202 protein-coding genes, 8 tRNA genes, 1 other RNA gene and 3 pseudogenes (2 of these 214 only partly in view) are annotated in these 230686 nt (G+C 58.6%); 126 read left to right on the top strand and 88 right to left on the bottom strand.

The annotated features are described in order from the left end of the window. The 14 genes from ccmB to NA619_RS01755 form a co-directional block, all read left to right on the top strand. On the top strand, positions 1–558 hold the 3' portion of the coding sequence (gene ccmB, locus NA619_RS01820; RefSeq protein WP_122164258.1) for a heme exporter protein CcmB. Its footprint begins 114 nt before the window's first position; 558 of the gene's 672 nt are visible here — the last part of the coding sequence; its start codon lies beyond the left edge, outside the window; its stop codon occupies positions 556–558. Between the two features lie 154 nt (positions 559–712). Continuing rightward, the gene (locus NA619_RS01815) at positions 713–1468 is read left to right on the top strand and encodes a heme ABC transporter permease (RefSeq protein WP_255959348.1); all 756 of its coding nucleotides are present in this window, start codon (positions 713–715) and stop codon (positions 1466–1468) included. Next, complete coding sequence (ccmD, locus tag NA619_RS01810; protein WP_255959346.1) at positions 1465–1641, top strand: heme exporter protein CcmD; 177 nt, start codon at positions 1465–1467, stop codon at positions 1639–1641. The genes NA619_RS01815 and ccmD overlap by 4 nt, the downstream gene beginning before the upstream one ends. Beyond that, positions 1638–2105, top strand: a complete 468-nt coding sequence (gene ccmE / locus NA619_RS01805; protein ID WP_255959344.1) for a cytochrome c maturation protein CcmE — start codon at positions 1638–1640, stop codon at positions 2103–2105. Before ccmD ends, ccmE begins: the two co-directional genes overlap by 4 nt. Continuing rightward, positions 2102–4075 (top strand): heme lyase CcmF/NrfE family subunit, encoded by a 1974-nt coding sequence (locus NA619_RS01800; protein ID WP_255959342.1) that lies wholly within the window; start codon positions 2102–2104, stop codon positions 4073–4075. Before ccmE ends, NA619_RS01800 begins: the two co-directional genes overlap by 4 nt. A gap of 3 nt (positions 4076–4078) precedes the next feature. Continuing rightward, positions 4079–4609 carry a DsbE family thiol:disulfide interchange protein gene (locus tag NA619_RS01795; RefSeq protein WP_255959340.1) on the top strand — a complete coding sequence of 177 codons (531 nt, stop codon included), beginning with the start codon at positions 4079–4081 and terminating at the stop codon, positions 4607–4609. Next, positions 4606–5079, top strand: a complete 474-nt coding sequence (locus NA619_RS01790; protein ID WP_255959338.1) for a cytochrome c-type biogenesis protein — start codon at positions 4606–4608, stop codon at positions 5077–5079. Before NA619_RS01795 ends, NA619_RS01790 begins: the two co-directional genes overlap by 4 nt. Next, positions 5076–6299: a c-type cytochrome biogenesis protein CcmI gene (gene ccmI / locus NA619_RS01785; protein WP_255959336.1), complete on the top strand. Its 1224-nt coding sequence runs from the start codon at positions 5076–5078 to the stop codon at positions 6297–6299. Before NA619_RS01790 ends, ccmI begins: the two co-directional genes overlap by 4 nt. 17 nt (positions 6300–6316) lie before the next feature. Continuing rightward, the gene (locus NA619_RS01780) at positions 6317–6742 is read left to right on the top strand and encodes a hypothetical protein (RefSeq protein ID WP_255959334.1); all 426 of its coding nucleotides are present in this window, start codon (positions 6317–6319) and stop codon (positions 6740–6742) included. Positions 6743–6865: 123 nt separating this feature from the next. Then, entirely contained in the window at positions 6866–7162 is a 297-nt protein-coding gene (gene fliT / locus NA619_RS01775) for a flagellar protein FliT (protein WP_255959332.1), read from the top strand. A 252-nt stretch (positions 7163–7414) separates the two neighbouring features. Next, complete coding sequence (locus tag NA619_RS01770; RefSeq protein ID WP_255959330.1) at positions 7415–8887, top strand: sigma-54 dependent transcriptional regulator; 1473 nt, start codon at positions 7415–7417, stop codon at positions 8885–8887. Between the two features lie 147 nt (positions 8888–9034). Next, positions 9035–10204: a sensor histidine kinase gene (locus NA619_RS01765; RefSeq protein ID WP_255959544.1), complete on the top strand. Its 1170-nt coding sequence runs from the start codon at positions 9035–9037 to the stop codon at positions 10202–10204. Between the two features lie 3 nt (positions 10205–10207). Beyond that, positions 10208–11587, top strand: coding sequence for a sigma-54-dependent transcriptional regulator (locus NA619_RS01760; protein WP_255959329.1), 1380 nt, complete (start codon positions 10208–10210; stop codon positions 11585–11587). Positions 11588–11669: 82 nt separating this feature from the next. Continuing rightward, positions 11670–12332: a thiopurine S-methyltransferase gene (locus tag NA619_RS01755; protein WP_255959328.1), complete on the top strand. Its 663-nt coding sequence runs from the start codon at positions 11670–11672 to the stop codon at positions 12330–12332. A 120-nt stretch (positions 12333–12452) separates the two neighbouring features. Here the strand turns inward: NA619_RS01755 and NA619_RS01750 are convergent, their stop codons facing one another. The 4 genes from NA619_RS01750 to NA619_RS01735 all read right to left on the bottom strand — a co-directional run bounded on the left by NA619_RS01750 (position 12453) and on the right by NA619_RS01735 (position 15854). Then, a complete protein-coding gene (locus tag NA619_RS01750) occupies positions 12453–13097 on the bottom strand; it encodes a DUF2959 domain-containing protein (protein ID WP_255959327.1) in 645 nt (214 codons plus the stop codon). Positions 13098–13209: 112 nt separating this feature from the next. Further along, complete coding sequence (gene htpX, locus NA619_RS01745) at positions 13210–14082, bottom strand: protease HtpX (RefSeq protein ID WP_255959326.1); 873 nt, start codon at positions 14080–14082, stop codon at positions 13210–13212. A gap of 120 nt (positions 14083–14202) precedes the next feature. After that, positions 14203–14637: a hypothetical protein gene (locus NA619_RS01740; protein ID WP_255959325.1), complete on the bottom strand. Its 435-nt coding sequence runs from the start codon at positions 14635–14637 to the stop codon at positions 14203–14205. A gap of 5 nt (positions 14638–14642) precedes the next feature. Beyond that, entirely contained in the window at positions 14643–15854 is a 1212-nt protein-coding gene (locus tag NA619_RS01735) for a pyridoxal phosphate-dependent aminotransferase (RefSeq protein ID WP_255959324.1), read from the bottom strand. Positions 15855–16046: 192 nt separating this feature from the next. Between NA619_RS01735 and msrB the strand changes: the two genes are divergently transcribed. The 3 genes from msrB to NA619_RS01720 are packed head-to-tail and all read left to right on the top strand — an operon-like array spanning position 16047 to position 17899. Then, positions 16047–16448 (top strand): peptide-methionine (R)-S-oxide reductase MsrB, encoded by a 402-nt coding sequence (msrB, locus tag NA619_RS01730; RefSeq protein ID WP_255959323.1) that lies wholly within the window; start codon positions 16047–16049, stop codon positions 16446–16448. Positions 16449–16480: 32 nt separating this feature from the next. Then, a complete protein-coding gene (locus NA619_RS01725; RefSeq protein ID WP_255959322.1) occupies positions 16481–16963 on the top strand; it encodes a glutathione peroxidase in 483 nt (160 codons plus the stop codon). Between the two features lie 57 nt (positions 16964–17020). Further along, on the top strand, positions 17021–17899 hold the full coding sequence (locus tag NA619_RS01720) for an ATP-binding protein (protein ID WP_255959321.1): 879 nt from the start codon (positions 17021–17023) through the stop codon (positions 17897–17899). Positions 17900–18056: 157 nt separating this feature from the next. Here the strand turns inward: NA619_RS01720 and NA619_RS01715 are convergent, their stop codons facing one another. Continuing rightward, positions 18057–18740: a glutathione S-transferase family protein gene (locus NA619_RS01715; RefSeq protein ID WP_255959320.1), complete on the bottom strand. Its 684-nt coding sequence runs from the start codon at positions 18738–18740 to the stop codon at positions 18057–18059. A 94-nt stretch (positions 18741–18834) separates the two neighbouring features. Continuing rightward, a complete protein-coding gene (locus NA619_RS01710) occupies positions 18835–19602 on the bottom strand; it encodes a hypothetical protein (protein WP_255959319.1) in 768 nt (255 codons plus the stop codon). A 214-nt stretch (positions 19603–19816) separates the two neighbouring features. Between NA619_RS01710 and NA619_RS01705 the strand changes: the two genes are divergently transcribed. The 3 genes from NA619_RS01705 to NA619_RS01695 all read left to right on the top strand — a co-directional run bounded on the left by NA619_RS01705 (position 19817) and on the right by NA619_RS01695 (position 21518). After that, positions 19817–19892, top strand: a tRNA-Glu gene (locus NA619_RS01705). Positions 19893–19908: 16 nt separating this feature from the next. Then, positions 19909–19984, top strand: a tRNA-Gly gene (locus NA619_RS01700). 586 nt (positions 19985–20570) lie between these two features. Continuing rightward, the gene (locus NA619_RS01695; RefSeq protein WP_255959318.1) at positions 20571–21518 is read left to right on the top strand and encodes a ZIP family metal transporter; all 948 of its coding nucleotides are present in this window, start codon (positions 20571–20573) and stop codon (positions 21516–21518) included. A gap of 188 nt (positions 21519–21706) precedes the next feature. Here the strand turns inward: NA619_RS01695 and NA619_RS01690 are convergent, their stop codons facing one another. After that, positions 21707–22693 (bottom strand): NAD(P)/FAD-dependent oxidoreductase, encoded by a 987-nt coding sequence (locus NA619_RS01690; protein WP_255959317.1) that lies wholly within the window; start codon positions 22691–22693, stop codon positions 21707–21709. A 294-nt stretch (positions 22694–22987) separates the two neighbouring features. Between NA619_RS01690 and ffs the strand changes: the two genes are divergently transcribed. The 3 genes from ffs to efp all read left to right on the top strand — a co-directional run bounded on the left by ffs (position 22988) and on the right by efp (position 25061). Beyond that, positions 22988–23084, top strand: an RNA gene (gene ffs, locus NA619_RS01685) — signal recognition particle sRNA small type. A 227-nt stretch (positions 23085–23311) separates the two neighbouring features. Then, entirely contained in the window at positions 23312–24451 is a 1140-nt protein-coding gene (gene earP / locus NA619_RS01680) for an elongation factor P maturation arginine rhamnosyltransferase EarP (protein WP_255959315.1), read from the top strand. A 43-nt stretch (positions 24452–24494) separates the two neighbouring features. Then, complete coding sequence (gene efp, locus NA619_RS01675) at positions 24495–25061, top strand: elongation factor P (protein WP_255959313.1); 567 nt, start codon at positions 24495–24497, stop codon at positions 25059–25061. A gap of 360 nt (positions 25062–25421) precedes the next feature. Here efp and NA619_RS01670 read toward each other — a convergent pair whose 3' ends face one another. Beyond that, a complete protein-coding gene (locus NA619_RS01670) occupies positions 25422–26771 on the bottom strand; it encodes a class II 3-deoxy-7-phosphoheptulonate synthase (RefSeq protein WP_255959311.1) in 1350 nt (449 codons plus the stop codon). Positions 26772–26887: 116 nt separating this feature from the next. Between NA619_RS01670 and NA619_RS01665 the strand changes: the two genes are divergently transcribed. From NA619_RS01665 to NA619_RS01580, 18 genes are all read left to right on the top strand, one after another. Continuing rightward, positions 26888–27637, top strand: a complete 750-nt coding sequence (locus NA619_RS01665; RefSeq protein ID WP_255959310.1) for a spermidine synthase — start codon at positions 26888–26890, stop codon at positions 27635–27637. Between the two features lie 628 nt (positions 27638–28265). Further along, positions 28266–29927 (top strand): DEAD/DEAH box helicase, encoded by a 1662-nt coding sequence (locus NA619_RS01660; protein WP_272891593.1) that lies wholly within the window; start codon positions 28266–28268, stop codon positions 29925–29927. Positions 29928–30273: 346 nt separating this feature from the next. Beyond that, positions 30274–30558 (top strand): integration host factor subunit beta, encoded by a 285-nt coding sequence (gene ihfB, locus NA619_RS01655; protein WP_019340642.1) that lies wholly within the window; start codon positions 30274–30276, stop codon positions 30556–30558. A 143-nt stretch (positions 30559–30701) separates the two neighbouring features. Next, positions 30702–31991: a Wzz/FepE/Etk N-terminal domain-containing protein gene (locus NA619_RS01650; protein ID WP_255959309.1), complete on the top strand. Its 1290-nt coding sequence runs from the start codon at positions 30702–30704 to the stop codon at positions 31989–31991. 371 nt (positions 31992–32362) lie between these two features. After that, entirely contained in the window at positions 32363–33661 is a 1299-nt protein-coding gene (locus tag NA619_RS01645) for a Wzz/FepE/Etk N-terminal domain-containing protein (protein ID WP_255959307.1), read from the top strand. A gap of 106 nt (positions 33662–33767) precedes the next feature. After that, positions 33768–35399 (top strand): MBL fold metallo-hydrolase, encoded by a 1632-nt coding sequence (locus tag NA619_RS01640; RefSeq protein WP_255959297.1) that lies wholly within the window; start codon positions 33768–33770, stop codon positions 35397–35399. A gap of 196 nt (positions 35400–35595) precedes the next feature. Then, the gene (locus tag NA619_RS01635; protein WP_255959295.1) at positions 35596–36888 is read left to right on the top strand and encodes a flippase; all 1293 of its coding nucleotides are present in this window, start codon (positions 35596–35598) and stop codon (positions 36886–36888) included. After that, positions 36860–37879, top strand: coding sequence for a nitroreductase family protein (locus tag NA619_RS01630; RefSeq protein WP_255959293.1), 1020 nt, complete (start codon positions 36860–36862; stop codon positions 37877–37879). The genes NA619_RS01635 and NA619_RS01630 overlap by 29 nt, the downstream gene beginning before the upstream one ends. Before the next feature lie 3 nt (positions 37880–37882). Continuing rightward, the gene (locus NA619_RS01625; RefSeq protein WP_255959292.1) at positions 37883–38986 is read left to right on the top strand and encodes a polysaccharide pyruvyl transferase family protein; all 1104 of its coding nucleotides are present in this window, start codon (positions 37883–37885) and stop codon (positions 38984–38986) included. Continuing rightward, positions 38983–40200 carry a hypothetical protein gene (locus NA619_RS01620; protein WP_255959291.1) on the top strand — a complete coding sequence of 406 codons (1218 nt, stop codon included), beginning with the start codon at positions 38983–38985 and terminating at the stop codon, positions 40198–40200. Before NA619_RS01625 ends, NA619_RS01620 begins: the two co-directional genes overlap by 4 nt. Continuing rightward, positions 40184–41374: a glycosyltransferase family 4 protein gene (locus NA619_RS01615; RefSeq protein WP_255959288.1), complete on the top strand. Its 1191-nt coding sequence runs from the start codon at positions 40184–40186 to the stop codon at positions 41372–41374. Before NA619_RS01620 ends, NA619_RS01615 begins: the two co-directional genes overlap by 17 nt. 107 nt (positions 41375–41481) lie before the next feature. Then, the gene (locus tag NA619_RS01610) at positions 41482–42705 is read left to right on the top strand and encodes a glycosyltransferase family 4 protein (RefSeq protein ID WP_255959286.1); all 1224 of its coding nucleotides are present in this window, start codon (positions 41482–41484) and stop codon (positions 42703–42705) included. Positions 42706–42720: 15 nt separating this feature from the next. Beyond that, positions 42721–43578 carry a dTDP-4-dehydrorhamnose reductase family protein gene (locus NA619_RS01605; protein ID WP_255959284.1) on the top strand — a complete coding sequence of 286 codons (858 nt, stop codon included), beginning with the start codon at positions 42721–42723 and terminating at the stop codon, positions 43576–43578. Positions 43579–43610: 32 nt separating this feature from the next. Then, on the top strand, positions 43611–44621 hold the full coding sequence (locus NA619_RS01600; protein WP_255959282.1) for a polysaccharide biosynthesis protein: 1011 nt from the start codon (positions 43611–43613) through the stop codon (positions 44619–44621). Then, a complete protein-coding gene (wecB, locus tag NA619_RS01595) occupies positions 44614–45741 on the top strand; it encodes a non-hydrolyzing UDP-N-acetylglucosamine 2-epimerase (RefSeq protein ID WP_255959280.1) in 1128 nt (375 codons plus the stop codon). Before NA619_RS01600 ends, wecB begins: the two co-directional genes overlap by 8 nt. A gap of 6 nt (positions 45742–45747) precedes the next feature. Beyond that, positions 45748–46689 carry a UDP-glucose 4-epimerase family protein gene (locus NA619_RS01590; protein ID WP_255959278.1) on the top strand — a complete coding sequence of 314 codons (942 nt, stop codon included), beginning with the start codon at positions 45748–45750 and terminating at the stop codon, positions 46687–46689. Between the two features lie 18 nt (positions 46690–46707). Further along, a complete protein-coding gene (locus NA619_RS01585; RefSeq protein ID WP_255959276.1) occupies positions 46708–47262 on the top strand; it encodes a sugar transferase in 555 nt (184 codons plus the stop codon). A 109-nt stretch (positions 47263–47371) separates the two neighbouring features. Then, entirely contained in the window at positions 47372–49375 is a 2004-nt protein-coding gene (locus NA619_RS01580) for a polysaccharide biosynthesis protein (RefSeq protein ID WP_255959274.1), read from the top strand. A 241-nt stretch (positions 49376–49616) separates the two neighbouring features. Here NA619_RS01580 and NA619_RS01575 read toward each other — a convergent pair whose 3' ends face one another. The 3 genes from NA619_RS01575 to NA619_RS01565 all read right to left on the bottom strand — a co-directional run bounded on the left by NA619_RS01575 (position 49617) and on the right by NA619_RS01565 (position 51821). Next, on the bottom strand, positions 49617–49934 hold the full coding sequence (locus NA619_RS01575; RefSeq protein WP_255959272.1) for a nucleotidyltransferase domain-containing protein: 318 nt from the start codon (positions 49932–49934) through the stop codon (positions 49617–49619). Continuing rightward, entirely contained in the window at positions 49931–50338 is a 408-nt protein-coding gene (locus tag NA619_RS01570; RefSeq protein ID WP_255959270.1) for a nucleotidyltransferase substrate binding protein, read from the bottom strand. Before NA619_RS01570 ends, NA619_RS01575 begins: the two co-directional genes overlap by 4 nt. Positions 50339–50618: 280 nt before the next feature. Beyond that, entirely contained in the window at positions 50619–51821 is a 1203-nt protein-coding gene (locus tag NA619_RS01565; protein ID WP_255959269.1) for a CaiB/BaiF CoA transferase family protein, read from the bottom strand. Positions 51822–52212: 391 nt separating this feature from the next. On the opposite strand from NA619_RS01565, the gene acs reads away from it, so the two are divergent. Beyond that, positions 52213–54171, top strand: a complete 1959-nt coding sequence (acs, locus tag NA619_RS01560; RefSeq protein WP_255959268.1) for an acetate--CoA ligase — start codon at positions 52213–52215, stop codon at positions 54169–54171. Between the two features lie 36 nt (positions 54172–54207). On the opposite strand, the gene NA619_RS01555 is transcribed toward acs, so the two are convergent. The 3 genes from NA619_RS01555 to NA619_RS01545 form a co-directional block, all read right to left on the bottom strand. Beyond that, on the bottom strand, positions 54208–55329 hold the full coding sequence (locus NA619_RS01555) for a mechanosensitive ion channel family protein (RefSeq protein ID WP_255959267.1): 1122 nt from the start codon (positions 55327–55329) through the stop codon (positions 54208–54210). Between the two features lie 141 nt (positions 55330–55470). Continuing rightward, positions 55471–55845: a rhodanese-like domain-containing protein gene (locus NA619_RS01550; RefSeq protein ID WP_255959266.1), complete on the bottom strand. Its 375-nt coding sequence runs from the start codon at positions 55843–55845 to the stop codon at positions 55471–55473. 678 nt (positions 55846–56523) lie between these two features. Then, a tRNA-Ser gene (locus NA619_RS01545) sits at positions 56524–56613 on the bottom strand. Between the two features lie 229 nt (positions 56614–56842). Between NA619_RS01545 and NA619_RS01540 the strand changes: the two genes are divergently transcribed. From NA619_RS01540 to NA619_RS01520, 5 genes are all read left to right on the top strand, one after another. Next, positions 56843–58147: an HD-GYP domain-containing protein gene (locus tag NA619_RS01540; protein ID WP_255959265.1), complete on the top strand. Its 1305-nt coding sequence runs from the start codon at positions 56843–56845 to the stop codon at positions 58145–58147. Positions 58148–58281: 134 nt separating this feature from the next. Beyond that, positions 58282–58977, top strand: coding sequence for a crotonase/enoyl-CoA hydratase family protein (locus tag NA619_RS01535; protein ID WP_255959264.1), 696 nt, complete (start codon positions 58282–58284; stop codon positions 58975–58977). A 118-nt stretch (positions 58978–59095) separates the two neighbouring features. After that, on the top strand, positions 59096–60316 hold the full coding sequence (locus NA619_RS01530) for an aspartate aminotransferase family protein (RefSeq protein WP_255959263.1): 1221 nt from the start codon (positions 59096–59098) through the stop codon (positions 60314–60316). Between the two features lie 62 nt (positions 60317–60378). After that, positions 60379–60666, top strand: a complete 288-nt coding sequence (locus tag NA619_RS01525; protein ID WP_158188072.1) for a topoisomerase II — start codon at positions 60379–60381, stop codon at positions 60664–60666. A 10-nt stretch (positions 60667–60676) separates the two neighbouring features. Beyond that, positions 60677–61663 carry a succinylglutamate desuccinylase gene (locus tag NA619_RS01520; RefSeq protein ID WP_255959542.1) on the top strand — a complete coding sequence of 329 codons (987 nt, stop codon included), beginning with the start codon at positions 60677–60679 and terminating at the stop codon, positions 61661–61663. An 86-nt stretch (positions 61664–61749) separates the two neighbouring features. Here the strand turns inward: NA619_RS01520 and NA619_RS01515 are convergent, their stop codons facing one another. The 3 genes from NA619_RS01515 to NA619_RS01505 form a co-directional block, all read right to left on the bottom strand. Then, the gene (locus NA619_RS01515; protein ID WP_255959258.1) at positions 61750–62109 is read right to left on the bottom strand and encodes a YgaP-like transmembrane domain; all 360 of its coding nucleotides are present in this window, start codon (positions 62107–62109) and stop codon (positions 61750–61752) included. Positions 62110–62225: 116 nt separating this feature from the next. Continuing rightward, a complete protein-coding gene (locus NA619_RS01510) occupies positions 62226–64259 on the bottom strand; it encodes a S9 family peptidase (RefSeq protein ID WP_255959257.1) in 2034 nt (677 codons plus the stop codon). A gap of 188 nt (positions 64260–64447) precedes the next feature. Beyond that, positions 64448–64690 carry a hypothetical protein gene (locus tag NA619_RS01505; protein WP_255959255.1) on the bottom strand — a complete coding sequence of 81 codons (243 nt, stop codon included), beginning with the start codon at positions 64688–64690 and terminating at the stop codon, positions 64448–64450. Between the two features lie 17 nt (positions 64691–64707). On the opposite strand from NA619_RS01505, the gene fadB reads away from it, so the two are divergent. The 5 genes from fadB (at position 64708) to NA619_RS01480 (ending at position 71866) form a co-directional block, all read left to right on the top strand. Further along, positions 64708–66855 (top strand): fatty acid oxidation complex subunit alpha FadB, encoded by a 2148-nt coding sequence (gene fadB / locus NA619_RS01500; protein ID WP_255959253.1) that lies wholly within the window; start codon positions 64708–64710, stop codon positions 66853–66855. Positions 66856–66872: 17 nt separating this feature from the next. After that, positions 66873–68048: an acetyl-CoA C-acyltransferase FadA gene (gene fadA / locus NA619_RS01495; RefSeq protein ID WP_222908719.1), complete on the top strand. Its 1176-nt coding sequence runs from the start codon at positions 66873–66875 to the stop codon at positions 68046–68048. A gap of 80 nt (positions 68049–68128) precedes the next feature. Continuing rightward, positions 68129–68356, top strand: a complete 228-nt coding sequence (locus NA619_RS01490; protein WP_255959250.1) for a DUF1653 domain-containing protein — start codon at positions 68129–68131, stop codon at positions 68354–68356. A 309-nt stretch (positions 68357–68665) separates the two neighbouring features. Further along, a complete protein-coding gene (gene topA / locus NA619_RS01485) occupies positions 68666–71278 on the top strand; it encodes a type I DNA topoisomerase (protein ID WP_255959248.1) in 2613 nt (870 codons plus the stop codon). 69 nt (positions 71279–71347) lie between these two features. Then, the gene (locus NA619_RS01480) at positions 71348–71866 is read left to right on the top strand and encodes a DUF6586 family protein (protein WP_255959246.1); all 519 of its coding nucleotides are present in this window, start codon (positions 71348–71350) and stop codon (positions 71864–71866) included. A 36-nt stretch (positions 71867–71902) separates the two neighbouring features. Here the strand turns inward: NA619_RS01480 and NA619_RS01475 are convergent, their stop codons facing one another. Further along, positions 71903–72742 carry a DMT family transporter gene (locus tag NA619_RS01475; protein WP_255959540.1) on the bottom strand — a complete coding sequence of 280 codons (840 nt, stop codon included), beginning with the start codon at positions 72740–72742 and terminating at the stop codon, positions 71903–71905. A 167-nt stretch (positions 72743–72909) separates the two neighbouring features. On the opposite strand from NA619_RS01475, the gene NA619_RS01470 reads away from it, so the two are divergent. Then, a complete protein-coding gene (locus NA619_RS01470) occupies positions 72910–73146 on the top strand; it encodes a hypothetical protein (protein ID WP_255959244.1) in 237 nt (78 codons plus the stop codon). Positions 73147–73198: 52 nt separating this feature from the next. On the opposite strand, the gene sulA is transcribed toward NA619_RS01470, so the two are convergent. After that, positions 73199–73675 carry an SOS-induced cell division inhibitor SulA gene (sulA, locus tag NA619_RS01465; RefSeq protein ID WP_255959243.1) on the bottom strand — a complete coding sequence of 159 codons (477 nt, stop codon included), beginning with the start codon at positions 73673–73675 and terminating at the stop codon, positions 73199–73201. A 10-nt stretch (positions 73676–73685) separates the two neighbouring features. Continuing rightward, the gene (gene lexA, locus NA619_RS01460; RefSeq protein WP_255959242.1) at positions 73686–74294 is read right to left on the bottom strand and encodes a transcriptional repressor LexA; all 609 of its coding nucleotides are present in this window, start codon (positions 74292–74294) and stop codon (positions 73686–73688) included. A 194-nt stretch (positions 74295–74488) separates the two neighbouring features. Between lexA and NA619_RS01455 the strand changes: the two genes are divergently transcribed. The 8 genes from NA619_RS01455 (at position 74489) to NA619_RS01420 (ending at position 81483) form a co-directional block, all read left to right on the top strand. Then, complete coding sequence (locus NA619_RS01455) at positions 74489–75196, top strand: TetR/AcrR family transcriptional regulator (protein WP_255959240.1); 708 nt, start codon at positions 74489–74491, stop codon at positions 75194–75196. A gap of 38 nt (positions 75197–75234) precedes the next feature. Continuing rightward, positions 75235–75759, top strand: a complete 525-nt coding sequence (locus NA619_RS01450; protein ID WP_255959238.1) for a L,D-transpeptidase — start codon at positions 75235–75237, stop codon at positions 75757–75759. Between the two features lie 16 nt (positions 75760–75775). Further along, positions 75776–76774, top strand: coding sequence for a beta-N-acetylhexosaminidase (gene nagZ, locus NA619_RS01445; RefSeq protein WP_255959236.1), 999 nt, complete (start codon positions 75776–75778; stop codon positions 76772–76774). Positions 76775–76787: 13 nt separating this feature from the next. Continuing rightward, positions 76788–77525, top strand: a complete 738-nt coding sequence (locus NA619_RS01440; RefSeq protein WP_255959234.1) for an S-methyl-5'-thioinosine phosphorylase — start codon at positions 76788–76790, stop codon at positions 77523–77525. Between the two features lie 176 nt (positions 77526–77701). After that, on the top strand, positions 77702–78199 hold the full coding sequence (locus tag NA619_RS01435) for an LEA type 2 family protein (RefSeq protein WP_255959232.1): 498 nt from the start codon (positions 77702–77704) through the stop codon (positions 78197–78199). A gap of 8 nt (positions 78200–78207) precedes the next feature. After that, positions 78208–78405: an SEC-C metal-binding domain-containing protein gene (locus tag NA619_RS01430; protein ID WP_255959230.1), complete on the top strand. Its 198-nt coding sequence runs from the start codon at positions 78208–78210 to the stop codon at positions 78403–78405. A gap of 7 nt (positions 78406–78412) precedes the next feature. Next, the gene (locus NA619_RS01425) at positions 78413–78877 is read left to right on the top strand and encodes a DUF2489 domain-containing protein (RefSeq protein ID WP_255959228.1); all 465 of its coding nucleotides are present in this window, start codon (positions 78413–78415) and stop codon (positions 78875–78877) included. Between the two features lie 68 nt (positions 78878–78945). Continuing rightward, positions 78946–81483, top strand: a complete 2538-nt coding sequence (locus NA619_RS01420) for a penicillin acylase family protein (protein WP_255959226.1) — start codon at positions 78946–78948, stop codon at positions 81481–81483. A 260-nt stretch (positions 81484–81743) separates the two neighbouring features. Here the strand turns inward: NA619_RS01420 and tsaA are convergent, their stop codons facing one another. Beyond that, positions 81744–82442, bottom strand: a complete 699-nt coding sequence (gene tsaA / locus NA619_RS01415; protein WP_255959224.1) for a tRNA (N6-threonylcarbamoyladenosine(37)-N6)-methyltransferase TrmO — start codon at positions 82440–82442, stop codon at positions 81744–81746. Between the two features lie 384 nt (positions 82443–82826). Between tsaA and NA619_RS01410 the strand changes: the two genes are divergently transcribed. The 3 genes from NA619_RS01410 to betA all read left to right on the top strand — a co-directional run bounded on the left by NA619_RS01410 (position 82827) and on the right by betA (position 88202). Next, entirely contained in the window at positions 82827–84893 is a 2067-nt protein-coding gene (locus tag NA619_RS01410; RefSeq protein ID WP_255959223.1) for a choline transporter, read from the top strand. Between the two features lie 100 nt (positions 84894–84993). Beyond that, positions 84994–86466: a betaine-aldehyde dehydrogenase gene (gene betB, locus NA619_RS01405; protein WP_255959222.1), complete on the top strand. Its 1473-nt coding sequence runs from the start codon at positions 84994–84996 to the stop codon at positions 86464–86466. A gap of 59 nt (positions 86467–86525) precedes the next feature. Next, entirely contained in the window at positions 86526–88202 is a 1677-nt protein-coding gene (gene betA, locus NA619_RS01400; RefSeq protein WP_255959220.1) for a choline dehydrogenase, read from the top strand. 129 nt (positions 88203–88331) lie between these two features. Here betA and NA619_RS01395 read toward each other — a convergent pair. The 3 genes and pseudogenes from NA619_RS01395 to NA619_RS01385 form a co-directional block, all read right to left on the bottom strand. Further along, a pseudogene (locus NA619_RS01395) lies at positions 88332–89302 on the bottom strand (2-oxoglutarate and iron-dependent oxygenase domain-containing protein). 149 nt (positions 89303–89451) lie between these two features. Beyond that, positions 89452–90543 (bottom strand): BMP family ABC transporter substrate-binding protein, encoded by a 1092-nt coding sequence (locus NA619_RS01390; protein WP_255959218.1) that lies wholly within the window; start codon positions 90541–90543, stop codon positions 89452–89454. A gap of 460 nt (positions 90544–91003) precedes the next feature. After that, positions 91004–91684: an SDR family oxidoreductase gene (locus NA619_RS01385; RefSeq protein WP_255959217.1), complete on the bottom strand. Its 681-nt coding sequence runs from the start codon at positions 91682–91684 to the stop codon at positions 91004–91006. Positions 91685–91883: 199 nt separating this feature from the next. Between NA619_RS01385 and NA619_RS01380 the strand changes: the two genes are divergently transcribed. After that, the gene (locus tag NA619_RS01380) at positions 91884–94601 is read left to right on the top strand and encodes a cation-transporting P-type ATPase (protein ID WP_255959215.1); all 2718 of its coding nucleotides are present in this window, start codon (positions 91884–91886) and stop codon (positions 94599–94601) included. Positions 94602–94677: 76 nt separating this feature from the next. Here NA619_RS01380 and NA619_RS01375 read toward each other — a convergent pair whose 3' ends face one another. From NA619_RS01375 to rimO, 15 genes are all read right to left on the bottom strand, one after another. Further along, entirely contained in the window at positions 94678–95604 is a 927-nt protein-coding gene (locus NA619_RS01375) for an ABC transporter permease (RefSeq protein WP_255959214.1), read from the bottom strand. Positions 95605–95659: 55 nt separating this feature from the next. Further along, entirely contained in the window at positions 95660–96766 is a 1107-nt protein-coding gene (locus NA619_RS01370; RefSeq protein WP_255959213.1) for an ABC transporter permease, read from the bottom strand. Between the two features lie 10 nt (positions 96767–96776). After that, positions 96777–98321, bottom strand: a complete 1545-nt coding sequence (locus tag NA619_RS01365) for an ABC transporter ATP-binding protein (protein WP_255959212.1) — start codon at positions 98319–98321, stop codon at positions 96777–96779. Between the two features lie 252 nt (positions 98322–98573). After that, on the bottom strand, positions 98574–99029 hold the full coding sequence (locus tag NA619_RS01360) for a carboxymuconolactone decarboxylase family protein (protein WP_255959211.1): 456 nt from the start codon (positions 99027–99029) through the stop codon (positions 98574–98576). Positions 99030–99039: 10 nt separating this feature from the next. Then, positions 99040–99777, bottom strand: coding sequence for an SDR family oxidoreductase (locus NA619_RS01355; protein WP_255959210.1), 738 nt, complete (start codon positions 99775–99777; stop codon positions 99040–99042). A 125-nt stretch (positions 99778–99902) separates the two neighbouring features. Then, positions 99903–100373 (bottom strand): nucleoside deaminase, encoded by a 471-nt coding sequence (locus NA619_RS01350; RefSeq protein WP_255959209.1) that lies wholly within the window; start codon positions 100371–100373, stop codon positions 99903–99905. Positions 100374–100449: 76 nt separating this feature from the next. After that, positions 100450–101223: an ABC transporter permease gene (locus tag NA619_RS01345; RefSeq protein ID WP_255959208.1), complete on the bottom strand. Its 774-nt coding sequence runs from the start codon at positions 101221–101223 to the stop codon at positions 100450–100452. After that, the gene (locus NA619_RS01340) at positions 101213–102013 is read right to left on the bottom strand and encodes an ABC transporter ATP-binding protein (protein ID WP_255959207.1); all 801 of its coding nucleotides are present in this window, start codon (positions 102011–102013) and stop codon (positions 101213–101215) included. The genes NA619_RS01345 and NA619_RS01340 overlap by 11 nt, the downstream gene beginning before the upstream one ends. Before the next feature lie 4 nt (positions 102014–102017). Next, positions 102018–102998, bottom strand: a complete 981-nt coding sequence (locus NA619_RS01335; RefSeq protein WP_255959206.1) for an ABC transporter substrate-binding protein — start codon at positions 102996–102998, stop codon at positions 102018–102020. Positions 102999–103037: 39 nt separating this feature from the next. Then, entirely contained in the window at positions 103038–103799 is a 762-nt protein-coding gene (locus tag NA619_RS01330; protein ID WP_255959205.1) for an alpha/beta fold hydrolase, read from the bottom strand. Further along, positions 103792–104766 (bottom strand): isopenicillin N synthase family dioxygenase, encoded by a 975-nt coding sequence (locus NA619_RS01325; RefSeq protein WP_255959204.1) that lies wholly within the window; start codon positions 104764–104766, stop codon positions 103792–103794. The genes NA619_RS01330 and NA619_RS01325 overlap by 8 nt, the downstream gene beginning before the upstream one ends. A 365-nt stretch (positions 104767–105131) precedes the next feature. Further along, positions 105132–106076: a LysR family transcriptional regulator gene (locus NA619_RS01320; protein ID WP_255959202.1), complete on the bottom strand. Its 945-nt coding sequence runs from the start codon at positions 106074–106076 to the stop codon at positions 105132–105134. A 38-nt stretch (positions 106077–106114) separates the two neighbouring features. Continuing rightward, complete coding sequence (locus NA619_RS01315) at positions 106115–106780, bottom strand: TetR family transcriptional regulator C-terminal domain-containing protein (RefSeq protein ID WP_255959200.1); 666 nt, start codon at positions 106778–106780, stop codon at positions 106115–106117. 218 nt (positions 106781–106998) lie between these two features. Further along, on the bottom strand, positions 106999–107796 hold the full coding sequence (locus tag NA619_RS01310) for an outer membrane protein OmpK (protein WP_255959198.1): 798 nt from the start codon (positions 107794–107796) through the stop codon (positions 106999–107001). A gap of 370 nt (positions 107797–108166) precedes the next feature. Then, entirely contained in the window at positions 108167–109492 is a 1326-nt protein-coding gene (rimO, locus tag NA619_RS01305) for a 30S ribosomal protein S12 methylthiotransferase RimO (protein ID WP_255959196.1), read from the bottom strand. Between the two features lie 418 nt (positions 109493–109910). Between rimO and NA619_RS01300 the strand changes: the two genes are divergently transcribed. After that, on the top strand, positions 109911–110348 hold the full coding sequence (locus NA619_RS01300) for a DUF6306 domain-containing protein (RefSeq protein WP_255959194.1): 438 nt from the start codon (positions 109911–109913) through the stop codon (positions 110346–110348). A 196-nt stretch (positions 110349–110544) separates the two neighbouring features. Further along, positions 110545–111162 carry a cyclic nucleotide-binding domain-containing protein gene (locus NA619_RS01295; protein WP_255959192.1) on the top strand — a complete coding sequence of 206 codons (618 nt, stop codon included), beginning with the start codon at positions 110545–110547 and terminating at the stop codon, positions 111160–111162. A gap of 40 nt (positions 111163–111202) precedes the next feature. Here the strand turns inward: NA619_RS01295 and NA619_RS01290 are convergent, their stop codons facing one another. Beyond that, positions 111203–112786, bottom strand: coding sequence for a sensor domain-containing diguanylate cyclase (locus NA619_RS01290; protein WP_255959190.1), 1584 nt, complete (start codon positions 112784–112786; stop codon positions 111203–111205). 299 nt (positions 112787–113085) lie between these two features. Here NA619_RS01290 and NA619_RS25115 point away from each other — a divergent pair, with 299 nt between their 5' ends. Then, on the top strand, positions 113086–114564 hold the full coding sequence (locus NA619_RS25115; RefSeq protein WP_255959188.1) for an ATPase domain-containing protein: 1479 nt from the start codon (positions 113086–113088) through the stop codon (positions 114562–114564). Then, positions 114557–114946 carry a response regulator gene (locus tag NA619_RS01280; protein WP_255959187.1) on the top strand — a complete coding sequence of 130 codons (390 nt, stop codon included), beginning with the start codon at positions 114557–114559 and terminating at the stop codon, positions 114944–114946. Before NA619_RS25115 ends, NA619_RS01280 begins: the two co-directional genes overlap by 8 nt. A gap of 97 nt (positions 114947–115043) precedes the next feature. Here NA619_RS01280 and NA619_RS01275 read toward each other — a convergent pair whose 3' ends face one another. The 3 genes from NA619_RS01275 to NA619_RS01265 all read right to left on the bottom strand — a co-directional run bounded on the left by NA619_RS01275 (position 115044) and on the right by NA619_RS01265 (position 116409). After that, positions 115044–115241 carry a hypothetical protein gene (locus NA619_RS01275; protein WP_255959185.1) on the bottom strand — a complete coding sequence of 66 codons (198 nt, stop codon included), beginning with the start codon at positions 115239–115241 and terminating at the stop codon, positions 115044–115046. An 851-nt stretch (positions 115242–116092) separates the two neighbouring features. Continuing rightward, positions 116093–116169, bottom strand: a tRNA-Met gene (locus NA619_RS01270). Positions 116170–116332: 163 nt separating this feature from the next. Continuing rightward, positions 116333–116409 (bottom strand) — tRNA-Met (locus NA619_RS01265). Positions 116410–116824: 415 nt separating this feature from the next. Between NA619_RS01265 and NA619_RS01260 the strand changes: the two genes are divergently transcribed. From NA619_RS01260 to NA619_RS01250, 3 genes are all read left to right on the top strand, one after another. Beyond that, the gene (locus NA619_RS01260; protein ID WP_255959183.1) at positions 116825–117136 is read left to right on the top strand and encodes a hypothetical protein; all 312 of its coding nucleotides are present in this window, start codon (positions 116825–116827) and stop codon (positions 117134–117136) included. A gap of 24 nt (positions 117137–117160) precedes the next feature. Beyond that, positions 117161–117475 (top strand): hypothetical protein, encoded by a 315-nt coding sequence (locus NA619_RS01255; RefSeq protein WP_255959181.1) that lies wholly within the window; start codon positions 117161–117163, stop codon positions 117473–117475. Positions 117476–117553: 78 nt separating this feature from the next. Continuing rightward, positions 117554–118528: a tRNA dihydrouridine synthase gene (locus tag NA619_RS01250; RefSeq protein ID WP_255959179.1), complete on the top strand. Its 975-nt coding sequence runs from the start codon at positions 117554–117556 to the stop codon at positions 118526–118528. Here the strand turns inward: NA619_RS01250 and NA619_RS01245 are convergent. After that, the gene (locus tag NA619_RS01245) at positions 118525–119271 is read right to left on the bottom strand and encodes an SDR family oxidoreductase (protein ID WP_255959178.1); all 747 of its coding nucleotides are present in this window, start codon (positions 119269–119271) and stop codon (positions 118525–118527) included. The two genes, NA619_RS01250 and NA619_RS01245, sit on opposite strands and share 4 nt — an antisense overlap. 115 nt (positions 119272–119386) lie before the next feature. Between NA619_RS01245 and NA619_RS01240 the strand changes: the two genes are divergently transcribed. Continuing rightward, positions 119387–119830, top strand: coding sequence for an Hsp20 family protein (locus NA619_RS01240; protein WP_255959177.1), 444 nt, complete (start codon positions 119387–119389; stop codon positions 119828–119830). 66 nt (positions 119831–119896) lie between these two features. On the opposite strand, the gene NA619_RS01235 is transcribed toward NA619_RS01240, so the two are convergent. Next, the gene (locus NA619_RS01235; protein ID WP_255959176.1) at positions 119897–122776 is read right to left on the bottom strand and encodes a sensor domain-containing protein; all 2880 of its coding nucleotides are present in this window, start codon (positions 122774–122776) and stop codon (positions 119897–119899) included. 126 nt (positions 122777–122902) lie between these two features. Further along, positions 122903–123769 (bottom strand): LysR family transcriptional regulator, encoded by an 867-nt coding sequence (locus NA619_RS01230; protein ID WP_255959175.1) that lies wholly within the window; start codon positions 123767–123769, stop codon positions 122903–122905. A 170-nt stretch (positions 123770–123939) separates the two neighbouring features. On the opposite strand from NA619_RS01230, the gene leuC reads away from it, so the two are divergent. From leuC to NA619_RS01160, 14 genes and pseudogenes are all read left to right on the top strand, one after another. Continuing rightward, entirely contained in the window at positions 123940–125367 is a 1428-nt protein-coding gene (gene leuC, locus NA619_RS01225) for a 3-isopropylmalate dehydratase large subunit (RefSeq protein ID WP_255959174.1), read from the top strand. Positions 125368–125377: 10 nt separating this feature from the next. Next, a complete protein-coding gene (gene leuD / locus NA619_RS01220; protein WP_255959172.1) occupies positions 125378–126025 on the top strand; it encodes a 3-isopropylmalate dehydratase small subunit in 648 nt (215 codons plus the stop codon). Between the two features lie 93 nt (positions 126026–126118). Further along, entirely contained in the window at positions 126119–127201 is a 1083-nt protein-coding gene (gene leuB, locus NA619_RS01215) for a 3-isopropylmalate dehydrogenase (RefSeq protein WP_255959170.1), read from the top strand. Positions 127202–127376: 175 nt separating this feature from the next. Then, complete coding sequence (gene asd / locus NA619_RS01210; RefSeq protein ID WP_255959169.1) at positions 127377–128489, top strand: aspartate-semialdehyde dehydrogenase; 1113 nt, start codon at positions 127377–127379, stop codon at positions 128487–128489. A gap of 407 nt (positions 128490–128896) precedes the next feature. Then, positions 128897–128992, top strand: a pseudogene (locus tag NA619_RS01205) (aspartate-semialdehyde dehydrogenase); the annotation flags it as partial. A 150-nt stretch (positions 128993–129142) separates the two neighbouring features. Continuing rightward, on the top strand, positions 129143–131920 hold the full coding sequence (locus NA619_RS01200) for a FimV/HubP family polar landmark protein (protein ID WP_255959167.1): 2778 nt from the start codon (positions 129143–129145) through the stop codon (positions 131918–131920). 2 nt (positions 131921–131922) lie between these two features. Beyond that, positions 131923–132792, top strand: coding sequence for a tRNA pseudouridine(38-40) synthase TruA (gene truA, locus NA619_RS01195; RefSeq protein WP_255959165.1), 870 nt, complete (start codon positions 131923–131925; stop codon positions 132790–132792). A 97-nt stretch (positions 132793–132889) separates the two neighbouring features. Further along, the gene (locus tag NA619_RS01190; RefSeq protein WP_255959163.1) at positions 132890–133513 is read left to right on the top strand and encodes a phosphoribosylanthranilate isomerase; all 624 of its coding nucleotides are present in this window, start codon (positions 132890–132892) and stop codon (positions 133511–133513) included. Between the two features lie 222 nt (positions 133514–133735). Continuing rightward, positions 133736–134629 (top strand): acetyl-CoA carboxylase, carboxyltransferase subunit beta, encoded by an 894-nt coding sequence (accD, locus tag NA619_RS01185; RefSeq protein WP_255959161.1) that lies wholly within the window; start codon positions 133736–133738, stop codon positions 134627–134629. Then, on the top strand, positions 134626–135930 hold the full coding sequence (gene folC / locus NA619_RS01180) for a bifunctional tetrahydrofolate synthase/dihydrofolate synthase (RefSeq protein WP_255959159.1): 1305 nt from the start codon (positions 134626–134628) through the stop codon (positions 135928–135930). Before accD ends, folC begins: the two co-directional genes overlap by 4 nt. After that, complete coding sequence (locus NA619_RS01175; protein ID WP_255959157.1) at positions 135914–136540, top strand: SPOR domain-containing protein; 627 nt, start codon at positions 135914–135916, stop codon at positions 136538–136540. The genes folC and NA619_RS01175 overlap by 17 nt, the downstream gene beginning before the upstream one ends. A gap of 117 nt (positions 136541–136657) precedes the next feature. Further along, positions 136658–137170, top strand: a complete 513-nt coding sequence (locus tag NA619_RS01170) for a CvpA family protein (RefSeq protein ID WP_255959156.1) — start codon at positions 136658–136660, stop codon at positions 137168–137170. 84 nt (positions 137171–137254) lie between these two features. Further along, positions 137255–138760 (top strand): amidophosphoribosyltransferase, encoded by a 1506-nt coding sequence (purF, locus tag NA619_RS01165; RefSeq protein WP_255959154.1) that lies wholly within the window; start codon positions 137255–137257, stop codon positions 138758–138760. Between the two features lie 42 nt (positions 138761–138802). Beyond that, the gene (locus NA619_RS01160; protein ID WP_255959152.1) at positions 138803–140014 is read left to right on the top strand and encodes an O-succinylhomoserine sulfhydrylase; all 1212 of its coding nucleotides are present in this window, start codon (positions 138803–138805) and stop codon (positions 140012–140014) included. A gap of 317 nt (positions 140015–140331) precedes the next feature. Here the strand turns inward: NA619_RS01160 and gspD are convergent, their stop codons facing one another. Then, a complete protein-coding gene (gspD, locus tag NA619_RS01155) occupies positions 140332–142605 on the bottom strand; it encodes a type II secretion system secretin GspD (RefSeq protein WP_255959150.1) in 2274 nt (757 codons plus the stop codon). 3 nt (positions 142606–142608) lie between these two features. Then, positions 142609–143244: a type II secretion system protein N gene (locus NA619_RS01150; protein ID WP_255959148.1), complete on the bottom strand. Its 636-nt coding sequence runs from the start codon at positions 143242–143244 to the stop codon at positions 142609–142611. 349 nt (positions 143245–143593) lie between these two features. Between NA619_RS01150 and NA619_RS01145 the strand changes: the two genes are divergently transcribed. The 5 genes and pseudogenes from NA619_RS01145 to NA619_RS01125 form a co-directional block, all read left to right on the top strand. After that, positions 143594–143670 (top strand) — tRNA-Asp (locus NA619_RS01145). Positions 143671–144049: 379 nt separating this feature from the next. Continuing rightward, complete coding sequence (locus NA619_RS01140) at positions 144050–145687, top strand: methyl-accepting chemotaxis protein (protein WP_255959146.1); 1638 nt, start codon at positions 144050–144052, stop codon at positions 145685–145687. Positions 145688–146035: 348 nt separating this feature from the next. Further along, positions 146036–147475, top strand: a complete 1440-nt coding sequence (locus NA619_RS01135; RefSeq protein WP_255959144.1) for a cytochrome ubiquinol oxidase subunit I — start codon at positions 146036–146038, stop codon at positions 147473–147475. A gap of 2 nt (positions 147476–147477) precedes the next feature. Continuing rightward, positions 147478–148485 carry a cytochrome d ubiquinol oxidase subunit II gene (cydB, locus tag NA619_RS01130; protein WP_255959142.1) on the top strand — a complete coding sequence of 336 codons (1008 nt, stop codon included), beginning with the start codon at positions 147478–147480 and terminating at the stop codon, positions 148483–148485. Between the two features lie 24 nt (positions 148486–148509). Beyond that, positions 148510–148665: pseudogene (locus NA619_RS01125) on the top strand (DUF2474 domain-containing protein); the annotation flags it as partial. 280 nt (positions 148666–148945) lie between these two features. On the opposite strand, the gene NA619_RS01120 reads toward NA619_RS01125, so the two are convergent. Together NA619_RS01120 and NA619_RS01115 are read right to left on the bottom strand one after the other, a co-directional pair. Beyond that, a complete protein-coding gene (locus NA619_RS01120; protein ID WP_255959140.1) occupies positions 148946–149983 on the bottom strand; it encodes an AraC family transcriptional regulator in 1038 nt (345 codons plus the stop codon). Further along, the gene (locus tag NA619_RS01115; RefSeq protein ID WP_255959538.1) at positions 149980–150984 is read right to left on the bottom strand and encodes a carbon-nitrogen hydrolase; all 1005 of its coding nucleotides are present in this window, start codon (positions 150982–150984) and stop codon (positions 149980–149982) included. Before NA619_RS01115 ends, NA619_RS01120 begins: the two co-directional genes overlap by 4 nt. 222 nt (positions 150985–151206) lie before the next feature. Between NA619_RS01115 and NA619_RS01110 the strand changes: the two genes are divergently transcribed. The 5 genes from NA619_RS01110 (at position 151207) to NA619_RS01090 (ending at position 157367) form a co-directional block, all read left to right on the top strand. Beyond that, positions 151207–153237, top strand: coding sequence for an NADPH-dependent 2,4-dienoyl-CoA reductase (locus NA619_RS01110; RefSeq protein WP_255959138.1), 2031 nt, complete (start codon positions 151207–151209; stop codon positions 153235–153237). Positions 153238–153287: 50 nt separating this feature from the next. Continuing rightward, the gene (locus NA619_RS01105; RefSeq protein ID WP_255959136.1) at positions 153288–153719 is read left to right on the top strand and encodes a nuclear transport factor 2 family protein; all 432 of its coding nucleotides are present in this window, start codon (positions 153288–153290) and stop codon (positions 153717–153719) included. Between the two features lie 195 nt (positions 153720–153914). Beyond that, positions 153915–155279 (top strand): chromosome partitioning protein ParA, encoded by a 1365-nt coding sequence (locus NA619_RS01100; RefSeq protein ID WP_255959134.1) that lies wholly within the window; start codon positions 153915–153917, stop codon positions 155277–155279. Next, on the top strand, positions 155279–156238 hold the full coding sequence (locus NA619_RS01095) for a 1-aminocyclopropane-1-carboxylate deaminase/D-cysteine desulfhydrase (RefSeq protein WP_255959132.1): 960 nt from the start codon (positions 155279–155281) through the stop codon (positions 156236–156238). The genes NA619_RS01100 and NA619_RS01095 overlap by 1 nt, the downstream gene beginning before the upstream one ends. 25 nt (positions 156239–156263) lie before the next feature. Then, on the top strand, positions 156264–157367 hold the full coding sequence (locus NA619_RS01090) for a cyclic nucleotide-binding domain-containing protein (RefSeq protein WP_255959130.1): 1104 nt from the start codon (positions 156264–156266) through the stop codon (positions 157365–157367). A 25-nt stretch (positions 157368–157392) separates the two neighbouring features. Here NA619_RS01090 and chrA read toward each other — a convergent pair whose 3' ends face one another. Both chrA and NA619_RS01080 read right to left on the bottom strand, forming a co-directional pair. After that, entirely contained in the window at positions 157393–158613 is a 1221-nt protein-coding gene (gene chrA, locus NA619_RS01085; RefSeq protein ID WP_255959128.1) for a chromate efflux transporter, read from the bottom strand. Positions 158614–158698: 85 nt separating this feature from the next. After that, positions 158699–159625: a DUF1853 family protein gene (locus NA619_RS01080; RefSeq protein ID WP_255959127.1), complete on the bottom strand. Its 927-nt coding sequence runs from the start codon at positions 159623–159625 to the stop codon at positions 158699–158701. A 206-nt stretch (positions 159626–159831) separates the two neighbouring features. Between NA619_RS01080 and NA619_RS01075 the strand changes: the two genes are divergently transcribed. The 8 genes from NA619_RS01075 (at position 159832) to NA619_RS01040 (ending at position 170334) form a co-directional block, all read left to right on the top strand. Then, the gene (locus NA619_RS01075; RefSeq protein ID WP_255959125.1) at positions 159832–160719 is read left to right on the top strand and encodes an NAD(+) kinase; all 888 of its coding nucleotides are present in this window, start codon (positions 159832–159834) and stop codon (positions 160717–160719) included. Continuing rightward, positions 160719–161678, top strand: coding sequence for a metallophosphoesterase (locus tag NA619_RS01070; protein WP_255959123.1), 960 nt, complete (start codon positions 160719–160721; stop codon positions 161676–161678). Before NA619_RS01075 ends, NA619_RS01070 begins: the two co-directional genes overlap by 1 nt. Then, positions 161679–162545 (top strand): rhomboid family intramembrane serine protease, encoded by an 867-nt coding sequence (locus tag NA619_RS01065; RefSeq protein ID WP_255959122.1) that lies wholly within the window; start codon positions 161679–161681, stop codon positions 162543–162545. A gap of 79 nt (positions 162546–162624) precedes the next feature. After that, entirely contained in the window at positions 162625–162900 is a 276-nt protein-coding gene (locus NA619_RS01060; RefSeq protein ID WP_255959120.1) for a YeaC family protein, read from the top strand. Then, the gene (locus NA619_RS01055; RefSeq protein ID WP_255959118.1) at positions 162900–163733 is read left to right on the top strand and encodes a DUF2797 domain-containing protein; all 834 of its coding nucleotides are present in this window, start codon (positions 162900–162902) and stop codon (positions 163731–163733) included. The genes NA619_RS01060 and NA619_RS01055 overlap by 1 nt, the downstream gene beginning before the upstream one ends. 204 nt (positions 163734–163937) lie before the next feature. Beyond that, complete coding sequence (pepN, locus tag NA619_RS01050) at positions 163938–166595, top strand: aminopeptidase N (protein ID WP_255959116.1); 2658 nt, start codon at positions 163938–163940, stop codon at positions 166593–166595. Positions 166596–166875: 280 nt separating this feature from the next. Beyond that, a complete protein-coding gene (locus tag NA619_RS01045; protein WP_255959114.1) occupies positions 166876–167967 on the top strand; it encodes a YCF48-related protein in 1092 nt (363 codons plus the stop codon). Between the two features lie 12 nt (positions 167968–167979). After that, positions 167980–170334, top strand: a complete 2355-nt coding sequence (locus NA619_RS01040; protein ID WP_255959112.1) for an efflux RND transporter permease subunit — start codon at positions 167980–167982, stop codon at positions 170332–170334. A 140-nt stretch (positions 170335–170474) separates the two neighbouring features. Here the strand turns inward: NA619_RS01040 and cobA are convergent, their stop codons facing one another. The 4 genes from cobA to nirB all read right to left on the bottom strand — a co-directional run bounded on the left by cobA (position 170475) and on the right by nirB (position 177027). Next, positions 170475–171212, bottom strand: a complete 738-nt coding sequence (gene cobA, locus NA619_RS01035; protein WP_255959110.1) for a uroporphyrinogen-III C-methyltransferase — start codon at positions 171210–171212, stop codon at positions 170475–170477. A gap of 70 nt (positions 171213–171282) precedes the next feature. Next, on the bottom strand, positions 171283–173979 hold the full coding sequence (locus NA619_RS01030) for a nitrate reductase (RefSeq protein WP_255959108.1): 2697 nt from the start codon (positions 173977–173979) through the stop codon (positions 171283–171285). A gap of 50 nt (positions 173980–174029) precedes the next feature. Next, the gene (gene nirD / locus NA619_RS01025; protein WP_255959106.1) at positions 174030–174356 is read right to left on the bottom strand and encodes a nitrite reductase small subunit NirD; all 327 of its coding nucleotides are present in this window, start codon (positions 174354–174356) and stop codon (positions 174030–174032) included. A gap of 220 nt (positions 174357–174576) precedes the next feature. Next, positions 174577–177027, bottom strand: a complete 2451-nt coding sequence (nirB, locus tag NA619_RS01020) for a nitrite reductase large subunit NirB (protein WP_255959104.1) — start codon at positions 177025–177027, stop codon at positions 174577–174579. A 659-nt stretch (positions 177028–177686) separates the two neighbouring features. Between nirB and NA619_RS01015 the strand changes: the two genes are divergently transcribed. Next, entirely contained in the window at positions 177687–178007 is a 321-nt protein-coding gene (locus NA619_RS01015) for a class I SAM-dependent methyltransferase (protein WP_255959102.1), read from the top strand. 11 nt (positions 178008–178018) lie between these two features. Here NA619_RS01015 and NA619_RS01010 read toward each other — a convergent pair whose 3' ends face one another. The 17 genes from NA619_RS01010 to NA619_RS00935 form a co-directional block, all read right to left on the bottom strand. After that, positions 178019–179692 carry a bifunctional protein-serine/threonine kinase/phosphatase gene (locus NA619_RS01010; RefSeq protein WP_255959100.1) on the bottom strand — a complete coding sequence of 558 codons (1674 nt, stop codon included), beginning with the start codon at positions 179690–179692 and terminating at the stop codon, positions 178019–178021. Positions 179693–179775: 83 nt separating this feature from the next. Next, positions 179776–180987, bottom strand: a complete 1212-nt coding sequence (locus NA619_RS01005; RefSeq protein WP_255959098.1) for a nitrate/nitrite transporter — start codon at positions 180985–180987, stop codon at positions 179776–179778. Positions 180988–181325: 338 nt separating this feature from the next. Continuing rightward, the gene (locus tag NA619_RS01000; protein ID WP_255959096.1) at positions 181326–181769 is read right to left on the bottom strand and encodes a thioesterase family protein; all 444 of its coding nucleotides are present in this window, start codon (positions 181767–181769) and stop codon (positions 181326–181328) included. Between the two features lie 125 nt (positions 181770–181894). Next, entirely contained in the window at positions 181895–182590 is a 696-nt protein-coding gene (locus NA619_RS00995; protein ID WP_255959094.1) for a hypothetical protein, read from the bottom strand. Positions 182591–182592: 2 nt separating this feature from the next. Next, positions 182593–183672 (bottom strand): methyl-accepting chemotaxis protein, encoded by a 1080-nt coding sequence (locus NA619_RS00990; protein ID WP_255959092.1) that lies wholly within the window; start codon positions 183670–183672, stop codon positions 182593–182595. 25 nt (positions 183673–183697) lie between these two features. Further along, positions 183698–184492 (bottom strand): ABC transporter ATP-binding protein, encoded by a 795-nt coding sequence (locus tag NA619_RS00985; protein ID WP_255959090.1) that lies wholly within the window; start codon positions 184490–184492, stop codon positions 183698–183700. An 11-nt stretch (positions 184493–184503) separates the two neighbouring features. Beyond that, on the bottom strand, positions 184504–185493 hold the full coding sequence (locus tag NA619_RS00980) for an ABC transporter permease (RefSeq protein WP_255959088.1): 990 nt from the start codon (positions 185491–185493) through the stop codon (positions 184504–184506). Positions 185494–185544: 51 nt separating this feature from the next. Then, complete coding sequence (locus tag NA619_RS25110) at positions 185545–185997, bottom strand: hypothetical protein (protein WP_336605438.1); 453 nt, start codon at positions 185995–185997, stop codon at positions 185545–185547. A gap of 72 nt (positions 185998–186069) precedes the next feature. Continuing rightward, on the bottom strand, positions 186070–186918 hold the full coding sequence (locus NA619_RS25105; RefSeq protein ID WP_336605437.1) for a CmpA/NrtA family ABC transporter substrate-binding protein: 849 nt from the start codon (positions 186916–186918) through the stop codon (positions 186070–186072). An 860-nt stretch (positions 186919–187778) separates the two neighbouring features. Continuing rightward, positions 187779–188357, bottom strand: coding sequence for an ANTAR domain-containing response regulator (locus NA619_RS00970; protein WP_255959086.1), 579 nt, complete (start codon positions 188355–188357; stop codon positions 187779–187781). A 12-nt stretch (positions 188358–188369) separates the two neighbouring features. Then, positions 188370–189593: a CmpA/NrtA family ABC transporter substrate-binding protein gene (locus tag NA619_RS00965; RefSeq protein ID WP_255959084.1), complete on the bottom strand. Its 1224-nt coding sequence runs from the start codon at positions 189591–189593 to the stop codon at positions 188370–188372. Positions 189594–189748: 155 nt separating this feature from the next. Then, positions 189749–191371, bottom strand: coding sequence for a BatD family protein (locus NA619_RS00960; RefSeq protein WP_255959082.1), 1623 nt, complete (start codon positions 191369–191371; stop codon positions 189749–189751). Further along, positions 191368–193110: a VWA domain-containing protein gene (locus NA619_RS00955; RefSeq protein ID WP_255959080.1), complete on the bottom strand. Its 1743-nt coding sequence runs from the start codon at positions 193108–193110 to the stop codon at positions 191368–191370. Before NA619_RS00955 ends, NA619_RS00960 begins: the two co-directional genes overlap by 4 nt. Continuing rightward, positions 193110–194123, bottom strand: coding sequence for a vWA domain-containing protein (locus NA619_RS00950; protein ID WP_255959078.1), 1014 nt, complete (start codon positions 194121–194123; stop codon positions 193110–193112). Before NA619_RS00950 ends, NA619_RS00955 begins: the two co-directional genes overlap by 1 nt. After that, positions 194116–194610 (bottom strand): DUF4381 domain-containing protein, encoded by a 495-nt coding sequence (locus tag NA619_RS00945; RefSeq protein WP_255959077.1) that lies wholly within the window; start codon positions 194608–194610, stop codon positions 194116–194118. Before NA619_RS00945 ends, NA619_RS00950 begins: the two co-directional genes overlap by 8 nt. Then, complete coding sequence (locus NA619_RS00940) at positions 194607–195575, bottom strand: DUF58 domain-containing protein (RefSeq protein ID WP_255959075.1); 969 nt, start codon at positions 195573–195575, stop codon at positions 194607–194609. Before NA619_RS00940 ends, NA619_RS00945 begins: the two co-directional genes overlap by 4 nt. Further along, the gene (locus tag NA619_RS00935; RefSeq protein WP_255959074.1) at positions 195575–196534 is read right to left on the bottom strand and encodes an AAA family ATPase; all 960 of its coding nucleotides are present in this window, start codon (positions 196532–196534) and stop codon (positions 195575–195577) included. Before NA619_RS00935 ends, NA619_RS00940 begins: the two co-directional genes overlap by 1 nt. Before the next feature lie 405 nt (positions 196535–196939). Between NA619_RS00935 and NA619_RS00930 the strand changes: the two genes are divergently transcribed. Beyond that, positions 196940–201787: an NAD-glutamate dehydrogenase gene (locus tag NA619_RS00930; RefSeq protein WP_255959072.1), complete on the top strand. Its 4848-nt coding sequence runs from the start codon at positions 196940–196942 to the stop codon at positions 201785–201787. A gap of 145 nt (positions 201788–201932) precedes the next feature. Here the strand turns inward: NA619_RS00930 and NA619_RS00925 are convergent, their stop codons facing one another. Beyond that, the gene (locus NA619_RS00925; RefSeq protein WP_255959070.1) at positions 201933–202847 is read right to left on the bottom strand and encodes a DUF6685 family protein; all 915 of its coding nucleotides are present in this window, start codon (positions 202845–202847) and stop codon (positions 201933–201935) included. Positions 202848–203014: 167 nt separating this feature from the next. Between NA619_RS00925 and NA619_RS00920 the strand changes: the two genes are divergently transcribed. After that, positions 203015–203239, top strand: a complete 225-nt coding sequence (locus NA619_RS00920) for a DUF2835 domain-containing protein (RefSeq protein ID WP_255959069.1) — start codon at positions 203015–203017, stop codon at positions 203237–203239. 100 nt (positions 203240–203339) lie between these two features. Then, positions 203340–204380, top strand: coding sequence for a quinone-dependent dihydroorotate dehydrogenase (locus NA619_RS00915; RefSeq protein ID WP_255959067.1), 1041 nt, complete (start codon positions 203340–203342; stop codon positions 204378–204380). A gap of 86 nt (positions 204381–204466) precedes the next feature. Here the strand turns inward: NA619_RS00915 and rmf are convergent, their stop codons facing one another. After that, positions 204467–204682 carry a ribosome modulation factor gene (gene rmf / locus NA619_RS00910; RefSeq protein ID WP_082082129.1) on the bottom strand — a complete coding sequence of 72 codons (216 nt, stop codon included), beginning with the start codon at positions 204680–204682 and terminating at the stop codon, positions 204467–204469. Between the two features lie 354 nt (positions 204683–205036). Between rmf and rlmKL the strand changes: the two genes are divergently transcribed. Then, positions 205037–207229, top strand: a complete 2193-nt coding sequence (gene rlmKL / locus NA619_RS00905) for a bifunctional 23S rRNA (guanine(2069)-N(7))-methyltransferase RlmK/23S rRNA (guanine(2445)-N(2))-methyltransferase RlmL (RefSeq protein WP_255959065.1) — start codon at positions 205037–205039, stop codon at positions 207227–207229. A gap of 86 nt (positions 207230–207315) precedes the next feature. Here the strand turns inward: rlmKL and dacB are convergent, their stop codons facing one another. Continuing rightward, complete coding sequence (dacB, locus tag NA619_RS00900) at positions 207316–208776, bottom strand: D-alanyl-D-alanine carboxypeptidase/D-alanyl-D-alanine endopeptidase (RefSeq protein ID WP_255959063.1); 1461 nt, start codon at positions 208774–208776, stop codon at positions 207316–207318. A 279-nt stretch (positions 208777–209055) separates the two neighbouring features. Here dacB and NA619_RS00895 point away from each other — a divergent pair, with 279 nt between their 5' ends. Beyond that, positions 209056–209400, top strand: a complete 345-nt coding sequence (locus NA619_RS00895; protein WP_255959060.1) for a YggL family protein — start codon at positions 209056–209058, stop codon at positions 209398–209400. Here NA619_RS00895 and NA619_RS00890 read toward each other — a convergent pair. The 6 genes from NA619_RS00890 to NA619_RS00865 form a co-directional block, all read right to left on the bottom strand. Next, positions 209390–210487 (bottom strand): FUSC family protein, encoded by a 1098-nt coding sequence (locus NA619_RS00890; protein WP_255959058.1) that lies wholly within the window; start codon positions 210485–210487, stop codon positions 209390–209392. The genes NA619_RS00895 and NA619_RS00890 overlap by 11 nt on opposite strands. After that, positions 210484–211815 (bottom strand): deoxyguanosinetriphosphate triphosphohydrolase, encoded by a 1332-nt coding sequence (locus NA619_RS00885; RefSeq protein WP_255959056.1) that lies wholly within the window; start codon positions 211813–211815, stop codon positions 210484–210486. Before NA619_RS00885 ends, NA619_RS00890 begins: the two co-directional genes overlap by 4 nt. Positions 211816–212015: 200 nt before the next feature. Then, the gene (locus NA619_RS00880) at positions 212016–212318 is read right to left on the bottom strand and encodes a hypothetical protein (RefSeq protein WP_255959054.1); all 303 of its coding nucleotides are present in this window, start codon (positions 212316–212318) and stop codon (positions 212016–212018) included. Further along, complete coding sequence (locus tag NA619_RS00875) at positions 212315–212695, bottom strand: phage holin family protein (RefSeq protein WP_255959052.1); 381 nt, start codon at positions 212693–212695, stop codon at positions 212315–212317. Before NA619_RS00875 ends, NA619_RS00880 begins: the two co-directional genes overlap by 4 nt. 17 nt (positions 212696–212712) lie before the next feature. Continuing rightward, the gene (locus NA619_RS00870; RefSeq protein WP_255959038.1) at positions 212713–213117 is read right to left on the bottom strand and encodes a DUF883 family protein; all 405 of its coding nucleotides are present in this window, start codon (positions 213115–213117) and stop codon (positions 212713–212715) included. A 205-nt stretch (positions 213118–213322) separates the two neighbouring features. After that, positions 213323–214567: an OprD family porin gene (locus NA619_RS00865; RefSeq protein WP_255959036.1), complete on the bottom strand. Its 1245-nt coding sequence runs from the start codon at positions 214565–214567 to the stop codon at positions 213323–213325. Positions 214568–214968: 401 nt separating this feature from the next. On the opposite strand from NA619_RS00865, the gene NA619_RS00860 reads away from it, so the two are divergent. Continuing rightward, positions 214969–215211 (top strand): glutaredoxin family protein, encoded by a 243-nt coding sequence (locus NA619_RS00860; RefSeq protein ID WP_255959034.1) that lies wholly within the window; start codon positions 214969–214971, stop codon positions 215209–215211. A gap of 167 nt (positions 215212–215378) precedes the next feature. On the opposite strand, the gene NA619_RS00855 is transcribed toward NA619_RS00860, so the two are convergent. From NA619_RS00855 to mobA, 3 genes are all read right to left on the bottom strand, one after another. Next, positions 215379–215455 (bottom strand) — tRNA-Pro (locus NA619_RS00855). A 101-nt stretch (positions 215456–215556) separates the two neighbouring features. After that, positions 215557–215778, bottom strand: a complete 222-nt coding sequence (locus NA619_RS00850; RefSeq protein ID WP_255959032.1) for a YgdI/YgdR family lipoprotein — start codon at positions 215776–215778, stop codon at positions 215557–215559. A 46-nt stretch (positions 215779–215824) separates the two neighbouring features. Next, a complete protein-coding gene (mobA, locus tag NA619_RS00845; RefSeq protein ID WP_255959536.1) occupies positions 215825–216427 on the bottom strand; it encodes a molybdenum cofactor guanylyltransferase MobA in 603 nt (200 codons plus the stop codon). 66 nt (positions 216428–216493) lie between these two features. Between mobA and moaB the strand changes: the two genes are divergently transcribed. The 3 genes from moaB to NA619_RS00830 all read left to right on the top strand — a co-directional run bounded on the left by moaB (position 216494) and on the right by NA619_RS00830 (position 219426). Beyond that, on the top strand, positions 216494–217033 hold the full coding sequence (gene moaB / locus NA619_RS00840; RefSeq protein WP_255959030.1) for a molybdenum cofactor biosynthesis protein B: 540 nt from the start codon (positions 216494–216496) through the stop codon (positions 217031–217033). Continuing rightward, entirely contained in the window at positions 217030–218241 is a 1212-nt protein-coding gene (gene glp / locus NA619_RS00835) for a gephyrin-like molybdotransferase Glp (protein WP_255959028.1), read from the top strand. The genes moaB and glp overlap by 4 nt, the downstream gene beginning before the upstream one ends. 153 nt (positions 218242–218394) lie before the next feature. Then, the gene (locus NA619_RS00830; RefSeq protein ID WP_255959026.1) at positions 218395–219426 is read left to right on the top strand and encodes an acyltransferase family protein; all 1032 of its coding nucleotides are present in this window, start codon (positions 218395–218397) and stop codon (positions 219424–219426) included. Between the two features lie 2 nt (positions 219427–219428). On the opposite strand, the gene NA619_RS00825 is transcribed toward NA619_RS00830, so the two are convergent. Then, positions 219429–219884, bottom strand: a complete 456-nt coding sequence (locus tag NA619_RS00825) for a VanZ family protein (protein WP_255959024.1) — start codon at positions 219882–219884, stop codon at positions 219429–219431. A gap of 181 nt (positions 219885–220065) precedes the next feature. After that, entirely contained in the window at positions 220066–220371 is a 306-nt protein-coding gene (locus NA619_RS00820; protein ID WP_255959022.1) for an I78 family peptidase inhibitor, read from the bottom strand. 181 nt (positions 220372–220552) lie between these two features. Here NA619_RS00820 and NA619_RS00815 point away from each other — a divergent pair, with 181 nt between their 5' ends. Beyond that, the gene (locus NA619_RS00815; RefSeq protein ID WP_255959020.1) at positions 220553–220954 is read left to right on the top strand and encodes a PA2779 family protein; all 402 of its coding nucleotides are present in this window, start codon (positions 220553–220555) and stop codon (positions 220952–220954) included. Further along, positions 220951–221901 carry a PA2778 family cysteine peptidase gene (locus NA619_RS00810; RefSeq protein ID WP_255959533.1) on the top strand — a complete coding sequence of 317 codons (951 nt, stop codon included), beginning with the start codon at positions 220951–220953 and terminating at the stop codon, positions 221899–221901. The genes NA619_RS00815 and NA619_RS00810 overlap by 4 nt, the downstream gene beginning before the upstream one ends. A 4-nt stretch (positions 221902–221905) precedes the next feature. Here NA619_RS00810 and NA619_RS00805 read toward each other — a convergent pair whose 3' ends face one another. Further along, positions 221906–223189 (bottom strand): NAD(P)/FAD-dependent oxidoreductase, encoded by a 1284-nt coding sequence (locus NA619_RS00805; protein WP_255959018.1) that lies wholly within the window; start codon positions 223187–223189, stop codon positions 221906–221908. 171 nt (positions 223190–223360) lie between these two features. Between NA619_RS00805 and NA619_RS00800 the strand changes: the two genes are divergently transcribed. The 9 genes from NA619_RS00800 to NA619_RS00760 all read left to right on the top strand — a co-directional run. Next, a tRNA-Val gene (locus NA619_RS00800) sits at positions 223361–223437 on the top strand. Between the two features lie 223 nt (positions 223438–223660). Next, positions 223661–225583 carry a threonine--tRNA ligase gene (gene thrS / locus NA619_RS00795; protein WP_255959015.1) on the top strand — a complete coding sequence of 641 codons (1923 nt, stop codon included), beginning with the start codon at positions 223661–223663 and terminating at the stop codon, positions 225581–225583. Next, positions 225583–226134, top strand: coding sequence for a translation initiation factor IF-3 (gene infC / locus NA619_RS00790; protein WP_181689948.1), 552 nt, complete (start codon positions 225583–225585; stop codon positions 226132–226134). Before thrS ends, infC begins: the two co-directional genes overlap by 1 nt. Before the next feature lie 62 nt (positions 226135–226196). Beyond that, positions 226197–226391 (top strand): 50S ribosomal protein L35, encoded by a 195-nt coding sequence (gene rpmI, locus NA619_RS00785; RefSeq protein WP_046162144.1) that lies wholly within the window; start codon positions 226197–226199, stop codon positions 226389–226391. Positions 226392–226418: 27 nt separating this feature from the next. Further along, the gene (rplT, locus tag NA619_RS00780; protein ID WP_019339387.1) at positions 226419–226775 is read left to right on the top strand and encodes a 50S ribosomal protein L20; all 357 of its coding nucleotides are present in this window, start codon (positions 226419–226421) and stop codon (positions 226773–226775) included. A 162-nt stretch (positions 226776–226937) separates the two neighbouring features. Next, entirely contained in the window at positions 226938–227942 is a 1005-nt protein-coding gene (gene pheS, locus NA619_RS00775; RefSeq protein ID WP_255959013.1) for a phenylalanine--tRNA ligase subunit alpha, read from the top strand. Between the two features lie 33 nt (positions 227943–227975). Further along, positions 227976–230354, top strand: coding sequence for a phenylalanine--tRNA ligase subunit beta (gene pheT / locus NA619_RS00770; protein ID WP_255959011.1), 2379 nt, complete (start codon positions 227976–227978; stop codon positions 230352–230354). 3 nt (positions 230355–230357) lie between these two features. Beyond that, on the top strand, positions 230358–230660 hold the full coding sequence (gene ihfA, locus NA619_RS00765; RefSeq protein ID WP_011913482.1) for an integration host factor subunit alpha: 303 nt from the start codon (positions 230358–230360) through the stop codon (positions 230658–230660). After that, a protein-coding gene (locus tag NA619_RS00760) for a MerR family transcriptional regulator (protein ID WP_255959009.1) crosses the window boundary here: on the top strand, positions 230641–230686 show its beginning. Its footprint extends 311 nt past the window's final position; the window shows 46 of its 357 coding nt (coding positions 1–46); it begins with the start codon at positions 230641–230643; its stop codon lies beyond the right edge, outside the window. The genes ihfA and NA619_RS00760 overlap by 20 nt, the downstream gene beginning before the upstream one ends.

Raw genomic sequence — 230686 nt, 5'->3', positions numbered from 1 at the left:
CTTGCCGTCGGGCCCGAATCGCAATTGCTACAGACCATTTCGCCCGGGCTGATCTGGGTAGCGGCACTATTAGCTGTATTGCTCTCGCTAGACGGGCTGTTCCGCAGTGATTTCGAGGACGGCTCGCTCGAGCAGTGGGTCGTTTCGCCGCACCCCTTGGCGCTTCTGGTCCTCGCCAAGGTACTGGCACACTGGGCCTTCTCTGGGTTGGCGCTGGTTTTGCTGGCGCCATTGCTGGGGCTCATGCTGGGAATGCCGGTCAGCGCACTGCCGGTTCTGCTGATGTCGCTGCTATTGGGTACGCCGGTTCTGAGTTTGCTCGGTGCGGTTGGCGCGGCACTGACTGTTGGACTCAAGCGCGGTGGCCTGCTGTTGGCTCTGCTTATTCTCCCGCTCTACATCCCGGTACTCATTTTGGGCAGCGGTGCATTGCAGGCCGCGCTGCAGGGGCTGCCCGCACTCGGTTATCTGTTATGGCTTTCCAGCCTGACCGCTTTAGCCGTTACCCTGACACCCTTCGCGATAGCGGCCGGCTTGAAAATAAGCGTCGGCGAATGACGGATTGCACGATGGATTTACCCGATAGCGGAGCGCGCCTCGCCGATGATGGACGAGCGGCTTCAACAACGACGAGTTTACTGATCCCGAACAAGCGTCATGGGTCCGGTTTCGAGGCAGTATCGGCGTGCGTGCTGAATGTGAGGCGGGTTCTATGAACTGGACATGGTTCCACAAGCTGGGTTCGCCCAAATGGTTTTACGAGATCAGCAGCCGCTGGATGCCCTGGCTGGGCTGGGCGGCGTTACTGCTTGTCAGCGTAGGGGTGGTCTGGGGCTTGGCATTCGCGCCGCAGGATTATCAGCAGGGCAACAGCTTTCGGATCATCTATATACATGTGCCGGCTGCTTTTCTGGCGCAGTCTATCTACGTAATGCTTGCGGTGGCGGGTGTCGTCGGGCTGGTCTGGAAGATGAAGTTGGCCGACGTCGCTTTGCAGCAGGCGGCGCCCATTGGTGCCTGGATGACGTTCATCGCGCTGCTTACAGGGGCGGTGTGGGGCAAGCCCACGTGGGGTGCATGGTGGGTATGGGATGCGCGACTGACGTCGATGCTGATTCTGCTCTTTCTGTACTTCGGCATCATCGCGCTGGGGCAGGCCATTTCAAACCGTGACAGCGCTGCCAAGGCCTGTGCCGTGCTTTCCATCGTAGGTGTAGTGAATATCCCGATCATCAAATATTCGGTGGAGTGGTGGAACACCTTGCATCAGCCAGCCACCTTTACCGTGACCGAAAAGCCTGCCATGCCGGCGGAGATGTGGTTGCCGCTGCTGGTCATGGTGCTCGGCTTTTACTGCTTTTTCACCCTGGTGCTGCTGATGCGCATGCGACTCGAAGTGTTGCGTCGCGAGTCTCGTAGCAGCTGGGTCAAGGCCGAGGTGAAGGCCTTGGTAGGTAAGAAGTCATGAATTTCTCGTCGTTTTCCGAATTCATCGCCATGGGCAACCATGGTCTGTACGTCTGGACGTCCTACGGCATCAGCCTGGCGGTCCTGATTCTGAACGTGGCGCTACCCCTAATGGCGCGTCGGCGTTATCTGCAAGACGAGGCGCGCCGCATGCGCCGGGAGGATATGAAGTGAATCCTGTGCGCAAGAAGCGTCTGTTCATCATTCTGGCCATTCTGGCCGGTGTGGGTGTTGCGGTGACGCTGGCGTTGTCTGCTCTGCAAGAGAACATCAACCTTTTCTATACGCCGACTCAGATCGCCGCTGGCGAAGCGCCGGAAGGCACGCGAATCCGCGCCGGTGGGCTGGTAGAAAATGGGTCGGTATCGCGCAGCAAGGATTCGCTGACCGTGGCCTTCCGTGTCACGGATAACAACGAGACGGTCACCATCCAGTATCAGGGCATTCTTCCCGACCTGTTCCGCGAAGGGCAGGGCATCGTTGCCTTGGGGCGCGTCAACGCAGACGGTGTATTGGTTGCCGACGAGGTTCTGGCCAAGCACGACGAAAACTACATGCCCCCGGAAGTCACTCAGGCGCTGGAGAAGAGCGGGATGATGAAGCATTACGAAGGCGGAAAGCAGGAGTATGCGAAATGATCCCTGAGCTCGGCCATCTGGCCATGATCCTGGCGCTATGTCTGGCGATCGTGCAGGGCACGCTTCCTCTAATCGGTGCTTGGCGGGGCGACAGCCAGTGGATGGGCTTGGCGCAGCCGGCGGCCTGGGGGCAGTTCTCCTTCCTTGCATTCTCGTTCGCGTGCCTCACCTATGCGTTCATGGTGGATGACTTCTCCGTGGCCTATGTCGCGCAGAACTCCAACAGCGCACTGCCCTGGTATTACAAGTTCAGCGCAGTGTGGGGTGCTCACGAGGGTTCGCTGTTGCTGTGGGCCTTCATCCTTTCTGCCTGGACATTCGCGGTCGCGATTTTCTCGCGCCAGCTGCCCGAGGACATGCTGGCTCGCGTTCTAGGTGTAATGGGCTTGATCAGTATTGGCTTCCTGCTGTTTCTGATCGTCACTTCCAACCCGTTCGCGCGGTTACTGCCGCAGGCGCCGATGGACGGGCGCGATCTCAATCCTCTGCTCCAGGATTTCGGCCTGGTGGTGCATCCGCCGATGCTCTACATGGGCTATGTCGGCTTCTCGGTCGCCTTCGCCTTTGCGATCGCTGCACTGCTTGGCGGTCGTCTGGATGCGGCCTGGGCACGTTGGTCGCGCCCCTGGACGCTGATCGCCTGGGCCTTTCTAGGAACAGGTATCGCCCTCGGCTCCTGGTGGGCCTATTACGAGTTGGGCTGGGGCGGCTGGTGGTTCTGGGACCCGGTTGAAAACGCATCTTTCATGCCGTGGCTGGTTGGTACTGCCTTGATTCACTCGCTGGCCGTGACCGAAAAGCGCGGCGTGTTCAAGAGCTGGACGGTTCTGCTCGCCATTGCCGCATTCTCGCTCAGCCTGCTGGGTACCTTTCTGGTGCGCTCCGGGGTGCTCACCTCGGTGCACGCCTTCGCTACCGATCCGGAACGCGGCGTCTTCATACTGGCCTTCCTGCTGCTGGTAGTGGGGGGGTCGCTGACCCTGTTCGCACTGCGCGCGCCAGTGGTTAAAAGCCAGATCAGTTTCGGCCTGTGGTCACGCGAAACCCTACTGCTGGTCAACAACCTGCTGTTGGTCGTCGCCACGTCCATGATCCTGCTGGGTACGTTGTATCCGTTGCTGCTCGATGCGCTATCGGATACCAAACTCTCCGTTGGTCCTCCTTACTTCAATGCGATGTTCCTGCCGCTCGTGGGCGCCCTGATGCTGGCTGTGGGTGTAGGAGTCCTGGTCCGCTGGAAAGACACGCCGGCGAAATGGCTGTTTGGCATGCTCACGCCGGTATTGATCAGCAGTGCCGTTTTGGGTGGGCTTGGCTCGATGCTGTTCGGTGACTTCCATTGGGCGGTTTTGGCGGTATGCCTGCTGGCTGCCTGGGTGGTCTCCGCCAGCGTGCGTGACCTGCTCGACAAGACACGTCACAAGGGGTTGATCAAAGGTGTACGGAGCCTCGCGCCGAGCTATTGGGGCATGCAACTGGCACACCTTGGGTTGGTAGTCTGCGCGTTGGGTGTGGTGCTCACGAGCCAACAGAGCGACGAGCGCGACCTGCGCCTGTCGCCGGGTGAGTCACTCGAGCTGGGCGGCTACAGCTTCGTCTTCGACGGCGCCACGCATTTCGATGGTCCCAACTTCACCTCTGATAAAGGCACCATCCGCGTTTTCGAAGGTGACAAGCAGGTCGCCACCTTGCACCCGGAGAAACGCCTTTACACCGTGCAGCAGATGCCGATGACCGAGGCAGGGATCGATGCAGGCTTCACCCGTGATTTGTATGTGGCTTTGGGCGAACCGCTGGAAGACGGCGCGTGGGCCGTACGGGTGCATATCAAACCGTTCGTTCGCTGGATCTGGCTGGGCGCGCTGATGATGTCACTGGGCGGCGTACTTTCCGTCAGTGACAAGCGCTACCGGGTGAAAGTCAGAAATCGCGTGCGCGAGACACTCGGTCTGGCGCAGCAAGGAGCCTGACTCATGAAAAGACTACTGATGCTGTTGCCACTGGCGGTCTTTCTGGTCGTCGCAGTTTTTCTCTATCGCGGTCTGTTCCTGGATCCGACCGAGTTGCCCTCTGCGCTGATCGGCAAGCCGCTTCCTGCGTTTTCTCTGCCTTCTGTAGAGGATCAGCAGCAGCTGATCAGCGCGGAGCAAATCAAAGGCAAGCCAGCGCTGGTCAACGTGTGGGCGACCTGGTGTGTGGCCTGCAAGGTGGAGCACCCTGTGCTCAACAAGCTTGCTTCACAAGGCGTGGTCATCCACGGCGTCAATTACAAAGATGACAATGTCGCTGCACAGAAATGGCTCAAGGATTTCCACGATCCCTATCAGCTGAACATCCGCGATGAGCAAGGAACGCTGGGCCTGGATCTCGGTGTATACGGCGCGCCGGAAACCTTCATCGTCGACAAGCAGGGCATCATCCGCCACAAGTATGTCGGCGTAATCGATGAGCGCGTCTGGCGCGAGAAACTGGCGGCGCTGTATCAGGAACTGGTGGACGAATGAAACAGCTGATTCAGGGCATCCTGCTGGCGTTTTGCCTGGTGGGCGCCGCACATGCTGCGATCGACGCTTACGAGTTCAGGGATGAGGCAGAACGGCAACGATATCGCACGCTGGTCGAAGAGCTGCGTTGCCCCAAGTGCCAGAACCAGAACATCGCCGATTCCAATGCGCCGATTGCCATGGACCTGCGTCGCGAAATTTTCCGCATGCTGGAAGAAGACAAGAGCAACGAGCAGATCGTCGATTACCTGGTAGACCGCTATGGCGACTTCGTGCGGTACAAGCCGCCAGTCAATGCCAAGACGCTGCTGCTCTGGTACGGCCCGATCGCATTGCTGGTGCTTGGTTTCGTGGTGCTGGCGGTGATCCTTCGACGGCGTCGTCGTGGATCCGAAGCGCAGGCATCCAATTCTCTCTCCGAAGCCGAGCGCGCGCGCCTGGCTACGCTGCTGGATAAAAAAGACCCATGATCGATTTCTGGATAGGTGCGAGCCTGCTTTTACTGGCTGCCCTGGCGTTCCTGTTACTCCCATTGCTTCGAGGGCATCGCGCCCAAGCCGAAGAGGATCGGACAGCGCTTAACGTTGCGCTCTACGAAGAGCGGCTGGGCGAGCTGGCCACGCAACGCTCAGCGGGGACCTTGACGCCCGAACAGTTCGAGGCCGGACGTGCCGATGCCGCACGGGAGCTGCTGGATGACACCGAGGGCGGAGAGACTCATCGCATCAGCAATCTGGGTCGGGCGATTCCGTTGATCGCCGCTGTCCTGGTCCCGCTGTTGGGTTATGGGCTCTATATGCACTGGGGCGCCAGCGACAAGTTACAGCTGGCGCGTGAGTTCACCGAGCAGCCTGGATCGATGGCGGAGATGATCGAGCGCTTGGAGCGGGCGGTAAAAGCTCAACCCGAGTCCACTGAGGCATGGTATTTCCTGGCCAGAACCTACATGAATCAGGAACGGCCGGCGGATGCTGCGGGCGCGTATGAGCAGGTCGTCAAGCTGGCGGGGCGCGAGCCCGACGTTCTGGGTCAATGGGCCCAGGCGCTTTACTTCGCCGAAGACCGCCAATGGTCCGCACAGATGCAGGCGCTAACCGATGAAGCTTTGAAGGGAGATCTGCACGAAGTCACCAGTCTCGGCTTGCTGGGTATTGCTGCCTACGAAGACGAGCGTTTCGAAGAGGCCATCGGATTCTGGGAGCGGCTTGTGGCGACACTGCCGGCTGAGGACCCATCGCGTGAAGCAATTCAGGGCGGCATCGCCAGGGCTCGCGAGCAGATGGGTGAGCCTTCACTCAAGGCCGGTGACCAAGCTGGCAGCAAGGCTCCTATTGCTGCTGCCGATACGGGTATGACGGTCGATGTCCAGCTGGGTGCGTCACTGGCTGGGGAAGTGCAGCCAACTGATGCAGTGTTCGTATTCGCTCGTGCTGTATCAGGTCCGCCGATGCCTCTGGCGGTCAAGCGACTGACAGTTGCCGATCTGCCCGCCAGGGTAAATTTGAGCGATGCCGATGCAATGACTCCGCAGCTTCGCTTGTCAAACTTCGAGCAGGTCAGATTGTTCGCTCGCATTTCCAGAGATGGGGACGCTACTCAGGGTGAATGGCAAGGTAACAGTGAGCCGGTTGCCCCGGATGGCAAAGACACGATCAAACTGACCATCGATCAACCCGTAACGCCCAAATAATTAGGGCGGAGGCACTGATGTCGGAGCTGGTCTCTAACGCTGTCAATCGTTTGTCCAAAGCCGGCGGTCTCGTCACGCTGGCGTTGTTGCTGAGCGCCTGCGCCGGTAACCCGTATGAAACATCGGAACCCACGCGACAGCCGCCTCCGCCGATATCCGAGCCGCGTGAGCCTGTTGCCAGTCCTCCACCTGTACGTACACCGCCAGCGCCACGCCCACCGGCAACGCAGAAGAGCCACCCCCGTTACGCGCCGCCCCCGCATGCCGCTGCGCATTGGGACAATCGTCTGGGCGTCTACGTAGTGGAAGGCAAGGACATGTTCTATCGCGAGCGTCTTTATTATCGCTGGGACGGTGACTGGTACTGTGCCGGCCGGCCGGATGGCCCCTGGGAGCCCGTCGCACCACCCAGCGTTCCGACTGGCCTACGTAACATGCATTGAGATCAAACTTTCCTGCTGGAAAGCTAAAGCCATGGCAAAGGGTGCCGATAAGACCTTGGCACAGGCCATAATGTGTCGTCGTTACACGTGTTCGGTCGTAACCAGTTCATCCGGAGCGGATTCATGAGTGCAGCAGTCAAACGTCTTGAGGAAACCGGTACAGCCTTGCGCGATGCGATGGCGCAGCAGGATTGGACGGCCATTAGCGTTCTGGATCTGCAGTGCCGTCAGGTCGTCGAAGCTGCGATGGTCGAACCTCGCGATGATGACTCGACAATCCGTCAGCGACTCCAGGATCTCGTAGCGCTTTATCAAGAACTCGTGGCGGCATGCCAAGCTGAAAAGCGCCGAGTGGCTGATGAGCTGATCCAATTGAACCAGTCTCAGCAAGGCGCCAATATTTACAAGCTGTTCGGCTGAGACACACCGTTCGCGAGAGCCGCTCGCGACTTGCGGGCGTCGTAACGGCGCCGCACCTACCTCGCTCCGCTTCCTTCACCATCTTGCTCCACGTCAACAACAGGACGCATTACTAGTCGTTCTGTCGTTGAATCACGTCATAAATTTGACTCAAGCCAATTTTTTTTATTAACTACGGTCATCTGCCAAAAGACGCAACCGTGTACGACGCGTGCGCAGGCTTTCTTTCCAGCCTTCAGAGCAAAAAACAAGATGTGGCGTGAAACCAAGATTTTGTTGATCGATGACGATCATGATCGTCGTCGGGACCTGACGGTGATTCTCAATTTTCTCAGCGAGGATCATCTCTCCTGTGCCAGCAGCGAATGGCAGGGTGCAGTCGAGTCATTGGAATCAAGTCGCAGCGTACTTGGGGTCCTGCTGGGCGAGGTGGCAGCTAAAGGCGGCGCGGTCGAACTGCTGAAACAAATCAGCAAGTGGGACGAGAATCTGCCACTGATGCTGATCGGTGAGCCGGTTCCCGCGGAATGGCCGGACGAAATTCGCCGACGGGTCCTGACCAGCCTGGAAATGCCGCCGAGCTATAACAAACTGCTCGATTCGCTTCACCGCGCCCAGATCTACCGGGAAATGAACGACCAGGCGAAGGCGCGTGGACGGCAACGCGAGCCGAATCTTTTCCGCAGCCTGGTGGGTACCAGTCGTGCCGTCCAGCATGTGCGACAGATGATGCAGCAGGTTGCTGATACCGAGGCGAGCGTACTGATCCTTGGGGAGTCGGGAACCGGTAAGGAAGTCGTTGCGCGTAACCTGCATTACCACTCAAAGCGCCGTGCCGGGCCTTTCGTCCCGGTCAACTGCGGAGCGATACCTGCTGAGCTGCTCGAAAGCGAGCTCTTCGGGCACGAGAAGGGCGCATTTACGGGCGCGATCACGTCCCGTGCTGGCCGTTTCGAACTGGCTGATGGCGGAACGCTCTTCCTAGACGAAATTGGTGATATGCCGCTGCCGATGCAGGTGAAGCTGCTGCGAGTGCTGCAAGAGCGCACATTCGAACGAGTCGGCAGTAACCGAACGCAGAATGCCGATGTACGCATCATCGCTGCGACACACAAAGATCTCGAAAAAATGATCGTGGACGGCAGTTTCCGTGAGGATCTGTACTACCGCCTCAATGTATTCCCGATTGAAATGGCTCCTCTGCGCGAGCGCATCGAGGACATTCCGTTGCTGATGAACGAACTCATCTCGCGCATGGAGCATGAAAAGCGGGGGTCAATTCGTTTCAACTCGGCCGCGATCATGTCGCTCTGCCGTCACGACTGGCCGGGTAACGTCAGGGAGCTGGCCAATCTCGTTGAGCGCATGGCCATCATGCATCCATACGGCGTGATCGGTGTGATGGAACTGCCCAAGAAGTTCCGCCATGTAGATGACGATGACGAGCAGTACGCTATCGGTGTTCACGACGAAATGGAGGAGCGCGCAGCAATAAACGCGCCCATCATCGCTTCCGATGCACACACCATGCTTCCCGCTGAAGGCCTCGATCTGAAGGATTACCTGGGTAATCTTGAGCAGGGCCTTATCAAGCAAGCGCTCGATGATGCGGGCGGTGTTGTGGCCCGCGCTGCCGAGCGGCTGCGGGTGCGGCGAACAACGCTGGTGGAAAAAATGCGCAAGTATGGAATGAATCGTCGAGAGGACGACGACCTCGACGAGTAACTTCTAGGTTGCGCCGCTCTCATCTGCGGCGTGGCCTTTCCTTTCGTTGCCCTTGCCGGGCATGATCCTTGCTGACTCACATATCACCGACCATCTTTTTGACGGATACGCGTGCTTGTGACTTCAGCGACCTGCTCAACAGATCCAATCCTTCTTCCCGTTAGGGCTGCGACCGGCCGCGAGCTTGAACAGTCGCTTGCGCTGTTCAACGAGATTTCCGGGCGACTCGGCGAATCCCAGCAGCTACTGCATTCCCGCGTGGCTGAGCTTGAGGGGCAGTTGGCAGAGGCTGCTGCACAGCGGCTTCAGGAGTTCGATGAGAAAGAGCGCCTGGCGAGCAGGCTGCAGAGTCTGCTCGACCTGTTGCCTGGCGGCGTGATCGTCATCGATGGCCAGGGCCTGGTCCGTGAGGCGAATCCGGTGGCTCACGAGCTGCTGGGCGCGCCGCTTGAAGGTTCGCTATGGCGGGATGTCATCGCTCGCAGCTTCGCCCCGCGCAGAGACGATGGCCACGAAATTTCCCTCAAGGATGGACGGCGTGTATCCATCGCCACACGATCGCTGAACGGCGAGCCTGGCCAGCTTGTTCTTTTGACCGACCTTACCGAGACGCGACGGCTGCAGGACCAACTGGCAAGGCACGAGCGCCTGTCTGCTCTCGGGCGTATGGTCGCTTCGCTGGCGCATCAGATCCGTACTCCGCTTTCCACTGCACTGCTGTACGCAAGCCATCTGGAGCAGGGCGGGTTGTCCACCGAACATCAGCAGCGATTTGCCGGCCGTTTGAAGGACCGGCTCAACGAACTGGAGCATCAGGTGCGCGACATGCTGGTGTTCGCCCGAGGTGACCTGCCACTCGAGCACCGGCTGATGCCTGTGGATTTGATGAGGGCTTTGCGTACCGCCGCGGAAGCACATCTGGGGCGGGTGCCCGTGCGGTGGCAGTGCGATGCGCGCAACGGTTTGCTGTTGTGCAATCGGGACACCCTGGTCGGTGCGCTGCTCAACCTGATCGAAAATGCGTTGCAGGCCATTGGTGTCGATCCCAAATTGAAGGTGCATGTATATGCGCGCGCGACGTCGCTGCGTATCTGCATCAGCGATAACGGGGCGGGAATCGATGACATGACCCTGGAGCGCCTCGGGGAGCCGTTTTTCACCACCAAGGCCACCGGAACGGGCCTTGGATTGGCTGTCGTCAAATCGGTCGCACGCGCCCACTCTGGCTCGTTCGAACTACGCTCTCGCCCCGGGCGAGGCACTTGCGCCACGGTGATGTTGCCGTTGCTTCCGTTTTCGCCTGCAGAGTCGGAGTAGGTCATGACGGCGAAGGTCCTTCTGGTTGAGGATGATCACGCACTGCGCGAGGCGCTGGGCGACACCCTCGAGCTCGGCGGCTACCCATACCGTGCCGTCGACTGTGCCGAGGCTGCCTTGCGCGCTCTGGATGAAGAGCCTTTCGGGCTGTTGGTCAGTGACGTGAACATGCCCGGTATGGACGGCCATGCATTGCAGGTGCTGGTTCGCCAACGGTACCCGCAGGTACCTGTTCTACTCATGACCGCTTTTGGCGCGGTAGACCGTGCCGTCGAGGCCATGCGGCAGGGCGCAGTCGATTATCTAGTCAAGCCCTTCGAACCCAAAGTGCTGCTTGGGCTGGTCGCTCGACACGCGTGCGGGCAGCTGAACGCGGCGGATATGCAGGGGCCGGTCGCGGTCGAGCCTGCGAGCCGCCAGCTATTGGCACTGGCGACACGGGTCGCGCAAAGCGATTCGACGGTACTGATCTCCGGCGAATCCGGGACCGGAAAAGAGGTGCTGGCGCGCTTTATCCATCAGCAATCGCCGCGGGCTGAAAAACCATTCATCGCCATCAACTGTGCGGCGATCCCAGACAACATGCTCGAGGCCACGCTGTTTGGCCACGAGAAGGGCGCATTTACCGGTGCCATCGCCACCCAACCAGGCAAGTTCGAGCTGGCAGACGGCGGTACGCTGCTGCTAGACGAAATATCCGAGATGCCCTTGGCTTTGCAAGCCAAGCTGCTGCGCGTACTCCAGGAGCGTGAAGTTGAGCGCGTCGGCGGCCGAAAGCCGATACCGCTGGACATTCGCATTCTTGCCACCACCAACCGCGATCTTGGTGGCGAGGTTCGAGGCGGTCGTTTCCGCGAAGATCTGTTCTATCGCCTGTCGGTATTCCCGCTGGCCTGGCCCGCGTTGCGCGAACGTCCAGCCGATATCGTGCCGCTCGCCGAGCGGCTGCTCACCAATCACGCGATGAAAATGCGTCAGCCGAGCGCAAGGCTCACTGCCGATGCCCGTCAATGCCTGATCGGCTATGCGTGGCCCGGGAACGTGCGAGAGCTGGACAATGCTATCCAGCGAGCGCTGATCCTCCAGCAGGGTGGACTGATTCGCCCGGACGATCTCTGTCTCACTGCTACTGGGGGTTTCGCCTCGCTTTCGTCAAATGCGGTTAGCGATGACACGCAGATGTTGCCTTTGGCCGTGGCGGTGCCGCCTGACGCACCTGGCGACCTGGGTGAAGACCTGCGCCGGCGCGAGTTCGAGCTCATTCTCGAGACCCTGCGCGCCGAGCGGGGGCGCCGTAAAGAGACGGCGGACCGTCTTGGAATCAGCGCGCGCACGCTACGCTACAAGCTTGCTCAGATGCGTGACGCCGGAATGGATCTGTAGGCCCACGGATGCTCCAAGACGTTATCAAGCAAGCCCACCGGCTCTGATAAGCTCGCCCAACGTCGCTCATGAGGATTCGGATGTGGATGAAGCGTTTTGGCAGCGCCGTTGGACACGCAACGAAATTGGTTTCCACCTCAATGAGATTAATCCCTACTTGCGCCGACACTGGCAGTCCCTGGGCTTGGCCCACGGTAGCCGCGTGCTGGTCCCGCTATGCGGGAAAAGCCTCGACATGGCCTGGCTGGCCGACCAGGGGCACAGCGTGCTGGGAGTGGAGCTGAGCGAGCGCGCGGTTGAAGATTTCTTCGCTGAACGTGGGTTGGTCGCAGATGTGAGCGTCCACGATAAATTCAAAGTCTTTCGTTCCGGTTCGATGGAAATCTTCTGCGGCGACTTCTTCGCACTCAACCGGGCCGATGTTGCCGATTGCCAGGCGATATATGACCGGGCCGCGTTGATCGCGATGCCAGACGGCATGCGTCAGCGTTACGTCGAACATCTGCTGAGCATCCTCCCGCCAAGCAGCGTGGGTCTCCTGATCACGCTGGACTACCCGCAGGAACAAATGGCCGGTCCGCCGTTCGCTGTGGGTGAGGATGAAGTCTATCGGTGGTTGAGCTCGCGCTGGAATATCGAGTTATTGGAGCGAGCGAACGTACTCGATGAAAGCAACTGGAAGTTTCTCCAGCGCGGCCTGACCCGTTTGGATGAGTGCTGCTACAGACTCGACAGTCGCGAGTAACAGCGGCCTTTGCCGCCAGTGCTGTATGGCTTATGAAAAACAGATCGCCGCGGCTCGCTTGACCCCAGAGCCCCGGCGTTTCAGCTCACCGCCTATTACGATGGAGTTCGCTTCCTTCTGTTACTGGCTGCGCTGTAGCTGTCGGATAAAGACATCTGCTTCGTCTATCGCTTGCTGCATATCGGCCAGTAGCTGATCGACATTACCTTCGAGCGTGCGGTACTCGCCCTGCAGTGCGCCAATCGCGCGAGCGTTGAGGTTGTGCTTGAGGAACAGCACCTGATCGCGCAACACGTTCAGCACAGGATCGATACGCTTTTCAGCTGCCTTCATGCGTTGTAGCAACACGCGATAGTCCTTTTGCGTTCGCTCAAGATCCTTGGCGCTGGCGGCTTTCAGGCTGGCGTTGCTGTACTCTCCGAGCTCCTTTTTCCACTCCTTGAACAAAGCGTTCGCCACATCTTCGACAGCGGCGATCCTGTTACGCACATCAGCAGCGCTTTTCTCGCTGGCTTCGAATTCGCTGTTCAAGGCTTCATAGCGCTCTTCCAGCTTGCCACCTTTGACTTCCACGACGCTGCGGTAGCGCTCCAGTGCATCCTTGAATTGCTCCTTGGCTTGCTGCTGCGAATCGCGGGCGTCCTCGACCCGATCCACGAGAATATCGCGCTTATGCAGCCCGACCTTTTCCATTGCGGAATAGTAGGCGCTTTGACAACCAGTCAGGGTGAGCAGGGCAAGTGTGAATAGCAGGACGTGGCGCATGGTGAATCCCTTGTGCGATGAATGCGCTTGCTTCGACAGGCACACAGCCACTATGTGCAAATCCAAGGCGAAAAAAAGGGCAGCTGATGCTGCCCTTTTAGGATTGGCTGGCTTATCCGCGCTGGCGCAGAGCTTCGATACGGTCTTCAAGTGATGGGTGAGTCATCAGCAATCCGGCCAGGCCATTGCGCAGGGAGCCGTTAATGCTGAATGCCTTGAGGCTGTCCGGCATGTCGACCGGTACGCCTTGTTCTGCGCGCAGTCGCTGAAGCGCGCCGATCATTGCGCTAGTACCGGCCAGTTGGGCGCCCGCTTCGTCGGCGCGATACTCTCGTTTACGAGAGAACCACATCACGATAATGCTGGCGAGAATGCCCAGTACCAGCTCAGCGAATATCGTCGCAACGAAATAGCCGATGCCGTGGCCGTCTTCATTTTTCAGGATCGCACGATCGACGAAGCTGCCGAATATACGCGCGAAGAACATGACGAAGGTGTTCACAACGCCCTGAATCAACGCCAAGGTCACCATGTCACCGTTGGAGACGTGGCCAATCTCGTGGGCCAGTACGGCCTTGACCTCATCTGGCGAGAAACGCTCCAGAAGACCCTGACTCACCGCAACCAGCGCGTCGTTCTTGTTCCAGCCTGTTGCGAATGCATTCGCCTCGTAAGCGGGGAAGATACCCACCTCAGGCATTTTGATACCGGCATCGCGGGACAGCTGCTCCACCGTCTGCAGGAGCCACTGCTCGTGGCGCGTACGGGGTTGGCTGATGATCTCGGTACGGGTGCTCATCTTCGCCATCCACTTGGAGATGAACAGCGAGATCAATGCGCCCGCAAAACCGAATACGGCGCAGAAAGCCAGGAGGCTGCCGTAATTCTGGCCCGTGTAGCGATCCACGCCCAGGAGTTTCAGGGTGACACTGGCAACGACCAATACAGCCAGGTTGGTGGCCAGGAACAAGAAAATGCGCATCATGTTGCGGCGGACTCCAAGGGGAACAGTAAAGAACGATAGGCTATATAAGGTGCGCGCCAGTGCTATTCAACCAAGCGACTATTTCAAGCTATGTCGCTTCCCGCGCCGCTGCGCTCGGGATCAGTTGGTGCGACTGCTGAAGAGCTCGCGAGTCAGTCGCGCGAGTTGCTCGCTGTGCCCGTCGCGTAACGACTGGCGGATCTGGTGAGCCATGCTGGAATGCACGCGGCGAACGCTCGCTGGCAATTCACTATTTTTGGTCTCGGCCTCAGGCCGCGTGCAGGTCATGCGCAGAAATGCCTTCTCGGTCAGGACAACCTGGTCGAGGGCTAACTGTTGGATGGTGCTTTCATAGCGAAGGTAGCCTTCCTCGGCCAACCAGAGCAGCGCGCCGAGGCAGCTCTGGTGCCGCTTGCTGGGCAGGCCGAATTCATCAGGTTCCTCATGACCGATCAGATCTTCGACGTAGAGCGTGATCTTTCGCGGGAAGGCCTGATAGAGCATCAGCAGGCCCGCCGCAGCGTCACGGTAGAAGTCGTCGATCTGCAGATCCATCTGGGTTACTGGCTGTACGTCTTGAGGAAGTTGCCGATGCGCCCGATTGCCTGCTCCAGGTCATCTACCCGCGGTAGGGTAACGACGCGGAAATGGTCGGGCCATGGCCAGTTGAACGCGGTGCCCTGGACGATCAGCAGCTTTTCGGAAAGGAGCAGATCGAGCACAAACTTTTCGTCATTGTGGATGGGGCAGATCTTGGGGTCGATCCGCGGAAAGGCATACAGGGCCCCCATCGGCTTAACGCAACTGACCCCGGGGATGTCGTTGAGCAGCTCCCAGGTGCGGTTGCGCTGCTCAAGCAGCCTGCCAGCCGGCAGCACCAGATCGTTGATGCTCTGATACCCGCCCAGGGCGGTCTGGATGGCGTGTTGGGACGGCACGTTAGCGCACAGCCGCATGTTGGCCAGAATGTCGATCCCTTCGATGTAGCTCTGGGCCTTGTGCTTGGGGCCGGAAATAGCCACCCAGCCTGAGCGGAAGCCGGCCACCCGATAGGATTTCGATAGCCCATTGAACGTCAGGCACAGTACGTCCGGAGCCAGCGATGCGGTGCAAATGTGCACGGCATCGTCATACAGAATCTTGTCGTAGATTTCGTCAGAGAACAGAACCAGCTTGTGCTGACGCGCCAGTTCGACCATGCCTTCCAGGATTTCACGGGGATAAACCGCGCCAGTCGGATTGTTCGGATTGATCAGCACCAACGCTTTGGTATTGGGCGTGATCTTGGCCTTGATATCAGCCAGGTCCGGCCACCAGTTAGCTTGCTCGTCACAGAGGTAATGCACCGGCTTGCCGCCAGCCAGGCTCACCGCAGCCGTCCACAGAGGGTAGTCGGGCGCTGGGATCAGCACCTCGTCTCCGTTGTTCAGCAGTGCCTGCATCGACATCACGATCAACTCGGACACACCATTGCCAAGGTATATGTCTTCAATGGTGATGCCTTCTACCTGCTTCTGCTGGTAGTACTGCATGATGGCCTTGCGCGCGCTGAACAGGCCTTTGGAATCGCTGTAGCCTTGCGCCGTGGGCAGATTGCGGATCACATCCTGGAGGATCTCCTCCGGGGCTTCGAAACCGAACGGTGCCGGATTGCCAATGTTCAGCTTGAGGATGCGATGGCCTTCCTCTTCCAGGCGTTTGGCGTGCTTGAGCACCGGCCCGCGTATGTCGTAGCAGACATTGGCGAGCTTGTTCGATTTGCTGACCTGCATGATCCTGAGTGTCCCGAAGTGAAGACGCGCCCGACTCTATGATGGCTGGCGACGTTCTGGCATGAACCCGGGCGCCTTGGCAGTGTGAAACCTCGCTGCCAGACTAGGCGTCTAAGAGCAACGCATCATACGTGCGGCCTGACCACCGGAAAAGGTACAGATCCGCCTTTTTTGAGATCACGAGGTGTACCGATGGACAAGCTTGAAAAACCGCTCGAAACCTGGCGCGAAGAGCTCTCTGATGAGCAATTCCAGGTCTGCCGACTAGGCGCGACCGAGAGGCCGTTTACCGGCAAATACAATGACACCAAGGCTCCGGGCATCTACCACTGCTCCTGCTGCGATACCCCACTGTTCGACTCGGATGCCAAGTTCGATTCCGGCTGCGGCTGGCCAAGCTACTTTCAACCAGTGAGCGAAACGGCCATCACCAGCATCGATGATTTCAGCCATGGCATGCACCGCATCGAGGTCAAGTGCGCTCGCTGCGACGCGCATCTGGGGCATGTATTTCCCGACGGTCCGGCACCGACCGGCCTGCGTTACTGCATCAACTCCGCCTCTCTCAACCACAAGCCGCACGACGCCGCCTGAGGCGTTTCGCGACGCATTCACGAGGCAATGCCATGCGCGATCCGTTGTTGGATATTCCCTGCGTCACCATCGATGGGCAGCAAAAAGCCTTGGCCGAATTTGATGGCAAGGTCCTGCTTGTAGTGAACACTGCCAGCAAGTGCGGGTTCACGCCGCAATACAAAGGGCTCGAGGCGCTATGGCAGCGATACCGTGACCAGGGGCTGGTCGTACTAGGTTTTCCGTGTGACCAGTTCGGCCACCAGGAGCCTGGCGACGAAGCCCATATCGCGGCGTTCTGTGAGCGTAATTTTGGTGTCAGCTTTCCGCTTTTTGCCAAGGTTATGGTGAACGGCGGTGATGCACATCCCCTGTTCGTAAACCTGAAAAAGCGCGCCCCTGGTTTGCTCGGTAGCAAGGCGATCAAATGGAACTTCACCAAGTTTCTGATCGCTGATAATGGGCGTTTCGTCGAGCGCTTCTCCTCGCGTACGTCGCCAGATGCCTTGGCAACTCACATAGAAGCTCACCTCTGATACCTGTTTGGGCAGCGCTGCGGCGTGCTGCCCGCACGATTTTTCTGGAGTCGCCCAATGGATGCCGAACTAAAAGCCTTTCTGCAGCGCGCAGATGAACTCATGAGGCGCCTGGAACCGCTGTTGCCTGCGCCTCGTGCGCGGGTGGACTGGGCGGCGAGTCTGGCGGCGCGGTGGCATCGCGAAGGGCAGGGCGGATACCTGCAAGCCTTGAGCGTATCGCTCGATCTGAGTCTGGATGATCTGATTGGAATCGACCGGCAACGCGAACTGCTATCGAAAAACACTCGCCAGTTCGTCTCGGGATTGCCGGCGAATCATGTCCTATTGTGGGGGGCTCGAGGCACCGGTAAGTCCTCACTGATCCGTGCGCTGCTGGCCGAGCATGCTTCGGCAGGTCTGCGTCTGATCGAGATCGAACGAGACCATCTGGCGGATCTGCCGAAGCTAGTCGAACAGCTCGTCGGTCAGCCACAGTGTTTCGTGGTGTTTTGCGACGATCTCTCGTTCGAGGCGGGCGAGGGTGATTACCGCGTGCTGAAAAGTGTCCTGGACGGCTCGCTGGAACGAGCGCCGGAAAATGTTCTGCTATACGCCACGTCCAATCGCCGTCACCTGGTTCCAGAGCGTCAGAGCGATAACGAAAATTGGCAGATGATCGATGGCGAGCTGCATCCCAACGAGGCGGTAGAGGACAAGATCGCCTTATCGGATCGCTTCGGCCTCTGGCTTTCGTTCTATCCGTTCAGTCAGGAGCATTATCTTGATGTCGTCCAGCACTGGATCGGATCGTTGGCTGACAAAGCAGCGCTGAATTGGAGCTGGGATGAAGCCCTGGAAAAGGATGCCATTCGCTGGGCAACTGCTCGGGGCAACCGCAATGGCCGCTGCGCCTATCAGTTCGCCCGGCAATGGGTGGGCATTCACTTGCTTTGACTGCCGAGTGGTTGCAGGGATGGGCTGACTGTTGCGCTGCTGAGGCTAGGAGCGCCCGCCGCTGTGCTGACGCTTTCCCAGTCATACAGTTATGCGAACGAAGAGGTTTGGGCCTTTCAAATAGAGGCAGTCGAACCTCTGCGGCGCGTCGCCCCTATCAGCTGATTGGTGCGCTCTTCTTGCCCATTTCCAGGAGTTTCGCGGTGGTCCGTTGTTCGCTCGGAAGAATACTCTCCACTGACGCGAGTGTTTTGATGCGCGCGTAATGCGATGCCAGCGCCGGCCAGCGATTCGCATCCACCACCTCTCCGCCGTGTTCCATATTGATCAATTGACAGGCGACGGCGAGGTCGGCCATGGAAAGCTGATCGCCCATGAAGTACGCCTTCTGTTCCAGCTGATCTTCCAGATAGTCGAAGTGTGGCGGTAGTTTCTGGTCTAGCGCAGCCTGTACGCTTTCCTCGTTGCAGGGATGGCCTGAGCTTGGCTTCAACACACGGTTGCGAAATATGCCGAAGGTCGTGTGTGGAGAAAGCTCATAGTCGGCGTACTTTTCCAGCCAGCGTATGCGTGCCCGCTCGGCCGCAGTGTCTCCGTACAGGCGGGCCGTATCCGGATAAGCCTCTTCGAGATACTGGCAAATCACGCTTGAGTCAGCGAGCGTCAACTCAGTGTCCTTCAAGGCAGGGATGCGACCCAGAGGGTTCAACTGCAAATACCACTCCGGAGGAGTAAACGGCATGACCACTTCGAGCACGTAGTCCAGGCCCTTTTCCAGCAGACATAGACGTGCTTTGCGAACGAAAGGCGAAAGCGGGGCGCCGTAGAGCGTTATGGTCATGCGAGTTCTCCACGTAAGTCGGTGGCGGCAGACGGAATTTATTCAGGGCGAGAGACTGGTAGCTAGAAGCGCAGTGACGCACGCCCAATCGTGCCTAGTAAATGTTGTTTTTCTTCCAGTCATCGTCGGTTTCGAGGCTTTTCAAACCCTCGGCCAGCTCACTGGGTTCGTCAAGGCTCGGTTTTTGCTGTGTCTGCTCGAGCTTGTTGGCATGGGCGTAACTGGCTTCTAGCTTGGCCAGTTGGGTTTGATAATCCGCCGGGTTAGGCTGCTTTCGGACATGTTGGATACCGCGCTCGAAGGCAAGGCGTGCCTTGTGTGCGCTGCCTTGCTGCAGGGCCAGTTGGCCTACATTGGTGAAATATTCGATATGCAGCATCACCATCATTCGCTGGATCTGATGTACCCATCGCTTAGCGCTCGGCGCATCCAGCTGGTTCTGCTTGTTGGCCCAGATGATCAAGGTGTGCAGGTCTTCCATGAGCAGGCGAATTTCCTTGGCCTGTGCTTCAGTCAGGACCTTCACTGGTGCGTTTTCGACCGGGATGTCTTCGCCTTTTGCGATTGCGCTCTTTAACGCGGCGACCCGTGATTCGAGAGCGGCATTCTTTTTGTCCAGCGGGAGCAGGCGTTCACCTAGAAACAGCTCAAGCCGCGACAGCAGCAGCTTGAGTGCCGGCGTCATCATTTGGCCTGGGAAGCTGTCAGAGAGGATGGCGCAGCGCCGCATCCGGTCATTGAGTTCAGCCCGCTGGCGGGCCTTTTCAAGATTGTTTTTTTCGACGATCTGGTTGATGACGCCGATGGCAATCAATACGCACAAGCCGGCAACAACTAATCCAGTGATAAGAACTGGGGACACGGGACGCACCTCTCTAACCGGGCGATTTTATGTCGAGTGTAGAGCGTTAGATGGCAAGCTGATAGCTCAACACCGCCCGCCAATCCGACGTTAAAAATAATTTCACATGGCGCTTGACGGCTCTTTGTTGCCTCCATAGAATGCGCGCCACTTGCAGCGTGAAGCACATCGCGAACACTGCAAGCCGGGAGAAAAGATGTAGTTTCCGGGCAGCGTCCCCTTCGTCTAGTGGCCTAGGACACCGCCCTTTCACGGCGGTAACAGGGGTTCGAGTCCCCTAGGGGACGCCATTTTTGTTGTAGATGCGCGGGAATAGCTCAGTTGGTAGAGCACGACCTTGCCAAGGTCGGGGTCGCGAGTTCGAGTCTCGTTTCCCGCTCCAAATTTTCTTCTTGCTTTGAAAGAAGCACTGAAGATCAAAAAAGCGACCTTAAGGGTCGCTTTTTTCGTTTCCGCTGAAAATATCTGTTCGGCGGCGGCAGTCTCGGTTCTCGGCGCGGATGAATGAAGCGTTAGTCACAACCAGAAATGCTCTTCTAGATAGCCGCAACGCCAATTCACTCATTAGTGTCGCTCCTTGCAGCGCGTACGGTGAGAATCCTCAGCTTGTAAACCCGCTCGTGATTGCTGCGCAGCACTCTCGCAATCTCTGTGCTGGCCGGGCACGCCTTATGCTGCCGATGGCAACCCCTCCTTGAAAGTCTGCAGGTCCCGGTCAAAGGCCGGTCTGTAACGGGCACGCGCCCGGGGCCCGTCCATTCAGGGCGGTGTCGATAACGGTTGTCGACAGCTAATGCATGCGGCATACAGCTGCGTGTTCGCAGGGTTGAATCATCGGCCACTAGTTGTACTCGAATGTTGGTAATCCACATCTCTGTACCGACTATCGCGGCCATAGACGCTGATCGGAACTCTAATCCGATAGGCGCTGCTTACAATGGCTTCTCGCTTTCAGGATCTAGGTGATCATGGCGTCAACCGTTCAAAGCTCCTCCGCTCAAAGCACAGCTGCCACGTTACGTTCCGTTTGGCTGGCGCAGGCCCAGGCCAATCCGTGGATAACCTTCAGTCTCGCCGCGACGGGTGTTGCGTTGGTGGCGCTGATTATCGCCGGCTGCGTTTCCGCGTTCCAAAGCAGCGAGGCGAACAACGTGCGGTATGCCTTGTTGGGCGGCACCGCAGGATTCATTGCCACCGCCGCTGGTGCAGTCCTGGCGATTGGGCTTCGCGATATATCCACGCGCATGCAGGACTGCATGCTCGGTTTTGCCGCCGGCATGATGTTGGCCGCCAGTGCGTTCTCCTTGATCCTGCCCGGGCTGGAGGCAGGCCGTGAGCTCTTTGGCAGCGAGCCGGCGGCTGCGTTGACCGTCGTTGTTGGTCTTGGGCTGGGCGTATTGCTGATGCTCGGTCTGGATCACTTCACGCCACATGAGCACGAAAGCACCGGCCCTCGTGGTCCCGAGTTCGCGCGGTTGAACCGGGTGTGGCTGTTTGTGCTAGCCATAGCCATTCACAATCTCCCTGAAGGCATGGCGATCGGCGTGAGCTTTGCTACAGGCGATCTCAGCGTCGGCCTGCCTCTGACGACCGCGATCTCGATTCAGGATATTCCCGAAGGGTTGGCTGTCGCGTTGGCGCTACGTACGATTGGTTTGTCTGCCTGGCGGTCCGTGCTGGTGGCGGCAGCATCTGGGCTTATGGAGCCTCTCGGCGCATTGGTGGGCATCGGCATGTCCAGCGGCTTCGCCATTGCCTACCCAGTTAGTCTTGGCTTGGCAGCAGGAGCGATGATTTTCGTGGTTTCCCATGAGGTGATCCCAGAAACCCATCGCAATGGTCATCAGACGCCAGCAACGCTCGGGCTGATGGTGGGTTTTGCCGTGATGATGTTTCTGGATACGGCATTGGGATAATCGGTACCGGATCGGCAATCGCGCAGGTCCGATCCTTACCGATAGAGGCTGCTATGAATCGGGTGGTGCGTCCGGGCCTGTTGCCATCAGTCACGGCGTGTCTGTTTCTGCTCAACAACGAAAGGTCCGAGGCCATCACTCAAGCGGCTGATCCAGCCATAGCTGGACCAGCCGTTGTATCAATTGCCTCATAGGTTTTCCAGAAGCCTGCGTGCCGCCTCCTGGCCGCTCAGCCAAGCGCCTTCGACTCGGCCGGACAGGCACCAGTCACCACAGGCGTAGATACCTAATCCCGCGTCGGTCAGGGCGGTCCACTCATGTGCCTGTGCCGGGCGTGCGTACAGCCAGCGATGTGCCAGCGTGAACTCCGGTGCAGGAACGACACAGTCGATCAGTTCTGCGAAAGCACCGTGCAGGCGCTCGATAACGGCTTCCTTGGGCAAGTCCAGATGCTGACGGCTCCAATCGCTGGTGCCGTGCAGCACCCAGGTATCCAGTTCACCGTTGCGGCCCGGCTTGCTTCGGTTGCGAGCGACCCAGTCCAGCGCATCATCCTGGACGAAACATCCCTCCAGCGTCGTGCTCAGCGGCGTCGCAAAGCCCAGCGCAACCGCCCATGTCGGATCCATTGCCACGCTTGCAGCCACAGAGGCGAGTTTAGGGGCGCTGGATAGCAGTGCGGCGGCTTGAGGCGCGGGAACTGCGACGATGACGTGGCTGAAAGGTCCGTGGCTGGTTCCGGTGGCGTCCACCAGCGTCCATTGATGTTCCCCACGAAATACCTCAGTGATGCGACAGCTGAAGGTGACGGAGAGATCGTCCAGCAATCCACGGGTGATGGCGCTCATGGTCGGCGTACCAACCCAGCGGATTTGCTCGTCGGCGGAGGGTTTCAGTTGTCCGTCTCGAGACTGAAAGAGCGTCGGAGACCACTGATCGGCCCAGCCTTCTGCCTGCCATTGGCGGACTGTTTCTGCAAAGCGGCGATCGCGCGCTGTGAAGTACTGCGCGCCAAGATCAAGAGAGCCCGCATCGCTGCGTTTGCTGGCCATGCGACCGCCACTGCCGCGGCTCTTGTCGAATAGCTGGACGGACTGCCCGGCATCGTGAAGCGCGCGGGCTGCAGATAGTCCTGCGATTCCGGTACCGATGATCGCGATTGGAGCCTGGCTCATGATTACCTCGTGTGCTGTTTGCCATCAGCCACGCAGCCGTTTCGCTGCGCAGCATGATTTCATGACAAGTGTTCAATAGCGCTTGAGCCTCTCCATCCTCGGACAGACGACTGTCTTTGGCTAGAGGGTTTCGACGCAATGCGGCGAACGGCTTCTCGGTTTCTCGATGGTTGGCTAGGTGTGCACCCTCTGTGTAACGTCGTTTCGCCAGGATCGCAGGGACTTGTTGTAAGTTGCTGATAAGCCGGTACAATGGCGCCGCTCGCCGCCAGGCGGGTTTGTTATGGTGGGCCCTGCCGGTCCCCCCGCAACGATCAGCCGTGAACCCGGTCAGGCCTGGAAGGGAGCAGCCGCAGCGGTGACATTGTGTGCCGGGGTGTGGCTGGTAGGGTTCACCTCCATAACGAAAGCGTTCTCCCTCCTTGTACTTCGTTTCGTTTGCACTGAATCCTCTCGGGTTTCGGGCGACTGCTCCTGTCTGATCGATATGGGCGTGCGTCGTGCTGAGGTCATTGGCGAGCTTTTCTTGCCAAGCGAAGACTGCCCGCGCTCTTTACCTTCCTGGTGTCTCATTAGCATCGGGCGCGAAATCGCAACGTCATTGAAGGAGTGCTTAGTTTGTCGGCTAAAGCGAGCTGGGACATCTTTTGTGTGGTGGTCGACAACTTCGGTGACATTGGCGTCACCTGGCGCCTGGCGCGACAGCTTGTGGCGGAGCACGGTCAGCACGTGCGTCTCTGGGTCGATGACCTGGACACCTTCGCGCAGCTCTGTCCGGGAACGAGTGCCACGGTCGACCAGCAATGGCATGAGGGCGTCGAGGTGCGGCGCTGGCTCCCTGACTGGCCTGGTGCAGAACCCGCAGAGGTGGTCATCGAAGCCTTCGCATGCCAACTGCCTGCCGCTTACATCGAAGCGATGGCAGGCTGCAAGCGGCGCATTCTCTGGCTGAATCTTGAATATCTCAGCGCCGAAGACTGGGTGGTGGGCTGTCATGCCTTGCCATCGATGCAGCCCGATGGCTTGCAGAAATATTTTTTCTTTCCGGGTTTCGAGCAGGGTACCGGCGGATTGATCCGCGAGGGCGATCTGCTGGCGCGGCGCGAAGCCTTTCAGAAAGATCCGGCAATGCGCGCCGGCTTTTTACAGTTGTTTGGCCTCGAGGTGCAGCAAGATGTGCTGCTGATCTCTCTCTTTGCATACGAGAATTCAGCTGTAGCCGCGTGGCTCGACACCCTGGCCGGCGGCGAACGCCCAACTCAGCTACTCGTCCCCGAGGGTAGGGTGCTAGGTGACGTGGCCAGTTGGCTTGGGCTGGAACAGCTGCAAGCAGGCGATCAGCACACCCGCGGCGCGCTCCAGGTGGCCGTCCTGCCATTCATGACCCAGAACCAGTACGACATGCTGCTGTGGTGTTGTGATTTCAACGCTGTGCGCGGCGAAGAGTCGTTCATCCGTGCGCAATGGGCGGGCCGCCCGTTGGTGTGGCATATCTATCCGCAGGAGGGAGGCGCGCACTGGGACAAGCTGAACGCTTTTCTGGAACTCTATGTTCGCGACCTTTCGCCTCAGGCCACGGCGGCGCTGCGAGGCTTCTGGCGCGCATGGAATGATGGCATCGCCAGTGGCGCCGCGTGGGCAGAGATGCAGCGGCACGAAGCCGAGCTGCTTGCACATGCCGAGCGGTGGACGCACAAGCAGGTCGCAAATGGCGATCTGGCTGGAAAGCTGGTGTTTTTTTACACAGATTGGCTATGATACGCGGCCTGTTTTTTGTCTCTAATTCCATTCGGATATTCGTATGAAAACCGCACAAGAGTTCCGTGCCGGCCAAGTGGCCGTTATCAACGGCGCACCCTGGATCATCCAGAAAGCCGAGTTCAACAAGTCCGGTCGTAACAGTGCCGTGGTCAAGATGAAGCTGAAGAACCTGCTTAATGGTTCTGCGACCGAAACCGTGTACAAAGCTGATGACAAGCTGGAGCCGGTGATTCTCGAGCGCAAGGAAGTGACCTATTCCTATTTCGCTGACCCGCTTTATGTCTTCATGGACGAAGAGTTCAACCAGTACGAAATCGAAAAAGATGACCTGGAAGGTGTGATGACCTTCATCGAAGACGGTATGACCGACGTCTGCGAAGCTACTTTCTACAACGATAAGGTGATCTCAGTTGAGCTGCCGAACACCATCGTTCGTGAAATCGTCTACACCGAGCCTTCCGTTCGCGGCGACACTTCCGGCAAAGTCATGAAGACTGCACGTCTGAAGAACGGTGCCGAGCTGCAGGTTTCTGCCTTCTGCGAAATTGGCGACTCGATCGAGATCGACACCCGCACTGGCGAATACAAGTCCCGCGTCAAGGGCTGATCGCTTGCTGTCGTAACAGGCTGGCGCCAAGTTCTAGCTTGGTGGCTCGATACAAACCCCGCTTATGGCGGGGTTTTGTTTTTGGGTGAAAGCAGTGGCCGCAGAGGTCGGGTTGTAAGCTTTTAGTGGTGACTTTGTAATGGCGTCTAAAGCCACCATCACCCGGGTTCGCTCTACGCTCAGGCGTCCAAGGGGATGCGTTGATCGCTTGTGACTGCGCGCGCATGCTGGCTATGCAAAGGCTACTCATCTGAACGGCTCAGGCCCCCAAACAGGCGGGCTACATCTCCATCTGCGAGCAATCCGTAAAATGCGCTGCTGATTCCCTCCAGCTGCGCAGGCGGAGCGGTCAGCGCGCTGCTACGAAGGCCGAACCTGCTTGAGCGTCTCGGCAATCATGAAAGCCATTTCAAGTGACTGATCAGCGTTGAGTCGCGGGTCGCAATGGGTGTGATAACGGTCTGAGAGGCCATCCTCGGTTATCGGGCGCGAGCCGCCGATGCACTCGGTGACATTCTGTCCCGTCATTTCGATATGGATCCCGCCGGGATAGCTGCCTTCGGCGCGGTGCACGTCGAAGAACTGCCGTACCTCGGCGAGCACTCGGGCGAAATCGCGGGTCTTGTACCCGCTTGAGGCCTTCATGGTGTTGCCGTGCATCGGGTCGGAGCTCCACAAGACATGGCACCCTTCGGCTTGCACCGTTCGGATCAGGCGGGGCAGGCCTTCCTGAACCTTGTCCGCACCCATCCGCACGATGAGATTCAGGCGACCCGGGTCGTTTTCCGGGTTGAGGATGTCGATCAGCCGGATCAGCTCCTCGCTGTCCATGCTTGGCCCGACTTTCACCCCGATCGGGTTGCCAACGCCACGCAGGAATTCGACGTGAGCACCGTCCAGCTGGCGGGTGCGGTCGCCAATCCAGAGCATGTGCGCTGAGCAGTCGTACCATCCGCCGCTGAGGCTGTCCTGGCGCACGAATGCCTGTTCATAGTTAAGCAGCAGCGCCTCGTGAGCAGTGAAGAAGTTGGTTTCACGCACCTGTGGCGCATTGTCCATCCCGCAGGCGCGCATGAATCGCAGCGCCTGGTCGATCCGTTCGCCTAATTGGTGGTACTTCTCGGCCATCTGCGAGTTGGCGATGAAGTCCAGATTCCACTGATGCACCTGGTGCAGGTCGGCAAAACCACCCTGGGCGAAAGCGCGCAACAGGTTCAGGCTCGACGTCGACTGGTGGTAAGCCTGCAGCAGGCGATCCGGATCGGGGATTCGGCTTTTCTCGTCGAAGCCGATGCCGTTGACGATATCGCCGCGATAAGCGGGCAGGGTGACGCCATCGATCGTTTCGTTGCCGGAAGAGCGTGGTTTGGCGAATTGCCCAGCCATACGGCCAACCTTGATCACCGGGCAGCCCGCAGCGAACGTCATCACCACTGCCATCTGCAGCAGCACCTTGAAGGTGTCGCGAATCTTCGGTGCGGAGAACTCCGCGAAGCTTTCAGCGCAATCGCCGCCCTGCAGCAGAAAGGCGCGGCCCTGTGTCACCTCCGCGAATTGCCGGCGCAGCTCACGCGCTTCTCCGGCAAACACCAAGGGAGGCAGGCTTGCCAGTGTGCCCTCGATACGCGTGAGATGTTCAGCGTCAGGGTATTCCGGCTGCTGCTGAATAGGCTTGTCTCTCCAGCTCGTGGGACTCCAGGCGTGGCTCATCGATGCTTGTTCCGTTGGTGAAAAGTGCGCAGATTTTACCTGATGCGGTCATTTGCCGTTGATAACCGTTGCCAATCGGACTGTTAAGATGCGCGAATCGGTTAGGAGTAAGCGTAGTGGACAAGCAGGAAGTGTTGCTGGCCGAGGTTAATGATGCGTTCGGCCTGATCCGCGTGCTCGAGGTGGGGGATTATCGGTTTCTCGAGTTTGGCGCGGCAGTCGAGCAAAGCTGTGTGTTTACGCGCGATCCCAGTTGGCTGGAATACGATTACACACGCGCTATGCTCATGGGTGGCTTGATGCACGCGGCGCCTGAGACCGCGCTGTTCCTGGGCCTGGGTGCAGGAACCCTCACTCAGGCGTGCCTTGAGTTTCTGCCGCTGGAGGATGTCGAGGCCATCGAGCTGCGCCCTGACGTTCCCGAGCTGGCGATGCGTTATCTGGGTCTGCAAAATGATTCACGGCTCTACATTCGTGTAGGTGATGCGGTTGAGCTGCTCGACTCGGCCGAAACGGCCGATCTGATTTTCGTCGATCTTTATACCGACGTCGGCCCGTCGGCAGCTCACCTGGCGTGGCGCTTCCTCGAACGCTGCCAGCAGAAGCTGAACCCGGACGGCTGGTTGATCATCAATCAGTGGGGAACCGATGAAGACAAGCCTCTCGGTGCGGCATTACTGCGCGGCCTGTTTCACCGCCATTATTGGGAGTGCCCGGTGAAGGAGGGGAACGTCATCCTGTTCGTGCCCGCCGACCTTGAGCAAACACTGGACGAAACGGCCCTGCGAGAACGCGCCGCAGCGCTTGCTCCGCGCCTGCGCTATTCACTGGACTCGCTGATCAACGCGTTACGTCCGGCCAGCTGAGCGATCATTGTACAGCTCACCAGAATCGCTCTTATGAGCTTAATCTCGATAGGAAGCGGTTCTATTCGCGCCATAGCCGAGCGGAGCGCATGTCTGCATCCCTGAGTTCATTCAGGAGGGCTGCAAGGCTGCAAAAAATGGCTGCAATGTGGTGTCTCGCTCTGATCTCACCTGACGCGCCGCTTGTGCGAGCTACGACATAGACGTCGCAAGCTTGTTTATGTGGGCGGCGGCGACGCAGGATTCGAGCAACGGCACGCTTCGTGGTTCGATTCGAGCTTTGAGTCGCCGCACCCGGCGCAAGCCGAGACCTTTCCATGCAACGGCCCCGGATACACGGACCGCTTTGCGTGAGGTGCTGGAACCTAACTTCAAAGACAAATTACACGCACAGCTTCACATAATTCCGGTATAGTACGCGCCGGCTGAAACTCAGCTTGCGTTAGGTACTGCAACACACGAAGCGCTGCTTCGGCTGCTGTCCGCTTCTCGCGGCTGTCCTTGACGATTCATCATTCATTACGTTTTCGCAAACCCCGCCGACCAGGCTGCCAGGGTGACCTTCGGGTTTTGCATGGCATGCGCAGCTTCGGAACATGGGTCTTTGCGGAGCATCAGGAAAAGACCCATGACCCAGGAAATCGGCAGCTTTGCTGCACTCGGTATTCATCCCTCCGTACTCGCAGCTGTTACCGCAGTTGGTTACGAAGAGCCTTCGGCCATCCAGAGCCAGGCTATCCCGGTAATTCTCGGCGGCCACGACATGATCGGTCAGGCCCAGACCGGTACCGGCAAGACCGCAGCCTTCGCGCTGCCCATTCTGTCGAAGATCGATCCCGCTCGTAAGGAAGTACAGGCGCTTATTCTCGCGCCAACCCGCGAGCTGGCGCTGCAGGTTGCCACCGCGTTCGAAACCTATGCCAAGCAGATGCCTGGCCTGACCGTGGTCGCCGTCTACGGCGGCGCTCCGATGGGTCCGCAGCTCAAGGCCATCCGCCAGGGCGCGCAGGTCATCGTCGCTACACCTGGCCGTCTGGTCGACCACCTGAGCCGCAACGGCGCGCTGCTGGGCACCATCCAGTACCTCGTACTCGACGAAGCTGACGAAATGCTCAAGCTGGGCTTTATGGACGACCTCGAAGTCATCTTCGAAGCCATGCCGGAAAGCCGTCAGACCGTGCTGTTCTCCGCGACCCTGCCGCACTCGATTCGCGCAATCGCCGAGAAGCACTTGCGCGAGCCGCAGCACATCAAGGTCGCTACCAAGACCCAGACAGTGACCGCCATCGAGCAGGCACACCTGATGGTCCATGCTGATCAGAAGATTGCTGCCGTGCTGCGCCTGCTCGAAGTTGAAGACTTCGACGCACTGATCGCGTTCGTGCGTACCAAGCAGGCCACTCTCGATCTCGCCGCCGCGCTGGAAGCCAAGGGCTACAAAGCTGCCGCACTGAACGGCGACATCGCCCAGAACCAGCGTGAGCGCGTCATCGAATCGCTCAAGGATGGTCGCCTGGACATCGTGGTCGCCACAGACGTCGCCGCACGCGGCCTCGACGTGTCTCGTATCACTCACGTGTTTAACGTCGACATGCCATACGATCCGGAATCCTACGTACACCGGATCGGCCGTACAGGTCGCGCCGGTCGCGAAGGCCGCGCATTGCTGCTGGTCACCCCGCGCGAGCGCCGCATGCTGCAGGTTATCGAGCGCGTCACCAACCAGAAGGTTGCTGAAGCTCGGCTGCCAAACGGCGAGCAGGTGCTCGAAGCGCGCATCAAGAAGCTGACCAACAGCCTGGCTCCGCTCGTGGCCGACGCTGAAGCCAGTCACGGCGAGCTGCTCGATAAGCTAGTTTCCGACACCGGCTGCAGCCTGCGTGCACTGGCCGCCGCCTTGTTGCGTAAAGCCACTAACGGTCAGGCGCTGACCCTGGCTGAAGTGGAAAAAGAGCAGCCGTTGGTTCCGACCAGCGCTCCGCGTGAACGCTCCGATCGTCCAGAGCGCAGCGGTGATCGCGAACGTCGCGCACCCGTTCCGCTAGCAGAAGGCCGCGCACGCTGCCGCACTGCGCTCGGTGCCCGCGACGGAATTGCCGCCCGCAACCTGCTCGGTGCCATCCTCAACGAAGGTGGCCTGGCGCGTGAAGACATCGGTCGCATCCAGGTCCGCGACAGCTTCAGCCTGGTCGAGTTGCCGGAAGAGGGGCTGGAGCGTTTGTTGGGCAAACTCAAGGACACTCGTGTCGGCGGTAAGCAATTGAAGCTGCGTCGCTATCGCGAAGATTGATCAATTCCTGATTGACCATAAGGGTGGGCTTTTTAGCCCACCCTTTTTTATTCCTGCGATACCAGCTTTGCTGGCGGGCACGTTGGGCAGTGAATCCGATTTTGAAAAAGTCCAGCGCTAATATTTGATATAAGCCTGTTCTCCATACACATCACGCCGGATTACCCGCAGTCACCTGTCGGCGACTGTTACACCTCCCGAGGCCGCGTCCCCCTTCGCATAAGCTCGCCAAAGCTCCGATCCTGAAAAACCTGACCCAAACCTCCAGGCTGTTCAAACTCTGAACAACATGCTACAAACGAGCGAAACCCAAATGATCTAGCCGCTTGAAAACGAAGGGAAAACCATGACCAAGTCGGAGTTGATCGAGCGTATCGTCACCCAGCAAGGCCTGCTTTCGTCAAAGGATGTTGAGTTGGCAATCAAGACCATGCTTGAGCAAATGGCTCAGGCATTGGCCACTGGAGACCGCATCGAGATCCGCGGTTTCGGCAGCTTTTCCCTCCACTACCGCGCCCCTCGCGTCGGCCGTAACCCGAAGACTGGCCAGTCCGTTCCGCTCGACGGCAAGTTCGTCCCGCATTTCAAGCCGGGGAAGGAGCTGCGGGACCGGGTGAATGAAGACGAATAGCCAGCGAGCGTGGTATGCCCCGCGCGGTAGAACGCCCATGGTCAAAAGTCGTTATAAATCATCGATCAAGCTGAACTTGCGATGCCTGGCATGGACTAACTCCGGTTCGCTTTCTTTGCAGTGAAGCGCATCCATTACAAGGAATGAGGAAGACCGTGCAGCAGATCACCCCCCCCAACTCCGAAGAAATAGCTCTGGTCGAGCTGTTTAGCGCCCTATGGCGACAGAAATTGCTCATCATCGCTGTTACGCTGGTCGTAACCCTTATCGCGGCGACATACGCCTTCCTCGCAACACCCTACTATTCAACCCGGACCTACCTGCGACCCGTACCGAACAGCAGTCTGGATCAGCTGAACGAAACCGGTATCTACAAGCTCACGCCCGAGGAAGCGATCAACCGAGTGGCCAGTGGCTTATCGTCTTATGACAACCGGTTGGAGTTTTTTCAAAGCCGCCCGGAGCTTTTCCAGAGCATTCCTAACCAGAGCGAATCGCCGGAGCAAACTTTCGCAGATTTCAACGAAGACGCATTCGAGATGCTATATCCCGACCCCAAGCGCACCGATAACCGCAGCGCATTTGTCGGACTTCGACTTACCTACCCGAAAGGTATGGATGGCGCTTCGGTGGTGAATGGGTTCGTCGCGTATGTGATGGAGCTGGAGCGGCGCGAAATAGCCGAAGACATCGAAAGCCTCATCGGTAACCGTCTTGCTGGTCTTGAGGCGAGGATGGAGGCCGAGCGGGCAAGTTACGAAGCTACCAAGGAGGCAAAAATTGCCTCGCTCCTGGAGCAGAGTGCGCTCAAGCGGGCGCAATTGAAGGATGAGCTTGCCGCGTTGCGTGAGGAATTGAAAACGCGCCGAACCAATCGCATTCAACAGCTAAACGAGGCGATTTCGATTGCCGAGTCGCTAGGCATCCGCACCCCGACCAGTCCTTCTGCCATGTCGGAAACGGCTAGGGGAGACGCGCAAGTCATTCGTACAGAGGTGAACAATCAACAGAACCCCTTGTATTTCATGGGCACCGAGGCGCTGACTGCCGAGCGCGATGCGCTTAATAGTCGTAAATCCGATGATTTCATAGAGCCTCGGATTTCTGCGATCCAATCCGAGCTGGCTATCCTGGAGAACAACCGCGAGGTCGAGATTCTCCTGGGCCGAGAGGGCGAAGACCTGTACCTGAAAAACCTAGCCGAACTGCGCGAAGAGGCAGCCCGCCTCAAAGGTATCAAACTCGATACCGAGCGGCTCAGGCTGGTTCGGCTGGATCAGCCGGCCTTGCAATCTTCGCGGCCGATCAAGCCGAAAAAGATGATGATCCTTGCGCTGGGAATCGTGCTCGGCGGCATGCTCGGTGTGTTTATTGCGCTTATACGGAGTTTGGCTGGGCGTAGGCCTGAGCCTGAGCATTCTATTTATCGCTAAGCCTCCAACTTAATATCCGTCCCGATTACGGCAGGTCTGTGCTATGGCGCGACCTGCCGTTTTTTTTCGCGGCGCATCACGACCTGCGGTCCACATATCCAGCTTGCCTTCTTATACGAGATTAAACCGCCCCCCTAATTAGACGGAGTGCCAGGCTCTACCGGACGAACCTATCGCGGCGCATCGATCAAAGGATGGTCGAAACCCCTCTAGTGCGGCATTTAGGCAGGACGCCTCTTTCGACGGTCCGCTTGTTTTTTGCGAACCAAGTGGCAGAATGGCTGCCCGCAAAATGCAACGGAACATTTCGTTGATTTTGCTGTCATGCGCCACACTCAGTGGCGTGAAACACAGACGAGACGGAATTCGACGTGAATGCATTAACCGCTCCGCAGAATCTTAGCCCGGTCACTGCCAGCGAGATCGATCTGGTTGACCTAATCAGTGCGTTATGGAAGCAAAAAGCGCTGATCATCACGGTCACCGTTTTGGCAGGCCTCATCGGCCTGGCCTACGCGGTGCTGGCGCCCCGTTATTACAGCGTTCAAAGTGTATTGCGCCCCGCGGCCATCAAAGACGTGGACGAGCTTAATCATCTCGGTATCTACAAACTGTCACCAAAGAAGGCCTTGGCCGAAGTGGCCGCCTCGCTGGATTCCTACGACAACCGCTTAAGTTTCTTCCGCAACAACCAGCCCTTGTTCGCTGAGCTGGCCCAGCCCGGCCGTTCCCTTGAGCAGACCTTTGAAGACTTCAATGATGAAGCCTTCACATTGCTGCAGCCCGACGCCAAGAAAACTGGCGAGACAACTCCTTTCGTTGGTTTACGACTGACCTACCCAGAAAGCATAAATGGCGTTGAGGTGGTTAACGGTTTTATCCAGCATTCGCTGAATAGTGTGCGACAACAAATCGCCGCGGATCTGGAGATTCTCATCAGCAATCGGCTTAGCCAATTGGAAAAGAGCATGGCCGCTGCGCGCGCCAACTACGAGGCCAGTAAAGAGGTCAAGATTGCCAAGTTGACCGAAGCGGACGCACTCAAGCGTGTTCAATTGAGCGATGAGCTCTCGGCCTTGCGTCAGCAGTTGAAGACACGCCGTGACAATCGCATCAACCAGCTCAATGAGGCAATACGCATCGCCAAGTCGCTGGGTATCACCAAACCAACGACGCCTTCATCGCTAGGGGCTACTGAAGTAACCACGCAAGGCAGCGTGATACGGACCGAAGTCAACAATCAGCAGATTCCGCTGTATTTCATGGGTAGCGAAGCCCTGGAGGCCGAGCGCACGGCGCTTCGAGCTCGCCGTTCTGATGACTTCACCGAGCCGCGCATCGCCCAGATTGCGCGTGAGCTCAAGTTGCTGGAGCACAACCGTCAGATCGAGACCCTGAACAGTCGTGAAAACGAAGACCTTTTCCTGAAAGGGCTTGCTGGCTGGCGTGAGGAGGCTGCGCGACTGCGCGCGATGGATTTCGACGCCGCAGCGCTCAAGCTGGTCTCAATTGACCAGCGCGCAATTGCGCCCACCCGGCCCGTCAAACCGAAGAAAACGCTAATCGTCGCGCTTGCCCTAGTCCTCGGCGGCATGCTCGGGTTGTTCATCGCCTTGGTACTTAATCTGCGTCGCCCTCGTCACCAAGCTGACCGCCTGTCCGCCGCCTGACCGCGTGCGGTCAGCAGCGCGTCAACTCGGATAAACTCCGCGTCTTTCGGTGTGGACTCATGGCTAGAAGGTTATGAGTGTTCAAGCAATTGTTAAGGGAATAACCATGCGCTATCCGCTGATTGACTACCATGGCGCCGGGGACGGTGTTACCGGCTCATGCCACCAACTGCATATGAATGCCGCAACCAGCGTGTTGATCGATTGCGGCTTGTTCCAGGGCAACGATGCCTCGCTTCCCGGTGCGGCAGAAACCGATCGGCTGGCCATCGAGTTCCCGCTGGATACAGTCAGGGCGCTCATCGTCACCCACGTGCACATTGACCATGTAGGGCGGATTCCATATCTGCTCGCGGCTGGCTTTGATGGGCCCATTCTGTGCAGCGAGCCTTCGGCAAAACTGCTGCCCATTGTCCTCGAAGATGCTTTCAAGCTCAGTGTCAGCCGTGATCAGGCCCAGATCGAGCGCTACATCGAGCGCATCGAGAAGCGCCTGGTGCCGCTGCCGTACCAGCATTGGTTCACGCTGTTCGACAGTGATGAGCTGGTCGCGCGGGTCCGCTTGCAGCGCGCCGGGCACATCCTAGGCTCTGCCTATGTCGAGCTGGACCTGACCTACCCGCAGCAGAACCAGAATAAACGCGTGGTCTTCTCCGGCGACCTGGGTGCGCCCCATGCGCCATTTCTGATGCCACCGCAGCCGCCCGAGCGCGCCGATATCCTGGTCTTGGAAAGCACCTACGGCGACCGCCTCCACGAAAATCGCGAGCATCGTCGTCAGCGCCTCGAAGCCGTCATTGAGCATGCGTTGCAGGACAACGGCACCGTACTGATCCCCGCATTCAGCATCGGCCGCACCCAGGAACTGCTCTACGAACTCGAAGAGATCATTCAGAACAAGCAAAAAGCCGCCGCACCCCAGTCCGCTCTTCCCTTGGAGGAGAGGGCTAGAGTGAGAAGCGAATCGGCAAAGCCCACGGCTAACTCCGACCAACCCCCTCTCCCCTCCGGGGAGAGGGCTGGGGTGAGGGGAGCAATGGCGGGACAGACTGCTACTCTCGATAACACCACCAAGCCAAGCACAGAACCCAACTGGCCCGAACTCCCAATTATCCTAGACTCGCCTCTCGCCAGCCGTTTCACCGAAGCCTATCGGAGCCTCAAACCCTTCTGGAACCAGGAGGCCCGTGAGCGTGTCGAATTCGGGCGCCGCCCGTTGGCCTTTAAGCAGCTCATTACAATAGATAGCCACGGTGATCATCAGCGCATCGTCAAACATCTGGCCCAGACTGCACGCCCAGCCATCGTTATTGCCGGTGGCGGCATGTGCAGCGGCGGTCGCATTGTCAATTACCTTAAGGCTATGCTTGGGGATAAGAGGCACAACGTTCTGTTCGTTGGCTACCAAGCCCAAGGCACCCCGGGGCACTCCATTCAGACCTACGGACCGAAAGGCGGTTATGTGGACCTGGATGGAGAGCGCATCGATATTCGGGCCGGCATTGCCAGCATTGGAGGCTATTCCGCCCATGCGGACCAGAAAGGATTGGTGGAGTTTGTGACCGGTATGCGGGAATGGCCGACAGAGATAAGGGTGGTGCATGGGGAGAATGAGACGAAGCGGGTGTTAGGCGCGCGGTTGCATGCGTTTTATCGGCTGCAGAATCTGCCAGACGTGCAGATCATAACGGATGGAAAAGAAGAGATGAGCGCGCAGGGCGGCACTCATGGCTCATAAACCTCTTCTCAGGGCTGGTTTTATGATCCAGGGCTCTGCCATAAATGCGTTTGATACCAATCGAGACGTGAATTTATCAAAACAGTTCTACTCTCAATACCACGTCAAAGCAGACGCGGAGAAAGGAGCAAACTATCAAGGCCGAAAAGTAAGATTAATGTAATGGTTTAACTTCTTTCAAAGAAATAGCTGAATAATGAGCAAAATTCAAGCGTTAAAGTATGTTTCATTTTTATGGGTGGGCTCATTAGCTGGGGCTGGCTGTGCTTTCTTAACACAAGTAATTTTGGCGAGAACGCTTGGCCCGCAAGGATTTGGGGTTTTCGCATCTGTTCTGTCTTTAATGGGCTTGTTGGTGCCGCTTGTAGGTTTTGGTATTGCACAATATTGGTTAAAAGAGTTTGGCAAGAGAGGTTGGGGCGCCATGCGCTTTATCAAGCCATCGCTAAAGTTTGTGTTGCTTAGCATGGCTTTTATAATAGCGATTGTGATGACGTGGGGGGTTTTGGGGCCGCATGATCAAGCAATGCGGACTGCTTTGATTATTATGTCCGTTTTCATATCAGGACAAGTGTCAGTTGAATTGATCTCCGGCAGGCTGCAGTTAGAGGAGAATTATGGAACCTTGGCAGTCTGGCAATTTATGCCGCACTTGGCGCGACTGCTATTCTTGGCAATCGCAATCAAGCTTTTCGGCGATCGATTCAATGTAGAGTCAGCGTCCTATTTGTTCGCGTTAGTATCTTTATTGGTTATTGCAACAAGCTATAAACCTTTAATCAATATGTCTAAAGGCAAACTTTCACTCAGAGGCCATGGACCGCAGCAAGCGCAAGAAGAATGTGTGGAACAACCAGAGATAAAAGAAATTCTGAAACACGCTTGGCCATTTGGTTTGGCGAGCATATTTCAACTTATTTATTTTCAAAGCGACATTATCCTAGTGAAATATATTACCGGCGACGAAGCCGCTGGCTATTACAATGTAGCCTTCACTGTAATGGTCGCGGTACTTCTACTTCCGGGCATACTCTACCAAAAATTCTTATTGCCAAAAATTCACCGTTGGGCGAATCATGACAGAGTTCTTTTTTATAAAGTTTATCGGCAGGGTAATGTTGTGATGTTGTTTTTTGGAGGGCTCGCAATGTTTTCGGTTTGGCTAATATCGCCACTTGCGATTCCTTTTTTATTTGGCGAGGAATATAAGAAGGCAGTGGAGTTACTAATGATTTTAGCCGTGTCCGCGCCAATAATATTTGTTGCGAATAGCATCGGCGCAACCTTGTCAACACAAGAATATATGAAGATTAAAGTAAAAATGATGGGCGCGGTAGCGATTGTAAATATTGTCTTGAATGTAATAGTCATCCCATTTCATGGTGCGCTGGGTGCTGCTGTAACAACGGTTACTAGTAATCTATTGCTTTTGGTATTGTACTACGTAGGCGCGAGAGCCTATGTATTTGGGGCTTGTAGGCAAGCCTGAAGAAAAGGTATTGATTATGTGGAACAGAATTAGAAAGTACGGAAGAGTGGTTAATGCGGCAAGTGGTTTTTTTTATGATCTTAAAAGGTTCGCTTTCTATTCCGCATGGAAAGCGGATATGCATGACAAAGAGGTAAGAGAGTACCACATGGTTAAGGTCTACCATTCCTTAGAGAAAAGCCTCAGTTTTACGGTGCGAAACAAAGACTCAGGTTGGTCCACCGCGCAGACCGTTCTAGAGTTGGTTATGATTGCCGATAGGGCAAATAATTACGGATACCACGACAAGGCGGGATTGTCAGTTCTAAAGCGCTTCGTTAATCATCCTGATAATTCAAGTAACGATAATGCTCGTATAATAAAAGAAAAAATTCAAAATATTAATTGGGAATCAGATGACGATCATGGTGCAAAAAACTATGAGGAAAATGATTTCTCCAAAGGTATGTTAGAAGATCCCGAAGCATTCTTTTTTTCAAGATATTCTTTGCGTGAATATCGACAGGCTCCAGTAGGGGCTCCGCTTGTGGAGCGTGCATTATCATTAGCAATGAAGACACCGTCAGTATGCAACAGACAGGCTTGGCATGTTTACCATACAGATAATCAACTAGTCATTCGTAAAGCATTAGCGCATCAATTGGGTAACCGAGGATTTGGTGAGCAAGTACCAAATCTTATGATAGTTACTACGGATCTAAAATCTTTCATGCCAGGACAGGAACATTATCAACATTGGATAGATGGTGGCCTTTTTTCAATGTCTTTGATTTATGCTTTTCATTCGCTTGGCATTGCGTCTTGCTGTTTAAACTGGAGTCAGTCGCCAGGTAATGATTTGAGGTTTCGGTCTGCCTTTAATATTAGACCGAATCATACGGTAATTATGATGTTAGCTTTTGGCTACCCTAATGTTGAGAATAACGTCTGTATTTCTTCTAGGCGCCCATTGGGTGAAATATATACCAAGCTTGAAGCAAGAGCGCAGTAACTCGTGAAAATAGCACTCCTAACTATCCAAAATGCAAATAATTATGGCGCAGTTTTGCAAGCGTTTGCCATGCAAGAAGTATTAAAGAGATACGGCGAGGTTGAGATTGTAAACTATGAAAATCGTCATATCTCACGTAGCTTTGATCTGGTACGTGTCAAGCCAAGTTTTCATGGTCTCTTAGGAACAGGAAAAGATATTTTCAGGCTTTTTCCTCGATATCGTGCCATAAAGAAATTTAAGCAATTTATCGCGGCTAAATTTCACCTTACTCAAAGCATGACTCATGCTGATCTGCTGAACGGAAAGACCCCCAAATATGATGTTTACGTCGCTGGGAGCGATCAAATTTGGAACCCCATGTGTGTGAACGGAAGGGGGGTAATTGACTCGGCCTATTTTTTAGATTTTGCTCCATCAGAAGCTAAGAAAATTTCTTTCGCATCAAGTATCGGTGGACACAGATACTCTGAAGCTGAAGCAGGCCAGGTCAAGCAGTTGCTGGCGGGTTTTGAGCAGCTAGCTGTAAGGGAAAAAGACACTCAAACCTATTTGGAAAATTTGTTAACAAGGCCAGTTCACCATGTGCTGGACCCAACTTTATTATTGAATAGCGAAGAGTGGCTGGATGCTGTAGATGCTTCTAATAATATAGGCAAGGCTGATTATATTTTACTCTACACTGTGCCTAAAATACCTTTGATACGGGAAGCTGTAGATTTTTTTGCTGAAAAACTTGGCTTAAGGGTTATATCGCTTGAACAAAGTTTGACGGCAGGTGCTCGCGTGGACGAGCAAATTCGAGACGCAGGGCCAAAAGAATTTATAGAGTTGTTCGCTAATGCAAGTTTTGTAGTAACTGATTCGTTTCATGGGACCTGCTTTGCTCTAAATTTTAAAAAATCTTTTGTATCAGTTTCGTCAGGCAAGCATTCAAATCGTATTGAAAGCTTGCTTCAGCTTCTTGGCTTGGAAGATAGGTTAGTCAAAAACCATCAGGAGTTAGCAGATATATTGGTTGATGTCGATATGAGTCCTGCATTGCTCCGGCTTGTTGTTGCGAGGAACGAGTCATTGTCCTACTTGATGCAGACTTGCACTAGATGAAAAATGGCTTAGTAATAACTGAAAAACAGAAGCTTTGGATCCCAAGTGCAGTTCCTTTCTTATTGTTTGGATTAATATATTATTTGGTAACGCCATATTTTTCGTTATTGCTTTTTAGCGACTTACCACTAGTGAAGGCTGCTGAACCTTATATTGGACTTGACTACTTCGATGTTTTCTACTGGCTTGATGTTTCATTGGTTCTTATCTTTTTCATAATAGGATACGGGCTAGCCAAGATCGTTGTACAGGGGAAAGGTATTTTTGTCGATAGAGTGTCTAATTTTAGACTTGCTCCAAGTATCGTTTTTTTGATGCTATTCTTGTTTTATGTTTTAGTTCTCTTGAAAGTAAGGGCTGCGGGGGGGCGCATGTTTACTGGCTATGAAAGCTATAATATAGAAGTGCTTGGGCCTCTAGCTACTTTAGTTTTCACCAGCACCATTTGTTATAATTTCTTTGGCCGTAAAGAAATCAAATTTTTATTCTTTTGTTTATTTTTCTTTGCATCTCTTGGTTTGTTGGGTTTCGGCTCTAGAATGTTTTTTATTCTAAGTGTTATTGCTATGGTATTAGGCTCTTTGTCGAACAATACTTATTTGTTTAGGAGTGTTTATTTCTATGTCTTTTTGAGTGGGGTGTTTTTATTGGTCCTGGGAGTAGGGGTTTGGCGCTCAGGATACAGCTTCGATGATAGTGCTATCTTAGTTTCAATTTTCTTAGTTGAGCCGTTATTTACCGCAACGAGCGGTGCGCTTTATTTGGCTAATTTGGGTGGGAGGTATGTACTGAATTTTCCTGTAGATATCGCTGCCGCATTTATAAATTTTATACCAAGCTTTATTTATCCAGAGAAAATGGCCCTCATAACTGAGTTCACTTATGATGGAAATAAAGAATCGCCTTTTGGGGCGAGTGCCTTAATTGCTAATCTTTACTCTAATTTCGGTATACTGTATCCGGTCTATATTTTTTTCATTGGTTATTTTTATGGGTTTCTTAAGGTTAAATCTTATTGGTCTCCGTTTTTCAGAGCGGTGTATTTTTCTTTGCTACCACTATTGATGTTTCATTTTTTTAGGGAGGGTTTTATCACTTTCATAAAGGTTTTTATATTTAATGGACTGGTATTTCCATTTATAATGTTATTTTTTGTTTATCTATTTTTTTTAAAGAATAAGAAAGACGAGGCTAACCATGTCAGTGAACAGTAAGATTTCGGTGCTAGCCCTGACTTCTTACTACCTCCCCTCCTATAAGGCTGGGGGGCCAATTAAGACTGTTCAAAATATGATAGAGCAGCTTGGTGGTTGTCGATTTTCAGTTGTCACCCGAGATCGGGACTTAGGAGATGAAAGACCATTTTCAAGCTTAAAGATAAACTCTTGGGAAGCTCTTGAAAAAGCGTCTGTAATTTATCTGAGCCCTGAGAATCTTTCGCTTCAGAAAATGGCTTCGCTGATAAATGCTTCCGAATTTGAAGTTCTTTATCTGAATAGTTTTTTTGACAGTGCATTCTCGATTAAACCCTTGCTGGCCAGAAGGCTGGGTTTGATTCGCCAATGTCCAGTAGTGTTGGCACCGCGTGGCGAGTTTTCCACAGGGGCTTTGGCACTCAAGCCATTAAGAAAGAAATTGTTCATAAAGATTTCTAAATTGCTTGGGTTGCATCGTGGGGTTGTTTGGCAGGCTTCCAGCGAGCTTGAAGAGCAGGATATTGTTAGAGCGCTTGGTGTAAGGCTATCTTCCATATGTCTCGCAAAAGATTTGCCCCCTAGATCTTCAATAGGCATTCCAGGAAAAAATATAAGCGCTACTGATACTTGCCGGTTGATTTTTTTATCCCGTATCTCTCCAATGAAAAATCTTGATTTCGCCTTGCAGGTTCTTGCAAAGGTGAAGGCGTCTTTGGTTTTTAATATTTACGGCCCAATTGAAGATGAGGGTTATTGGAAGTCCTGCTTGAATTTGATTGAAAAGCTGCCTGCGAATATAAGCGTTAATTATTGCGGCTCCGTCACGCCTGATCAGGTGGCTGATGTTTTTGCTGGTCATGATTTGTTTTTGTTTCCAACACGTGGCGAAAACTATGGTCATGTGATAGCTGAATCATTATCGGCTGGTACACCCGTATTGTTGAGCGATCAAACGCCCTGGCAGGATCTGGCGCAGAATGACTTAGGTTGGGATTTGCCGCTTGACTTGGATGTATTCGCGGAAAAGATCGAAACGATTGCTGTGATGCATAAATGTTCTCGAGTGGAATGGCGAAAAAAGGTTTCGCTAAATGCTATTTCAATAATAAATGATGAGAAGGATGTTTCTGATAATTATGATTTATTTAATTTCGCGGTGGAAAGCTTTAAACGCGCTAAAGGTCGCATCTAATTGTATTTTTATGGTTCTGCGTTAAAATTTCTTTGTGTGGTGTCTGCTTGTTCTCTAAAGCGGTTTTTTTGTGCGCTGCATTATGTTGCGGGTTGTGGTGAGCTTAAATGCGCATATTAGTTCTGTCTCAATATTTTTGGCCTGAAACCTTCATAATCAATGATCTGGTTCGGAAGCTCACCGAGCAAGGACATCATGTGACCGTGGCAACTGCTAAGCCTAATTATCCTGGAGGTAAAGTGTTTGATGGATATAAGGCGTGGGGGGTTCAGGTTGAGCGTTTTGAGGGCGTCGATGTAATACGGGTTCCTCTGTGGCCGCGTGGCCGCGGGGGCGCAAAAAATCTAACATTGAATTACCTGTCTTTCGTTTTTACAGGCCTTCTCCTGTTCCCTTGGCTTCTTCGTGGTCGGAAGTTCGATAGCATCGTGGTTTTTGCGATGTCGCCAATTACCCAGGTGATACCCGCTATTCCTCTCAAGTGGCTCAAGCGCGCACATCTTGCTGCTTGGATACAGGACCTATGGCCTGAAAGTCTCGCTGCGACAGGATTTGTGCGTAAGCCATGGGCGCTCCGTATGGTTGGTTGGGCGGTGCGCGGCATCTACGCGTTGTGTGACACGTTGTTGCTGCAGTCACGCGCTTTTTTTGATCCCGTTGCCTCTTATGCCAGTCCTAGCAAACTCGTCTACTATCCAAACTCTGTTGCTTTACCGTCCGCAAAGACTGTGGTTGCTAAAATCCCAGCGCAGCTTATTGAAGTCCTAAGAGAAAACTTCTGTGTTGTTTTCGCCGGGAATATCGGAATTGCCCAATCGATTGAGACGATTGTTGAGGCAGCGGAGCTTTCACTTCAGCACCCGACATTAAAGTTTGTTCTGGTTGGAAGTGGTAGCCGGCTTGAGTGGGTAAAAGAGCGCAAGACGTCTCTTGGGCTTGATAACCTGATTATTGCGGGTCGCTTCCCTATGGAAACCATGCCGCAAATTTTTGAATTTTCCTCTGCACTTTTGGTTTCTCTAAGGGACGAGGAAATCTTTTCCTACACTATTCCTAGCAAAGTGCAGGCATATTTTGCCGCCGGTAAACCTATCATCGCATCGTTACGCGGCGAAGGTGCACGTGTCATTGAGGAGGCCGGTGCAGGAAAAACATGCATGCCTGAAAATGCCAATTTGCTGGTAGCGACTATTCTCGAACTCATGTCGCTGTCCCCTGCCGAACGTCAAAAGATGGGAAGCGCCGGTCAGCGCTATTTTAATGATCATTTCGACATGGACCATCAGGCTGAGCGCTTGGTGGAAATTCTAGCGTCGAGAGCCGAGATATAACCGGGGTATAAGACGATGCGGGTATTGGTCCTAGGGGTTACCGGCATGCTTGGGCATGACGTATACAAGGTTTTGAGCGCGTCACCTGAGCTGGATGTTTGGGGTACGCTGCGCAGTTCCGCTGGTCTCTCCCATTTCAGCGAGAAGCAGCAGGAACGCATGCTGTCGGGTGTTGATGTGCTTGACCAAGACGCACTCACTGCGGTGTTGTCACGCATACGTCCTGATGTAGTGATCAATTGTGTAGGTCTGATCAAGCAACTTGCCGATGTCAACGATCCGCTGGTCGCACTTCCAATCAACGCTCTGCTTCCGCATCGTTTGGCGAGATTATGTGCTTTGGCCGGGGCGCGGCTGATCCAAATAAGCACCGATTGCGTCTTCTCTGGAAGTAAGGGGCTTTATGTCGAATCGGATGCGTCCGATGCGGAGGATCTCTACGGAAAGTCGAAGTACATCGGCGAGCTGCACGATCAGGCCAACACAATCACTCTCCGGACCTCGATAATTGGCCATGAACTCAGCAGTAATCACTCGCTGGTCAACTGGTTTTTATCTCAAGAAGGCTCAGTCAGGGGATATCGCAAAGCGATTTTTTCTGGGCTACCCACTGTTGAGTTGGCACGTGTGATCTGTGACTACGTGTTACCCACTCGCCAGCTTCGTGGCCTTTATCATGTCTCGGTTGATCCTATTGATAAGTACAGCTTGCTCAAGCTAGTGGCTGAAATTTACGGAAAGGATATCGAGATTGTGCCGGATGATAGTGTTCAGATCGACCGTTCGCTGGATTCTACTCTTTTTCGGAGCGCCACTGGCTACACACCGCCGACATGGCGTGAACTTGTTGAAAAAATGCGCGACAAGCGCTGAGTAATCTAATTTTTTATGCATGGTATTTGAATATGTTCGATGACAAAGTTTTGATGATCACGGGGGGAACCGGATCGTTCGGCAATACTGTACTGAAGCGCTTCCTTGATACCAATGTCAAGGAAATTCGGGTATTTAGCCGCGATGAAAAGAAGCAAGAAGATATGCGTATTTCACTGGCTAACGATAAAGTCAAGTTTTTCATTGGCGATGTTCGTGATTACGATAGCTTAGTGAATTCCATGGTGGGCGTTGATTATATCTTCCATGCTGCTGCTCTGAAGCAGGTTCCGTCCTGCGAGTTTTATCCAATGGAGGCAGTTAAGACTAATGTCATTGGAACTGAAAACGTACTTAACGCTGCTATAAGTTCCGGAGTGAAGCGTGTTGTTGTGCTATCTACCGACAAGGCTGTTTATCCGATTAATGCTATGGGGATTTCCAAGGCGATGTCGGAAAAGTTGATGGTCGCTAAGTCACGTCTTATTCCAAAAGATGGACCAGTTATTTGCGCTACTCGTTATGGCAACGTAATGGCTTCGCGTGGATCCGTAATTCCTTTGTTTATCGATCAACTTAAGGGAGAGGAGCCGATCACTGTAACTGATCCAAACATGACGCGATTCCTGATGTCTTTGGAGGATTCGGTCGATCTAGTCCTCCATGCTTTCGAAAATGCCGAGCAAGGTGACATTTTTGTACAAAAGGCTCCGGCTTCTACCGTGGGAGATCTGGCCCAAGCACTCAAGGAACTGTTCGCTCGAGCCAATGCGGTAAAGGTAATTGGTACCCGTCACGGTGAAAAGCTTTATGAATCCTTGATTTCCCGCGAGGAAATGGCCAAGGCCGAAGACATGGGCCGCTACTACCGCATCCCTGCGGACAACCGCGACTTGAACTACAAGAAGTACTTTGTCGAGGGCGAAGAAAAGATTGCCGAATTCGACGACTACACCTCGCACAATACAGAGCGTCTGGATATAGAAGGCATCAAACAGTTGCTGCTCAAGCTCGACTATATCAAGGAGCAACTTGATGCTTAAGGTCATGACCCTGCTCGGCACCCGCCCAGAACTGATCAAGATGAGCCGGGTGATTGCCGAACTCGACCGTCAGGTGAACCACGTTCTAGTGCATTCAGGTCAAAACTACGACTTCGAGCTGAATCAGGTTTTTTTCGATGAGCTGGAGATCCGTAAGCCAGATCATTTTCTCGGGGCTGCCGGTGAGACTGCCGCGCAGACTATCGCTGAAGTGATCGCCAAGGCTGATGCAGTATTTGAGCTGGAAAAACCCGATGCGCTGTTGCTCTACGGCGATACCAACACCTGCCTAGCTGTGATCGCCGCCAAGCGCCGCAAGATCCCGGTGTTCCACATGGAAGCGGGTAACCGCTGCTTCGATCAGCGCGTGCCGGAAGAGCTGAACCGCAAGGTGCTCGATCATTTGTCTGACATCAATATGGTGCTAACCGAGCATGCCCGCCGCTACTTGATCGCTGAGGGCATCCGGCCGGAAACCATCATCAAAACCGGCTCGCACATGCATGAAGTGCTTGAGTACTACATGCCGAAGATCGAGCAGTCCGAGGTGCTGAGCCGTGAAGGCCTGGAGACCGGCAAGTTTTTTGTTGTCAGCGCCCATCGCGAAGAAAATGTTGATACTCCAGAAAATCTGCGTGATCTGCTGGCAACCCTGCGTGCGCTGGCGGATGAGTACCACTATCCAGTGATCATCTCGACCCATCCGCGTACCCGCAAGCGCCTGGAAGCCCTGGGTGAATCGCTGGAGCACCCGTTGTTACGCTTCGTTAAGCCCTTCGGCCTACTTGATTACATCAAGCTGCAGATGTCGGCTTTCTGTGTTCTCTCCGACAGCGGCACCATCACCGAGGAAGCCTCGCTGCTCAACTTGGCGGCGGTAACGTTGCGCAACGCCCACGAACGGCCCGAGGGAATGGACGAGGGTACGCTGATCATGAGTGGCCTGAAGAAAGACCCGGTACTGGCTGCGGTCAAGGTCATCACTAGTCAGCATAGGGCCGGCGAACGGACGATTCCGTTAGTGCCTGATTACGAAGGCGGCCCGGTTTCCCTGCAGGTCGTACGTGTTGTATTGAGCTACACGGACTACATCAACCGCACTGTTTGGCGCAAAGGCTGAGTTCCCATGAACATCTTTCTGACTGGTGCGTCTGGATTTATTGGGTGTGTAATCGAAAGAGAGCTGAGAGAGCGAGTAGGTATCTCTCTAACGCTATTGGTTCGCTCGCCGGGGCCTGCGTTTTCACCAACAACCTATGTTGTGGGAAGGCTCTCCGTCGATACAGACTGGTCAGCAGCGGTGGCACAACAGCAAGTCGTTATCCACGCCGCCGCCCGTGCCCATGTCATGAAGGACGAAGTGGCTGACCCATTGGCTGAGTATCGTCGCGTCAATGTTGAAGGCACGTTGAATCTGGCTCGCCAGGCTGCGGCTGCAGGAGTGAAACGTTTTATTTTTATCAGCTCAATCAAGGTAAATGGTGAGGCAACCGTAAAGTCGAGGGCTTTCTCCGCAAATGACGAAGCAGCTCCCGAGGACGCTTATGGCGTGTCAAAACTAGAGGCCGAGCAGGGGTTACTGCATTTGGCTGCGGAAACCGGCATGGAAGTTGTGGTTATCCGCCCTCCGCTTGTTTACGGGCCAAGTGTAAAGGGTAATTTTGCCAGCATGATCAAGCTGGTCGAAAAAGGTATTCCTCTTCCTCTTGGTGCCATCCACAACAAACGTTCTCTGGTCGGTGTTGATAACCTGGTCGATCTGATTATCCGCTGTATCGATCATCCCGCCGCAGCCAATCAGGTATTCCTTGCCGGCGATGGTCAGGATCTTTCCACCACTGAGTTGTTGCGTGACGTGGGCGAGGCGATGGGCAAGCCCGCACGGCTGATCCCAGTACCGGCTGGCATGCTTCAGTTTGGCGCGACGTTGCTGGGTAAAAAAGCGATGGCCCAACGCCTGCTGGGTTCGTTGCAGGTGGATATCAGCAAAACCTGCGAACTGCTGGACTGGAAGCCGCCCTATACGGTGCAAGAAGGGCTCAGGCGTTGTTTCGAGCGTTCCAATTGATCTATTACCGGGTGAGCCGTGATTCGACTTTTTGACTTTGTATTCTCGCTGGTGGGCTTGGTGGTTGGGTTGCCGGTGTTGTTTGTGCTGACAATCATTGGCTCGTTCGATACGGGCTCGCCGATTTTTCGCCAAGTGCGTGTGGGCCGCCATCAGAAGCCGTTTACGCTGGTCAAATTCCGCACGATGCGGGTGGATACAGTATCGGTTGCAACACATCTGGCCAATAGCGCGTCCATCACTCGCTTCGGCCATTTCCTGCGCAAGACCAAGCTGGATGAGCTGCCTCAGTTATGGAATGTGCTGAAGGGTGATATGAGCCTGGTAGGGCCGCGACCAGGGCTGTTCAATCAGGAGGAACTGACTGAGGAGCGTGCCAAGCGTGGCGTGTTCGACGTACGCCCCGGAATTACGGGCCTAGCGCAGGTGAGCGCGATCGATATGTCCACGCCAGCTCTGCTGGCCGAAACTGATCAGAAGATGATCGACAGCCTGACGCTGGCCGACTACTTCAAGTACATATTTATGACGGTGGCGGGTAAGGGTGCAGGTGACCGGGTCGTGAAGCGCTGATCTCAGCTGTTTTCTAACTTGTGTGGTCTAGCGTTGGGTGTGAATGATTAAATGGACCGCGTAGCCGACGCAGGCATCCGACTCCGGGAAGGGTAACTTTGTGTTGAGATTGGCTGAAAAACTTCGTGCTCGCTTGGTGCGTTTGCCCAGGCGCAATAAGCGATTGGTTCAGGTATCGACAGACGTCGTGCTGGTCTGGGCCGCGCTTTGGCTGGCGTTTTTCGTTCGCCTTGGTGAGGCTAACTTTGTCGATCCGTTTGGCGGCCATGCCTGGCTATTCGGAGTTGCACCGCTGATTGCCATTCCGTTCTTTGTCCGCTTTGGCATGTACCGTGCCGTGATGCGCTATTTTGGCAATGACGCGTTAATGGCAATCGCCAAAGCCGTAACGTTGTCGGCGTTGCTGCTGTCCCTGGCTATTTACTGGCACACCGAAGCGCCCAAAGTCATACCACGGTCGATGGTCTTCAACTATTGGTGGCTGAGCCTAGTATTGATTGGCGGCTTGCGTCTGGTGATGCGCCATTACTTTATGGGTGATTGGTTTTCGCCGGACTCTGCTACCAAGTTCAAGGGTCGTGATGCCGGCCTACCTAAGGTGGCTATCTATGGGGCCGGTGCTGCTGGGAACCAGCTTGTCGCCGCGTTGCGCCTTGGGCGGGGTGTGCGACCGGTCGCATTCATTGATGATGATCATAATTTATACAACCGGATTATCGCCGGGCTGCGAGTGTACTCGCCCAAGCATATCCAGCAAATGATTGACGAGACGGGGGCCGATGAGATTTTGCTCGCCATTCCGTCGGCCTCGCGGGCACGGCGCCGTGAGGTATTGGAGACGCTGGAACAATACCCGCTGCACGTACGTAGCGTGCCAGGCTTTATGGACCTGGCCAGTGGGCGGGTTAAGGTCGAGGACATTCAGGAAGTTGACATCGCGGATTTGCTCGGGCGTGACGCCGTACCGCCGCAGCAGGCGCTGTTTGAAAAGTGCATCCGTGGCAAGGTGGTGATGGTGACCGGCGCGGGCGGCTCAATCGGCTCGGAGCTGTGCCGGCAGATACTCTCGAACAAGCCTAAGGGGTTGCTATTGTTCGAGCACAGCGAGTTCAACCTCTACAGCATTCATATCGAACTTGAGCGTGCAATCGAGCGGGCCTCACTGTCCGCTAAGTTGGTGCCAATCCTGGGTTCCATTCGCAATTCTGATCGCCTGCTGGATGTGATGCGGACCTGGAAGGTGGAGACGATCTATCACGCGGCTGCCTATAAACATGTACCGATGGTTGAGCACAACGTCGCCGAAGGCGTGCTGAACAATGTGCTGGGCACCATGAACACGGCACAGGCTGCCGTACAGGCCGGTGTTGCGAACTTCGTGCTGATCTCCACGGACAAGGCGGTTCGGCCCACCAATGTGATGGGCAGTACCAAGCGCGTTGCTGAGATGATCCTGCAGGCGTTGAGTCGTGAGACGGCACCCGTGCTGTTCGCTGCAGACGGCGCGGTGCATCAGGTCAACAAGACGCGCTTCACCATGGTTCGCTTCGGCAATGTGCTGGGCTCGTCGGGGTCGGTGATCCCTCGGTTCTATCAGCAGATCCGCAGCGGTGGGCCGGTGACGGTGACCCACCCGAAAATCACGCGCTATTTCATGACCATTCCTGAGGCGGCCCAGCTGGTGATTCAGGCTGGCTCCATGGGACAGGGCGGTGATGTGTTCGTGCTGGATATGGGGCAGCCAGTGCGTATTGCCGAGCTGGCCGAAAAGTTGATTCACCTGTCTGGCCTGAGCGTGCGCTCGGAGAAGTCTCCGCATGGCGATATCGCTATCGAGTTCACGGGGTTGCGCCCGGGTGAGAAGCTCTATGAAGAGTTGTTGATCGGTGACAACGTGAGCCCTACCGAGCACCCGATGATCATGCGGGCTGATGAGGAATATTTCACTTGGGACGTGCTGCGGAGTGTGCTGGCTAAATTGCTCAAGGCCGTCGAGCAGGATGATTATCCCCAGGTTCGGGTATTGCTGCGGGAAGTGGTGAGTGGGTATGTGCCGGAAGGGGAAATCGTCGATTTGATTTATCAGCAGCGCAGGGCTGGGCCGACTGAGTAGCGACAGTTTCGGCTGGTGGGAGCTGGGCATGGTGATGGTTTTTTAAGATCTGAAAGCTTTGCCCCGGGGCGGGCCTCCTACAAAAAAGTGCTAGGGTCTGAGTTGCGTCTGTAGGAGGCCCGCCCCGCTTCGAATGGGGGCGATGGACTGTGGAGTCCCAAAGCTCGCCCGAGGGCGTGCCGCCAACAAACAGCTTCTGCATTCCGCAGCCACTATTGGAACAGAAGGCCAAGTTAATGCGCTAGTTCGTTGCCTTGTACAACGATTTCCCGACTCGGTTGATGTGGTCGATGAGCTGCGGGTTGTCGAGCTGGTGATGCAATGACAAATCAATTTTGTATGGCAGGAGCAGGTCATCCAGTGCCAACTCGATATCGAGTAGGTCTCGGTGAGAGAGTTCGTTGCCCTTCAGGGTCAGATCGATATCCGAACCGGGGCGGTAAATTCCTTTAGCGCGGGAACCGTAGAGGATTGCTTCGCTAATTTTGGGAAAACGGCGAAGCGTACTTCGGATCGATTGAACATCCTCTTCGGATAGGCCCGAGTGCTCCAGCCTCATAGCGTTTGGCCTTCCCGGCTGGTCATCATTTGCTCCAGCGCCTTTAGCAGCAGATGGTGCTGTAACCGGATATTTATCAGAATCGCCTCCGCCGTTTCCTCGTTGTATGTATGAGAGGTACGGTTGCGGTCCGTGAGCATTTGCATCCAGGCATGGCCGTCACTGATCAAGCCCTTGCTGAACGCTTCCCGAATGGTGTCGCGCGAACCAACGATGCCGTCGATGCCCTGCCAGACGAGAAAATCTTTCAGCGTGTTCCAGCCAAGCTCATAGCAATATTCGAAGCCTTGGATGACGCCTTGTTTTTCCAGTTTCGATAGTTCGCGTTGCTCCATTAACTCAACAGCTTCATCAAGCTGTCGCAGAGCCTTGCGGAAATTGGCTAGGCGTTGCTGCCAGCGCACGTCAGGGTTGTCCATTTGTGGGGTCCCAAGTTTGAGTGGGCCTATGCTACAACGTCATTGCCGACAGGGCCTAAAGAGAGGGTCTTCCACTTAGGTTGCGGAGTGACGGACATAGGGCGGTGGGCTGAAGCCCACCCTACGTCTGCTGGACGCCTGTAGGGTGGATGACGCGCCACCCACCCACCGTGAACAGGGCCGGTGGTTGGCGCGTTGGCCAGGCCAATCTTAAGGCTGTCACGTTGGATGAAAAAAGCGTCATCCACCCTACGGGGGCGGCGTGTTAAATGATTCCCCGCTTGCGCAGCCCCTGAACTTGTTTTTCACTTAGCCCAAGTCCTGCCAGCAGATCGTCGGTGTGTTCGCCCAGTTGCGGGCCGCCGGTGCCGATGCGGCCGGGGGTGCGGCTGAGCTTTGGCAGCACACCTGGCACCTTCAGTGGACCGGCGAAGGTCTGTACCTGCTCGATCATCTCTCGCGCCAGATAGTGCGGGTCCTTGACGATGTCGGCAGCGGTGTAGGGATAGCCGGCCGGGACGCGCGCTGCTTTGAGTGCTTCGATAACCTCGTCTCGACTGTGTTTCCGTGTCCACTCGCCAATGGCGGCGTCGATCAATTCGGCATGCTGGGCGCGGCCATCGTTATGGGCGAAACGTGGATCGTCGGCGAGGTCTTGGCGCGCCATCAGCGTCATCAGGCGCTTGTAGATGCTGTCGCCGTTGCCGGCGATCAGCACGTAGGCGCCATCACTGCACAGGTATGAGTTGGAGGGCGTGATACCGGGCAGTGCGCTACCGGCAGGCTCACGGACGTAACCGAAGGCATCGTATTCAGGCACCAGACTTTCCATCATGGCGAACACCGACTCGTACAACGCGACATCGATTTCCTGCCCTTTGCCGCTGCGATTGCGCTCCTGCAGAGCAAGCAGCACCCCGATTACTCCATACAGCGACGACAGCGAGTCACCAATGCTCACGCCAACCCGTACCGGTGGCTGGCCCGGATAACCGGACAGGTGTCGCAACCCGCCCATGGCCTCGCCGATCACACCGAACCCCGGCAGGTCGCGGTAGGGGCCTGTCTGGCCATAGCCTGAGAAGCGCAGCATGATCAGGCGCGGATTGAGTTGTGAAAGTTCGTCCCACCCCAAACTCCAGCTTTCGAGCGTGCCGGGGCGAAAGTTTTCTACCAGAACATCGGCTTCGGCCACTAGCTGACGAACGATCTGCTGGCCTTCGGCAGCTTTCAAATCAATCGTGACGGACTGTTTGTTGCGCGACTGCACGTGCCACCAGAGCGAGGTGCCGTCCTTTAACTTGCGCCATTTCCGCAGCGGGTCGCCTACTCCAGGGGGCTCGATCTTGATCACCTCGGCACCGAACTCGCCTAGCATCTTGCTGGCGAAGGGACCAGCGATCAGCTGCCCCATTTCGATGACCTTGAGACCATGAAGCGGCAAGCTGCTTCCACTCTGTTCGCTCATCGCAACACCTGTGCCGAGTCGATTGATGTGCGCAGGATGACCGAGGGGGAGGGCGCCAAGCAATGCTCATCCATTCACGACGCAGGCGCGGCGCTGCGGCTGACTGTCCTTTCAATGTTCGTTGCGCTTGCGCTGCAATGGCACAGGCGCTTTTCGTTCTGTCCGTCGCGGCTGGCGTTCGCCCGATCGCTCTGCCCCCTGCCGGGCGCGAGTACAGATTCGCTGTACGGTCTATGCTGTTGAAGTGCCGGATGGCCCATCCGCCGGAACACTGCGGCCCCGCGTAGCTCGAAGAATGAAGTCTGCCAGGCGCTTGGTTTGGATTCGTATGGTTCGCCTGTAGGACAGGGGTTATTGGAAAAATAACGAGACCAACGAGTGAGGTACTGCCATGAGCGCTGAGTCCCTGTATCCCGTGAATCCGGAATTGGCGGCCCGGTCGCTGACCGACGAGGCCGCTTACAAAGCCATGTATCAGCAGTCGGTCGTCAACCCTGACGGCTTCTGGCGCGAGCAGGCCGCGCGCATCGACTGGATCAAGCCGTTTACCCGGGTCAAGCAAACCTCCTTTGATGATCACCATGTCGATATCAAGTGGTTTGCCGATGGCACGCTCAACGTTTCCGCCAATTGCCTGGACCGCCATCTGGAAAAGCGCGGCGACGAGGTGGCGATCATCTGGGAAGGCGATGATCCCTCCGAGCAACGCCTGATCACCTATCGCGAATTGCATCATCAGGTCAGCAAGTTCGCCAATGCTCTGCGCGGCCAGGACCTGCACCGCGGCGATGTGGTGACCATTTACATGCCGATGATTCCCGAAGCGGCAGTGGCGATGCTTGCCTGTGCGCGTATCGGTGCAATTCATTCGGTGGTGTTTGGGGGCTTTTCGCCCGAAGCGCTGGCTGGTCGGATCATCGATGGCAGCTCCAAGGTGGTGATCACGGCCGATGAAGGTCTACGCGGGGGCAAGACGGTCCCGCTGAAGGCTAACGTTGACGAGGCGCTGACGAACCCACAGACGGGGTGCGTGCAGAAAATCATCGTGGTGCGGCGCACGGGCGGTGACATCAAGTGGAATCAGCATCGTGATATCTGGTTCGACGATCTGATGCGCGTCGCCGGCGATGTTTGTGCTCCAAAGGAAATGGGCGCCGAAGAGCCCCTGTTCATTCTTTATACGTCCGGCTCTACCGGCAAGCCCAAAGGCGTGATGCACACATCCGGCGGCTATCTGCTATACGCCGCGCTCACCCACGAACGGGTGTTCGACTATCGCGCCGGAGAGGTTTATTGGTGCACCGCCGACGTCGGCTGGATCACCGGGCACAGCTACCTTGTTTATGGGCCGCTGGCTAACGGTGCCACCACGCTGATGTACGAAGGCGTGCCCAATCACCCAGATGTCACCCGTATCGCCAGGATCGTCGACAAGCACAAGGTGAATATTCTCTACACCGCGCCGACAGCGATCCGCGCGATGATGGCCGAAGGCGCGGCGGCAATGGAGGGCGCTGATGGCTCGAGCCTGCGGCTGCTTGGCACGGTCGGCGAGCCGATAAATCCCGAAGCCTGGCACTGGTATTACGAAACGGTGGGTAAGTCGCATTGCCCAATCGTCGACACCTGGTGGCAGACCGAGACAGGCGGCATCCTGATCAGCCCATTACCGGGTGCGACGGCACTGAAACCGGGCTCAGCAACGCGGCCGTTTTTCGGCGTGGTGCCGGGTCTGGTAGATAACCTAGGCAACCTGCTCGAAGGTACTACCGAAGGTAATCTGGTGATCCTGGACTCCTGGCCCGGCCAGATGCGCAGTATCTACCGCGACCACGACCGCTTCGTCGACACCTACTTCAAGACCTTTCGCGGCATGTATTTCACCGGTGACGGCGCGCGTCGGGACGAGGACGGTTATTACTGGATTACCGGCCGGGTGGACGATGTGCTCAATGTTTCCGGCCACCGCATGGGCACCGCGGAGATTGAGAGCGCCATGGTCGCGCACCGCAAGGTGGCCGAGGCGGCGGTGGTTGGGGTTCCGCATCCACTCAAGGGGCAGGGCATCTATGTGTACGTCACGCTGGTTGCTGGCGAGGAGCCGTCCGATCAATTGCGCCAGGAGCTCCAGCAGTGGGTGCGCAAGGAGATCGGCCCCATCGCTGTACCGGACGTGATTCAGTGGGCGCCGGGTCTGCCGAAGACGCGTTCGGGAAAGATCATGCGACGCATCCTGCGAAAGATCGCGACCGATGAGTTCGATGCGCTTGGAGACATCTCCACCCTGGCAGACCCTGGTGTCGTGCCGCAATTGATCGATACGCACAAGCAGATGCGGCCTGCGGGGTGATGACGTGACGGTGCTGCCAGGCCGCCACGTCAGTGCTCAGGCAGTGGGCGCGGCGCTTTCAGCCTCCTGATTTGCGGCGGGCTTTTCCTGAGGGACACCGGCAACGGTCAGCTCGGGGAAACTGCCGCCTATGAACTCGACACTGCGAGTGGGGAAAGCGAACTGCAATCCCATGTCCCGGATGCCATCCAGCAGCTGTAGATTGATCTCCTGCTGGGCGTCCATGTACTTGTTGTAGTCCGACACTTGCATGATATAGACGACCTCGAAGGTCAGCTGGCTGTCATCGAATGCGAGGAAGTGTGCGCGGTCGAATTTGGCATTCTCCACACCGTCGATGATCTGTTTCACCAAGGCCGCAACCTCGCGAACCTTGTCTGATGGCGTGTTGTAGGTAATGCCGAACTTGAAGACGATGCGCCGCGTGTTCATGCGTTTGTAGTTATGCAGGGTCTGCTTGAGCAGGTCGGCGTTTGCGCAGACGATTTGCTCGCCGCTAAGCGCCCGGATGCGTGTGGTCTTCAGGCCGATGTGCTCGATGTTCCCCGCGACCTCACCGAAAACGACGAAGTCGCCGATTTCGAACGGCTTGTCCACGCCGATGGACAGCGAGGCGAACACATCGCTGAGCAATGTCTGTACCGCCAGGGCAATAGCGATACCACCGACGCCAAGGCTGGCGACCATGGCGGTGATATCGACGCCGAGGTTGGCAAGGACCGACAGCAGCATCATGGTCCAGACCACGATGCGCACCATGATGCCGATGATGGTGGTAGTTACCGGATTACGGGTCTTGCCGTCATGGGTCAGGCTTTCCATCCACAGCCGGACGCCTGTATCGAGCCAGAGCGCGATCTGGAACGCCAGCGCGATGAACCAGCCGTGGGACATGGCTGATTCCCAGCGTTCCGGCAGCTGCACGACCTTCAGGGCGACCAGCAACGACAGCGCAATCAAGAGTATGTGACTGGTACGGCTGAGCATTTCAGCCGCGATGCCGACGAAGCCGCTTCTGGATCCCTTAGCCAATTTGCGCAAGCGGTTTGTGACGATGCGCACGACGGTCTGCAACACGAGATAGCTGGCGATGGTGACGCCGGTGATTATGGCGATGTTGATCCAAAGTCCCTCGTTCAACATCACTTCCCAATTCATCAATTCGTTTCCTCCGGGCATGCGCGACCAGGCGCTGAAGCAGTGGGTCCTTTTTTCAGTAGCCACTGCCGCGCATTAGTTCCCGCGATAAGCGAAGGGAAGGCGGAACCGAATGATGATGAAACGGGATTGATTGGCTGATCAGGGCCGCTGCACGACGGTCTTCAGATCCTCATAAGCGCCGGCATTGATTACGCGCTGATAACCCAACTCATGGAGCAGATCCTGCGCGGCGGATGATCGACGACCGCTGCGACAGTACAGAACGATTGGCGCGTGCTTGTCGGGCGCAATGTCGTCAATTCGCTCAGCAAGTTCGCCGGTTTCGATCCGAGTAGCACCGCTGAGGGCGCCTTCGGCGAATTCCTGCTCTGTACGCACATCGATCAGAACGCTGTCTGACTCCTGCAGAGCAGAAAATGCGGCCGGCTGGTCGATGTCTCCGGCATTCGCTGTCACCGCTATTGCCAGCAATAATGGAGTGAAGCGATAGATGTCTGAACGTCGTTTGCTCATGGTGAACTTAACTGATGAGTCGGGTCAGGTTCGGAAGCACTAGTATTATCGTGGTAGCCAGAAGAATCATCGTGGCCTGTCTGATCTTTTTTTGTTTGAACATAATGGCGGCCTTGTTGATTGTTATCGCCGTTCAATTGCGCTGCGTTAATCGCTGGCGGTGAAAAGCGGCGTTCAGTATTGCTTGATTGAAATAAAGCAATATGCAGACCAGCCGAGAGAATGTTCGAGAGTCAAAGTCATCGTGATGACCAGCGCGTCGTTGACTGCGTGCTTTTTAGTCGGCCGGGCCACTACAAGCCATCACCGCTTAGGAGTTGGCAGCACTGGTTTTTTTCAGATGAAGGCGAGGCTGACACCCGATGGAAACTGCCGGCAACCATTGGTCAGCAAGCAGTTCGTGCAGGAGTGCCGAGCTGGAGGAAGGTTGAAAAACAGATAACCCCGGTAGCTTACGTTGGCTCGATTAGAAACGTCGTGCCCTCGAATCGGGCGCTGCGGGTCGAATCGAAACAACTGAGGTGACGGGTCGGGTGGGGCGGATACTGATACCGTCAGATGCGTTGACACTGATATCAGCTGGGTAGTGAGCGCTTGCGTCGACAGGCAAGTTACGCTCAGCGTGACGTCTGAGCCAGAAACGACAAGGCCCCGATAAACGGGGCCTTGTGTTCGATCTGGCGGTGAGGGTGGGATTCGAACCCACGATACGATTTCTCGTATACACACTTTCCAGGCGTGCTCCTTCAACCGCTCGGACACCTCACCGGGTCTCGACGGGTTTGATGTCCGTCGAGGCGCGCTAATGTAGCCGAACAGCTCCGGGATGGCAAAAAGTTTTTTAGTTTTTTCATGCGGTTAAGCGGCGGTCGGGGTACTGGAAAGATGACCGTGGTGGTGAACCTTATGTTGCTCTAAGGTTCATAGGGCTATTGACGTCGATTCCTGCGGTCCCGCAGTCGAGCATAGTGAATATGAAGAGCCAGGAAAGGCTTTTATGAAGTTATTCAAAAGCAAGCGCAAGCGGCCTGACGTCGTCGAGGTTGCGACCAAGCGGCGTCTGCACGTCAGCCATCTTCAACTCGGGATGTACATCTGCGAGCTGGATCGGCCGTGGCGGCAGACCGACTTCCTTTTCCAGGGATTTCCGCTGCTCAAGATTGAGCATATCCAGGCGGTACGTGAGCGCTGCGACTATGTCTTCGTGGACGACACCCGCCGAGTGCTGGTCGACCAAGGCCAGATGATTGTGCCGTCTGCGACTCCGTTGCGTGTTACCCGAAAGATGACCCGCATCCCGCTCTCGCTTGAAGTGCAGGAAGCTCGCGAAGCCTATCGCAGCAGCACGCTGGTGCTGGACCAGGTTTTGCTGGACGTTCAGCAGGGGCGCGCCATCGATACCAAGGCCTGCCAGGCGCTGGTCAAGCGAAATCTGGAAAGCATGTTGCGCAATGAAAGCGCCATGCTCTGGCTGACGCGCCTTAAATCTCAGGACCTCTATACAAGCCTTCATTGCCTCTCCGTATCCATCCTTGCAATGGGCTTCGGTACTCATCTCGGATTGCCCGACGACAAGATTGAGACGCTCGGCATCGCCGGTCTGCTGCATGACGTAGGCAAGATGAAAATCGACCCGGTTGTATTGAACAAGCCCGGCAAGCTGACGGAGGAAGAGTTTCGCCATATCAAGCTGCATCCAACCTTCGGATATCAGGCGCTTTGCGGCCAGGACGATATCCCTGCAGCAGCAATCCAGGCGGCGCATGGTCACCATGAGCGGCTGGACGGCAAGGGCTACCCGCTGGGTCTGGACGATTACCAGATACCCTTTACCACCCGGGTAATTACCATCGTCGATGCATTCGACGCGATTACCAGTCACCGCTCATATGACAATGCCCGGCCGATCCAGGCGGCCTACGATGTGCTTCGGAGCAGTGCTGGCCAGCAGTTCGACGAAGCGCTGGTGCAGGAATTCATCCGTTGGCTGGGGGTGTTCCCGGTTGGCACGCTGGTGGAGTTGCATACCGGTGAGATTGGCCTGGTGCTGGAGAAACATCAGCAACTGCACTTAAGGCCCAAAGTGGTCGTTCTGCGGGATGCGGACAAGAAGCCGTGCGAAGCACGTTACCTGGACCTGTCGCAGCTTACGGTCGACGCAGACGGAACGCCGTACCGAATCAGTAGCGGCATCCCGGACGGCGCTTATGGCCTGTTCATCGCCGATCCACAGCTACAAACCATCATGCATCCCGAGTTGCTCGCGGTTCTTGAACTCGAGCCGGAGCCGGTCGAAAGCTGATCTCGCGTCATCCTCCATGCCGCTTTCCATACCTGGCGGGCGCCCTCAAGGATGACTTGGCAGTCAGTCACGGCGCTTTACCTTGCGGGTCTTGCTGAGTAACGTCTGCGGACTTCTAACAAGGAATAATCGTCATGAGTGATCTGGTTTCCTACGAAATCGAAGACGGCATCGCCACGCTGACTCTCAACAACGGCAAGGTCAACGCCCTGTCGCCGGCTATGTTCGACGCGCTCAATGACGCGTTTGATAAGGCCGAAAAGGATCGCGCCGTCATTATTCTCACCGGCCAGCCTGGCATTCTATCTGGCGGTTACGACCTCAAGGTGATGACTTCCAGCCCTGAGAACGCCATTGCGCTGGTGACCACGGGTTCGACCTTTACCCGACGCATGCTCGCCCACCCGTTCCCGATCATCGTGGCATGCCCAGGTCACGCCATCGCGAAAGGCGCGTTTCTGCTGCTGTCTGCCGACTACCGGATAGGCGTCGAAGGGGCGTTCAATATTGGTCTGAATGAAGTGCTCATCGGTATGACGATGCACCATTCCGGTATCGAGGTCGCCAGAGACCGTTTGACTAAGCCGGCCTTCCATCGCTCGGTGATCAATGGCGAAATCTTCAATCCGCGAGACGCGCTCGATGCGGGATTTCTCGACAAGGTTGTCCCGGCCGATGAACTGCTGGAGGTCGCCAAAGCTACCGCGCAGCAGTTGAAGAAAATCAACATGACTGCCCACAAGAACACCAAGCTCAAGGCCCGCAAGACGCTGCTCGAGACGCTGGATCAGGCGATCCTGCTGGACCAGCAGCACTCTGTCCTGTCCTGAAGAGAATTTTCGCGCGGTAGCCCAATCCTGCCGGACCTGCGTTTAAACTGCGCTTGCAACGCCCCGCCACGGTGGGGCGTTTTATTTCCTATTCGTGTTGCATCGCAGGAGAGTCCCGATGTCCGCCCCGCACACCCCGGTAGAACGCGCTGATTTCGACCAGGTCATTGTTCCCACCTTTGCTCCCGCTGCCTTCATTCCTGTGCGTGGTCTGGGCTCGCGAGTATGGGATCAGAGCGGGCGAGAACTGATCGACTTCACTGGCGGGATCGCAGTCAACGTGCTCGGTCATGCGCATCCGGCACTGGTGAGCGCGCTCACCGAGCAGGCGGGCAAGCTCTGGCACATCTCCAACATTTTCACCAATGAGCCGGCGTTGCGCCTGGCCAAGAAGATCACGGCCGCTACCTTTGCCGACCGGGCGTTCTTCTGCAATTCGGGGGCGGAAGCCAACGAGGCCGCTTTCAAGCTGGCGCGTCGCTACGGCCATGACAATTATGGCCCGGAGAAATGCGAGATCATTTCCGCAGTCAACAGCTTCCATGGCCGTACGTTATTCACTGTAACCGTAGGCGGCCAACCCAAGTACTCCGACGGGTTCGGGCCAAAGATTCAAGGCATCAGCCATGTCGCCTACAACGATCTCGATGCGCTTGCAGCCGCCATTTCTGACAAGACTTGCGCGGTGGTGCTCGAGCCAATCCAGGGTGAAAGCGGCGTTCTGCCGGCTGACCAGTCTTATCTTGAAGGTGCGCGCAAGCTGTGCGATCTGCACAATGCGTTGCTGATCTTCGATGAGGTTCAGACGGGGATGGGGCGTACTGGTGAGCTATTCGCCTACATGAATTACGGCGTGACGCCGGACATCCTGACCAATGCCAAGAGTCTCGGCGGTGGCTTCCCGATCGGTATGATGCTGACCACCGATGACATCGCCGCACATTTCAGCGTTGGCACCCACGGCACTACCTACGGCGGCAATCCGCTGGCGTGCGCGGTAGCCGAGGCGGTGGTCGACATCGTCAATACGCCGGAGGTACTGAGCGGCGTCAAGCAGCGGCATGAGCGCTTCAAGCGTGGCCTGTTGGAAATAGGTCAGCGCTACGGCCTGTTCAGCCAGGTCCGTGGAATGGGTATGTTGATTGGCTGCGTGCTTAACGATGCCTGGAAGGGGCGCGCCCGTGAGATCTTCGATGCTGCTGAACGGGAAGCACTGATGATTCTTCAGGCTGGCCCTGACGTGATTCGCCTTGCCCCTAGCCTGATCATCGACGAAGCCGATATTGCAGAAGGCCTGGCCCGCTTCGACCGTGCTGCCGCGAAACTGACTCAGGCCTGAGGTCAAGGTCTGCCTGGCAGGACGCGCTGCTCCTGCCCCAACTACCATCGAGAATTGTGACCATGAGCGACAGCCTGCAACTGATCCTTGAAGACGTAGACGGCACTCAACTGGAAACGTCCTGCACCCGTTTTGCCGTGATGTGGCAGGGGCGGGAAGTGTGGATTCAGCAGGTCGGCAACAATCAGCTGATGATCGGCGTCGATGTGGAAGACGGCGATACCGAGTATGCCAACCTGCTGCTGCGCCCTCTGGCAACCAACCTGGTCAGTCTCGAGCTGGAGATGGAGCCAGTCGAAGCAGCCGAAGATGATCATGTACATGGACCGGACTGCAATCACGACCACTGAGAGCCTCGACATGCTGGCGCTTGGAAACCTCCTGGCGCTGACGCTCAGCGGGCGCGAGCCGGATGAGAGGGTTCAGCACACCGCTGACAGGACTCGGCTGGAATGGCTGGGCGAAGGCATCCTTCAGGTGTCGCCGCCGGATGGGCCAGACGCGGAGTTGGACCTGGTGCTGTCTGCCGGCGTGCATGGCTGTGAAGTCGTCCCGATCATACTGCTAGATCGGCTGATACAAGCCATTGGGCGCGGTGATATCCACCCTCGAGCCAGATTGCTGTTCTTGTTCTGCAACCCACCCGCCATGCGCCAGAAGGTGCGGCGGGTCGGGCAAGATCTGAACAGGCTGTTTTGCGGCAGACATGCGGGGGAGTCGAGCGAAGAGGCGCTTCGTGCGTCTCAGCTGGAAGCGGCAGTTGCGGCGTTCTTTCATATGCCGGGCCGCCGCCGCTGGCACTACGATCTGCATTCGGCCATGCGAGCCTCGAAGCTGCCGCAATTCGCAATTTCCCCTTGGGTGCCCAAGCGTGAAATCTCCTCCGAGAGCCTGGCGCGTCTACAGCATGCTGGTGTGGACGCTCTGCTGATACAGGAAAAGCCCTCTGGAACCTTCAGTGCACATACGGCAACCCATCATGGCGCCGAGGCCTTCACGCTGGAGATGGCGGAAGTGTCTGGAGATATATGGCCGAGCTGCCTAGACGATTTTCTTCAGGCTGCACAAGGGTGGATCGAAGCCATCGAGCCTGTGCCCGCGGGCACGCTTCGACCGTTATTGAGGTTTCGACTGGCGCGGGAAATCATCAAGCACAGCGAAAGATTCGCGCTCCGTCTGCCCGAGGACATCGAGAATTTCACGCCGATCGCGCCGGGGTTGTTGTTGGCTGAGGACAAGGACGGCACGCGTTGGGTGGTGGAGGAGCAGGACGCGCGAATCCTGTTCCCGATGGCTGACGTCGCGGTTGGTGAGCGTGCCGGATTGATAGTGGTGCCTCGTGACTGATGTGGATTGCCACGCGGTGAGAGGTACTACTGATCGCTGCCAGGAGATATTACGAGACGCGCACAGCCTAAGCGCGCCTCGGCAAGTCAGACGCCAGCTGGCGGGTTTACGAGGGAGTCGTTACCGGTAACGGTTGCTGTGCCGGTCGCTGCCTGGGCATTGGCCCTGAGGCGCACATTATCGGCTTCGCTACGCTCTAGCGGCATGCTTCGCGAGGTGCCTTCGGCCATCTTGGTCTGCTCATTCACATCGCAAAGTACACGTTTGGCTTCGCAGTGACCGGTCACGCCTCGCGACAGCGCCATACCGCCCATTGCCAGCTGTATCAGCCCACCCAGGCCGCCACGGCTGAGTCCCTTACCTAGGAAGTACAGCCCGCCGGCGATCGAGGCTGCACGCTCCCAGCCGTGCACGTTTTGTGAAGCCTGGTCCGATGTCCTGTTCATGGGTAATCACTCCGAAACGATGGTGTGATAGATGACCCCGGCGCACCGGACCTGTTCCAACCGCAAGTCGGCAAACTACCGCACGCAAGGGCAACTACCCATTCCTGCTGACAGGTTTAGAGTGTCGCCATCTGGAATACCTTGAGGATAAAGGCGTACTCCAGAGCTACATCCTTGAGTGCTTGATACCGGCCGCTCATGCCGCCGTGCCCAGCACCGAGTTCTGTCTTGAGCAGAAGCAGATTGTCGTCGGTCCTTGTAGCACGCAGTCTGGCCACCCATTTGGCGGCCTCCCAGTACTGCACCCGGCTGTCGTTATAGCCAGCCACCGCAAGAATCGGTGGGTAGGGCAGTGGGCGGACATTTTCGTAAGGAGCGTATGCCTTGATGCGCGCATGAACCTCGGGCTGGTTCGGATCTCCCCATTCGTCGTACTCGGTCACCGTCAGCGGCAGGTCAGCGTTGAGCATGGTGTTCAGCACATCGACGAAAGGCACTTCTGCAATAGCTGCACCGAACAGCTCGGGACGCATGTTCAGCACAGCGCCAATCAGCAACCCGCCGGCGCTACCGCCGCTGATGGCGAGCCGCGCTGGATGGGTGTATCCGTCGGCAACCAACTTTTCTGCACAGACGATGAAGTCGCTGAACGTGTTTGGCTTGTGCTCCAGCTTGCCAGCGCGGTACCAGGCCTCGCCAAGGTCGCCCCCGCCACGCACATGGGCGATGGCAAAGACGAATCCACGGTCGAGCAGCGAAAGGCGTGCGTGTGAAAACCAGGGGTCGAGGCTATGGCCGTAGGCGCCATAACCATAAAGATAAAGTGGGGCGGGTTTGCCAAGGACTTCACGGCGGCCGACCAGGCTGATCGGGACCTGCGTGCCGTCGGCCGCGGTTGCCCATATGCGCCTGCTCTCATAGGCATCGGCATCGAAGGGCCCTTCGACCGGAGTTTCCTTGAGTACTTGCTGTTCGCCGTTGGCCAGGTCCAACTGGCGAATTTGCGCAGGGCGGTTCAGCGCTTCGTAACGCAGCCGGATCACCGGGCTGTCGAACTCAAGCGAGTTGTGTACGTGCAGGCTGTAGGCCGCATCCGGCAACTGTACGCGGTAATGAAACCCTGCCGCGGGGCGAACCTCGATGATCGGTAGCCCCGCTTCGCGCAGGCTCAAGGTGATCGCGCCTGAATTCAGGCTGACATCCTCGAGCATTACGGAATCGCGATGCTCGATCAGTTCCCGCCAGTGATCACGCTGCGGTGTGCATTCCGGCGCCTGGTACAGCGCGAAGTTGATGCCCGTTTGGTTGCTGCGGATTAGCCAGTTCCATTCGCCGTCGAGCACGCCATGGTCGGGGTAGTACTCATGGTCTTCCTGACGTGGAGCGAGACACACCCAGTCGCCCTTGGGCTCATCCGCCGAGAGCACCCAGGCTTCGCTGGTGGTTTTGCTGTTGGAAAGGATCACCAGTTGCCGTTCGGAACTGGCACGGTAGCAGTGCACGAAATAACGCCCGTCCGGGTCGTGATACACCTCGGTTCGCTCATTGTCGCCCAGCCGATGCCGGTAGATCTTGTGCGGCCGATGCGTATCGTCGAGTTCACCGAAGAACAGGGTCTGATTGTCGTTTGCCCAGGTCATGCTGCCGTCGCAATCTTCGAACGGTAGGGCGGTCACTTCTCCCCTGTGCAGATCCTTGACGAACAGCTGGTAGATTTCGTCGCCTTGAGTGTCGAGGCTGTATGCCAGTTTGCTGTGGTCCTGGCTAATGCTGAAAGCACCCAGCGACAGGAAGCCTCCTGCGGCAAGCTCATTGGGGTCGAGTAACAGCTGTTCGGTGCCTTCGTCGACCTTGAATGAGCCGTCAGCTGGCCGCTGACAACGGTAGTGGCGCGGGTACTCATCGCCGGCGGTAGTGCGTTGGTAGTACAGCCAAGGACCCCAGGGCGACGGCAATGAAAGATCGGTTTCACGGATGCGTCCCTTGATCTCCTGAAACAGGGCTTCACGCAGGTCCGCCTGGTCGGCGAGCTGAACATCCAGATAGGCGTTCTCGGCCTTCAGGTAATCGAGCACCTCTGGCGCATCACGATTCTCCAGCCACTTGTAAGGATCAACACCGGCATCCACGCGAGCAATCGGGGCAGACATTCATAACTCCTGGGCGCGGCCGCGAACTGGCGCAGCGGTACGAAATGAAAAGACAGTGGGCGAGTGTACTGATGCCATGCCGGTTTGTGACGATCGTAAGCGGTCGGGGTTCATCGAACTCGGTTTGCCCATCAGCAATGTGAATGCATGCCGATTTGAAAAAAGCAGGCGGAATGACTGCGGCATCATTATGGTTGGCTAGGCTTACCGGTCTGATTGAATGTGCGCCCCCTGGCGTAATCGGCCAGCCGATTGACAATGGATCGCTTTTCCATGAAGGTGTGCTCACCCAAATCAAACGGGCGTATGAATCGAGCGTTTGCCACGCAAATGCCGTCAGCCCGGTTTATCGTGTCGGTGGGTGTCGTTTCACCGGTGACGGTGACGGTCTTCGGGCCGATGACGTGCGACACGTAACGTTCAGCTTCCATACCGTGGAGATCAGTTGATGATTTACGAAGGTAAAGCCATCACGGTTAAGGCTCTTGAGAGCGGCATCGTCGAATTGAATTTCGACCTCAAGGGTGAGTCCGTCAACAAGTTCAATCGCCTCACCCTCAACGATCTGCGCCAGGCAGTCGACGCCATCAAGGCCGACGCTTCGGTAAAGGGCGTCATCGTAACCAGCGGCAAGGATGTATTCATCGTCGGTGCGGACATCACCGAATTCGTCGACAACTTCAAGCTGTCCGATGAGGAGCTGGTCGCCGGCAACCTCGAAGCGAACAAGATCTTCAGCGACTTCGAAGACCTCGGTGTCCCGACGGTCGCTGCCATTAACGGCATCGCACTGGGCGGTGGCTTCGAAATGTGCATGGCTGCTGACTACCGCGTCATGTCTACAGTGGCGAAAGTCGGTCTGCCGGAAGTGAAGCTGGGCATCTACCCAGGCTTCGGCGGCACCGTTCGTTTGCCGCGCCTGATCGGCGTCGATAACGCTGTCGAGTGGATTGCATCCGGTAAGGAAAACCGCGCTGAAGACGCGCTCAAGGTTCGCGCCGTAGATGCCGTAGTCGCCCCCGAGCAGCTGCAGGCCGCTGCGCTGGATCTGGTCAAGCGCGCCATTTCCGGCGAGCTGGACTACAAGGCCAAGCGTCAGCCGAAGCTGGACAAGCTCAAGCTAAACGCCATCGAGCAGATGATGGCTTTCGAGACCTCCAAGGGTTTCGTGGCCGGTCAGGCTGGCCCGAACTATCCGGCTCCAGTCGAAGCCATCAAGACCATTCAGAAAGCCGCCAACTTCGGCCGCGACAAGGCCATCGAAGTCGAGGCTGCTGGCTTCGTAAAACTGGCCAAGACCTCTGTTGCGCAAAGCCTGGTCGGCCTGTTCCTGAGCGATCAGGAACTGAAGAAGAAGGCCAAGGGCTACGACAAGCAAGCCCGTGACGTGAAACTGGCTGCCGTGCTCGGCGCTGGCATCATGGGTGGCGGTATCGCCTATCAGTCGGCTGTCAAAGGCACGCCGATCCTGATGAAGGATATCCGCGAAGAAGGCATCCAGATGGGCCTGAACGAGGCCTCCAAGCTCCTCGGTAAGCGCGTCGAGAAGGGTCGCCTGACTCCGGAGAAGATGGCAGAAGCCCTCAATGCCATCCGTCCGACCATGTCCTACGGCGACTTCGGTCACGTCGACATCGTTGTCGAAGCCGTTGTCGAAAACCCGAAGATCAAGCAGTCGGTACTGGCCGAAGTGGAAGGTTTGGTGCGTGACGATGCGATCATCGCCTCGAACACCTCGACCATTTCCATCAGCCTGCTGGCCCAGGCGCTTAAGCGTCCGGAAAACTTCTGCGGCATGCACTTCTTCAACCCGGTACACATGATGCCGTTGGTGGAAGTGATCCGAGGCGAGAAGACCAGCGAAGTGGCCATTGCCACCACCGTTGCCTACGCCAAGAAGATGGGCAAGAGCCCGGTCGTGGTCAACGATTGCCCGGGCTTCCTGGTTAACCGCGTGCTGTTCCCGTACTTCGGCGGCTTCGCCCGCGCCATCGCCCATGGTGTGGACTTCGTCCGCGCTGACAAGGTGATGGAAAAGTTCGGCTGGCCCATGGGCCCGGCCTATCTGATGGACGTCGTCGGCATGGACACCGGCCACCACGGCCGCGACGTGATGGCCGATGGCTTCCCGGATCGCATGAAGGACGATACCCGTACGGCCGTCGACGTCATGTACGACGCCAACCGCCTAGGCCAGAAGAACGGCAAGGGCTTCTACGTCTACGAGCTGGACAAGAAGGGCAAGCCGAAGAAGGTGGTCGACCCGCAGTCCTACGAGCTGCTGAAGCCGGTTGTCAGCGAGACCCGCGAGCTTTCCGACGAGGACATCATCAATTACATGATGATCCCGCTCTGCCTGGAAACCGTCCGCTGCCTGGAAGACAACATCGTCGAAACCGCTGCCGAAGCTGATATGGGTTTGATCTACGGCATCGGTTTCCCTCCCTTCCGTGGTGGTGCACTGCGCTACATCGATTCGATCGGTGTCGCCGAGTTCGTGGCCATGGCCGACAAGTACGCCGACCTGGGTCCGCTGTATCAGCCGACTGCGAAGCTGCGTGAAATGGCTGCCAACGGCCAGAGCTTCTACGGTTAATTGAGGAATAAAGAGATATGAGCCTTAATCCGAGAGACGTCGTCATTGTCGACTTCGGCCGTACCCCGATGGGTCGTTCCAAGGGCGGCATGCACCGTAATACCCGCGCCGAGACCATGTCCGCGCACCTGATCGATGGCTTGCTGGCACGCAACTCCAAGGTCGATCCAGCTGAAGTCGAAGACGTGATTTGGGGCTGTGTCAACCAGACCCTGGAACAGGGATGGAACGTGGCCCGCATGGCCTCGCTGCTGACCCGCATCCCGCACACCAGCGCTGCACAGACCGTCAGCCGCCTGTGTGGCTCCTCCATGAGCGCGCTGCATACCGCCGCTCAGGCGATCATGACCGGTAACGGTGATGTCTTCGTCGTAGGTGGTGTCGAGCACATGGGCCACGTCGGCATGATGCATGGTGTCGATCCGAACCCGCAGCTGTCGCTGTACGCTGCCAAAGCCTCCGGCATGATGGGTCTAACTGCTGAAATGCTGGGCAAGATGCATGGCATCACCCGGGAGCAGCAGGATGCCTTCGGCGAACGTTCGCATCGTCTGGCGCACAAAGCGACTGTCGACGGAATGTTCAAGGATGAAATCATCCCGATGGAGGGCTACGACGAGAACGGTTTCCTCAAGGTCTTCGATTACGATGAAACCATTCGCCCGGAAACCACCCTTGAGAGCCTCGCCGCACTCAAGCCTGCTTTCAATCCGAAGGGCGGTACGGTGACTGCTGGCACGTCTTCGCAGATCACCGACGGCGCGTCCTGCATGATCGTCATGTCGGCGCAGCGCGCACAGGATCTGGGCATTCAGCCGATGGCTGTGATTCGCTCCATGGCCCTAGCGGGTGTGGATCCGGCAATCATGGGCTACGGTCCAGTGCCAGCCACTCAGAAGGCGCTCAAGCGTGCCGGTTTGACTATGGATGACATCGATTACGTTGAGCTCAACGAAGCCTTCGCGGCTCAGGCGTTGCCTGTGCTGAAGGATCTTAAGCTGCTCGACAAGATGGAGCAGAAGGTCAACCTGCATGGCGGCGCCATCGCACTGGGGCACCCGTTCGGTTGCTCGGGCGCTCGTATTTCGGGCACCCTGTTGAACGTGATGAAGCAGAACGGCGGTACGCTTGGCGTGGCTACGATGTGTATCGGCCTGGGTCAAGGTATCACCACGGTGTTCGAACGCGTCTAAGCTGTTCGTAACACGGAAACCGGGGCCACGTGCCCCGGTTTTCATTTTCAGCGACTTCAGGTTTCTCGGAGATATTTCAGATGCAGGTTTCGCCAGGCCGCTATCGTCATTACAAAGGTCCGGAATATCGGGTGTATGCCGTCGCGATGCATTCCGAAACCGAAGAGCCAGTAGTGTTCTATCAGGCGCTATACGGGGATTTTGGGCTTTGGGTTCGGCCCTTGTCGATGTTCACCGAAACGGTGGAGGTCGACGGTGAAACGCTTCCTCGTTTTGCTCTGATAGAAGCTGAACCAAGTCGTTTTTAAGTCTGCTTGGCGCATGTTGGCTTAACCCTTGCGCTTGACCTTGGCTCTGTCGCCACTATATATAGCGGTGCTTTTCGGACAGAGTACAGGCGACATCGCTCGGTTTCGGATATTTCAAAACCCACCGGGCTGCCTTGCGGTCATCGGATTTAGCAGTGGGTTTGAAGAAGACATGGCGTGAACGTGCGTCCTCTGCAGTGCTGGAAATGCTGCATTGCTTCTTAATATGGCAGCCTGATGTCGTTCTCGACCCAGCAGCTACCATCTCATTTTTTCAGTTCACCTCTCGATTCAGGAACTCTCCTCTCCATGGGTAAATCGCTGGTCATCGTGGAATCACCGGCCAAGGCCAAGACAATCAACAAGTATTTGGGCAACCAATACGTGGTGAAGTCGAGTATCGGCCACATCCGCGACCTTCCCACCAGCGGCTCTGCCAACAAGGAGCCGGTCAAGCGCGGCAAGGCCGCAGCGGCCGAAGGCCCTGCGCTCTCGCCGAAGGAGAAAGCCAAGCGTCAGCTATTCACGCGCATGGGCATCGATCCGGAGCACGGCTGGAAGGCGAAGTACGAAATCCTCCCCGGCAAGGAGAAGGTCATCGATGAGCTTCGTCGCCTGGCCAAGGAAGCCGATACCATCTATCTCGCGACCGACTTGGATAGAGAGGGGGAGGCCATCGCCTGGCATCTGCGTGAGTCCATTGGTGGCGACGACAGCCGCTACAAGCGCGTGGTGTTCAACGAGATCACCAAGAAAGCAATCCAGGAAGCCTTCTCCAAACCTGGCGATCTGGATATCAATCGGGTCAACGCTCAGCAGGCCCGGCGGTTCCTTGATCGTGTAGTGGGCTATATGGTCTCGCCGCTGCTTTGGGCAAAGATCGCTCGCGGCTTGTCTGCCGGGCGCGTGCAATCGGTTGCCGTGAAGCTGGTGGTCGAGCGAGAGCGCGAAATCCGTGCATTCGTGCCTGAAGAATACTGGGAAGTGCATGCCGACCTCTCCACAATGGACAAGGCCAAGGTTCGCTTCGAGGTCGCTCGCGAGAATGGGGAAGCATTCAAGCCGCTCAACGAAGCCCATGCAATGGCTGCGCTCGAGCAGCTCAAGGACTCGAGCTACAGCGTCAGCAAGCGTGAGGACAAGCCGACCAGCAGCAAGCCGTCGGCACCGTTTATTACCTCAACGCTGCAGCAGGCCGCAAGCAACCGTCTTGGCTTCGGCGTGAAGAAGACCATGATGATGGCGCAGCGTCTCTACGAGGCTGGCTACATCACCTACATGCGTACCGACTCGACCAATCTATCGGCTGATGCCTTGAGCATGGTTCGTGGCTTCATCGAGGATGAATTCGGCAACAAGTACCTGCCGGAAAAGCCGATTTTCTATTCCAGCAAAGAGGGCGCTCAGGAAGCGCACGAGGCGATTCGCCCATCGGACGTGAATCTGCGGCCTGCGCAGCTGTCCGGAATGGAGCGCGATGCAGAACGTCTCTACGACCTCATCTGGCGCCAGTTTGTCGCTTGCCAGATGCCCCCTGCTCAGTACCTTTCAACCAGCGTGACGGTTACCGCCGGGAATTTCGAGCTTCGCGCCAAGGGCCGGATTCTCAAGTTCGACGGCTACACCAAGGTCATGCCGCAGCAAAGCAAAAGTGGCGAAGACGACGTATTGCCGGACATGAACAAGGGCGACGGGATGAAGCTGATCAAGCTCGACCCGAGCCAGCATTTCACCAAGCCACCTGCGCGCTTCTCCGAAGCGAGCCTGGTCAAGGAAATGGAGAAGCGTGGCATTGGTCGTCCATCCACATACGCGGCGATCATCTCCACGATTCAGGACCGCGGATATGTCTCGCTGCATAACCGCCGGTTCTACTCCGAGAAGATGGGCGATATCGTTACCGAACGCCTCTCGGAAAGCTTCAACAACCTCATGGATTACGGTTTCACGGCCGGCATGGAGGAGAACCTCGACGACGTTGCTCAGGGTGAGCGCGAGTGGAAACACGTACTCGACGAGTTCTACGGTGACTTCAAGAAGAAATTGGAGGTTGCAGAGGCCAGCGAGAACGGCATGCGCGCCAACCAGCCGACCCCGACGGACATCCCGTGCAAGGTCTGCGGTCGGCCAATGATGATCCGTACGGCCTCGACCGGCGTATTCCTCGGTTGCTCCGGTTACAGCCTGCCGCCCAAGGAGCGTTGCAAGTCGACAGTCAATCTGATTCCAGGTGACGAGATCGCTGCGGACGATGAGGGTGAGTCCGAATCCCGGGTACTGTTGGGCAAGCATCGTTGCTCGATCTGCAGTACGGCAATGGACGCCTATCTGCTCGACGAGACCCACAAGCTGCACATCTGTGGCAACAATCCTGATTGCACGGGCTACGAGATCGAAGAAGGTCAGTACCGCATCAAGGGCTACGAAGGGCCGAGCCTTGAGTGCGACAAGTGCGGCAGCGAAATGCAGCTCAAGACAGGGCGCTTCGGTAAGTTCTTCGGCTGCACCAATGCCGACTGCAAGAACACCCGGAAATTGCTACGCAGTGGCGAAGCGGCTCCGCCAAAGATGGACGCCGTCAAGATGCCCGAGCTCAAGTGCGAAAAAGTGGACGATACTTACGTCCTGCGGGACGGGGCGTCAGGGCTGTTCCTGGCGGCCAGTCAGTTCCCCAAGAATCGCGAAACTCGTGCGCCTCTGGTTATGGAGCTGATCCCCCATAAGGATGAAATTGACGCGAAATACCATTTCCTCTTGAGCGCCCCGCAGAAGGACAAAGAAGGCCGCCCCGCAGTGATCCGCTTCAGTCGCAAGACCAAGGAGCAGTACGTGCAGACAGAGGTCAATGGCAAGCCAACCGGCTGGAAAGCGTTCTTTGATGGTGGCAAGTGGAAGGTCGAAGACAAGAGCACCGGTAAGTAAGTGTCAGCTGCAGGTTGAGCGAGTGTTTAGCTCAACCTGCAGCGTTCCATTTCCTGGGAGATGTCCGCCATGGCTCATGAGCTGTACACCCGCACTAACCAGAAAATCTACTTCGCCGGGCTCGCGCTCGATAATTGGCGCCGGGCTGAGGAGAAAGGCTCGGTTAATGCGCCGGGCCTCATTCAGGCCGAGCGTGAGGCAAGCCTTTTTCACTTGTATGGTGCGTTACTGGGGCTCTGCCATGAAATCGCTGGCTACTATCGTCTGCCCGATGCCACGGCCCCGCGTGCAGAGGTGCTGCTGGCGCGCTCTTCGCAAGGCTCATCGCCGAGCCCCGAGCTTGCCGAATTGGTCGAGTTGGCAGAGCACTCTGAGACTTGGCTGGCGCAGTTGCTGAAGGCCCATGCGGGGATGTTCGAGCCGCCGCGAGCGCCGGCCAAGGCGAAGACTGATCCAACCATGCCTTTGATTGAAGCCGTGAGCGTGGGGGAAGAGATTCCACCGCTGGCACGGGCTGAGGTCGAGTCCTGGCGGAGCAGTCTCAAAGAGCTGGCGTTGCGCTTCCGCGAATCACTTAGCGAGTGGTGATCGATTTCCCAGGCGATTGCGCTGCGGGCAACGCGTTCACCCTCGGTACTTGAACCGCAGCACTAATGTGATGCCGCCCAGTATCGCCATCCCTGCTACCAGTAATCTGCCCGTCAAGGATTCGCCCAATAGCAGGCTTCCGGCCAACGCGGTGATAAGCGGAACGCTCAGTTGCACGCTCGCTGCTTGAACCGCAGCAAGTCCCGGCATCGCGGCATACCAGACGGCATAACCGATGCCGGAGGTCAGCCCGCCGGACAACAGCGCATAGACGGCACCGGTGCGGTCCCATTCAAGCTGTGTCCAAAACAGCAGGCACATCACTGCGACCATCGGCAGGGTTCGTATGAAATTGCCCGCAGTTGCTGCCAATGGATCAGGCTCTCTTTTCCCCATAAGCGAATAAGCGCCCCAGGCGCCACCGGCCAGTACCATCAAGAGTGAGGCTGTCATCGATGGCGTACTCGTGCCTGGCAGCAGGAGTGCACTCAGTCCGATTCCAGCCATGATCATGCCGACGATCTGCCACCGATTCAGCCGTTCTCCCTGCGTAAGTCCCCAGGAAACCATGCTTAGCTGCACGGCGCCAAAGAGCAGCAAGGCGCCAGCGCCGGCATCGAGGTCTACATACGCGTAGGAAAATGCGGCCGCATAAACGAAGAGTGAAAGAGCACCGGGCCAGCTTCCAGTTCCGATGGTTTTACGCCGGCGCAAGGCTAATAGCAGCCATAGCACGAAGGCCCCGCCAAAAAGACGCAGCGCGGTAAAGCTGGTTGGATCAATCTGGCTATCACGCAGCGCCGCGCGGCAGAGCAACGAATTGCCGGCAAAGGCGAGCATGGCAAGCATTGTCAGCAGCAGAGTTTTTATGGTCATTCGGGGTGGCTTGAGTGGCTGCGGCGGAGCCATCCTACTTTGCCGGTGAGCTAGTGGACATTCACTTTCAGAGAGGTGAACAAAAGAGGCGGTACCTGCTCGGTCTTCCAGGGCTGTCGCCACGTAATCTGACTGGTACAATGCGCCGTTTCACGGGGAGCAGATTCATGCCAACGTCTTTTCTGGAAATCGTCGAGCTACCCGACGGCACAATAGTGCTGCGTCGCGCTGAAGACGAAGGCGTATTGGTGACGCTGGGTTTTTCCGATGACGCCAAAGTGTTCCTGCAAGGTCAGCATGTCGAAATTGCCAAGGCAATGTTCAACATAGGCGTGCAGATGGCCGGTCGTGTATCAGAAGGGGAGTTCGAGCAGGACGAAGAAGGTCCGCAAACGTTGCACTGAGCGTGCTTCGGGAAAGGCTTTCGGCACATCCATATGCCGTTGAAATCGGCGGTCAGCCCAGTCGTATGTTCAGGCTTTGCGCATTGCCTTGAGCTGCTGCGACACGCAGCTTCAAGCGACTGGCTTTATCGAGACGCGGAAACCAAGTAATTACGGTATGGCTGCAGCCTGAGACCAGCGCTTTACACGCCAGCTCAAGGGCTCCCTGGGTTTCGCGAGCTTGCAGCAGGAGTATGCGGTCACGATTGAATCCGGTTTCCCGTAGCCAGCTCTGTGAAAGTGCTGCAGGCGGGGCGATCAGCGTCAGCCAACGAGTATCTGCTGCCTCGCTGAGATCTCGGAGAATAGGGGCAAGAAGCAGGCGGCAATGATCACCGCTACCGCTCAAGGTCATTTCACTCAGGCAATCGTCGGCAGGCTGGGGCGCAGGTACGACGTCCCCGAACGGCGTTCGGCGATGTGCGATCAGCCCTTCGAACAGCGAGAGCTGCGGCGGCTTGCCGGCGGTGGGTTGGGGTTGGTACTGCATGGACCTCTCCTTATCGACGAATGACGCCGACACTCAAACCTTCGATAACCAGTTCCTGTTGCTCGAGATCGACTTCGATGGGCGCGAATTCGGAATTCTCCGCCAGCAGCCAAACCTTGCTGCCGTCGCGCTTGAAGCGCTTCACCGTAACCTCATCGTCGATTCGAGCTACAACGATCTGCCCGTTGCGCGCTTCACGGGTGGTGTGAACTGCCAACAGATCGCCATCGAATATCCCGATCTCTTTCATGCTCATACCTTGCACACGCAACAGGTAATCGGCCTTGGGCTGAAAAAATGAAGGATCAATCTGGCAGGAAGTTTCAACATGCTGTTGCGCTAGAATCGGTGCCCCAGCCGCGACGCGCCCGATGACGGGCAGTCCAGCATCTTCTGCCGTCGGTTCGAAGCCCGGAATGCGGATGCCGCGGGAAGCGCCTGGCGTCATCTCGATAGCGCCTTTGCGGGACAGTGCCTTGAGGTGTTCCTCGGCGGCGTTGGGCGATTTGAATCCCAGCTCCTGAGCGATCTCCGCCCGCGTAGGCGGATAACCATTGTCTTCAAGGCTTCGTTTGATGAAGGCAAGAATTTCTGACTGGCGAGGGGTCAGCTTGATCATGAGCGGTCTCTGTTCTTTTATACAGTGACTGGGATTATATACAGTGCCTTGTGCTTGGCAATCGTTGTTTGGTTGAGCGTTGTTTGGTGTTCGTGCAAGCTTTCGGAAGCAGAATGGCGTAACCACGCTTTCGTTATTGACTTGGCAGGGCTTGAAACGTAAGTTTCAAACAGTCGTTCGTCGGGGGAGGGGGCATGGCGCAGTCGGAAACAGTGGAGCGTATTCTTGATGCAGCGGAACAGTTGTTCGCTGAGAAAGGCTTCGCCGAGACTTCGCTTCGCCTGATTACCAGCAAGGCCGGCGTCAATCTGGCTGCGGTGAATTATCACTTCGGCTCGAAAAAAGCATTGATACAGGCGGTCTTTTCCCGTTTTCTTGGCCCATTCTGCATAAGCCTGGAGCGTGAGTTGGACAGGCGAGAAGCCCAATCCGACAGAAAAGAGAATCTCGAAGAACTGCTGGAGATTCTTGTCGAGCAGGCGTTAGCGGTTACGCCTCGCAGCGGCAATGATCTTTCGATCTTCATGCGTCTGCTTGGCTTGTCTTTCAGTCAGAGCCAGGGCCACTTGCGTCGTTATCTCGAAGACATGTACGGCAAGGTTTTCCGCCGCTACATGCAGCGTGTACATGAAGCCGCGCCCTCCATTCCTCCCATCGAATTGTTCTGGCGTGTGCACTTCATGCTCGGCGCCGCGGCGTTCAGCATGTCTGGTATCAAGGCACTTCGCGCAATTGCGGAAAATGACTTCGGCGCAAGGACCTCGATCGAGCAGGTCATGCGCATGATGGTCCCTTTTCTGGCAGCCGGCATGCGTGCTGATTCAGGCGTAGCTGATCCAGGTCTGGCCCAAGCTCATCCCATCGCGCGACGTAACGCGCTCGCAATGCCGGCCAAGGGCTAGATGCAAGGTCAGGGATCGATCGGCTAAGCTTGCCGCCCATGACCACACTCGATTTCCTTCATATCTCAATTGCAGACCAGACCCTCTACGGATTTTCGGGCTCTCAGTTGCGGGTCCGTCTGCCGGTCTCCACTGCGCGCAATGGTGTGGGTGAGCGTAACGGCTCTGGTTGCACGCCGCGTGGCGCTCATCGGGTGCGCGCGCGTATTGGTGAAGGGTTGCCGTGCGGCGCGGTTTTGCGGGGGCGACGCTGGACAGGCGAGGTCTGGACTCCGGCGCTGCATGCGGAACATCCTGGACGGGACTGGATCTTGACCCGAATCCTCTGGCTCAGCGGCACTGAACCTGGGCACAACCGCTTGGGGGAGGTCGATACCTTCCGTCGCTACATATATCTACATGGCACACCTGACTCGGAGCCCATGGGTGTTCCGCTCTCTCATGGCTGCGTCAGGCTGCGTAACGCGGACCTGCTCCAGCTGTTCGATCTGGTGCCTGCGGGCTGCGCCGTTCATATCGGTGAGGCTGCATGCCCGGATTGGTCGAACGCAACACTGAATTAAGGACTCACGCTCTATCATGCATGGCTCGTTGATGCTGGACATCGCTGGCACTTGGCTTACCGCTGAGGATCGTCAAATTCTGCGCCAGCCAGAGGTAGGTGGGCTAATCCTGTTTGCCCGCAATATCGAAACCCCGCGCCAGGTACAGATGCTTTGCAGTGCCATTCGGGCGATTCGTCCGGACCTCGTGCTGGCCGTAGACCAGGAAGGGGGTAGGGTCCAGCGGCTTAGGCACGAATTCGTTCGGCTTCCTGCAATGCGCGATTTCGCTTCACATGTGCATGCCCTGGAGCTGGCTGAAGCATGTGGGTGGGTGATGGCCACTGAGGTGCTGGCAGTGGGGCTGGATATCAGCTTCGCGCCGGTACTGGATCTGGATTACCAGCGCAGCGCGGTGGTTGGCTCTCGAGCATTCGAGGGTAACCCTCAGCGTGCCACCGAGTTGGCTGGGGCCTTTATCAAGGGCATGCACAGCGCTGGAATGGCTGCGACGGGTAAGCATTTCCCAGGTCATGGCTGGGCCGAGGCCGATTCCCATGTTGCTATACCCATAGATGAGCGTGGGCTGGACGAGCTGCGAGCCTGCGACATGATTCCCTTTCAGCGATTGTCGAGCGAGCTTGATGCGGTCATGCCTGCCCATGTGATTTACCCGCAGGTCGATGACAAACCGGCCGGATTTTCTCGTCGGTGGCTGCAGGACATTCTGCGGTCCGAGCTGGGCTTTCGCGGCGTGATCTTCAGCGATGATCTGTCGATGGCGGGAGCGCATGTAGCGGGCGATGCCGCAAGCCGCATCGAAGCGGCACTCACGGCAGGCTGCGACATGGGATTGGTCTGCAACGACCGTGGCGCCGCAGAGCTGGCGTTGGCGGCGCTTCAGCGTCTAGGTGTACAGCCATCTCCCGCGTTAGCGAAGATGCGCGCCCGTGCGGTGTGTTCATTGGAATACAAGCAGAATCCGCGCTGGCGCACCGCGCTCTCGGCACTCAAGGCCGCAGAACTGATTGCTTGATTAAGGAAAGAAGATGACTGTCTACGCCATTATCGGCGGCACCGGCCTGACTGAGCTTCCGGGTTTGACCCTCGACGAAGCGGTACCGATGGAAACGCCCTTTGGTACACCCTCGGCGGATATCATGCGTGGGCGGTATGCGGGCCGAGATGTATTGTTCCTGGCCCGTCACGGCCATCCCCATCGTATCCCGCCGCATCAGGTGAACTATCGGGCTAACCTGTGGGCGCTGAAAAGCGCCGGAGCCGAGGCGGTCATTGCAGTGAATGCGGTAGGCGGAATCCATTCCGCCATGGGCTCGGGGCACTTATGCGTACCCCACCAGGTAATCGACTACACCTACGGTCGCGAGCACACCTTCTTCGAAGGCGATATCGAGCACGTCACCCATATCGATTTCAGCCACCCCTACGACGAAGCCTTGCGCCAGCGGCTGATAGCCGGTCTTGCGGCCGAGGGCTATATGTTCAGCAGTCACGGCGTTTACGGATGCACCCAGGGGCCGAGATTGGAAACCGTTGCCGAAATCGCCAGGATGGAGCGGGATGGGTGTGACCTCGTCGGAATGACGGGCATGCCTGAAGCGGTTCTCGCGCGAGAGCTGGAGTTGCCCTATGCGTGCCTGGCTCTGGTCGTGAACCCTGCAGCAGGCAAGACCAGCGGCATCATCACCATGGCTGAAATCGAAGCAGCACTGGCCGAGGGTATCGTTAAGACACGGGCGGTCCTGGCCTGGGCACTCGCGGGATGACCTTGTCGTTGAGCCGCTGCGGAGGTGAATGGCGGCAGTGATCGAATTGGGCGCCGGTTCGCAACAATGGAGGGTATGCGGTAGCAAAGACGTAGCAGCTTGCTGCTAATTTCGCCAAACACCCGTTGCAGGCGATCCGCCGCTTGCTACACTTGGGCGTCCTATGGAGTACCGGAATGCTTTGCCACGCACCTATAAGAAGAATATCGAGAGCTGTGGTTTTATTGAGCCTGCTGACAGGGCTTGTGGGCTGTTCGACCTGGTTCAGCAGTGATTTCCAGGACCCACGGGTTCAGCTCAAAGACGTTGAGATAATAAAGGCCAGACTTCTCGAGCAGCAGTTCATGCTGCGCTTTCGCATCGACAATCCCAATGACCATAGCCTGCCAGTGCGCGGTCTTCTGTATACCGTCCACCTCAATGACATCGAGTTGGCAAGCGGTGAGTCCAGTGGCTGGACCACGGTGCCGGGTAACAGCTTCGAATATTACGAAGTACCGATCCAGACCAACCTCTGGAAGCACATGAAGTACATCGTGCGCTTGTTGGAAAAACCTGACCGCCCCATTGCCTATCGTCTGGACGGTGAGCTGAAAACGGGTCTAATGCTTGGTCGACGCGTGCACATCTCCACCAATGGCGAGATAATCCCCGGCAACTTTATCCCGGAGTAGCAGTACCGATGAATCAGGAAGCTCACGTGCACGGTCCCGATTGCAACCACGATCACGACCAGGACCATGCGCATCACGGCCACGTTCACGGCCCGAATTGCAACCACAGCCATGACCCGGTTCGCAATCCGCTCAAGGATGTCGGCCGCAACGATCCCTGCCCGTGCGGCAGCCTCAAGAAGTTCAAGAAGTGCCACGGAGCCTGATTCGCTCATGACGCCCCTCGCCATCACATTGCTCATCGTCGGCCTGCTGCTTGTTGCGGCGTTGGCCGGCTACGCGTTGTATCTGTGGCGTCGGGTTTGGGGCCGCGAGCGTCAGCTGGCGGACCAGCAGGCACAGCAGCATGCGGCGCTGGCGGCCGATCTGAGGGTTCTCGCCGGCAGCCTGCTGCAAGAGCAGGTGCCACTGATCGAAGGTGCGATCCGGATCAAGGTGCTGCTCGACAACTACGATTCGAGCCTTGGTCAGGATCCACGCTGCCAGGTGTTTCAGCTGCTCTTCGAGGCAACGGAACAGGTGCCGACGCACTCTGCGTGGAAGGCGCTCGATAAAAACGAGCGCCGCCGCCACGAAGCCAACTTCAGTGCGCTGGAGCTGCAGCACAAGGCCGAAGCGCGTCGTTCTGCGCGTTGGCTGCTTGACGAAGTACTGCCGAAGACCCGCGAAGCCGCCTGAGCACGGCAGCGTTACGCGTCGCACCATCTATTCTCTGTTCGTACTGCCCTGCCTGAAAGGAGCCGTTGATGCCTCTGCGTCTGCCGTTTGTTCTGCTTCGTCTGACGCTGGGCGCCGCCTTGGCCGCCAGTGGTCTCATCGGCTGCCAGGCCTACCTTGATAACCGCTACAGCGATAGCCTGCCGCCCGCGCAGGGCGTCCAGGCGATCACTGGTCTAGACAAAAGCGTCAGCATCCGCCGCAACTCGCTGGGCATGCCATTGATCGAGACGGCGACCTTTCACGACGCGCTGTTCGGTTTGGGTTATGTGCATGCGACAGACCGCCTGAGCCAGATGGTAAGCATGCGGCTAATGGCAGAAGGGCGTTTGGCCGAGATGGCCGGGCCTGGTGTTCTGGAGGTCGATCGCTTCATGCGCGCCGCAAACCTTCGGCAAAGCGCAGCCGTGCTGTACCGGGATAGCTCGCCCCGGATGAAACGGTTCTTCGAGGTCTACGCGCGCGGCGTCAATGCTTATATGTTCCGCCATCGTGGCAAGCTGCCGATGGACTTGGCCGCCGCTGGGTACACCCCCGAATACTGGAAGGCGGAAGACTCGGTCCTGGTGTTCTGCCTGCTGAACTTTGGGCTTTCGGTCAATCTTCAGGAAGAGATAGCCGCGCTGGTCCTCGCGCAGAAAGTTGGCAGCGACAAGCTCGCGTGGCTGCTGCCGACTTATCCGGATGAACAGCTGCCTTTCACGGAAGCGGACAAGCTGAAGGGCTTGAAGCTGGATGGAGACATTCCGGGTCTTGCTGCACTGGATGCGGTTGCCTCTCAGGTGGCTTCGCTGAACATGCTGGGGGTTGCCGCCTCCAACAACTGGGCGATCTCCGGCAGCCATACTCGAAGCGGCAAGCCACTTATGGCCAACGACACGCACCTGCCTCTATCGATGCCTTCGTATTGGAATTTCGTGCAGATCCGCTCGCCGAAGTTTCAGGCCGCTGGCGTTACGATCGCAGGTTTACCCGCCGTGGTTGCTGGCTTCAACGGCAAGCTGGGCTGGGGCATGACTATGGTCATGGGCGATACACAGGACCTGTTCCTCGAGCAGGTGCGCCGTCAAGGCGGGCGTTTGCAGTATCTGGCTGAAGGTAAGTGGCTACCGGCTCGGGAGCGTCACGAGACGTTCATCATCAAGGGCGAGCGACCTGTCCGTGAAACCGTTTACGAGACGCGTAATGGTCCCTTGCTCAACAGCGCACTCGGTGAGCGCAAGCACCCGCTGCAGCCGTTGCAGCTGAGCAGCGGTTACGGCCTGGCCCTGAAAACTGCCTCTCTGGATGGCGACCGGACGCTGGATGCTTTCTTCGACCTCACGCGTGCACAGTCGGTTGACCAGGCATTCGAGTCGACTCGTGAGATTCGTGCTGTAGCACTCAACGTGGTGTTCGCTGACCAGCACGGAACTGGCTGGCAGGTAACCGGACGTTACCCGAATCGACGTGAAGGTTTGGGGCTGATGCCGTCGCCTGGCTGGGAAAGCCGTTACGACTGGGATGGTTTCGCTGATCCCATGTTGCATCCCTACGATCAGGATCCGTCCAAGGGGTGGCTGGCGACGGCTAACGAACGCACGGTGGACAAAGGCTACGGTATGCAGCTTTCCAACTCCTGGTACTACCCGGAGCGGGCCGAGCGCATCGCCCAGTTGCTTGGCCAGGGCAAGCAGGACACCCGCAGCGTCATCGCGATGCAATACGACCAGACGACGACTTTTGCAGCCAAGTTGCAGACAATGTTTCAGGTCCCCGGGATGGCTGGGCCACTGAAAAACGCTATTGATGCGCTTGCCGAGCCTGAGCGGAGCAAGGCGCGCGAAGCGCTTTCGCGTCTCATGAGCTTTGATGGCAAGCTCGCAGCAGATTCTGCAGATGCCGCGCTGTACGAGGCCTTCCTGATGGAGTCGGCACGCCAGACATTTCTGGACGAGTTGGGGCCGGAATCCAGCGAGGCCTGGAAAGCGCTGGTAGAAACGGCCAATGCATCCTACTCGGCCCAGGCTGACCATCTGCTCGGCCGCGATGACAGTCCCTTCTGGAATGATCAGCGCACGCCTCAGCAGGAAGACAAGCCTGCCATCCTGGCGCGCTCCCTTGCGGCTGCAGTCGCCCGCATGGAAGCGGCACAGGGTGTTGATCGTAAGGGCTGGAGTTGGGGGCGGCTGCACACTTACGCCTGGAAAACCGGTACGACTCAGCTGGCGCCCTACATGTCGGCCAGCCAGCGCGCCGGCATAAATGCCATCAGCGGTTACCTGGACCGCGGCCCGATTGCCGCCGGTGGCGATCACAGTACGCTGAACGCTTCTGCCTACCGTTGGGGCGACGATTTCGACGCATGGCTAATACCAGCCATGCGCATCATCGTCGACTTCGGGCGTGACGAGCCCATGATCGGGCTCAACAGCTCGGGACAGTCCGGTAACCCGGCCAGCCCGCATTATGCTGATGGCATTGAAGCCTGGTTGAAGGGCGGTTACATGAGTTTTCCGTTCAAGTCCGAAAACCTGGACAAGACCTACGGCACTCAACGCCTGTTGCTCACCCCCGCGACGAAGTAGCCATGGGGCCGGCCGCTGTCGGCATTGCGGTGCTGCGGCTCCTGTACATCTTCTATGACGTGGCCTCGCCATTTGGCAGAAGCAGATCAGCGCCGGCTGTAGGGAAATACCGGCGCTGTTGAGCGCTTTAGGTGATCTCAATCGGATATTGCTTGCGCTTCCCCCGCTGGTCGGGGCACACGGGGCGGCAGTTCCATGTCAGCGAAATGCTTCGCGGTATAGCTTGGGCAAGTCTCGCGGGTGTTCAGCTGCACAGCACGTCAGCCGTCGCTCCGGGTCACTTCCAGAACAGTGATGGACGTCGGGTCCGGGTAATGCCAGCGCACTTCGACATCCCATAACCGAGTGCCGTAGCGACGTTCCGGAGAGGGAGTCTGATAGGCAGGTCTCGGATCCTGTGCCAGGCACTGCTCGATGAGCGCCTGCAATGGTTCACCCAGCCGCGCCGCCTCGCTGCGGGCTTGCTGCAGGCTCGCTTCGGTCCACCGCACTTCAATCAGGTCAGGCGCATCGTTGGCCAAGCCGTTCCGGGCATCTGTGATGCTATCGGCGTAGGGCACGTACGGCTTGATGTCGAGAACGGGGGTGCCGTCGAGCAGGTCGATGCCCGACAGGTACAGACGGCCAGGCTCGGACCGTTCGAGTCTGACCACTGATTGCCCGATGCCATTTGGGCGATGGGTCGAGCGTGTCGCGAAAACCCCCACCATCCGATTGCCGCCCAGCCGCGGCGGGCGCACCCGAAGGCGCGGCTCGGATTCGAGCGCCTGGTGAAAAAGAAACAGCAGCCAGACATGACTGACCTGTTCGAGCCCGTCCAGTGCATGGGGCAGGTCGAACGGGGCGATCAGCTCGAGGACGCCGCGCGCTGCCGGTGCCAGAAGAGGTTGTCTCGGTATGGCGAATTTCTCCTTGAAGCAGGAGCGCATGTAGCCGATCGGCGAAACGGTATGAGTCATGACAGGGTGCTTGAATGCATAAAGCCGCATATTAACCAAACCGGGCAGATTGAGCGGGATGGTGCGTATGGCTGAGCGTATGTATCTGGAAACGATTTACTGGCGCGACAGTCAGACAATAGCTTGGCCGTGCAAAGTTGAGCGTATTCGAGTAGGATAGCCGCCCTTTTTTGGAACATGAGCTACTTTTGATTTACGGCTACATTTTGGTAGCCGAGTTCCTTCGCCGCGCTTGCCCCGCAACCGGCGATGATCGGCATATCACCTCGGTATGACCACCTTTTTGGCAGCCACCTCGCTGCCACTTCGGCAGCGCACAGCAAATGCCGCTTTTCATCGCCTTGCGATGACCTAATAAGCCAGAACAGTTCAGGAGAAGAACGGATGAACGAGGCTGAGCTCTCACCCAATGGCACCGATACATCGCCGGATCGCATCAACCCGGTGGTTTTTTACAGTTCCGCCATCGCCATCGTGGTGTTCGCGATTTGGACGATGTTCTTTACAGACTCGTCGCTGGTCGTGATTAACGCGGTGCTTGGCTGGATATCCAACACCTTCGGCTGGTTCTATTTTCTGGCCGTGCTGATCTATCTGCTCTTTGTGATCGTCATTGCCACTAGTCGTTACGGCAAGATCAGGCTTGGCCCCGATCACTCGAAACCTGAGTTCAACGTCGTGACCTGGGCGGCTATGTTGTTCTCCGCGGGCATCGGGATCGACCTGTTGTTCTTCTGCATCGCAGAACCCATCACCCAGTATCTCGAGCCACCAGTGGGCGAGGGCGGCACTGTTCAGGCCGCTCGGCACGCCATGGAACTCACCTTCCTGCACTGGGGCTTGTCGGGATGGGGCGTGTATACGCTGGTCGGGATGTCGCTGGCATATTTCAGCTACCGCCAGGGGTTGCCCCTATCGATACGGTCATCGCTGTATCCGATCTTCGGCAAGCGCATTTACGGTCCTATCGGCCACACCGTCGACACCGCAGCGGTGCTCGGTACGGTATTCGGCATCGCCACCAGTCTGGGCATCGGCATCATCCAGCTGAACTTCGGCCTCAACTACATATTCGGCGTGCCAGAGGGCACCTTGACCCAAGCCGTCCTGGTCGTGCTGATCGTGGTGTTTTCCGCGATCTCGGCAGCGACCGGAGTCGAGCGTGGGATTCGCCGGCTTTCAGAATTCAACATGTTGCTGGCTGTGGGGTTGTTGTTGTTCGTGCTCTTCGCCGGTCAGACGACTTTCCTGCTGAATGCACTGGTGATGAACATCGGTGATTACTTCTCCAATTTCATCAGCCTGTCGTTCGACACCTACGCCTACGATCAACCCACTGATTGGTTGAACGCCTGGACAGTGTTCTTCTGGGCTTGGTGGATTGCATGGGGGCCGTTCGTTGGCCTGTTCCTGGCGCGTATTTCGCGCGGTCGGACCATCCGTGAATTCGTCGTGGGTACGTTGCTGCTGCCGCTGGCGTTCATGATGGCCTGGATGTCGATCATGGGTAACAGCGCAATCGATATGGTCATGAACGGCGCTGTGGAGTTTGGTGCCGAGGCCGTAGCCAACCCCGGATCCTCGATCTACCTGTTCCTGCAGAGCCTGCCCTGGGCTGGGCTGACGACGGCGGTTGCGACGGTCCTGGCCATCGTATTCTTCGTGACATCTGGCGACTCGGGTTCGTTGGTCCTGTCCAACTTCACCTCCATTCTCAAGGATGCCAACAGCGATGCGCCGGTCTGGATGCGCATACTCTGGGCGGCCATTATTGGCGTACTGACACTGGCACTGCTGATCGCAGGCGGGCTAACCGCCCTGCAGGGCACGGTAGTGATCATGGGACTGCCGTTCTCCATCGTGCTCCTGTTCATGATGGTCGGGCTGTTCAAGGCCCTGCATGTGGAAGGCGTGATGGCGGACAGTTACCAGAAGAGCTTGTCCGGCCAGCTGTCAGGACGCGCGACGCTGGAGCACGCGCACATGAACTGGAGCCAGCGGCTTTCGCGCGCCATGAGCTTCCCGAGCCTGTCGCAGATCCGCCGCTACCTCAAAGAGGTGTGCAAACCTGCCATGGAAGAGATCCAGAAGGCGCTGGGGGAGAAAGGCGTGCCGGTGGAGATCATCGAAGGCGAGGCTGGCAACGAACACCTGATTCTCAACGTCAACCTGGGCAGCGAGATGGATTTCACCTATCAGATCTGGCCAGTGCGTAGCTCAATGCCGTCCTTCGCGGTGCGTACGCAAAGCAGCAGCGCGCACTACTACCGGTTGGAAGTGCATCTGCGTCAGGGCAGCCTGGGGTATGACCTGATGGGCTACTCGCGGCGCCAACTTATCGAGGACATCCTCGATCACTACGAGCACCACATGCAGTTCCTGCACCTGCAGCGCGAGAAAGGCACCTTGGCTGACGACGCATCCGAACCAGGCACCGCGGGCGCCAGCTGATTTTTGATCATGGAGGGCCTACAGGCCCGTCCATGACCTTTCCATTCATCGGCGAAGGCCCACGAGGTCTTCGCTGCCTGGACATTGCAAGAGGTACGACATGGCCCGTTATCCGCGGCAACAACTCTATATAGATGGCACCTACGTCGATGCGAGCGGCGGGAAGTTCTTCGAGAGCATCAACCCGGCCAACGGCGAAGTGCTCGCCGAGGTTGCCCAGGCCTCGGCGGCAGATCTTGAGCGCGCCGTCACCAGCGCAGAGAAGGGACAGAAGATCTGGGCCGCGTCCACCGGCATGGAGCGGTCCCGGGTGTTGCGCAAGGCCGTCGACCTGCTGCGCGAACGCAACGACGAGCTGGCCCTGCTGGAAACCCTCGACACGGGCAAGCCGCTGATGGAAACACGCAGCGTCGATATCGTTACCGGCGCCGATGTGCTCGAGTACTACGCTGGCCTTGCGCCGGCCATTGAAGGCGAGCAGATACCGCTGCGCGACACCAGTTTCATCTATACGCGCCGTGAGCCGCTGGGCGTGGTGGCGGGAATTGGCGCCTGGAACTATCCGATCCAGATTGCGCTGTGGAAGGCCGCACCGGCGCTGGCGGCGGGCAACGCGATGATCTTCAAGCCCAGCGAAGTCACATCTCTGAGTGCGCTGAAACTGGCCGAGATTTTTACCGAGGCCGGGCTTCCTGACGGTGTGTTCAACGTTCTGACCGGCACCGGTGCGGAGATCGGCGCTTTGCTCACCGAACATCCGCGCATCGCCAAGGTGTCCTTCACCGGTGGGGTTGCGACTGGCAAGAAGGTCATGGCCAGCGCCGCGAGCTCGTCCCTCAAGGACGTAACCATGGAGTTGGGCGGCAAGTCGCCGCTGATCGTCTGCGACGATGCCGATCTGGATCGAGCGGCAGACATCGCCGTCATGGCCAACTTCTTCAGTTCCGGCCAGGTCTGCACCAACGGGACCCGCGTATTTGTTCCGCGCACTTTGATGGGCGAGTTCGAAGGCAGACTGCTCGAGCGGGTCGAACGCATTCGTATGGGCGACCCGCAGGACGAGCAGACCACCTTCGGGCCCATGGTCAGCTTCGCGCACATGCAGAACGTGCTCGGCTATATCGCCAAAGGCAAGGCGCAGGGCGCGCGACTGCTGTGTGGTGGCGAGCGCGTAACCAGTGGCGAGTTTGGCCGGGGCGCCTACATCGCGCCGACCATCTTCAGCGATTGCACCGACGAGATGATCATCGCGCGCGAAGAGATTTTCGGTCCGGTGCTCAGCTTGCTCGCCTACGACGATGAAGACGAGGCAGTGCGCCGCGCCAATGACAGCGACTACGGGCTCGCCGCCGGTGTCGTGACACGTGATCTGGCCCGCGCGCACCGCATCATCCATCAGATGGAGGCCGGGATCTGCTGGATCAACACCTGGGGCGAATCGGCGGCGCAAATGCCGGTCGGCGGCTACAAGCAATCCGGGATCGGCCGCGAGAACGGTATCTCGTCGCTGGCGCACTACTCGCGGGTGAAATCCGTGCAAGTGGAACTGGGCGAGTTCGCTTCGGTTTTCTAGAGCGATCGAGCAGGTCCAGGCGCGCAGCATGACTGCACGCCCGGGCGACAGGAGGATTCATGGAATACGACTACATCATCATTGGTGCCGGGTCGGCAGGGAACACCCTCGCCGCACGCCTGACCGAGGACGCCGAAGTCAGCGTCCTGCTGCTGGAAGCGGGTGGTCCCGATTACCGCCTGGACTTCCGTACCCAGATGCCCGCGGCGCTGGCGTTTCCGCTGCAGGGCACGCGCTACAACTGGGCCTACAAGACCGACCCCGAACCCCACATGAACAATCGCCGCATGGATTGCGGGCGCGGCAAGGGGCTTGGCGGCTCGTCGCTGATCAACGGCATGTGCTACATCCGTGGCAATGCCATGGACTACGACAACTGGGCGACGATGCCCGGACTGGAAGACTGGTCCTACCTGGACTGCCTGCCTTACTTCCGCAAGGCGGAAACCCGCGACATCGGCCCCAACGATTATCACGGCGGCGACGGGCCGGTCAGCGTCACTACGCCCAAGCCCGGTAACAACGTGTTGTTCCAGGCGATGGTCGAGGCCGGGGTGCAAGCCGGTTATCCCAAGACTGATGACCTCAACGGCTACCAGCAGGAAGGTTTCGGCCCAATGGACCGTACCGTCACGCCAAACGGTCGCCGTGCCAGTACTGCGCGCGGTTACCTCGATCAGGCTAAGGGTCGTCCGAACCTGACTATCGTCACCCATGCCGTGACCGATCGTGTGCTGTTCGAGAACAAGCGCGCCGTCGGCGTTACGTATCTGCGCGGCCGCGAGCAGGCGACCACCGCACGTGCGCGCCGCGAGGTGCTGTTATGTGGCGGCGCCATCGCCTCGCCCCAGGTGCTGCAGCGTTCCGGGGTAGGTCCGGCGCCCTTGCTAAAAGGGTTGGGCATCGAAGTCGTCCATGACTTGCCCGGAGTTGGGCAGAACCTGCAGGACCATCTCGAAATGTACCTGCAGTACGAGTGCAAGCAGCCGGTCTCGCTCTACCCAGCACTCAAATGGTGGAATCAGCCGGCCATCGGCGCCGAGTGGCTGTTCGCCGGCAAAGGCATAGGCGCGAGCAACCAGTTCGAGGCGGGCGGCTTTATTCGCAGTCGCGAAGCGTTCGATTGGCCGAATATCCAGTTCCACTTCCTGCCGGTGGCGGTCAGCTACAACGGCAGCAATGCTCATGATGGCCACAGCTTCCAGGCGCATGTGGGCTCGATGCGTTCGCCCAGCCGCGGGCGGATCCAGATTCGCTCGACCGACCCGAAAGTGGACCCAAGCATCCTCTTCAACTACATGGCACACGAGCAGGACTGGCAGGAGTTTCGTGACGGCATCCGCCTGACGCGGGAAATCATCAATCAGCCGGCGCTGGATCCATTTCGTGGCAAGGAGCTGAGCCCGGGGGTGGAGGCACAAAGCGATGCGGACCTCGACGCCTTCGTCCGTGAGCACGCGGAGACGGCCTATCACCCATCGTGCTCCTGCAAGATGGGTACGGACGACATGGCGGTAGTGGACGGGCAGGGCCGCGTGCACGGCGTAGAAGGCTTGCGAGTAGTGGATGCGTCGATCATGCCGCAGATCATTACCGGCAACCTCAACGCCACCACCATCATGATCGCCGAGAAAATCGCCGATCGGATTCGTGGTCGGCAGCCGCTGCCGCGTAGCACGGCCGCCTACTACGTCGCCAATGGCACGCCGGTGCGCAAGGCGCCGCAGCGAGGTTGATATACCCGGCTGCAGCGACACGAGCTGACGGTCGAGCAATTCGCCCGCCAGCTTCGGTCGCTACTGCTCGTGCAGCCATGCGCAGCGGGATGCTCGATGCGAGTCCCTATCCCTAACAACCGTTGACCCTTAGCTCGCTGCGGCTGACGTCTCCCGGCGATAGGCGTAGGTTTCAGCGAAACGCGAAAGCATATAGGCGCTGCAGGTGTGTCCGGGTACTTGGGCGGATTGCTTTCGCCCTGACAGCCGGGCAGGCAACTGATCAGCGTGTCCGGATTCGGCTCGGCAAAGAAGGGCATCGAATAGCGATCGACGCCCAGCGGGCTGATCACCCGATGTGGCGTGGACTTGTACCGGTCGTTGCTCCAGCGCGCCATCATGTCGCCGATGTTGACCACGAAGGTTCCCTCGATTGGCGGCGCGTCGATCCATTCCCCGCGCACGCTCTGCACCTGCAATCCGCCGGCCTGGTCCTGGTAGAGCAGGGTGATGCATCCATAGTCGGTATGTGCGCCGGCACCTTGCTGCTCGGGCGAGGTGGCGGTCTGGCGCGGCGGATAGTGAATCATGCGGAACACGCTGATCGGCTCGACGAAGCGCTTGTCGAAAAAGCCCGATTCGACACCGAGGGCGTTGGCCACGGCGCGTAGCAGCGTGCAGGCGAGGGCGTGCATGTCCTGATAATGCTGCTCGAAGAGGGTTTGCCACCCTTCGATGTCTGGGTGGCGATTGGGCCCGCGCAGCGGCTTGCCGGCCAGCACGTCCGGGTGGTCGTGCGGCATGTGAAAACCCATGTCGAAGGTTTCCTTTAGATCGCTTGGCCTTGCTGGGTCGAGCTGCTCGGTTGCGATGGCGCCGTAACCGCGGTGGTGGGCGCTCTTAGTGATGTCGATCTGCAGTTTCTGCTCGACCGGCAAGCCGAAGAAGCGTTCGGCGGCATCCTTCAGCTGGGCGATACGTTCGGCGCTGATCGGATGGTTGCGGATATAGAAGAAGCCCCAGTCACGGCATGCCGTGTCGATCTGTCGGGCGACATCGTGCCAGCCGTCCTCATCCGAGGCGTATAGCGGCGCGATGTTGATGATGGGGAGCGTGTTCATGGTGACTCCGAGAAATGATCGCTGCGGTCATCTCGTACCGTCAGCCATTAGGGGCCTTGCCCTCGCCAGCGGTTCTCGGATGAGGGACGGCTTGGCATATTTCAGACGCCGCGCCAGGGCTGGCGCGGCTGACACATCGGCCGATCGCTTTACTTCGGCAGTTCTGCGGTGATGCCGTTTACGTAGTAGTCCATCGACGCGAGGTCGCCGTTGCTGGCGGTGGCGCCTTCGGCAATTCGCACGGTGCCTGACTGATCCTTGATCGGGCCGGTGAACGGATGGAACTCGCCGCTGCGTATGCTGGCGATGATCGCTTCCGCCTCGGTTTTCACTTCAGCCGGCACCAGATCGCTGATTGGCAGGCTGATGGTCTCTTCTGCTAGACCGCCCCAGAAGTCCTGCGGTTTCCAGCTGCCATCTTTCACGGCTTTTGTGGCCTGGGCGTAATGTGGGCCCCAATCGTTGACGATGGAGGTCAGCACGGCCTTGGGCCCGAAGTGAGCCATGTCCGATGCGTAACCGACCGAATAGACGCCGCGACGCTCAGCCGCCTGGATCGGCGCAGGGCTGTCGGTGTGCTGGAATACCACGTCCACACCTTGGTCGATTAGCGCGTTGGCCGCGTCGGCTTCCTTGCCCGGATCGAACCAGGAGTTCACCCACACCACCTTGATCTCGGTGCCCGGGTTGTACTTGTCCAGCGCGAGTTGAATGGCGTTGATGTCGCGGATGACTTCCGGAATCGGGAAGGAGGCGATGTAGCCGATCTTCTTGCTCTTAGTCATCTTCGCCGCGAGGAAGCCGCCAACATAGCGACCCTCATAGGAGCGGGACAGATAGGTGCCGAGGTTCTTGTCCTGCTTGTAACCCGTGGCGTGTTCGAAGGTCACCTTGGGAAACTGCTTGGCAACCTTGAGCGTCGGGTTCATGTAACCGAAGGAGGTCGTGAAGATGAGGTCATAGCCGCCTTTGGCCATGTTGCGGATCACTCGCTCGGCATCCGCACCCTCGGCGACGTTCTCCACGAAGGTCGTTTTGACCTGGTCCCCGAGTTCTTTTTCCAGATACTGGCGGCCCATCTCATGCTGATAGGTCCAGCCGTGATCACCAATCGGGCCGACGTAGACGAAGCCGACCTTGAGCGGGTCTGCCGCGATGGCAGCGCCGGTGGACAATGCGGTGGTGAAGCCGATGGCGCCGACAAGGCTGCGCAGCAAGGTGCTCCGTGGTTTCTTCTGCATGTAGATGACGCTCCTGTGTGTCATACGCGAGAGGCCGTAGCGGCTGCCTTGCAGATTGCAAAAAGCTGACCAGATGGACAGATCGCCGTAGCGCGAGCTGCGCACGGCAAAAAAGACCCGGCGAGCGAGCGTCACCGGAGCACAACTGGTGCGTCCTGCAACGACAGCGCACTAGGCCAGTGCAGCGAGCCGTGTCAGCTTGTCTGCAAGCAGCTGTTCAGAGAGGCGTTTAGCACGCTCCAGCGATACGGTTTTGCGTATGCCGTCATGATGCTGCGCCATAGGGAGAGGCGAGACAAAGGGCAAGGAATCAACAGTTCAGCAAGGGCGCTGATAGGGCAGGCGCCGGCTGGGCACGAACGGATCATCGTACAGCCCAAACCGAAGTGCCCTCAGAAGCCCGCGAGCGCTACGAAAGCCGGGCTTCGGGAAGCGAACCGCAGCGCTTCTGAATGACAACTCACCAGGGCAAGTGATCGCCTTTGTAGTCGAGATAATGATGGCCGCTACGGCCCAATGCCTTGGTGACCTGCTCGACCATTCCGCGCGTACTGGTTTCAACGTCCAGCGGAGCCTGGTCACCGCCCATGTCGGTCTTCACCCAGCCGGGGTGCATGGACAACACGGTCAGCCCGGTCTCGCCCAGTTCTGCTACGAAGGTGCGGGTCATGTGATTGAGAGCTGCCTTGCTTGCGCCATAAAGCGACATGCCCATTCCGGGGCCGGTCTCGACGCTGCCTAGAACGGAGCTCATGAACACGATTACGCCTCGCTCGGGATTGACCGCCGGCCGCAACCGTTCGGCCAGGCGCAGCGGAGCGACGGCATTGGTGAAGAACAGTTGGCCGACTTCCGCCTCGATCACTTGGGTGGCGGGCTTGTCCTGCGGTCCGGCAACGCCGGCATTGACGAACAGCACATCCAGCTGCGTGCCCTCGAGCCGCTTAGCCAGCGTCTCAACGCTTGCTGCATCGGTCATGTCGAGGGTTTCGACACGCACCTGTGGAATCTCGTTGAGGACGTCGGCCTGTTGCGGATTACGCACCGTGGCGATCACCTGCCAGCCTTCGCTGGAAAACTGTTTGGCCAGGCCGAGGCCCAGACCGCGAGAAGCGCCAACGATAAGTACGGTTTTTTGCATGAGTGATCCTTGGGTGTGGGCGGGTTTTCAAGCATAGCTTGACGCGGCAACGTCGGCTCATGCGGAGCTGCTGCGACATTAGACCGCTGCCTCTGTGTTGCAATGCATGTCCACACGATAGCTATGGTGATCCTTATTCGGCTCTTATGAAGCTGCGTTGTTGCATCCGGCATCAGCGAAACACGGCGAGGGGGATCCAATGCCCGAACATCAAACCCGAGCGAACCTTTGGCATGCTCACAAGGTTGACGAGGCGTTGCGCGAGCTTGAGTCTTCGAACGCCGGTTTGACGCACGAGCACGTCCAGGAACGGCTTTCCAAATACGGGCCGAATCGTCTCGACGAAGCTAAACCCGTGGGCGTCCTGCAGCGACTGATGCGCCACCTCAATAACGTGCTGCTGTATGTATTGATCGCCGCCGCGGTGGTGACCGGATTAATGGGGCACTGGGTCGATACCTTCGTGATCCTGGTGGTGGTGGTGCTCAACGTGGCCATCGGATTCGTGCAGGAAGGCAAGGCGGAAAAGGCACTTCAGGCGATCCGACATCTCCTTGCGCCCCATGCGGTGGTGTTGCGTGATGGTCGTCAGCAGGACATCGACGCCGCCGAGCTGGTCCCCGGCGATGTTGTGCTGCTGGCCTCCGGTGACAGCCTGCCGGCTGACGTGCGGCTGCTGCAGGCGCGCAACCTGCGAATCGATGAATCGGCGCTCACCGGTGAATCCGTCCCGGTGGACAAGCAGGTCGACGCCGTGGCCGATGATGCGTCAATCGGTGATCGTCTCTGCATGGGCTACGCCGGCACGCTGGTGACACAGGGGCAGGCGCGCGCAGTGGTTGTAGCCACGGGGGCGTCAACCGAGATCGGACGAATCGGTCGCATGTTGGAATCTGTGGAGCAGGGCACCACGCCGCTGCTGCGCAAGATGGAAGACTTTGGCCGCATTCTGACGATGGTGATTTTGGCCACCAGCGCCGTGCTGTTCCTGTTCGGCACGCTGGTACGCGGCATGGGCGCTGGCGAGATGTTCATTGCCGCGGTAGGGCTTGCAGTAGCGGCAATTCCGGAAGGGCTGCCGGCGATCATGACCATCACACTGGCCATTGGCGTGCAGCGGATGGCGACCCGCAACGCGGTGATCCGGCGACTGCCAGCAGTGGAGACCCTGGGCTCGGTCACGGTGATCTGCTCCGACAAGACCGGCACCCTCACACGCAACGAAATGACCGTGCAGGAGGTGATCTGCGCCGGCCAATCGTTGGCGGTCGAAGGTGCCGGTTACGCGCCGCATGGCGCACTCCTATTCGATGCTGTTCCCATCGAGCCGGCCGCGTTGCTGGCGCGATCTCCCGCGTTCAGCTCACTGATGGAAGCGGCAGCCTTGTGCAACGACGCCAGCCTGCACGAGAAGGATCAGGTCTGGGCGTTGGCTGGCGATCCGACTGAGGGTGCGCTGCTGACCCTGGCCATGAAAGCGGAGCTTTCGCCGACCAATCTCCATGTCGATCGTCCGCGGCTGGATGTAATCCCCTTCGAGTCCGAGCACCGCTTCATGGCGACATTGCACGCCATTGATGGCGGCAGCGAGGTGCTGGTCAAGGGCGCGCCGGAACGCATTCTTGCGATGTGCTCGTACCATCTCATGGCCGATGGGCAGGAGCGGGCACTTGAGCTGGATCAGTGGCATGTCCAGGTCGAGGCGCAGGCGCAAGCCGGGCGCCGTGTTCTGGCGCTGGCTCGGCGCCGCCTGCCTGAGGGCAAGGACATGCTCGAGCACGCCGACGTCGCCAATGGGCTCACCCTGCTTGGGCTGGTCGCCATCATCGATCCGCCACGCGAAGAGGCGATACGCGCGGTTGCGCAGTGCAGCGCTGCCGGCATCCGGGTTGTGATGATTACCGGCGACCACGGTGTGACGGCCAGTGCCATTGCCAGACAGCTCGGCATGGGTGATGACATCAAGGCGATCACCGGCCCCGAGCTGGAACAGATGGACGAAGCGGCCATGCGCCAGGCGGTTGCCGAAGCCCGCGTGTTCGCGCGTGCCAGCCCGGAACACAAGCTGCGCCTGGTCCGTGCACTGCAGGCCAACGGTGAAGTGGTCGCCATGACTGGCGATGGCGTCAACGACGCACCAGCACTGAAGCAGGCCGATGTGGGCGTGGCCATGGGCATGAAGGGGACCGAGGCGGCCAAGCAGGCGGGTTCAATAGTTCTGGCGGACGACAACTTCGCATCGATTGCGCACGCCGTGGAAGAAGGCCGAACCGTCTACGACAACCTGCGCAAGACGGTGACCTTTCTGCTGCCGATCAATGGCGGCGAGTCGCTTTCATTGTTGCTGGCTGTGCTGCTCGGCATCGCCCTGCCGATCACGCCGGTGCAGGTGTTGTGGGTAAACATGGTCAGCTCGGTGGCGCTGGCGATGGTCCTGGCATTCGAGCCGACCGAGGCGGATGTCATGCAGCGCCCGCCACGTCGGCCGGACGAACCGATGCTATCTCGCTTCGTCATCTGGCGGATCTTCTTTGTCTCCGCGCTGTTTCTGGCTGGCATCTTCGGCATGTACCAGTGGATGCTTTACCAGGGCGCGACAGTGGAGGCGGCGCGTACCGTGGCGGTCAACACGCTGGTCTGCATGGAAGTGTTCTATCTGTTCAGCGTGCGCTACCTGAAGGCCCCTTCGTTCACCCTGGAAGGCGTGAAAGGCACCCCGCGGGTGCTGATGGCGGTATTCGGCGTGTTTGTCCTGCAACTGCTGTTCACCTACGCGCCGTTCATGCAGTCACTGTTCGCGTCCGAGGCCTTATCGCTGACCACTGGTGTTTTCGTAGTACTGGCCGGGGTAGCCGTGCTGGTCATTCTGGAGATCGAAAAAGCCCTGTTGCGGCGGCTGGGCCTCGGCCCGGCCTGACGGTAGCGAAATCGAACGTCATGAGCACGATGGTGAATGGAAAGCGGAGCCTGGCAGCCGCCGCTTTCCGACTCGGTCAATGGCCGGCCTTCCAGGGTTGCCCCAGGGAAACCGGTGCGTACAGGCGGGTGCGGATCGCGTCGCGTGACAGCAGGACCAGCACGATGATGGTCGCTACGTACGGCAGCATCGCCAGCAGGTTGCTGGGAATCGACAGACCAATGCCCTGCGCCACCAGATGCACGATGCTGGCAAGGCCGAACAGGTAGGCGCCCAGCAGCACCCGACCTACGCGCCAGCTGGCGAAGACCACCAGCGCCAGGGCGATCCAGCCGCGACCGGCAGTCATGTTCTCCGCCCACATCGGGGTATAGGCGAGCGACAGGTAGCCGCCCGCCAGACCGGCCATTGCGCCGCCGAATAGCACGGCCAGCGCGCGAACTCGCAATACCGGCAGGCCCATGGCGCTGGCAGCGTTGGGGTTCTCGCCGACCGCCTGGATGATCAGGCCGATACGACTCTTCAACAGCACCCAGGCGACCAGGGCGAAAAGCGCAAAGGACAGGTAGACCAGCAGATCCTGGGCGAAGAGCATGCGGCCAATCATGGGGATATCGCTGAGGAAAGGAATGGCGACCGGCTCGAAACCGGCGAGCGGCTTGCCGACCCAGCCCGCACCGATGAAGGAAGACAGGCCTACGCCAAAAATGGTCAGTGCCAGGCCAGTGGCAACCTGATTGGCGTTGAAACCCAGTGCCACCAGCGCGAACAGCTGCGACAGCAGCATGCCGCCCAGGCAGGCGAAAACGACGCCGAGCCAGAGGCTGCCGGTAGCGAAGGCGGCGATGAAACCTGCCACTGCACCGAACAGCATCATGCCTTCCTGGCCGAGATTGAGAACGCCGGACTTTTCGCAGACCAGTTCGCCAAGGGCTACCAGCAGCAGCGGCGTGCCGGTCCGGATCATGGCGTAGAAAATGTTCGTGAGTAGGTCGATATCCATCAAATCAAGCCTCGAGGCGCAAGCGGCAAACCATCAGAAGAGTGGGGCAGGAAGATCATGCGGCGGGCTCCGGTGCGAGCGCTGCCGGCTGCGGCTTGCGGCTCCAGCCCTTCAGCCGCGGCCGATAGAGAATCAACACGTCGCACGCCAGCAGAAAGAACAGCACCATGCCCTGGAACAGCTGGGTGATCGATTGGGGCAGGTTGGCGGCCATCTGGGCGTTCTCGCCGCCCAGATAAAGCAGCGCCATCAGCAGGCTGGCAAAGACAATCCCGATGGGGTTGAGGCGGCCGAGAAAGGCTACCGTGATCGCGGCATACCCATAGCCGGGCGACACCTGGGGCACCAGCTGGCCGATCGGACCGACGACCTCCGCAACGCCAGCGAGCCCCGCCAGGCCTCCGCTGATCAGCAGCGCGATCCAGATCAGCCGCTTCTCACGAAAGCCGACAAAGCCCGCCGCACGCTTGTCGAGTCCCAGCACTTTGATCTGAAAACCGAGAAAGCTCTTCTGCAACAACACCCACACCACGACCAGCGCCAGCAGCGCGAAGTAGAAGCCGCCGTGCACGCGCAGATCCCCGAACAGCTGCGGCAGCCGCGTGGCGTCGCCGAACATGGCCGATTCGGGAAAGTTGAAGCCTTCCGGGTCCTTAAGCGGCCCGTGCACGGCGAACAGCAGCAGATTCAGCGCAATGTAGTTGAGCATGATGCTGGTAAGAATTTCGTTGGCGTTGAACTGCGTGCGCAGCCAGGCACAGAGACCCGCCCAGGCGGCGCCGCCGAGCGTACCGATGAGCAGGCTGAGTACCAGCGCCCAGCGCGAATCCCACTCGATGACGTTTACCGCTACGGCGCTGCCTGCCAGCGCGCCGATGAGCAGCTGGCCCTCCGCGCCGATGTTCCAGATCCGAGCCCTGTAGACGACTGCCAGACCAAGGGCGCAAAGCAGGATCGGCAGCGCTTTGACCAGCAGCTCGGATACGCCATAGAGGTCGCTGATCGGATCGATCAGCAGCACCCGTAGCGTTTCCAGTGGTGGATGGCCCAGTGCGGCGAACAGCAGCGCGCCACTGATCAGGGTCAGCAGCGCAGCAAGCACTGGCGAAAACCAGAGCATCGGGCGTGATTCATAGCCGCGGGGTTCGAGGGATAACAACATGATGGGAATCTCAGGCGGCGGTGGGCGTGGTGTGATCGAACTGTCCCGCCATCCAGCGGCCGACATCCGTGGTGGTGGTCTGCGCGGTCGCTTTTAGCGAAGACAGGCGGCCGTGGCTCAGCGCAGCGATTCGGTCGCTGATCTGAAACAGCTCTTCGAGGTCTTCGGATATCACCAGAATCGCGGTGCCGGCGTCGCGCAGCTCGATCAGTGCGCGGTGGATCGCCGCCGCTGCGCCGACATCCACGCCCCAGGTCGGGTGCGCTGCGATCAGCAGTTTCGGTCGCTGGAGGATCTCGCGGCCGAGGATGAATTTCTGCAGATTGCCGCCGGAAAGGCTGCGTGCCGCGGTATGAGTGCCCGGCGCCTTAACCGCAAAGGTGTCGATGATGCGCCGGGCGAACGCCTCGACCCGGCCGTGGCGAATCAACCCGCCCCTAACCATTCCCTCCTGCTGGAAGCCGGTCAGCAGGGCATTATCGGCCAGGCTCATTTCCGGGACTGCGCCGTGCCCCAGTCGCTCTGCGGGGACAAAGGTCATGCCGTGACGGCGGCGGGCATCTGGCCGTAGATGCGCTACGGGCGATTCCAGAAAGCGAATGCGTGCACCCTGTTCTCGAGGCAGGCGCTGTTCTCCGCAGAGCAGCGCGAGCAGCTCGTCTTGTCCGTTGCCGGCAACACCGGCAATGCCGACAATCTCGCCAGCGCGCACTTCCAGCATCACCTCTTCGAGCGATACGCCGAACGGATCGGCGTTGCGCCAGGAGAGCGCCTCGACCCGCAGGAAGGGCGCACCGCCGCTGGCTTTCGGGTATTCGGCCTCCAGCCCTTCGGCATCGCCCACCATCAGCCGCGCCAGATCCATATCCGTGCATTCGGCCGGCACACAGTCCCCCGAGACGCGCCCGCCGCGCAGCACCGTTGCGTTCTCGCATAGCGCTCGCACTTCGTTCAGCTTGTGGCTGATGAACAGCACGCTGCAACCTTCGGCCGCAAGCCGGCGCAGCACCACGAAGAGATCATCGGCTTCCTGCGGTGTGAGGACGGATGTGGGCTCGTCGAGAATCAGCAGCTTGATGTCCTGCATCAGGCAGCGGACGATTTCCACCCGCTGGCGCTCGCCGATGGAGAGGCTATGGACCAGACGATGCGGCTCCAGGGGCATGCCGTACCGTTGGGAGACGTCACGGATCTTCGCTTCAAGCTGTTTGGGCGTACCGGCGGCGGCACCAAGCGCCAGCGCCACGTTTTCCGCCACGCTCAGAGTTTCGAACAGCGAGAAGTGCTGGAAGACCATGCCGATACCCCGCTCGCGCGCTTGCGCCGGATCGCGCATGACGACCGGCTCGCCTTCCCAGCACATCTCTCCGGCGTCCGGCTGGGTCACCCCGTAGATGATTTTCATCAGGGTGCTCTTGCCAGCACCGTTCTCACCAAGCAGGGCGTGGATCTCCCCAGCGTGGATACTGAGGTCGATATGGTCGTTGGCCAGGCAGCCCGGGTATTGCTTGGTGATACCGGTCAGCTGCAGGCGTGGTAAGGATGCGTCGGGCATGAGTGCGTCCGCTGGAGGTTCATGTCCGTGTGGATAGCAAAAAGCTGGCCAGGCAGTCAGGATTCTAGCGGGAACCCTGGGCAGGAGCTTTGCCGCCGGGAAATGACGGCAGCGAGCCTCGGTCGTGCCTCTAATTGGTGCCAGTGGTGGAGCTGTTTCGTTCTCTTGCACCGGACTGGGGCGACGGAGCGGAGTAGGCGAATGGCACAGGTTCGCTGATCGACCGCGATGATCAGCGAACCCTTCGGACAATCACTCTGCGGCCGGGTCAGCGACCTCACGCAGCGCCTGCGCCGCGTCGATGGCGCGAGGAAAGCCGGCAGTGACAGTGGTCAGATACACCACCTCCTTCAACTCGTCGCGGGTAACGCCAAGGCGCAGCGCGTAACCGGCGTGGACCTTCATGTAGGGCAAGTTGCCCTGCGCGGCGAAAGCGGCGACTACCGCCAGCTGGCGGGTTCGATCATCCAGGCCGCTGCGCCCCCAGACATCGCCCAGCGCATAACGGGTGATGCCGTCCGCCAGAAACGGATAGTCCTCCCGCAGCGCATCGAGGACGGGCTGACCAGCACCGCCAGACAGATGATCCATGACCTCGACGCCGCGGGCGTGGCGCTCGTTGCCGACCGCTTCCAGGGAGGCGAATGTCAGCGAGCCGAGCAATCCCAGGCAAACCGCGCTCAAAGCGTTACCAGTGAGTAGATTCATCGCGGCGTCCTCAGTAGGGGCTGGCGGTCGGACGAACCACCAGCTCGCTGACATCGACATCAGCCGGTTGCTCGACGGCGTAGGCGATCGCTCGGGCGATGGCTTCGGCGGGGATGGCGATACGGCGAAAGTCATTCATGGCAGCCCGCGCGCCCTCATCGGAAATGCTCTCGGCCAGTTCCGACTCGGTGACACCGGGAGATACCAGGGTGACGCGGATATCGCCGCCGACCTCCTGGCGCAGCCCTTCTGAAATGGCGCGCACCGCGTATTTGGTGGCGCAGTAAACAGCAGCGGTGGGGCTGACTGCATAAGCGCCGATGGAAGCGATGTTGATGAACTGGCCGGAGCGCTGGCGCTGCATCAGTGGCAGCCCGGCCGCGATGCCGTGCAGCACGCCACGGATGTTCACGTCGATCATCCGGTCCCACTCTTCGATCTTCAGGGCGTCGAGTCGCGACAGCGGCATCACGCCGGCATTGTTGATGATCACATCGACGCGGCCAAAGCGCTGCTCGGCAAAATCGACGAAGGCCTGGGTATCCTCGCGGCTGGTCACATCCAATGCACGACAGGCCGCGATACCGCCTGTTTCGGTGATGCTGGCGACAAGCGCTTCCAGCCGTTCGACGCGCCGTGCGCCCAGTACGACCGTGGCGCCTCTGGCGGCCAGCAGGCGTGCCGTCGCTTCGCCGATACCGCTGCTGGCGCCGGTGATGAGTACAATTTTCCCGTTGACGTTCGACATGTTCAGGTTCTCCGCTTAGCCATCATTCGGCGCTCATGCGCCGTGGAATGAATGCTAGGCAGAGGTTGCTGCGTGGCGTTATGTCGATCCTGCCGCGGGCTTGCCTGATTCTGGCAGGGTGCGAATCACCATATGCCCTCGTGCAGGGCGGCCGCTTCGTCTTCGAGCAACGGGCCGATCACCTCGACCTTGCGCTGTCCGGCTTCGAACACCACACGGCAGGGCAGATCCAGCGTCGGGTTTTCCGGATGATTGCCGGTGATGGTTTTCAAGCTGCGCTCGGAAAGACCATATACCACCCGACCAAGTCCCACCCAATACGCCGCGCCGGCACACATGGCGCAGGGCTCGGCAGAGGTGTACATGGTGCAGCGGGAAAGGAATTCCGGCGTGTAGCGGGTCGAGGCACGGGTCATCAGTACCCGCTCGGCATGGCCGGTCATGTCGTGATCCGGCATGTAGGCATTGCCCTGTTCCAGCAAGGTTTCACCATCGGGCCCGACCAGGATGGCGCCGAAAGGGTGTGTCCCTTCGGCCAAGGCGCGGCGCGCCACGTCAAAGCTTTTGCGGAGTAAAGCGGCGTCGTCTAGAGGCATATCCATGTCCCAGATAGATGGGTTCGTGAAGGCGGGCGCAGCAGGGTAGTACGCTGCACCTGCCTGTTTGGAAGTGTCAGTGTTCGTTCTTCGGCAGGCTCCAGGCGAAGCACAGGCGCTGCACCAGGCCGACCAGCTGGAACAGGCCCAGGCTGATGATCACCAGCATCATTAAGGCGGCGAACGCCTGCGGGACCTGGAACATAGAGGTCGAGAAGTTGATGAAATAACCCAGCCCCTTGTCCGCCGCGACGAACTCAGCCACCACCGCACCGATCACGGCCAGGGTGATGGAGATCCGTAGCGCCGAGAACAGGTGCGGAATGGCGAAGGGCAAGCGGATGTTGCGAAACTCCCGCGTCCGCGAGGCACCCAGGGAGCGGGACAGCTCGATGAGCTCCGTTGGGGTCGCAAGCAGCCCGGTTACGGTGGACACGACGATCGGGAAAAACGCGATCAGAAAGGTGATGAACACCCGCGGCATGTCCCCGGCGCCCATCACCACCACGATAATTGGCGCGACCGCGACGATTGGCGTCGACTGCACGATCACCAGCAGCGGATAGAGCGTGCGCGACAACAGTCTCGAGGACGCCAGCGCGATGGCCAGCGGAATGCCGATCAGAATCGAGAGCCCGTAGCCAAGCAAGGTCACGCGCAAGGTCGCGAAAATGTGCTCGGCCCAGATCGTCGGGTCGAGTTTCCAAGTGGCGGTGAGGATGGCGCTCGGGGAGGGCAGGACGAACGCTGGCAGGCGGAACGCCCAGCAAGCGGCTTCCCACAGCAGTAACAGTCCGAGCAGCGCCAGCCCGGGGGCGAAGCGCTCGCCCAATGCGCGATCAAAGGCCATGACGGCTGAACACCTTCCGACGGATATGGTTGGCGAGCTCATTGAAGCGCGGCTCGGTGAGGGTATCCAGGGACCTTGGCCGCGGCAGGTCGACGTCGATGATCTCGGTTATCCGCCCCGGGCGGGCGGACATCACGAGGATTCGGTCAGCCAGCAGCAAGGCTTCCGGAATCGAGTGAGTGATGAACAACACCGTCTTCGGACGCTGCGTCCAGATATTCAGCAGCTCCAGGCTCAGCTCGTCGCGGGTCAATGCGTCGAGTGCCGAGAAGGGTTCGTCCATCAGCAGGATTTCCGGGTCGTGCAACAGCGCACGAGCAATTCCGGCGCGTTGCTGCATACCGCCGGAAAGCTCGTCCGGACGCGTCCCGCCGAATTCCTTCAGACCAACCAGATCAAGCAGTTCCTCGCCGCGCTCACGTTCTTGCTGCGTGACCCGGCCGTATTTGTGCTTCATCGGGAAGGTGAGGTTGTCGCGGATAGTCAGCCAGGGCAGCAGCGTCGGCTTCTGGAAGACGATGCCGATCTCGTCGCGCGGGCCGTCCAGCTTCTTGCCGTAGATGTTCACCTGGCCGCTGGTGGGCCGGATAAGCCCCGCCAGAATCCGCAACAAGGTGGACTTGCCGCAGCCCGAGGGGCCTATGACGGCGATGAACTCGTTACGATCGATCGAGAAGCTAGTGTCGTCGAGGGCCACCACCTCGCTGCCGTCCGAGGAGGTGAATACCTGTCGGACCTGCTCGAAGACGATGCTCGGCCGCACGGCCGAGCGGGTTTCGGTCTGGTTCATGGGCTTACTCGACGAAGCCGTTGGCGACGATCTGGCTCGGGTCCAGACTGTCGGTCTCCAGGTTCTGCGCACGTGCGACCCACTGCCAGGTGGTTTCCAGGCGCTTGGTATCAAACCCGGTAGTGCCTTCGGCTTCACTGATTTCGTTCTGCATCAGCGGAACCGACGCCTCGAACTGCTCAACGGCCTGCTGCTCATCAATTTCCGGGACCATTTTCTTCAGCGCGGCGGCCGCTGCAGCCGGGTCGGCGATGGCCATCTCCTGTGCTTGGCGGTAGGCCTTTATGAATTTCTTCGCAACCTCTGGCTGATCCTTCAGGAAGCGCTCTGAGGCGATCAGCGACAGGCCGTAGCCATCGAAGCCTGAATCCGACCAGGCAATGACCTTGAGTTGCTTGCCGGCTTCCTGCATCGAACGGGCGAAACCCGGTGCCACGGTCACCCAGTTGATGGTCGCGTCGACCTTGCCGGTCGCCAGCATGGGCGCCAGGGCGCCGGGGTCGAGCTTGAGCAGTTTTACCCCGTCACGGGCGATGCCGTTGGCTTCGAGCACCAGCGGAAACACCACATTCGAGGCGGAGAAGGTCGGAGTGGCGACGGTTTTGCCGGAAATGTCCTTGAAGCTTTCGATGCCCGATCCTTCGGCGGTGAAGAATGCATCAGGCTGCTTGTTGTAGATCGGCGCCACGGCGACTACCGGCACCGCGCCCTGGGCCCTGGCCTGCAGCACGGATGCAAGGCCCGCACTGCCGAAGTCTGCGCTGGCGGTCGCCAGCTTGGTTACCACATCGCTGCCGCCGCGAGCGCTGGCGATTTCAACTTCGATGTCTTGCTCGGCGAATAAACCCTTGTCGACGCCGAGATAGATCACCGCCTTGTCACCCGCGGGCAGCCAGTCATTCAGCCAGCGCACGGTATCGGCCGCAAGTGCGGCCTGGGAGAACAGCATCAGCAGCGAACTGGCGATCAGGGATTTCTTGAACATGGGGAGTCTCTCCTTGGTGTGCATCGCAAAAGGTCAGGATCAGAAAACGGTTTCGGCATGGCGCGAAAAGAAGGGCAGCAGGCAAGCGAGCAATGCGTCGGGCTTGGAAAGTTGGGGTGCATGGCCGCAATCGAGCGTGACGCGCTCGGCGCCCGGCACCAGCTCCTGCATCCAGCTCTGCACCGCAGGCACCACCGAGCGATCGGCGCTGCATTCGATATACAGGCGCGGCAGACGGCCGAAGCGTTCGGGCGTCCAGCGAGCGGCCACGGAGCGTCCGCCATCGGGTTGCGCGCCCAGGCGCTGGGCAGCGGCCAGTGCTTGCGGCAGGGGTACATCATGAAAGAACAGAGCGCAGGCGATCTCGGCCGGGACGCGTGTGCCCAAGCCGTCGGCGCTGCGCTGCAGGAAAGGGCCGACACCGGAGACTTCCGGCGCCGTGCTTACCAGTTCCGCACAGGCTTCGGCGAACGGCAGGCCGCTGGGCAGCATCATGCCGGCGACATAGGCGACGCCGGAAATACGTTCGGCACGCTGCTCGGCCACGGCGGTAGCCGTCAATCCGCCGCCTGAATGGGCGACCAGTTGCACGGGTCCGTCGAGGCTGTCGATCAGACTGGCAACGTGCGCCGCATACAGGTCGAGGGTCACTGCTGCTGGCGAAATATCGTCGTTGCCATTGCCGGGCAGGTCCACGGGATGTGGCGTGTAACCAGCGGCACGCAGACCTTCGAGTATGCCGTCCCAGACCCAGCTGCCGGCCCAGGCGCCGTGAATCAGCACTACGTGACGATCAGGCATAGGTCCTCCGGTACATTTCGCGGTAATGCGCTTCAACGGTGACGCTGGGATAGCGCGGCGCTTCGCCAGGTTCGAGGCAGGTCGGAATGCAGCTCACCAGGTGGTCAGGATTGCCGCCGTAGAAGAAGGGCACGCTGTAGCGCTCATGGCCGGAGAGATTCACCACGCGATGCAAGGTCGAGCGGTAACGGTCGTTGGTCCAGCGGGCAATCATGTCGCCGAGATTGACCACGTAAGTGCCGGGCAGAGGCGGTGCGTCGACCCAGATTTCGGCGCTGTGGTCCCACACCTGCAGGCCCGGATTATCGTCCTGCAGCAACAGCGTCAGCCCACCGAAGTCAGTGTGGGCGCCGCACCCCTTCTCGCCAGGCGCAGCGGTGGCAGGCGGCGGGTAGTGCAGCAGTCGCAGGGTCGCCATGGCCTCGTTACAAAACCCTGCGAAGTAATCCTCGGGCAGCGCCAGAGATAGCGCCAACGCGGCCATCAGGCGCTCGGCGAGAGCGGTCATGGCAGCCTGGTAGCGCTCCATGGCCGGGCGGAACGCAGGTAACATCGGCCATTGGTTCGCGCCGTGATTGAAGCGACCCGCCAGCACGCGCGGGTCATCTTGGGCAAGCTCGCGGCCAAGGTAGAAGCCTTCCTTGAGGTCCGCCGGCGCGCCTGGCTCCAAACGTTGGCCGCGCAGCGCTTCGTAACCGCGATTGGCCGGCGAGGTGGCCTTGTCCAGTGCCCGCTTGGCCTCGTCAGGCAGGTCGAACAACTGCTTCGTCTGGTCGAACACAGCGCGTTGCAACGAGGCATCGATGCCATGGTTATGGATGTAGAAGAAGCCTGTATCTCGGCAGGCGCGCCCGATGTTCTGCGCAACGGCAACGCGTGCTTGTGGGTCGCCTTGGAGTAGCCCGGCCAGATCAATCAGGGGCAGGGTCTGCGCAGGAGAGCGGTCAGCGTCGCGCAAGAAGGACATGGTGAAGACCTGCAAGAACAAAGGCTCTAAGCCCGTTGCTGCGGAGTATCCAGCCCACTCGCTGTACGCAAAAGCAGAGAATATCGAGCATGCCGATGCCGTTTCGGCATCACTAGAGCATGCCTTTTAAACGGGCGTCGGATGCTCTGGAATGGGGCCTGGGCCAAGTGCAGAACGATTGGCTCGAGGCATCCTGATCGACATTTGGCCGGCATTCACGCACCAGCATGGAGCGGCCGATCAAGATGCCGAGCCTTTAACGATTTTTCGCGATCGACGGAGTACTGCGCCGGTAACGCTCGCGGAAATGGAAGTCGAAACAGGGTAATTGCCGAGCAAGATGCGAGTGATATGCCCGAGGATGTTCAGTCCGAAACGATGTGCAAACGCTCGGCTTGTTCGCGCGAGGCGATTTCCTCGCAGAGTGCGCGGACGAACGCATCCACCGCCACGGGCAGATAGCGGGAGCTGCGTACGTAGACGCCCAGGTCGCTGAGTACCTGGCCGTTGTCATTCAGCGGCACGTGCACCAGTGCGCCTGAAGCCAGCTCTGCCTCGATGCCGATCCGTGTCTGGAATGCGATGCCGGCGCCGCGTTTGGCCATTTGCGCGGCAAGCTCCACCGAGCTGGTCTGCAAGGCCGCCTTGTGCGGCGACCGGGTTCTGGCGATCACCGGAGCCAGTAGGTGGTGGATCGACAGATCGCTTTTGGCCAGGATCAGCCGGTCTTCCGCGCAGGTCGAGAAACTCACCTCACGTCGCCCTGCCAACGGATGGCCGCCCGGGACGATGGCGCCGAGGCGAAAATGCCCGACGCCGAGCTGCTGCAAATCTGCCGTTCGGCGCAGGGCAAAGGCGATGCCTATGTCGGCCTGGCCGCTGGTCACGGCTTCCGGGATGGCTTGCGAACCCAGACTGGTGACGCCAACCGTGATGTGGGGATAGCGCACCGTCATGCTTTCAAGCACGGTTGGCAAAAGGTCCACGGTGACGCCCGAAACGGTGGCGATCTCAACATGTCCGGTGCGCATTCCTTGCAACGCGTCGAGCTCGGAACTCGCGCGTGCGGCGTCCTGCAATACCACGATTACGTGGCGCGCAAATACTTCTCCGGCCGCGGTCAGACGCAGGCCGGCCGGCAGGCGCTCGAACAGGGGCGCCTCGATCTCGGCTTCAAGTTTCAGAATCTGCCGATTGACCGCTGACGAGGCGACATTCAGCCGGCGAGCGGCTTCGCGGATCGACTGGCAGCGGCGCACCATGTCGAAGTAATGGATGGCCGGGGAGTGGATGCGAAGGCGGCGTGACATGGCAGGTTGACGGCTCGGGCTGCGGGATGGTGCTGGGGTCAGCGTGGCGGGGTCAGGCCGCAACCCTTGAGGATGACGCGTATCAGGGTTTCGGTTCCGCGCTCGTAGTCTTCCTTCCTGACCCGGCGTTGGCCGGTGATGCGGCGAATCTGATCGGAGAAGTCGGCATAGTGCTGAGTGCTGCTCCAGATCAGGAAGATCAGATGCATGGGGTCGATGGGGTCCATCTTCCCCGCGTCGCTCCAGGCCTGGAATACAGCCGAGCGGCTACGGAACCACTCGCGATAGTCTTCGTTGAAATGCGCTGAAAGGCACTCGCAGCCGCTGATCACTTCCATGGCGAAGATCTTCGACGCCTGCGGTTGCTTGCGGGAAAACGCCATCTTGGTGCGGATGTAATCAGCCAATGCGGTGGCTGGGTCATCGTCCGCGGTGAGGTTGTCGAACGCATTGTCCCAAAGTTCGAGGATATGCCGCATGACCTCGACATAGAGCCCGAGCTTGTTGGTGAAGTAGTAGTGAAGGTTGGCTTTTGGCAGCCCTGCGCGCAGGGCAATGGTGTTCATGCTGGTGCCTTTATAGCCGTGGTGGGCGAACTCTTCAGCAGCGGCCGAAAGGATCAGCTCCTCGTTCTTCTGGCGGATGCGCCCGGTGCGTTTGCCGGCGGGAGAAGCCTGGGCAAGCGCGGCATCGAAAGTGGTCATAGGTCCGTTCCCTGTGGCTGCCGCATCAGGCTCGATGCGCTTCAAACGGTAGCATAGGTCGAGATGAAGGCAGCCCTAAGCGGCTCTCCTGCCAACTCGGTAGATCTTTCGCTGAATAACGGATGTTGATACTGCTCGTATCAACGTCTTTGTGGCTTTCGCAAGTTCAATCGGTAGCTGATCAGGTTCCGCCCAGCTCAGTGGGCGGAACCTTGCAATCAGAAATGGGCCTTGACGATAAAGTTGGTCACATTGTTATCGGTGTTGAAGGCGTCGCTGTCCTCGATACCGTATTTGTTCGACCAATAGTCATATTCGATACCGACATAGAGCATGCCCGGCGTGTAATCCATCGCCTTGCCAAGGTCGTATTTCACTTGCGGGTTGAAATGGAAGTTCTTCTTCAATTCCGTGTTGCCGTTCTTCTTGTCGTTGACCACCCAATCGATATAGCCATCGAACAGGATGTCTGACTTGCCGACGGGAATGGTGATGGCCCAGGTCGGTGTGATCTGCCACTGACCGCTCGGCTTGTTGGTGATGCCGTCGGGTTTGCGGTAGTAGGTATTGATGGCAAGACGATCGAAACCCGGCACTTCCAGGTCAACGGCCGGGCCGAGCAGGTAGTTGCGGTTGCGCCCTTCGCCCCGTTCGTATGTCGCCGAGATCAGAACGTCTTTAATCGGGCCGAATGACAGATCGTTGCCGGTGACTTTCCCTAGCGAGAGTCGAGGACTGAACTCACCGTAATAGGTGTGACCGTCACTGCCGGAAATGCCGTTGTACCACTTGTTGTCGACGAACAGGAACATGTCGCCCCAGGTCCATCCACTGGCGTGCTCGAAGGTGATGGTTTGCTGAATATCACCTTCCTTACCGCCGGCGCTGTCTACGGAAAAGTTCTTCCCGTAGAGATAGGTCAGGCTGTTGTTCTGCCAGAGCATCGGCGCGGCGCTTGCCTGGCCAGCGAGCATCAGGCCGCTCGCGAGTGCAGCAGTGGTCAGCATTGATTTCATGGGTAGCTCCTGTGTGCGTTGTGTTCTTTATTTCTTGGCCGAACGGTCAGATGCTGGTGATTAAGCAAAACCTGAGCCATTCCTTATTCGGGCCTTTATAAGTGTTTATTAGTCTTGAATTTCAGTGTGTTAGCACTTGCTCGGGCCTGCAGGATGTATTGCCTGTGTCAGGCGTGCCCAGCTTTGCAGCGAAAGAAACCTGACCGTACCGTCAGTGCTTCATCTTGATGCAAGCAGATGGCCATGGTGGATTCAGGTCCGCCTGCGAGTGGCTGCAAACCGCTGATCGTCGGCATCTCGCATCGACACTCACCGGGCGCGCACAAAAAAAGCCCCGCAGTAGCGGGGCTTCGATTTTGAACCGCCGTGATCAGATCACTTCGGCCCAGAGGTCGTACTCGTCGGAATTGGTGACCCGGACCCAGACCTTGTCACCCGGTTGCAGCGGCTGCGCGCTGTCGACGTAGACCATGCCGTCGATTTCCGGCGCATCGGAATAGGAGCGACCGATTGCGCCATCCTCGTCGACCTCATCGATCAACACTTCGATTTCCTGACCGATCTTGCGCTCCAGTCGTGCGGCGCTGATGGCCTGCTGGTGTGCCATGAAGCGATCCCAGCGATCCTGCTTGACGTCATCAGGCACTGGCTCCAGATCCATGGCTTCTGCCGGAGCACCATCGACCGGCGAGTACTGGAAGCAGCCGACGCGGTCCAGCTGGGCTTCGGTCAGCCAGTCGAGCAGGTACTGGAAATCTTCTTCGGTCTCGCCTGGGAAGCCGACGATGAAGGTGGAGCGGATGGTCAGTTGCGGGCAGATCTCGCGCCACTTCTGGATGCGCGCCAGCGTCCTGTCTTCGAAAGCCGGACGCTTCATCGCCTTCAATACTTTTGGGCTGGCATGCTGGAACGGGATGTCCAGGTAGGGCAGAAGCTTGCCTTCGGCCATGAGCGGGATCACGTCATCGACGTTCGGGTAGGGGTACACATAATGGAGCCGGACCCACACGCCCATGCTCGACAACGCTTTGCACAGCTCCAGCATGCGGGTCTTGACCGGCTGGCCATTCCAGAAATCGGTCTTGTACTTGACGTCGACGCCATAGGCGCTGGTGTCCTGCGAGATGACCAGAATTTCTTTGACGCCGGCCTTGACCAGGCGCTCGGCTTCGCTGAGCACGTCGCCCACTGGCCGGCTGACCAGCTTGCCGCGCATGGACGGGATGATGCAGAAGCTGCAGGTATGGTTGCAGCCTTCAGAGATCTTCAGATAGGCGTAGTGGCGCGGGGTGAGCTTGATGCCCTGCGGCGGGACCAGATCGACGAAGGGATCATGGTTGATGTTCGGCGGCACGACTTGGTGAACGGCGTTGACCACCTGCTCGTACTGCTGCGGCCCGGTCACGGCCAGTACGCTGGGGTGCACACTGCGGATGTTGTCTTCAGCCACGCCCATGCAGCCGGTGACGATCACCTTGCCGTTCTCGGCGATGGCTTCACCGATGGCGTCCAGCGATTCGGCCTTTGCGCTGTCAATGAAACCGCAGGTGTTGACCACCACCACATCGGCATCCTCATAGGACGGCACGATCTGGTAACCCTCCATGCGCAGCTGGGTGAGGATGCGTTCGGAGTCCACTGTGGCTTTCGGGCAGCCCAAGCTTACAAATCCAACAGTTGGCGTTTTCATAGACATAGCAGGCCGCCTCGGCACATACGGCTTGGAAAAATAGCGCGCGAGTATACAGGCATCTGCGCCTTTCCGATCCCCGCCGAGCGTCGGGAGTTCGTTTCTCTTCCGGGCAGGGTCCGGCAGGGGTGGTTCAGCTGATTATCCACAGCCAAGCGCCCGGTCTGAGCCCGAGATGTGCGTGGTCCGAACATATGAATAGCGGGATTCGATGCGCTTCGCAGCTCACCAAACGACTTGCAGGTCGTCCTCGTAGGGCAGCCGTGCGACGGTGCACTCCTGCTGCTTTGACGCACCAATAACTTTCATTGTGCTGCGCGCAGGCCTCGCTACTAGCATGGAGCGAACCTGCGCAGCGAGGCCTCCATGCGTACGTCCCTCGCTTTCCGGCTAAGGCTGCCCTCAATCCGAACAAGGAACAGACATGACTGCTGAATCGTTAGGAATGCCACGAGAGTCGTTGATCGAGGCGTTGAACGAGCTGCTCAGCGCCGAGAGAGCGGGGGCCCAGGTTGCCAGTGTCAGCCTTGCTGAAGCCACGGCTGACCTGCAGCGCAGTGTGCTGACCCAGGTCCATCGCGGTGAGGCTGACAGCGTGAGACGGCTGCGCGAGTGCCTGTTGCTGCTGGATGCAGAACCAAGCCATGAGCGTGGCGCATTTTATGAAAAGTGCATGGCGATCACTGATCTGGCGGAGCGGTTAGCGCTGGTGGACCGTGGCCAGAAATGGGTGATTCGCAAGCTAGAAAGTCTGCTAGAGCAGGTCACGCATCCGCAGATCCGCCAGGAACTGGAAGCTGTGCTCAGTACCCATGAAGTCAACAGTGCCGACTACGCGGCCAAGGCTCCGGAGCTCAAATGATGGGCTGCCTGGAAGGCTTTCGGCGCTTCACGGCACCATTCGCGTGGGTGCAAAACGGCCAAGATGAGGGTGTCCGGTGGGCTCGATCGGGGTGTTGAGCGCCCAGCGGGTCCGATGCCAGCGCTGCGCACTTTCCAGTCAGTGCTTTCCGGCTGCGGTAAGTGACCATGACCTGGAAGCGCTCGATAGGATTGTTGTGCGAGGCCCGACGCTGGGTAAAGGCGGTACGCTCTTCCAGGCAGGCGAGACGCCTCGGTCGATTTTCGTCATCCGATCGGGTGCGCTGCGTACCTATGCGCGCCAACATTCCGGTGACGAGCAGATACTTGGCTTTCATCTGGCTGGAGAATTCGTTGGACTGCCCGCATTGCATGACGACCGTTATGAAGTAACTGCCGAAGCCATGCAAACCACAGCGATCTGCGAGTTGCCGTTCGCCGAGCTTGAAGCAGTCAGCATGAAAGTGCCTGCAATGCGGCGTCATCTGCTGCGTCTACTCAGTCGCGAACTGCAGCACAACCAGAAGGCGCGGTTGCTGCTGTCCCTGCCCAAGGCCGAAGTGCGAGTGGCGATGTTCATCAACCATTACCGCGCGCGGCTAAGTGAACGCGGCCTTTCGGCAACCCGCGTGTGCCTCCCGATGTCCAGGCGGGAGCTGGCCAATCATCTTGGCCTGGCCGTGGAAACGGTATCGCGCGTGTTATCGATCTTTCGCAGCAAGGGGTACATCGCCATTCACGGCAAGGAACTCGAGATTATCGAACCGGGCGAACTGGGGGCATTGGCTGCGCGCGGCCTGTCTCAGGGCCGTTGACGATACGGCTGCCCACATGCTCGTTCGCTGCTGTGCAATTTCAGGGAGTTGCAGGGGCCGGCTCGGCAAGTTCGGCTCGATTCCGGCCTCGCTGCTTGGCCAGGTAAAGCGCGGCGTCGGCGAGCTTGAGGGCGCGCTCGATGCTATCGGCGTGTTCAGGCCAAACAGCGATTCCCAGTGAGATGGTGATGTGATCGACCACGGGGATTCGTTCCTGCTCGACACTGCCGCGTAATCGCTCGGCCACCCGTGTGGCGGATTCGATATCAGCATCGGGCAACAGCATCAGAAATTCTTCGCCACCACTGCGACAGAGAATGTCGGCGTCGCGGGAGCAGGCCTTCATCAGTTGTGCCATGTGCCTAATCACCTCGTCGCCCGCATCGTGACCATAGGTGTCGTTGATCCGCTTGAAGTGATCGATGTCCAGTGCGATCACGCCAACCGGCCGGCCTGCCGCAGTTAGCACATCCAGCGCGAGGGCAAGCCCGCGACGATTATGTAGACCAGTCAATGGATCGGTCTGGGCGTCCAGCTTCAACTTGCCGATGCGCTGATGCAGCAAGGTGATCCCTACCTGCATGGCGCGTTTGAGTTGCGCCGCCTCGAAATACCATGAGCGAATGCGTTGGATGCGGTCAGCACTGTCGGGCGCATCCATTTCGCTGGCACTCTCGGCCAACTGTGAGAGCGGGCGTGTGATCAGCCTCGCCAGAATCCAGATGCAAAGAAGCGTCAAAAGCGCGAGGGGCGCGGTTTCACCGATCACCTTGAGCATCAGGTCATCGAGAGGACGTAGCGTGTCTGCCGTGGGCCGCTGGGCCACGATGCCCCAGCCGGATGCAGGCGACGCGGCGTAGCCGGCCAGCATGTCCACGCCCTGGCTGTTAATCACGCGCAGACTGCCGGATTCGCCCCGTAGCACTTTGTCTATCACCTCGTTCTTCGCCACAACAGTGCCCAGGCGCTCAGGTTGCGGGTGATAGAGAAGACGCCGGGTCTGATCGACGGCATAGAGATAGGAACCATCCTGATAGAAGTGTTCGCCCAGCATGCTGTGCAGCATGTTCAGTTCTTTCAGGTAGATCACGCCACCCACATACCCCAGATAGGCACCGTCAGCGCTGACGATGGGATGCGATATCAGCACGACCGGGGTACCAAGTGCGGATGTGTACGGCCTGCTTATCAGCGGCTTGCGCTCTCCCAGCGCCTGGAGAGCCCCTGGTGACTCAAGCTTCTGCCCAACGAGGATTCCAGTGTTTGGGGCGGTTGCGCGTACCCTGCCTCGAGCGCTGGTGATGATGACCGCATTGAAACTATCGGTCTGCCGGCGCAGCCGCCTGGCTTCCTTGTCCAAGGTCGCAGCGTCATCGAATTGAGTGGCTAGAACCTCGGCGCTGATGGCGAGTTGCTGCTGTGCGGATCGAAAGAACACTTCGGTGCCGTCCGCCAGTTTTGCGGCATAAGCACTATTGGCTGCCAGGGTGCTCTGGATCAGCGAGTCACGCTGCACCTTATAACTGGCATAGAAGCCAATGCCGAGGGTAATCACGCCACTGAGCGTCGCCAACAGGATGATCAGTCGGCGCAGGTCCAGGCGAGGCAGGCGAGCAGGTTGCATAGGTCTAGTTGTTATCGGGCTTCGGTTCGCGGCGCATGGTAGGTGGTTTGAGTGCAAGGCTCCACCCCGTTCGATCATTTAATGATCAGCCGGGCGCGTGACTCGCTTGAGAACATTGGGCGTGGCGATTCACCTCGCGGATACTCCAGTCATCGCTACTGCGACCGAATGTAACGGGCGCATGGTGATAAATGACCTGAACATCGGCGCGTGCCAAGTGACCAACACTCATTGGGACAACGGAAGCGCCTCACCCATTTGCTACCATGCGCGCGCATTGATCCGAACGGAAAGCCGCTGTGACTGATTCTTCTACCTTCTCGCCGACTGCGCCAGACCACATCCCGACCGGTGTGCCGGGCCTGGATGCCGTGCTCAAAGGCGGCCTGCTGCCAAGAGCGGTCTACATCATTCAAGGTGGCCCGGGGGAGGGGAAGACCATCCTCGCCAACCAGATCTGCTATGCATGGGCTGCCCGTGGCGAGCGTTCGCTGTACGTGACGCTGCTGGCCGAGACGCATCACAGATTGCTGCGGCATCTGCAAAACATGTCGTTCATGGACAACCAGTTCGCCGGCACGTCCGTGGTTTATGAGAGTGCCTTCGATACGCTGAGAACCGAAGGGCTCGAAGGCATCCTTCGATACCTGACCCGTAATGGAAAGCGCCAGAGCGCCTCGCTGATCGTGATCGACGGCCTCTTTGCGCTCGAGGAAAACGCCGCGTCAGAGCGGGCATTTCGCGAGTTCATCAACGATCTCTCCATTTATGCCGATGTCGTTGGCTGCACCATCCTGCTGCTGACCAACAGCAAGCGAGACTCCGGAAGCCCTGAGTTCACGATGGTGGACGGCTGGGTGCACCTTGGCAGCGATGAAGACAAGTTCCGCACTTATCGTTATCTGCAGGTGCGCAAGTTCAGGGGTAGCGATTTCATCTCCGGGCGGCATATGAGTTCCATTTCCAGTGATGGCTTCCGCGTGTTCCCCCGGCTTGAGGCCGTGACCGGTGAGCTGGCTTCGGCGCCCATGCGCGACAAGCGACTGAGCACTGGCGTGGAGAGGCTTGACGAGATCATCGAGGGTGGCATCCCTTATTCCTCAACGACGCTGCTGGTCGGCCCGACCGGCGTCGGCAAAACCACCCTTGGGTTGAGCTTCATCTGCGATAGCAGCGAAGCGGAGCCGGGACTGGTATTCGGATTCTATGAAGATGCTCATCGTCTGCGTCGACGTGCCCAGGCGCTGGGGTTGGAACTAGGGGAATTGATCGATAGCGGTGTGGTTGAGGTGCTGCATCACACCCCGACAGAGCTGTTACAGGATCAATTGGCAGAAGAAATCCTCGAAGCGATACGGCGTCGTGGCGTCAAGCGCCTGTTCATCGATGGTATCGACGCGTTCAAGCAGGCCGCAGTCAACGAGCAGCGCCTCGGTCGTTTCATCAGCACCTTGACGGCCATCCTGCGCTGCGAAGGTGTCACCACGATATTCACCGCTGAACTGGCTGAAATCGTCGGCGGTGATACCGGTCTGCAGTTCGCCGCTGTCTCGGCGATTGCGGAAAATATTGTCCTGCTTAGATATGCCGAGCTTGAGTCCAGGCTCTACCGCACGTTGGCGATCCTGAAGATGCGCGAAAGCGGCTTCGATCCCTATGTCTACGAGTTTCATCTGGGCGCCGAGGGTTTCAGGCTGGGTGAGCGCATGCAGCGCACGGAAGGGGTGGTGACGGGTCAGCCTCACCGTCAACTTCCAGTGGGGAGGCGGGATGCGTGATGAGCGTTCGGAAGGACACGAGCCGCTCGTATTGCTGGTAGAGGACGAACTCGGCCTCAGTAAACTGATGGTGATGATCCTGGAGGACGAGGGTTACCAGGTCGTCGAAGCTGCAAACGGTTCACAGGGTCTGGCGAAGCTTGAGGAAGTGAAGCCTGCACTGATCATCACCGACTACATGATGCCCGAGCTCAATGGGTACGAGATGGTTCGTGCGATTCGCAGAAATCCGGAATTCGACGACGTTCCAATCCTGATGATGAGCGCCGCGCTGCCCCAGCAGGTTCAGGGCAGGGAGCTGGTCGATGAGTTCCTGCCCAAGGGAACCGGGCTAGCGGTGCTGGTCAATACCATTCGCAAGATGTTACAGGGGCGCGACTAGCGTCCGACTCCAGGGCGAATATCGACCACACAGCTACGTCGTAGCTAAGGCCCGGAGAGCAGCGCTGGATTAGACTGTTCTGCCCGACTGTTGCGCCTTAAGCGCGTGCCTCGCGATCCTTGGCAATGATGCTGGCTGCCTCGTCATCTGCCTCTGAATTGAACATTGCATGGTAGCTGCTGATCAGCTGCTTGCCGCCCGGCAGGCCTGTTAAGGTCGGCGTTTGAAATATCTCGGTATAGGAATAGCCGTCGGCGTACACCAGGGTTTGTGTGGCTTGGTCTGAACTGTCCATGTTGCCTCCGAAACAGCGGGTTAGAACGAGTAGCGGATGCTCTCGCTGGAGCGTAGATATGAGCTCCCCGAAAGCGGTCTGGCCAAGCGTATTGGCGATGCGGCTTTGTCAGTGCTGGCCGATTCGCCGCATGACGATAAGATCTGACGCGTTCCCAGTGTAAGAACGACGCCGCCATCACTGCGCTTGCAGCTCGGGATGCCGCGCGCAACATCGATATCCTCGTATCCATGTGAATGAGACGGTGCGCTGGATGAGTCCGATTTATGGCTGGCATTCGTCGTCCCGCTGATTAGCAGAGCGATGCTTAATGCCGAAATTGTCTGAAGACAATGTGTTGCGGTAGCTGTGTTCATCCTTGAAGCCTCGCATTGAAATGAGGTTAGGCGCGCTCCTGGTTGCGGCCAGGCTGATCGTATTCCGATTGCCGGGTCGCTTATCGGCCGCCGCCGATTGCCATGAAGCAACGAAGCCTCTTGGCGCCAGTATCATGGAAAGTCTTAATCTGCCGCCTGAATCGTTCGATTGATTATTGGTTGGCATGCGAGCAGTGAGTCTCAGCTTGAACTGATCGCGCCAGAGCCCAGATTGTCCTCTATCGGACTGCAAGCGTCGGGCTAGGGGTCCTGCTGGGGAGGCTTGTCAATCTTGTCGCGGACGGAATTAGCTCTAGAGGCATTACGCGATCGCCACCCTGAACAGGCCAACGCTCCATATCAAGGACCGCGGTATGAGGAGTAAAGCTATAGCGAACCCAGGGCTGAGGGCGGGAAGCTGAACCGTGGTGGTCGAGGGTGAGGGGGGAAATGCAGGCGAAAAAAAAGCCACTCCGAAGAGTGGCTTTTTCTATTTGGTTGCGGGAGCCGGATTTGAACCGACGACCTTCGGGTTATGAGCCCGACGAGCTACCAGACTGCTCCATCCCGCGTCTGTGGGGCGGCATTCTACAGGCCATGAATGGACTGTCAACCTCTAGAACGGATAAAAGTATTTCTTTTCAGTTATTTAGCGTCGGCAGCAACCGCTCAGGACTGCCTGAGCTTTCCTCAAGCCAATAAAAAAGGCCACTCATTCGAGTGACCTTTCGTATTTGGTTGCGGGAGCCGGATTTGAACCGACGACCTTCGGGTTATGAGCCCGACGAGCTACCAGACTGCTCCATCCCGCGTCTGTGGCCGGCATTCTACAGCTTTCATCTGTTCTGTCACGGCTTTATTACAGCAATGCAGACTTACGTTCATATAGTGAGCGACACGGGCGTTGGATGGGATGCAGAGACTGCGCGGGAGCGCTGTTGCTCTTGCCGGGTCTCAGGTGGCGGCTTGTGATGATGGCGAGCGATTCGCAACATGCCCCAGAGCATGGCGAATGCGGCTGTGCTCCAGCCAATCACGATAAGAAGTATTACCAGTGCGGGGGTGATCATTGTCGGATTCCTTTCTAACTTGCTTCAGCTCTCCCACATACGGACCTGTCACGGGGGCAACGGTTCCGCTTGCCACTTGTCGGTAACCCAGCGCCACGGCGCACGGTCAGTGAGCGGAGATGCCCAATGAGGAAGGCAACTCTGTTGAGGTGGGAACATGCGGAGCTATCTGACTTTAGCGTTAGGCGCCACCATCCTGGCCATCGCGTCGACGCCAGCTTCTGCCGGCTCGATCGGGCCGAGCGAGCTTCAGTTAACGCAGAACAGTGGCGCCGCCGACCGCGGCGGTGGCAACGGTTCGATGGGCATTGGCGACGGTGTAGATCGGCTGCCCGAGCGACTTGATGAAAAACGGGACTCACGCGATGAGCAGGAGGACGGGGCTTACGACCAATCCGGCCACGGCGATACGGATCCCGATATGGAGCATCGGCCACGGCGCACGCTGGGCGATCGAGACGACGACTGATCACTTATAGAACTGGAGGCCACCATGCTGAACAAAATTCTGCTAGTGAGTGCTGGACTGGTATTGATCTCGGGTGTCGCGTTGGCTAATCCGGATAACAAGCAGTTCACCCCGACTGCCCCGTCGACGACAGGCACCGAAGCGATGGAAAAGCCGTCCGCCGAGATCGGCAACTCGGCCTCGTCCGATCAGGATGGTATGAATGATCGCGCCGGGGACACGGGTAGCGAACCCGGTCTGGGGACGATGGGAACTGGCGCCACGGGCACGACAGGTGGAGTGGGCGCTACAACCGGTACGGACACGATTGAAGAAGACGACGAACAGAGCGATCAATAGCCCAAGGGTAGGCAGCAGACGTTTCTAACCGAGGGCGGCCTCCGTACAATGCCGCCCTTTTCGGGTGGTCCGATTCTGATGCAAATTGCCTTGGCGCCCATGGAGGGGCTGGTCGACGAAATTCTTCGTGATGTGCTGACAGCGGCCGGTGGCATCGACTGGTGTGTCACCGAATTCATTCGGGTATCGGATCGACTGCTCCCGTCATCGAGCTTTCACAAGCTGGCGCCTGAACTTGAAAAAGGTGCTGTGACCCGCGCAGGGACGCCGCTACGCGTCCAGCTTCTCGGTTCAGATCCGCTTTGCTTGGCTGACAATGCAGCCCTGGCTTGCAGCCTGGGTGCTCCTGTCATCGACCTGAACTTCGGGTGTCCTGCGAAGACAGTCAACAAGTCGCGCGGCGGGGCGGTTTTGCTCAAAGAACCCGATCTGCTTTATTCAATCCTTTGCGAAGTACGCAAGGCGGTGCCGGCACATATCCCGGTCACTGCCAAGATGCGCCTGGGCTTTGACAGCAAGGACGGCGCACTCGATTGCGCAAGAGCGCTGGTTGATGGCGGCGCGGCGCAGCTGGTTGTGCATGCTCGAACCAAGGTAGAGGGCTACAAGCCGCCCGCGCATTGGGAATGGGTCGCCAAGGTTCAGGACGTCGTGAGCGTACCGGTATTCGCCAATGGCGATATCTGGTCGCTCGAGGATTGGAGGCGCTGTCGTGAAATCAGCGGAGTCGAGGACATCATGCTCGGGCGGGGACTGGTCTGTCGGCCCGATCTGGCGCGTCAGATTGATGCTGCAAAATCAGGTGGCGTGATCGAGCCAATGAGCTGGGGCGACCTTCAGCCGGTTCTGACGGAATTCTGGAAGCAGGTGCGCTGGAAGATGCCACTCCGCTATGCGCCAGGGCGACTCAAGCAGTGGATCTCGCTGTTGACCCGTAGCTACCCGCAGGCCGTGACGTTGTTCGCCGAACTCCGGCGTGAGAATGATTGCGACCGGATCGATGCATTGTTTGGACTCGATACTCGGACGCCCGGTTTCAAGGCCGCGGTCTAGCGCCCACCGCTTACGTCCAGCAGCGCTCCGTTTGTATAGCTGGCCTTGTCGCAGGCCAGCCATAGAATCGCTTCGGCAACTTCTTCGGCTTCACCTCCGCGTCCCATGGGCACGCTCGCGCTGACGCGGGCTACGCGGCCCGGCTCGCCGCCACTGGCGTGAATGTCGGTGCGGATCACCCCGGGCCGTACCGCATTGACGCGAATGCCCTCGGCGGCAACTTCTTTGGCTAGCCCCAATGTCATGCTGTCTATCGCGCCCTTGGCGGCTGCGTAATCGATGTATTCGTTGGGCGCGCCGAGCTTTGCAGCCATGGATGACACATTGACGATGGTGCCGCCTCGTCCCCCATGACGAGTCGACATTCGCCTGACTGCCTCACGAGCGCACATGAAACTGCCGAACACGTTCACAGCGAAGACTCGCTCCAGGCGTGCGCGGTCCATCTCGTCCAGGCGCATCTGTTGTTCCAGAATTCCTGCATTGTTTACCAGCACATCGAGCCTGCCGAACTCGGCATCGAGTGCTGCGAACAGCCGGGCAACCTGTGCCTCGTCTGCTACATCTGCCTCGACAGCGATGGCCCGGGTGCCTGAGGCCTGCAGTTCATCGAGCAACTCTCGGGCGGCGTCCTGGCGCCGACGAAAGTTCAGGCACAACGCATACCCCTTGGCGGCGGCAAGTCTGGCGGTCGCGGCGCCGATGCCACGGCTGGCACCGGTGATGAGCATGACTCTCGACATGAAAAACCCCGACGAACGGTCTTGAAAAGCAGCGGGCGATTCCTATTTAGGCCATCACAGGATGCCGAATTCGGGTCCTGTACACATCACTCGCTGAATATCAGGAGATAGCAGAATGACTAGTTTTTCCATGGCTCCACTGTTCCGCCAATCCGTAGGATTCGATCGTTTCAACGACCTGTTCGAATCAGCGCTGCGCAACGATGCGAATGGCTCGTTTCCACCTTATAACGTGGAAAAGCACGGTGACGACCAATATCGAATCATCGTAGCAGCCGCGGGATTCCAGGAATCGGATCTGGACTTGCAAGTCGAGCGCGGTGTTTTGACCGTCAGCGGCGGCAAGCGCGACAACGGTGGCGAGAACGTTACCTACCTGCACCAAGGCATCGCCCAGCGTGCTTTCAAGCTGTCGTTCCGCCTTGCGGATCATATAGAGGTGAAAGGTGCGGCGCTCAACAACGGGCTGTTGAACATAGAGCTCGTACGTGTCGTACCGGAAGAGGCCAAGCCGAAGCGCATCCCTATCAACGGGGAGCGACTGGCGCTGGATGCCTGATCGGCTGTAGCAGGGCGGCTCAGCTGCCCTTAGGTTGGGAACCCCGCTGTCTAGCGGGGTTGCCATTTATGACGCCTGCGCCAGCAAGAGCTCACCGAACTCGGCCGCCGGTAGCGGCCGGCTGAACAGATAGCCCTGGTACAGGTGGCAACCCTGAAGTTGAAGCAGGTCCAGCTGCGCTTGCTGTTCGACGCCTTCTGCGATCACTTCCAGCCCGAGGCTGCGTGCCATTGCGACGATTGCCCGAATGATCTCAGCATCGTTGGAGTCGATCAGCGCGTCGCGAACGAAGGATTGATCGATCTTCAGCAGGTTTACCGGCAGACGTTTGAGATAGGTGAGCGACGAATAGCCGGTACCGAAGTCGTCCATCGCAAAGCTCACGCCGTGCCGGCAAAGGCGGCGCATCTTGGCAATGGTGTCTTCCAGATTCTGGATCACGATGCCTTCGGTAATCTCCAGCTTGATCATCTTGTGCGGAACGCCAGCGGCCTTCAGCGTGTCCAGGGTGCGCTCGACGAAATCGCTCTGCCGGAACTGCCTCGGGCTGATGTTGACGCAGAGGCTGAAGGTGTCGGCATCAATCAGTCCCTTGGCGAGCAGTAAAGCTGCAATTCGACATGCTTCGCGAATCACCCAGTTCCCGACTTCGACGATCAGACCGCTTTCTTCGAGCACTTCGATGAACTGTACTGGCGAGCGGGCACCCTGCTCGGGATGCTGCCAGCGCAGCAATACTTCCGCACCGATCACGCCACCGCTGCGTGCATCCACCTGCGGCTGGAGATGCAACTCGAACTCGTGACGTTGCAGCGCCAGCCGCAGCTCACTTTCGAGTTGCAAGCGGGCGCTTGCTGCATGTTGCATGGTCGTGCGGAACATCTGGATTGCGTTTCGCCCAGCAGCTTTGGCGCGGTACAGGGCGATGTCGGCGCGCTTCAGCAGGTCCGCCGGCGTTTCACCATGATCCGGCATCAGCGCGATACCAATGCTGGGGGTCACCTGGAGGCGGTTGCCTTCGAACACCATCGGTTCGGCCAGCAGGGTGCGAAGCTTTTCCGCTACCTGTCGGACATGGCGCGTGACCTCGGAGCGCTTGCCGGTCAAGCCGGTCAGCAGCACCACGAACTCGTCGCCCCCCAGGCGAGCGACGGTATCCTCTTGGCGGATGCTGGCCTCAAGGCGGGCGGTGATCATCTTCAACACTGCGTCACCGACCGGATGCCCTAGCGAATCATTGATCAGCTTGAAGTGATCGAGATCGAGGAAGAGCAGGGCGCCGCGCAGGTTGTGTCGTTTGTGTAGTGCGGCCTGCTGATTCAGTCGATCGGTCAGCAAGGTACGGTTTGGAAGATTGGTCAGCGGGTCGTGATAGGCCAGGTGGTGGATTTGCGCATGGGCAGCCTTCAGCTGACTGATGTCCCGTGCCGATAACAACAGGCAGTCGATGCCATTGAGTTCGATCGGCTCTACCGAGACCTCCATCTGCTTAGGTCGGCCGTGACGATCCTGGCCCACCACTTCCCAGTTCGACACGCGGCCGTCACGTTCAAGTAGCTCAAGAATCTCCTCGCGCTGACTTCCGGGCCATATGCCCAGCTCGGTTGAGGTCCGGCCAATCGCTTCTTCCTGGCGGTAGCCCGAAAGCCGATAGAAGCCTTCATTGACCTCGATGAAACGCCCTGTGCTGCGCTCGCTGATGATGATGGCGTCCGGGCTTGAATGAAACGCTCTGGCGAATTTGGCCTCGCTGACTTTGAGCGCTGCTTCGGCCTGCTGCCGTTTCGTGATGTCGCGGAAGGTCGTGACGATACACAGGCGCTGATCGATCCGGATGATGCGGCTGGAGACCGCGCAGGTAAGGATTTCATCCGTTCTGGTACGAAATTGCGCTTCGGCATTATCCAGTCGCTGATCCTGCATCAGCTGCTCGAACAATGCCTGCCTTTGGCGCTCGTCACGCCAGATGCCTATCTCGAGGGCGGAGCGCCCGATAATTTCGCTGGCTTCCCAGCCAAACACGACGCTGAAACCAGGATTGATTTCAATGAACACGCCGTCGCGCAGGCGCGAAAGCGCAATCGGGTCTGGGCTGCCTTGATACAAGGCGGAGAATTTCGCCTCCGATGCCGCCAGATGCTGCTCGCGAAGGACGCGATCGGTCGCATCGATGATGATGCCCGCCATGCGCAGCGGCGCGCCCTGTTCATCGAGGTAGAGCTTGGCCGTGCTTTCGAGGTGGCGAGTCGTACCGTCCGATTGCCTGGCTTGATAGGTCGCCTGATAGGCCTGCCTGTTCCCTGCAAGAAGATCACTGTAGGCCGCACGCATGTCCTGCCGATCGGATGACGCAACGGTACGGAAAAATTCGCGAAAGGAGCCGTTGAAGGGGCCTGCCAGGCCTTGCAGTTCAGAAGCTCTGGCTGAGGCGTAAAGTCGGTCGCTTGGGATGTGCCATTCCCAGTTGCCGAGGTCTGCCGACGCCAGTGCAAGCTCCAGCCGCTCCTGGCTGTCTTCGAGCGCCTGCGACTGAGCGTGCTGATCGGTAATGTCGCGGACTGTACCCACGAGCACGCTGGATCCCCGATCGTCCTGCAGCTGCCCCTTCAGCTCTAGCCAATGCTCACTGGCGTCTGGCCAGCGGACCCGGTGGCGAATATCCAGGCGCGATGCACTACCCTCGGCCAGCGCGCGCATGGCTGTTTCTATCTGAGCCCGGTCTTCTGATGCGACCAGGGCGAGGTAGTCGCTCTGGGAGATATTAACCAGCGTTTCAGTCAGGCCGAATAACCTGCCAGAACCTTGGGACCATTGCATGGTGGCGCTCCGCACGTCCCATGACCAAAGGCCGAAGCCTGCGCCGTCCAGTACGGAGAGCAACCGGGCAGCGTCGTGCCAGTGAGGGGCTGAGGCTTCATCGTCGTGGGTGACGTCAGGCGGTGACATGAGCGGCCTCGAACAGTTTGGGCGGGCAGGGGCTGATGGGGCGGTAACAGGCGATGCTCATGATTCGGTTGATCTTGTAATTGTCGCGAGAACTTATCCGTAGCTGATGGCAAAGTGCAAGCGCAGTTAGTCGGCATCCAACAGCGCCATGAATGCCCTGGCTGCGTTGGATAAGGTTCGCTCTGTGTGCGTGATGTAGCCCAGCTGTCTCGATAGCTGGATGCCCGGTAGCGGGAGCCGCACTACCTGGTCGTCAAGCATCGTGCGTGGCAGCACGCTCCAGGCGATGCCGATGGAGACCATCATCTTTATCGTCTCCATATAATTGGTGCTCATCGCAATATTGGGCGTGAGTCCTTCTCGCTCGAATAGCCGTTGCGCGATGTGATGGGTGAAAGTGTTTCCGCCTGGGAACACAGCGGGGAAACCCGCAATGTCGGCCAGACTGATAGCGGGCTTCTGGGCCAGGGGATGCTCTGGGGCCACGACGAAATCCAGCGGATCGTCCCACACTTTGCTGGCGCGGATCGGCTCGGCCGTATGTGGCGCGAGCGTGATCACGGCAAGCTCAGCGCGGCCATGCAGCACTTCGTCGTAGGCGACTTCAGAGTCGAGAAAGCGGATGTCCAGATTCACGCCTGGATAGGCGCGGGTAAAAGCCCTCAATAAGGGTGGCAGGCGATGCAGGCCGATATGGTGGCTGGTCGCGAGGGACAACCGGCCACTGATATCGCCGTTGAGGTTGGTCAGTGCGCGGCGGGTGTCGTCCAGCACGTTCAATATCTGATAGGCACGCGGCAGAAGTGCTCGACCGGCTTCGGTCAGGCTGATCTCACGGCCCAGTCGATCGAACAGCCGCACATCCAGCTGTGACTCCAGCGAAGCCAGGCGCTTGCTCACGGCTGGCTGAGTCAGGTGAAGCCGTTCGCCGGCAAGGGAAAAGCTCCCGGTCTCGGCAATGGCGATGAAAGCGTGAAGGCTGGCGAGGTCCATATTGGGTCCGTTCAGTGACAAGGAATCAGTGTCGATGCGTTTGTCTGATGCTATTCCGGTAAGGAATGCATTGGATGAAAAATATGAATTTGAGTAATCGAATGCAAGTCCTTAGGATCACCCCATAAGCAAAAGGGCTATAGCCCGACGCACTGATGAGGAAAGGTCCGATGGCTGGTAAGACGCTTTACGACAAGCTCTGGGAAATGCATGAGGTCAAGCGCCGCGACGACGGCTCGTCGCTGATCTATATCGACCGCCACATCCTTCATGAGGTGACTTCGCCACAAGCGTTCGAGGGCCTGCGCTTGGCGGGACGCAAGCCCTGGCGCATCGACGCCAATATCGCGACCCCCGACCACAACGTACCGACGACCAAGGGCGAGCGCCAGGGCGGACTTGAATCGATCGCCGATGAGGTTTCGCGGATCCAGGTGCAGACGCTGGACGAGAACTGCGATGACTTCGGCATTCTCGAGTTCAAGATGAACGACGTGCGTCAGGGCATCGTGCATGTGATCGGCCCGGAGCAGGGCGCAACGTTGCCAGGCATGACCGTGGTTTGCGGCGATTCCCATACCTCTACACACGGCGCGTTCGGTGCACTGGCACACGGCATTGGCACTTCGGAAGTGGAGCACGTGCTCGCAACCCAGTGCCTGGTGGCGAAAAAGATGAAGAACATGCAGGTTCGAGTCGAAGGCGAATTGCCGTTCGGCGTGACTGCGAAAGACATCGTGCTGGCGGTGATCGGCAAGATCGGCACAGCGGGCGGCAACGGCCATGCACTGGAATTTGCCGGTAGCGCCATTCGAGACCTGTCGATGGAGGGCCGCATGACCATCTGCAACATGTCCATCGAGGCTGGCGCACGCGTTGGCATGGTGGCCGCGGATGAAAAGACCATCGCCTACGTCGAGGGTCGTCCTTTTGCGCCAAAAGGCGCTGATTGGGACAAGGCGGTAGAGCTGTGGAAAGGTCTGGTTTCGGACGATGACGCTGTGTTCGATACGGTCGTTGAGTTAAAGGCCGAAGACATCATGCCTCAGGTGAGCTGGGGCACTTCGCCTGAGATGGTACTGGCAGTCGATCAGCGCGTGCCAGACCCGGCGGTTGAGGCCGATCCGGTCAAGCGCGATTCCATCGTACGCGCCCTTAAATACATGGGCCTTCAGGCCAATCAGCCCATCACGGATATTCAGCTCGACCGGGTATTCATAGGCTCCTGCACCAACTCGCGTATCGAAGATCTTCGCGCCGCGGCAGAAGTGGCGAAAGGTCGCAAGGTGGCCGCAACCGTCAAGCAGGCGATGGTTGTGCCGGGTTCCGGTCTGGTCAAGCAGCAGGCAGAAGCGGAAGGCCTGGACAAGATTTTCCTCGAGGCCGGCTTCGAATGGCGCGAGCCAGGTTGCTCGATGTGTCTTGCGATGAATCCGGACAAGCTGGGTAGTGGCGAGCATTGCGCTTCCACTTCCAATCGCAACTTCGAAGGCCGCCAGGGTGCCGGTGGCAGAACTCATCTGGTGAGTCCGGCTATGGCTGCAGCAGCAGCAGTGACTGGTCGTTTCGTTGACGTTCGTGAATTGATGCAGGCCTGAGGAGAGCGACATGAAAGCATTTACCCAGCACACCGGCCTTGTCGCGCCGCTTGATCGCGCCAACGTAGACACCGATCAGATCATCCCCAAGCAGTTCCTCAAATCGATCAAGCGCACTGGCTTTGGCCAGAATCTGTTTGATGAGTGGCGCTATCTGGATGTGGGGCAGCCCAATCAGGATTGCTCAAACCGGCCCGTGAATCATGAGTTCGTACTGAACTTCCCGCGGTATGAGGGCGCCAGCGTTCTGCTCGCCCGCGAAAACTTCGGCTGCGGCTCTTCCCGCGAACACGCGCCCTGGGCGCTGGAGGAATACGGTTTTCGCACGATCATTGCGCCGAGCTTTGCCGACATCTTCTATAACAACAGCTTCAAGAATGGCCTGCTGCCGATCGTGTTGACGGAAAGTGAGGTCGATGAGCTGTTCGAGCAGGCAGAAGTGAGTGAGGGCTATCAGCTCACCGTGGACCTGGCTGCGCAGACTGTCACCCGGCCGGACGGTAAGGCGTACGGATTCGAAGTCGACGCATTCCGCAAGCATTGTCTGTTGAACGGTCTGGACGATATTGGCCTGACACTGCAAGACGCGGAGGCCATCAAGACCTTCGAAGTCACGCATCAGCAGAGCCAGCCGTGGCTGTTCGGCGCGATCAAATGAGATGAGGGGAGGGTGGATGAGCATCATCCATCCACCTTGCATGATTTCGGCGGATGAAGAAAACCTCATCCACCCCACGAAAACGAGGATGCAATGAGCAAACAGATTCTGATTCTTCCTGGCGACGGTATCGGCCCGGAAATCATGGCCGAAGCGGTCAAAGTGCTGGAACTGGCCAACGACAAGTATCAGCTCGATTTCCAGCTGAGCTATGACGAGCTCGGCGGCGCTGCGGTCGACAAGTATGGCGTGCCGCTGGCAGACGAGACTCTGGAGCGTGCCCGTGCTGCGGATGCCATCCTGCTTGGCGCCGTTGGCGGGCCGAAGTGGGACACCATCGATCCGGCTATCCGGCCAGAGCGTGGCTTGCTAAAAATTCGTTCGCAGCTTGGCTTGTTCGGAAATCTGCGCCCTGCGTTGCTGTATCCGCAACTGGCAGCAGCTTCCAGTCTGAAGCCAGAGATCGTTGCCGGGCTGGATATTCTCATCGTTCGCGAGCTCACCGGCGGCATCTATTTCGGTCAGCCGCGCGAAAGCAAGGTGCTGGAAAACGGCGAGCGTATGGCTTTTGACACGTTGCCCTACAGCGAAAGCGAAATCCGCCGAATTGCAAAGGTCGGTTTCGATATGGCGCGCGTGCGCGGCAAGAAGCTCTGCTCGGTCGACAAGGCCAACGTACTCGCTTCCAGCCAGCTATGGCGAGCCGTGGTGGAGGAGGTGGCCAAGGACTATCCGGACGTCGCGCTTAGCCACATGTATGTCGATAACGCTGCGATGCAGCTGGTGCGGGCGCCCAAGCAGTTCGACGTAATCGTCACTGACAACATGTTCGGCGACATCCTGTCGGATGAAGCTTCCATGCTCACCGGTTCGATCGGCATGCTGCCTTCCGCATCCCTCGACTCCAGCAACAAGGGCATGTACGAGCCATGTCATGGTTCGGCGCCCGATATTGCGGGTCAGGGCATTGCCAATCCGCTGGCCACGATTCTCTCGGTTTCCATGATGCTGCGTTACAGCTTCAACCAGATCGCCGCGGCGGATGCGATCGAAATGGCAGTCAGCAACGTGCTCGACCAGGGGCTTCGGACCGGTGATATCTGGTCCGAGGGCTGCCAGAAGGCGAATACTCAGGCGATGGGCGATGCAGTAGTCGCCGCGCTCGCGAAGTTGTAATCTCTCAGGCCCCATTGACCGGCCGTTGATAGAAAAGACGAGCTACGGCTTGGCGTAATGCCGCGATATGGCGAGGTGTTGCTGATCGAGCAACGCCCTCGCTTTCGAATCCGAAAGCGCTTTCTTGTTGTCGACGGCTCGCCATGCGGGCCGCATATATATAGGTGTAGTTGCGATGAAACGTGTAGGTCTGATCGGTTGGCGCGGCATGGTTGGCTCCGTGCTCATGCAGCGGATGCTGGAAGAGCGGGATTTCGACCTGATCGAGCCAGTGTTCTTTACCACCTCCAACGTAGGCGGTCAGGGGCCCACCATTGGCAAAGATACAGCGCCTCTGAAGGATGCTTACAGTATCGATGAACTGAAGACCCTGGATGTGATTCTCACCTGCCAGGGCGGCGACTACACCACTGAAGTATTCCCCAAGCTGCGCGAAGCGGGATGGAAGGGCTACTGGATCGATGCGGCCTCGACGCTGCGCATGCAGGACGACGCGGTCATCGTGCTCGACCCGGTTAACCGCAAGGTGATCGACCATCAGTTGGATGCCGGCACGCTCAATTACATCGGCGGTAACTGCACTGTCAGCCTGATGCTGATGGGCCTTGGCGGGCTGTTCGAAAACGGCCTGGTCGACTGGATGAGTGCCATGACCTATCAGGCTGCATCGGGAGCAGGCGCCCAGAATATGCGCGAGCTCATCAAGCAGATGGGCGCTATCAATGCCTCGGTTTCGGATGAACTTGCCAATCCTGCCAGTGCAATTCTGGAAATTGATCGCAAGGTTGCAGAATGTCAGCGTTCAGAAGCCTTTCCAGTGGACAACTTCGGCGTCCCATTGGCCGGAAGCTTGATCCCTTACATCGACAAGGAGCTGCCTAACGGGCAGAGCCGTGAAGAGTGGAAGGCCCAGGCTGAGACTAACAAGATTCTCGGCCGCTTCAAGAGTCCGATCCCGGTAGACGGTATCTGTGTGCGTGTCGGCGCCATGCGTTGCCACAGCCAGGCGCTGACCATCAAGCTGAACAAGGATGTACCGATTTCCGATATCGAAGGAATGATCAGTCAGCACAACCCCTGGGTGAAACTGGTGCCGAACCACCGTGAGGCCAGCATGCAGGAGCTCAGTCCCACATCGGTTACCGGAACCTTGTCAGTTCCGGTTGGGCGGCTTCGTAAGCTGAACATGGGCTCACATTACCTGGGTGCGTTCACTGTAGGGGATCAGCTGCTCTGGGGTGCTGCGGAGCCGTTGCGTCGTATGCTGCGCATCATTCTAGAGCGCTAGATTCGTAATCAAAGATGTAAAAAAAGCGCCCTGGCATTGCCGCGGCGCTTTTTTTTCGCCTGTGAAGGCGACCAGATAGTGAAGTGCTGCTAAGAACGTCGCTATGACCAGCGTTATTTCGTCGGGTTAAGCCGTATTCGCTCTGCGCTTGAACGGCTTTCGGCTACAGTGTGGCCGGCTCCGTCCAGTTATCCGGAAAGGTGTTGATACGTGTATTTGGCAGGCAGCAGCCTAAACTCCATCGTTAACGGAGTTAAGGCGCGTTCTCAGTTGAGACTTCTGATTAACGATCGGAATACTTGCACAGTGAACGCCTGTGCGCGCGCTCTCGCTCTGCCGTAATTATCTAACCTGAATCTACTGGGCGCCCCTGGGCCTCAGTAACGCCGCCAGCGGCGGGCCGTCGTAGAGCCAATTTGTGGATTGTGTCTGATAACGTGCGAAAAGGGGCGGCCGGCAATGCCACCCGGTCTGGTGGGTTGTTGATAAAACACTATCTGTAAAAGATACTTGCTGGAAATTTGAAGAATAATTCTAGCCAACACACTGTTTAGGCTTATCGCTGACGGGGGACCGCCACCTGGCGGGCGCAGGCAGTGAATATAAGACCCTCTCGAAGATCCGAGAAAAGTTAAAAAACAAGGATTTACACAATGGTTCGGGTTCGCAATCTGGTACTGGCAATCGCGGCTGCGACCGCGCTGACTTCCGAAATGGCCTATGCGCTCGGATTGGGCGAGGTCACGCTGAAGTCCGCATTGAATCAACCGCTGGTGGCAGAAATCGAACTGCTGGATGCGAAGACGTTAGCGCCTGGTGAAGTAGTACCCGTTCTGGCATCTGCCGCGGACTTCAATCGCGCAGGTGTAGATCGTCAGTATTTCCTGACTGATCTAACCTTTACGCCAGTTCTGCGCCCGGATGGGAAGAGCGTCATTCGAGTCTCGTCGACCAAGCCAGTCCGCGAGCCTTACCTCAATTTCCTCATTGAAGTGCTATGGCCCAGCGGCCGTCTGCTTCGTGAATACACTCTGCTGCTTGATCCTCCGCTTTATTCGCCGGAGATTGCCGCATCCGTTGCGCCTCAGCTGCCAGTTGCAGCCCCTATCTCCCGTCTCGCTGCGGCGCCAACACAAGCGCCTCGGCCTGCGGCTCCGTCTTCATCTTCGTCATCAAGCTCTGCGCTGCAGGGCGATCAGTACAAGGTCACTCCCAACGACACGCTGTGGGAAGTGGCTGACCGCGCCCGTCAAGGCGGAACGGTGCATCAGGCAATGCTGGCTATTCAGGATTTGAATCCTGAGGCTTTCATCGGTGGCAATATCAACCGTATGAAAAACGGCCAGGTACTTCGATTGCCCAATGCTGAGCAGATTGCTAGTCGCTCCCAGGCCGAAGCCATTCAGCAGGTCGCTCAACAAAACGCCAGCTGGCGTCAGGCTGCTAGCTCGGTAGCCTCAGGCGCGCGGCAAATCGATGCTACTCAGCGCGGCTCAGCCGGAACAGCGCCTTCGCAGAGCGAACAGGGCGATAATCTACGTCTGGTAGCACCTGAAACTGGCAAAGCCACCACTGGTAGTGACGCTGGTGGAAATGATGACGCAGCCGCCTTGCGAGACAAGTTGGCAGTGACTGAGGAAGGCCTCGAATCAAGTCGCCGTGAGAATGTTGATCTGAAGGATCGACTCGGTGATCTGCAAGGCCAGTTGGATAAGCTGCAACGCCTCATGCAGCTCAAGGATGATCAACTCGCGAAGCTCCAGGCTCAATTAGCTACCGACGCTGAATCGGCGGGCGCAATTGCCCCACCGGAAGGCTCGTTGGTTGAGGGGGCCGAGCAAGGCAGTGGCGTTGCCCCGGACGCGTCTGAAAATACCTCTCCTCAAATGAACGCCGAGGTTGAGCCTACATCTGATACAGCTCCAAGCCCTGCGGTATCAGCCACGCAAGAGCCTGCAATCAGTCCGGCCCCCGCAGCCGAGGAGCCAGCTCCCGCTCCAGTGGCAGCAGAGCCGATCGCCACTTCTGACGAAATCGAGAGCGACAGTTACGTTGATGAATTGCTGGCCAATCCTGTTTTGCTAGGCGTGCTGGGCGGTAGTGCGTTATTGCTGTTGCTGGTTGGCCTGATGGCGCTTTCCCGCCGCAACGCGATGAAAGAGGCAGAGCTGCAGGAAAGTCTTCTCGCCGATAGCGAACAGGATACCTTCTACGCCGTCCAGCAAAACCTTGACTCTTCTGATACCGGCGTGAGCGAGCATGGCTTTCAGGAGGCCGAAAAGCCGACAGCTGATTCACTTGCTGGCGCTAGTGCGGACCCACTGGCTGAAGCCGACATTTACATCGCTTACGGTCGCTTCAATCAAGCCGCAGAATTGCTCCAAAATGCATTGAATGATGAACCGCAGCGCAGTGACCTGCGCCTGAAGCTCATGGAAGTCTATGCAGAACTCGGCGATCGGGACGGGTTCGCACGCCAGGAAGCTGAACTTCGTGATATCGGCGGTTCTACAGCGGCTATCGAGCAAACCAAGGCGCGCTATCCAGCGATGGCTGCAGCTGCCGGCTTTGGCGCTGCGGCTACTGCCGCCTCATTGAGCGAAAATGAAGCCGATTTCGACAGCTTCAACCTTGATGATCTCGAAGTGCAACAGGCTCGGCCCGATACCCCGCAATCTCCCGCTGATGACGGCTTCGATCTGAGTTTGGATGATCTGGAGCTGGACGATGATCTGACGAACGAACCGATGACGTCTCCCAGCGAAACCGAGGCCGAACTTGATGAGTTTAAGTTCGATGAGCTGAGCCTCGATGCAGCCGCTCAGGAACAATCAACTGACGATTTCAGCTTCGAGCTCGACGAGCCATCCAAGCCTGATGATGCTTCATTCGAAGACGAATTGGCCGCGTTCTCGCTCGACCTGGATGAGCAACCCACATCCAATCGGAGAGAAGAGCAGTCGTTCTCGCTGGATGAAGATTCATCCAAGCCTGCGGCTATTGAGCCTGCTGATGACTTTGGTTTCGAGCTATCCGAACCGACTGAACAGGCGGGTATGCCGGATGAGTTTGATCTGTCGTTGGACGAGGAGCCAGCGCCGCTCGCAGCACCGGAAACATTCCGTTCTGAGCTGGAAGAGGTGGAAGCCGATCTAGAAGACCTTTCACGCGACATGGCGGAGCCGATCGAGCAGCCGGTAGTTTCAGCTACGCCCGCAATCGAGCCAGTCGAGCCGTCATCTGAGGCGATTGACGACGATTTCGACTTCTTTGCCGATACTGATGAAACCACGACGAAGCTGGATCTCGCACGTGCTTACATCGATATGGGTGATGCCGAGGGCGCTCGCGATATCCTCGATGAAGTCATGAGTGAAGGCAGCGATACCCAGCAGCAAGAGGCGCGAGAGATGCTCGCTAAACTAGCCTGACCATGATTGAGGCAGTACCCGAAGCGGCAGCCACCACGGCTGCCGCTGACGTTTTCAGAATCGCACTCGGGGTCGAGTACAAAGGCTCTCGTTACAGGGGCTTTCAGCGCCAACGTGACGGAGTGCCGTCTATACAGCTTTCTCTCGAGAATGCGTTGAGTAAAGTCGCCGGCGGCCACCCGGTTGTGCTGAGTTGCGCAGGCCGCACCGATGCGCTCGTTCATGCATGCGCTCAGGTTGTGCATTTCGACACCCCTGTAAACCGCTCCATGCACGCCTGGGTCATGGGCGCCAACATGAATTTGCCTGGCGATATCAGCGTGACCTGGGCCAAGCAGATGCCATCGAGCTTCGATGCACGCTTCAGTGCAATGGCTCGTCGCTACCGCTATGTGATTTACAACGATCAAATTCGTCCTGCCCATCTAGCTGAAGAGGTGACCTGGAATCACCGTCCGCTGGATGTGGCGCTTATGCGAGAAGCCGCGAAGGCTTTCGTGGGTACTCATGACTTCAGTGCGTTTCGGGCGCGTCAGTGCCAGGCGAAGTCACCGATCAAAACCATCCATCATCTCGAGCTTCTGGAGCACGGACGGCTCATCGTCATTGACGTGCGGGCCAACGCCTTCCTTCATCATATGGTGAGAAACTTCGCGGGTGTGCTCATGACCATCGGCGCCGGAGAGCGGCCTGTGGAGTGGGCGCGTGAGGTATTGGAATCCCGGGTGAGGCGAACGGGCGGGGTCACTGCGCACCCTTATGGACTGTATCTCGTGCAAGTGGATTACCCTGAGAAGTTCGATCTTCCGGATCGCTATCTCGGGCCGCACTTTCTTTCCGGACTGCCAGACGTACGCAAATACTCAACCTGATCCTGGCCTGATCCAGGGTTGGCTAAACAATGATCCGGGTTGCAGCTTGCGATGCTTTTGTTACCATCCGGAATCGTCTGTCTCAGGTACCAGCCCGTTGCCTATCGTCCGTAGCAAGATATGTGGAATCACCCGCGTAGAGGATGCGCTTGTAGCGGCAGAAGCTGGCGCAGATGCTATCGGTCTGGTGTTCTACACCAAAAGCCCTCGGGCAGTGAGCATTGCTCAGGCGCGCGCGATCATTGCGGCGCTGCCACCCTTCATTGCGACTGTCGGATTGTTCGTCAACGCATCACGTTGTGAACTCAACGAGACGCTCGATGCGGTTCCTCTGGACATGTTGCAGTTCCACGGTGACGAAACACCGGCGGATTGCGAAGGCTTCCATCGGCCTTGGTACAAGGCGCTCAGGGTCAAGCCAGGCGATGACCTCAGGCTGCAGGTTGACCGCTACACTGGTGCCAGCGCGGTTTTGCTCGATACTTTCGTCGCCGGAACGCCTGGGGGCACTGGCGAGGTTTTCGACTGGTCGCTGATTCCTGCTGATTTGTCGAAACCATTGATTCTCGCCGGTGGGCTCACCTGTCAGAACATTCAACAAGCGTTGGCCCAAGTGCGGCCATTTGCTGTTGATGTAAGCGGGGGCGTGGAGTTGAGCAAGGGGATCAAGGACGCCGAGAGTGTCAGGGAATTCGTCCGCTTGGTACGAGCCTCGATGTGACGAACCCAAGGGCATCGCCGTCCAGTTACCATTCGCTGGATGAGTGGGTCCGCCATTGATCTGTTGTTGTATAGCAACCGATCAGATTTCAGCGACAGCGCCCCAATTGGGCTATCGCATACGCGACGCAGCGAGCTCAACGAGAAGCTGGTCGCAACGATGAACTTTGCCGGTGCGTGCAGTCGCAACGCGCGGAACTGACAAGCTGTGGAGAATAAAAGCATGAGCAACTGGCTGGTAGACAAGCTGATCCCTTCGATCATGCGTTCGGAAACGCAGAAAAGCTCGGTGCCAGAAGGCTTGTGGCATAAATGTCCTTCGTGCGAGGCGGTGCTCTACCGCCCGGAGCTTGAGAAAACGCTGGATGTCTGTCCGAAATGTCAGCATCACATGCGTATCGACGCACGCACTCGCCTGGATATCTTTCTCGACAAGGATGGCCGCGAAGAAATTGGCGCGGAACTTGAGCCTGTCGATCGGCTGAAGTTTCGTGATAGCAAGAAGTACAAGGATCGTCTGTCAGCAGCGCAAAAGCAGACTGGCGAGAAGGATGCATTGATCGCCATGCGCGGCACCCTGATGCATATGCCAGTTGTAGCATGTGCATTCGAGTTCTCATTCATGGGTGGATCCATGGGCGCGATCGTTGGCGAGCGCTTCGTTCGCGCTGCCAATGCTGCGCTGGAGCAGCGGTGTCCTTTGGTCTGTTTCGCCGCGTCCGGCGGTGCACGGATGCAGGAAGCACTGATTTCTCTGATGCAAATGGCGAAGACCTCCGCTGTGTTGGCGCGCATGCGAGAAGAGGGGCTTCCGTTCATTTCCGTACTTACTGACCCCGTCTACGGCGGCGTGTCGGCGAGTCTTGCGATGCTGGGTGATGTCATCGTTGCCGAGCCCAAGGCGCTGATCGGCTTTGCGGGCCCGCGGGTGATCGAGCAGACCGTGCGGGAGAAGCTGCCGGAAGGTTTTCAGCGCAGCGAATTTCTCCTTGATCACGGCGCGATCGATCTGATCGTTCCACGCTCCGAATTGCGGGCTCGTCTGTCCCGCCTGCTGGCTCAGCTGCAGCAGCTGCCCACCCCGGCAGAGCCTGCATTGGTGACGGCCGACGCATGACCCAGCGGACCCTGCAGGATTGGCTTGATTACCTCGAGCATCTGCATCCCGTCACAATCGATATGGGCCTTGATCGTTGCCGTGAGGTTGCGACTAGGCTTGGGCTCACGCGTCCGGCTCTTCAGGTTGTGACGGTCACCGGGACAAATGGTAAGGGTTCAACCTGCGCGTTCATTGCTCAGATGCTGGTGACGCAGGGTAAAAGTGTAGGCGTGTATAGCTCACCTCACTTGTTGCGTTATAACGAGCGCGTTCGTCTGAAAGGAGTCGATGCGACTGACGAGGCGCTGTGTGAGGCCTTCGAGGCCGTGGAATCGGCACGTGGTTCGGTATCTCTGACCTATTTCGAGATGGGCACACTTGCTGCGTTCTGGCTGTTCGAGCGAGAAAGGCTCGACGCCGTGGTGTTGGAGGTCGGTCTTGGCGGTCGGCTCGATGCGGTCAATCTTGTGGATGCGGACGTTGCGGTCGTCACCAACATCGGCCTGGACCATGCTGAGTGGCTAGGGACAACCCGAGAAAGTGTCGCCTTTGAGAAGGCTGGCATTTTCCGCACCGGTAAGCCCGCTGTTTGCGGAGATTCCGATCCGCCCGAAACGATAGGGGAAATGGCGGCGCAATTGACGGTGCCGTTGCTGGTTCGAGGACGTGACTTCGATCTGGTCAGGGAAATGAAGTGCTGGCATTGGACAGGCCGGGACAGCGCGGGTCGTTCAATCGAGCTGCAAGATATTCCAATGCTCTCCTTACCCCTGGAGAACGCGGCCTTGGCACTGCAGGCCTTCACCTTGCTCGAGCCATTCTGGCATCCGGAACTGATCAAGCAGGCCCTGACGAGCACACGGGTGACAGGTCGTCTGGATAGGTATGACGTTCCTTGGCAGGGCCGAAATCTCTCCGTAATACTCGACGTCGGGCACAACCCACATGCTGCTGCTTTCCTGGCCCGCCATCTTGGCACACGGTCCAGGCTTGGCTGCCGACTAGCCGTCTTTGGCCTGCTGGCTGACAAGGATCTGCCCGGCGTGGTCGATGAGCTGGTGCCCGTTATCGATAGCTGGGCAGTTGCGCCCCTGCCAACTGCCCGTTCACGCAGTGCAATCGAATTGAGTTCGGCATTGATAGAGCGGCATGCGGCGGTCACTATCTACCCGAACATATCTCAGGCACTGGAGGAACAGTGCAATCGGGCCACTGAGATGGATGAGATATTGGTGTTCGGATCTTTCTTTTGTGTGGCTGAAGCAATGGCCTGGTTGGATCGGCACGCAGCGAGAGGAGGGCATGGTCTTGGTAGATAAAGGTTTGCTGCAGCGTATCGTCGGCGCGCTGGTGCTTGTGGCGCTGGCGGTGATATTCGTCCCGATGCTTTTCAACCGTGAGGATGCAGGGGAGCAGATTGCCGTCGACGCGCCCGCTATGCCGGCAACCCCCGCTGCGCCGGTTATCGAGACCGAGCCGGTAGCAGTGCCCGAGCCAGAGGCGGAACCCTTCCCGGAAGAGTTTGAGATTGTCGAGGAAGGAACGGGCACAGACCCCGAAATACCCGCTGCGCCAATTGATCCGGCCCCGGCAGTAGTCGAGCCTGTCCCTCAGGCCGAACCAACGCCTGAGCAGGTGCCCCCGGCTGCGACCCCGCCAACTTCTGAGCCGCGGTTGGATGCATCGAATCTTCCTGTCAGCTGGTCAGTTCAATTAGCGAGTCTTTCCAGTCGTGACAATGCTGAGAAACTTCAGCAAACCCTGCGCTCTCAGGGCTATAACGCTTACATTCGCACTGCAGACGGGATGAATCGTGTATTCGTTGGACCGCTAGTAGAGCGCGCCGAAGCCAATCGACTGCGTGATACGCTCCAGCGGCAGCAGAAGTTGAATGGATTCGTCGTCCGCTTCAAGCCTGAGCAGGGCTAGGCTGCCAGGGACGTTTCATATCATTTCGTTTTTACCTGCAGGAGTAAGCTCGCAGTGCTTACTCCGTGGCGGGCGCTCTGCTAAAATTCGCCGCCTTTCTCCTTTGCAGGACACCCTGTGACGTTCACCTGGGTCGATTGGGCGTTCATCGCCGTTGTGGTCATTTCCAGCCTGATCAGCTTGAGGCGCGGCTTCGTCAAAGAAGCGCTTTCCCTGCTCACCTGGATAGTTGCTGGTGTCGTTGCCTGGATGTTTGGTGGGGCACTATCCCATCACCTAGCTGAATTCATCAGTACTCCTTCCTTCCAAGTCATTGCTGCATGCGTGATTCTATTCGTCGTGACGTTGCTGGTCGGCGCGTTGATCAACTTTCTTATCGGAGAACTTGTTCGGGTAACCGGTCTCTCCGGCACGGATCGCTTTCTCGGCATGGTGTTCGGTGCTGCACGAGGAGGCCTGTTGATCGTGGTCCTGGTGGGCTTGCTCAGCCTGGCCCCGGTGCAGCAGGACCCTTGGTGGAGAGAGTCCACTTTGCTTCCGCATTTTCTGTTGGTTGCCGACTGGTCCAAGAACCTGATCCTTGGGTTCGGAAATCAGTGGGTAGTCGGCTCGCTCGGTACTTCAAGCTGAAGCGAGCACACTCTAGAACGGGTATGCCAGACCACTGTCTGCGCAGTCACCGGATCAGCCTGTAACAACTGAGAGGTTCCTTGCATGTGTGGCATTGTCGGCATTGTCGGTAAGTCGAACGTCAATCAGGCGTTGTATGACGCGCTTACCGTACTGCAACACCGTGGACAGGACGCGGCCGGAATCGTGACCAGCGACAGTGGCAAGCTGTTCCTGCGCAAGGACAACGGGTTGGTACGGGATGTTTTCCAGCAACGGCACATGCAACGCCTCGTCGGTAACATGGGTATTGGCCACGTGCGTTACCCCACCGCAGGCAGTTCCAGTTCCGCTGAGGCGCAGCCGTTTTATGTGAACTCACCCTATGGCATCACGCTGGCGCATAACGGCAACCTGACCAATGTCGATCAGCTGACCAAAGAGATCTACGAGTCCGATCTTCGTCATGTGAACACCAATTCCGATTCGGAAGTGCTGCTCAACGTTTTCGCACACGAGTTGGCTGTGCGGGGCAAACTGCAGCCGACCGAGGAGGACGTTTTCGCCGCTGTAACGAAAGTGCACGAGCGCTGCGTGGGTGGTTATGCGGTAGTTGCGATGGTGACCGGGTACGGTATCGTCGGTTTCCGCGATCCTAATGCGATCCGCCCGATCGTGTTTGGTCAGCGCCACACAGACCAGGGTGTGGAGTACATGATTGCCTCCGAGAGCGTCGCGCTGGACGTACTGGGTTTTTCGCTGATCCGCGATCTGGCGCCAGGCGAAGCGGTTTACATCACCGCTGACGGCAAGCTGCACACTCGTCAGTGCGCGCAGAACCCTCACTATGCTCCCTGCATATTCGAACACGTCTATCTCGCGCGTTCGGATTCATTGATGGATGGCGTTTCGGTCTATAAGGCCCGCCTGCGCATGGGCGAGAAGCTCGCCGACAAGATACTTCGTGAGCGCCCGGATCATGACATCGATGTAGTCATCCCGATTCCTGACACCAGCCGCACGGCGGCGCTGGAGCTGGCCAATCGCTTGGGGGTGAAGTTCCGCGAAGGTTTCGTCAAAAACCGCTATATCGGCCGTACATTCATCATGCCGGGACAGGCCGCGCGAAAGAAGTCGGTAAGGCAGAAGCTCAATGCCATCGAGCTGGAGTTCCGCGGTAAGAATGTCATGCTGGTGGACGATTCCATCGTTCGCGGCACCACCTGCAAACAGATCATCCAGATGGCCCGGGAAGCGGGTGCGAAGAACGTCTATTTCTGCTCCGCAGCACCTGCGGTTCGCTACCCGAACGTATACGGAATCGACATGCCAAGCGCGCATGAGCTCATCGCCCACAATCGCAGTACGGAAGAGGTTGCCGAGCTGATCGGTGCCGACTGGCTGATCTACCAGGACCTGCCTGACCTGATCGAAGCAGTAGGCGGCGGTAAGGTAAAGATAGATAACTTCGACTGCGCGGTTTTCGATGGTAAGTACGTGACGGGCGATATCGATGATGTTTATCTGCACAAGATCGAGCAAGCGCGCAACGACCTGAGCAAAACCAAAGGCGTGGCGGGCAGTGCAATCATCGATCTGTACAACAACTGATCAACCCGGCGGCCCGCCGCCTCGCTTCACGGTGGAATCACTATGACAACTGACTGGGATGCTGGCCGACTGGACAGTGATCTGTCTGGCGTAGGCATGGATACGCTGGCTGTTCGTGCGGGTCAGCATCGCTCGCCCGAAGGTGAGCACGGCGAGCCGTTGTTCTTCACTTCCAGCTATGTGTTTCGTAGTGCGGCCGATGCTGCCGCACGGTTCGCAGGCGAAGTGCCGGGGAATGTCTATTCCCGTTATACGAACCCCACGGTTCGGGCATTCGAAGAGCGTATCGCTGCAATGGAAGGGGCAGAGCAGGCCGTTGCGACAGCCTCCGGCATGGCGGCCATTCTCGCGATGGTGATGAGCCTGTGCAGCGCAGGCGACCATGTGCTGGTGTCCCGCAGCGTTTTCGGCGCGACCGTTTCCTTGTTCGAAAAGTATCTCAAGCGATTCGGCCTTGAAGTCGACTACGTCCCGCTCACGGACGTGGCAGTCTGGGAGCCAGCATTCAAGGCCAACACCAAGCTGGTTTTCGTCGAGTCGCCGTCGAATCCACAGGCAGAGCTGGTTGATATCGCTGCATTGGCCGATCTCTGCCACGCCAAAGGCGCCATGCTGGCGGTGGACAACTGTTTTTGTACACCGGTACTTCAGCAGCCATTGGCGCTTGGTGCCGATATCGTTATTCACTCGGCAACCAAATACATCGATGGTCAGGGGCGCTGCCTGGGCGGTGTGGTAGCTGGCAAATCCGAGCAGATGAAGGAAGTTGTTGGCTTTCTCCGCACTGCAGGCCCGACTCTGAGCCCCTTCAATGCCTGGGTCTTCCTAAAAGGACTGGAAACCTTGCGGTTGCGCATGCAGGCGCATTGCGCGAGCGCTCAGATACTGGCGGAATGGCTAGAGCAACAGACGGGCGTCGAGAAGGTGTATTACGCCGGCCTGACCAGCCACCCGCAGCACGAGCTGGCCCAACGTCAGCAGAAAGGTTTCGGTGCAGTGTTGAGCTTCGAGGTGGCCGGCGGAAAAGAAGCTGCATGGCGCTTCATAGACGCCACACGCCTGATCTCCATCACTGCCAATCTTGGCGACAGCAAGACCACCATCACCCATCCTGGCTCTACCACTCATGGTCGTCTTTCGCCTGAAGATAGGGCGACTGCGGGTATCCGGGATAGCCTGATTCGCGTGGCTGTTGGACTGGAAGATGTCGACGATCTCAAAGCCGACCTTGCGCGGGGACTGGCAGCGCTGTGATTTCGCCTAGCTCATGACCTACCGGCTCAGAAGTTGAAAGCAATGCCCGTCTCTTTGGAGGCGGGCATTGTCGTTTATGAGTTCGGCTGCTTTGGAGTCCCGACCCTTCAGTGTTTGCTGGTCCGGCTGGCGGAGGCGGCCGATTTGTAGCTTAAGGGCATTGATTAGAAACGCGCTACGGTGGCGGGTCATCCCGGGCCCCCGGCGATCCTGAGCTGATCGGACGTCAGCGTATTAGGTGTTCCAGGGGTGGCGGGCTGAAGGTCAAGCCGCCGGGACGCTCGAGACTTGATGAGTTATGAGAAGCCCCGATGGTTTCAATTGTTCGCGGAGTCGAAATTAACCACGAACCCGTCCAGGCGTTGCTCCTGGGACAGCTGCTCGCGCAGGCGGTTGGCCTCTTGCCTTCCGCCGACTGGGCCGACGAATACTCGATGTGTACGACCCGATACCTTGAGGTATGCGTCGAAGCCCTCGTCCCCCAGTTTCTGCTGCAGCGTCGTTGCGCTGTCCCGATTCTGAAAGCTGGCGACTTGTACTGACCAGCCCGATCGCATGGGGGCTGGCTCGTCGTTGGGCTGGGCCTGCGGGGTGAATGTCTGGGGGACTCGTTGCGTTGCCGGAGCGCGTGGGATGTCCTGGCGTTGGGCGGGTTCGTTGGAGCGAAGATCGATTGCAGGTGCTGGCTGACCCTGACCATCGAACAGGCGTTCCGGTGTCGCTGGAAGGATGCTTGGGCTATCCGACTCGGTTTCGATGACGCGTATGTCGCTATATTTCTTCCCGGATAACGCAGCCAATCCAGCGCGATCACGAATAACTGTAGGACGCAGGAACACCATCAGGTTGCGTTTGACATGACTTTCCTGAGTGGAGCGGAATAGCGCGCCAAGTAGAGGAATGTCGCCGAGAAGAGGAACCTTCGAGTTGGTCCGCGTCACGTCATCCTGAATGAGGCCGCCCAGTACGATCACCTGCCCATCTTCGGCAAGGATTGTGCTTTTGATGGATCGCTTGTTGGTCACCAGGTCAACGGCTTGTGCAGAGAGGCTGGCCGACGGCGCAATCGAAGATATCTCCTGCTCGATCTCCAAGCGAAGCGTAGCGCCGTCGTTGATGTGGGGTACGACCTTGAGCGTTACGCCGATGTCCTGCCGCTCGATGGTGGTGAACGGATTCCCGGCGCCTGACGAATCAGTCGTATAGCTGCCGGTCTGGAAGGGAACGTTCTGTCCGACCAGAATTTCCGCTTCCTGATTATCCAGCGTCAGCAAGCTTGGAGTGGAAAGCAGATTGCTTTTACTGTTGGCCGAAAGCGCGGTGATCAGCGCGCCAAAGCTTCGCGTGCCGACGCCGATGATTGCGCCGTCGGGCAGGTTATTGGGGACCTCGTCCTCACTGATTGCACCGAGAACACTGCCAATTGAGATTCCGGCGTTGCCGAAGCTGACGCCACCTACACCCCCCGTACCACCGCGGGCATCCACGGCCCACTGCACACCAAGAGCATCGGTAATGTCGCCTGACACTTCGACAATGGCGGCCTCGACCATCACCTGAGCGCGGGGGATGTCCAGCTGACGTACGATCGACTCGAGGGTGCCGATCAGCTCGGGTTCGGCAAGCATCACCAGGGCGTTCAAGCTCTCATCTGCACGAATGAGAATGTTCTGCTGCCGGCTTCCTTGTGCCTCGCCATCAGCAGGCGCGGCCAGGCTCTCGGAGATGTCGCCCAGTGTCTCCGCCAGGGACTTGGCATCGTTATGCCGCAAGCGAATGACGCGAGTGTTGGCTGAGCGCGTACTCGGTGTGTCGAGTGTCTTGGCCAGGCTGGCGAGCTTCTGTCTTGCCTGTTCAGGTCCCGTGAAAATCAGCCGGTTGGTTCGTGAGTCGGCGATGATCTGAGCGCCGGCCGTATCCCGGGCTTCGCCGCGCGCCAGGGTGTTGCGCAAAACCTCGGCAATATCAACTGCCCAGCCGTACTGCAGGTTCACCACGCTGTGGTCGTCGGTCTGCGTGCGATCAAGCTGGCGAACCAGATCCTCGATACGCGCGATATTTGCGCTTCGGTCACTGATGATCAGGGCGTTGGCCGAGCCGACGGCTGCAAGGTGACCATACTGAGGAACCAGAGGGCGAATCAGCGGAATCAACTCCGTAGCGCTGGTGTGCTGAACCTGAATTACGCGGGTTTCCAGCAGGTCGCCGCCCGACGGTCCGCCGCCTGCCTCTGATTTGGCTTCGGCGTTGGGTACGATTCGCGTGACCTCACCCTGGGTGAGAACACTGTAGCCGTGGGTCGCCATGACCGAAAGGAACAGCTGATACACCTCGGAAAGCGAGAGCGTTGTCGAGGAGACTACGCTGACCTGGCCCTTTACCCGAGGGTCCACGATGAACGTTTGCCCGGTCAGCTGACTGATCTGGTCGACGAAAGCCCGAATGTCGGCATCTTTCAGGTTGATCGTCCAGCCGTCCTGCTGGGTCTCGCTCGGCTCGATTCCGGGGTCGGCCGCAAGCGCGGGCAGGGGAGCGGCAAGCAGACCGGCGGCGATCAATGCAATGAGCGGGCGGGAGGAAAAAGGCAGCATCGGTCAGTCGTCTTCCGTGGGCTGTTCGTCGGAGGGCATTGTGTCGGAAGGGGTGGTCGTACCTTCCATTTGTTGTCGGAGCGCTTCCATCTGTTGCTGGAGCATCTCTGCTTGCGGGTCTGAATATTCCATATCCGCAGGTTCACTGTAGTCCGGCAGGTTGTCCTGCACAGCCGAGGCGGAACGAACGCTTGGAAAAAACAGGCTTTCAATACGTCCGCCGCGCGCCACTTCCACCCGGTCGGGATGAACGCTGTGCAGTCGCAGGCCGGTTTCCAATTCCTGATCTGTCTGATAGAGCTGCGGAGGCGAGCCTGTTAATTGGATGATCGCCTTTGATTTGGCCGGGTCGGCGTGAACGAAGCTGCCTAATAAGGTGAGATTAGAAGTTGATTCTCCGGTCGCATAGCCTTCGCCGGTAGACGCCGGGCTACCAAACAGTCTCTCCATACGCTGCAGGTCGGGTGCAACACCAGCTGGCTGCGCATTGTCTATGGATGCAGCAGGGGCTGGCTGAGTCAATTGCAGCCACGCGCTGACCTGTCTTGCGAAATACAGACCGAAAAGCACAACGATGACCACGCTGACCATCAGTGGCGCATGCTGTCGAAATTTCTGCAACGCTGCGGATGAAGCCAAGCTCTAGGCACTCCGTGTGGCCAGATCATGATGGTCGTGTCGCCGGTTGCGCCTAGCAGGAGCGAATAACAGGTGACCTGCCAAGTCTAGTCCCGGACCATGACAAAGAAGTACCTGAATATACCAGTGCAAATGACTGTTTTTGCGGCAAAAGGTGCCCGGCGGACCGCTGGCCCCCGCAGTGATTCCATGGCTTCGTTTTTTTTTTCATAAAAATGTATGCAAGCTGTTGACTTGGTTGGGGCGGATGCGTAAATTTCGCGCCTCGCAAGGCGACGAGCTAACCGGAAACGAGTTGGCTTCTGCTAAATAGCAGGCTTTGTGATTCGGACGAAAGTCCGGCCGACGCGCAGCGGTAGTTCAGTCGGTTAGAATACCGGCCTGTCACGCCGGGGGTCGCGGGTTCGAGTCCCGTCCGCTGCGCCATACATTTCTCCCTCGTTTCATGCGAAGGAGCTTCGAATAAAGCGGCCACGGGCCGCTTTTTTCGTTTCTGCTGCATTCTATTTCCGCACTCATTTTCCGCATCTCGATGCAGCGCCACCGTGGTGCTCGGTTTGCCGTGCCAGCTTCTAAAACTTATACAACCCTATTGTAACGGGCATAGCGAGCCATCCGACCTATGGTCGCAATAGCTCTGGCTCAGTGCGCTGCAGCGATTTTGGCGAAACCTGATAAAAACTTGTACAAAGTGATGGCTGCGTGACATTATCTGTACAAGTTGCGGTGGCGTCGGTCATCTCGGGTCTCTGCAATCGCTACTGCACTGGCTGCGTCGCAGCAAGGCACCGGAGGATAGGATCCAATGAACAAGCAGATGTCGGTATCAAAGCGCTTAGGCCTGGGTTTCTTCGTCATCCTGGCGATGATGGTGGCAGTGGCGATGGTCAGTGCGTTCAATGTCGACGTCATCGATCGCACGATGAGCAGCATCAGCTCGCAGGCAGGCTTGAAGCAACGTTACGCAATCAATTTCAGAGGTAGTGTGCATGACCGGGCCATTGCCGTGCGTGACGCTGTAAGTGCTGCCGACTCCACGCTAGCCCGCCGGCAGGTGTTGGAGATCGAGCGTCTGGCGAAGCTCTATGCCGATTCCGCTGAGCCGATGAAAGCGATGCTTTCGCAGCCTTCAGCTGATGCCACGGAGCAGCAGTTGATGATGCAGATTGAAGCCATTGAGGCGAAGACCAACGACCTCACCCGTCAGGTTGTCGAGCTTCGCTTCGCTGAGGGCTCGGAGCGGGCGCATGCGTTCCTCCTGGAAAATGTGGCCGGGGCTTATTCAGAGTGGCTGCGTTTGATCAATGCGTTCATCGACCACCAGGAGCGCGGTATCAGCGAGGATGTGACGGTCGTGCGAGACACTGCGAGCGGATTTTTGACGCTCATCATTGCGGTGACTGGCGCAGCGGTTCTCTTGGGCGCGTTGATTGCGGTGCTGATCATCCGGAAGCTGCGTTCGACGCTTGGGGCTGAACCGGATGAGGTGGCTCGTGTTATCGGTAACCTCGCCGACGGTGACCTGACGCAAGTCATCGTCACCGATTATCCGGACAGCGTCATGGGTGCTACTGCAAAGATGGCGGCACGCTTGACCGGGATCATTACCGAGGTTCGCACTGCCGCGGACGGGCTGGGCACAGCATCGGGCGAGCTGCTCACTTCATCAGCCAACAGCAATCAACAGATCCAGCATCAATCTGCCGAAGCCGAGCAGGTTGCGACCGCTATCAATGAGATGGCAGCCACGGTGAGCGAAGTGGCGAATTTCGCCGCCCGTGCAGCTACCGCGGCCAAGAGTGCCGAGGAACAGGTTGAAACCGGTAATCGCGTCGTAGGGGCGACTGCCATCTCGATTCACAATCTCGCCAAGGTGCTGGAAGAGGCCACGGAGACCGTCAGTCGAGTGTCCGAAGAAAGCGGCAATATCGAGAAGATCCTGCAGGTCATTACGGCCATTGCGCAGCAGACGAATTTGCTTGCGCTCAATGCAGCCATTGAGGCAGCTCGAGCCGGGGAGCATGGTCGCGGCTTCGCAGTTGTGGCGGATGAAGTTCGTTCGCTGGCCAATCGCACTCAGCAGTCCTCCAGCGAGATCAGCGAAATGATCGCGTCGCTGCAGGCTGGCGCAGGCAAAGCGGTTGAGGTGATGCAATCAAGCAAGCGGATGGCACAGATGACGGTCGAGCAGACGCTTGAGGCTGAAAACGCGCTGGCAAAGATTAGGCAGGAAGTCAGCTCGATCAATGAGATGAATGCTCAAATCGCTACCGCTTCGGAAGAGCAGAGCGCCGTGGCGGAAGAGGTCAATCAAAGCGTGACGCGTATCCATGACTCAGCCGTGACGAGCTCCGCGGCTGCCAATCAGGTCGCCTCTTCCAGCCGAGACCTGACAGCACTCGCAGGAGAGCTGAACAAGAAGGTCGGCTACTTCCGTAGCTGACACAGCCGCTACGTCAAACCGAGCGTGCTTTGCCCTCCGGGCTAGGTGCGCTCGGCTCGCTGTAAAGCAGTATCCAGGCTGCATCGGTGTCCGATAGAAATTCCATCCTTCCTCGAAACGCCCGTACCCACCACGACCACGACCACGACCACGACCACGAACGCAACTGGCCTGGCCTCCATCCCTCCATTTCCCTCCTGCCTAAGCGGCTGGCTAGAGCTTTCTTCAAATCCTGCCTGCGTCATCCTGTAGCGGATGTTCTGCGCACCCTTGCGTTATCTTGCTGTCAGTACTGCGTGATGTAATAAAGAAGCCAGGTGCAGGCGGCTAACAGACGAGGGGTTGTTAATGTTCGGTTTGGAAGCTCTCGAGCTTGCGCGGATCCAGTTCGCTTTTACGATTTCTTTCCACATCATCTTTCCGGCGATCACTATTGGTCTGGCGAGCTTTCTCGCCGTGCTGGAAGGACTGTGGCTGAAGACCAAGCGTCAGGTTTACCGCGATCTCTACCATTTCTGGCTGAAGATATTCGCAGTCAACTTCGGGATGGGCGTGGTCTCAGGCATTGTCATGGCCTATCAATTCGGCACCAACTGGAGCGCATTCTCCGAGTTCGCCGGTAGTGTGACCGGGCCCTTGCTGGCGTACGAGGTGCTCACCGCATTCTTCCTGGAGGCCGGGTTCCTCGGCGTCATGCTGTTTGGCTGGAATCGGGTGGGGCCGGGTTTGCACTTCTTCTCCACCTTGATGGTGGCGGTCGGCACGCTGATCTCGACATTCTGGATTCTTGCGTCCAACAGTTGGATGCACACCCCGCAGGGCCATGAAATCATCGATGGCATCGTGGTGCCGGTGGATTGGTTCGCCATCGTGTTCAACCCGTCGTTCCCCTACCGCCTAACCCACATGGCGATTGCTGCGTTCCTCGCGACGGCGTTCATGGTCGGGGCATCCGCTGCATGGCATCTACTTCGTGGCAAAGACAATCCCGCCGTTCGCAAAATGCTTTCGATGGCCATGTGGATGGCTCTGATCGTAGCGCCGATTCAGGCTGTTGTCGGCGACTTTCACGGTTTGAACACACTGGAGCATCAGCCGGCAAAGATTGCCGCGATGGAGGGGCATTGGGACAACTCTTCGGGTGAACCAACACCATTGCTGCTGTTCGGCTGGCCCGATATGGAGCGAGAGGAGACGCGCTACAAGATTGAGATTCCATACCTCGGCAGTCTCATTCTTAAGCACAGCCTGACCGAACCCATTCCAGCGCTGAAAGATTTCCCGCCTGAGGATCGGCCCAATTCCACCATCGTCTTCTGGACCTTCCGGATCATGGTTGCGCTGGGATTCCTGATGATTTTTACCGGTCTCTGGAGCCTCTGGCTTCGGCGTGGAGGCAATCTGTTCACCTCAAGGCCCTTCCTGCGTCTGGCGCTGCTCATGGGGCCATCGGGCATCATTGCGATTCTGGCAGGCTGGTTCACCACAGAAATCGGCCGTCAGCCCTGGGTTATCTATGGATTGATGCGCACGTCGGACGCCGTTTCGAATCATGGTGCAGGCCAGCTCGGGCTGACGCTTGCCATGTTCGTGCTTATCTACTTCGCGGTGTTCGGAATTGGATTCGTCTATGTATTGAGACTGATCGCTAAGGGACCAGTCATCAACGAGGGTAACGAGAAGGGTGCCGGCGGGCCTGGTGAAAAACGCACACCGATGCGTCCGCTCTCGGCCGCTGACGAGGCGATCCCCCACGACCATGGCGATCAACTGGGCGAGAGGAATTGAATATGGGTGTCGATCTTTCGCTTATCTGGGCCGTCATCATCATCTTTGGAATCATGATGTACGTCGTTATGGACGGATTCGACCTGGGTATCGGGATCCTTTTTCCGTTCCTGGCCGATACGTCAGAGCGCGATGTGGCCATGAACACCGTTGCGCCAATCTGGGACGGTAACGAAACTTGGCTGGTGCTGGGAGGGGCAGGGCTGTTTGCCGCCTTCCCGTTGGCTTATTCGGTAATCCTGTCAGCGCTTTATCTGCCGATCATCTTCATGTTGATGGGTTTGATTTTCAGAGGGGTCGCCTTCGAGTTCCGCTTCAAGGCAAGCGTTGCGCGGCAGCACATATGGGATAAGGCCTTTGTTGGGGGCTCGTTGGCTGCCACTTTTTTCCAAGGGGTCGCGCTTGGGGCTTTCATACATGGATTTCCAGTTGTGGATCGGGCCTACGCCGGTGGTCCGCTGGACTGGCTGACGCCGTTTTCCGTCTTCTGCGGACTGGCTTTGATCGTGGCCTACGCGCTGTTGGGTTGTACCTGGCTGATCATGAAAACGGCCGGAGACCTGCAGAAGCGCATGCATGACATCGGGATTCCGCTGGTCTGGGCCGTGTTGGCCGTGACGGGCATCGTGAGCATATGGACGCCGCTGACGCATCCAGATATCGCCGAACGCTGGTTCAGCATGCCGAACCTGTTCCTGTTCATGCCCGTACCGATACTAGTGATCCTGTGCACATTAGGGCTGCTTCGGTCGATCGCGAGATATGCCCATTATTCGCCGTTCCTGTTCACGCTGGCCTTGATCTTCCTTGGCTACAGTGGCTTGGGCATCAGCCTTTGGCCGAACATAATTCCGCCGTCGGTCAGTATCTGGGAAGCCGCTGCGCCGCCTCAGAGCCAGGGCTTCACCTTGGTTGGAGCGCTGCTGATCATTCCATTGATCCTGATGTACACCGCGTGGAGCTATTACGTCTTCCGCGGCAAGGTCAGCGCGGAAGATGGCTACCACTGAGCCTGAATCGTCATGGAGCCGTTTATGCCCGAGAAGCACGAAAGCAGTGCATCGAAACCCAAGCCATTATGGAAGCGCATGACCTGGCTGGTGTTGATCTGGTCAGCCAGCGTCCTGGCGCTAGGTGTGATTGCCTGGTTACTGCGTCAGTTCATGACCGCAGCCGGTCTGGCGGCGCCATTAACATTGGCGGCTCTGGAACGCACTACGCAGACCTGCGGCGTTTAGGCGCGTTGTGGCTGGAGCGCAGGTGGTTTATCTAGGTTTCATCGCCAGGGCGTAGCGGTCATGTTTTCTTAATGTGATCGAGTTAGCGTCTCTGGCATGGACTTTGTTTACCCCTGGTAGACCCAGCGTGAGGTGCGTTCCTATGGATGATTACCAAGACGAAATTCTCGAGTGGCACGCCGCCGAGCAAGACGGTCCAGAGCCGGCTGAAGACGCCTTCGAACTCTAGGCGTCAATTGCCCCGGCGCTGTGCTCGGCGAAACTCGCCGGGCGTTGAATTGTTCCAGCGTTTGAATGCGCGCTGGAAGGCTTCCGCCGACGAAAAGCCCAGCAGCCAGGCGATTTCCCCGAAGGCAAGTTCCGTGTCGCGAATGTATGCGGCCGCCAGATCTCGCCGCGTGTCATTGAGAATCACGCGGTAGCTCGTTCCTTCTTCTGCCAGCTTGCGTCGCAGTGTCCAGGGCGGGCTCTGCAATTTTGCGGCGATTTGCGTCAGGTCTGGCTCCTGTCCTTTGAGCATAGGCCCAAGCAGTTGGGTGACTCGCTCGCGGAGGCTCCGCGTGCGAGTGCGCTGGTCCAGTTCCGCCTCGCACAACTCCAGCAATTGCCGCCACGTGCCTGGACAGTGTTCCGGGTTTCGCAGTGCCAGCGTGGTCTTGTTCAATCTCAGCTGGTTATGCTCGGCACCGAACTCCGGGGCACGTTGAAACAGACTCTCGTAGCCGGACCCATACTCGGGCCGGTCGAATTCGATTTGAATTGCGGTGGGCAACAGCGGTTGCGTGGCGACAGCACTTAGCTGGGTGATCCAGCTGGCGAGCACCGTATCCACGACAAAGCGGTTGTAGCCGTTGTATGGGCTGATCGAGTAGAAGCGCAGCCAGGCGCCTTCAGCATCTTCGTGAAAGCTCGACGCGCCTCGATAATTGGTCGCATACAGCGGCTCGAAACGGATCAGCGTGCGTGCCGCTTCGCGCACTGTCGGCGCTTGGGCGGACGTTACGCCTACCAGGCCCAAATGCCCCGCTTTGCGCAATCGCCCCATCTCCAGGCCCAGGGTAGGGGCTCCTGTCAGCTGTATCGCCGCGTGACCGAGGCGCATGTAGCGCGGGATGGATAGCCTCGCGCGCGGCTCCGAAAGCCGCGCCAGATCCAGGCCATAAGCCTCCAGAAGCGGCTTAGGATCAATGTTCCGTTCCAGCAGGGCGCTGCTCAGGCTATGAACGAATCCTACCGAAAGGTCGCCAAGGCGCACCCGCTGTCGATTCATGGTCGCTCCGGCAGCCAGAGGTTGTGCATTCGAACCGGCAAGTTGTGGTGATGGTGCATAGGGCGGTGTGGCGATCCAGCCAGATTCCAGGGCAGACCAAGCGAGCGCACTTCTACGCGAGGCAACGCTGATTCCAGCGTGTCGATAAAGCAGGTGGTAGCTGGATCCTCGGGTGCTCCAATGATGGCAATCACCTCGGTATCGGGCGGCGGTCTTCTTTGGTAGCCATCGCAGCCGATCATCACTGCTATGTGGCCGGCCGGCGTTGGTTTGGCCAGCGTTGACGCTTGGGATTCACCGCTGTAGCGACGCTCATAGGTGTTCAGAATCGATTTATATTGCGGCACTTCGACCGGCTCACCGTCAGGTTTGAAGCTCAGGCTGATATGTCGGAGTGGTCCCTTGCCGGTCAGCAGTCGGCCCTGTTCAAGCCGCGGCTCGGGTAGCACGATAGTGCCTGCCACTAGCGTTATGCCGTATTCACGCGCGAGATTGCCGAATATGAATTGATAGTCCTCGGCCATTTGCTGGCCCTTGATCTTAAGCGCTGCTTCGGTTCGGCGGTCGTCTCCCTTGTTGCCCCGCAATGCACGCAGATAATCCCAGGGATTGCTCAGCGCCATCCACTGCATCGCATCACGCAGCGTGCGTGCCTGCTGAACTTCCGGCTTTTCGCCGAGCGCAAAAAGTCCGGTCCCGACGTGTTCAGGCAACACCACCACAGTGCGTGCATTCAGCAGACCTGCGGCGCGGGCCTGATCCAGATACGTGGTGAACTTGAGCGTCAGCCGCTCCCGGCTCTGATAATCAGCCGGCATCAGACGAGCTTCGATTCCAAGCAGATTACCGCGCTGACTTGGCTGCCCTCGGGTTTCGATCGGCAGGGTGCGCAAGTCGGACAGCAAAGGCCCGCTATGACGGTCGCCGGTCCAGTCCAGGTAAATGATCAGGGCGGCTAGCGCGATGAGGATCAGGCCGATGTATTTGCTATGGGGGCGCATGGCGGAGGCATATAAGAGCAGAAGGTTGAGACTAGGCATGAGGAAGTGGATTGCCAAGGGTTTTTGCTCGATCCGGTCATTCAGTTGTGACTTTCGATCATTGAGCGTGCCGGTTGGGCTGTTTATCGTCACTTCACTGCGACCACCGTCCAAAGAGGCGTGGCGATTTTACCGTTGGCCAGAGTGTGCATAGTGCACGTGGCGCCTGATCGAGGAATGAACATGACCGCTTTTCCGCACCTGCTGGCCCCGCTTGATCTCGGCTTCACCACCTTGCGCAACCGCACGCTAATGGGCTCGATGCACACCGGCCTTGAGGAAATGCCCAATGGCTTCGAGCGTATGGCAGCCTTCTTCTCTGAGCGCGCCCGCGGTGGCGTTGGGCTGATCGTCACTGGCGGCGTGGGGCCGAACGAAGAGGGGTCTGTTCGTGCGGGAGCCGCCAAACTGTCGACTGTTGAAGAAGCAGAAGAACACAAGGTCGTCACCCAGGCGGTGCACGAAGCGGGCGGCAAGATCTGCATGCAGATCCTCCACGCTGGCCGTTATGCCTACAGTCCGCAGCTAGTTGCTCCGAGTGCGATCCAGGCGCCGATCAATCCTTTCACGCCGCGTGAGCTGGATGAAGAGGGTATCGAGAAGCAAATTCGTGACTTCGTCAATTGCGCCAGCCTGGCACAGCAGGCTGGTTACGATGGCGTCGAGATCATGGGGTCGGAGGGGTACTTCATCAATCAGTTTCTGGTGGCCCATACCAACCACCGCACTGATCGCTGGGGCGGCAGCTATGAAAACCGCATGCGCCTCCCGGTGGAAATCGTCCGGCGTGTCAGGGAGGCGGTAGGTCAGGAATTCATCATCATCTATCGTCTGTCGATGCTTGACTTGATGGAAGGCGGCAGCAGTTGGGACGAGGTGGTGGTGTTGGCCAAGGCCATCGAGCAGGCTGGCGCGACGCTAATCAACACCGGAATCGGCTGGCATGAAGCCCGTATCCCGACCATTGCCACCAAGGTGCCCCGTGCTGCTTTCACCAAGGTCACGGCCAAGTTGCGTGGCGAAGTCCGGATTCCGCTAGTCACTACCAATCGAATCAACACGCCGGAGGTTGCCGAGCAGGTGCTGGCCGAAGGCGATGCCGACATGGTTTCCATGGCGCGGCCTTTCCTCGCCGATCCTGACTTCGTCAACAAGGCGGCGGCTGACCGCAGCGACACAATCAATACCTGCATCGGTTGCAACCAGGCCTGCCTGGACCACACCTTCAGCGGAAAGCTGACGACCTGCCTAGTCAATCCGCGGGCTTGCTATGAAACAGAGCTGAATTACATCCCAACCGCCGCGGTGAAGAAAATCGCCGTAGTGGGCGCCGGCCCGGCCGGACTGGCGGCCGCGACCGTAGCGGCGGAGCGCGGCCATCAGGTGACCCTGTTCGATTCGGCGAGTGAAATCGGAGGTCAGTTCAATGTCGCGAAGCGGGTGCCGGGCAAGGAAGAATTCTTCGAGACGCTGCGCTACTTCAACAGCAAGCTACAGAGCACAGGCGTCGAGCTGCGCTTGAACACCCGGGTCAATGCTGCAGAGTTGCTGGCGGGCGGCTATGACGAAATCATGCTTGCCACGGGTATCGCGCCCCGCAAACCCGATATCCCAGGCATTTCCCATCCAATGGTGATCACCTACCTGGACGCGATCCTGCAGCGCAAACCGGTGGGGCAGCGTGTAGCGGTCATCGGTGCTGGCGGCATTGGCTTTGACGTCTCCGAATTCATCACTCACCAGGGGCAATCCACGAGCCTGGACCGCGAAGCGTTCTGGAAGGAGTGGGGGATCGACCTTGGACTCGATGCTCGTGGCGGTGTTGCCGGAATCCAGCCGGCTCCCCACGCTCCCGCGCGACAGGTCTACCTCTTGCAACGCAAGAAATCCAAAGTGGGCAACGGGCTGGGCAAGACTACTGGATGGATTCATCGCACCGGTCTCAAGAACAAGCACGTACAGATGATCAGCGCTGTTGAATACCTCAAGGTGGGCGACGAGGGGCTGCACATCCGCGTAGCCGACGGCGAGCCTCAAGTGCTGCCGGTTGACACCGTGATTGTCTGCGCCGGGCAGGACCCGCTGCGCGAACTGCAGGCCGAGCTGGAGGCGGCCGGCGCCAAGGTGCACCTCATTGGCGGAGCGGATGTCGCGGCCGAGCTTGATGCCAAGCGCGCAATCAATCAGGGCTCGCGCCTCGCGGCTGAAATCTGATCGGGAGCCCCGCTTAGCGGGGCTTTTTTCTGCTTGTAAAAGGAGCTGATATGAGCGCTTCTCCATTGTTGAAACCTGCCGTCGCGGCTTCACTGCAGCGCTGGCACCAGATGATCGAAACCCAGGACCTTAGCCGCCTGACCGAACTGCTGCATCCGCACGCGGTTTTCCGCTCCCCCATGGCCTACAAGCCGTACGAAAGTGCAGCGGCGGTCAACCTGATCCTCAATACCGTGGTGAAGGTATTCGAAGACTTTGCCTACCATCGCGAACTGTTCAGCGCCGATGGGCTGGATGTCGTATTGGAATTCAGCGCCCGGGTGGGGGATAAAGAGATCAAGGGCATTGACATGATCCGCTTCGATGAAGCCGGGCTGATCACTGATTTCGAAGTGATGGTGCGTCCCATGAGCGGACTGCAGGCCCTCGGTGACGAGATGGGGCGGCGTCTGGGGCCTTTGCTTGCCAAGCTGAAAACGTGATCGGGCAGTTGCGACCCTGTCACAGTTTCCCGGCTGCTTTCCGGCGGGAACTGCAGCGCTAGAGTCGCTGCCAACCCAGTCACATCGCCAATGTGGATTTTTACCCTAAACTTGCGCCAACCGTGGGATAGCGGGATATGTTGGACCTAATCCCGGAATCAAAACTGGCCGATCAAAGCCGTTGAGGGTGCGAGCATGCAGATCAAACCACAGACGGTGGAAGCCGTACTGTTCTTCAACGATGGTGGCATCTGCAAGGAAATGCTCTACCCGGAATTCGAGGCCATGCTCGATGGGGTAGTGAGCATGCCCGAATTCGCCGATCAGCAGATGCGCGTCGCTTATGTGCTGGTCAATACCCGGCTGCATATCCGGGCGGCGGTCTTCTTCTATCTCGATTTCAATGAAGACGGCTCAGCCGACAGCGGCTGGAACATTCCGCTGCGCAATCTGGCTGAGCGTACAGGGCGAGGGCCGGATCTGGGGGCAGGGCCCATCCGGCTGGCCTGCCGTAGCCAATGCCCTGTTTCTTGGTACCAGATGCATCTGTGGGATCCGGAACTTGCTCAGGGCAAGAATCATTTCGTCATGCTGCGTGACCGGATCAAACGCAACCAGCTGGGGCTGCTGGTTGAAGATGAAGCGCCGCAAACGGTGCCAACCGAGCGCCTCCAGATGGTAGCGGAGGACACCTGGTACGCAGCTGATCCGACGAAGCAGCCAGCTTCTGCACCGCGACCAGAACAATTCGAGCAAGACCAGCGCCTCAAGGCAGCTCAGTTGATAAAGCAGCAGCGGCTGCGTATCGCCAGTCTGGAACAGCAGCGGGAAACGGACATCAGCAGGCTTCGTGAGTTGGCCGCACAGCAGCAGGCTAAATTACGCGAGGAGGTCGCTCAGTTATGCACCGAGCTGACTATCAAGGATCAACGCATCGCAGAGCTGCAGTTGGAACTGGAAGGCCAGGCCGAGGGCTTTCAGAAGAACCGCGAAGAGATGAGTCGCCAACTGCGCGCTCTAGAACAGAACAGTCGTATCGAAGCCGATGCCGCGCGTGCGCAGTTCGACGAGGAACTCCAGCGGCAAGTGGCGGCGGCCGTAGCTGAGTACAAGGAGCAGGTGTCCATCCGGGATGTCGAGCTCGCTTACCGGAACGAGCTCGACAGCCAGCTGCAGGAAGAGATCGAACAGCTACAGAAACAACGTGATGCGCTCATGGACCAGAGCGGTGAGCGGATGCTTGAGCGTTTGTCGTCCCTGGGGATGACGTTCATGGTTTACCACCCAGGGGCCGGCCATCTGACTATTCCGCTTCAGGATATGGCCCGCTATCAGCAAAAACCGTTGGCTTACGCAGCTGCCAAATGTGGCGTATCGGAAGAGCAGTACGAGCTTTGGGTGCAGCACTATCGGCAGCCGGTATGTATCGCTACGTTAACCAGCGGAGAGCGCTGCAACATGCCGCTGGACAAGGTCGAGGCGCCGGCCCGCTTCGTCATTGGTGAGTCCAATTGTTGCGCCAGACACCGATCGCTGGATCGGCTCCGAACCGGCAGTTGATGTCCTTGCTTCCACCTTCGTTGTTTTCTCCACCATTAACCTCCGCTTCGCTGCAAATTGTCGACCTGCCCTGGCTACGGGCAGCAGAGGTGCAGCTTGCTGTGCTGCGGCTGGATCTCATCGATCCGGCGTTGTCTGGCAATAAATGGTTCAAGCTGACTCATCACATGGAGGCCGCCGTCGCCGAGCGTGCGTCCGGCCTGCTCAGCCTCGGCGGCCCGCACTCTAATCACCTGCACGCCCTGGCCGCCGCAGCGGCTCGCTACGGCTTTACCAGCGTCGGCCTGCTGCGCGGCCATTCGCAGCGTACGCCGACCGTTGAGGACCTTGAGCGGCTCGGCATGCAGCTGCATTGGCTGGGCTACGGTGGATACCGGGAGCGTCATCAGAACGGATTCTTCGACACATGGCGCGAGCGCTATCCCGATCATTATTGCGTGCCCGAGGGCGGCGGCGGTCTCGCCGGAGCATTGGGCTGTGCCCCTCTGGTTGCCTATGTGCAGGAACAGCTCGCGACCCTTGACTGGGCCGACCATGACGGTTGGTGGCTGGCTGCGGGAACAGGTACGACACTGGCCGGGCTGGTGATCGGTGAGGCCGAGCAGGGCGCGCACCGGGTCTATGGCGCGCTGGCCGGGCCGCCATCTCATGGTGTTGGTGAAGAGATCAATCGGCTAACCCGCGAAGCTGGGATTACTTGTCCCAACTATCAGTTGATAGACGCCAGTCGCGCAGGATTTGGCCGTTTCGATGCCGATGTCGCGAGATTCATCGTTGAAACCGAAGCGGCCATCCAGCTGCCTCTGGAGCCGGTTTATACAGCCAAAGCAATGATGGCATTGCGCCTTTATGTGGAGGGCGAGTATTTTCCGCATGGCGCGCGGCTCATCTTCGTGCACACCGGTGGCCTACAAGGTCGGCGGGCTGCCCAGTCGCAGCTGGACGAGCTGCTGCGCTGACCGCTCCATTCTCTGGGAACCATGGATGAACAAGCCGCTGCTCCCCGCTCAGCTAAGCAGTCTGACCCCGCTTAACGTACTCTCCCCGCGCCGTCTGCAGTCACTCAGGGATCAGCTGATTCCACGGCCGCTGCTTGCCGGCGAGCTGCTTTTTCAGAGCGACGACGGCGGGCTCAGCTACTTTCTGCTCGCCGGTGCGCTGTCGCTGCGAGGGCCCGATGGAGAACAGCGCCGGTTGGCTGCCGGCTCACCTGAGAGCTGCCACGCCATCATCGCCGGGCCAAGAGTCAGCGAGGCGCGGGCACTGGAAGACTCCAGTGTTCTGATCATCGATGGTGTCCGGCTGGATCGCCTGTTGTCCTGGCAGCAGGCAAACGCCGATCTGCTTCTTGAGCTGGCTACTGCTGGCGAGTTGACCGATTGGCTCGAAGAACTGCTGGAGAATCCGCTGTTCGCCAAGGTGCCGACCGAGAATGTCCGCACGATGCTGAACAGGCTCCAATTGATGGATGTCCCGAGCGGCCACGTGCTGCTCCGCGAAGGCGACGCGGGTGATTGCTGCTACTTTCTCAAGAGCGGCCGTGCCGAGGTGGTGATCGGCATTGGCAGCGACGAACAGGTGGTCGCGGAACTGGGAGTAGGTGCCTGCTTCGGTGAGGAGGCCCTGCTTTCGGAGCGCCCTCGCAACGCCACGGTGACTTTGATCGAGGATGCCTGCGTGCTGCGCCTGGCGCGGCAGGACTTTCTCGCACTGCTTCGCGCGCCGGTGGTGAACGAGCTGGATCTGGTCCGCGCCAATCAGCTGATCGCCGAGGGCGCGCAATGGCTTGATGTACGGCTGCTCGACGAGTACCAGCGTGGCCATGCATTCGAGGCCTTGAACATGCCGCTTCATCTGTTACGGCTGAAGTCGCGGCTTCTGCGGCCAGACCGCATTTACCTGTGTTACTGCGATAGCAGCAAACGCAGCGCGAGCGCCGTTTTTCTTCTGACGCAACTGGGTTTCACTGCTTACCCCCTGCGCGATGGGCTCGAGGCGCTACCGGCCGCAGCCTATGCCGCGCTTATTTCGGAGACGGGAAGGGGATACCTCGCGCGTTCGGGTGGACGCACCGAACTCAGTGGCTGAGGCCGTCATGAAGCTGCTGTGCTGATCAAAGAAGAGCGGCCAATGCCCATCCAGCGATGCCGCCTGCCAATACGACCAGCCACGGCGGCAGCTTCCAGACCATCAGCGCCACTAGCGCGATCATCGCCAGCGTGAAATCGCCAGGCCCGAATATAGCGCTGGTCCAGACCGGATCGTAAAGCGCCGCGAGCAGCAGGCCCACCACCGCAGCATTCACACCTGCCAGGGCTGCCTGCACTCGGCTATTGGCGCGCAGCCTGTCCCAGAACGGCATAACGCCAAACACCAGCAGGAACGAGGGAATGAATACTGCGACAAGGCAAAGACCGGCGCTCAGCAGGCTCTTTGCTCCTTCATTCATCGACGCCCCAAGAAAGGCAGAAAAGGTGAACAGCGGCCCCGGGACCGCCTGCGCAGCGCCATAACCGGCGAGAAAGGTGTCATTGCTCACCCATCCGTTTGGCACGACTTCCGCCTGCAGCAGAGGCAGTACTACGTGCCCGCCGCCAAAAACCAGTGCTCCCACCCGATAAAAGGTGTCCAGCAAGGCTAGCCCGTGGCTGTCAGAGCCGGCAGCCAAGGCGGGAAGCGCGATCAATAGCGCAAAGAACACCAGCAGGAACAGGGTTGCGGCCAGCCTCCCGCCAGCCTGAGCTGGATGCGTGACAGGCGGCTCGATCGACGGGCGAAACAGTAACAGTCCGATCATGCCGGCCACGACAATCACACCGAGCTGAGCCCATGCATTGGGCAGCATCAGTACGGCGCAGGCAGCGACCAGCGCGATGGTTATGCGCGTGCCGTCCGTGCACAGATTTCTGGCCATCCCCCATACCGCTTGAGCCACTACCGCCACCGCGACGATTTTCAATCCATGCAGGAGACCCTCTGGCACGGCATCGCCCCAACTGGCGATACCCAGCGCGAACAGCGCCAGCGCGATAGCGGAGGGCAGGGTAAAACCGGCCCACGCGGCCAGCGACCCGCCGTAGCCACCGCGCATGAGGCCGACAGCGATCCCCACCTGACTACTGGCGGGGCCAGGGAGAAACTGACAGAGGGCGACCAGATCGGCATACCGCGCTTCATCCAGCCAACGCCGGCGATTGACGAACTCTTCGCGAAAGTAGCCAAGGTGTGCCACAGGGCCACCGAAAGAGGTCAGGCCCAGGCGAAGGAAGACCATGAAGATCGCCCAGATGCTGGAACGCTTGGGCTGTTCTGAAACCTGAGTAGCTGAGGGCATCTTGGAACTTCTGTTATGCGAAAGGCGCGCTGACGCGACAGTGTGCAATGTGGGCATGACAGTTTGAAGGGCGCGTCGCGGATGTTTAACCGGGCCAGCTATCGGGGACGACGAACAGGCGTTCGTGCTCGACCCATCGGCCACGCGCTCCAGGCTCGACACGAGCCAGCAGCCGCGCATGTTTTCCATCGGCTTCGCTGACCCAGCGCTCGACGTCATCAGACTGCCAGATCTGACCAGGTTCAAGCTGAGCAGGCGCGAGCCAGGCTTGCCGTGGCAGCGGCTGCCAGCGTGCCTCGTTCCGCTGGAAGGAGTGAGTCCATGCATGCTGTCGCAGCCAGCCGCCGCTGAGGTGATCCGGGTTGGCACCCATCGGCGATTCACAGCCGGAAGGCCACGGCTGGCATAGGTAGCCTCCCAGCCAGAGCGCGCTGTCGATCTCGCGACAGGTCAGTTCACTCAGCAACGTCCTGGCGTGATCGGTCGAGGAAAGCCGCAGCTGATGCTCGCAAAGACGCTTCAGCTTGATGTCCAGCCGGTCATGGCTGCCCGGTCCCAGCCAGTGATCGTGACGGCGCCTGTCACCGGCTTCCAGCCCCAGATAGAACTTCACGGCCAGTTCGACATGGTGGACACCATCGGCATCAAGAAGGATCAGGTCCAGCTCGCCCAGCGTATGGCCGCCATCCCGGATCGGCAGGTTGGCAACCAGCACATCGACATCCGGCGCTTGCCCCACCGCGAATTGCCACAAGCGTTCGTAATACAGGCCCAGCCGGCGGATGCTGTGTTGCGCCAGCCAGGTCTCCAGCACGGTCGGCTGGCTATCGTGTGACAGCAACCAGTCAGCCAGTTCGCCGGGGCGCGACGCCCACCGGCTGGCCGCCAGAGGATGGCGCTGCGGTGAAGGCGTGTCGCTCAACAGCGGCGGAGACAACAGCACCCAGGCGAGATCGCGCACCTGAGGGTGCAGCAATCTGGGCAGCAATTCGGCAAGCAGAGGAAGGCTCATGCAACAAGCATAGACGGGATGGTTTGCCGCTACTTCTGCGTTTCACCCATAATCCGGGCGCTGCGCCCGCACGGGGATCACAGGTCGAGCGAGGCGTTGAACTCAAACACGCCCGTGTGACACCAACCTAGTGCCTGTTATGTACCGCCCTGGCTGCAATTCAACACCAGCCCGTCCGTTACCAGCCACGCTATCAGGGAGCTTCAATGGACCAGTTCCGTAACATCGGCATCATCGGCCGCCTAGGCAGTTCCCAGGTGTTGGATACCATTCGCCGGTTGAAGAAATTCCTCGTGGAGCGCCATCTGCACGTCATTCTCGAGGAACACATCGCCGAAGTGCTGCCTGGTCACGGCATGCAAACCTCTTCCCGGCAACGTTTGGGCGATTCTTGCGATCTGGTGATCGTAGTCGGCGGCGACGGCAGTCTGCTGGGGGCGGCCCGCGCGCTGGCTAAACATCGGGTGCCGGTTCTGGGTATCAACCGCGGCAGCCTGGGCTTTCTCACCGACATTCGCCCGGATGAACTGGAAGAAAAGGTCGCCGAAGTGCTCAGCGGCCAGTACACGCTGGAAAATAGGTTCCTGCTCGAAGCGCAGGTGCGACGCTTCGAAGAGTCGATTGGCGAGGGGGACGCCCTCAACGATGTGGTGTTGCATCCCGGCAAGTCCACCCGAATGATAGAGTTCGAGCTGTACATCGACGGCCAATTCGTCTGCAGCCAGAAGGCCGACGGCCTTATCATCGCGACCCCCACGGGCTCCACTGCGTATTCGCTATCGGCGGGCGGGCCGATCATGCATCCACGGCTGGATGCCATCGTCGTCGTACCGATGTATCCGCACACGCTGTCCAGCCGGCCGATCGTGGTCGATGGAAACAGCGAGCTGAAGATCGTTGTCTCACCGAACATGCAGATCTATCCGCAAGTTTCCTGTGACGGCCAGAACCATTTCACCTGTGCGCCGGGCGATACCGTTACGGTGCGCAAGAAGCCGCAGAAACTTCACCTGATTCACCCGCTTGACCACAACTACTACGAGGTCTGCCGCACCAAGCTTGGTTGGGGTAGCCGCCTCGGTGGAGGGGAATAGTGATCGTCGATCCGGAGCGTAGCTACGACCTCATCGGGGACGTGCACGGTTGCGCCCATACGCTGGCTCACCTGCTCGAGCAACTGGGCTACCGTCAGCACGGCGAGGTGTGGCGCCATCCGCGGCGGCAGGTGATCTTTCTTGGCGACATCATCGACCGTGGTCCGCGCATCCGTGAATCGCTGCACCTTGTTCACGCAATGGTGGACGCCGGGCAGGCCCACTGCATCATGGGCAATCATGAATTCAATGCGCTGGGCTGGCACACACCGGCGCCGCCCGAGAGCGGCAAGACCTTCGTCCGCGAACATACGCCGCGCTACGCGATGCTGCTGCAGCAGACCTTTCAGCAGTTCGAACAGTACCCACAGGAATGGCAGGCGTTTTGTGAGTGGTTCATGGAGTTGCCGTTGTTTCTCGAAAGTGAGCGATTCCGTGTGGTTCACGCCTGCTGGGACAACGCGGTGATCGACCAGCTACGCCAACGCCTGAGCCATGGCCGTGTCGATGAGGAATTCCTCCGTGATGCTGCGTTTTCCGAAGGCTTTGCAGCGAAAGCGTTGGATCGGCTGTTACGCGGTACCGATATGCCGCTACCGGAAGGGCTCACGCTGACCAGTGCCGAAGGCTTTACCCGGAGCTTTTTCCGTACGAAATTCTGGGAAGAAAATCCCCAGACCTACGGCGACATCGTTTTCCAGCCGGACGGACTGCCAGAAAAAGCTGCGCGGCTGCCGCTGAGCGAGAGTCAGAAAAGTCGTCTGTTTCTCTATGGTCCGTCCGACCCGTTGTTGTTCGTCGGGCATTACTGGCGCAGTGGCGAGCCTGCACCCATTCGCCACAACCTCGCCTGTCTGGACTACAGCGCCGTCAAGTACGGCAAGCTGGTCGCCTATCGGCTCGATCAGGAAACCCGACTCGACCCGGCCAAGTTCGTCTGGGTGAACGTGGAGCGTTAGATGGCTGTTGTAGAGGCGTTACGCCTGCCGTTGGCGGAAGACCTGAGCGGTTTCATTGCCCTGTTGAGGCGCCTGCAAGTGCCTTGCCGGGTGTCGGAGCAGGCTGGCGAGCAGGTTTTGCGGGTGCCGGCAGAAACGGCCGAGCAGGTCCGCGAGCTGTATCAGCGTTTCCCCAATGGCGACGGTGCGGTAGTTGCCGAACAACCTGCGCGCCGCGGCGGTGGATTTATAGCCAGCCTGCGCCGCAGCCCGTTGACGGCCGCCGTGCTGCTGCTGACGCTGATCGCGGCGGCCATCACCATGTTGGGCGACAATTTCGAGACGATCCGCTGGTTCAGCTTCAGTGATTTCCGCATCGAGGGCGACTATGCCTATTTCGCGACGCTCGAACAGACATTGGCCGCAGGGGAGTGGTGGCGGCTGATAACGCCGATCTTCGTGCACTTCGGCTTTCTGCACCTGGCAATGAATTCGATGTGGTATTGGGAGCTCGGGCGGCGCATTGAATATCGTCAAGGCGCGCTGATGTTGCTAGGCCTGACGCTGGTGTTCGGTGCTGTATCCAACGTCGCGCAATACACCTATGGAGGTCCCGGCATCTTCGGCGGGCTATCCGGCGTGTTGTACGGGCTGCTTGGGCACTGTTGGCTGTTCCAGAAACTGTCACCCGACGAGGCCTACCGCCTGCCGCCCGGCGTGGTGGTGCTGATGCTGGTCTGGTTGGTGGTCTGCCTGACGGGCGTGATTGAGGTGGTGAGTTTCGGCGCCTTGGCAATCGCCAATGCGGCCCATGTCGGCGGGCTGGTTGCCGGCTGCATCACCGGTATCCTCGGCGGGTTGCTGTCTCGGCGCAGGGCCACCGCCTAGTGCCATACAGCGGCTGCTTGGTTTTCCCTAAAACGGCTCCGCTCGGTAGAATGCGCGCTCGTTTCCCCGGGAGCCGGTCATGTCGTCTTTTATCGAAGCCATCGAAAACATCACGCCTGAAATCTACGAAAGCCTTAAAACCGCCGTCGAACTGGGTAAATGGAGCGACGGCCGCAAGCTAACGCCTGAGCAGAAAGAAACCTGCCTCGGCGCGATGATTGCCTGGGAGATGAAGAATCTGCCGGAAGAGCAGCGCACCGGCTACATGGGCGGCCAGGAATGCGCCTCCAAGAGCAAGAACAAGGCGCCAATCGACACCAGCCTGTTCTCCCCGGCATCCGGGACGCGGCACTAATGCTCGAATTGGGACGTGGCGCTCTGAGCAAGATGTCGATTCAGCTGGGCGAGCAGGCCCAGTATTCGTTTCGCCTGAACGACACCTTGGTGGCCGTCAATCCGCTTATCGGCAAGACGGTTCGGCTTGAATACCTGGGCGCCATCCATTGCAGCCATTGTGGTCGCAAGACCAACAAGAGCTTCAGCCAGGGCTATTGCTACCCCTGCTTCAAGAAGCTGCCGCAGTGCGACGTCTGCATCATGAGTCCGGAAAAATGCCACCACGACTTCGGCACTTGCCGCGATCCGCAGTGGGGCATGGACTTCTGCATGACCGACCACGTGGTTTATCTGGCGAACTCGTCTGGCATCAAGGTCGGCATCACCCGCGCTACGCAGTTACCGACCCGCTGGCTCGATCAGGGTGCCAGTCAGGCGCTGCCGATCATGCGTGTCGCGACTCGCCAGCAGTCCGGCATGGTCGAAGACCTGTTGCGCAGTCAGGTCGCTGACCGCACCAACTGGCGCGCGCTGCTCAAGGGCGATGCCGAGCCCATTGACCTGATCGAGATGCGCGAACGGATTTTCGATGCGTGCGCCGAGGGGCTGCGCGACCTGCAACAGCGCTATGGGTTACAGGCGATCCAGCCAATGGCGGACGCCGAGGTGCTTGAAATCCGCTACCCCGTAGAAGCCTATCCAACCAAGGTCGTCAGTCTGGATTTGGAAAAGACCCCAGTCGTGGAAGGCACCCTGCGCGGCATCAAGGGTCAATATTTGATCCTGGATACGGGCGTTATCAACATCCGCAAGTTCACGTCCTATCAGATAGCTGCAAGCAGCGCGCCGTAGGGTGGATCACGCTTCACCGCTCCACGGGTGGCCAGCCACCAGAATGAACAGAGGCAAATGATTGGTGGATGTAGAAAGCGACATCCCCCTACAGATCGATCACGCAGTTGTTGGCTGGATCACCCGTTACGATCCGCCAGACGAATGCTATTCAATTGCAGCTTCTGGCTCGCCGCTTGAAGCTGCCTCGAAGAGGCCTTACCGATGCGCACCGAACAACCGAAAGTCATTCATCTCAAGGACTATCAGGCTCCGGATTACCTGATCGATGAAACCCACCTGACCTTCGAGCTTTACGAGGACCGAACGCTGGTCCATGCGCAGTTGGTAATGCGGAGAAATCCAGACGCTGGTGCCGGTTTGCCGCCTTTACAGCTGGACGGCCAGGACCTCGAACTGATCTCCCTTGCGTTGAACGACCGCCAGCTTGGCCTGGGTGACTACCAGATCGCCGAGGAAAGCCTGACCCTACAACCCGATGCCGCCAGCTTCACGCTGGACAGCACCGTGGTGATCCACCCGGAAAGTAACACCGCGCTCGAAGGCCTCTACAAGTCCGGCGGCATGTTCTGCACCCAATGCGAGGCCGAGGGCTTCCGCAAGATTACCTACTACCTCGACCGCCCGGATGTGATGAGCAAGTTCACCACCACGGTCAGCGCCGAGAAGCATGCCTATCCGATCCTGCTGTCCAACGGCAACCCGATCGCCAGCGGCGAGGAAGATGACGGCCGTCACTGGACGACCTGGGAAGACCCGTTCAAGAAGCCTGCCTATCTGTTTGCATTGGTGGCCGGGGATCTCTGGTGCGTCGAAGACAGCTTCACCACCATGAGCAGTCGTAACGTGGCGTTGCGCATCTATGTCGAGCCGGAAAACATCGACAAGTGCCAGCACGCCATGGACAGCCTGAAGAAGTCGATGAAGTGGGATGAAGAAGCCTATGGTCGCGAGTACGACCTGGACATCTTCATGATCGTCGCGGTCAACGACTTCAACATGGGTGCCATGGAGAACAAGGGTCTCAACATCTTCAACTCCAGCGCTGTACTGGCGCGTGCTGAAACCGCCACCGACGCCGCTCACCAGCGCGTCGAGGCGATCGTTGCCCACGAATACTTCCACAACTGGACCGGCAACCGCGTGACCTGCCGCGACTGGTTCCAGCTGTCATTGAAGGAAGGCTTCACCGTCTTCCGCGATGCGCAGTTCAGCGCTGACATGAACTCACCGACCGTCAAGCGCGTCGAGGACGTCTCTTACCTGCGTACGCACCAGTTCGCCGAAGATGCCGGCCCGATGGCGCATTCGGTGCGCCCGGAATCCTTCATCGAGATCTCCAACTTCTACACCCTGACCGTGTACGAAAAGGGCGCAGAAGTGGTGCGCATGATCCAGACGCTGCTGGGTGAAGAGGGCTTCCGCAAGGGCAGCGACCTCTACTTCGAGCGCCATGACGGCCAGGCCGTGACTGTCGATGACTTCGTCAAGGCCATGGAAGACGCCAACGGCGCGGACCTGACACAGTTCAAGCGCTGGTACAGCCAGGCCGGCACGCCGCGCCTGGCCGTCAGCGAGCAATACGATGCCGCGGGCAAGACCTACAGCCTGACGTTCCGCCAGAGCTGCCCGCCGACGCCGGGCCAGAGCGAAAAGCTTGCGTTCGTCATTCCGGTTTCGCTGGGCCTGTTGGATGGCCAGGGCAACGAGATTGCGCTGCGCCTGCAAGGCGAAGGTGCTGCGGTTGGCAATACTCGCGTACTGGCGGTCGATCAACCCGAGCAGACCTTCACCTTCGTTGACGTTCCCGAGCAGCCGCTGCCGTCACTGCTACGAGGCTTCTCCGCGCCGGTAAAACTGGACTTTCCCTATAGCCGTGATCAGCTGATGTTCCTGATGCAGCATGATTCCGACGGTTTCAACCGCTGGGAGGCCGGTCAGCAGTTGTCGGTGCAGGTGCTGCAGGAAATGGTCGCGCAGCATCAGCGCGGCGAAGCGCTGCAGCTCGATGAACGCCTGGTCGCAGCGCTGCGCAGCCAGCTCGAGGATGAAAGCCTCGATCCGTCGATGGTGGCCGAGATGCTTTCGCTGCCTAGCGAGGCTTACCTCACTGAGATCAGCGAGGTTGCCGACGTGGATGCCATTCACGCGGCACGCGACTTTGCCCGCCAGGGTATCGCCAGCGCCTTGTTCGATCTGTTCTGGAAGCGTTATCAGGCCAATCGCGAAGTGTCTCGGCAGACACCCTATGTCGCCGAGGCGGGGCACTTCGCCCGTCGCGCCCTGCAGAACATCTCGCTGTCTTACCTGATGCTATGCGGCAAACCTGAAGTGGTTGCAGCCTGCGTCGAGCAGTTCGAAGAAGCCGACAACATGACCGAGCGCCTGACTGCACTCGCCGTGCTGGTCAATTCGGGCTTCGAGGCCGAGCGTGACAAGGCATTGACTTCGTTCGCCGAGCACTTCAAGGACAACCCGCTGGTCATGGATCAGTGGTTCAGCGTACAGGCCGGCAACACTCAGCCGGGCGGATTGGAACGCGTGCAGCAGCTGATGCAGCACTCGGCGTTCACGTTGAAAAACCCGAACAAGGTGCGTGCGCTGATCGGCGCCTTCGCTAATCAGAATCTGCTCAACTTCCATCGAGCGGATGGTGCTGGCTATCGATTCCTGGCCGATCAGGTCATCGTGCTGAACAAGCTCAACCCGCAGATCGCATCGCGGCTGCTGGCGCCGTTGACGCGCTGGCGCAAGTACGACACCAGCCGTCAGGCGCTGATGAAGGCCGAACTAGAGCGGATTCTGGCTGCCGGCGAGCTTTCGAGCGATGTCTACGAGGTGGTCAGCAAGAGTCTTGCCTGATGGGTGACGCGCGCTGAGATCAGCCGGTCAGTAACGAGAAATCCCGCGCACCGCCGCGGGATTTTTTTCTATTTTCATGGGTTGCACGATGATTTTACGTGGCATCTGGAAACGGCTTCTAAGCCCCGTGCCATAAGGCGTACCTATCAGGCAACATCAATCAGCCATGTTTAACAAAACATAACGTCCAGGCAATTGCCGCCGCTTTCGAAAGCCCTATAGCATGGCTTCGCCTGTCTCCATACGCAGGCCCTACCTAATAAAAATAAAGGGGGTATGTATGAGTGAGCCCGTCATGTGGCGCACACCGGTTGGCCGCGCGGAAAAAAAGTCCCGCACGCCGATGTCTAGCAGTCAATCGCCGCTGGCAAGAACGCTCTCGCTCTGCAGTGTTCTATCCATCCTTCTTTTTGCAGCCGTTCCGGCCCAGGCACAAAGCCCTGCCGAGCCAGGCGTGCGCCACGCGCTGGAATCACAGAAAGCCGCCTCTACCTTGCTCCTGGACATCGCGTATGCCGGCAAGCGTCTGGTTGCCGTCGGCGATCGTGGACACATTCTCTATTCCGATGACGGCGGCAGCAGCTGGACGCAGGCCAAGGTGCCGACTCGGCAATTGCTTACAGCCGTATCCTTTGCCGATGAAAAGCACGGTTGGGCCGTTGGCCATGATGCGCTGATCCTGGCTACCAGCGATGGCGGCCAGACCTGGACACAGCAATACGAGAACCGTGAGGGCGAAGTACCGCTGCTCGATGTGTGGTTCGAGAATGCTCAGCATGGTTTTGCCACCGGTGCTTACGGCGTGCTGCTGGAAACCACTGATGGGCAGAACTGGGAGGATGTCACTGATCGCCTCGACAACGAGGACGGTTCCCACCTCAATGCCATTGCCGAGATCAACGGCTCCGGCCTGTTCATCGTAGGTGAAATGGGCGGCATGTTCCGATCCCCCGACATGGGTGAGACCTGGGAGCGTGTCGAGTCTCCCTATCAAGGCTCGTTCTTCGGTGTAGTTGGCGGTACGGAGCCCGGCGTAGTCGTGGCGTTCGGCCTGCGCGGCAATCTGTTCCGTTCTGCCGATTTTGGGGATAGCTGGCAGGCCATTGAACTGCTGGACGATGGTGATGCTGTCGAGTCCGGCCTGGCCGATGGCAATCGGCTTCCAGATGGTCGCATCGTCGTGGTGGGTCACGGCGGCACGGTACTCAGCAGCTCGGATAACGGCCAATCCTTCAAGCTGTTCAGCCGTCCCGATCGGCGCTCGCTGTCAGGCGTGGTCGGCAATCCCAACGGCAATCTGGTGCTGGTAGGGCAGAGCGGCGTCAGGGTCGTCTCGCCAGATGGCGCCAATCTGCCCGTACAACAACAATAAGCCGGAGCCAACATGACCAAGCATCAGCAGAAGCCGGCATCCTTTCTGGAACGCCTGATCTTCAACAATCGACCGGCAGTGATCCTGATCTGCCTGTTGATCAGTGTTTTTCTCTTCTACCAGGCGGCACAGGTTCGCCCGGCGACCAGCTTCGAAAAGATGATCCCGCTGGGGCATCCCTATATTCAGAACATGCTGCAACACCGGGATGACCTGGCCAACCTGGGCAACACCGTGCGGATCTCGGTCGCGGCCAAGGACGGCGACATCTTCTCCAAGGAATACATGGAGACGCTGCGTCAGATCCACGACGAAGTCTTCTACATCCAGGGTGTCGATCGCTCCAACATGAAGTCGCTGTGGAGTCCCAGCGTTCGCTGGACCGAGGTGACGGAGCAGGGCTTCGCCGGTGGTGAAGTGATTCCGCAGACCTACGATGGCTCGCCGGAAAGCCTTGATGATCTGCGCAGCAACATCCTCAAATCCGGACAGATCGGCCGTCTGGTGGCCAACGATTTCAAGTCCAGCATCATCGACGTTCCGCTGATGGAGTCCTATTCGGACCCTGAAGACCGTAGCAAGCAGATTACCCTCGACTATCAGAAGTTCTCCCACGAGCTGGAAGAAAAGATCCGCGACAAGTACAAGGCGCAGAATCCGAACGTCGACATTCACATCATCGGTTTTGCCAAGAAGGTTGGTGACCTGATCGATGGTCTGGTCGGGGTTGTCCTGTTCTTCTTCGTCGCAATCGGCATCACCCTGGCGCTGCTGCTGTGGTTCACCCGCTGCGTCAAGAGCACCATTGCCGTGGTGGTCACCACGCTGATCGCCGTTGCCTGGCAGCTCGGTCTGCTGCATACGCTGGGCTTCGGGCTCGATCCCTATTCGATGCTGGTGCCATTCCTGGTGTTTGCCATCGGTATTTCCCACGGCGTGCAAAAAATCAACGGCATCGCCATGGCCTCGGGTCAGACGGATGATCCTCTGGCGGCCGCACGGATGGCGTTCCGTCAGCTGTTCATTCCAGGCATGGTCGCACTCGCGTCCGATGCCGTCGGCTTCGTGACCCTGCTGCTGATCGATATCGGCGTGATCCGCGAACTGGCCATTGGCGCGTCCTTGGGCGTGGCGGTGATCATCCTGACCAACCTGATCCTGCTGCCGGTTGCGATTTCCTACATGGGTATCAGCCAGCGTGCGGTCAAACAGGCACGTGAGGAAGCCTCGCGCGATCATCCTTTCTGGCGTGCGCTGTCGAACTTCGCCAGCCCTACCGTGGCACCGATCTCCATCGTCATCGCCATGCTCGCTGTTGGGGGCGGCCTGTGGTACGGGCAGAACCTCAAGATCGGTGACCTCGATCAGGGCGCACCCGAGCTGCATCCGGACTCGCGTTACAACCTCGACAATGACTTCGTCATACGGAACTACTCGACCAGCTCCGACGTACTGGTGGTGATGGTCAAGACGGCGCCCGAAGGTTGTGCCCACTACGACACGCTCGCCGCGATGGACGAGCTGATGTGGAAGATGGAAAACACCGCGGGTGTGCAGTCGGCCGTTTCCATGGTCACCGTCGCCCGGCAGAGCATCAAGGGGATGAACGAGGGCAGCCTTAAATGGGAAACCCTGTCGCGTAACCAGTTCGTCCTCAACAGCTCCATTGCGCGCGCCGAAGGCATGTACAACGGCGACTGCTCACTGGCGCCAGTGCTGGTCTTCCTTAACGACCACAAGGCTGAAACGCTGGAGCACGTAGTAGCCGCAGCGCGTGAGTTTGCCGAAGAGAACAACCGTGAAGGGCTCGAGTTCGTGCTGGCGGCCGGTAACGCTGGCATCGAAGCGGCCACCAACGAAGTGATCGCGGCATCGGAAACCACCATGCTGATCGCGGTATACGCAGCGGTGAGCTTCATGTGTCTGCTGACCTTCCGCTCCTTGGCCGCGACGCTCTGCGTGATCCTGCCGCTGGTATTGACCTCAATCCTCGGCAACGCCCTGATGGCCTTCATGGGTATCGGGGTAAAGGTGGCGACACTGCCGGTGATCGCGCTCGGTGTGGGTATCGGTGTCGATTACGGCATCTACATCTACAGCCGTCTGGAGTCTTATCTGCGCCAGGGATTGACGCTGCAGGAAGCCTACTATCAGACGCTGAAGTCCACCGGTAAGGCGGTGATCTTCACCGGTATCTGTCTGGCGATTGGCGTGTTCACCTGGGTGTTCTCGGCAATCAAGTTCCAGGCGGACATGGGCCTGATGCTGACCTTCATGTTCCTCTGGAACATGGTCGGTGCGATCTGGCTGCTCCCAGCACTGGCGCGCTTCCTGATCAAGCCGGAGAAGCTGCGGCAGAAAGGCTGATGGCTAAGTCGTAACAAAAAACCGCGGCCCTTGGGTCGCGGTTTTTTTATGACGTCGAAGTCATTCGTTCGCTTTTCGAGCAGGCGAATGAATTCGCCTCTACTGCCGGATCGCCGGCCGCCGGACCGCCGTTTCGATCTTCAGGCCGTTTGGCTCAATACCTGCGTAACAGCCTGGGCGGCCACTTCGCCGATCACCAGGATCGCTGGACTCTTGAGCTGGAAAGCGGCGGCATCCGTGCACATAGCACCGAGTTGCGAGCGGCATTCGCGTTGTTGGGGGAGGGAGGCGTTCTCGATCATGGCCACCGGAGTGCTTGCTGGCAGGCCACCTTCCATCAGTCCCGTCTGCACCTGATGCAGGCTGCTGACGCCCATGTAGACGACCAGCGTAGTGCCGGTCTTCGCGAGTGCGTGCCACTCGGGGCTGCTGCCGTCCAGGGTGTGCGCAGTGACGAGAGTGACGCCACGGGCAATGCCGCGTTGGGTCAGGGAGATCCCGCATTGGGTCGCACCAGCCAGGCCTGCGGTAATGCCATTGACCAGCTCGACTTCGATACCGCGTTCGGCCAGCCATTCGGCTTCTTCGCCGCCGCGACCGAAAATGCAGGGGTCACCACCTTTGAGGCGCACCACGCATTTGCCCTGACGCGCGTAGCGCAGCATCAGCCGATGGATGAACGCCTGAGGGGTAGAGCGGCAACCGCCGCGCTTGCCCACCGCAATTACCCGGGCATTCGGGCAGTGTTCGAGGATGGCTGGATTGACCAGATCATCGATCAGCACCACCTGTGCTTCGCCCATGGCGCGCACGGCCTTGAGCGTCAGCAGCTCCGGGTCGCCAGGACCTGCACCAACCAGCCAGACTTTTGCGCTCATGTGTTTACCTCTCCTGCTTCTATGATCATCTTGGCGATGCGCTGGCATCGCCTGTCTACCGACGCGTCGCTCAGGCCACCGCCGGTTGCTTCATCAGCAACCGCTTGATTTCTGGTACGCAGGAGCCGCAGCTGGTGCCGCAGCCCAGTTCCTGCTTCAAACCATTCAGATCCAGGCCCCGCTCGATTCCCGCGCAGATCGAGTCCTGGCTGACGTTCATGCAATTGCACAAGGTTTTGCCTGCACGTACTTCCCCGCCCGGCGGGGTGCTCAAGGGCGCAAGCAGCCAGCGGCGTAACGCCTGATCGGCTTTGCCGTCATGCCAGAGCTGCTTGAGCCATTCACGTGCCGCGGTTTCGCCGGAAAGGCTGAGGGCCACGATGCGCCCATCCTCGATGCGTACCCGCTTGCCAACGGCGCGACGCGGGTCGTCGTAAACCAGTACTGGGCCTTCATCCAGTCCCAGCAGTTGCTCGAGCTGCGCCAACTGCGCCCGGCTCGGCGCTTCGTTGCAGGCGGCACGGATGACCAGTGCAGGCCGGTCACGCCCGGTCAGGCTGAAGCTGGCGTAGGCGAACCCCTCGAACAGCGGGCGCAGCGCCTCGAAGCGTTTCTGTACTGAGCCTTCGACGAGGGCGAAAAACTGCCAGGGCAGCTCGACTTTTTCCACCTCGACCCCAGCATGCTTGAGCTCGGGCTGCTTGGAGATTGGATCGAAGTCGGGAAGCGTGAGTTTGTTGACCCCCAGCCCCTTGAGAAACCGGTCGCCCCAATGCATCGGCAGGAAGGCCTGGCCGGGTCGCAAACTGTCGTCCTTTTGCACCGGCAGCAACAATTCGCCCCGGCGGCTGCGGACCTTGACCAGCTGTCCATCGAGCAGGCGGCGACGGCGCATATCGTCGCCGCTCATGCTCAGCAGCGCTTCTTCGACGTGACCGAACAGGCGCGCGGCGGTGCCGGTGCGGCTCATGCCGTGCCAGTGATCACGTAGGCGGCCGGTGTTCAGTGTCAGCGGGAAGCGTGCCTCGCGTTTTTCCTTTGGCGCCTGGTACTGCTCGGCAAGGAAATGTGCGCGGCCATCTTCGGTGGGGAACACGCCGTCACCATAGAGTCGCGGCGTGCCTTGCAGGGCTCCGGCGGGGAAGGGCCACTGCTGCGGGCCGAGCCTGTCGATCAGCGCATGGCTGAGCCCGGACAGATCCAGGTCACGACCCTGAGTCAGCTGTTTGTACTCGTCGAACAGCGCAGCTGGTGCGTCAAAGTCAAACAGGCTGGCCTGGCCCGGACGCATTAGCATTTCCAGGCGACGGGCGAAGTCGCAGGTGATCGACCAGTCAGGACGCGCTTCGCCAGGTGCTGCAATGGCCGAGCGCACATGGCTGACGCGGCGCTCGGAGTTGGTCACGGTGCCTTCCTTCTCGCCCCAGCTGGCGGCGGGTAGCAACAGGTCAGCGTAGCGGCAGGTCTCGGTGGTGAAGAAGGCTTCCTGCACGACCACGAACGGGCAAGCTGCGAGAGCCTCATGAACTTTCCGCTGGTCCGGCATCGATTGCGCGGGATTGGTACAGGCGATCCACAGCGCCTTGATCTTGCCGCTGTGCACGGCGTCGAACAATTCGATCGCTGACAGGCCTGGCGTCTCGGGCAACTCAGGAACGCCCCAGTAGTCCGCTACTTCAGCGCGATGTGACGCGTTACCGGCCTCGCGATGCCCGGGTAGCAGGTTGGAAAGACTGCCCGTCTCACGCCCGCCCATGGCGTTGGGCTGGCCGGTCAGCGAGAAAGGGCCAGCGCCGGGCTTGCCAATCTGGCCCGTGGCAAGGTGCAGGTTGATCAGCGCGCTGTTCTTGGCGCTGCCGGCGGTGGACTGGTTGACACCCATGCACCAGAGCGAGAGAAACGTCGGCGATTGCCCGATCAGCCGTGCACAGGTCTGCAAGGCATCGACGCTGATGCCGCACAGGTCGGCGACCATGGCCGGGCTGTAGTCGCGCACCATGCTTTTCAACGCATCGAAGCCCTCCGTATGAGCGTCGATGAAGCTGCGATCTATCCAGCCTTCCCACATGAGGATATGCAGGATGCCGTGGAACAGCGCGACGTCGGTACCGGGCAGGATCGGCAGGTGCAGGTCCGCCAGATCGCAAGTATCGGTGCGGCGCGGGTCGACCACGATGACCTTCATCTCGGGTCGCGAAGCCTTGGCCTCTTCCAGGCGGCGGAACAGCACCGGGTGGGCGTAGGCCATATTGCTGCCGACGATCAGCAGGCAATCGCTCTGCTCGATGTCTTCGTAGCTGCACGGCGGCGCGTCCGCGCCGAGGCTGCGCTTGTAGCCGACCACGGCGGACGACATGCACAGGCGCGAGTTGGAGTCGATGTTGTTGGTGCCGACCAGTGCGCGGGCCAGCTTGTTGAACGCGTAATAGTCTTCGGTCAGCAGCTGTCCGGAGATGTAGAAGGCCACGCTGTCCGGGCCGTGCTCGGCGATAGTTTCGGCAAACACATTGGCGGCGTGGTCCAGTGCACTGTCCCAGCTGGTGCGTGTGCGGGCCAGGCCTTTGCCCAGACGCAGCTCGGGGTAAAGCGCGCGGGCGTCGAGGTCGCCGGTCAGGTGCAGCGTCGAACCTTTGCTGCAGAGCTTGCCGAAGTTGGCCGGGTGGCTTGGGTCGCCGGCAACATCGAGGATGCGCTCGCCGTCGTGCTCGATCAGCACGCCACAGCCCACGCCGCAATAGCAGCAGGTGGAGGCGGTTGTCTGGCGCATGGCGTCTCCTGACGTCTGATTCATGGTTGGCTCGCCTGCCTGTTGTGAACTCATGCGTATTCGGTTGCGCTGTTCAGCGAAAGCAGCACGCGGCCGTTTTCGACACGCGCTTCATGGCGGTGCGCGCAACCCACATCCGGCGCCACGGCTTCGCCGCTGTCGAGGTTGATCTGCCAGTTGTGCAGCGGGCAGGCGACTTGCTTGCCGAATACGATGCCTTGAGAGAGTGGGCCACCCTTGTGCGGGCAGCGATCATCCAGGGCGAACACTTGATCGTCCGCTGTCCGGAACACCGCAATATCACCCTTGGGCCCAGCGACGATGCGCGCGCCCAGTGGGTTGATCTCGTCCAGTGAGCAGATGTCGAACCATTTCATGGCTGTTTCCTCGCAATTCGGTTGATCAAGCAGCTATTCCGTCGGGGCAACTCATTCGCCCCCATGGCTGAATCGGGCGAATAAATTCGCCCCTACATGGCCGTGATCTGTTCATGGCATCTTCTGGTAACCACGCCGGAGCGCTTCCGTAGGGGCGAATTCATTCGCCCGATGCGCTGTCCAGCCATCTGGGCGAACAAGTCCGCCCCTACACGGACGGTCAAGCGGGCTCGATCTGGGTCAACTGGATCGTTTCGTACTCTTTCTTACGCGACTGCTCGGCAATAACTCTCTTCCAGCCGTCGCCCTCGAAAGTCAGCGAGAACATCAGTCGCTGCGCCAGCGCCTTGCGCCGGGTTTCGTCTTCCAGGACGGCCTTCTTGATGTATTCCAGGCCGACGCGCTGCATGTAGTGCACGGTGCGTTCGAGGTAGAAGCCTTCTTCGCGGTAGAGCTGGAGGAAGGCGAAGCTGTATTCGGCGACGTCCTCGGCGGTCTTGACCTTGACGAAGAATTCACCGGCCTCAGTCTTGATGCCGCCGTTGCCACCGATGTACAGCTCCCAGCCGGAATCGACGCCGATAATGCCGACGTCCTTGATGCCCGACTCAGCGCAGTTGCGCGGGCAGGCGGAGACGGCGAGCTTGACCTTGTGCGGCGAGTACATGCCGAACAGCGCCTTCTCCAGATCGATGCCCAGCCCGGTCGAGTTCTGGGTGCCGAAGCGGCAGAATTCCTGCCCGACACAGGTTTTAACGGTGCGGATGGATTTGCCGTAGGCGTGCCCGTCGGGCATGTCCAGGTCCTGCCAGACTTTGGGCAGGTCGTCCTTCTTGATGCCCAGCAGATCGATGCGCTGCCCGCCGGTGACTTTCACCATGGGCACCTTGTACTTGTCGGCAACGTCAGCGATGCGGCGCAGTTCGGCGGCATTGGTGACGCCGCCGAACATCCGTGGGATAACCGAATAGGTGCCGTCCTTCTGGATATTGGCGTGGGCACGTTCGTTGATGAAGCGCGATTGCGGGTCGTCCTTCGCTTCGCCCGGCCAGGAGGAGATCAGGTAGTAATTCAGTGCCGGGCGGCAGGTGGCGCAACCGTTGGGGGTGCGCCAGTTCATGTAGCTCATCGCCTCCGGAATGCTGATCAGATGGTGGTCGACGATGGCTTTGCGCACTTGGCCGTGGTTGAGGTCGCTGCAGCCACAGATGGCTTTTTCGCTTTTCGGCTTTACATCAGCTGCGCCGCCGACGGTATTCATCAGAATTTGTTCTACCAGACCGGCGCAGGACCCACAGGAGCTGGCGGCCTTGGTGTGCTTTTTCACGTCGTCGACGGAAAACAGACCGTGTTCCTGAATCGCCTTGACGATCTCGCCCTTGCACACGCCATTGCAGCCGCAGACTTCCATGCTGTCCGGCATGGCCATCGCCTTGTTCTGGCCCTGGTGACCGGTGTCGCCGATGGCGCCCTCGCCGAACATCAGGTGGTCACGAATCTCGCTGACGTTGTGGCCTTCGCGGACTTGGCGGAAGTACCAGCCTCCGTCTGCCGTATCGCCGTACAGGCAGGCGCCGACAAGGATGTTGTCCTTGATCACCAACTTTTTGTACACGCCGCCGATTGGGTCGGAGAGGGTGATGGTTTCGGTACCGTCGCCGCCGAGAAAGTCGCCAGCGGAGAACAGATCAATTCCTGTGACTTTCAGCTTGGTCGAGGTAACCGAGCCCAGATAGCGGGAGAAGCCGAGCATCGCCAAGTGGTTAGCGCAAACCTTGGCCTGCTCGAACAGCGGGGCCACCAGCCCATAGGCAGTACCGCGATGATTGGCGCATTCACCGACTGCGTAAACGCGAGGGTCATAGGTTTGCAGGGTGTCGTTGACCAGAATCCCGCGATTGCAAGGAATGCCGGATTTTTCGGCCAGCTCACTGTTGGGGCGGATGCCAGCGGCCATCACCACCAGATCCGCGTCAATCACTTCGTCGTCGGCGAAACGCACGGCGCGGACCCGGCCCCCTTCGTTGCCGATCAGCTCGGCAGTCTGCTTCTGCATCTTGAACGCGAGGCCACGGCTTTCCAGCGCCTGCTGCAACAAGGTGCCGGCGGTCTTGTCGAGCTGGCGCTCCATCGGCCACTCGCCGATGTGCACTACTGTCACGTCCATCCCACGCAGCTTGAGGCCGTTCGCAGCCTCCAACCCCAGCAATCCGCCACCGATGACAACCGCGTGCTTGTGGGTCTTGGCAGCGTCCATCATGGCCTGTGTATCGGCGATGTCGCGATAACCGATCACGCCCTCCAGATCATTGCCGGGGATGGGCAGAATGAACGGGTTGGAACCGGTGGCGATAAGCAGTCGGTCGTACTCGGCCTCGGTGCCGTCCGAGGCGATCACGCGGCGCTTGGCGCGATCAATCTCCACCACCTTGCGGTTGAGCATCAGGCGGATGTTGTTTTCTGCGTACCAATCAAGACTGTTGAGGACGATTTCCTCGAAGGTCTGCTCGCCGGCAAGCACGGGGGAAAGCAGGATGCGGTTGTAGTTGGGATGGGGCTCGGCACCGAAAACCGTGATGTCGTAGAGCTCAGGGGCGAGCTTGAGCAGCTCTTCCAGGGTACGCACCCCGGCCATGCCGTTGCCAATCATCACAAGCTTGAGTTTCTTCATGCCGTTCTCCGCGCCGGGCCTGGCGGTCAGCTGCGCCTGGCCATGCTTTTGAAAATCCAGAAATGAAAAAAGACGTCCCACTGATCTCCCAGTGAGGACGCCTTTGTCCTTGTTTTCCGTATTCGGAGCCGAACCCTCCACGTTGAAGGTCCCGCCTATGTAAGCCTGCTAATGCAGAGGCTGTGCCAACCTGATCGCGGTTCAGCGGCTGGCCGCGGTCAGCCGTAGCGCGCAGGTCGCCCTGTGCAATGTCTTCGTCGCGAAGCCCAGCACTTACGGGCGCTGGCACGGAGCGAACCCCGTACAGGCGCACGTAATGCTGCGCTGTCGTATCGTTTCGCCAAGCCTGCGCAACCGGGCCGAAGCGACTTGCAGCTGCACCCCTATATAGCAAGCTGCGCAGTACTGGTGCGTCGGTGGACTGCTGCGAGTCTTGTTGGTGGGCTTCAGCCAACCATCACGGAGGGGGCCGCGGGCTGCATGGCGAAATTGACCGTTGACAGCCGCCGGCCCGCTTTTCTATTGTTTCGCCCATGCGCCGATTTAGTCAGCTACTTGCGGGGCGCCTGGAGCCACGGCTTCGAAATACCGCTAAAGCGCTGGTTCGGTGTCGCCTCCCACCGCTGCCCAGCGGAATTTTTGAGGCGGAACTTCTCCCAATGAATGCACTACAACGCACCCCTCTACGTTTGGCCCCAATCACAAGTGGGCTGGTCCGCAGCAACCCGAAAATCCTCCTTGGCGGCAGCCATCAACCCTCGCTGTTGCGTTATCTGGATGGCTGGCCGAAGCGCTGGGGCAAGCCACGCGCCTTTCAGGTTCAGTTCACCGGGGCGGATGAATCGCTGGCGCACTTCGCGTCCAACAGTTTCGACCTGGCGGTGATCCAGGCGCCGAGCACAGAACGTCTCGGAGATTGCGTGCGGCAACTGGTTCGCGTTGCACGCCAGGGGCTGATCGTCCGGCGCATGTCGATCTGATCGCGATTCGCTCAGCTGCCTTTCGCCAGCCATACCAGCAGAATCAGATTCAGCAGCAGCGAGAGTAGGGCGAGGCCGCGCCAAACCTTCAAGGGCTCGCGCTCGAGCAAGGGCCGATGAGTTGTGCCGGCACTCAAACGTTCGCCCTGTTCCAGAGTCAGCAGCCACTCCTCCGCGGTTTCGAACCGCTGAGCCGGATCGGCCGCAATAGCGCGCTTGAGCATTTCATCCAGCCACTGCGGCAGGTCGGGGCGATAGCGGCTGGCCGACACCGGAGTGCCGAAGCGCGGACGCTGGAACGCCTCGACCTCGCCGTAGGGATAGTGTCCGGTGAGTAGGTAGTAGAGCGTGACGCCGGCCGCGTAGAGATCCTGCTCGCGGCTTGGTGGTTCGCCGGCGAACGCCTCGGGGGCGATATAGCTCGGCGTGCCCGGTAGAGTGTGTGGCTTATCCGTGGACAAGCCTGGGCAGTACGCGAGGCCGAAATCCAGCAACCGTAGCTCGCCGTCGCCTGCCTGGTGAAGGTTTTCCGGTTTGATGTCGCGGTGCAGGATGTTGCGCCGATGCAGCATGCCCAGCGCACGGATAAGTCGTGGCGCGAGGTGCAACCAGTCAGCTAATTCCAGCGGGCCGTGCTGGCTGAATTGCTGAGCGAGGGTCTGGCCGCTGTATTCGCGCTGCACGTAATACAGGTGCTGACGCTGAGACAAGCCGTGGGTTTCGGGAAAGTGGCGGCCAGCAACACGCCGCAGGAACCATTCTTCCTGCAGCAGTGCCGGCCCGGCGTCGGGTTCATCAGCACGGCTGGGCGGCAAGGTCTTCAGCAACCAGGGCTGACCTTGCTGGTCGCTTACCCGGTAGACCAGCGACTGCCGTGACTCGGCAAGTAACGCCTCTATGGTCCAGCCCTCGAATACCTGGCCGTTTCGCAACCTGGGTGGCAGCGGCCAGTCCGCCAGTTGAGCGAGAGAGTCGGCCAACGCCGCTGGCGGCAGTTCTTCGACACGCAGCAGCAGAGCGCTGGCGTTGTCCTGGCTGCCGGTCTGGTGGGCGAGATTCACCAGCGTTTTGGCCGCGCTGGAAAGATCCGGCTCGGCACGGAGGACATTCTGGATATCGCCCTCGGTAATGCTGGCCCAGACGCCGTCACTGAGCAGCACAAAACATTCGCCAAGACGCAGTTCACCATCGAGGTAGTCCACCACCAGATGCTGGTCCAGGCCCATGGCGCGCTTGAGCACGTGCTGCATGTTCGGCTGTTCCCACACATGGTCTTCGCTGAGGCGCTGCAGCTCACCGTCGAACCAGCGGTAGGCGCGGCCGTCGCCAACATGGGCGAGGGTGAAGCGACGCCCGCGCAGTACTAGTGCGGTCAGGGTGGTGAGCAGTGGCTGGCCGCCGCCGTTTGCCTGCAGCCAGCGGTTGTGAGCAACGAGTAGCCGGTCGAGGGACTGCGCGACGGTCCAGGTTTCCGGCGTCGCATAGTAATCGGTGGCCAACGCCTGCAAGGTAGCTCGAGCGGCGAGGCCGCCATCGGCGCACTGGCTGACGCCGTCGGCAATCGCGAACAGCGAGCCTTTGCTCGCTGCCAGGCCCGGCGTTGGCGTGACGATGCGCAGGGCGTCCTGGTTCTCCTCGCGGGGGCCGGTTGCGGTGGCTTCGCCAAACGACAGCTGCAACGGCATGAGGCAATGCTCCGGTGGCGCGCTAGGGGAAACGGACGGCGGAGGCAGGCCCTATGGCCTACCCATGGTCAGCGTATTCGAACTCAGACGCGCGCAGCGGTCATCGCGGCGGAGCCCCAGGTAGTTCTCCAGCGACGCTTCACACCATAGAGCCCGAACCAAGCCAGTGCACCCAGGCTGGCGAACAGCCAGAGCCCCATCTGATAGTCACCGGTGGCCTGTTTAACTGCACCGAGCCCGGCGGTGAGCAGGAAACCACCGATACCGCCGGCCATACCCACCAACCCTGTCATCACACCGATTTCCTTGTTGAAGCGCTGCGGCACCAACTGGAACACCGCACCGTTGCCCGCGCCAAGGCTGAGCATGGCAACGACGAACAGCGCCAGCGCCGCCGTCGAACTGGGCAGGTTGAAGCCAACCACGAATAGGCACGCCGCGGCGACGGTGTACATGACCAGCAGCGAACGGATTCCGCCGATGCGGTCGGCCAGCGCACCACCCAGTGGCCGCAGCAGGCTGCCGGCAAATACGCAGGCGGCGGTGTAGTAGCCGGCCTTGACCGGATCGAAGGCGTACTGGTCGTGGAAATAGCCAGGCAGGGTGCTCGCCAGCCCGAGAAAGCCGCCAAAGGTCACGCTGTAGAAGAACATGAACCACCAGCTGTCGCGGTCGCCCAAGGCTTTCATGTAATCGGCGAAGGACTTCGGCGCCGGACGGTTTGGGGCATTCTTGGCGACGCTGGCAAAGATGATCAGGGTCAGCACCAGGGGAATCAGCGCCAGCCCGAACACATTGCTCCAGCCAAAGGTGGACGCCAGCACAGGCGCGAACAACGCGGCGAGCACGGTTCCTGAATTGCCCGCCCCGGCGATGCCCATGGCTTTGCCCTGATGCTGCGGGGGATACCACTGGGACGCCAGCGGTAGCGCGACGGCAAAAGAAGCGCCAGCCATGCCGAGGAACAAGCCGAGCAGCAGGGCCTGTTCATAGCTGTGGATGCCATGGACCCAAGCGACGAACAAGGCGGCGATCACTACGATCTGGCCGAACAGCCCGGCGGTCTTGGGAGACGTTCGATCTGCGAGTACGCCCAACACCAGGCGCAGGACCGCACCGGAGAGGATCGGGGTAGCCACCATGAAAGCGCGTTGTTGTGTGGTCAGGCCAAGGTCGGCGGCAATCTGCACGCCCATGGGGCCGAGCACGTACCACACCATGAAGCTCAGATCGAAGTAGAGAAAGGCGGAGAACAACGTCGGCGTGTGGCCGGATTTCCAGAAACTCGTATTCATCGAACACCTCACTAGACAAGTTTTTACCGGCGCGCCAGCTGGCGGTCGGGGAATGCCCCGCTGCCTGGTGGCAGCCTCAAATCCATGCGAGCCATGCCCGCGCCCCTGTTCGTTGGGGCCAAACGAAAAAGGCGCCGCGAACCACCGTCAATCTCAACGGGGCAACGCGACGCCTTTGTCATGTCTGTGAGTAACCGCCTTTGGCTACCTGCCTTGCCTAAGCAGAAGCTGTGCCAAGCGCTAAAGCGGTGGAATCTGGGCTTTGCTGACGTTCGAGACGCGCTGAAACCGGCCTGAAGCGCGCAGCCGTGGTGCGCAGTGCTTCGAAACGGGGCGTATCAGGCGATTCGATTGACCTTGGGGAATTTCGCTTCGAACTCGGTGGGCATCGATACCACGCGGCTTTCCAAATAGTTGTAGAAAACGAAGCCGGACTTGGCCATGGCAATCAATGTGTCGTCAGCCGGGCGTGTAATGCGGAAAGTGATATCGCCACCGTACTTGTTGAAGTCCATAACACCGACTTCGAATTGCAGCACGTCGCGCGCATGCGCCTCGGCTTTATAGGTGGTGGCCAGGTCGGTCACGATGATGCCCCCGCCATCCTTACTGGTTTCGGCGATACCGTAGGCGAACAGAAAACGTGCGCGCGCTTCGGAAATCATCGAGATCATGGAATCGTTGGCCAGATGGTTGCCGGCGTTGATGTCGGTGATGCGTACGGTAAGTTGGGTGGTAAAGCAGAACTGGTCTTCCGGAAATTGCAGGGTCAGGCGGGCCATGGTGATCTCGTGGGCTGAATACTAAGCGCTGGTTTGGCGCGACGTGCGGACGCGGATTGTACGCGTCCGTGCGCCGGCCCCAAGCCGGAACGGTCAGCGGAATATCCCGGTATTTGTTCCACGCCTCAGGCAATGCTGAGGCGAATGCCCCGCAGCCGCTCGTCGATGATCGGTGTGATCAGCGCGTAGCATTCGGCCGGTGCCAGGCTGACCCGTGGTGCGTTGATCAGGTTACGTTCCAGATGTTCGATGAGGTTGCCGAGACTCTTGCCGCCGATAGGGTCGGCCAGGCGCTGGCAGAGGTAGCGCATCTGGATCTGCATATCCAGCGGACAGCGTTCAAAGTTGGCCGCTCGCACTGCCAAGCCGCGCAGACGGCCCAGATCTTCGAGTGCGCGGCAGGCCTCGCACATGCCATTCACTTGCGGGTTGCCCTGGAAGGCCAGACGCAGTTCAAGCACATGAATGCTCTCCAGCAGCTGTTCGATCAGGATGCAATGCGGCTCGAAATCCGCCGGGTTCTGACGAATCTCCTGCCACAAGGCGCGCATCGCAGGCCGGTTCTCTTCTCCCTTCCAGTCGTGCCAGAGCTGGTCGAGGCGAGATGCGACTTCCAGCCGTTGCGCTGCCGCTGCTGCTTCGCGCTGACCGCCGAGGCCGCGGTGCTTCTGCACGAACTGCAGGACCTCCAATGCGTGTTGAAGCGCTTGCACATCGGTTGCGCAGAGCCGTTTGCGATGGCGTTCCGCCGCAACGCGGCTCAGGTGGTTGCCGAGCAATACCAGGCAGGCAGCCAGGGTGAGGGCGATCGATACTTCCATGGTCAGGCTTCCGTTCGGCTGAGGCGGGTGAGGTAGAGCGTCAGGCTGTGCAGCTCTTCGGCCTGGGCGCGCTGGAGCTGGACGCCGGCTCCCACGTAATCGAGCTGTTGGCGAAGCTGGCCGTTGCTGTGTCTTTGCTCTTCGAGCGCCGCATACAGGTGGTCCAGCTCAGCCAGGCTCCGCTGACTGCGCAAAGCCAGCTGATCGAGTTCGGTCGCCAGGGTGCTGCTTTGCTGGCCACTCTGCTCGAGCAGCTGTTTGTGCTGGACGACTTCGGCCTCGACGCGGCGCACGGTGTGTCCGGTGGTGTCGACTACGCGGTAGATGTCCTGGGCGGCGCGGTCGCTGGTCAGTGCCAACTGGCGCACTTCGTCAGCCACAACGGCAAAGCCGCGACCATGGTCACCGGCCCGCGCCGCTTCGATGGAGGCGTTGAGCGCAAGTAGCTGGGTTTGCCTGGCAACCGCCTGGATGCTCAGCGCGGCCTTGCCCACGGCTGCGGTGTCCTGCATCAGCTGACCGACAGCATCGGCCGTTCGCTGCATGCTTTCGCGAACGTCGCTCATGCTGGCACTGACCCGCATGGCGCTGTTGCGCCCGGTCTCGCTTTCACGATGCGTCTCGGCAAATGCCTCCATGGCCTGCTGCCCAAGGGTGCTGACGCGGTCGAGGTTATGACTCAAGTCCTTGCTGGATTCGGTGATCGCCAATACCCGCTGGGCCTGATCGATGCTGCTGTGCTCGGCTGTGCCAGCCATGCGTTCAAGCGCGTCGCTGGCGAACTGCACTTCGCTGCGCAGGCGGGCGTTTCGCAGCGACTGTGCACCGAATGCGGCTACCAGATCCTCCCGCGGATGATCGAGGCCCTGTCGTTTGCGCTGCTGCAAAAGCTGTAAACCCGCCGCCAGGCAGGCAAGGGTGAGCGCCAGCCACTGCTGTTGCCACAGCCCCGCGATACAGGCCGTCGACCAGGCTGCAAGCAGCAGCCAGTCAGTGTGTGGCTTCAAAGCGACAGCGGTCTCGGTCACCCGCGGCGTTTCAATTGCCAGCGGCGTGCTTGTCAATGCTCTGTCCATGGTCATATTTCCGCTCCTGGAGGGCCCTTGTTCAGGCAGCCGGCCGTTGCTGGCGCTGGTAGAGAAACTCCAAGACCTGCGCCCGATAGGCGTGGTACTGGGCGTCATGCGCCAGTGCCATGCGGTCACGCGGGTGCGGCAGCTCTACGCGGAGAAATTCGCCGATGGTTGCCGATGGCCCGTTGGTCATCATCACGATGCGGTCTGAAAGCAGCACGGCCTCGTCGACGTCATGGGTGATCATGATCACAGTGTTTCCAAGGTCCGCATGGATCTCCATCAGCGAGTCCTGCAAGTGCGCGCGGGTCAGCGCATCGAGTGCGCCGAAGGGCTCGTCCATCAGCAGCACCTTGGGCTGCATGGCCAGGGCGCGGGCGATACCGATGCGCTGCTTCATCCCGCCGGAAATCTCGCTTGGGCGCTTTTCACGCGCATGGGTCATGTGCACCAGTTCGAGGTTGTGCTCGATCCATTCGCGCATTTCGCGCTTGCTCTTCTTTCCGTTGAAGACTTGGCGCACCGCCAGTTCGACGTTCTCGTAGCAGGAAAGCCAGGGCAGCAAGCTGTGGTTCTGGAAGACCACGGCGCGTTCAGGGCCGGGCTCGTTGACCTCGCGGCCATCGAGGATCACGCCGCCGGTGGTGGCTTGATAAAGCCCCGCGACGATGTTCAGCACGGTCGACTTGCCGCAGCCGGAGTGGCCGATCAGGGAGACGAATTCGCCCTTGGCGATACGCAGGTTGACGTTCTGCAGCGCGCAATAGAGCCCCTTGTCTGTGGGGAAGCTGATACCGACGCCAGTGAGTTCGAGGTGGGCATTGTTCATGGTGGTTTCCCTCAGCGCAGGTCTGCGTTCTTGTCCCAGCTCACGCGGCGCTGGAGCATCAGCATGATGCGATCCAGGGCGAAGCCGATCAGGCCGATGACGATCACTGCGACCATGATTCGGCCGAGCGAGTTGGAGCTGCCGTTCTGGAACTCGTCCCAGATGAATTTCCCGAGGCCGGGGTTCTGCGCCAGCATTTCCGCGGCAATCAGCACCATCCAACCGGTTGCCAGCGACAGGCGCAGGCCGGTGAAGATCATCGGAATGGCAGCGGGCAGGACGATGCGACGCACATGGCCGAGCGGCGACAGACGCAGCACGCGGCTGACGTTCTGCAGGTCCTTGTCCAGGTTGGCAACGCCCACCGTGGTGTTGATCACCGTGGGCCACAGGCAGCACAGCGCAACGGTCAGCGCCGAGGTGACGAAGGATTTCGCCATCAGCGGGTCGTCACTTACATAAACGGCGCTGACCACCATGGTCACCAGCGGTAGCCAGGCCAGCGGCGATACCGGTTTGAAGATCTGAATCAGCGGATTCATCGCGCTGTACACCGTCTTGCTCAGCCCGCAGACGATGCCCAGCGGCACGGCTATCAGGGAGGCAATCGCGAAGCCGGTCATTACCGTGTAAAGGCTGGTGAAGATCTGCTCGAAGAAAGTCGGCTTGCCGGTGTAGGGGCGGATCTTCACCTCGGCATCTGGGTTCTTGGCCAACTTGGCGGCGTTGCGATCTTCCTGACGCTGATAGAACGCCTCGGCTTTGTCCCGCGACTGGACATGCGCATCGACCAATCCCGTGAACTGCTCGGCTACCTGGCTGGGGCCCGGAAACTGGCCAAGGCTGGTCTGGATGTTGGTTGCCACGAGTTGCCAGAACAGCAGGAAGGCGAAGATGCCCACCAGCGGCATGATGACCTGCGGCAGCCAGCGCTTGAGGCGAGCCTGGCGGCCGGCCCGTAGTGTTTGCTTGATGTTCTGCACGACGGCTGGATTGCTCATCGACGTGTCCTCTCCTAAAGGCGGGAGCCGCGCAGGCTCCCGTAGGCGGAATCAGAGTGTGGTATCGCCTTTCAGGCCGATCGAAAACTGTTCGAGGTACGCGTTGGGCGCGTGCCCGTCATAGGCAATGCCGTCGATGGTGTCGGCCAGCGGCTCGCGTATGCCGTCTTCGTCTGCGGCGGGGAAATCTTCGGCGGTCAGCAGACCGTCTTCGATCAGCGCGGCGGCGGCTTCGCGGTAGATGTCGGGGCGGTAGACCTGCTTGGCGGTCTCCAGATACCAGCTGTCGGGCTTGGCTTCGGCGATCTGGCCCCAGCGGCGCATCTGCGTCAGGTACCAGATGGCGTCGGAGTAGTAGGGGTAGGTCGCGTGGTAGCGGAAGAACACGTTGAAGTCCGGCACTTCACGCTTGTCGCCTTTCTCGAATTCGAAAGTGCCGGTCATGGAGTTGGCGATCACTTTGGCGTCGGCACCGACGTACTCGGGGCGCGAGAGGATCTCCACTGCTTCCTGGCGATTGGCGTTGTTGTCTTCATCGAGCCACTTGCCGGCGCGGATCAGCGCCTTGACCAGGCGCTAGTGGGTTTCCGGGTTCGCCTCGGCCCACGCCTTCGAGACGCCAAAAACCTTCTCGGACATGTTCTTGCGAATCGCATAGTCGGCTACCACCGGCACGCCGATGCCCTTGAACACCGCCTGCTGGTTCCACGGCTCGCCCACGCTGTAGCCATGGATGGTGCCGGCTTCCATTGTCGAAGGCATCTGCGGCGGCGGGGTGACCGAGAGCAGCGCCTGGGCGTCGATCTGGCCGCTGATGTCGCCCTTGTTCGGTGCGTAGTAGCCGGGATGGATACCTCCAGCGGCGAGCCAGTAGCGCAGCTCGTAGTTATGGGTGGATACGGGAAAGACCATGCCCAGGTTGAACGACTTGCCGCTGGCGTTGAGTTGCTCGATCACAGGCTTGAGCGCGTCGGCCTTGATAGGATGCTGCGGCTTGTCATCCACCATTGGCACATGGGGCTTCATCTGTTCCCAGATGGCGTTGGACATGGTGATGGCGTTGCCATTGAGGTCCATGGTGAAGGCGGTGATGATGTCGGCCTTGGTGCCGAATCCGATGGTCGCGCCGATCGGCTGGCCGGAGAGCATGTGGGCGCCGTCCAACTCGCCATCGATGACACGGTCCAGCAAGACCTTCCAGTTCGCCTGGGCTTCGAGCGTGACGTAGAGACCTTCGTCTTCGAAGTAGCCCTTTTCGTAGGCAATCGCCAGCGGCGCCATGTCGGTGAGCTTGATGAAGCCGAGCTTGAGTTCTTCCTTTTCAGGCTCGGCAGCCCAGACAGTCATCGGTACCAATTGCAGCAGGGCGGAACATCCAACGCTGGCCAGGAGCGTTTTCAGCATCGTACGGCGAGTCTTGCGCATGATTCATCCCTCAATCGCGAAACGAAAAAAAGGCGTAACGGACGAACGCTCTGCGTGAGCAGAGCGAGCACCGTTGACGCCTTTGTCAATTCGTCCCGATCACCGCCGTTGGCGACCCGAAGACGTGGTATCGGAGAGATTGCAAGTGGCTTGCCAATTCAGGTTCCACTGAAGGCTTAGCTGGTGAAATACGAGAATTAACCTGACATTACAGTGGGTTACGAGACCCTGCTGAGAAGGCCTGCAAGGGCCATTGGCGTGATGCCTTCCCCCATCACCCACGCCCGGCGCGATTGCCGTGCAGTCTTCGCATCAACTGGCTCCGTTTTGGTTCGCCTGATTGCGGGCGTGGATCGCGTCAGAGAGGTTTTACGCGAGGTCGTGCTGTTCGGCGGGCGAACAAGTTCGCCCCTACAGGGGGACCGAGTGATAGCGGAGCCGAAGTGTCTATAGCGGCCGAATTTATTCGGCCGGGATGCGGGGTCGCTAGAGCAGGGCGGCGAATTGCTGCTCTGGCCACTCGTTCATCACGTGACCTGACCGGTCTCGATCGGCTCGATTGGGCGAACAAGTTCGCCCCTACATGGGAACCGAGTAATAGCGGAGCCGAAGTGTCTGTAGCGGCCGAATTTATTCGGCCAGATTGCGGGGTTCCGTCGGTCGCTGGAGCAGCGCGAATAGCTGCTCTGGCCACTCGTTCATCACGTGACCTGACCGGTCTCGATCGGCTCGATGGGGCGAACAAGTTAGCCCCTACATGGGGACCGAGTGACAGCCGAGCTGCAGTGATCGTAGCGGCCGAATTTATTCGGCCAGGACTTCGCCGATCCTCGGCGGCGTCGCTGAAGCAGTGGTACTAATCACTGGCCCAGCAGATCGTTCATCGCGATGATCTGCTCGGCCACCTGAATCAGTTTCTGCTGCCGGCTCATGGCCTGGCGGCGCATCAGGGTGTAGGCCTCTTCCTCGTTGCAGCTGCGCATCTTCATGAGCATGCCCTTGGCGAGCTCAATGCGCTTGCGCTCGACCAATTGCTGATCACGGGCGTGCAGTTGCGCACGAATCGCCTGATCGCTCTCGAAGCGAGCCATTGCGACATCGAGAATCGGTTTCAGGCGCTGGGCCTGGATGCCTTCGACGATGTAGGCGCTGACGCCTGCACGAATCGCCTGACGCATGGCATCGGGGTTGTTGTCGTCGGTGAACATGACGATGGGTCGTGGTTGGTCGCGGCTGACCATCACCACCTGCTCCATTACGTCGCGGCCGGGTGAGTCGGTATCGATCAGCACGACATCCGGGCGAACGGCCTCGACCCGCTCGGGAAGGTCGATGGTCAGACCGGATTCTTCGATGACCTCGAACCCGGCCTCGATCAGCGCGGTGCGAAGTCGGCCAACCTTGCGTGGCGTGTCGTCAATCAGGAGGACGCGAAGCATGGCTGTCTCCTCTCAGCAAGGCACGGAGGACATGGGGGCATCTGCCAGCGCGTGCAGGGCGAAACTGCGGGCGTAGGCTGCGGGATCGCTGCCATCCCAGTGGCTGCCATCCATCAGCAGGGCGCTGCGCATGAGTGAATCCGGTACTGGAATATTCAGAGCGGAGGCTGCGTCACGATACAGGCTGGTCTGCTGAACACTCTTGGCCACGGCGAGGTAATCCGGATCCTCACGTAACAGGCCCCAGCGCCGGAGCTGGGTCATGAACCACAGGCCGTCGGAGTGGTACGGCATGTTCACTTCGCCATCGCCAAAGAATCGCAGCGGATGTTTATCGAGCCAAGCATGGCCGAGGCCGTCTTCATATTGGCCGAGGAAGCGAGGCTCTATGGCGGTAACCGGCGCATTCACATACTCATGACCGGCGATCAGGTGAGCCGTGCTACGCCGGTTCTCCTGGCTTTGATCGATGAAACGGCTCGCCTCCAGGATCGCCATGATCAGCGCACGAGCAGTGTTTGGGTATTGCTCGACAAAGGCTCGGGTGCAGCCGAGCACCTTCTCAGGATGATCCGGCCAGATGGATTGGCTGGTCGCCAGCGTGAAACCCATGTCGTCCTGGATAGCTTGTGCGCCCCACGGCTCACCGGCACAGAAGCCGTCGATGCGTCGCGCCTGTAGATGAGCAACCATCTGTGAGGGGGGCACCACTAAGGTGCGCACGTCGTTCAGCGGATGGATGCCATATGCTGCCAGGTAGTAGTAAAGCCAGAGGGCATGGGTGCCAGTAGGAAACGTCTGGGCGAGGGTGATCTTTGCACCACTCTGGCGCACGCAGCGACCCAGCGCCTCCGGATCGGTCACGCCCGCCGCCCTGAGTGAACTGGACAGGCTGATGCTCTGGCCGTTTTGTGCCAAACCCATGAGGACTGCCATGTCCACCGGTGGGCTGCCGCCAATGCCCAGGTGGACGGCGTAGATCAGCCCATAGAGGCCGTGGGCAGCGTCCAGCTCACCTTCGATCAGCTTGTCGCGGATGTTCGACCATGACGTCTGCCGGTGCAGGTTCAGCGTCAGGCCATATGGCTGAGCGAAGCCCTGGGTGGCCGCGACGATCAGTGAGGCAGCGTCAGTGAGTGCCATGAACCCGAGGTTGACGACGTGCTTTTCGGGCGCATCGCTGCCAGCGACCCACGCCTGCGGATCGGGGCGGGGAGGGTTGTGGAGATCGGTCATGGAAAAGGAACCTTGTCATGCGGCGCACGCTTGATACATCACGGGCTGCGCTTGTTGATGATGGACAAGCCTGACGAAGCAAGCCACATGCCAAGGATTCTGCATTCGCTTTGCCGTAAGCCCACTCCGCCCGGAAGGTTGCGGCTGATTGCGCGTTAGCGAGGGTAAAGCGGAGGAAGGGTCGTCGCGTCCTGCTCGGTTTCGTCTGACTGGCGCGGCGGAAGTGTGCGAATGGCTTGCCAGAGTGCATCGCCCTGCCAGCGCTGCCCGGTTTCGCTGTAAAGCGCGCCGTTCAAGCCATCCAAGGCGTCGGACAACGGAACGAAGCGCGCGGCCATGTCGGCCAGCGTCTCGGGCTGTTGGCGCGCCCAGGCGTCGAGTGCGTGACGGGTCGCCTGGGTGTCGTTGGCCAGACAGGCACGTTTGAGGTCTTCCAGCAGGCTGCGAGGGGTTGGCCCCGCCTGGACCGTGCGGATCACTGCCGGCTGGCTGCGCGCCCTGAGCCAGAGACCGAAACCAAGCAGCGTCGTCAGCGCGAGCAGCGCACTGCTTAGCTGCCACGGCCACACCGGCCGCTGCTGGGCCTGTGGCAAGAGCGCGTCAGGCTCTTCTACGGCTGGTTGGGTCAGTTCCGGGTTATCCGCCACCTGAAGGATGCGCTCGGGCAGCGTGCTGCGCTCCAGCCTGTCTTCGGTGGTGTTCCACCAGACCAGCTCTACCGCGGGCAGCACGTAGTCGCCTGCCTGCGTCGCCACGAGCGCGTCACGCTGCTCCCGGCTTCCGCTCACTCCAGCGTCAGAGGCGGCGTCGTTCAGGCTCGGTTGATCGGGATATCGACGCAAGCCGGGAACGGTCGATTGCTCCAGCGGGGGCAATTGAGTGCTGGTGAGGCCATCGGCCTTGATCATCAGGCTGCGTGTCAGCGCTTCACCCAGCTGCGCATCCTGAGGCTGGGGGCTCCAGGCTTCGACCAGTGTTACGTCAGTCGCCGGCAGCCAGGGCGCATCTGCTGGGTAGTCAGCCGGCTTGGGCTTGACCTGTAAAGGGATCTCCGGGGATTTGACCTGCGTGGATTTACCGAAACGCGAGCCATAGTAGTCCCCATTCCCGGCAACCGTGGTGGCGCTGAATAGCTGAGCGGGGATGCTCAGCGCGCCGCTTTTCTGCGGGAACACCGCGTAACGGATTTCGATCACCCCATGACGGATGCCGTTGATGTCTTTTTCATAGGTTCGCGGTTCGCCCAGGCGTTCGACCAGTGCATCGCTCATCTGCAAGGGCGAAAGTGTGCTGTCGTCATAGAGCGATACGGAATGGTAGATGCGCAGGGTGAGCACGACCTGCGCTTGTACGTAGACGCTTTCGTGATCGAGGCTGGAATCGATGAATATCGGCGCCAGCTTGTCCCCGTCGTCGATGCCGGACTCGCTGACATTCAGCGTGATCGGCTCGCTGCGCCAGTCGCCCAGTTGCAGCGGCGGTATCACCACGTAACCGGTCTGTCTCGGCTGGAGCGTGATCAGCCACTGTGTGATCGCGCGAGCCTCACCGTTCGTGCCGCCAATCTGATTGGTCTGGCGGGTGCCGAACACCTTGAACAGGCTCTCGAGTGGCTGCAGATCCGGCTTTCCAAAGACCGTTGTGTCAGCTGTTTCGAGCGTCAACTCAACGGTTTCGTCGACGGTCAGCTGGGTGCGATCGACCCGTGCATTCAGTGTTGCAGCGCTTGCCTGAAGGCCGAGCAGGAGCAGCAACACCACAGTCATCAGCCGCATCATCTGTTCGATTCCTGGCGCTTGCGTTGTTCGTATAGAAACTTGCGGCGAAGCAACTCGCCGGGGTTGTCGGGGATCTTGCGCAGCCACTGGTTCATGGCCTGATCCTGCTCGGGATCGAAGGCCGCGTCCTGGGGCAGGGCGAGCGATTCCTCGTTTTCAGCTTGCTCATCTTCATCGATCGAGGCGGGTGCTTCGACAGGTTCTCCACGGGCGTTTTCGTCGTTCGTGCCTGGCTCTTGCTGGCCGGCGGCATCGGGGTCACGTTTCTGTTCAGCTGTCGAATCGGTGCTCGCCGCGCGCGGCTCAGAGGGCTTGGCATCCGTGGGTGCATCCTGGGCCTGCGGCTCATCTGCCGGTGACTCTTGCTCGGCCTGTTGCTGCCGCCGACGCAGGATCTCCTCGACAATGGTCTTGTTGCGCTGCGCAGACTCCAGATCGGGATCAAGCGCCAGGGCTTGCTCGTAGGCTTCGATGGCTGCTTCCAGGTCTTCAGTGCGCGCCAGCGCATTGCCGCGATTGTAGTGATCGGGCGCGGTATCGCCCTTGGCAAACTGCTTTGCCGCTTCGGCAAAGTTCCCGGCCAGGTAGTGGGCATAGCCCTGCCAGCGAGCGTCGTCGAATCGCTCTGCCGCTTCAGCGGGACGTTGGGACTCCAGCAAGCGGATACCTTGCTGATCACCGCGCAGCCAGAAATCCTCCAGGCTCAGCGCACTGGCTGGCTGCGGCATAACGAAGAGCAGCGGCAGGCAGAACAGCCAGCCGCGGCGCCCGGCAAATGCAGCCAGTAACAACAGCGGCAGCAGCAACCAGTAGCCCTGATCGAGCCGGCTGTCGAGTCGGGTCGAATCGTCCTCGTCGAGCAGCTCGCCGCTACGCTCCAGCAAGCCGAGTTTGCGCAGGTCGGCTTCGTCGATGCGCGCCCGCTGGTAACCACCTTCAATGCTGCTGGCGAAACGGCGTAGCGAGGCGTCGTCCAGTCGTGGAATCAGAATGGCCCCGGCAGGGTCCTTGAGGAAGCTGCCATCCTCTCTGGCAATGGGAGCACCCTGCGCTGTACCGACCCCCAGTATCAGCAGACGATGACCGCTGGCCTCGAGCGCCGTGCTGATAGCGCTGCGTTCCTCAGCGGTCAGGCTGCTTCCGATGAGCAGCAAGCGGCCACGTCCATTTGCCCCTCGCTGCAGCAATTCGATGCCGTGCGCTACCGCCAGGTCAGCGCGGTGACCCGCCTCCGGCATCAGGTCGGGTTGCAACGCATCAAGCAGATTTTGCGTGGTGGCAACATCGTTGGTCAGGGGCACCAGCGTATGTGCGCTACCTGCGAAGGCAACCACCGCCGTCTGCGCATCTTGCCGGGCCTGCAATAGATCGAGGATCTTGCGCTTTGCCTGCTCCAGGCGATTGGGGTTGGCGTCTGTGGCGAGCATCGCGGGCGTGGTATCGAGCAGCACGACCAGCGGATCGGCACGCGACACGCTGGGTTGTTCGACAAGCTCCCAACTCGGGCCCAGCAGCGCCAGCGTAGCCACGAGCCAGGCCAGACAGAGCAACAGCCAGGGTCTCCTGCTGTTGCGCAGCTTGCCGCGGGTCAGCAATGCGGTATGGAAGGCTTCAGGCAGGAGGCGTTGCCAGCGTCCGACCTGCCGTTGGCGATGCCAGAGCCGCCACAGAAGCCAGATCGGCAACGGCAGAATCAACAGCCAGTAAGGCCTCAGCAGATGCGGCAGTAGTTCGCTCATCACCGCTTGCCTCGGGTGGCCAGACGCTGCAGCTTGGGGTGCCAGAGGTTGTTCGCGACCAGCATCAGGCTGATCAGCAATGCTGCGGAGAGCGGCCAGACATAAAGTGCGTCGGCAATACGCGCCTGGGTCGGTTGCTGAGCCGCTGGTTCGAGTTCGTCGAGCATGGCGCCAATGTCTTCCAGCTCGCCGCTCGAGCGCGCCCTGAAATATCTGCCGCCTGTTTGATCGGCTATTGCTCGCAACGTCCTTTCGTCCAGCTCGGCGCCTGAGCTGAAGCCGAAGCGCTGAAGGACATTTTCAGCGTCGGCATCGGCCCCGATTCCGATGGTATGGATCTTGATCTTTTCCTGTGCAGCCAGCCGTGCTGCCAGCAGTGGCTCGATCTCGCCGCCGTTGCTGGCGCCGTCAGTGATCAACACCAACACCCGGCTCTCTGCCGGGCGGTCACGCAGGCGTTTGACGGCTAGGCCGATGGCGTCGCCGATTGCGGTGTTGCTCCCGGCAATGCCGATCACGGCCTCATCCAGCCATGTGCGAACGGTCTGGCGGTCGAAGGTTAGCGGTGCCTGGAGGTAGGCATTGCTACCAAACAGAATCAGCCCGACACGATCACCACGCCGCTCGGCGATGAAGTCGCCGAGCAGATGCTTGACCAGCTCCAGACGGCTGATTTCGTCGCCTTGCCATTGCATGTCCGGATAATCCATTGACCCCGAGACATCCACCGCGAGCAGCAGGTCCCGGCCGCTGGTTGGCAACGGCAGCGGTTCGCCAAGCCATTGCGGTCGTGCAGCGGCAAACAGCAACAGCAGCCAGATCACCAGGTACGGAAGCTGTTGTCGCCAGGACGGCAGCGCTACGACTGCCCGACGGCCGACAAGCGTTTCCAGCTCACCGAGAAAGCTGACTTTCAAAGCGGAATCACCGCTATCGGCGGCCGGCAGCACCCAGCGCAAGATCCACGGCAGTGGCAGCAACAGGAAGATCCAGGGCCATGCCAGCTCAAACATGTTTGCGAATCCAGATCTGTATGGATTGCTCGAGCCCCTGGATCGCTTTGTCATCGAGCCTGCATTCGGCCCGGTACACCCCTTCGACCAGTACCATCCAGCGCGTCAGGCCGGCCGCAGGGCAACGACTGTCGAGAAAAGCCAACCAGCCGCGACCACTGAGAGTGTGAGGGTTGTCGCCCGGATAGCGGGTACGGCACAGGCGCTTGAGCAAGCCATTCAATTGCTGCAGCCACTGGTTGGCCGGCTGTCCGCCGTAAGGTTTGTGCAGCTGCGCCAGCTCGTCGAGTGCGGCCTGGCGTTGAGGGTCTATTGCCGCTTCGCTCGGTTGCGTCTGCTCCCGGCGCTTGCGCTGCCAGGGCTTCAAGCGCAGCACGAGCACGATGGCCAGAATCAGTGCGGCAAGGAACCACCAGCCTGGCGCTGGAGGCCAGGCACTTATCGGGGCGGGTGCAATCATGGGTTCAAGCTGGTCGAGCGAACTCATCGAGTCGCTCCGGGATGCTGCACGTTAAGGTGCTCTCGCAGCTGATCGACAAGATCGCGCTGGGTGTCCAACGGCATCAATGGCAGACGAAGCCGGTCAGCCAGGCGCCGCCAGCGAGCCGTGCGTGCTTCGGCTTGCTGGCGATAAGTCTGGCGTACAGACGCGTCATGGCAGTCTAGCTCCAGCCTGGCACCGAACTGGGCAAAGCGCAGCAGGCCGGCAGCGGGCAATGCGTGGTCGAGCGGGTCGTGTACGGGCACCAGCAACAGATCAACATGACGGGCCAGCAGTGTCAGTTGTTGCTCGGCTGCATCACTCAGCGCGCGTTCGTCGCAGATCACCACGGCAAGGCTGCCGGGCCGCAGCGCCTCGCGGGCACGTCTGAGAGCCAGACCAAAGGCCTCCAAATCGACGCTTTGGTCGGTATCAAGGCCAGCGCTGGCACGGGCCAGACGGTCGAGCAGTTGCAGCAGGCTCTGCTTGCTGCGCCGGGGTTTGATCTCATGCAGCTCACCGTGGCCGAAAACCAGCCCGCCGACTCGGTCGTTGTGGCTCAGTGCGGCCCAGCCGACAAGGCTGGCAACGCGGGCGGCGACTACCGATTTGAAGGCCAGCCCGCTACCAAAGAACAAACGGGGGCTCTGCTCCACAAGAATGTAGATGGGCCGCTCGCGCTCTTCGTGAAACAGCTTGGTATGGGGCTCCTGAGTGCGCGCCGTCACTCGCCAGTCGATGGTACGAACGTCGTCTCCGGCCTGGTAGATACGGACCTGATCGAAGTCGACCCCGCGCCCTCGGAGCTTCGAGTGATGCAGGCCAACCAGCGGGCTGCGGCGGTTCGGGCTGGAGAAAAGAGGGACTTCACGAACCCGATGACGCATGTCGATCAATTCGGCCAGACTCACCTGAACGCCATTGCCTGGCGCTGGCGCAGCATGGCCGGGGGCCGTCGAGGTGGGGGCCATCAGGCCACCGCCACCACATCAAGGATGCGTTGCAATACACGATCCTGGTCGATGCCAGCTGCCTCCGCTTCGAATGACAGAATCAGACGATGGCGTAGCACGTCGAACAGCATAGCCTGGATATCTTCAGGACTGACGAAATCACGACCGGCAAGCCAGGCATGGGCGCGGGCGCAGCGATCCAGCGAGATAGACCCACGCGGGCTTGCGCCATAGGCGATCCACCCAGCCAGCTCGGCGTCGAACTTGGCCGGCGTGCGCGTCGCCATGACCAGCTGCACCAGATACTCCTCAACCGCATCGGCCATGTACAGACCAAGGATTTCCTTGCGCGCGGCGAATATCGCCTGTTGCGACACACGGTGCTCGGGCGGCGTTTCGCCGTTGATGGCCTCGCCTCGGGCCTGTTGAAGGATGCGCCGTTCCACCGAGGCATCGGGAAAACCCAACTTCACGTGTAGCAAAAAGCGGTCGAGCTGCGCCTCGGGGAGCGGGTAGGTGCCTTCCTGTTCGATGGGGTTCTGCGTGGCCATTACGAGAAACAGCGGCGACAGGTCATAGGTGCTTCGGCCGACGCTGACCTGCCGTTCGGCCATGGCCTCGAGCAGAGCCGACTGGACTTTGGCCGGCGCTCTGTTGATTTCGTCGGCGAGCACGAGATTATGAAAGATCGGCCCTTGCTGGAAGACGAAGCTGCCTGTTTCCGGACGATAGATCTCGGTGCCGGTGATGTCCGCCGGGAGTAGATCCGGCGTGAACTGGATGCGGTGAAATTCGGCCTCGATGCCGCCGGCCAGCTCCTTGATAGCCCGAGTCTTGGCCAGACCCGGTGCACCTTCCACCAGCAGATGACCATCGGCGAGCAGGGCAATGAGCAGCCGTTCGATCAGCCGTTCCTGGCCAAGAATCTGGGTTGAAAGAAACTGTCGTAGCGCGACTATCGCTTCACGGTGGTCCATCGCTGAGCTCTTCTGAAGGGGCGTGTCGGGGCGAGTGCCCGACGGGCGTGACTTTAATTCATTTGCCGTTGCACAGGCTATGAGCGGCTCTGCAAGTTCGGTCAGATGTAGCGCTTGCTTGGGGCAGCTGCGAGCGCTTGAAATGGGCGATTCCGGCCTGTGTGGCTGGCGCTTGAGCGGGTTGGGCTAAAGTCTGTAGGCAGGGGCTTCTGATGGCATGGACAAATGTTCGCAATCTTCCTCGGATTAAATGTGACTGCCAGGTCTCGGGGGGCGCCAGATAACCGTAGGGTCGCGTTCAAGCAATCGGTGATCTGCTTAACTGACGTGGAACTTCCACGTTGCGTTGCCAGTCAGCTGCCGCGACTGCCTTAGTCGAATTCCAAGCCAGAATGGAGCGAAAAAATGGCGTTCTTTACAGCTGCCAGCAAAGCCGACTTTCAGCAACAACTGCAAGCGGCACTAGCGCAGCATGTCGACGAAAAACTTCTGCCACAAGTGGGACTTTTCGCCGAGCAATTCTTCGGGATCGTGGCGCTGCCCGAACTCACCGAACGACGCATGACCGACCTAGTAGGCTCGACACTCGCCAGCTGGCGCGTTCTGGAGCGATTCGACCCGGGCAATCCCGAGGTCCACGTTTTCAACCCTGATTATGAAAAGCATGGCTGGCAGTCGACCCACAGTGTGGTCGAAGTGCTGCATCCGGACATGCCGTTTCTCGTCGACTCGGTCCGCATGGAGCTGACCCGCCGCGGTTATGCGATCCACACGCTGCAGAACAGTGTCCTGCAGGTTCGTCGGGACGCGGACGGCAGTCTGGTCGAACTCCTGCCTAAAGGCAGCACGGCCGATGACAGCAAAGCCGAGTCGCTGATCTTCGTGGAGATAGACCGTTGCGCCAGTGCCGCTGCCTTGCGCGAACTGGAGCAATCGTTACTCGGCGTGCTGGCTGAAGTACGCCTGGCCGTGACCGACTTTCCGGCCATGCGGGCCAAGGCGGAAGAGCACCACGCCCGTCTTGGCACGCTGCAGCAGGAGGAGGACGCCCAAGTCGCCGAAAGCATGGATTTCATGCGTTGGCTGGCAGACGATCATTTCACGTTCCTGGGCTACGAAGAGTTCACCGTCGTCGATCAGGGAGAGGGCGGGCGCATCATTTATGACGAGTCTTCGCTGCTCGGCTTGTCGCGCATCTTGCGCACGGGTCTTGAGGAAGACGATCAGCTCATCCCCGCCCCTGCACTGGCTTACCTGCGTGAGCCCTTGCTGCTGTCCTTCGCCAAGGCCGCGACGCCGAGCCGGGTACACCGCCCGGCCTATCCGGATTTCGTGTCGATCCGTCAGTTCGACGAGCAGGGACGTGTTGTCAAGGAATGCCGCTTCCTCGGGCTGTTCACCTCTTCGGTTTACACTCAGAGCGTGCGTCGAATTCCCTACATCCGCAGCAAAGTGGCAGAAGTCGTCAAGCGTTCGCAGTTCGATGATTCGGCGCACCTGGCCAAGGAGCTGACGCAGGTCCTCGAAGTACTGCCGCGCGATGAACTGTTCCAGATGACGCTCGATCAGCTGTTCAACACCGCTATCGCAATCGTGCAAATCCAGGAACGCAACAAACTGCGTCTGTTCATGCGTACCGATCCCTACGGCCGCTTCTGCTATTGCCTGGCCTACGTACCGCGCGACAGCTACTCGACCGAGACCCGCTTGCGTATCCAGCAGGTACTGGTGGATCGTCTGGAAGCCAGCGGCTGTGAGTTCTCGACGTATTTCTCCGAGTCCGTGCTGATCCGGGTGCAATTCATTCTGCGTCTGGATCCAAACAAGCAGGTGTCGTTCGATCCGGTGCAACTGGAAAACGAAGTGGTTCAGGCCTGCCGGACCTGGCAGGACGATTACACCAGTGTGGTCGTCGAGCGCTTCGGCGAAGGGCAGGGCACCGGGATTCTGGCGGACTTCCCAAAAGGCTTCCCCGCTGGATACCGCGAACGCTTTGCGCCGCATTCGGCAGCGGTGGACATGCAGCACGTGCTCAGCCTCAGTGAAGAGCGTCCGCTGGTAATGAGTTTCTACCAGCCGATCACGGCTGTAGAGAATCGTCTGCATTGCAAGCTCTACCACATGAACACGCCGCTGCCGCTCTCGGACATGCTGCCGATCCTGGAAAACCTGGGGCTGCGCGTACTCGGTGAATTCCCCTTCTACCTGCGTCGCAAGGATGGCTGCGAGTACTGGATTCACGATTTCGCCTTCACCTATGCCGAAGGGCTTGAAATCGATCTGATGGAGATCAACGAGCCGCTGCAGGATGCATTCATTGCCATCCACAACGGCCAGGCGGAAAACGACGCTTTCAACCGATTGGTGCTGACGGCGGGTCTGACCTGGCGCGAAGTGGCGCTGCTGCGGGCCTACGGCCGTTACCTCAAGCAGATCCGCATGGGCTTCGATCTGGGCTACATCGCCAGCGCCTTGCTCAATCACACCGAGATCGCGCGCGAGCTGGTCCGCCTGTTCAAGATGCGCTTCTATCTCGCCCGCAAGCTTGGCGAGGAAGACCTCGCTGACAAGCAGGCTCGCCTCGAGCAGGCAATCATCACGGCGCTGGACGACGTTGCAGTGCTCAACGAAGACCGCATCCTGCGGCGCTATCTGGCGTTGATCAAAGCGACCCTGAGGACCAACTTCTATCAGACCGATGCCAGCGGCAAGCTGAAGAGCTACTTCAGCTTCAAGCTCGATCCGCGGTCCATTCCGGAAATGCCACGTCCGGCGCCAAAGTTCGAGATCTTCGTGTACTCGCCGCGGGTCGAAGGTGTGCATCTGCGTGGTGGCAAGGTGGCGCGTGGTGGGTTGCGCTGGTCCGACCGCGAGGAGGATTACCGCACCGAGGTGCTGGGTCTGGTCAAAGCGCAGCAGGTCAAGAACGCCATCATCGTGCCCGGCGGAGCGAAGGGCGGCTTCGTGCCCCGCCGGCTGCCGACCAGTGGTTCGCGAGACGAGGTGCTGGCTGAAGGTATCGCCTGCTACCGGATCTTCATCAGCGGGCTGTTGGATATCACCGATAACCTCAAGGACGGGCAGGTCGTTCCGCCGACCAACGTTCTGCGCTACGACGAGGATGATCCCTATCTAGTGGTTGCCGCCGACAAAGGCACTGCAACGTTCTCCGATATCGCCAACGGCATTGCGGCCGAGTATGACTTCTGGCTCGGCGATGCTTTCGCCTCAGGCGGATCGGCTGGTTACGATCACAAGAAGATGGGCATCACCGCCAAGGGCGCGTGGGTATCGGTACAGCGCCACTTCCGTGAGCGCGGTATAGACGTTCAGCGCGACATCATCAGCGTGATCGGCATCGGTGATATGGCCGGTGACGTGTTTGGCAACGGCCTGCTCATGTCCGAGACCCTGCAGCTGGTCGCCGCCTTCAACCATCTGCACATCTTCATCGATCCTAACCCTGACGCCGCGCGTAGCTTTGTCGAGCGAAAGCGCCTGTTCGAATTGCCGCGGTCTTCGTGGACCGATTACGACGCGTCGTTGATCTCCGCCGGTGGTGGAGTGTTCCCGCGCTCGGCAAAGCGCATCGCGATCACACCGCAGATGAAGGAACGATTCGATATCGAGGCCGATCACCTGACCCCGGCGGAGCTGATACATGCACTGCTAAAGGCGCCGGTGGACCTGCTCTGGAACGGCGGTATCGGCACCTATGTGAAAAGCACGTCGGAAAGCCATGCGGATGTCGGCGACAAGGCCAACGACATTCTGCGGGTCAACGGCAACGAGTTGCGGGCAAAGGTCATTGGCGAGGGCGGCAACCTCGGCATCACCCAGTTGGGGCGCGTCGAGTACTGCCTGCATGGCGGGGCAGCTAATACAGACTTCATCGACAACGCCGGCGGCGTGAACTGCTCCGACCATGAGGTCAACATCAAGATCCTGCTCAACGAAATCGTTAGCGCCGGAGACATGACTGGCAAACAGCGCGATCAGTTGCTGTTCGACATGACGGATGCGGTTGGCGAGTTGGTTCTGCATGACAACTACAAGCAGACTCAGGCGCTGTCTCAGGCCGAACACCGCGCACGCGAAGGTGGGGCTGAATATAAGCGCCTGATCAATTCTCTTGAGTCTGCGGGCTTGCTGGATCGTGCCCTTGAATTCCTGCCAGGTGACGACGCGCTGGCCGAGCGTGCATCGCTGGGCAAGGGGCTGACGCGTGCCGAGCTGTCAGTGCTGATCTCGTATAGCAAGATCGATCTCAAGGAGGCGCTGCTGCAATCGCGCGTGCCGGACGATGACTATCTTGCACGGGAAATGGAGAGCGCCTTCCCGCAGCTGCTGGCTGAGCAGTATCGCCCGTCCATGCTGCAGCATCGACTCAAGCGCGAGATCGTCAGCACTCAGATCGCCAACGATCTGATCAACAACATGGGTATCACTTTCGTTCAGCGACTCAGAGAAGCCACTGGGCTAAGTGCGGCCAACGTTGCCGGTGCCTATGTAATCGTGCGTGACATATTCCATCTGCCTCACTGGTTCCGTCAGATCGAGGCGCTGGATTACAAAGTGCCTGCCGAACTTCAGCTCAATCTCATGAACGAGCTGATGCGCCTCGGGCGTCGGGCGACGCGCTGGTTCTTGCGCAATCGTCGCAATGAGCTGGATGCCGCGCGTGACGTTGGGCATTTCGGGCCTCGTGTCGCCGCGCTCGGCTTGAAACTCGACTCCTTGCTTCAAGGTGGTACACGTGAGCTGTGGCAGGCACGTTACGAGCGTTATACCGAAGCAGGTGTGCCCGAGTTGCTGGCGCGAATGGTGGCGGGTACCAATCACCTCTATACGTTGCTGCCAATTCTGGAGGCCGCTGATGAAACTGGTCAGCCCCCGGCAGACGTGGCTGCAGCCTATTTCGCCGTAGGCGGCGCGCTGGAACTGCCTTGGTATCTGCAGCAGGTGACTAGCTTGCCGGTTGAGAACAACTGGCAGGCGCTGGCACGGGAAAGCTTCCGCGATGACCTGGACAGTCAGCAACGGGCCATAACGGTGTCTGTGCTGCAGATGAGCGATGCGCCTGAAGATCTGGATGCTCGTGTTCAGCTGTGGCTGGAGCAGCGGGAATACCAGGTTGAGCGCTGGCGGCGAATGCTGGTCGAATTGCGCAGCGCGAGCGGTGTGGACTACGCGATGTATGCTGTCGCCGGTCGTGAACTGCAGGACCTGGCGATGGAAAGCGCGCGACGCTAGTGCAACAGCCGCCGGGTAACCGGCGGCTGATCCGTCGAGTCGAGACGCCGGTGCTTACGCACCGGCGTTTTTTTTCGTTCTGTAAAATTTGGGAGGGAGAGCGAGTCGACGCGTATGTGGAATACGTCGAAATCGTTAAGGGTGCTTACAGCGTTCTGTTGCCGAGTCGAAACCGGGTGATCTGGGGGAGGTCGCGCAGATAGCGAACCATGTCCGGAGCACCCGCAAGCTTGAGCCCTTCGCCCAGCGCGCTGGCGGCAGGCTGACGTTTATCCAGCAGCAGCAGTTCGGAGTTGTTGGCATTGCGTAGAAGGGTCAGGCGGGCATAAGGAATCTTTGCTTCGAGCAGCAGCCCCATGAATTCTCGATCACTCCACGCCTGCGCGGGCATCGTCACGGCGTGGTACTCGTTGTCGAGCGCTTGGAGGCCTGATGCGTCGAGACGGTAATCGGTCAGTTCGCACGGCAGATTGACTTCAAGGCCGCGCAGTCGCGCATAGGCGATGGCGCAGGCGAAGGCTTCTGCGTGGTGCTCGCCTGACCAGTAGAGGCGTTCGCCGAGCCAGCTGGCCTGACGCACATCGATTGGCCCCATGGAGCCGAAATCGGGCAGCGCAGAGCTGATGGTGCGTACGAAATCCTTATAACTGATCACGCGTAGCTGGCGGCAGGCAGGCGTGGCGGCGAAGGATTCAAAGGTGGGATATGTGGCTCCGTCAGCGCTCTGCCCACCGAGACCGTCGATCTGCCGAAGGTCAAGTGCCGCATGAGTGCTCTGCTCCTGACGTACGAGCCGGGTCAGAGCGGCACGAGCTCTGGCCTTGTCTTCCTGGATCGGGCCCGATAGCGCGCTTCTTGGAAGGTCGACGAATCGCTGTAAACATGGGCCGTCGTGCCAGTAGATGCTCGGCGCCGGCTCTGAGAGCGGCGCGAACGGCAATCTGATCTGGCTGGCCTGCTCGAGGGCCTGACGCGGGGATCTACCGGTCAGTCCAAGGCGCTGAGCAAGTCTGGCGATTCGAGAGGTCACGAGTGGCATCGGCTCGGGCAGGCTCATCATAGTGAGTGAGCACGTGGGGCAACGAACGGAGTGTGGCAGAGCTGAGGAAGCTGCGCACCGTATTTGCCGGGGTTTTGATCCTGGATCACAAGCTTGAAGGCCAGTGGTCGAACACGGGTGCAGGGCCGATATGGCAAAATCGTTGCGCTGATCATTGAGGAGCCTCCATGCCAAGCCTCGTACTGGATATTGCACTGCCCGCCGAAAAACTACTGGCGGTTTATCAAGGGCGCGCTAATCGTATCCTGATCAAGAGCCGGGAAGGGACGAGCGTCAGCCTGCCGGCACATCATCTGCGACCCTTTCTGACAACGGCTGGAGTGTTTGGTTCATTCGAGCTGGAGTTCGCGCCTGAAGGCAAGCTGGTTCGCTTGCGTCGGATCAGTTCATAGCTGGTGCTGTTCGAATGCGCCGGCAGCGTTCCGCCAACGCTGAGAATAGCGCCCGCCTGCTATACTCTCGCGCCACACTTTCCCAGGATCTAGGCTGCGTATGTATAACCTGGCCCGCCAGCTGCTTTTCAAGTTCACTCCCGAGACAGCACACGAGCTATCGCTCGATCTAATTGGTGCAGGCGGCCGCCTGGGACTCAATGCCCTGCTCGGCAAGGCGCCGGCAAGCCTGCCAGTGCGGGTGATGGGGCTTGAATTTCCCAACCCGGTGGGGCTGGCCGCGGGCCTGGACAAGAATGGCGAGGCGATCTGCGGGATGTCACAGTTGGGGTTCGGATTTGTCGAGGTCGGGACGGTAACGCCCAGGCCGCAGCCGGGTAATCCCAAACCTCGTATCTTCCGTCTTCCCGAAGCCGAGGCCATCATCAACCGCATGGGCTTCAACAACCATGGTGTCGATGCCTTGCTGGAGCGCGTTGATGCGGCCCGTTTCAAAGGTGTCCTCGGAATCAATATCGGCAAAAACTTCGATACGCCAGTCGACCGCGCCCAGGACGATTATCTGCTCTGCCTCGACAAGGTTTATCACCAGGCCAGTTATGTGACGGTCAATGTCAGTTCGCCCAACACGCCAGGCCTTCGCAGTTTGCAGTTCGGCGATTCTCTAAAACAGTTGCTCGATGCAATCGGCCAGCGTCGCGAAGAACTAGAAGTGCTGCATGGCAAACGAGTGCCACTGGCCATCAAGATCGCGCCAGACATGACCGATGAAGAAATCACGCTCGTTGCGGAATCCGTCTTTCAGGCAGGGATGGACGCCATCATCGCCACCAACACGACCCTTGGTCGAGAAGGTGTCGCTGGTCTCGCCAATGCCGATGAGGCGGGCGGGCTGTCCGGTTCGCCTGTTCGTGAAAAGAGTACCCATACTGTCCGGGTGCTCGCTCAGACGCTGAACGGGCGTCTTCCGATCATTGCCGTTGGCGGTATCACTGAAGGGCGCCATGCGGCGGAGAAGATCGAGGCTGGTGCGACTCTGGTGCAGCTGTATACCGGCTTCATCTATAAAGGTCCGGCATTGATCCGCGAGGCAGTGGATGCGATCGCTGCGCTGCAGTCTCGCAAGGATGTGATTGGTTGATTGCCCGGAGGGGCTCCCTTTGGGAGCCCCGGGCTTCAAGCCCGCCGCCCGGTTGGGGCGTGCCATTTGAAGTCGGTTAGATTGTGTCAGCCGACTGCGTGGAGTTCGTTTAATCGATGAATACCGGCCGCGCCAGTCAGGCCGTCCCAATTGTCGCCGCGACCCTCCCGCCAGCCGTTAATCCAGGCTTGGCGTACCTCGGGATGAGAAAAAGGACATAGGTCGCGAGATTTACCGTGTATGCCATGCTGATAACCGCGTAGAAATGCTCGTTCCATCGGATCACGCTTGAGTCTTCTCATTGGGTATTGCCCTCAGTGGTTGACTGGTGTTCCTGTTGACCTCAAGTCGAGGTCGGCAGATAGACTGCCAACGAAGCCCGCTGCCGGCGTGGCGGGTTCTGCCGAACATCGTTGCGATGCCGGGCTGAGTCGAGTTCTAACTCAAAAACTTCCGGCGCGGGAATGACCGTTTTGTAATAAGCAAGTAACTAAACTGTGGTGTCGCCCATAAGGCGCATGAGACGCGCTGTTCACGAAGCTCCCCACCACGCTGCCGAATCAAGTTCACGACGAAACAGTCGGAACTGCATCAACTTCGAATCGAGATCCAGAGTGGATAGCCCGCCGGATCCACTACTTTTTTCTGGACATACCATGACTGATCGCCACGAACTCATCCTTACCTGTCCAAAAGGGCTGGAAGGCCTACTGCTCGACGAAGCCATTGGGCTCGGTCTTGAAGAGGCGCGCGAGCAGACTGCGGCGATCCGTGGCTTTGCTGAGATGGAGGTCGCTTATCGGTTATGTCTTTGGTCGCGTCTGGCCAATCGGGTTCTGCTCGTGATCAATCGCTTCGCTACGGTGAACGCCGAAACCCTATACGAAGGTGTGCATGAGGTGGACTGGTCCGAGCACCTTGAGGCGACGGGTAGCCTGGCCGTGGAGTTCAGCGGACATGGTTCGGGCATCGACAACACTCACTTCGGTGCACTCAAGGTCAAAGATGCCATCGTCGATCGCCTCCGCACCGCCAGCGGTGAGCGGCCGAGCGTGGACAAGCTCAATCCAGATCTACGCGTTCACCTGCGCCTGGATCGAGGTCAGGCGATTCTCTCGCTGGATCTCTCCGGTCATAGCCTGCACCAACGTGGCTATCGATTGCAGCAGGGCGCTGCGCCGCTGAAGGAAAACCTCGCTGCAGCAGTGCTCATCCGCGCCGGCTGGCCGAGGATCGCCGCCGCTGGAGGCGCGCTGAGCGACCCTATGTGTGGTGTTGGAACCTTTCTTGTCGAAGGGGCCATGATCGCTGCCGACATTGCGCCGAATCTACGCCGCGAGCGGTGGGGCTTCAGTGCCTGGCTTGGGCACGTCCCGGCGTTGTGGAACCGGCTGCATGCCGAAGCACAGACGCGCGCCGAGGCTGGGCTCGCCAAACCACCACTCTGGATCCGCGGTTATGAGGCCGATCCACGTCTAATCCAGCCGGCCAAGAACAATATCGAGCGCGCTGGTTTGGCGAGCTGGATCCGTGTCTATCAAGGCGACGTGGCGACGTTCGAGCCACGTCCGGATCAGAACCAGAAAGGGCTGGTGATCTGCAATCCACCGTATGGCGAGCGCCTCGGCGATGAGGCGAGCCTGGTTTATCTCTATCAGAATATGGGTGAACGCCTGCGGCAGGCCTGCCTCGGCTGGGAAGCGGCAGTCCTGACCTCCGCACCTGATCTCGGCAAACGCATGGGCATCCGAAGCCATAGGCAGTACGCATTCTGGAATGGCGCGTTGCCTTGCAAGCTGTTGCTGATAAAGGTCGAACTGGACCAGTTCGTCACTGGTCAACGCTCGACGTCAAACGAGCCGAAGGCCGAGGTCGATGAGAAGGAGAAGCCGGTAGCGGAACTGGCCCGTCTCAGTGAAGGCGGACAGATGTTTGCCAACCGCCTTCAGAAAAACCTGAAGTTGCTAGGCAAATGGGCTCGCAAGCAAAACATTCAGTGCTACCGCCTATACGACGCCGACATGCCCGAGTATGCGCTGGCGATCGATCTTTATGGTGATTGGGTGCATGTGCAGGAATATGCGCCGCCACGCTCGATCGATCCGGAAAAGGCCCAGGCGCGGCTTTACGATGCGCTGGGCGCGATCCCCCAGGCGTTGGGCATCTCCCGTGAGCGTGTCGTGGTCAAGCGCCGGGAGCGCCAGAGTGGGACGCGCCAGTATGAGCGGCAGGCCAGTCAGGGCGAGTTTCTAGAAGTCCATGAGGGTGACGTCAAATTGCTGGTGAACCTGACCGACTACCTGGATACAGGGCTGTTCCTCGATCATCGCCCGCTCAGACTGCGCATTGCGCGCGAAGCGGCGGGCAAGCGCTTTTTGAATCTGTATTGCTACACGGCCACCGCGACCGTCCATGCAGCGAAGGGTGGCGCCCGCAGCACGACGAGCGTCGACCTGTCGAAAACCTATCTGGACTGGGCTCGTCGCAATCTCGCGTTGAACGGTCTGTCCTACCGGCAACGCCTGGAGCAGGGCGACGTGATGGCATGGCTGGAAGAGGATCGTGGCGAGTACGACCTGATTTTCATCGATCCACCGACGTTTTCGAACTCCAAGCGCATGGAAGGCGTGTTCGATGTTCAGCGTGACCACGTTGCATTGCTGGACCTGGCAATGGCACGGCTGGCTACGGGTGGGACCCTTTACTTTTCCAACAACTTTCGCAAATTCGTGCTCGACGCCGATATCGCTCAGCGCTATGCGGTTGAAGAGATAACGGGTGCCACATTGGACGAAGACTTCCGTCGCAACAGCAAGATCCACCGTGCCTGGAAGCTGCAATCCCGGTGACGGCTGCGCGTGGGGCGGGGAGGTTAAGTTCCTCGCGCCCCAGGCAGGGTCATTGCGTAGCCTTCACCCGCATGGGTGGCAATCGGCTAGCGTTGAGCAGTCCTGCTAGAACTTGGGCGGTTGTAGAGGCTGACGAGTACTTGATCGAGGATCGAGGAAGCACCCCATGGCCGCGGATGGTTGAGTATGGCGACGACAGCCCAGGTCTTGCCTTCACTGTCTCGGCTGAAGCCTGCGATGGCGCGCACGGTATTCAGGGTCCCTGTCTTGAGATGCGCTTTACCTGCGACACCGGTGTTGCGCAGACGTTTGCGCATCGTGCCGTCTACAGCGGCAAGCGGCATCGATGAGATAAATTCCGCTGCATAGGGGCTCTGCCACGCGGCCTGCAGTAGGCTGGCCAGCTCGCGAGCGCTGACGCGTTCCGCACGTGAGAGTCCTGAACCGTTCTCGATCACCAGATGAGGTGAAATCAGCCCCTTCTTCGCCAGCCACTGGCGAATCACGCGCTGCGCGGCCATGGAGTCGTCGCGATCCGCTTCGTTACGAAACTCCGCGCCAAGGCTCAGAAACAACTGCCGCGCCATGGTGTTGTTGCTGTACTTGTTGATGTCACGAATGATTTCGACCAGGTCGGGTGAGTAAGCCCGGGCGATCATTCGTGCATCCTTTGGAACTGAGGACACTCGGTCGCCGCCCAGGATCTTGCCGCCCAGTTCTTTCCAAATTGCCCTTACGGCACCGGCTGCGTAGCGCTGATGATCTAGAAGAGAAAGGTACGTCTGCCCGCTGCAGCCGACCGCCAGCTTGCCCGTCACTACGACGGTCACGCCGTCCGCGTCTTCGATGGGGTTATAACGAATGTCCGGCCAGCCGGGGCATTTCGCCTTTGGCAGCGCCTGTATGCGATTGTCGATGCGAACGGTCTCTATTGGCGGCTCGACTAATACCTTCACCTTGCCGTCGTCGTTGCGGGCAATGAAGCGAAGTGCCTTGAGATTGACCAGCAGAGAGTCCGGGCCCACCAGGAAAGGCTTGTTCTTGTCATTACCGTCGTCATCGAAGACGGGCAGGGCCGGCTGCACGAAATGACTTCGATCTAGGACGAGATCCCCTGTCACCGTCTCGACGCCATTAGCGCGCAGATCACGCAGCAGGAGCCAGAGTTTCTCCATGTTGAGCTTGGGGTCACCGCCACCCTTTAAATAAAGGTTGCCATTGAGCGTGCCGTTTTCGATTGGCCCGTCAGCATGAAATTCGGTTTTCCACTGGTGGTTGGGGCCCAACAGTTCCAGCGCTGCGTAGGTCGTTACCAACTTCATCGTGGAGGCCGGGTTGACCGACACGTCAGCGTTGATAAACGTCGGCGAACCGCCACCGTTGAGCGGCAGCATGACGACCGAGAGAGCACTGCTCTCGATCTTGTTCGCCTTGAGCGCTTGAGCGACGCGAGGCGGCAGGGTCTGGTTGACCGTTTCAGCCAGCGCCGGAACAGCTAACGGCAGCGCCAGCGTAGCGACGGCGAAACAGCTCTGGAGCTTGCTCATTTTCCGGCCTCGAAAGGCGGACAGAATCGATATCAACGACATGTGGAGGTTCCCTACAGCGTTCAGGGAAAAATGACGGGCCATTATGCCCAGGTCGGAGAAGTGACATGCTTCTCATCCGACAAGCGTAGCCGCCTGCCTGCAATCCCGGTAAAAAAAGCGCCCAGTTGGCGACATCAGTTGAAATGAAGACGATGCAGACTGGCGCTCGCAATCGCGAAAGTGTGGCGTTGCTGTTAGAGTGCGCGCCGTCATCTCGTTAGAAAAAGGACCGATTCAATGGCTACCAATCGCTCGCGTCGCTTGCGCAAGAAACTCTGTGTCGACGAATTCCAGGAACTGGGTTTCGAAGTCAATCTGACTTATAGCGACGGCCTTGAAGCCAAGGCTGTAGACGATTTCCTCGAAGCCTTCCTGAGCGAGGCTATCGAGTCCAATGGCCTGGGCTACATCGGTGGTGAAGATTACGGTTTCGTATGTCTGGCCAGCCGTGGCTCGGTCAACGAAGAGCAACGTGGTCAGGTCGAGGCGTGGCTCAAGGGTCGTAAGGAACTGTCTGAGTTCGCCGTGAGCCCGTTGATGGATGTGTGGTACCCCGAAAACGAGATCAACGCTAAGGCGTGATCGAGTCTTTACTGTCCTGATCGGTTTCGGCTGATCGCCTTGATCTGCGCAATGCGATCCGGGCGATCAACCGACGCAACCCAACCATCATCAAGGTTACGGCCAGGGCCACTCCCACGCCTATGGCAGCATTGATGAGGCGTAGTTGGGGAAGCTCCCAATCCTGTGCCAGTGTTTCAGCCAGCAACACAAAGCTCAGCGTCGTCTGCAGGACAAAAAGCCCATAGTGATTTGATTGGAAGGCGCGGCTGAGCATCACCAGCGGCAGCATGATCATGACCATCATCGGCGGGTCGGCCAGGCTGTGACCCATATAGATCAGCACTGCAGCTGCGCAGAAGATCCCGGCTCCGGCTTGCAGGGCTCGAACGAGGCTGCGCTGCAGGTTCATCTGCAGGGTAGTGAAGACAGCCAGCGTCAACCAATACCCCCTAGGAAGATTGGCTAAGGTCACAATAAGACCGCTGGCTGCGGCTGCGAGCATGTAAGTCAGGGCGTGCAGGCGCCATTGTCGAATCGGCGTGCGCCGTGCTCGTCGACGCAATACCTTCAATAGACTAAGCAACCGGGGCATGTACGGCCACATGCGCAGGCCATGGATTCCGCGCAAGCCAAAGGCTAGCAATGTGACCCAAAGACCGCCCAGGGCAAACAGGGCGGCGATGGCTTGGGGATTGTTGAAATCGCCGATCCCATATTGTCCTTGGCCAAGGCAAAGACAGATCGCCAGTCCGATGCCCAGTTTGCCGGCTTCGCTTCCGTAACGTTGTAGCCATGCCAACAGCAGGCCGTAAAATGCAAACAAGCCTAGGCTGACCAATGGATGGGTTGCCGACCAGAATCCGAGCCCTGCGCTACCGGCGCCCAGACAGATCAGCAGCAGCATTCGCAGCATGCCGAGTCTATGCAGGGGATTCGCCTTCGCCGCCTGGAAAGCCCCAACGGTCGCCCAGAGAAAACCCGGGTGCCCACTGAACAGGCCGAGCAGCAGCGGCAATGCACATCCGAGGCCCGCAACGGCTGCGGCGCCCCATGCAGGACGACCCGGTTGCCAGCCGATGAACTTCCACAGCGACCTTTTGCTCATGTCGGGCTAGAGCGTCCAGTCATCTCGCCAGCCATCTCGGTTGCATAGCTGTCCGTCATCCCGGCGATGAAATCGATCATCCGCACGAAGGATTGATAGAGGGTCCAGTCGGGGCTCGGCGCGCTGCTACCGAGCAGATCCAGTATCCGTCGATTCTTAAACGAGGGTGTACGGCCACCATGTTGTTCCAGCGCCGCGCCACAGAAAGCATTCAGCAATATTTCGAGAGTGGTGTACGCGCCGATCTCATGCAGTGTCTTTCGCTTGTCCTGAAAAATCTTCTCCCGAGCCATTGCTTTGGCCTGCAGGACGCATTCCTTGGCGGGGCCGTGCATGTGCTCAACCAGATCTCCAGCCAGGTCGCCGGACAGCAGGGCGCCCTGTTGCTCCACGAAAGCATCTGCCGCTGCATTGGTAAGGTGCTCGATGGCTTTTCCGCGAAGAATCGCCAACTTGCGTCGTCGAGAATCTTTCGGGCCGAGCTGTCGGTAGGTTTCCGGAACGTCATCTCCCACCAGATTCAATAGCAGGGCTTCAACCTCCGAATAGTCGAGAAGATCCATCTCAAGGCCGTCTTCGAGATCGATCAGGCCGTAACAGATGTCGTCTGCTGCCTCCATCAGATACACCAGAGGGTGGCGGGCCCAGCGCTGATCTTCTATCTGAGGAAGTCCGAGTTTTGCAGCGATCTGCTCAAGCAATGGCAGCTCGCTCTGATAGCAACCGAACTTGTGTTTCTTGTAGCCAAGGGCCTCGGCGTGGCGCGACGTCCAGGGATACTTCAGGTAGGTACCAAGGGTGGCGTATGTCAGGCGAGTGCCGCCATCGAACTGGTGGTATTCGAGCTGCGTGAGGACTCGAAACCCTTGAGCGTTACCTTCGAAATTCAGGAAATCGCTGCGCTCCGCATCGCTCATGTCATCCAGCCATCCACGTCCCGCCGCCTGTTGGAACCAGTGACGGATTGCATCCTCCCCGGAGTGGCCGAAAGGAGGGTTGCCGATGTCGTGGGCCAGACAGGCCGATTGTATGACCATTCCCAGATCAGCTGGGCTGCACCATGACGGCATGTCGTCGCGAACGACTTCTCCCACGCGCATGCCTAGAGACCGCCCGACGCAGCTCACTTCCAGCGAATGGGTAAGTCGAGTATGGATATGGTCATTGCTTGAAACCGGGTGCACCTGGGTTTTACGCCCGAGTCGGCGGAAAGCGCCCGAAAAGATGATTCTGTCGTGATCCTTGTGGAAGGGGCTTCGGCCAAGCTCTTCATCACTGTGAACAGATTTACCGAGTCGTTCACGATTCAACAGGGTCTGCCAGTCCAAGAGCAACCTCCTTAATGTCGCCAGTGAGGCAGGTTTGCTAGCGCGGTACCACACCCCTCGTCGGGCGCAAGGACAGATCCAGCTTAGAAAGTTTTTTGAATCAAGAACGCAGCCTACAGCAACTGCGGACCGCTAGACCATAGCTCACGCTGGGTCTAACGGTCCCGCAGTGAGAGCCGCAGTGCTGCGGTTCATCCACGCTAGGAACGCAACCGGCGGATGATCGGATATAGCACCATCCCGAGCCGGGCTAACTTGCCGAATTTGCCTAGCCGACGGCCGAACAGCGTCAGGCCCAACGTTGCGGCGACCATTAGTGGCCCTTTGCCTCCGTTATGGTCGCTGCTGCTATTGCGATGCGTCACCATACCCTTGATCCGCTGAAAGGGGTGTGCGAGCGGTTGGGAATGGTAAAGCACTTGTTGCCGATTCATCTCCATGCGCAATCGAACTAAATCTTTACGCATAGCCAGATCGCTAGAACTGCTAAGTGGAAGGCTCATGGTAATAAACGCTCCCGGTTACGGGCCAATTCTTCGACCGTCGCCTGGAAGGGCGAAGCGCTTTCTTTGGCCAGACGGATCGCGCGGCTGATACAGATCGCCAGAACTATGGCGTAGACCGCGCATAGCACGAGTATTGCGGCGATCGGGTTGCTATCCCAGAAGGCGATCACGATCGCTGCCGAAAGCCCTACAAGGACAAGCAGGCCGAGTATCAAACTGACGCTGGCGAGCAGGAACAGCTTGAATACTCTGACGCGTTCTTCTTGGATCTCAATTCCGATGAGTTCCAGATGTCCTTGCACGAGGCCAGCTATAGCGCTGCCCATCTTTTTGATGGACGGTGCAGGGGCATCGTCAGCGTGTCTGGTTTCCATTGGATCCGTTCCCCACATTAGCGGCGGGTGATCAGGCCGAGGAGAAAGCCGACGCCCGCGGCGATACCAATCGACTGCCAAGGATGAGTATGGACATACTCTTCGGTGCACTGAATGGCGGCCTGGCCTTGCTCGCGCAAGGTGCCTTCCTGTTCTTTGAGCATCTGACGAGCACGGCTCAGGTTTGCATTGATCTTGCCGCGTAATTCTTCTGTCTGAGTTCCGGCTGTATCCTGCGTGTGCTTCAGCAGGCGCTCAGTGTCACCGATAAGGGTGTGGAATTCTTCGATCAGCGCATTCTGTGCAGCCTGAAGATTGCGGCGGTGAGCGGATTTGTCGATTAGAGACGAAGGATTGGTGCTGGTTGTTCCGTCGGGTATTGGCGTGTTGTCGCTGGTGCCGAAAGTCGATTCGGTAGACATCTGCATTTCCTCTTGAGTCTCGCAGGGACGACAGGTCCCGGTGCCTAGGATTTCGAGCATGCAGTTGGGGCAAGGTTCCCGCTTCGTTTGAAATCGACTGCAGTAGTGGGGTGATGTCAGTAGTCAGCTGGTTTTTTCAAGGATAAAAGAAAACCCGCCGAAGCGGGTTTTCTTTCTCTACTGCGTTTTCACGCTGTAGCCGCTATTACATCAGCGGGATGGTGTAGCTGACGATCAGACGGTTCTGGTCGATATCGCGAGTGCTATTGCTGCGATAAGTACCGTTACGCCATTTGACACCAAGGTTCTTGAGTGCTCCGTCCTGGAAGGTATAAGCGATGTCGGTATCGCGTTCCCATTCCTTGCCATTTCCGCCAGCGCCGAAGTTGTCCCCAGTGACGTAGCGCGTCATGAAGGTCAAGCCAGGGATGCCGATGGCCGCGAAATTATAGTCGTAACGTGCCTGCCAAGATTCTTCGTCAGCATTGGCGAAGTCTGCAGCAATCATCACGTAGTTGACGAGGAAGGGGTCGGTACCGCTCAGGTAGGCAAAGCCGGTATCGCCTTTCATTTCTTGGTACGCAAGACCGAAGCTGTGGCCACTTACAGAGTAGGTCACCATTCCGCCCAGCGCTTTGTTGTCAACGGTAGAAGAACCGTCATCGCTGGAGCGAGCGTAGCGGAGGTCGGTTTTCAGCGACTGTCCTTCTCCCAACGGCTGGATATGCACGAGGTTGAACGAGTGCTGCTTGTAGGCTTCTTCCAGGTTGCTGTAGTAGTAGCTACCGGTCAGGTTGTCGAGAAGCTTGTAGCTAGCGCCGGCGAAAAGGAAATTGTCGATTTCGTCAACGGTAGTGCCGCCCTTCAAAGCTCCTTTCAGATCTTCAAAGTTAGAGTCGTTACGCTCGTTTACTTCGGTTAGGTAACCGATATCCAGTGTTAGACCTTTTACTTCCTGGGAGACCAGTTGGCCGCCTTTGAAAGTCTGCGGTAGTAGGCGCGAGTCGCTACGGGCAACAGCCATGTTCTTCGGCTCAAGCGTGCCAACTTTCAATACGGAGTTGGAGATCTTCGCTTTAGCGGTCAAGCCGAGTTGAGAGTATTCATCAGGGGCAGCGCCGTCATTATCGATCGGCAGTAGGCCGGTTCCAGTCCGTCCGCGACCAGAATCCAACTTAACGCCCAGCAGGCCCAGTGCATCAACACCAAACCCTACCGTGCCTTCTGTATAGCCCGATTCAGCGCGCAGCAGGAAGCCTTGAGCCCACTCTTCGCTCATTGACTGAGAGGTAGAAGGAACGGAACGGTTATCCGAGTTCATGTAAAAATTACGAAGTTCCAAACCAGCTTTGGAATCTTCCACAAAGGCTGCCTGAGCCATGGTGGGGATAGCCAGTGTTGCTCCCAGAGTGGCTAGGGCCACGCCCCGGGCGATTGGGGTCTTGAGCATTTCTTATTTCTCCTCGTTGGATGATGCTCTGAAGTCGCTCTTACGGCGCCGTGTAATTAAACACTACATCAGTATTTGAGCCTTTAGACATTGGTCTCTAAGGCTTAAGCATGGAGGCATCGACTAACTTAATCAGTACTTGGGACGGGGAACTAGCCCTGCCAAAATTGCTACCGATTTTCACGTATACCCCCGGCCCTGTAGCTCTGTGGCCGCTTGGGCTGCAGCATCCTAGCCGTTTGTCACCGTCCCGTCGATTGCGAAAATCAAACCCTTGTTTGAGTGGGTCCGATGTCACACTTTTACGCTATCCGATACGCCGAAAGATTGAAGCGCATGGTTGCCTGTCGGGTCGAAATCAACTGCTAGAATTATCTGGCTAATGTGAATGAGCCCAGCCTATGTATCTTCCTGAATGCCAATTGTTTGGAACCCTGGGTTGCCACCTATGTGAGCAGGCCGAAGCGATGCTTCTTCCCTTGGTCGAGAATGGGTTACTTGTAGAGCTGCTGGATATCGCGGAACGTCACGAGACGGTTGACGACTATGGCCTGCGTATACCTGTGCTACGGCGGGTGGATACGGGAGCGGAGCTGGATTGGCCATTCGAGGTAGAGCAGGTCGTAAGGTTTCTTCAGCGATAAGTAGCCACATGACTTCCGGCCGCGCGAGCACGGACGCGATCATAGGGATTCATCGTTAAGGTTTTGTGACAGAACGCAGGGGACTTGCCTACCGAGTCATAAAACAAAAAAACCGACCAGTGGCCGGTTTTTTATGCATTGCGCTGATAGAGCCACAATGTCGGGTTTGGTCGGAGCGACTGGATTCGAACCAGCGACCTTCTCGTCCCGAACGAGACGCGCTACCAAGCTGCGCTACGCTCCGAAGATGGCCGGCATTTTACCTAAAAAGATTGGCTCTACAAGGGCTTAGCACTGGCTTTTTTAAAGGATAAAGCTTCAGCAACGCCGTCGCATAAGCGTTGTTTAAAGCTCCTTCACAGTCCGTACTTGATCTTTGTTGACTCGCCCCGGTTTGCCATCCAGCCCTTCAAACTCATAGAACCCGGCCTCGTCGTCATAATCCGGGTGGTCGAGTGTTTGGATTTCCCGGCCATCGTTAAGCGTAATGACGCTCGGATTCGAGCAGCCGGCTAATAAGGTCAGACCAGCCAGCAGTGTAAGGGTCGGTACATTTAACAAGCGCATGATGATTCTCCTTCGATGGTTGCGTCTGTGACGATGGCTGGCATCGCTAAGTTCCCGCTGCGGGCAGCTGAGCGGAAAGCAACGCAGGTGAGTTCAGGTTGGCGAGCCGGGGATCGTTGATCTCTAAGTCGACAGCGCGTGCGCCCAGCTCCAACAGAATTCGTCGATGGCTGCGTTCGCCGTTACGCCAGGCGGCTTCGATAGCGCCGACGAGCTCGGTTGGAACGATTGAAAACAACGGCTCCCACTGGGTGCCTCTACGTGCCATGACCGGGGCCTTGGGTGATTCTTGCGCAGTGAGATAAAGCTGCCTGAGCAGGGCTGCATCTATAAGAGGAGCGTCGCAAGGCAGGATCATGAGAAATGGGTGGCTGGCGACAGCGAGCCCTGCTCGAATTCCTGCTAACGGACCGGCGAAATCGCATCCCTCGTCTACTACCAGATGGTCGGCGAAAGCTTCGTAACGCTGGTGGTTGCGGTTACAGGAGATCAGCAGGTCGTCCGTCAAAGGGCGGGTAATTTGGTAGGCCCATGCGATTAACGGCTTGCCGTGCCACTCCACCAGGCCCTTGTCTCTTCCGCCCATCCGTCGACCCTCGCCGCCAGCAAGCAACAAGATTGAGCAATCCGCGAGCATGCCTTGTTGCATCAAGTGCTCCGCCAAAAGCCTGTGATATAACACCCCGCCATTGATTCCAACAACCGGGAAGCCTGTATGAGCCACCTCGCCGATCAAACTTTTGTTCCACTCAATATCGCAGTCCTGACCGTCAGCGACACCCGCTCGCTGGAAACTGACACGTCGGGCCAGCTGCTGGTGGAACGCTTGCAGGCGGCAGGCCATCGGCTCGCTTCCCGCGTGTTGCTCAAGGACGATCTTTACAAGATTCGCGCACAGGTCGCGACCTGGATCGCCGAAGAGGTGGTACAGGTTGTGCTGATCACGGGAGGTACTGGTTTTACAGCGCGCGATAGCACCCCTGAAGCCGTTGGATGCCTGCTGGACAAGCAGGTAGACGGGTTTGGAGAGTTGTTTCGGCAGATATCGTTGACTGATATAGGCAGTTCTACCGTCCAGTCGCGGGCCCTTGCCGGATTGTCAAATTCGACACTGGTCTGCTGTCTGCCCGGTTCCACCAATGCTTGCCGCACCGCCTGGGACGGGATCCTCGCCGAGCAGCTCGATGCCCGTCACCGCCCATGCAATTTTGTACCTCATCTCAAACTGGCGGAGCCTTGCGAGAGCCGTTCATGAGCGGCGTTAAACCGTCACTGATGCCAGTAGAGCAGGCGCTCGAGGCGCTGTTGAAGCTGGCGGAGAATGCTCCGATTCAGGATGTAGAAAGTGTTTTGATTGACGAGGCAGAGGGCCGGGTACTGGCCGAACCCTTGGTCGCAACACTTGACTTGCCGCCCTGGCCGAACAGTGCCATGGATGGCTATGCGGTGCGCCAACAGGATCTCAACGGCGAGCCGCTTCGGGTCAGTCAGAAAATTTTTGCCGGGACCCAGCCAGAGCCTCTGGAGCCGGGCAGTTGCGCCAGGATCTTTACCGGAGCGCCAATGCCCGAGAACGCAGACAGCGTCGAGATGCAGGAGCATGTCGAGGTACTGGGTGACGGTCGGGTACGATTTCTTGAGGCGGTGCGGCTGGAGCAACACGTCCGCCCTCAGGGCGGTGAGGCTCGGCAGGGCGACGAGGTGCTGGCTGCAGGTGTGCGTCTCGGGCCGATCGAGCTAGGGCTCGCTGCGTCGCTTGGAGTGCCGCGGCTTACAGTCAGTCGAAAGATAAAGGTTGCGTTGCTGTCGACCGGGGATGAGCTCGTCGATCCGGGGGCAACTCTGAATCCCGGGCAGATCTACAACAGCAACCGTGTGCTGCTCCGTCACTGGCTCCAGCGGTTGGGGTGCGAAGTCATTGATGCGGGGATAGTACCTGATGACCTCAATAAGGTAAGAGCTTGTTTGACGGGCCTCGGCGAAGCCGACCTGATCCTTTCGACCGGTGGAGTTTCGGTTGGTGAAGCCGATTTTCTCGGGCAGGTATTGCGCGAGGAGGGCGAGCTGAACCTATGGAAGCTGGCGATCAAGCCGGGTAAGCCTTTGACTTACGGCAGCTACCGCGGGGTCGCAGTGATCGGGTTGCCTGGTAATCCGGCATCTACGCTAGTCACATTCGGGCTTCTGGCTCGCGCTTATCTGTTGCGGCGGATGGGCGTTTCGGAAGTCGAGCCGCTCAGTGCTCAGGTGCCGGCAGGATTCAGCTGGACCAAGGCCGGCAATCGTCGCGAATATCTGAGGGCGCGCTTGGAGGGCGGCCGGGCAGTCCTTTATTACAACCAAAGCTCTTCGATTTTGCGTAGCGCTGCCTGGGCTGACGGACTTGTCGAGTTACCTGAACATACGTGTCTGGAGGAGGGGGACCCAGTACGTTTCATACCTTTCAGCGAGCTGCTCGGCTAACTGGCTTCGGATGACTGTTTCTACCTGCAGTCCGTCGGGGGCTGATCGCTAATCGCCTATGTAAATAAACTGATCGCATTTCTCATTGTCTATCCCTCCGCTCCGCGAAGCGCCAGTCGCGAGCGACCGGTTACCCATACAAGGAGAAATGTGATGCAGGATAGAAATGCCTGGGTCGATTACGCCAAGGCCATTGGGATCATCCTGGTTGTATATGGACACGTCGCCCGCGGGGTGTTCAATGCAGGCCTGCCTATGGACGAGGATACCTATATCCTCGTTGACAGCATCATTTACAGCTTTCACATGCCGCTATTTTTCTTCCTGTCGGGGTTGTTCTTTTACGACTCGCTGATGAAGCGTGGGAAGGCTGGGCTGATCGTTAACAAAGTCGACACTATCGTTTATCCTTTTATCGTCTGGTCGCTCTTGCAGGGGCTTGTCGAGGTTGTGCTCTCAAACTATACGAACGGAGAAGTTACTCTCGGGCAGGTGTTCTCGCTGCTTTGGTCTCCGCGCGCGCAGTTCTGGTTCCTCTACGCGCTTTTCCTAGTGTTCGTTGTATGTTCCTTCGTCTACGCCAAAGCCAGTCGGCGCTTCTTTTTGCCCATATTGCTGGGCTTTGGTGCGTTCTATGTCTTAAAGCAAGATTTCGATATGGGACGAATCGGAAACTTCATCTTCGGCAATGCCGTCTTCTTTGCACTTGGTGTGTGGTTCAACGAGATCAAGGCATTCTTCCTGGCCCGCTATGCTTCGCTGACGCTTGTATTTGGCGCGCTGTTCATCCTTGGCCAGTACTTGTTCCACATCACATTCGGTTTGAATTGGGAGGTCGGGGGATTACCAGTACTGACGCTGGCGACCATTTCGATATTCTTCATGATCGCCATGTCGATGTGGCTAGGTAATGTTCGCATTGAGTGGTTGTTGTTCATCGGCGCGTCTTCGATGACGATTTATCTGATGCATATTCTCGCCGGTAGCGGGATAAGGGTGATCCTGAGCAGCTTCATGGGGATTAATTCGATATCCGTTCACTTGCTCGCCGGCACCATTGTGGGATTGGCGGCACCGTTGGTAGCGCAACTCGTCGTCAAACGATACGACCTGGCCTTTCTGTTCACTCCGCCTAAGTCGATATCCGCCACTGCTCTAAGAACGCGGATAGCGATGGCCCACTGATGCTAATGATCAATGTTGTTCATGCCACTTCGCGACACGCTTAACGCCAGATTGGGGTCATCGCTCCGTGCGCCTTCGCTATAGCCCTTACCGGTACGCCGCCGGGTGCCGCGCGATGAGCGCTTTCGCTTGGGGGGTTCTCGATATGAGCCTCGTGTGAGCTGAGATGCGCCAAGTCCAATCATTATCCCGACAATGTTGACGGTCATGTCGGCCAGTGATGGGCTTCGGGACGGTGTAAGCGCTTGCAGCAGTTCGATTGATGCTGCGCCCATAAGGATCCAGACGAAAAGAGCCCCTAATCGAGCTTTTGGGAACGCAACGCAAGCCATGTAACTCAGCACGCTGAAGCCTGCCAAGTGATAGAGCTTGTCAGCACCCTGATACAGCTGGATGTTAGGCGAGTCTTTTAGCGCCATGAATCCGAGAAACAGCACGGCGACTCCGAAAGTCGCCATCCTGCGGGCTTGCTGAAACTGCATTGAAGGCTCACTCGTCGGATCGGTTGATCCACCGTAGCGGATAGCATTCACCATGATTAATCTCATGGCAACTGGCCGCTACAGCCTACGCGCGGTTGCGCTTGCACTTCAACCTTGGCTTGACCTCCTGATCGACTGAGCGACAGATGGAGCGTTCTTAACCGCAATTAAGCCGCTTTATTACTAGCGCGTCGTCAGTCGAAAGCGTAAGGCGCTGGTCGTTGTACTCCAGCGTGACGATATCTCCAGGACGTAGAATCCGTGCGATTGAGGCCCCGCTTTCGCGTCGCGCCTGATCGAGCATTTCTGGATTTGCCTGTTTCCCAATCAAGTCTTGCACTGCTGCAGCATTGCATTGCCCCGGAGGGGTCGGAGTCGATTTGTCTGGGGTTGGAGTCGAGTTGCAGCCAGTCAATGCGGCTGCAAATAGCGCCAATGCGGCGAGAGATGGGTGATTGGACATGGCAATTCCTTACGGCGACGGTGGTTGAAATTAAGAGCTTGGCATCCGATGGTGCTGGCTTATATCTGTTTTGCAAATCAGTCGTTTGTTAAGGAACTAGCGGAACAGGGCGGTCCTCATATGCATGACGGTCCGCCGCAGGTTGGGTGGGCTACCGAACAAGAAGATCAGGAGTTCCGCCATGTTCAAATCATCGATGATGAAGCGCGTCGCCACCTTGCTGGCTGCGATGCATTTCATGTTATTTGCACAAATCCCTATGGCCCAAGCGGCGATGATTGGTACGCCGGAGATTATCTCTGAGCACCAGCAGCAGGTCGATCGGCAGCAGTTGCTGACGATGCTTGAAGATGACGAGGTGCAAAAAAAGCTGATTTCGATGGGCGTGGATCGTGATCAGGTAGAGCAGCGAATCAACAGCCTGACGCCCGCCGAGCTCGCGCAGTTCAATCAGCAGCTGGATCAAGCTCCAGCGGGTGCCGGTGTGGTTGGAATAATTGTGCTATTTCTGGTGATCTTCATAATCACCGATCTACTTTGCGCAACTAACATCTTCAACTTCGTCAACTGCATCAATCGCTGATGCCGCGACTGCTTTTGCTGTTGGTTCTAGGTCTGCTCGGGGCATGCGCCCGGACCCCAATCGTACCGATTGGGACCGCGGGGCTCCCGGAGCAGGTTGAACTTGCCGAGGTTCCTTTTTTTCCTCAGGAAGCCTATCAGTGCGGCCCCGCTGCGTTAGCGACAATGCTAACGCAGCGGGGTGTTGATACGTCCCCTGACGAGTTGGTTGATCAGGTTTATCTTCCTGGTCGGCAAGGTAGCTTGCAGGTGGAGATGGTTGCGGCCGCGCGGGCTCACGATCTTTTGGTCTATCCCCTTGAGCCTCGGCTTGAGGCATTGCTTAGCGAAGTTGCGGCTGGTAATCCGGTATTGGTGCTGCAGAATTTGGCCTTTGATCGCTGGCCTCGATGGCACTTTGCGGTGGTTGTTGGATATGACCTGACTTCTCAAACGTTAGTGCTTCGCTCCGGGACTACCCGACGGTGGACCGGCACGTTCGGTCAGTTCGAACGAAGCTGGGCAAAGGGCAAGCGCTGGGCGGTTGTTACGGTCGATCCGAGCAAACTCCCCGCGACGGCCGAGGAGACAGCCTGGCTGAGGGCCGCTAGTGATCTGGAGCAGACTGGGCGAAGAGCTGCTGCATTACGAGCCTATGACACAGCAGTCGCACATTGGAGGAGTGGCCTTTCTTGGTTTGCCCTTGCTAATGTCCACTACGCGCAAGGCGACAAGCCAGCAGCTGAGCGCGCGCTGCGCCATAGCGTCCAGCGTGATAGCTCGTTCGCGCCCGGTTGGTTCAATCTTTCACAAGTGCTGGCGGAGCAGGGATGCATGAGTCAAGCGTCCGCTGCTCGGGCGTGTGCGGCTAATTTGAATCCTGACGATGAAAGATTCAGCCAAACACTCCCTATAAGTTCTTCCGAATCCAGTGAGTGCGAGGCGGTGCCGATGTGCGCTGCTCAATAAGACATCAGAAGCCGATTCTGTCGCGTAAGTTGTAATACAGCGCACCAAGGGCGCTCATCGGTGCGCTGAATTTCTGCCCGCCGGGAAATGGGTAGTGAGGCAAGCTGGCGAAGGCATCGAAGCGTTCAGCTTGCCCTCGCAACGCTTCTGCGATGATTTTTCCTGCAATGTGCGTATAGGTGACGCCATGCCCACTGCACCCTTGGGAGTAATAGAGGTTGCCATCTAGACGTCCTACCTGTGGCAATCGGGACAGCGTCATGAGGAAATTTCCGGTCCAGGCGAACTCTGTTTTGACATCGCGTAGCTGAGGGAATGTCTTGAGCATCTTCGGTCGGATGATTGAATCGATATCTGCCGGATCTCGGGCGCCGTATACAACTCCTCCACCATATATAAGGCGTTTGTCAGCAGACAGTCGGAAATAGTCGAGTAAATAGTTACAGTCCTCGACACAGTAATCCTGAGGTAACAACGTCGCTGCGAGTTCAGTTTTCAACGGCTCTGTCGCGATGACCTGAGTGCCGCAGGGCATCGACTTTGCGGCAAGTTCCGGAACGAGATTTCCGAGGTAGGCATTCCCCGCTACCACCACAAATTTTGCGCTTACTTCGCCCTGCTCAGTGTGAATCCGTGGATTGCTACCCCGGTCGATCCGGATGGCAGCACTTTGTTCGTAGATGATGCCGCCAAGCGATTCGACAGCTTCCGCTTCGCCTAGAGCAAGATTGAGTGGGTGAATATGTCCGCCACCTTGATCAAGCAATCCGCCGACGTAACGCTCACAGGCGACGACGTCTCTGATGCCGTCAAGGTTGAGCATTTCAAGCTGGCTATAGCCGTAGCGCTCCCACAGCTTCTTCTGAGCTTCCAGGTGCTGCATCTGCTTGGCGTTGAAGGCGGCGAATACACCACCGTTCTTGAGATCGCACTTGATGTCGTATCTTTTGACGCGCTCGCGGATGATTTGTCCGCCCTCGAATGCCATGGATCCAATCAGTCGCCCCGCGTCTCCCCCAACGCTACGCTCAACCGTGTCGAGATCGCGACTATAGCTATTCACGATTTGCCCGCCATTGCGTCCGGAGGCGCCGAAGCCAACCTTAGCGGCCTCCAGCACGACCACACGAAAGCCGTGCTCAAGAAGAAACAAGGCTGTCGACAAACCGGTGTAACCCGCGCCGATGACGCAGACGTCAGTTTCGACACTTTCACTCAGAGCATGGCGAGTCGGCGCAGCATTTGCCGACGCTGCGTAGAAAGACGTGGGGTAAGGGGTGTGCGACATTCGCTAGTAACCTGTTTAGAATATTTGACGTTGATGCTATCTCGACATGCCCTTGAGATGCCATAGCTCACGAATAAGTAGCTTCCAGGCCCAAAAATTACAGATATCAGTGAGTTAGGACAAAAACTGCTTGACTCCCTCTCGCGGATCTCTAAAATGCGCGTCCATCGGAGGCACATAGCTCAGTTGGTTAGAGCACCACCTTGACATGGTGGGGGTCGTTGGTTCGAATCCAATTGTGCCTACCAATTCCGAAAAGGGTCGCGCTAGCGACCCTTTTTTTATGGTTGCTTGTCAGTTCAGCGGCTTTCTGAAAGCATCCGTGCTCCAATCTTTCCAGTGACTTCGGTCCGTGTCGATCAGCCCTTGGGCTCCTGCCACTGTGCGGCAGGTTATTCGTCGGGTCGCTTTCCTGGCTCATCCCAACCCATGTGGCCTTTGGTAGGGGTCACCACTAGGAGAGGAGGCGCCATGCCCACCATTACTCTTCCTGACGGCAGTCAGCGTTCATTCGATCATCCGGTATCCGTGCTTCAGGTGGCTCAGTCCATCGGCGCAGGTCTGGCCAAGGCAACCCTTGCAGGTAAGGTCAGCGGACAGTTGGTTGATGCTTGTGATTTGATCGAAAGCGACGCCAGTCTGCAGATCATCACTCCAAAAGATGAAGAGGGCCTGGAGATCATCCGTCACTCCTGTGCGCATCTGGTTGGGCATGCGGTCAAGCAGCTCTATCCCTCGGCGAAAATGGTTATCGGCCCGGTCATCGCTGAAGGCTTCTATTACGATATAGCCTTCGAACGGCCGTTTACCCCGGAAGACATGGCGGCAATTGAGCAGCGCATGAAGCTGCTGATCGACACTGAATACGATGTGATCAAGAAGGTTACGCCGCGCTCTGAAGTGATCGACGTGTTCAAGGCGCGTGGAGAGGATTACAAGCTGCGCCTGGTAGAGGATATGCCTGATGAGCAGGCGATGGGGCTGTACTACCACGAAGAATACGTAGACATGTGCCGTGGCCCGCACGTCCCGAACACCCGCTTTCTCAAGTCGTTCAAACTTACCAAGTTGTCCGGCGCCTACTGGCGCGGCGACGCTAAAAATGAACAGCTGCAACGTGTATATGGCACCGCCTGGGCGGACAAGAAACAGCTTGCGGCCTACATTCAGCGCATAGAAGAAGCCGAGAAGCGCGATCATCGCAAGATCGGCAAGCGCCTTGATCTGTTCCATACCCAGGAAGAGGCGCCAGGAATGGTGTTCTGGCACCCGAACGGATGGACGCTTTATCAGGTTCTCGAACAATACATGCGCGTTGTGCAGCGTGAGAATGGCTATCAGGAAATCCGGACGCCTCAGGTGGTGGATCGCAGTCTCTGGGAGAAATCCGGGCACTGGGCGAATTACGCTGAAAACATGTTTACCACTGAGTCGGAAAGTCGCGATTATGCGATCAAACCGATGAACTGCCCGTGTCACGTGCAGGTTTACAATCAGGGGCTTAAAAGTTATCGAGAGTTGCCGCTGCGTCTCGCTGAATTCGGCGCTTGTCATCGTAATGAGCCGTCAGGTGCGCTGCATGGCATCATGCGGGTTCGCGGATTTACCCAGGATGATGCGCACATCTTCTGTACTGAAGAGCAGATGCAGTCCGAGTCCGCTGCGTTCATCAAGCTGACCCAGGCGGTGTATGCAGATTTCGGGTTCGAAAATATCGAACTGAAGCTTTCGACCAGACCAGAGAAGCGCGTTGGTTCAGATGATCTATGGGATCGCGCTGAGGCTGCGCTTGCTGCAGCCCTTGAAAGCGCTGGCCTGCCTTACGATCTGCAGCCGGGTGAGGGCGCTTTCTACGGGCCGAAGATCGAGTTCTCTCTCAGGGATTGCTTGGGTCGTGTATGGCAGTGCGGCACCTTGCAACTGGACTTCAATCTACCGATTCGTCTGGGTGCCGAGTATGTCAGTGAGAACAATGATCGCCAGCATCCAGTGATGCTGCATCGAGCCATCCTTGGTTCGTTCGAGCGTTTCATTGGTATTCTGATTGAGCACTACGAAGGGGCGTTTCCTGCATGGCTCGCGCCCACGCAGGCTGTGGTGATGAATATCACCGACAAGCAGGCCGATTTCGCTGGCGAAGTTGAGAAAATTCTCAATCAAAGCGGCTTCCGTGCCAAGTGCGACTTGAGAAACGAAAAGATCGGCTTTAAAATCCGCGAGCATACCTTGCTCAAGGTTCCTTATCTTCTGGTTATCGGAGATCGGGAAGTCGAGACACGAGCCGTTGCTGTGCGTACGCGTGAAGGTGTTGATTTGGGCTCCATGCCCCTTGATGACTTCACCCAGTTGCTGACACAAGCGGTTTCCCGGCGTGGTCGCCAAGAATTGGAGTAATAACTATTAAGCGTGAAATGAGACAGGATAAACGAGCTGCACCCAAGGCCCCGATCAACGAGAATATCTCGGCTCGTGAGGTCCGTTTGATTGGTGCTGATGGCGAGCAGGTTGGCATCGTCTCGATTGATGAAGCGCTTCGTATAGCTGAAGAAGCGAAGTTGGATCTGGTGGAAATTTCCGCCGATGCGGTTCCTCCTGTGTGCCGGATCATGGACTACGGCAAGCATCTGTTCGAAAAGAAGAAACAGGTTGCTGCAGCGAAAAAGAACCAGAAGCAGATTCAGGTTAAAGAAATAAAGTTTCGTCCAGGGACGGAAGAAGGGGACTACCAGGTCAAGCTCCGCAACCTGGTGCGTTTCCTGAGTGAAGGGGACAGGGCCAAGGTTTCGTTGAGATTCCGCGGTCGTGAGATGGCGCATCAGGAGCTGGGGATGGAACTGTTGAAGCGGGTCGAGGCTGATCTTGTGGAGTATGGTTCGGTCGAACAGCATCCAAAGATGGAAGGACGCCAGCTGATCATGGTCATCGCTCCCAAGAAGAAAAAGTAACCACCAGGGCACTGGCAGGCCTTGCGGTTATTTGAAATCACCCACAATGTGGAGTACCGAACATGCCAAAGATGAAGACTAAAAGTGGCGCTGCGAAGCGCTTCAAAAAGACGGCAAATGGCTACAAGCACAAGCACGCTTTCAAGAGCCACATCCTGACCAAAATGTCTACCAAGCGTAAGCGTCAGCTGCGTGGTACATCTCTGATGCACCCGTCTGATAAAGCAAAAGTAGAGCGGATGCTGCGCGTTCGTTAATTCGGTCAAGACTCAGAGGAATAACTCATGGCTCGTGTTAAGCGTGGCGTCGTCGCTCGTCGCCGTCACAAGAAAATTCTGAAACTCGCTAAAGGCTATTACGGCGCTCGCTCGCGCGTGTTCCGTGTTGCCAAGCAGGCGGTAATCAAGGCTGGCCAGTATGCCTACCGTGACCGCCGCCAGCGGAAGCGTCAGTTCCGCGCTCTGTGGATCGCTCGTATCAATGCTGGTGCACGTGTTAACGGTCTGTCTTACAGCCGTTTCATTGCTGGCTTGAAGAAAGCGGCCATCGAGATCGACCGCAAGGTTCTGGCCGAATTGGCAGTGAACGAAAAAGCAGCTTTTGCTGCAATTGTCGAAAAAGCCAAAGCTTCTCTGGCCTAAGCCCTTCGACAATCGAATCCTCGGATTCGTAGCGTCACCGATAGGGGAAGAGCCTTGTGCTCTTCCCCTATTTCGTATCTGAAGGGGCATTTGCACAAGTGCACCTGACAACGTAACGGTTGATCTTGGGTGCGGTTCTGCAAGAACCTCTGGAGGTTGTACATGGAAAACCTGGATGCACTGGTCTCGCAAGCGCTCGAGGCGGTGCAACATAGTCAAGACATCAATGTCCTGGAGCAGATTCGAGTCCAGTATCTGGGAAAAAAGGGTGAGCTGACGCTCCTCATGCAGACGCTGGGTAAGCTCTCCGCGGAAGAGCGACCAAAAGCCGGCGCGTTGATCAATGCTGCCAAAGGCAAGGTTCAGGACGCGCTTAGCCTCAAGAAAGCTGAGCTTGACGAAGCGGCTCTGAGCGCGAAGCTCGCTGGCGAGCAGATTGATGTGACGCTTCCAGGGCGTGGCGAAGTGTCGGGCGGTCTGCATCCGATAACCCGAACGCTGGAGCGTATCGAGCAGATCTTCTCCCACATCGGATATACCGTTGCCGAAGGCCCGGAAGTCGAGGACGACTACCATAACTTCGAGGCGCTCAATATCCCTGGTCACCATCCAGCCCGGGCCATGCACGATACGTTCTACTTCAATGCCAACATGCTGTTGCGTACGCACACCTCGCCTGTGCAGGTGCGCACCATGGAGTCCAGTCAGCCACCGATTCGCATTATTTGCCCGGGGCGCGTTTATCGCTGCGATTCAGATCAGACCCACTCGCCGATGTTTCATCAGGTTGAAGGATTGCTGATCGATGAAGGCATCAGCTTCGCCGACCTCAAAGGCACAATCGAACAATTCCTGCGTGCGTTCTTCGAGGCCGATCTCGAGGTGCGTTTCCGACCCTCCTTCTTTCCATTCACCGAGCCTTCTGCTGAGGTGGATATACGCCGTGTAGTTCGCAAGGGTGATCAGGAGTCTCAATCCTGGCTCGAGGTGTTGGGCTGTGGGATGGTTCATCCCGACGTGTTGCGGATGTCAGGAATTGACCCGGAGCGCTATCAGGGCTTTGCCTTTGGTATGGGCGCCGAGCGACTGACTATGTTGCGTTATGGCGTTAACGACCTGCGCATCTTCTTCGATAACGATCTGCGTTTTCTGGAGCAGTTTCGATAACCGCAGATCGCCAAACACGTTTAGGAGAGCAGGATGAAATTCAGTGAACAGTGGCTGCGGAGCTGGGTCAATCCGCAGGTTTCACATGACGAGCTCGTCGCTCGGTTGTCAATGGTCGGTCTTGAGGTCGATAGTGTAGAGCCAGCTGCCGGGCAGTTCAGTGGTGTCGTTGTCGGTGAAGTGCTCAGCACTGAGCAACACCCAGATGCCGATAAGCTGCGCGTGTGCCAGGTCAGCAATGGCAGCGAGACCTTTCAGGTAGTCTGTGGCGCGCCAAATGTACGCCCTGGCCTGAAAGTTCCCTTTGCGATGATTGGCGCCCAGCTGCCTGGCGATTTCAAGATCAAGAAGGCAAAGCTGCGCGGAGTTGAGTCAAGCGGGATGCTTTGCTCTGCTTCTGAGCTTCAGATATCCGAAGACAATGACGGGTTGATGGAGCTCGCTCCCGAGGCTCCGGTAGGGGCAGATATCCGCACCGCTCTGAACTTGGACGATGCCAGCATTGAAATTGGCCTTACGCCCAATCGGGGGGACTGCCTGTCCATCGCTGGGCTCGCCCGCGAGGTGGGGGCAATATACTCCGCCCCAGTTGCGGCGTTAGACATTGAGGCTGTCGAGGTTAGTCATCAGGACTCGAGGCCTATTGAGGTGCTTGCTCCTGCTGCCTGTCCCCGTTATCTAGGTCGAATCGTCCGAAATGTTGACCTGGCTCGGCCAACACCGACCTGGATGACCGAACGTTTGCGGCGGTCCGGTATTCGCTCGATTGATGCTGTTGTGGATGTCACGAATTACGTGATGCTCGAGCTCGGACAGCCGCTGCATGCGTTCGATCTCGCCGAAATCAACACCGGTATTCGTGTCCGCATGGCTGAGGAAGGTGAGTCCCTGGTTCTGCTTGATGGCCAGACCGTCAAGCTGCGAGCCGACACACTGGTCATCGCTGATTATCAGCGCGCGTTGGCAATCGCTGGTGTCATGGGCGGCGAGCACAGCGGTGTGAACACCGGTACCCAGGATATTTTCCTCGAAAGCGCGTACTTCGAAAGCATTGCCTTAGCTGGTAAGGCGCGCTCATACGGACTTCACACCGACGCTTCGCACCGTTATGAGCGCGGGGTGGATCCGCAGCTGACCCGCAGAGCCATGGAGCGAGCCACAGGGCTGCTGCTTGAAATCGTGGGCGGCGAAGCGGGGCCCATCACCGAGGCGCTCAATGAAGCTGGGATGCCGCAAACCGCGCCAATCATGCTGCGCAGCGAACGCATAAGCCAGATGTTTGGTCTGGAACTCCCACGCAAGCAGGTCGAGCAAGTGCTGGGTGCGCTGGGTCTGAAGCTTACAAACGAAGACGAAGGAGTGTGGCGTGTTGATGTTCCTAGCCACCGTTTCGATATTTCCCTTGAAGTCGATCTGATAGAAGAAATTGGTCGTTTGTATGGGTATGACCGCCTCCCTGTGCGCTACCCACAAGCCCGGCTTGCGCCAGCGTCTACACCAGAAGCGCGAGTAACGGTTCCCACGTTGCGCCGCCTCTTGGTGGCTCGCGGTTACCAGGAAGCGATCACCTACAGCTTTATCGATCCGAAGCTCTTTGAGTTGTTCTCGCCAAGCACAAAGCCATTGATGCTCGCCAACCCTATTTCGGTTGAAATGAGTGCAATGCGTGCCTCGTTGTGGCCCGGGCTGGTCACTGCGTTGCAGTACAACCTCAACCGTCAACAGACCCGAGTTCGTCTGTTTGAGAATGGCCTGCGGTTTGTTGGTCAGCTTGATGAGCTCAAACAAGAGGCTGTACTGGCTGGAGTAGTGACCGGTGCTCGTTTCAGTGAAGCCTGGGGCAATAGCCGAGATACGGTAGATTTCTATGACGTGAAGGCGGATGTTGAGGCGTTATTAAGCGCCTCGGGTGGCCAGCTTTCGTTTATCTTCGCTAATGCTGAGCATTCGGCTCTTCACCCAGGCCAGTCCGCCCGTATCGAGCGAGAAGGTCGTCTGGTTGGTTACCTTGGCAGCCTGCATCCGCAATTGGCGGCCAAGCTGGGGATTGATCAACCGGTATATATGTTCGAGCTGTTGATCGCCGAGATAGATGTGGGCCGACTTCCGCGCTTCGCTGAGCTTTCTCGCTTTCCCGAAGTGCGGCGTGATTTGGCAATTCTGGTATCTCGAGACATAACCGCGGAGGCGGTGCTGAGTAGCATTCGTGAAGCGGCAGGCGAACACCTGACGGATCTCAAGCTATTTGATGTGTATCTGGGTAAAGGTATTGATCCGCTTAGTAAAAGTGTGGCAGTCGGCTTGACCTGGCAACACCCTTCGCGCACTCTAAACGACGATGAGGTGAGCGGTGCGATGCAGCGAATCCTCACCTCCCTGGAAGAAAGGTTCAACGCCACGTTAAGGAAATAGCGTATGGGGGCTCTGACGAAAGCTGAAATGGCCGAACGTCTTTATGAAGAGCTAGGCTTGAATAAACGCGAGGCCAAGGAGTTGGTCGAGCTGTTTTTCGAGGAAATTCGTCAAGCGCTCGAACATAACGAGCAGGTGAAGTTGTCGGGTTTCGGCAACTTCGATCTGCGCGATAAGCGTCAGCGTCCGGGCCGCAATCCGAAAACCGGTGAGGAAATCCCGATCACGGCGCGTCGCGTCGTGACGTTCCGGCCAGGGCAAAAACTGAAAGCCAGAGTCGAAGCATATGCTGGAACCAAGCCATAACGACGAGCTGCCGACAATACCCGGAA

The organism is Stutzerimonas stutzeri, assembly GCF_024448895.1.
Taxonomy (GTDB): domain Bacteria; phylum Pseudomonadota; class Gammaproteobacteria; order Pseudomonadales; family Pseudomonadaceae; genus Stutzerimonas; species Stutzerimonas stutzeri_Q.
This window is presented reverse-complemented; position numbering and strand designations above follow the sequence as displayed.

Coding starts and splice junctions, on each gene's coding strand:
- NA619_RS01815 (WP_255959348.1), top strand. CDS start 713: ATGAACTGGACATGGTTCCACAAGCTGGGTTCGCCCAAATGGTTTTAC.
- ccmD (WP_255959346.1), top strand. CDS start 1,465: ATGAATTTCTCGTCGTTTTCCGAATTCATCGCCATGGGCAACCATGGT.
- NA619_RS01800 (WP_255959342.1), top strand. CDS start 2,102: ATGATCCCTGAGCTCGGCCATCTGGCCATGATCCTGGCGCTATGTCTG.
- NA619_RS01795 (WP_255959340.1), top strand. CDS start 4,079: ATGAAAAGACTACTGATGCTGTTGCCACTGGCGGTCTTTCTGGTCGTC.
- NA619_RS01790 (WP_255959338.1), top strand. CDS start 4,606: ATGAAACAGCTGATTCAGGGCATCCTGCTGGCGTTTTGCCTGGTGGGC.
- ccmI (WP_255959336.1), top strand. CDS start 5,076: ATGATCGATTTCTGGATAGGTGCGAGCCTGCTTTTACTGGCTGCCCTG.
- NA619_RS01780 (WP_255959334.1), top strand. CDS start 6,317: ATGTCGGAGCTGGTCTCTAACGCTGTCAATCGTTTGTCCAAAGCCGGC.
- fliT (WP_255959332.1), top strand. CDS start 6,866: ATGAGTGCAGCAGTCAAACGTCTTGAGGAAACCGGTACAGCCTTGCGC.
- NA619_RS01770 (WP_255959330.1), top strand. CDS start 7,415: ATGTGGCGTGAAACCAAGATTTTGTTGATCGATGACGATCATGATCGT.
- NA619_RS01760 (WP_255959329.1), top strand. CDS start 10,208: ATGACGGCGAAGGTCCTTCTGGTTGAGGATGATCACGCACTGCGCGAG.
- NA619_RS01750 (WP_255959327.1), bottom strand. CDS start 13,097: ATGCGCCACGTCCTGCTATTCACACTTGCCCTGCTCACCCTGACTGGT.
- htpX (WP_255959326.1), bottom strand. CDS start 14,082: ATGATGCGCATTTTCTTGTTCCTGGCCACCAACCTGGCTGTATTGGTC.
- NA619_RS01740 (WP_255959325.1), bottom strand. CDS start 14,637: ATGGATCTGCAGATCGACGACTTCTACCGTGACGCTGCGGCGGGCCTG.
- NA619_RS01735 (WP_255959324.1), bottom strand. CDS start 15,854: ATGCAGGTCAGCAAATCGAACAAGCTCGCCAATGTCTGCTACGACATA.
- msrB (WP_255959323.1), top strand. CDS start 16,047: ATGGACAAGCTTGAAAAACCGCTCGAAACCTGGCGCGAAGAGCTCTCT.
- NA619_RS01725 (WP_255959322.1), top strand. CDS start 16,481: ATGCGCGATCCGTTGTTGGATATTCCCTGCGTCACCATCGATGGGCAG.
- NA619_RS01720 (WP_255959321.1), top strand. CDS start 17,021: ATGGATGCCGAACTAAAAGCCTTTCTGCAGCGCGCAGATGAACTCATG.
- NA619_RS01715 (WP_255959320.1), bottom strand. CDS start 18,740: ATGACCATAACGCTCTACGGCGCCCCGCTTTCGCCTTTCGTTCGCAAA.
- NA619_RS01695 (WP_255959318.1), top strand. CDS start 20,571: ATGGCGTCAACCGTTCAAAGCTCCTCCGCTCAAAGCACAGCTGCCACG.
- NA619_RS01690 (WP_255959317.1), bottom strand. CDS start 22,693: ATGAGCCAGGCTCCAATCGCGATCATCGGTACCGGAATCGCAGGACTA.
- efp (WP_255959313.1), top strand. CDS start 24,495: ATGAAAACCGCACAAGAGTTCCGTGCCGGCCAAGTGGCCGTTATCAAC.
- NA619_RS01670 (WP_255959311.1), bottom strand. CDS start 26,771: ATGAGCCACGCCTGGAGTCCCACGAGCTGGAGAGACAAGCCTATTCAG.
- NA619_RS01660 (WP_272891593.1), top strand. CDS start 28,266: ATGACCCAGGAAATCGGCAGCTTTGCTGCACTCGGTATTCATCCCTCC.
- ihfB (WP_019340642.1), top strand. CDS start 30,274: ATGACCAAGTCGGAGTTGATCGAGCGTATCGTCACCCAGCAAGGCCTG.
- NA619_RS01650 (WP_255959309.1), top strand. CDS start 30,702: ATGAGGAAGACCGTGCAGCAGATCACCCCCCCCAACTCCGAAGAAATA.
- NA619_RS01640 (WP_255959297.1), top strand. CDS start 33,768: ATGCGCTATCCGCTGATTGACTACCATGGCGCCGGGGACGGTGTTACC.
- NA619_RS01635 (WP_255959295.1), top strand. CDS start 35,596: ATGAGCAAAATTCAAGCGTTAAAGTATGTTTCATTTTTATGGGTGGGC.
- NA619_RS01630 (WP_255959293.1), top strand. CDS start 36,860: ATGTATTTGGGGCTTGTAGGCAAGCCTGAAGAAAAGGTATTGATTATG.
- NA619_RS01620 (WP_255959291.1), top strand. CDS start 38,983: ATGAAAAATGGCTTAGTAATAACTGAAAAACAGAAGCTTTGGATCCCA.
- NA619_RS01615 (WP_255959288.1), top strand. CDS start 40,184: ATGTCAGTGAACAGTAAGATTTCGGTGCTAGCCCTGACTTCTTACTAC.
- NA619_RS01610 (WP_255959286.1), top strand. CDS start 41,482: ATGCGCATATTAGTTCTGTCTCAATATTTTTGGCCTGAAACCTTCATA.
- NA619_RS01605 (WP_255959284.1), top strand. CDS start 42,721: ATGCGGGTATTGGTCCTAGGGGTTACCGGCATGCTTGGGCATGACGTA.
- NA619_RS01600 (WP_255959282.1), top strand. CDS start 43,611: ATGTTCGATGACAAAGTTTTGATGATCACGGGGGGAACCGGATCGTTC.
- wecB (WP_255959280.1), top strand. CDS start 44,614: ATGCTTAAGGTCATGACCCTGCTCGGCACCCGCCCAGAACTGATCAAG.
- NA619_RS01590 (WP_255959278.1), top strand. CDS start 45,748: ATGAACATCTTTCTGACTGGTGCGTCTGGATTTATTGGGTGTGTAATC.
- NA619_RS01575 (WP_255959272.1), bottom strand. CDS start 49,934: ATGAGGCTGGAGCACTCGGGCCTATCCGAAGAGGATGTTCAATCGATC.
- NA619_RS01565 (WP_255959269.1), bottom strand. CDS start 51,821: ATGAGCGAACAGAGTGGAAGCAGCTTGCCGCTTCATGGTCTCAAGGTC.
- acs (WP_255959268.1), top strand. CDS start 52,213: ATGAGCGCTGAGTCCCTGTATCCCGTGAATCCGGAATTGGCGGCCCGG.
- NA619_RS01555 (WP_255959267.1), bottom strand. CDS start 55,329: ATGAATTGGGAAGTGATGTTGAACGAGGGACTTTGGATCAACATCGCC.
- NA619_RS01550 (WP_255959266.1), bottom strand. CDS start 55,845: ATGAGCAAACGACGTTCAGACATCTATCGCTTCACTCCATTATTGCTG.
- NA619_RS01540 (WP_255959265.1), top strand. CDS start 56,843: ATGAAGTTATTCAAAAGCAAGCGCAAGCGGCCTGACGTCGTCGAGGTT.
- NA619_RS01535 (WP_255959264.1), top strand. CDS start 58,282: ATGAGTGATCTGGTTTCCTACGAAATCGAAGACGGCATCGCCACGCTG.
- NA619_RS01530 (WP_255959263.1), top strand. CDS start 59,096: ATGTCCGCCCCGCACACCCCGGTAGAACGCGCTGATTTCGACCAGGTC.
- NA619_RS01525 (WP_158188072.1), top strand. CDS start 60,379: ATGAGCGACAGCCTGCAACTGATCCTTGAAGACGTAGACGGCACTCAA.
- NA619_RS01520 (WP_255959542.1), top strand. CDS start 60,677: ATGCTGGCGCTTGGAAACCTCCTGGCGCTGACGCTCAGCGGGCGCGAG.
- NA619_RS01515 (WP_255959258.1), bottom strand. CDS start 62,109: ATGAACAGGACATCGGACCAGGCTTCACAAAACGTGCACGGCTGGGAG.
- NA619_RS01510 (WP_255959257.1), bottom strand. CDS start 64,259: ATGTCTGCCCCGATTGCTCGCGTGGATGCCGGTGTTGATCCTTACAAG.
- NA619_RS01505 (WP_255959255.1), bottom strand. CDS start 64,690: ATGGAAGCTGAACGTTACGTGTCGCACGTCATCGGCCCGAAGACCGTC.
- fadB (WP_255959253.1), top strand. CDS start 64,708: ATGATTTACGAAGGTAAAGCCATCACGGTTAAGGCTCTTGAGAGCGGC.
- fadA (WP_222908719.1), top strand. CDS start 66,873: ATGAGCCTTAATCCGAGAGACGTCGTCATTGTCGACTTCGGCCGTACC.
- NA619_RS01490 (WP_255959250.1), top strand. CDS start 68,129: ATGCAGGTTTCGCCAGGCCGCTATCGTCATTACAAAGGTCCGGAATAT.
- topA (WP_255959248.1), top strand. CDS start 68,666: ATGGGTAAATCGCTGGTCATCGTGGAATCACCGGCCAAGGCCAAGACA.
- NA619_RS01480 (WP_255959246.1), top strand. CDS start 71,348: ATGGCTCATGAGCTGTACACCCGCACTAACCAGAAAATCTACTTCGCC.
- NA619_RS01475 (WP_255959540.1), bottom strand. CDS start 72,742: ATGACCATAAAAACTCTGCTGCTGACAATGCTTGCCATGCTCGCCTTT.
- NA619_RS01470 (WP_255959244.1), top strand. CDS start 72,910: ATGCCAACGTCTTTTCTGGAAATCGTCGAGCTACCCGACGGCACAATA.
- sulA (WP_255959243.1), bottom strand. CDS start 73,675: ATGCAGTACCAACCCCAACCCACCGCCGGCAAGCCGCCGCAGCTCTCG.
- lexA (WP_255959242.1), bottom strand. CDS start 74,294: ATGATCAAGCTGACCCCTCGCCAGTCAGAAATTCTTGCCTTCATCAAA.
- NA619_RS01455 (WP_255959240.1), top strand. CDS start 74,489: ATGGCGCAGTCGGAAACAGTGGAGCGTATTCTTGATGCAGCGGAACAG.
- NA619_RS01450 (WP_255959238.1), top strand. CDS start 75,235: ATGACCACACTCGATTTCCTTCATATCTCAATTGCAGACCAGACCCTC.
- nagZ (WP_255959236.1), top strand. CDS start 75,776: ATGCATGGCTCGTTGATGCTGGACATCGCTGGCACTTGGCTTACCGCT.
- NA619_RS01440 (WP_255959234.1), top strand. CDS start 76,788: ATGACTGTCTACGCCATTATCGGCGGCACCGGCCTGACTGAGCTTCCG.
- NA619_RS01435 (WP_255959232.1), top strand. CDS start 77,702: ATGCTTTGCCACGCACCTATAAGAAGAATATCGAGAGCTGTGGTTTTA.
- NA619_RS01430 (WP_255959230.1), top strand. CDS start 78,208: ATGAATCAGGAAGCTCACGTGCACGGTCCCGATTGCAACCACGATCAC.
- NA619_RS01425 (WP_255959228.1), top strand. CDS start 78,413: ATGACGCCCCTCGCCATCACATTGCTCATCGTCGGCCTGCTGCTTGTT.
- NA619_RS01420 (WP_255959226.1), top strand. CDS start 78,946: ATGCCTCTGCGTCTGCCGTTTGTTCTGCTTCGTCTGACGCTGGGCGCC.
- tsaA (WP_255959224.1), bottom strand. CDS start 82,442: ATGACTCATACCGTTTCGCCGATCGGCTACATGCGCTCCTGCTTCAAG.
- NA619_RS01410 (WP_255959223.1), top strand. CDS start 82,827: ATGAACGAGGCTGAGCTCTCACCCAATGGCACCGATACATCGCCGGAT.
- betB (WP_255959222.1), top strand. CDS start 84,994: ATGGCCCGTTATCCGCGGCAACAACTCTATATAGATGGCACCTACGTC.
- betA (WP_255959220.1), top strand. CDS start 86,526: ATGGAATACGACTACATCATCATTGGTGCCGGGTCGGCAGGGAACACC.
- NA619_RS01390 (WP_255959218.1), bottom strand. CDS start 90,543: ATGCAGAAGAAACCACGGAGCACCTTGCTGCGCAGCCTTGTCGGCGCC.
- NA619_RS01385 (WP_255959217.1), bottom strand. CDS start 91,684: ATGCAAAAAACCGTACTTATCGTTGGCGCTTCTCGCGGTCTGGGCCTC.
- NA619_RS01380 (WP_255959215.1), top strand. CDS start 91,884: ATGCCCGAACATCAAACCCGAGCGAACCTTTGGCATGCTCACAAGGTT.
- NA619_RS01375 (WP_255959214.1), bottom strand. CDS start 95,604: ATGGATATCGACCTACTCACGAACATTTTCTACGCCATGATCCGGACC.
- NA619_RS01370 (WP_255959213.1), bottom strand. CDS start 96,766: ATGTTGTTATCCCTCGAACCCCGCGGCTATGAATCACGCCCGATGCTC.
- NA619_RS01365 (WP_255959212.1), bottom strand. CDS start 98,321: ATGCCCGACGCATCCTTACCACGCCTGCAGCTGACCGGTATCACCAAG.
- NA619_RS01360 (WP_255959211.1), bottom strand. CDS start 99,029: ATGAATCTACTCACTGGTAACGCTTTGAGCGCGGTTTGCCTGGGATTG.
- NA619_RS01355 (WP_255959210.1), bottom strand. CDS start 99,777: ATGTCGAACGTCAACGGGAAAATTGTACTCATCACCGGCGCCAGCAGC.
- NA619_RS01350 (WP_255959209.1), bottom strand. CDS start 100,373: ATGCCTCTAGACGACGCCGCTTTACTCCGCAAAAGCTTTGACGTGGCG.
- NA619_RS01345 (WP_255959208.1), bottom strand. CDS start 101,223: ATGGCCTTTGATCGCGCATTGGGCGAGCGCTTCGCCCCCGGGCTGGCG.
- NA619_RS01340 (WP_255959207.1), bottom strand. CDS start 102,013: ATGAACCAGACCGAAACCCGCTCGGCCGTGCGGCCGAGCATCGTCTTC.
- NA619_RS01335 (WP_255959206.1), bottom strand. CDS start 102,998: ATGTTCAAGAAATCCCTGATCGCCAGTTCGCTGCTGATGCTGTTCTCC.
- NA619_RS01330 (WP_255959205.1), bottom strand. CDS start 103,799: ATGCCTGATCGTCACGTAGTGCTGATTCACGGCGCCTGGGCCGGCAGC.
- NA619_RS01325 (WP_255959204.1), bottom strand. CDS start 104,766: ATGTCCTTCTTGCGCGACGCTGACCGCTCTCCTGCGCAGACCCTGCCC.
- NA619_RS01320 (WP_255959202.1), bottom strand. CDS start 106,076: ATGTCACGCCGCCTTCGCATCCACTCCCCGGCCATCCATTACTTCGAC.
- NA619_RS01315 (WP_255959200.1), bottom strand. CDS start 106,780: ATGACCACTTTCGATGCCGCGCTTGCCCAGGCTTCTCCCGCCGGCAAA.
- NA619_RS01310 (WP_255959198.1), bottom strand. CDS start 107,796: ATGAAATCAATGCTGACCACTGCTGCACTCGCGAGCGGCCTGATGCTC.
- rimO (WP_255959196.1), bottom strand. CDS start 109,492: ATGTCTATGAAAACGCCAACTGTTGGATTTGTAAGCTTGGGCTGCCCG.
- NA619_RS01300 (WP_255959194.1), top strand. CDS start 109,911: ATGACTGCTGAATCGTTAGGAATGCCACGAGAGTCGTTGATCGAGGCG.
- NA619_RS01290 (WP_255959190.1), bottom strand. CDS start 112,786: ATGCAACCTGCTCGCCTGCCTCGCCTGGACCTGCGCCGACTGATCATC.
- NA619_RS01280 (WP_255959187.1), top strand. CDS start 114,557: ATGCGTGATGAGCGTTCGGAAGGACACGAGCCGCTCGTATTGCTGGTA.
- NA619_RS01275 (WP_255959185.1), bottom strand. CDS start 115,241: ATGGACAGTTCAGACCAAGCCACACAAACCCTGGTGTACGCCGACGGC.
- NA619_RS01260 (WP_255959183.1), top strand. CDS start 116,825: ATGCGGAGCTATCTGACTTTAGCGTTAGGCGCCACCATCCTGGCCATC.
- NA619_RS01255 (WP_255959181.1), top strand. CDS start 117,161: ATGCTGAACAAAATTCTGCTAGTGAGTGCTGGACTGGTATTGATCTCG.
- NA619_RS01250 (WP_255959179.1), top strand. CDS start 117,554: ATGCAAATTGCCTTGGCGCCCATGGAGGGGCTGGTCGACGAAATTCTT.
- NA619_RS01245 (WP_255959178.1), bottom strand. CDS start 119,271: ATGTCGAGAGTCATGCTCATCACCGGTGCCAGCCGTGGCATCGGCGCC.
- NA619_RS01240 (WP_255959177.1), top strand. CDS start 119,387: ATGACTAGTTTTTCCATGGCTCCACTGTTCCGCCAATCCGTAGGATTC.
- NA619_RS01235 (WP_255959176.1), bottom strand. CDS start 122,776: ATGTCACCGCCTGACGTCACCCACGACGATGAAGCCTCAGCCCCTCAC.
- NA619_RS01230 (WP_255959175.1), bottom strand. CDS start 123,769: ATGGACCTCGCCAGCCTTCACGCTTTCATCGCCATTGCCGAGACCGGG.
- leuC (WP_255959174.1), top strand. CDS start 123,940: ATGGCTGGTAAGACGCTTTACGACAAGCTCTGGGAAATGCATGAGGTC.
- leuD (WP_255959172.1), top strand. CDS start 125,378: ATGAAAGCATTTACCCAGCACACCGGCCTTGTCGCGCCGCTTGATCGC.
- leuB (WP_255959170.1), top strand. CDS start 126,119: ATGAGCAAACAGATTCTGATTCTTCCTGGCGACGGTATCGGCCCGGAA.
- asd (WP_255959169.1), top strand. CDS start 127,377: ATGAAACGTGTAGGTCTGATCGGTTGGCGCGGCATGGTTGGCTCCGTG.
- NA619_RS01200 (WP_255959167.1), top strand. CDS start 129,143: ATGGTTCGGGTTCGCAATCTGGTACTGGCAATCGCGGCTGCGACCGCG.
- truA (WP_255959165.1), top strand. CDS start 131,923: ATGATTGAGGCAGTACCCGAAGCGGCAGCCACCACGGCTGCCGCTGAC.
- accD (WP_255959161.1), top strand. CDS start 133,736: ATGAGCAACTGGCTGGTAGACAAGCTGATCCCTTCGATCATGCGTTCG.
- folC (WP_255959159.1), top strand. CDS start 134,626: ATGACCCAGCGGACCCTGCAGGATTGGCTTGATTACCTCGAGCATCTG.
- NA619_RS01175 (WP_255959157.1), top strand. CDS start 135,914: ATGGTCTTGGTAGATAAAGGTTTGCTGCAGCGTATCGTCGGCGCGCTG.
- purF (WP_255959154.1), top strand. CDS start 137,255: ATGTGTGGCATTGTCGGCATTGTCGGTAAGTCGAACGTCAATCAGGCG.
- NA619_RS01160 (WP_255959152.1), top strand. CDS start 138,803: ATGACAACTGACTGGGATGCTGGCCGACTGGACAGTGATCTGTCTGGC.
- gspD (WP_255959150.1), bottom strand. CDS start 142,605: ATGCTGCCTTTTTCCTCCCGCCCGCTCATTGCATTGATCGCCGCCGGT.
- NA619_RS01140 (WP_255959146.1), top strand. CDS start 144,050: ATGAACAAGCAGATGTCGGTATCAAAGCGCTTAGGCCTGGGTTTCTTC.
- NA619_RS01135 (WP_255959144.1), top strand. CDS start 146,036: ATGTTCGGTTTGGAAGCTCTCGAGCTTGCGCGGATCCAGTTCGCTTTT.
- cydB (WP_255959142.1), top strand. CDS start 147,478: ATGGGTGTCGATCTTTCGCTTATCTGGGCCGTCATCATCATCTTTGGA.
- NA619_RS01120 (WP_255959140.1), bottom strand. CDS start 149,983: ATGAATCGACAGCGGGTGCGCCTTGGCGACCTTTCGGTAGGATTCGTT.
- NA619_RS01115 (WP_255959538.1), bottom strand. CDS start 150,984: ATGCGCCCCCATAGCAAATACATCGGCCTGATCCTCATCGCGCTAGCC.
- NA619_RS01110 (WP_255959138.1), top strand. CDS start 151,207: ATGACCGCTTTTCCGCACCTGCTGGCCCCGCTTGATCTCGGCTTCACC.
- NA619_RS01105 (WP_255959136.1), top strand. CDS start 153,288: ATGAGCGCTTCTCCATTGTTGAAACCTGCCGTCGCGGCTTCACTGCAG.
- NA619_RS01100 (WP_255959134.1), top strand. CDS start 153,915: ATGCAGATCAAACCACAGACGGTGGAAGCCGTACTGTTCTTCAACGAT.
- NA619_RS01095 (WP_255959132.1), top strand. CDS start 155,279: ATGTCCTTGCTTCCACCTTCGTTGTTTTCTCCACCATTAACCTCCGCT.
- NA619_RS01090 (WP_255959130.1), top strand. CDS start 156,264: ATGAACAAGCCGCTGCTCCCCGCTCAGCTAAGCAGTCTGACCCCGCTT.
- chrA (WP_255959128.1), bottom strand. CDS start 158,613: ATGCCCTCAGCTACTCAGGTTTCAGAACAGCCCAAGCGTTCCAGCATC.
- NA619_RS01080 (WP_255959127.1), bottom strand. CDS start 159,625: ATGAGCCTTCCTCTGCTTGCCGAATTGCTGCCCAGATTGCTGCACCCT.
- NA619_RS01075 (WP_255959125.1), top strand. CDS start 159,832: ATGGACCAGTTCCGTAACATCGGCATCATCGGCCGCCTAGGCAGTTCC.
- NA619_RS01065 (WP_255959122.1), top strand. CDS start 161,679: ATGGCTGTTGTAGAGGCGTTACGCCTGCCGTTGGCGGAAGACCTGAGC.
- NA619_RS01060 (WP_255959120.1), top strand. CDS start 162,625: ATGTCGTCTTTTATCGAAGCCATCGAAAACATCACGCCTGAAATCTAC.
- NA619_RS01055 (WP_255959118.1), top strand. CDS start 162,900: ATGCTCGAATTGGGACGTGGCGCTCTGAGCAAGATGTCGATTCAGCTG.
- pepN (WP_255959116.1), top strand. CDS start 163,938: ATGCGCACCGAACAACCGAAAGTCATTCATCTCAAGGACTATCAGGCT.
- NA619_RS01045 (WP_255959114.1), top strand. CDS start 166,876: ATGAGTGAGCCCGTCATGTGGCGCACACCGGTTGGCCGCGCGGAAAAA.
- NA619_RS01040 (WP_255959112.1), top strand. CDS start 167,980: ATGACCAAGCATCAGCAGAAGCCGGCATCCTTTCTGGAACGCCTGATC.
- cobA (WP_255959110.1), bottom strand. CDS start 171,212: ATGAGCGCAAAAGTCTGGCTGGTTGGTGCAGGTCCTGGCGACCCGGAG.
- NA619_RS01030 (WP_255959108.1), bottom strand. CDS start 173,979: ATGCGCCAGACAACCGCCTCCACCTGCTGCTATTGCGGCGTGGGCTGT.
- nirD (WP_255959106.1), bottom strand. CDS start 174,356: ATGAAATGGTTCGACATCTGCTCACTGGACGAGATCAACCCACTGGGC.
- nirB (WP_255959104.1), bottom strand. CDS start 177,027: ATGAAGAAACTCAAGCTTGTGATGATTGGCAACGGCATGGCCGGGGTG.
- NA619_RS01015 (WP_255959102.1), top strand. CDS start 177,687: ATGAATGCACTACAACGCACCCCTCTACGTTTGGCCCCAATCACAAGT.
- NA619_RS01010 (WP_255959100.1), bottom strand. CDS start 179,692: ATGCCGTTGCAGCTGTCGTTTGGCGAAGCCACCGCAACCGGCCCCCGC.
- NA619_RS01005 (WP_255959098.1), bottom strand. CDS start 180,987: ATGAATACGAGTTTCTGGAAATCCGGCCACACGCCGACGTTGTTCTCC.
- NA619_RS01000 (WP_255959096.1), bottom strand. CDS start 181,769: ATGGCCCGCCTGACCCTGCAATTTCCGGAAGACCAGTTCTGCTTTACC.
- NA619_RS00995 (WP_255959094.1), bottom strand. CDS start 182,590: ATGGAAGTATCGATCGCCCTCACCCTGGCTGCCTGCCTGGTATTGCTC.
- NA619_RS00990 (WP_255959092.1), bottom strand. CDS start 183,672: ATGACCATGGACAGAGCATTGACAAGCACGCCGCTGGCAATTGAAACG.
- NA619_RS00985 (WP_255959090.1), bottom strand. CDS start 184,492: ATGAACAATGCCCACCTCGAACTCACTGGCGTCGGTATCAGCTTCCCC.
- NA619_RS00980 (WP_255959088.1), bottom strand. CDS start 185,493: ATGAGCAATCCAGCCGTCGTGCAGAACATCAAGCAAACACTACGGGCC.
- NA619_RS25105 (WP_336605437.1), bottom strand. CDS start 186,918: ATGCGCAAGACTCGCCGTACGATGCTGAAAACGCTCCTGGCCAGCGTT.
- NA619_RS00970 (WP_255959086.1), bottom strand. CDS start 188,357: ATGCTTCGCGTCCTCCTGATTGACGACACGCCACGCAAGGTTGGCCGA.
- NA619_RS00965 (WP_255959084.1), bottom strand. CDS start 189,593: ATGACCGATCTCCACAACCCTCCCCGCCCCGATCCGCAGGCGTGGGTC.
- NA619_RS00960 (WP_255959082.1), bottom strand. CDS start 191,371: ATGATGCGGCTGATGACTGTGGTGTTGCTGCTCCTGCTCGGCCTTCAG.
- NA619_RS00955 (WP_255959080.1), bottom strand. CDS start 193,110: ATGAGCGAACTACTGCCGCATCTGCTGAGGCCTTACTGGCTGTTGATT.
- NA619_RS00950 (WP_255959078.1), bottom strand. CDS start 194,123: ATGTTTGAGCTGGCATGGCCCTGGATCTTCCTGTTGCTGCCACTGCCG.
- NA619_RS00945 (WP_255959077.1), bottom strand. CDS start 194,610: ATGAGTTCGCTCGACCAGCTTGAACCCATGATTGCACCCGCCCCGATA.
- NA619_RS00940 (WP_255959075.1), bottom strand. CDS start 195,575: ATGGCCCCCACCTCGACGGCCCCCGGCCATGCTGCGCCAGCGCCAGGC.
- NA619_RS00935 (WP_255959074.1), bottom strand. CDS start 196,534: ATGGACCACCGTGAAGCGATAGTCGCGCTACGACAGTTTCTTTCAACC.
- NA619_RS00930 (WP_255959072.1), top strand. CDS start 196,940: ATGGCGTTCTTTACAGCTGCCAGCAAAGCCGACTTTCAGCAACAACTG.
- NA619_RS00925 (WP_255959070.1), bottom strand. CDS start 202,847: ATGATGAGCCTGCCCGAGCCGATGCCACTCGTGACCTCTCGAATCGCC.
- NA619_RS00920 (WP_255959069.1), top strand. CDS start 203,015: ATGCCAAGCCTCGTACTGGATATTGCACTGCCCGCCGAAAAACTACTG.
- NA619_RS00915 (WP_255959067.1), top strand. CDS start 203,340: ATGTATAACCTGGCCCGCCAGCTGCTTTTCAAGTTCACTCCCGAGACA.
- rmf (WP_082082129.1), bottom strand. CDS start 204,682: ATGAGAAGACTCAAGCGTGATCCGATGGAACGAGCATTTCTACGCGGT.
- rlmKL (WP_255959065.1), top strand. CDS start 205,037: ATGACTGATCGCCACGAACTCATCCTTACCTGTCCAAAAGGGCTGGAA.
- dacB (WP_255959063.1), bottom strand. CDS start 208,776: ATGAGCAAGCTCCAGAGCTGTTTCGCCGTCGCTACGCTGGCGCTGCCG.
- NA619_RS00895 (WP_255959060.1), top strand. CDS start 209,056: ATGGCTACCAATCGCTCGCGTCGCTTGCGCAAGAAACTCTGTGTCGAC.
- NA619_RS00890 (WP_255959058.1), bottom strand. CDS start 210,487: ATGAGCAAAAGGTCGCTGTGGAAGTTCATCGGCTGGCAACCGGGTCGT.
- NA619_RS00880 (WP_255959054.1), bottom strand. CDS start 212,318: ATGAGCCTTCCACTTAGCAGTTCTAGCGATCTGGCTATGCGTAAAGAT.
- NA619_RS00875 (WP_255959052.1), bottom strand. CDS start 212,695: ATGGAAACCAGACACGCTGACGATGCCCCTGCACCGTCCATCAAAAAG.
- NA619_RS00870 (WP_255959038.1), bottom strand. CDS start 213,117: ATGTCTACCGAATCGACTTTCGGCACCAGCGACAACACGCCAATACCC.
- NA619_RS00865 (WP_255959036.1), bottom strand. CDS start 214,567: ATGCTCAAGACCCCAATCGCCCGGGGCGTGGCCCTAGCCACTCTGGGA.
- NA619_RS00860 (WP_255959034.1), top strand. CDS start 214,969: ATGTATCTTCCTGAATGCCAATTGTTTGGAACCCTGGGTTGCCACCTA.
- NA619_RS00850 (WP_255959032.1), bottom strand. CDS start 215,778: ATGCGCTTGTTAAATGTACCGACCCTTACACTGCTGGCTGGTCTGACC.
- mobA (WP_255959536.1), bottom strand. CDS start 216,427: ATGCAACAAGGCATGCTCGCGGATTGCTCAATCTTGTTGCTTGCTGGC.
- moaB (WP_255959030.1), top strand. CDS start 216,494: ATGAGCCACCTCGCCGATCAAACTTTTGTTCCACTCAATATCGCAGTC.
- glp (WP_255959028.1), top strand. CDS start 217,030: ATGAGCGGCGTTAAACCGTCACTGATGCCAGTAGAGCAGGCGCTCGAG.
- NA619_RS00830 (WP_255959026.1), top strand. CDS start 218,395: ATGCAGGATAGAAATGCCTGGGTCGATTACGCCAAGGCCATTGGGATC.
- NA619_RS00825 (WP_255959024.1), bottom strand. CDS start 219,884: ATGGCGACTTTCGGAGTCGCCGTGCTGTTTCTCGGATTCATGGCGCTA.
- NA619_RS00820 (WP_255959022.1), bottom strand. CDS start 220,371: ATGTCCAATCACCCATCTCTCGCCGCATTGGCGCTATTTGCAGCCGCA.
- NA619_RS00815 (WP_255959020.1), top strand. CDS start 220,553: ATGTTCAAATCATCGATGATGAAGCGCGTCGCCACCTTGCTGGCTGCG.
- NA619_RS00805 (WP_255959018.1), bottom strand. CDS start 223,189: ATGTCGCACACCCCTTACCCCACGTCTTTCTACGCAGCGTCGGCAAAT.
- thrS (WP_255959015.1), top strand. CDS start 223,661: ATGCCCACCATTACTCTTCCTGACGGCAGTCAGCGTTCATTCGATCAT.
- rpmI (WP_046162144.1), top strand. CDS start 226,197: ATGCCAAAGATGAAGACTAAAAGTGGCGCTGCGAAGCGCTTCAAAAAG.
- rplT (WP_019339387.1), top strand. CDS start 226,419: ATGGCTCGTGTTAAGCGTGGCGTCGTCGCTCGTCGCCGTCACAAGAAA.
- pheS (WP_255959013.1), top strand. CDS start 226,938: ATGGAAAACCTGGATGCACTGGTCTCGCAAGCGCTCGAGGCGGTGCAA.
- pheT (WP_255959011.1), top strand. CDS start 227,976: ATGAAATTCAGTGAACAGTGGCTGCGGAGCTGGGTCAATCCGCAGGTT.
- ihfA (WP_011913482.1), top strand. CDS start 230,358: ATGGGGGCTCTGACGAAAGCTGAAATGGCCGAACGTCTTTATGAAGAG.